We start from the raw sequence: 224648 nt of genomic DNA on the forward strand, positions 1-224648 counted from the left end.
CTTCGGCTGAAATTGCGCTGGCGACTTCCGGCCGCAGCTTTGTGTGGATTTGTTCTGTCCTGGGTGACCTTGGACGACCGAGTTTTTCCATAGTTAAGCCTCTGTATTTGCTTCATTTTATGGCTCTTATTGTACCATAAAAGCACGCAAAAACCTAAGCTTTTGGGCGGTGCAAGGGTGGATAAACTAGACACGTACTCTCGCAAAGCTGACCAAACCTTCACCGGGCTGAGTTAACACGGCTGGAGCGCGACGAACAGATTGCGCGGTGGGTGGAGTTGACTGAGGTTAAGGGGGTTTTTTCGCAAGTTGCGAAAAAACCCCTAGGCGGCAGACCTGAAAGCGGCGCAAGTTGCGCCAGTTTCTAAAGGTGGTCGCGGGAATGAAGGCGGCATCCGTGCGGCATCGCGGGAGCAAACCACGCCTTCTCCGGTTGGCGGGTAGGTGGGCGACAAATCAGCCCGAAATGTCTTAAGTTACTGTTTTTATTGAGAAATTTTATGTGGGGTGGCGGAGAGGAAGGGATTCGAACCCTCGAGACCCTTCCGGGCCTACTCCCTTAGCAGGGGAGCGCCTTCGACCACTCGGCCACCTCTCCGGTCCGTCCCGTTTAGTGGCCCGCTCTTTCCAGATCAAGGGCTTTTTCGGACCCTGTGGAGATTTTCAGGCCCGCGCCCGGCGGAACCGCCAGCGCATGGCGGCCCGCCGCGCCTCTTAGCGCCCCCATGTTGGCGCGGCCCGGCGGTGCCGGCCATGACCGGGGCGAAGGCGCGCCGGAACAGCCTCCCTCCCCTCCAGGGGCAACACGGTTGAGAGCGCGCGGTGTCCGTTCAGCCCTGCGCACCGGGCAAACAGGGATCTACCGGGAGATTGCGTAGTGATGTAAGCTTCGCCGATGGCCTGAGAGCCGCCCGGGGTCCGCCGCGCCCTGGCGGTTCTTGGCGGTTCTTGGCAATGAGGCTTGGTCGGCGCGGGAGGTCCACGGTCATGCGCATTCTGCTTGCTGCCTTGCTGTGCTGCTTGAGCGGGCTGCCAGCGCAGGCCCAGGCCTTGAAGGTCGTCACCGAAAACTTCGCCCCCTACAACTATGAGGAGGGCGGCATCCCCAAGGGCCTGTCAACCGAGGTGGTCCAGGCGGCGCTGGAAGCGGCCGGGATCGAGGCGCAGATTGAGTTTTATCCCTGGGCGCGCAGTTATCTGCTGGCGCAAACCCAGAAGAACACCCTCATCTATTCGATCGCCCGCATCCCCGAACGTGAGCACCTTTTCAAATGGGTTGGACATATCGCGCCCTACCGGACCTCGCTCTTCAAGCTGTCCGGGCGCGACGATGTTTCAGTGACCGCGCTTGAGGACGCGAAAGCCTACAGCGTCGGCGTCACGATCAACGATGTTTCCTATCAATACCTGATGGGACAGGGGTTTCCGAACGTCGTTGTCGCCGAGACGGACCTTTTGAACGTCCGCAAGCTCGCCCTTGCGCGATTGGATCTGGCCGCCTTTGATGAAGCGCAATTGCTGGAAAACATGCGACTGGAAGCCATGACCACGGACCTGTTCACCATGGTTCACCGGATCGAGGCCCTGAGCGGCCATCTTTACATGGCCCTTCAAAAGGACTCCGATCCCGACCTCTTGCACCGGATCCGCAAGGGGCTGGAGGCCATCAAGTCGAACGGCACCTATGCGCGCATTCTTGACCGGTATCAGATGGCGCCGTGACGCCGGGCCTGCGCAGTGTCAGCGCCGCGCGATCAAATCGGCTGAAAATCCCCGGGCCGCTTGTGCCTGCGCCTGCCAGCACGCGCCAACCTCTTGCCGGCGCTCCCGCACACCCCGTGCGGTCCAACGGCGGCAGTGGCAGCTGCAGCGGCGATGCGGCGGGGGGCGGTGATTACTGCATCGCCAGCCATTCCCGCGCCGCGCGCTGCGCCTCCGCCACCTCGGCGGCCGTCATCTCGACGGAAATTTCCTTGCGGTACTGCGCCGCGTCCCTGTTGCCTTTCAACGCGGCAATATTGAACCACTTGTGCGCGGTGACGAGATCGGTGACGCCGTTGCGCCCGCAGGCGCTGTCAAGTCCCATCTGAAACAGGACATCGGCACCGGCCGACTGCCCACCCAGAACCGCCACATCGGCGGAGTATACGTCAAAACGAGCCATGATGGTCTCCCTTGTTCCCTGCCGTTGCCGGCATCCCCGAAACGCGGCACGTTCCGGCTCCCCTGCCGGTTTCCCCTGCGTTTCCTGGGACTGATCTTGGGAGACGGCCATAAAAGGCCCGTTAAAAACTACAATTAACACAAATCAAACAAAGACTTTCCTATTCGTAAAATTTACTCCGCACTAACGATAGGGTTGCGATTCCGCCAAGCTATTCAGCGCATTTTGAATTGAAAACAACAAGTTAAGGTAAGGTTCTGTTCACCACGCGGACCATTTTGCCGATCGGCAGCCGCGTTTTTCCCGCCAGCCTTCACCGGTTCCGGTTCGCCTTGCACGGGCAAAAACCGGCGAAAGTCATCAAAAACAGCAAGGGTGACGTTGGGAGACGGCTTTTCACAGGCCTGCGGCCCCGCATACATTCCCTTTTCGTAAACGGCACCATCGCCGTTTCACGGGAGGAGGAACAACATGATCAAGACACATCTGGCCGCGCTCGCCGGCGCCGGCTTCCTGGCGCTGACCGGCACGGCCGTCCTTGCGCAGGATGCCAAGGGCGAATGGGTGCGCCCGAACGGCGCCTCGAAAATTCAGATCACCTCGTGCGGAAACGCCCTCTGCGGCAAGCTTGTGTGGCTGAAGGACCCGCGCAACGACACAAAAAACCCGGATTCCAGCAAACGCGGCCAGCCGCTCCTTGGGACCCAGATCGTCCAGTCCATGAATCCAACCGGCAAGGCAGGCCAGTGGAAGGGCAAAGTCTACAATGCAGAGGACGGCAAGACCTACACGGGTCTCATGCAAATGATCTCGGCAAACGAGCTCAAGCTGGAAGGCTGCGTCATGGGCGGTCTCATTCGCAAGGGCGAAACCTGGACGCGGACGCGCTAGGTCAGCTATGGACGTTTCCGGCAAAAAACCCGATGCCCTTGGCTGAACATCAGGTTCATCAGCGGTTCAGGTCACCCGCCTAAAGTGAGGTCACTGGCGCTCCCCGCCACCGATGTGACCTTGATACGGTGACCCATGACACGCAATACGCCAAATCGCCGCCCTGCCCCCGCCTTCCGGCCGGGGTGGGGTGTTCTCTGTGGCCTTGGCCTTTCAGTTGCCCTTGCGATGCCTGCGCGCGCAGATCCGGTTGAGGGCGATTGGCTGACCCCGGCCGGTGCAACCGTCCGGATCCAGAATTGCGGCGCATCGCCCTGCGGCAAGCTTGTCGACTTCCCCCCGCTCCCCGGCAACACGGTGGAGACGCAGCGAGACGAGCGGCACCGCGATGCCAGCAAACGATCGCGCAAGTTGAAAGATCTCACCGTGGTGTGGAACATGCGCCGGGATCAAACCCGCTGGCGGGCCCGCGTCTACGACCCGCGCCGCGGTTTCAGCGCCAACGCAACGATGACGCCGGTAGGTCAAAACCAGATGAAGGTGCGCGGCTGCGTGCGCGTTGTCTTTAATGTGTGCGAAGAAGAGACCTGGCGGCGCAAGAAGTGAAACGCCGCCGCTGGGCACACGCGATTACGTTGATTTTTGGTTGCACAGCACGGACTAGGCATCCTTATCGCTCGCCATTGCAAACTTTTCATCTTCCTTCCGGCCGAGCGCAAGGCCCTTTTGGACGCCGGGGCGTGCATCAAGACGGGCCTTCCAGGCCTTCACGTTTGGGAACTCGTCGAGGTCGATGCCCTGCCGTTCCCAGCGCTGCGCCCAGCCAATGATCGCCATATCCGCAATCGTGTATTCGCCGGCCGCCACATAGTCCCGTCCCTCCAGCCGCCGGTTTAAAACGCCGTAGAGCCGGTGCGTCTCGTTGAAGTAGCGGTTCATGGCGTATTCGATCTTTTCCGGGGCATAGAGGCGGAAGTGGTGATTTTGTCCCAGCATCGGGCCAAACCCGCCCATTTGCCACATCAGCCACTCTTCAGTTTCCACCCGGGCGCGCTCATCCCTCGGATAGAAACGGCCGAATTTCCGACCGAGATATTGCAGGATCGCGCCGGACTCGAACACGGTAATCGGCTCGCCGCCCGGCCCCTCCGGATCGATGATCGCGGGCATGCGATTGTTGGGCGAGATTTTCAAGAACTCCGGATCGAACTGATCGCCTTTGCCGATATCGATGAAAGTCACCTCATAGGGGATGCCGAGTTCTTCCAGCATGACGGAGATCTTCCAGCCATTGGGCGTCGGCCAGAAATAAAGGGCGATGGGCTTTTCCTGGACAACAGACATGGGGGGCTCCTGCGAGTGATATGATTGGCTTGACGCTAATTATCTTTCGCAAGACTTGCAATTCACCGGAGAAAGGCCGTCCAGTTCCAGAAAGTCCATCTCGGCACCACTCCGCACACCTTTGAAGGCCACTCACATCAGCATCTTCTTGTAGCCCAGATGGCTTTGGTCATACCCGAGACGCTGATAGAAGACATGGGAGCCTTGGCGTTCCTTGTTGGACGTCAGCTGGACAAGACAGGCATTGGCCGCCCGGGCCAATTCTTCGGCATGCTCCATCATCAGCCGGCCGACGCCCTTGCCCTGCTGATCACCGCGCACATGCACGCTCTCCAGTTCAACCCTTGGGCGGCCCCGAAACGCCAGTCCTTTCAGAAAATGGATCTGATAGGTGCCGACCACGGCGCCGGTCTCGTCGAGAGCCACATAGATATCCATTTCCGGCGCCGCCAGCATGGCGTCAAAGGCTGGTTTATAATCCCGCCAGTTGGCAAACTCTTTGTCCGTCCGCACCGCCGTCGCGCCGGCATTGATGATCGCCACGAGGGCCTCGAGATGGTGAGACGCGGCCTTGGTGATCGTGATGTGGGAAGACATAGCGCGCCTTAGCCTATGGAACGGAACAAACGGGTTTCAAAGGATGGGCCGCCTGACCGAAAAAAGGCGTCCGATTTTCACCGAACGCCCCAATCCTGACCAGCGTGTAAGCGTCACTCCAACCCGATCTTTTGCTTCAACAGATCGTTGACGGCCTGCGGGTTCGCCTTGCCCTGGGACTGCTTCATCACCTGGCCGACGAACCAGCCGAGAAGGCCGGGCTTGGTCTTGGCCTGCTCCACCTTTTCCGGGTTGGCAGCGATGATGTCATCGACAATCGCTTCAATCGCCCCCAGATCCGTGACCTGTTTCATGCCGCGATCTTCGACGATCTGCGCCGGGTCCCCGCCCTCGGTCCAGACGATCTCGAAAAGGTCCTTGGCGATCTTGCCGGAGATGGTGTCGGACTTGATGAGGTCGATGATGCCGCCGAGCTGGGCGGCGGAGACCGGGCTGGTCTCCAGCGTCAGGCCTTCCTTGTTGAGGCGGCCGAACAGCTCGTTGATGACCCAGTTGGCGGCCAGCTTGGCATCGCGGCCCTTGGCAACATTCTCGAAGAAGTCGGCCGACTCACGTTCGGCGACCAGAACGTCCGCGTCATAGTCCGTCAGCCCATAGTCGGTGATAAAACGGGCCTTCTTGTCGTCGGGCAGTTCGGGCAGATGCGCGGCCAGTTCGTCGACATAGCCTTGGGTGAATTCCAGCGGCAGCAGGTCCGGGTCCGGGAAATAGCGGTAGTCGTGCGCTTCTTCCTTGGACCGCATGGACCGCGTTTCGCCTTTCACGGCGTCGAACAAACGGGTTTCCTGATCGATGGAGCCACCATCTTCGAGGATCGCCACCTGGCGGCGCGCTTCATACTCGATGGCCTGACCGACAAAGCGGATGGAGTTCACGTTCTTGATCTCGCAGCGCGTGCCGAAGCCCTCTCCCGGACGGCGCACGGACACGTTCACGTCCGCGCGCATTGAGCCCTGATCCATGTTGCCGTCACACGTGCCGAGATAGCGCAGGATCGTGCGCAGCTTGGTGAGATACGCCTTGGCCTCGTCAGCGGAGCGCAGATCCGGCTTGGACACGATTTCCATCAGCGCAACGCCCGAGCGGTTGAGATCCACGAACGACATCGTCGGGTGCTGATCGTGCAGCGATTTGCCCGCGTCCTGTTCCAGATGCAGGCGCTCGACCCCGACTTCAACTTTCTCCTCCGGCATTTCCAAAAGGATCTTGCCTTCGCCGACAATCGGCTGCTTGAACTGGGAGATCTGATAGCCCTGCGGCAGATCCGGGTAAAAGTAGTTCTTGCGGTCGAACACGCTCTTCAGATTGATCTGTGCCTTCAGGCCGAGGCCGGTGCGGATCGCCTGGCGCACGCACTCCTCGTTGATCACCGGCAGCATGCCGGGCATGGCCGCGTCAACCAGCGACACATTCGCATTCGGATCCTTTCCGAACTGGGTCGATGCGCCGGAAAACAGTTTGGCCTCGGACGTCACCTGGGCATGGACCTCCATCCCAATCACGATTTCCCAGTCGCCGGTCGCGCCCTTGATGAATTTCTTGGGATCGGGTGTGCGGGCCTCGACAATCGTCATTTTCGTCTTCTGTCCTGTGTGCTTGCAAACCGCACCGGCGGAAAACCGCTTGGAGGAAGGGGCCGGGGCGGCATAATTCACTGGGTGTGATGCCTAGTCGGGAATGCCCGCGCCCGCAAGAGTTTCGTTACACCACCTCGCTTTTTGCCCACACGGGCAAGATGCTGAGTTGATGAACGTCTTAACACGCTATAGAGGAATCCAAGGAGAATACATCAAACTGGTTGAACACCTGCACATGGGCGAAGCAGAAAAAGAGAAAATCAAACTGACGGCCAGCTGGCTCAACATCATGGCCGCAGGGATTATGGTGACAGGTGTAATTGTGCCGGGCCTCAATGCATTTTATGCCCTGGACGGCGCGGCCACCCCGGCAACGTGGCGGGTCCTCACCGGCAGCCTGATTTTGATTTTTGCAAGTTTCGGCTTACATTATGGCGCAAGACTGGTGATGGAGCGTTTGTCATTATGACCGTGAATGACCTGATCATTTTGCTGTGGCCCCTCTTCGCCGTGGCCCTGGCCGGCGGAGCTGCCTGGTTCTTTGTCAAATACACCTAATCTGCGTCACGGGGGTTTTCCGGGGGATGCTGGGCCTTTCCGGTGCGCAGAATGAACCCGATCAGCACAGCGACGGCCTGATAGAGCTCGGTCGGAATTTCTTCGTCGATTTCGATCTGGGACAGCGCCTCGGCCATCATGGGATTGTGTTCGATCGGCACCCCCGCCTCTCGCGCCACCTCCTCGATCCGCTGCGCAACCGAACCGGCCCCCTTTGCCGTCACCCTGGGTGCGCCCACGCTGTCATATTGGAGGGCGACCGCTCTTTTGGGCGGCTTCTTCGGAGCCCGGGTCATGAGCGGCGATCCACCTGAGGACCATAGTCGGCGCGGGTCTTTTGCGGCAGACCACGCAACAACCGGAGTTCCTGCAAATCAAGGCCAGCATCGGCGAAGGCCGCTTCCAGCGTCTCCCGCTGTCCGGCCAGGCTTGCATAGGTCTCCGCCCGGTCCAGCCAGAGGCTGACAAATGTGCTCCCCCCGCGCAGACTGACGGCCGCCTCAACCGCTCCGGTCGCGGCCAGATCGAGGCCAAACCGGAGCCGCCACGCGCCCTCCCCCTCGCCCTTACTGCTGTTTGGGTCGCGATCACGGCCCACCTGCATTTGCAACACACCGTTTTCCTGTCCAAGCGTGATCGGCAGTTCCAAGACGACATCCATGGGCTTTGACGCCCCAGAGGTCACACTCTCGTCCGCCATCATGCCCCGGCTTGCCATCTGGGTAAGGCGCAGGCGCGCCAACGCGCTGTCCGTGTCCTTCAATAGCCGCGAGAGCATTTCCGGCTCATCCAGATCGGCCGCCGCCGCCGTGTTCAGCGCGGGCCGTTGCCCTTTTGGGAACCCCGCCGTGCTCGGCAAGGGCGGCTGGGTCAGGGGCTTGTGGGCAGACGGTTCCACGCCCATCTCGCGCAACAGGCCCTTCAACTGGATCAGCAGGGACTTGAGATCCCCGAGCCCCTGAGGGAGCGGCTGTCCCGCTTGCGCCCCTCCGCCGGGCGGCAGGGATTGCGCGCCCCCTTTCGCGAGGTTTTGTGTCAGCCGTTTCACCTGCGTTTCGCGAAAAACACCCGACTGCTGCACGGCCTTTTGAATGGTTTCGCCGGTCACGTCACCATCGGAGGAAACCTGAAGCCCGAGAAGCTGCTGAACAATTCTTTGCACCGGCTCGGGCACCTTCGACATGCCCAGCGCCGAGCGGTTGTTGAGTGCCGTCAGTTGCGAAAAGACGCCCGCATAGCTGATCTGCTGATCGGCCAGTCTTGGCCTGACCGTTTCGGCTGCCGCCAATTGGGACGCGGACAGGGGTGGCGGCGGAGATTTCAGCACCCCGCTCTGAGGCGTGGCTGCGCTCTGGACCGGTGATGTAGCGGACACTGGCTGAAGCCGGACACTGGCTGCCGCCCCGGGTGCGACAGCCGGTCTTGCGGTTGCAGGAGGCATGGCCGTGGCGCCGGCTGATGGCGGCGAAGCACCGGCTCCGGCGGCAGGGGCCAGCCCGGACGGCCCGGACGTGATCCCGGAACTGGTCGCGGAGGTTGTCGCGACCGGGGGCGAAGATGGGGAGACGTTCGCTGGCATGGGCGCGGCTGCACCCCCGCCACCTTGGGCCGGAAGCACCGGAGAAGCCGCGATTTGGGGCGTGGGGATCCCGGAAGCTGGAGAGGGCGCAGGTCCGCGCGGGATCGTGGCCGCAGGCGGAGAGGACGCGGACGCATTGGCGGGACCGGTCTGGACTGATCCGGCCTGTGTTTGCCCGGACGGGTTGGCCGGTGATGAAGGGAGCACGGGGGCAGATGGTCCCGGCCGGCCGGCAACCGGTTGCGGAAGCGGCCCGGCCGTTGCGGATCCGGTCCCTCCCTGTGGGCGAGGACCTAGCTCCGCCTGCCCTCCGGAAATACCGGCTTGCACGCCCCCCTGGGCTTGGGACACTCCCGCTTGGATGGCGGAGGCCGATACGACAGCGGCCGACGGCAAAGGCCCAGCCCCGGCTGCTACGCCCGGCCCCGGCGCCCGCAGGCTTGCGCCGGGAACACCAGCATCACCTTGGGTTGAGGCGGGCGCGCCAGAACCGGAAACGGACGCCGGAATGGAGGGCACTCCGGGTGCGGACGGGAGGCTTTGCGGGGCAGCTCCACCGCCCGGGGCCGGACCGGTTGCCACCACAGCCGGTGCAGCCGGCGGCGCTGATCCGGCTTGCCCCGCTGATCCGGGCTGAGATGGTGCCTGTCCTCTTGCGCCGACTGCCGGAAGCGGCTGTTCGCCGCCGCCGGCCAATGTTTGAACCGCGGCCCCGGAACCTCCGGCCGGACTTGCAACCGGGCCGGCTACCGGACTTCCAACCGGGCCTGTCACCGGACCCGGTGGCGAAACACGGGTTTGCAAGGGACTTTGCGCATCCGGCTGCGAAATCAACTGCGCGACCTGGACACTTTGCGCGGCCGGAAGGCGTGGCAGGGGAACCTGGCTGTTTCCCGCGGCCGCCGTTCCCGCTGTTTGCACGCCACCGGCCGGTACGGCGGGACCAAACGGGGGCGTCTGACCGGTTTGGGAAGGCACAGCGCCGGCGGGGTGTGGAGCAGCCGGTTGCGCGTCTGATCGGACGGGAACAAGCTGGATTTGCGGGCGGGCGGCCTCCCCGGTGACCTTGACGACAATGCGCGTACCCGGCTCCAGCGGCGCGCTTGCGCGCACCTCAACGTCACCAGCCGGGGTCGAAAGCCGGAGAACATTGTTTCCCGACACCTGTTCGACGCGCGCGGGCATTTCCATCCCCGGCTTGAGCGGAAATGGAGCCGTGGTGTCCGCCGATTGCGGCGAGGTCTGCACCGCGGGGATCGATGTGACCATGAGCCTGCCTCCAGGGCCTGTCCAAAACCGGTCCGGCCGGTCGATCTCCAGCCTACCGGTCAACCGGTTAAGACGCCATCCACAAGCGACGGGTTTGAAGAAACGCCGATTGATGAGGATCAAGGCGCGAAAGAGCTTGCGGGCGCAAGGTCCGGCATGAACAGGGGATCATATTGGCCTTGCCGATGGATCCACCCCAGGCGGGGCGCTTGCCTCGCGCGTGAGGATCGCCCTCAGCGACACGGAGACATGGCCAATGCGCTGGATGGACAGAATGAATGAACGCGCCGAACTGATGGGCCGGATGCTGAAAACCATCGGTGCGACCGATCACATTCCGAGCTATCTGAGCACCGGGATGGAACTGCGGGCCGCCTCGCAGCGCTGCCTGCAATGTTCTTGTTCCGACGAGTGCAAGGACTGGCTTTCCACGCATGACGAGGGTGCCGACAAGCCAATGCCAAGCTGCCCGAACGCCGACCTGTTCCAAAGCTGGCTGGACGACATTCAGGTGCAAAAGAGCGGCTAGAACAATTCCCTATGAGGTTGAAGCGGCACGCTCCGATCTGACCGGGAAAGGACTTCTTTCTATTTCGGACTGTTAGATCATATTTTCCGGGTTGGTTCGATCGCGGCCCGGTCCGATCATCTCAGGAAATGCTCCATGCCTGAGGAGCAGCGCGGCGGATTGCGCGCACCAGCCAGACCGGATCGAACCTGCATTGCAGCGCGCGTTTTGGGCGTTTCGAAAGCGCCTCATTCACTAAGCCATGCGGCGGCGCATCAGCATCACAATCGCGCAAACAACCGCGCCGCTGGCAAAGCGGAACGGGAACATGGCAAGCGCACCCGCATCCTGATCGATTGGCTGCGGCAAGCCGGTAAAGCTCCAGGCGGTTTCGGCCATGAGCGAGAGAGCCGCGGCGGCAAACCCGGCGATCCAGATTTTGGCGGCCTGGTCCGCCTTCCAGCCGAGAGCGAGGCCGATCAGGATCGCGAGCGGATTCAACAGGCCGGAAAGGGTGAGCAGATCCACCCATGTGTCAGACAATCCAAACATGGGCTGTGCTTAGCAACGAACGCGGCTGAGTGCGAGCCCCATTTTTGGATCTGCGGCAATTCCGCTCCGGTCCTGCTCGGACTTTTGCGATTTTCGCCAAAAGCGCGCTACATAAGCCCTATGGAAAAAACACAGACGATTGGCGGTTTGGAGGCAAGCGGCGGGCGGCTTGGTCTGCTGTGCCGGGCGTGCAGCCGCTTCCGCTACATGAATTCGCGGCGCTACAAGCCGGACGAAATCGTGCGCGAGATCGCCAAGACACTGACCTGTGCCCGATGCAGTTCGGAGACCGTCGAGACCTTCGCGGTTCAGCGGGATGAAAAGACCGGATTCTGGCCAGCGGAACATGGCTAAAAAGCCACGGGCCCGGTAGGTATTCGACCTTCCCCTCCGCGCGCATTGCGAACGGGCCAATCCGGTCTTATCTTAAAGGCTGACTGTTTTCGGAGTTTTTATGCACGGGCCGCAAGAGTCCCAATAAAGCCCGGTGAAGTGACACCGGGCTCCGCTTCAAACCGATGACCGCATGCGCAAGGCTGCGGTCAATCGCCTGTTTGCGCGCATAAGAACAGTATTTCCCATGGACATTTCCAAAGCTGAACAGCGGGTGTTGCACCTGCTGGCTCAAGGCGGCCGTATCCGCGTCGAAAAGGACGACCGCGGCCAAATCGAACGGATCGAAACCATAACCCGCGACGGATGGTACTGGTCGGGATGCGACCTGCCGCTCTTCAAGAAGCTGAAGCGCCGCCGGTTCATTTCGTCCAGGAACAGCGGACCCTACCTCATCACCCCACTCGGGTTAAGGCGCGTCCGCTCCCAGCTGGACAACCGGTAAACCAACGGGACAGGCCCCGGATTTCGTCCGGGGCCGCATGCTGAGTGCAAAGTCCCCCCAGCCGCCATTGCGGGCTGCGACCCCGAAACCTCCGCTTCTTCAGCAAAAAAACAGACCACACCCAAAGACCCATCAGATCGTCATCCCGGAAAAGGGGACGCTGCGGAATGCCCTTACAGCGCTTTCCCCAACAGTCCGCGAACATGATCGCCAATCGCGAGAGCCGCGGTAAGGCCCGGGGATTCAATGCCGTAGAGCGCAACCAGGCCGGCACGGCCGTGATCCTCAGGGCCATCGATCCGGAAATCGGCGGCGACAGCGCCTTCCGGTACGATCTTGGGGCGCAGGCCCGCATAGTCGGGAACCAGGGCACCGTCCTTGAGGCCCGGCCAATAGGCGCGGATGGCCGCGTAGAATTTTTCGCCGCGCGCCGGATCCACCGTCAGATCTGCCGTTTTGACCCACTCAACGTCCGGGCCGAATTTCGCCTGGTTTTGAAGATCGAGCGTCAGGTGAATGCCGAGCCCGCCCGGCTCCGGCACCGGATAGATGAGGCGGGAGAACGGCGCCTTGCCCTCCAGCTTGAAGTAGCTGCCTTTCGCCAGATAGGCGGTTGGCGGGTTCGTTCCCCCAATTTGGCCGGCAAGACCCGGCGCCCCATGGCCGGCACTGATGACCAGTTCCCGGCAGGTCACCGAGGCCGCGCCCTGATCGCCCTGCCCGGCCAGATGCACCCGGTAGCCCCCCTCCGGACAGGCGGCAAGGCCGGCGACATCTGTGTTCAGCACCACCTGACCCCCATGGGTTGTGAGATCCCCCTCCAGAGCGAGCATGAACCCGTGGCTGTCGACAATGCCCGTGGAGGGTGACCACAGCGCGCCGGCCACATCCAGTTCCGGCTCCATGGCAAGAGTTTGCGAACGGTCCAGAAATTCCAGATCCGTGACGCCGTTACCGGCCGCCTGATCCTGAATGCCCTTGAGTTTGCCGAGCTGATCCGGGGCACTCGCGACAATCAGCTTGCCGGTGTTCGCGAAGCTCACGCCGCGCTCCTGGCAATAGGCGTAAAGCGCCTGCTTTCCGGCAACGCACAAACGCGCCTTCAAGCTTCCGGCCGGATAATAAATCCCCGCGTGGATCACTTCGCTGTTCCGGCTCGAAGTCTCAGACCCGATCAGGTCATGGCGCTCAAGAACCATGACCTCCCGGCCGGACATCGCCAGCGCCCGGCCGATGGCAAGACCGGCGACACCGGCGCCAATCACGATGGTTTCAATGTCATGCATTTTGCCGCTTGCCCTGTCTTTCGGCCGTCATTCCGGACGCAGCGCCAGACCCGATCCCGGCTCGGGGGCCGGGATGGCGAAAGAACGGGCCGAGGTGCCCACAAGGCGCCGGATCAAGTCCGGGGCTGTGCAACTCGACCCTTTTGGCCTCACCCCCACCACTGCTCCGGTTCAAACCGCCCGGCGGCGTCCTCGATCACCTGGCCGACCTTGAACAGGGTCGCTTCGTCGAAAGGCTTGCCGATCAGCTGAAGGCCGAGCGGAAGGCCTTCGGAATTCAGTCCGGCAGGCACGGAAATACCCGGCAATCCAGCCATGTTCACCGTCACCGTGAAGATGTCATTCAGATACATCTGGACCGGATCGGTAATCTCGCCCGGCGCGAAAGCCGCGTTCGGGGTGGCCGGTGTCAGGATCGCATCGACCCCGTTCGCCCAGGCCAGATCGAAGTCGCGCTTGATCAGCGTGCGCACCTTCTGGGCCTTCAGGTAGTAGGCATCATAATAGCCGGCGGAAAGCACATAGGTGCCGATCAGGATCCGGCGTTTCACTTCCTCTCCGAACCCGGCCGCGCGGGTGTTTTCATACATGTCGACAATATCTTTGCCGGGAACCCGCAGGCCGTACCGGACCCCGTCATAGCGGGCGAGGTTGGACGAGGCCTCGGCCGGGGCCACGATATAGTAGGCCGGAAGGGCGTATTTCGTATGCGGCAGGGAGATTTCGACAATCTCGGCTCCAGCCGTCCGCAACCAGTCGATGCCCTGCTGCCAGAGCGCATTGATCTCGTCGGGCATCCCGTCGACCTGATACTCCCTCGGAATACCGATCTTCAAACCTTTCACCGACTGACCGATGGCCGCCTCGTAATCGGGAACCGCGATATCGACCGAGGTGGTGTCCCTGGCGTCGACGGAGGCCATGGATTTCAGCAGGATCGCGCTGTCGCGCACGGTGTGGGCAATCGGGCCGGCCTGATCGAGCGAGGACGCAAAGGCGACAATGCCCCAGCGCGAGCAGCGGCCGTAGGTGGGTTTGATGCCCACGGTTCCGGTAAAGGCCGCCGGCTGGCGGATGGACCCGCCGGTGTCCGTCGCCGTCGCGCCCATGCAAAGCCGACCAGCCACAGCGGCGGCGGACCCGCCGGACGATCCGCCCGGGACCAGATCGGTATTCGAACCCTTCTTGCGCCAGGGGTTGATGACGTTGCCGTAGTAGGAGGTTTCGTTCGACGAGCCCATGGCGAACTCGTCCATGTTCAGCTTGCCGAGCATCACCGCTCCATCCGCCCACAGGTTCGACGTGACGGTGGATTCATAAGGCGGCTGGAAGCCGTCCAGGATGTGGGAACAGGCCTGCGTGTGAATGCCCTTGGTGGCGAACAGGTCCTTGATGCCGAGCGGGATCCCTTCCAGCGCCCCGCCCTCGCCTTTCGCGAGCTTCTCGTCCGAGGCCTTGGCCATGTCGCGGGCCTTGTCGTCCGTCACCACAACATAGGCGTTCAGCGCGGCGTTGGCCCGTTCGATGTTGGCCAGAAAGGCCTCGGTCAGTTCCAGGGAGGTGAAGGTCTTGCTTTTCAGCCCTTCGCGGGCCTCGGCAATGGTGAGTTTCGTGAGATCGGTCATGAAGTCTCTCTCATGCAGCCGTGAGCTGCTTTGAATAAAAAACGGATTCGGGATGAGGGGGATAATCGAGGACAGGTCCGCAGGGCTCGAAACCGAACTGCTCGTAGAGCTTGCGGGCGGCCGCGTAGTTGTGGCCGGTTTCCAGGACGATCCGCTGGGCGCCTTCCTGCTCCGCAAGCTCGATAATTCTGGAAAGGACCGCCTTCGCCAGACCAAGGCCCTGAAACGCCGGGCAGGTGTACATGCGCTTGACTTCCGCAACACCGCCACCGTGCCGGTAGAGCGCACCACAGGCGGCAACGGCCCCGTCCACCCGCGCCACGAACACGGTCGTCCGGTCATTGGCCATATCTTCCGGGGCAAGGTGGTGGCACGCGTCGGCAGGCGTCAGACTGAGCAAAAGCTCGCTGAGTTCACCGATCATCGCGCGCATGTCCCCGCTGAGCGGGGTTTCAATGCCAATCTCTATGTGTTGTGGCCCGGTCATCAGGCGTGTCCCTGAAAATTTACTCGACGACCTTTGGCACCATGAAAAAATGGTCTTCGGACGCTGGTGCATTCGCGGTGACATCGTCCGCCTTGTCCCCATCGGTCACGCCATCCTGGCGTTTCTTCATGGTTTGCTCGACGACGGATGTCAGCGGCTCGATGCCGTCGATATCCACCTCGTCGAGCTGCTCGACAAAACCCAGGATCTCGTTGAGCTCGCCGGTCATTTTCGCCGCCTGATCATCATTGATCTTGATCCGGGCAAGGCGCGCCACGCGCTTCACCGTATCGGTATCGACAGACATGAAGTCCCTCTTTCATTAGTTTGAGTTGCCTCTTGATCGGCAACACGTCGGCCTTTTTCAAGGCAAAACATGTTCGCGCATTCGCCTGCGTGCGGTATACGGTCCTGATGAGGACCGTAAATCGAAAACCCGGACGCACTCAGGATCCCGCGCTCACGGACCGGCTGCTCACACTTGCCTTGAACAGGATCGCGCACGCGGGCCTTGAGAGGCTGAACCTTGACCGGCTCGCCAGGGAGGCGGGGACCAGCAAGCAGGCGATCTACCGGCGCTACGCGTCCAAATCCGACCTGGGCAGAGCGGCTGTCGAGGCGGCGTTGAATGCGCTGGCAATCCCTGCACCGGACCGGTCCAACGCGGCGCGCGACGTGTTCCGGCTCCTGACCGCCTATCGGCAGACGGTGTTTCTGGCCCCTATTGGCCGGGCCGCCCTTCACCTGTCGCTCGATCCAGCCGGCGGGGCTGCGAAACACAGGATCGACCAGGATCTGGCGTTTCGCCTGCGCCAGATCCTCATCGCGACCCCTTTCGAGCGGCACATGGACACCCGGATCCGCCTTTTCACGTCCAGCCTCTGGCAGGAAACCGTTGACCGGATGACAAAGCCAGCCCAGCCCGGCGCGGATCTCGAGGATGATCTCGACGCAGATCTCGAGGACGTGATCCATCTCGTGCTGGGACTTGGACCCAAACTGGCGTGAAACGGCCAGTCTACAGGCGATCACGATTTCATCGCGGGCTGCTATCGGGCCCGTGAAAAGGCTTGATTGGCGTTTTCTCCGGCGCCAGCGCACCTGTTTGAGCGAAGCGGCGGTCCCTCGCCGCCTCGAGGATCAAGGGAGTTTGTCCATGCAACTGAAATCCGCACTCGGCGCCTTGGCGCTGTCCGCCACATTCTTCACCGCGCCAGCCTTCGCCGATGAGATCACCACCTTCGTGAAAGATGGCGCGGCGATCGGTGGCACCGACCCGGTGGCCTATTTTACCGAAGGCAAGCCGGTCGCCGGCTCCGACGCCCACACCTTTGTCTATGACGACGTGACCTGGAAGTTCTCATCGGCGGAAAACCGGGACGCATTCGCAGCCGATCCGGCGAAATACGCGCCCCAGTATGGCGGCTTTTGCGCCTTCGGCCTGAGCAAGGGCTTCAAGGTGCCGGTGGTGCCAGAGGCCTGGCAGATCGTGGACGGGAAACTCTATCTCAACAACAGCACGGCGGTTCAGGAACGGTTTGAGGCCAACACGGCGGAGCTCATCGACCACGCCAACCTCAACTGGGATATCGTGAAGGAAAAGGCGCCGGAAGAACTCACGGAAGCCATCATCCGCTAGCCCGACCGTTCATCGCTCCCAAGAGCTCCGCCAGGCACTGCGCTGGCGGATCTTTTGCGTGATACGGGCCTTGGCGGTGTCATCCATGTGCCGGACGGAAGGGAACTCCCGGTTCGAGGATCCGGACCTTGGATGACCCCGCCTCCATCGCCGCAACGAAGGCGTCCGGCGTTTGGTCCAGGATCGGAAAGGTTCCGAAGTGACACGGCACGACCGTGTCGAAATCAAAGAACCGCTTGCAGGCCAGCGCCGCGGCCTTGGCCCCCATCGTGAAGCGGTCACCAATCGGAACAATGCCCACTTTTGGCTGGTAAATCTCGTTGATCAGCGCCATATCTCCGAAAATATCCGTGTCGCCCATATGGTAGACCACCGGCTCGTTCGGCGCGTCGATGATCAGCCCATTCGGATTACCGAGATAGACGGCAAGACCGCCTTCCGTCTGGCTGGACGACGAATGCTGCGCCTGCGTCAGGCCAACCTTGAACGGGCCGACATCCACAAAACCGCCGGAACTCATCGGGTTGATGTTCTCCACACCCTTCCCGGCGGCCCACATGCAAATCTCGAAATTCGCCGTCAATTGCGCGCCGGTCTTCTTCGCGATGTCCAAGCTGTCGCCGATGTGATCGTCATGGCCGTGGGTCAGGAGAATGTGGGTCACGCCCTCGGCGACTTGCTCGACGGTCAAGCCATCGGGAAAGACCGGGTTTCCGGTCAAAAACGGATCGATGAGAATGGAAGCGTTTGCGATTTCCATCTTGAAGGCAGAATGGCCGTACCAGGTGAGTTTCATGAAGACGCTCCAATGACCAGAAAAAATCAAAACGAACTATACAAGTCACAGGCCGCAGCTCAACGCGAAAACGGATCCCCCAACGCCCGCCGTCCGTGCGTTTGCCTGTGGCGCCTCGGACCGCGAGCTGGTAAGGCCAGCTCATGACCAAAGATGCCGCTCTGTCCCTTGATGAATTCCTCTCCGCCTTGCCGAAAAGCAGCCGTTTGATCGGGCTGGATCTCGGCACCAAGACAATCGGGCTCGCGCTGTCCGATCTTGGACGCGGCATCGCCACGCCTCTGGACACCATCCGGCGGAAGAAGTTCACCCAGGACGCCGAACAGCTGATCGGGATCTGCAAGACGCATCACGTGGGCGGCCTTGTGATGGGCCTGCCGCTCAATATGGATGGCACGGAAGGACCGCGCGCCCAGGCGACGCGCTCCTTTGTGCGAAATTTGAGCCAGAAAACGGAAATCCCCGTTACCTACTGGGACGAGCGGTTGTCGACCGCGGCCGTGACGCGCACCCTCATCGAGGCTGATTCCAGCCGCGCCAAACGCGCTAGCGTGGTGGACAAAATGGCCGCCGCCTATATCTTGCAAGGGTTCCTCGACCGGCTCGGCCATATGAGCCCGGCTGACCATACCCATTTTGACGACCCTGCCTAAACCGGCGCGCCCGGACCTGAGATGCTGACAACATTCAACGCACTCCTGCCGGTGATCCTGGTGATCGCCTCCGGCCACGTGATCGCACGCACCGGCCTTATCGGTCCCGACCAGTGGCGCGGGATCGAGCGGCTGGCCTACTACCTTCTGTTTCCCGCCGTTCTGTTCCAGATCATCGCCAAGCTCGACTTTGCCACATTGCCTACGGCAGCCCTGTCCGCGACACTGGTTTGCGCGATTCTCACGCTGTCCGTGCTGGTATTGGCCTTCCGTCCGGTGCTGCAACGGGTGTGGGGAATACCCGGTTACCGCTTCACCTCGATCTTTCAGGGCACGGTCCGCTGGAACGCTTTCGTCGCCTTGGCCATCGCGGACAGTCTGCTGGGTGAACAAGGCGTTGCGATCATCGCCGTCGGCATGGCGGTGATGATCCCGCTGCTCAACGTGCTGAGCATTCTGGTCCTGTCACGGTATGCCCATGCCGAACCGCCCACCCTGGCAAAAACGCTGAAGGATCTGGGAACAAACCCATTCATCCTCTCCATTGCCGCCGGGCTGGCGGTGAACGCAGCCGGACTTCCGATCCCCGGTCCCTTGGACGACACGCTCACAATCATCGGCAGCGCGGCGCTGCCGGTCGGCATCATGTGCGTGGGTGCGGGTCTGGATCTGGCGTCCTTACGGCGGCCTGGGCCAGCGCTGACCAGCGGAACCTTTATCAGACTGCTGGTGATGCCGCTCGTCGGAGCCTTCTACGCCTCGGTCTTCGGCATAACGGGACCGGCGCTGACCGCCGTGATCATCTCCCTTGCCGTTCCGGCCGCCAGCAACTCCTACCTCATGGCCAAGCTCATGGGGGGAGATGCCAAGCTGATGGCGGAAATCCTGACCCTCCAAACCCTGGTCGCAGTCGGCACCATTCCGCTCATGGTCTATTTCCTGGGCGGCGGCTAGCGCATCGGGCGTTTTGTTTGAAACGCCCGCTGATTCAGGCCGGCCCGTGCCCGGACCGGTGGACATCGGGCACAAGACAAATCCCAACTTGTGCCGCCGCCCGACTCCACCTATAGCCATGGCTTTGATGAGAGAGACCGCTTCTTCCCCCCTGCCTTCGTTCCCTCACCGGCATTTGCTGGGTATTGAGGGATTGCAACCCCATGAAATCCTCGGCCTTCTCGACCGGGCGGACGAAGCGGTGGAGATAAGCCGCCAGGTCAACAAGAAGAAATCCGTCCTGAGCGGACGCACCCAGATCAATCTTTTTTTCGAAGCCTCCACCCGAACGCAATCGTCCTTTGAGATCGCCGGCAAGCGCCTGGGCGCCGATGTGATGAACATGTCCGTGTCGACGTCCTCGGTGAAAAAGGGCGAAACGCTGATCGATACAGCCGCCACGCTCAATGCCATGCATCCGGACCTGCTTGTGGTCCGCCATCACGCGGCCGGCGCGGTGCATCTTCTGGCGCGCAAGGTCTCCTGTTCGGTGGTCAATGCAGGCGACGGCCCCCATGAACACCCCACCCAAGCCTTGCTCGACGCGCTCACGATCCGCCGGCACAAGGGCAAGATCGCCCGCTTGACGGTGGCGATCTGCGGGGACATCGCCCATTCACGGGTCGCCCGCTCCAACATCATTTTGCTGAATGCGCTTGGCGCCCGGGTGCGCGTGGTCGCGCCCTCCACGCTGTTGCCCAGCGGCATTCATCAGATGGGCGTCGAAGTGTTTCACGACATGCGCGAGGGCCTGAAAGGCGCGGATATCGTGATGATGCTCCGCATCCAGCGCGAGCGCATGAACGGGGCCTTCATTCCGTCCGTTCGTGAATACTACCGCTACTACGGGCTCGACGCGGAAAAGCTGTCCTATGCCAACGACGATGCGCTCGTCATGCATCCCGGTCCTATGAACCGGGGCGTGGAGATCGACCCGGCGGTTGCCGATGGCCCGCAAAGCCTCATCCGCGAGCAGGTGGAAATGGGTGTCGCCGTGCGGATGGCCGTATTGGAAGCCCTCGCCGAACACCTGCCCAACAAGTAAAAGGATCCGGCCGTGGCTGTTGATGCTCCCAAACCCCTGGTTTTGTCCAACGCAAGGGTGATCGATCCCGCACGCGGGCTGGATGCGCCGGGCTCGGTGATCATCGCCGACGGCACCATCCTGGCCGCCGGTCCGGAAGCCGCCAACCAGGGGTTTCCCTATGGTGCGGATGTGGTGGATTGCGCCGGAGCCATCGCGGCGCCGGGTTTGGTCGACATGTGCGTCTCCGTCGGCGAACCGGGCGCCGAGCACCGCGAAACGCTCGCCAGCGCCAGCGAGGCGGCGGCGGCCGGCGGGGTCACCACCATTTGCACCATGCCCGAAACCGATCCGGTCATCGACGATCCGGCCCTGGTCGACTTCATCCTGCGCCGCGCCCGCGATACGGCCAGCGTCAACGTCCATCCGCTGGCCGCGCTGACCAAGGGGCTGAAAGGCGAGGAAATGACAGAAATCGGCCTGCTGCAGGAAGCGGGCGCGGTCGCCTTCACCAACGGACACAGTTCGGTGCGCAATGCGCAGATCATGCGCCGCATGCTCACCTATGCGCGGGATTTCGATGCGCTGGTGATCCACCACACGGAAGACCCGGATCTGGCGGGCGGGGTGATGAACGCCGGCCTCAATGCGACGTGGAAAGGCCTGTCCGGCGTCCCGCGCGAAGCGGAGATCATCATGATCGAACGGGACCTGCGCCTGGTCGGCATGTCCAGGGGCAAGTACCACGCGAACCTGATTTCCACGCTGGACAGCGCGGACGCGATCCGGATCGGCAAGACACGGGGACTGGACATCACGGCCGGGGTCTCGATCAATCACCTGACCCAGAACGAAAACGACATCGGTCCCTACCGGACCTTCTTCAAGATGTCGCCGCCCTTGCGCAGCGAGGACGACCGGCAGGCCATGATCGCCGCCGTGGCCGATGGAACCATCGATATCATTGTCTCAAACCATGACCCGCAGGACGTGGAAACCAAACGCCACCCCTGGGCGGAAGCCGAGGACGGCGCGATCGGGCTGGAGACCCTGCTTGCGGCCGCGCTCCGGCTCTATCACTCCGAGCAGGTGGATCTGTTGACGCTGCTTGCCGCCATGACCTACCGGCCTGCCGACCGTCTCGGCATCGATGCGGGGCGCCTCGCTGCCGGCGCTCCGGCCGATGTTGTCGTGTTCGATCCGGACCGGCCCTGGGTTCTGGAGAAGTCGGCCATCAAGTCCCGGTCCAAAAATTCGCCTTTCGAGGATGCCCGCTTTTCCGGCCGCGTACTCCGCACCGTGGTCGCGGGCAGGACGGTCTATCTGCACGGGTGACCTGTGCGATCAGAGGGACCGCGCGCAGGGGCCGAAAATGCGCTCACCTCGTCTGATCTGTGGGCTGCTCCCCAAGTCCTGACGCGATCCGGAAGAAGCTCAAGCCCGGGATCATCGCACCCAGCGGTCTTCGGCCGGGGGACACCGCCGCTTCAGTTCGGGCCCATTCCGGTAGCCGCGCCGGCACCGGTACCGGCGGACACATGAGACAAGGCCGCATTGAACGCGTCCCGTGCCGCGCGGCCTTCGGCACTGTTTTGAAAACAGACATGCAAATTCTGGGTGACAAGAAGCCTCGGATGGAACTCCAAATCACCGGAAACCGCCGCGATGGCGGGGTCTCGTTCAGCCAGATAGGCAAACACATTCGTGTCGATCACACCGGCCTGAACCCGCCGGCCCGCGACCATCTTGATGGTTTGAACATCGTTTTCGGACAGTTCCACATAGATCTCGCCGGCGGAAATCATGTCATCGAGCCGGGCTTCATTTTGATAGCCGCGAACGACGCTGATCACATAGGCTCGAAGATCGGCATGGGAGCGGAACGTGATCGGATCGTCCTTCCGCTGCAGCAGCCCGACCGGACTTGTGCCGAACGGATCGGAGTAGATGCATCTCTTACCCCCGGCTTCCGCATCCTCGCCAACCGCGTAGTATTCCGGGTAAAGGCCGGTCCACTCGGGTGAACTGGCCGCCAGCAGAAGCGCGCGGTTCCACGGAAAGACCTGGGTATGGATCTCAAGACCCGCACGTTGAAAAACGGATGTCACCATCTCCGTACTAGGGCCCGAGCCATCCGCAATGACGTAGGGCGGCCATTCAAGCGTGGTCAGTCGCACTTGACGCGCAATAGCATTCCCCTGATCAAACGAGGACAGGATAATCGCCAACAATAACACTGCTATTTGTTTGACCATTCGTTCACGCGGCCGATGGTAACACTCGGAACGACGATGGCGATCCTAGCATAATGTTTTATGACGACTGGCCATAAACTTTAGTGCCGTGTTTCAAAAAGCCGCAAGCCAGACTTGACGAGCCTTGATCCGGCCAATCCACACGCTTGTTGCTCCGTCCGCCCGATCGGACCACCGGACCTGGAAATCGGCCTTTATGCCGTCGCCGGGACATGGCATGACGGGTCCGTGAAGATGGAGCTGCGGCGTACCGCAAGCGGCTGGAGACTGAAAACGAAATGCCTGATCCGATCAGTTGGGAATTCGCCTGGCCCTATTATCTGGCCGCCCTCGCCTTCGGCTATTTGCTCGGATCGATCCCCTTTGGGCTGATTCTCACCCGGGCGGCAGGTCATGGAGACATCCGCAAGATCGGTTCAGGCAATATCGGCACGACCAATGTTCTGCGAACCGGCAGCAAGAAACTGGCGGCGGCAACCCTTTTGGGCGATGCCCTGAAAGGCACGGCGGCCGTTCTGGTAGCGGGCCATTTCTACGGCGCGGAAATGGCGCTGATTGCTGGTCTAGGCGCGTTCCTGGGACACCTGTTTCCCGTCTGGCTCAAGTTCAGGGGCGGCAAGGGCGTTGCCACCTATATCGGCATCCTGCTCGGGCTCTATTGGCCGATGGCATTGATCTTCTGCGCGATCTGGATCGGGATGGCCCTGGCCTTCCGCTACTCGTCGCTGTCGGCGCTGACCGCCAGCCTGGTCACCCCGGCCGCGCTTTATTTCGGCTTTGGCCACATCCAGACGGGGGAGATGTTTGTGTTGCTCAGCCTCTTGCTCTGGATCAAGCATCACGAGAATATCAGGCGGTTGGTTCGAGGTCAGGAGAGCAAGATCGGACAAAAATCAAAGGCGCCACCCGCCCCTGAGAGCGGGAGCACTTGACCGGCGCGCATCAGAATAAAAACCTCTGCCTCTCCGAGGCCCAGCGCCTCGCCTGGCTCCGGCTAATACGCTCGGAAAATGTCGGGCCGCATACTTTTCGCGATCTTCTGAACCACTTCGGTTCAGCCGAAACGGCCCTGGCCGCCCTCCCCGACCTGTCGCGAAAGGGCGGCAAACGCGGATTGCGCGTCTGTTCGCAAAGCGATGCCGAAGCCGAGCTTGAGGCTCACATGAAGCTCGGCGCGGCTGTGGTGGCATTGGGGGAGGCGGGCTATCCGCCTCATCTGCGCCATCTGGACGGTCCCCCGCCCCTGTTGTCGGTCCTCGGCGGTCAAGCGCTCACAACGCCGAAAATGATCGCGATGGTCGGTGGACGAAATGCATCCCTGTCCGGCCGGAAACTGGCCACCACCTTCGCACGGGAGCTGGGCGAGAACGGCTTTGTCATTTCTTCGGGGCTGGCCCGCGGCATTGACGCGGCCGCCCATGAAGCCGCCCTGCCCACCGGCACCGTTGCCGTCTTCGCCGGCGGGATCGATGTTCTCTATCCGCCCGAACACGACCGGCTGCTGGCGGCGATCCTGCAAAGCGGTGGCAATGCCATCAGCGAGATGCCGATTGGATGGAAACCGCGCGGGCGGGATTTTCCGCGCCGTAACCGCCTCATTTCGGGGATCGCGCTTGGCGTCGTGGTGATCGAGGCAGCCCGCAAGTCCGGATCTTTGCACACCGCCCGCTTCGCGCTCGAACAAAACCGAGAGATTTTCGCCGTTCCCGGCTCGCCGCTCGATCCGCGCTCGGAAGGCGCCAATCATCTCATCCGGCAAGGCGCGATGCTTGTCACCGGGACGCGGGACATTCTGGAAGCGATGGCAGGGCGGATCGAGCCGGAGCTGCCGTTCTCGGCCGATATGGAGGACACCGGCGACGACCTGTTCGGCGGGGTGCCGGAACCCGATGACAAACTGCGGCAAACGATCGTCTGCGCGCTTGGGTCCACACCGGTGGAGATCGATGAATTGATCCGGTTTGCCCGGGCTCCGGTCCGCCAGGTTCACATTATTTTGCTGGAACTGGAAATCGCGGGGCGTCTGGAGCGCCACCGTGGAAACATGGTCTCCCTATTGTTTTGAGGGGAGAAAAGCGCCTTTCCGCGCCTTGAAGGGGCACCCGGACAAGGGACCGCTTGACCCTGCGGCGGCAAAGGTCCATTTGACAGGCGGCCTTCGATACCGGATCGTCTGCCGTCTTAACCGCACCATTCACCCCGCAGGCTCACTCGCCGCGGCCATTATTTTTGGGTCATAATGAACGTCGTCATAGTCGAGTCGCCCGCCAAAGCGAAGACGATCAACAAGTATCTCGGGGCCGATTATCAGGTGCTCGCCTCCTATGGGCATGTGCGTGATCTTCCGCCCAAGGACGGGTCGGTCAAGCCGGACGAAGACTTCGCCATGACCTGGGAGGTGGATGCCAAATCCCAAAAACGGCTGTCGGACATCGCCAAGGCTGTGAAGGATGCGGACCGCCTGATTCTGGCGACCGACCCTGATCGCGAGGGCGAAGCGATATCCTGGCATGTTCTGGAAGTGCTGCAGAAGAAGCGGGTCCTGAAGGACACGCAGGTCGAACGCGTGGTGTTCAACGCCATCACCAAACAGGCCATTCTCGAGGCGATGAAGCATCCGCGCCAGATCGACACGCCCCTGGTCGATGCCTATCTCGCTCGCCGCGCGCTGGACTATCTGGTCGGCTTTACACTGTCCCCGGTCCTGTGGCGCAAGCTGCCGGGCGCGCGCTCGGCAGGGCGGGTGCAATCCGTGGCGCTTCGGCTGATCTGCGACCGGGAACTGGAAATCGAGGTCTTCAAGCCCCAGGAATACTGGTCAATCCTGGCGAACCTGAAAACACCGGCAGGCGATGCCTTCCAGGCCGGACTGACGGTTTTTGACGGCAAGAAGATCGGCCGCCACGACATCACGAATGGCGAAGACGCGGGCCGCATTAAAACGATGCTGCTGGCGAGCACCTACACGGTCGACAGCGTCACCTCCAAGCCCGCCAAACGCAATCCCGCGGCGCCCTTCACCACATCGACACTGCAACAGGAAGCCTCGCGCAAACTCGGATTTTCCGCCTCCCGGACGATGCAGGTCGCGCAAAAGCTCTATGAAGGGGCGGCGATAGGCGGAGAAACCACAGGTTTGATCACCTACATGCGGACCGACGGCGTTCAGATCGCCCAAGAGGCGATTGAGTCGGCGCGAAAGGTGATCGGTCAGGATTTTGGCGACAAGTACGTCCCGGAGAAACCGCGCTTTTATTCCTCGAAGGCAAAGAACGCCCAGGAAGCACACGAGGCGGTGCGCCCCACCGATCTGGCGAGGCGCCCGAAGGACGTCGCCAGGTTTCTCGATCCCGATCAGGCCAGGCTCTATGAGTTGATCTGGAAACGGACCATGGCGAGCCAGATGGAATCGGCCGTTTTGGAACGCACCACCATCGAGATCGTGGCGAAGGGCCAAGGCCAGACCGCCCAATTGCGCGCATCCGGTTCCGTGGTGCGCTTCGATGGCTTCCTCGCCCTTTACCAGGAAAGCCGGGACGACGAGGACGACGAGAATTCCAGACGCCTGCCCGCCGTCGACGGCGGCGCCGCGCTGACGCTCGGATCGGTGGACGGCACGTCGGAGACAATCGAAGCCAACCAGCATTTCACCACGCCGCCGCCGCGCTACACCGAAGCCAGCCTTGTGAAGAAGATGGAAGAACTCGGTATCGGCCGTCCTTCCACCTATGCCTCGACGCTGCAGACCCTGCGCGACCGGGATTATGTGGAACTGGAAAAGAAGCAGCTCGTTCCCCAGGACAAGGGCCGCATTGTCACCGCCTTTCTGGAAAGCTTCTTCAACCGCTATGTGGAGTTCGATTTCACGGCGAGCCTGGAAGAACAGCTCGACAAGATTTCCGCCGGTGAACTGTCCTGGCTCGATGTCCTGCGCGCGTTCTGGCAGGACTTTTCCGCAACTGTGGACGAGACCAAAGACCTGCGCGTCGCCCAGGTGATCGACACTTTGAACGAGTTGCTCGGACCGCACATCTTTCCCGCCAAGGAAGATGGGACCAATCCGCGCGCCTGCCCGTCCTGCGCCAATGGTCAGTTGTCCCTGAAAGTCAGCCGGTTTGGAGCCTTCATCGGCTGCTCGAATTACCCTGAATGCAATTACACCCGCCAGCTTGCCAAGAGCGGCGATGGTGATGGCGCTGCCGACGATGGGCCGAAGGTTCTGGGACAGGACCCGGAAACCGGCCTGGATGTCTCGCTCAGGACCGGCCGGTTCGGGCCCTATGTGCAGCTTGGCGAGGAAGCCAAGCCCAAGCGATCGTCCCTGCCGAAAGGCTGGTCGGCCGCCGACATGGATCTGGACAAGGCTCTGCAGTTGCTTTCTCTGCCGCGCGAAGTGGGGCCGCACCCGGAAGACGGAAAGATGATTTCGGCCGGCATCGGCCGCTACGGACCGTTCGTTCTGCATGACGGGACCTATGCCAATCTCTCCTCCCCAGACGAGGTGTTCTCCGTTGGGATCAACCGGGCTGTCGATGCTCTAGCGGAGAAACGCGCCAAGGGTGGACGCGGCGCCACCGCAACGCCGTTGAAGGAGCTTGGGGAGCATCCGGAAGGCAGCGGGCCAGTCAACGTCTATGACGGCCGCTACGGCCCCTATATCAAACACGGCAAGATCAACGCCACTTTGCCCAAGGATACCGATCCGCAGGCGGTGACGCTGGAGCAGGCCGTGCTGTTGATTGCCGAAAAGGCAGCCAAGTCGGGCACCAAGAAACCGGCTGCGAAGAAGACAGCCGCCAAGAAACCGGCCGCCAAAAAGACCGCGGCGAAGAAGGCCGACGGGGCAGCGAAAAAGACCACCACCAGAAAGACGGCAGCAAAGAAGACGACGGCGACCAAAACGACGTCCAAGACGACCGTCGGGAGTGCCGCGTCCGATGAGGTGCCCTGGGACGATGCATCTTGAGTGTGAACAGGACCACGCGGCGCAAGCACTCCAACCGGGCGCACGCCAAGATCCCCGGCGAGTTGCCGTCCAAAGAGGACATTCTCGCCTTTGTTGCCGATAACCCCGGCAAGGCGGGCAAACGCGAAATCGCCCGCCATTTCGGTATCGTCGGTGGAGCGCGCATCCATCTGAAAAAGATGCTGAAGGATCTGGCCGAGGAAGGCCTGGTCGAGAAACGCTCCAAACGGATGATCCGGCCCGGCGACCTGCCCCCGGTCTTTGTCGTCAATCTCATTGCCCGCGATGAAGACGGGGAGCTTTTGGGCGAACCGGTGGACTGGCACGATGAGGAGAACGGTGCGCCGCCGCGCATCCTGATCCTGACCGGCAAGACCAAGGCGACCCAGCCCGGCATGGGCGACCGGGCCCTGATCCGCCTGACCGAGACGTCCGAGACCGGACCCGAGGCCAAATACGCGGCCAGGGTGATCAAGATCCTTGAAAAGAAACAGGGCGCACTCCTCGGCATTTTGAGAAAGCGGGACGGGAACCGTCCGCCCTATCTTGAGCCGATTGACCGCAAACAGCGCGAACTCGACGTTGATCCCCAGGACATGAAAGAGGCCGAGGACGGCGACCTGGTGAGCGTTCAAGTCACCCGTTCAGGCCGCTACGGCCATCCGCGCGCGCAGATCGTGGAACGCTTCGGCTCGATCATGAGCGAAAAGGCGGTTTCGGAAATCGCCTTGCACCAGCACGGCATCCCGCATGTCTTTCCCGCCGCCGTGGAGGCTGAGGCGGAAAGCGCAAAACGGATTGAAAGTCTGGGCAAGCGGGAGGACTGGCGGGACATTCCGCTTCTCACCATCGATCCCCCGGACGCCAAAGACCATGACGATGCGGTCTATGCCGAGCCGGATGACGATCCGCAAAACGAAGGCGGGTTCATTGCCTACGTGGCGATTGCGGACGTGGCCCATTATGTCCAGCCGGGCTCGGCGCTCGACCGCGAGGCGCTTTTGCGCGGCAATTCGGTGTATTTCCCCGACCGGGTCATTCCGATGCTGCCGGAGCGGATTTCGAACGACCTGTGCTCGCTGCGCGAAAAGGAAGACCGCCCGGCCCTCGCCGTGCGGATGGTCTTTGCGGCCAATGGCCGCAAACTCTCCCACACCTTTCACAGGGTGATGATGCGCTCGGGCGCCAAGCTGTCCTACATTCAGGCGCAAAAGGCCATCGAAGGCATCACCGACGATAAGACCGAGACCCTGGTTGAGGGCGTGTTGAAGCCGCTTTGGGCCGCGTATGAGTGCCTGAAAAAAGGCCGGGATGCGCGCGAGCCTCTGGAACTCGATCTGCCCGAACGCAAGATCAAGCTGAAGGCGGACGGCACTGTCGACCACGTCTATGTGCCGGAGCGCCTCGACGCGCACAAGCTGATCGAGGAATTCATGATCCAGGCGAACGTGTGCGCGGCCGAAACCCTGGAACAGAAAAAGACCGCCCTGCTCTACCGCATCCACGATGCCTCGACCCCGGAAAAGCTCCAGTCGCTCAAAGACTTTCTGTCCACGCTGAACATCAAGCTGCCGTCCACCGGCGGGCTGAGGCCCTCTGTCTTCAACGCCATCTTGAAGAAGGTGGCGGATACGCCGGAAGCCAATCTGGTGAATGAGGTCGTGCTCCGCAGCCAGGCCCAGGCGGAGTACAATCCGCACAATATCGGTCATTTCGGCCTCAACCTGCGCCGCTACGCGCATTTCACCTCGCCGATCCGGCGCTATGCCGACCTCATCGTCCACCGGGGTCTGATCAAGGCCCTGGGGCTGGGCAAGGACGGTCTGCCCGATGGCGTCGAAGCCAAGCTCGAAGCGATCGGGGCCGACATCTCGATGGCCGAACGCCGCGCGATGCTGGCCGAGCGGGACACCATCGACCGCCTGATCGCCCTTTGGATGGCGGATCAGGTGGGCGCAAGCTTCAAGGGCCGGATCGCCGGTGTCGTGAAGTCGGGCATGTTCATCCGGCTCGACGACAGCGGCGCGGACGGGTTTATTCCGGCCAGCACCATCGGGCTCGATTACTACCGCTATGACGAAGGGTCGCATGCCCTCGTGGGTGACAAGACGGGTGAAACCTACCAACTTGGCGATCGGGTTGATGTTCGGCTCGTCGAAGCGGCGCCCTTTGCTGGCGCCTTGCGGTTCGAACTGGTCAGCCCCGGCCGCAAGACGGGAAAGACCCCAAGTCGGCCCAGCGGGCGCAAGGGGCCGGAACGCAAGCCCACCCGGCGCGCCAAACGCGAAGGCAACACCAGCCGCGGGAAGCGACCACGATGAACGTCCAGTACAAGACCGTATTGCCCGACGCGCAACCGGACAGCAGCGCCGGGGACACCAAGCCTGCGCGGCCTGTCCGTCGCAGCATTTTCCGCGGCATGGCGGGCAAGTGTCCCGCCTGCGGCCAAGGCAAGCTGTTTGACGGATTTCTGGCCACACGCCATGCCTGTGAGGCATGCGGCGAAGCGTTCCATCACCACCGGGCCGATGACGCTCCGCCCTATTTCACGATCACGATCGTCGGCCACATCATCATTCCGGCCCTGCTTGCGGTCGAAGTCTTGTGGCGTCCAGCCTTGTGGATCCACATGACGATCTGGATCCCGCTCACCATCCTATTGGCCTTTGCCTTCATGCGGCCGGTGAAGGGCGCGCTGGTGGCGCTCCAGTGGGCCCTTTACATGCATGGCTTCGATCCCGATGCTGGGGAGGACCTGCCAGAACCGGATCCTGCCGCGAGTATCAAATGACAACTGGATTGGCCGGGCAGTTTGCCCGCGACGAAAAAGCCGGAAACTATCCTTACATTCGTCCCAAGGACGCCGGCACGCTGCTGATTCTCGACCAGGCGGCAGGCGCCCCTGTGCGCGTGCTGATGGGCCGGCGGCACATGAAGCACGCGTTCATGCCCGGTAAATTCGTTTTTCCCGGTGGCCGGGTCGACGCCAGCGATTCCCGGATCAAGGGCGTGCGGCCCTACCATCCGGTCGTTGAACACAAACTGGCAAAAGACCTCAAGTCGCCGAAATCGGCGGCGCGCATTCGTGCGTTTGCCCTTGCTGCCATTCGCGAAACCTACGAGGAAGCCGGTGTCTTCCTGGGACAGCGCGGCGGCCAAACCCCGTTGACCCTTGGCAGCGGGTTCGAAGCCTTTGCCGAACGGCACATCCTGCCCGACCTGGAGCCGCTGCGCTTTGTCGGCAGGGCAATCACCCCGCCCAAACGGCCGCGCCGGTTCGATGCCCGGTTTTTCGCCGTGTTCGCGGACGCAATCGCCGACCAGTTGCCGGACGGACGGGGGCCCTCGGGCGAATTGGAAGACTGCGCGTGGCTCACGCTGGAGGAAGCGCGCGGCAAAGACATCCCCCTGATCACCAAAACCATATTGAAGGACCTGGAAGACCGGCTCGCCGCGGATCCATCCCTCTCGCCAGACACCCCTGTGCCTTTCTACTATTTTCGCAAGGACGACTTCCGCCGGGACCTTCTGTAACCGGCCATGCGGCGGCGGCCCGGTGCTGCCGGACCTCGAACGCAAAAAATGCGGAGCACACAGCCGCTGCTGCATGGCGGCTTCAGGCAAGACTTGACTTTAGCGGCGTCTTGAGTACTTTGCGCGCTGATTTCATAGACAGGGGCAGATTGATCGCCAGCCATCCTGGCCACAAGAACCGTTTGCCCGACCCAAGAAAAACACAGGAAGCAAGGCCATGGCCAAGGCGACAACCATCAAGATCAAACTTCTCTCGACCGCCGACACCGGCTTCTTTTACGTGACCAAGAAAAACTCCCGCACGATGACCGACAAGATGGTCAAGCGGAAGTATGACCCGGTTGCCAAAAAGCACGTCGAGTTCAAGGAAGCGAAAATCAAGTAAGCCCTGGGGCAGACCCGGCTGAACGGATCGAAAAAGCCCGCGGCGCCTATGCACCGCGGGCTTTTTGCCGACCAAGCGCCGTGATCCGTTGGAGTGTTTCCGGTCAGGCCGGAGCGCATCGCTACAGCCTGACCGGGAATTGCGCATAGCGCATCTTAGGGCGTTTTGTTCGAAACGCCCGCTGACCTAGGCGGCGGCGACGCCGGCAAGGAAACGTTCAACCTCGGTCTTGAGCTGTACCGTCTTCTGGCCGACCTCGCTGGAAGCTTCCAGGACCCGTTCGGAGGACTGCGAGGTGCTTTCAACGGCGCCCAAGAGCCTGCCCATATTGTCGGAGACAGCCTGTGTCCCGTCCGAAGCACGCTGGACGTTTTGCGAAATCTCCGTGGTTGCGGCGCCCTGTTGCTCAACGGCCGCGGCAATCACCGACGTGTACTGGTTCACTTCTTCCATGGTGCCGGTGATTTCCGCAATCGCTTCGGCCGATTCGCGCGTGGCCTCCTGGATCGCGGAAATCTGAGACCCGATCTCTTCCGTCGCCTTGGATGTCTGGGTTGCCAGTTCCTTCACCTCCGCGGCAACGACCGCAAAGCCCTTGCCGGCTTCCCCGGCGCGTGCCGCTTCAATGGTGGCGTTCAGGGCAAGAAGGTTGGTCTGTTCCGCAATGGCCTGAATAAGCGTCACCACCTCGCCGATCTTGGCGGCCGATTGCGCCAGTCCCTCAACCTTTTCGTTGGTTGTCCGGGTGCCTTCCGTTGCCCGGCCAACGATGTCGGTCGTGCGCGCAACTTGTGACGAGATTTCGCCGATCGAGGCGGCCAATTCCTCCGCCGCGCTGGCAACGGTCTGCACATTCGCCGAGGTGGCTTGCGAAGATTGCGAGGTGTCGGTTGCGTGCCCGGCGCTTTCTTGCGCAAGCTTGCGAAGGTCTTCGGCCGTGCCGTCCAGATTGGCTGCGGTTTGTTCCACAGACCCCAGAAGATCCAGAGCATTCGCCCGGAAATCAGCGATCAGCGCCTGAACGGACTCCTGACGCTGCTGCCGCGCTTCCTGATCCTGCGCCTGACCCTCAGCCAGTTCCCTCCGCTCGATCGAGCGCGCCTTCAACGTGTCGACCGACTGCGCCAGCTCACCGATCTGGTCGTGCCGGTCGATGAAGGGAATCTCGATCTCCAGATTGTCCTCGGCAATGTTCCGCGTCGCTTGGGCAAGCTCGGTGACCGGTTTGAGGAGACGGCTGATCAGGAACCACGACAAGGCCACAAAGACCACGGTGACCGGAATGGTCCACATCACGAAGGACGAAACCAGTTCCCAGACATTGGCCAGCACTGTCTTTTGCTCCACACCAGCATACAAAATGCCTATCGTATCGCCGGATGGCGTGAAAATGGGCTCGTAGATCGTGTAGTATTCCTTACCTAGGATAGTGGCTTGTCCGATGAACGTGTTCCCCGCCATGATCACCGGATAAACGGCCCCGTTGACGCCAAGCGGCGTTCCGACGGCCCGGTTCCCATCAGGTTTGATGATATTTGTTGTCCTGCGCCAGAAATCCCGTGTTTCCTCATCCCAGGCGAACACGGTCGCGGTTTCACCGGTTATGCGCGTGATGCTCTCGATCAGGTCGTGGTTTGTAAACTCCGGCAGTGCCTCAAGCTCGATCCTGCGGACGTTTCCATCAGAGTTCCAGCTTATCTTCGCGCCGTCGATCCGCTCTGCAAAAAGCGTTGCGGCTGCGCGCAAGCTTTCGTTTTGCTTGTCTGTTGCAGATTGTGCAGCCTGACCACTCGCCACATGGTAGACAATAAAACCAACAACAAGCATTGCAAGAAGCAAAAAACCGGAATTGGCGATAACCATCGCCGTAGAGATATTAACCCTCGATAGAAATCGCATCTTGTCCCCTCCACTCTCAACGGTCTGGAAGGGTAAATGATCACTATTTAAGCAACCATGAACAGTTTCGATACAAAAAAATACCTGTCACTTCTACGAAGCCCATGACGAGAAACAGGTTAGCGAAAGCGCGGCGGTGAGGTTGACGCGAAAGGGTGACCGGTGGAAGGCGGGGTATCGAGGAGGCCACTCTTCGTCCCGCCTCCCCACCGGTCTGCCCCACGGACCCAGGAGATGCGGCGGACCTGAGCACTCCGTAGGGAACACTATGTTGTGTCAACAGGTTCCGGAAAGATCGGCACCGGAATATTACCTGTTATCTGCCCGTCACATTACCTATGCGCGGCCGCAATTCAATACATGCGCGAAAATATGCACATGGAAACGGCAATTTTAGTAAATTGTTAGGATTAATCCGGACCGGCCCGCAAATCAGCCCGTTTCGCTGCCGATATAGGAGCGGACCGTATCAAGAAAGCGGGCCACCGAGATCGGCTTGGAGATATACGCCTCGCAGCCCCCTTGCCGGATACGTTCCTCATCGCCCTTCATCGCAAACGCGGTCACGGCGATGATCGGAATGGGGGCAAGGTCTTCGTCTTCCTTGATCCACTTGGTCACTTCAAGACCGGAAACCTCCGGCAACTGGATGTCCATCAGGATCAGGTCCGGCTTGTGCAAGCGGGCCAGTTCCAGCGCTTCCATGCCGGTACGGGTCTGCAGGGTGTTGTAACCGTGCGCTTCAAGCAGATCATGAAACAGCTTCATGTTCAGCTCGTTGTCTTCTACAATCAACACGGTCTTTGCCATAAGACGGCCCTTTTCCCGGCATCTGCCGGGTCCCTATCTCTGCTCCGAACGCCGCGCCACCCCGGCGCGGGCGCTCGCCCCACTTCTCATCCCATTGTATCTAGCGCGGAATTGTTTCGGAAAGGCAAAAATCTTGATGCGCAACGGACACAGCCCCTCGATGCCGCTTGAGACCGCGCAGGAAATTGCAACCCAGGCGCTTCTGCAACTGACGAAGGAGCCGGAATTGGTCGGCCGGTTCCTGGCGGTCAGCGGCATCGGTCCGGAAACGATTCGTCTGGCGGCCGCCGAACCGGGCTTTCTGGCCGGTGTCCTGGAATTCTACATGGGCGATGAGGCGCTGCTTCTGACCTTTTGCGAGAACAGCGGGGTCCGCCCGACCATGATCGCCGCCGCCCGGTATGTGCTGGCAGGAGAGCTTGGCGGCGATGAGTGAACCCGGCCGCGCCTCCCGATCCGTGCTCGATCAGATCGAGCGGCTTCCCCTGTCTTCGCGGCAATTGATCATCTGCGATGTCGATGAAGTGGTGCTGCACCTCATCCGGCATCTGGAGGCTTACTTGCATGGTGAGGGACTGGTTTTTCTGCGGCCGGAATACCGGCTGACCGGCAACATCGCCCGGATCGATGACCCGACTCCCCTGTCCGCGGACCATGTGAAGCGGCATATCCAGGCCTTTTTCGATGGGCACACGCACCGTCAGGAGCTTGTCGAGGGAGCCGAAATGGCCCTGACAGGCCTGGCCGAGCATTGGGATGTGATCTTCCTGACGAATTTGCCGGGGCCGCACAACAAGCAGATTCGGGAAAGCCTGCTCGCCTCGCGCGGCCTGCCGTTTCCCGTTGTCACCAATACCGGACCCAAGGGTGGGGCCGTCGCAGCCCTTGCCGCGCGCAGACAGGGTCCCGTGGTCTTCATCGATGACAGCCCAGCCAACCACCAATCGGTCCGGGCGAGCCTGCCCTCCGCCGTGCAGATCCAGTTCGTGGCCGATCAGCGATTCCGGGAGATGGTGGAGCCCGAGCCCTTCATCGCGCTCTTGACCGGCGATTGGGACGAGACAACCGCATTCATCGAGCGTATTTTGTAAGATCGCGCGACCGATCCGAAGGCGGCAAGGCTCAGACCGGCACCTCATGACAGGTTCACAAACACGACCGGCGGCGTCCCTGGCCCTGTGCCGGGACTGTGGGCACCGGCCGGCCGCCGGCAAGGCCCGATGTCCCGCATGCGGCAGTCCGCGGCTTGTGTCTCATCCGGAACTCGATCAACTCACCATCGCGCATCTTGATTGCGATGCCTTTTTCGCCGCGATCGAGAAACGCGACAATCCCGAGCTGGCCGACCGGCCCGTGATCGTCGGCGGCGGACAGCGCGGCGTCGTCTCCACGTGTTGCTACATCGCCCGGATTTATGGTGTCCGGTCCGCCATGCCCATGTTCAAGGCTCTCGAGGCCTGCCCGGATGCCGTGGTGATCAAGCCCGACATGGAAAAATATGTCCGTGCCGGCAAGCAGATCCGCGAACGGATGCAGGCCCTCACGCCGCTGGTCGAACCGCTGTCGATCGATGAGGCCTTTCTGGATCTCACCGGAACCGAACGGCTGCACCATGCAAGCGCGGCGGAAGTGCTGGCAAGGCTGGTGCGGGACATCGAGTCGGAGGTCGGCATTACCGCATCGGTTGGTCTTGCCCCGAACAAGTTCCTCGCCAAGGTCGCCTCCGACCTGGAGAAGCCGCGGGGATTTTCCGTCATCGGCGCGGGGGAAGCGAAAGAATTCCTCGCCCGGCAACCGGTCGGGCTGATCTGGGGCGTTGGAAAGGTGTTCCAGCGCAAGCTGGCCGCCGATGGCATCAAGTCGATCGGCCAGTTGCAACTGATGGATCCGTCGGACCTTGCGCGGCGCTACGGGGCCATGGGCCTCAGGCTGGCCCAGCTCGCAAGCGGGGACGACGACCGGCATGTCAGTCCGGAACGCGGCGCAAAGAGCATCAGTTCGGAAACGACCTTTTCGTCCGATATCGCCGACCTGCAAACCTTACGGCCGATCCTGAGGGAATTGTCGGAAAAGGTATCGGCCCGGCTAAAAAAGGCCGAGCTGTCGGGCCGCGGCATCACGCTGAAGCTCAAGACGGCGGACTTCAAGACAATCACCCGCTCCCGCCACCTGGCGGACCCGACCCAGCTGGCGGACAGGATCTTCCGCACCGGCGGAGAATTGCTTGCGCCCGAATGCGACGGGCGGCGCTTTCGCCTGATCGGGATCGGTGTGGGAGATCTGGAACCGGCGGCGCATGCCGATCCCCTGGATCTCGTCGATCAGCAGGCTGGCCGCCGGCAAAAGGCCGAACGGGCGATGGACACCTTGAAAGACAAATTCGGCGCTTCAGCCGTCGAACTCGGCCTGACTCATGTCGCAAAGCGCGCCAAGCCGAGAAGCCACTGACACCGTCAGGGGATCATTTCTCACCGCAGCCGCCGACGTCGTAAAACTCAAGCTCCTGAAGTTCGCCCGAAAGCTTGAAATCGCCGTAATCGAGGGTCAGGTCGTGGCTGACGCCGTTTTCGTGCAGCAGAAACGACAATTGATAGGCGGGGGTCTGTTCTCCGGAAGTCCCATCTGCCGGTTCGAAATAGGCAATGGTGACCGGCCAGTAGTCCGCGCCGGCAAGCGCCGCCAGGGCCATGCGCTCGCCTTCGGCCACAACACCGGAGCGCGGTGCGCCGATGAAGGCTGTGGTCGGATAAACTTTGTCCCCGGTTTCCGATCCGTCGAACACATCGGCCGCGACAAAGCGCTCGCCTTTCAAGGCCGCCGATATGATGAAGCGCAAATGCTCGGTCGGGAACAGCGCGTTTCCGGAGATTTCAAGCGCGCGGCTCTCAGGCTTGGCCAGTTCCACCGTTTTGGTTTGTGCCGCCTGCCGCGCCGCGCCCCTCGTTTCCTCGATGAGTTTGTTGTTGACGTAGGTCTCGCTCAGGAACTCGAAACTGCGGGCCTTGCCATCTTCATAGGACGTGGTTCTCAGGTCGGTAACTTGGGATGCCCCGGACGGATCCTGAAATTGCGTGACGAACCGGAACTTCACACTGTAGCCGTCACACGCATTGCCTGAAAAATCATAGACCATCCGTCCGACGACACCGGTGACGCCCGCCTGCGCGCTGGCAGCCTCCAGCTTCATGTCATAAACGGCCCGGTGAGGGGCCAGGCTGGCGGGCGCGGCGCTGGCCAGAACAGGTGCAAAGGCACACATGCCGATCAACGGCAGGACGGCGGCGAAATGTTTCATCTATCGGCCCGTGATCCTCAAAACGCGTATTTGACATCAATTCTACTCCCAAACAAGGGTAGGATCCAAGCGCACTGGAAACCCGGGCAGGCGTTTGCCCAGAAGCCTTTTTTGCACGTGATCCACCGCCGTCCCCGCCTGGCACGACCGGCGGCTTCAGGTTTGGGGCCGGTTTGCCGACCTGCTCCGGTTTTTTGCTTGCGGGCGGTTTTGGATTGTTTCAAGACGGAGGCACTTGCCCGCATATTTGGAGTCGTTTTCGCCATGAGCCAAACCATCGCAGCCCGTCTTGCAGCCCTCGGTGTTGATCTGCCAAAGGCGGCCGCTCCCGCCGCCAACTACGTTCCTTTCGTTCAGACCGGCAATCAGCTGTTCGTATCCGGCCAGCTGCCGATGGGACCGGACGGTCTCGCCTACAAGGGCAAACTGGGCGCGGATGTGAGCGTCGAACAGGGACAGGCGGCTGCAAAACTATGCGCCATTCACCTTCTTGCGCAGGCCCAGGCGGCGCTCGGGGATCTCGAAAAGGTTGCCCGGCTGGTTAAGATCGTGGGATTTGTGAACTCTACTGCCGAATTCGAAAACCAGCCCCAAGTGATCAACGGTGCGTCCGACTTCCTTGTGGAGGCCATGGGCGACAAGGGCCGCCATGCCCGCTCCGCGGTCAGCGCCGCGTCCCTGCCATTTGGCGCTGCCGTTGAAATCGAAGCCGTTTTCGAAGTCCTCTGACCCGCCCCCCTTTTCCCTTTGAACCGATCAACAAACGGACGCCCCGTGCTGGACACTCTCTTTCAACAGCCCATCGCCCATCGTGGCTATCACGATGCCGACCGGGGCTGCATCGAAAACACCCCCTCAGCCATCAAGGCCGCCATGGAGCATGACTTCGCCATTGAGGTCGATGTGCAGGAGACCGCCGATGGCGAAGCGCTCGTTTTCCATGACTACACGCTGGACCGCCTGGCAGAAGGCACGGGAAAGGTTTTGGATTTGCCGTCAACAGCCTTGACCGGGTTGTCCATGCGAACCGGCGGCGACCGTCTCTGGCTCCTTCAGGACCTGTTCGATCTCGTGCAAGGAAAAGTCCCGCTGGTCATCGAGATCAAGTCCTGGATGAAGCCCGGGGCGCAAAATCCCTTCGTCCGCAATGTGGTGGATCAGGTCGCCGCTTATCAGGGGCCGGCCGCAATCAAGTCCTTCGACCCGGACATGCTGGGTGTCGCGCGTGCGCATAATCCATCAGTCTTGCGCGGGATCGTCGCTGACAGCATGCCGGCGCGCGGCGACAGCGCGCGCTTGTCGCAAGTCCACCGGTTCGCGCTCAGGCACATGCTGCATTTTCCCAGAACCCGTCCGCATTTCGTGTCCTACAGCGTGCGGGATCTGCCGGCCGTGGGGCCTTCCGTGCTCCGGCGTGTCTTCAAACGCCCCATCATGGCCTGGACAGTGCGGACAACGGAAGACAGGCAACGCGCCGCCCAGCATGCCGATCAGATCGTTTTCGAGGGGTTCGATCCCGACAACCGCACACAATGACGGCCCTTGCTAACCCTCTGCCAGACGCTACCTTCGCACCTGAGCAACAACGCCTGGACCCATGCCATGAGTGCAATGAGCGATCTGGACACAACCACCGCCCGGTTGCGCATCCTCTCCGGACTGCATGAGATTGCAGCGGCGGACTGGGACTCGGTGGCCAATCCGGGATGGTGCATGGCTGACGGTGGCCGTCTATCGCGCTCCACCATCGCGGACAAGATGGTCAAAGAACTTGAATCACTTCTCGAACCAGCTGATTCAACCTATGAAGGCATTGACTTCAACCCGTTCATTTCTCATGCATTTTTAAGCTCTCTCGAAGAAACCGGTTGCGCTACCGGCCGCACCGGCTGGGCGCCGCGCCACCTCGTTTTGGAGAGCGAGAACGGGGCAATCTGGGGCGCAGTGCCCGCTTATCTGAAAAGCCACTCCCAAGGCGAATATGTTTTCGACTATGGCTGGGCGGATGCCTTTTACCGGGCCGGTGGCCAGTACTACCCGAAACTGCAAGTCTCCGTGCCGTTTACCCCCGCAACGGGCCGGCGTTTTCTGGTAAGCCCCGCAATTGACCATGATGCGGGCCTGCAGGCACTGGCATCCGGGCTGGTGCAGGTCTGCAAGCGCAGTGGAGCTTCCTCGGTTCATGCAACCTTCCTGACTCATGGCGAATGGGACGCGCTTGGGAAGCTCGGATATCTGCAACGCACCGACCAGCAGTTTCATTTCGAAAACAAGGGATATGACAGCTTCGATGCCTTTCTGGGCGATCTAGCCTCCCGCAAACGCAAAGCCATCAAGAAGGAACGGCGCGAGGCCTTGAGCGCGGGCATCGAGATCGAGTGGATCACAGGCGGCGACTTGTCCGAGGCGCATTGGGACGCGTTCCACGCGTTTTACGAGGACACTGGCGCCCGCAAATGGGGCCGCCCCTACCTGAACCGGGCGTTTTTTTCCCGTGTCAGCGAGAAGATGGCCGACAGGATACTGCTGGTCATGGCGAAACGGGAGGGCAAATACATTGCCGGCGCTCTGAATTTCATCGGATCGCAAACCCTGTTCGGCCGTCATTGGGGTTGCACCGAACATCACCCCTATCTGCATTTCGAGGTCTGTTACTATCAAGCGATCGATTTCGCCATCCAGAACCGATTGACACGGGTGGAAGCCGGCGCACAGGGCGCCCACAAACTGGCACGCGGCTATCTTCCGGTCACAACGCGATCCGCCCACTGGATCGCCCATGAAGGCTTGCATGATGCGGTCGCCGACTTCCTGGAGCGCGAACGCATGGCTGTTGAGCACGAGAACCGCGTCTTGAGCGAACACGCCCCCTTCCGTAGGGACAAATGACAATACCGGCATCTGAGCAGCTTGGCCCAACACGTTGAGCGCAGGACCTTTTTGCGATCAGTTGACTCAGTTTCTCAAGTCCGGCCATTGGCTTTGATCTTGCCCGCACTTGGCTTTTCTCGCTAGTCTGCCGCCATCAATCAGCACCCGCCAAGGATCCCCCGCTCATGTCCGTACCCGCATATGACGACCAGAATGTCTTCGCGAAAATCCTCAGGGGAGACCTCCCCAGCCACAAGGTTTTTGAAGACGCCAAGACTGTGGTGATCATGGACATCATGCCGCGCGGCGACGGGCATGTCCTCGTCATCCCAAAGGCTCCCTCGCGCAATATTTTTGACATCGCGACCGACGATCTCCACGCGGTGATGAGCACCGCGCAGCGCATGGCCCGTGCGGTCAAAGCCGCATTCGATGCAGACGGAACAACCATACAGCAGTTCTCCGAGCCGGCAGGCGGGCAGGTCGTGTTCCACACGCATGTCCACGTTATTCCGCGTTTCGAAGGGGTCGCCCTGAAACCGCATACCGGCCAGATGGCCGACCCGGATGTTCTCATGGCCAATGCCGCAAAAATCCGGGCCGTGCTCGAATAACAGATCATGGCAAGGTGATCAGGCCAGGGCGGCAGCACCACACTTTTCGCCGGCACGGGGCCGATCGCCGACAATCCTTCTGGCCGCAAAAACGCCGATCGCGAATACCGCCACACCGCCAAAAAGATCGACCAGATGATGCCCGCCATGGAGAAGCGTGGCCGGCATCATCAGCGTGTTCACAACGATGAGCGGGTAGAAAACGAACCGCAGATGGACCGCATACCAGGTTGCCATGAAAGCCATCACGGCGTGCATGGAGGGAAAGGCGAAACATCAGGAATGGTGGGTTGTGGCCGTGCCCCGCGCTAAAGGGCCATCCATCCGGCGACCAGCACGGAGACGCCCGTCAGGACGCCAATGATCACGCTTTGACGGAGACTGAGGAAAGCGGCAAACCCACACGCCATCGCCAGCAGCCGGAGCCAGAGCGGTGTGTCGGCAAGCGCCCCTTGCGGGAAGAAGACAAGCTTGGATATGACCCCGGCGACCAGCGCGGTGGCGACGCAGCGCACCCAGATGAGGAGTTCGCCGTCCTCTCTGAGCCGGCCGCCCGCAAACACACCGATCCAGCGCCATACATCGGTCGCGATCCATCCCGCGATCAGAATGATCGCGAACGGTCCCCACCAGGTTTGCATCAGAGCCTCGGTCACGAGCGGCTCCTTCGCCAGATCCGCGTGGCCAAATACGCCAGGGTTCCGCCGGCCAGTCCGGTCCACAGCAGATCGAGACCCGGCAGCAGGACAAAGAAAACCGGTCCCAGGACAAGTCCGGCGATCATGGCGGCCTTGTCCGCCAAGAGGCGCGCCGCCCCCCAAAGCGAGCAGAGAAAGTAAACTGGGGTCAGAAGGAACAAGGCTCCCGCCACCATCGGCGGCATCCGGTCGACAAGCACATAGGCAATTCCGGTCATGCAGAATACGAAACCGGAAACCGCCGCGCCAAAACCGACGAAAAAGGGCAGCCTCCCCTCTTTCGGCAAGTCGGGAAGGTTGCGCATGGCATAAACCCACGCGGTCACCGCGACGAAGTGCGATGCGACCAGCAATTGCCAGGTCCGGGTTTTTCCCGGCACCTTGATCAAGGGCATCAACGCCATCGTCATCGGCATCAGGCGCACGGAAGCCAGGGCAACCGCGAAGGCGGCAGGCAGAATTCCCATGCCGGACGTCATGGCGCCGGTGAGAACGACAATCGAGGGCAGCGCCCAGACGAACCCGGTCATCGCCAGCGTTTCCGCAAGGCTCAATCCGCTTTCGCGCGCCAAACCCGCATATCCGACAAAGGCCGCAGTCAGGATGAGCGCCGGAATGGAAATGGCCGCGCGGGCACCGCGGAAAAACCAGACACGCCCGCACCCGGACGCGTCTGCCGGGGGCGACGGCGGCTGAGGCTCTTGCGGAACGGTCATGGGCGGCACTCGGGTGACTTTGCCAACTTGATAAGGCAGCCTTATCTTCTTCCGAATTTCCTGTCCAGCCGCCTGCGCTCCATCCCGCGGCTGCTCGGTTTCAGACCGGCCCTGGCCGGGGTGGCCACCGCGTATTGCTACGTATTTCCAGACACCGACACGCCTTCTTAAACATCGGCTGTCATTTACCGTTGGACAACGCAAGATAGTTTCAAACCTTTGGGCGCTACACGTTCAAGGGCAGCGACACTTGTAGTTTACCGTGGAGGAAGAATGGTTTTCGAAGCATTTTCGATCGGAGCCGCGTTTGTGTTCGGGCTCGCGGTGCGCCAAATCGGTTTACCGCCGCTGGTCGGCTTCCTTGCCGCGGGGTTCTGCATCAATCTCGTCGGGCCCAAGTTCGGCATGCCCTCCACCACGGGACCGATCCTGGAATATATCGCTGATCTTGGCGTCATGATTCTGCTGTTCACAATCGGCCTGAAACTGAAATTGCGCCAGATCGCGGAACCCCAGGTGGTCGGCGGAGCGCTCATCCACTTCGCCTTTTCCGTTGCCCTGTTTACACCGATCATCCGCCTGTTGTTCACCTCGGATTGGATGACCGCGGTTCTTGTCGGCATTGCCCTTGCTTTCTCATCAACGGTTCTGTCAGCCAAGATGCTGGAAGCGAAACGGGAACTGGGCAGCTTCCATGGCCGCACGGCCATCGGGATCTTGATCGTACAAGACATCATCGCCCTTGTGGTGCTCGCGGTGTTTGCCGGAAAAATGCCCGGTCCCTGGGCGCTGCTGATCTTTGCAACGCCTCTCTTGCGCCCGGTGTTGTTCAAGATCCTCGATCTTGCCGGGCATGATGAAGTTCTTGTCCTGACCGGCATGATGTTGAGCCTTGTGATTGGCGGCGTCGGTTTCGAACTGATCGGTCTGAAGGGAGAAATCGGTGCGCTGGTGATGGGGCTCTTGTTGTCCGGACACCCGAAATCCGGGGAGCTGTCGAAGTCGCTCTGGTCCTTGAAGGAAGTCTTCCTTGTCGGCTTTTTCCTTTCGATCGGGATGTCCGGCCTGCCAGACTGGGATGCGCTGGCTTTCGCGGCTGTGATCGGGCTGCTCTTGCCACTGAAGGGTCTGTTGTTCTTTTTCGTCCTGCTTGCCTTCAAGCTACGGGCCCGGACCTCGTTCATCACCGCACTCTCATTGACCGCCTATAGCGAGTTCGGTCTGATCGTGGCGGCGGGGATTCCCGCCGCCGAATCCTTCCTCGTCCCACTGGCCATCGCCGTCTCGGTTTCCTTCCTGATTGCAGCGCCGCTCAACAGGTTCGCGCATCCGCTGTTTGAGCGCTTCGAGCCGCAACTCCAGCGCTTCGAGCGGGTGACCCGGCACCCGGATGAACAGCCGAAGGATCTGGGCGACGCCGACGTGCTGGTGTTCGGCATGGGCCGCACCGGAACCGCCGCGTATGAAGCCCTGTTGGCGGAAGGGCGCCGGCCAGTCGGCCTCGATGCGGACATCTACAAGGCAAAAGCCCATGCCGAGAATGGTCTTCACGTCATCTTTGCCGATGCCGAAGACAGCAACTTCTGGAACGGTGTGGATCTCAGCGGTATTTCATCGGCGATCCTGGCGATGGACGATCTGGAAGCCAAACTGGTCGCCGCCCGCATGCTCCGCGCACGCGGCTTCACCGGCACGGTCGTTAGCCACGCGCTGCACGCAGATCATGTTGAAAAGATCACAAAGGCGGGCGCGGACCAGACGTATCTCACGATGCAGGAAGCTGGGAAAAGCCTCGCGACGAGAGCGTTGATCGCGGACCTGAAATCAAGTGACAATTAGCAGCGCGCGGCACTGGGACAAACCGAATCTACCTCACAGGTCCTTCCAAGCGCATGCGCGAATCAACACGCCACTTTGACGCACAACAAAACGGGCGCATCGTCTGCGCCCGTTCAATGATCCGGCCGATTTCATCCGCAAGGACCGGACGCCGCCCGGTGCCTAATCGGCCAGCGGAACCTTCGGGACCAGGCTCTTCTTCGCGGTGCCGCCCTTGCCATCCGAGGGTTTGATGGCCGACTTGGCCGCAGCGGGTTTCGCCGCCACGGGCTTGCGTCTGCGCTTCGGTTTTGCCTTGACCTTGTCCTTCGGTTTTGCCGGCGGTGTCTTGCGTTCTTCCACGCTTTCCAGAAGCAACCCGGCCTCGTCCTCAGAGACAGACACCTTGACGGTCCCGCCTTTCTGGAGCTTCCCAAACAGAACCTCGTCGGCCAAAGGCCGCTTGATGTGCTCCTGGATGACCCGGCCGAGCGGCCGGGCACCCATTTGACTGTCATAACCCTTGTTGGCAAGCCATTTGGTCGCGCCCTCGGTGAGTTCGAACGTCACCCCGCGATCGGCCAGTTGTGCCTCGAGTTGCATGACAAACTTTTCGACGACCTGATACACGACCTCGATCGGCAGATTGCCAAAGGGGATGACCGCATCGAGACGGTTCCGGAATTCCGGCGTGAACAGCTTGTTGATGGCCTCCTGATCCTCGCCTTCCCGCTTGACCCGATTGAAGCCCACCGGTTCCTTGGCCATGTCTGAAGCGCCGGCATTTGTGGTCATGATCAGGATCACATTGCGGAAGTCCACCTGCTTGCCGTTGTGATCGGTCAGCTTGCCATGATCCATCACCTGCAGGAGGATGTTGTAGAGATCCTGGTGCGCTTTCTCGATCTCATCGAGCAACAGGACACAATGGGGATGCTGATCCACACCGTCGGTCAACAGGCCGCCCTGATCGAACCCGACATATCCGGGAGGCGCGCCGATCAGCCGGGACACGGTGTGCCGCTCCATGTATTCCGACATGTCGAAACGAATGAGTTCGACGCCAAGCGACGATGCTAACTGGCGGGCCACCTCGGTCTTGCCCACACCGGTCGGACCGGAAAACAGGTAGCTGCCGATTGGCTTGTCAGGCTCACGCAAACCTGCCCGGGCAAGCTTGATGGCGGACGACAGGGTCTCGATGGCCGCATCCTGTCCATACACGACACGCTTGAGTTCAACGCCCAGATTTGAGAGCACCTCCGCATCGTCCTTCGACACGGACTTCGGTGGAATCCGCGCCATCGTCGCGATGGTGATCTCGATCTCCTTGACGCCGATCGTCTTGCGGCGGCGGTTTTCAGGCACGAGCATTTGCGAGGCGCCGGTTTCGTCCAAAACGTCGATCGCCTTGTCCGGCAATTTGCGGTCGGAAATGTATTTCGCCGACAATTCCACCGCTGTCTTGATGGCATCGTTGGTGTATCTGACCTTGTGGAAGTCCTCGAAATACGGCTTCAGGCCCTTCAGGATGTCGATCGCATCGGGAATGGTCGGTTCGTTGACATCGATTTTTTGAAACCGCCGCACAAGCGCCCGGTCCTTTTCAAAGAATTGGCGGTATTCCTTGTAGGTTGTCGATCCGATGCACCGGATGGCGCCTGACGCCAGAGCCGGCTTCAGCAAATTGGATGCATCCATGGCCCCGCCCGAAGTGGCGCCGGCCCCGATCACCGTGTGGATCTCGTCGATGAACATCACCGCGCCGGGATAATCCTCGATTTCCTTCACCACCTGCTTCAGGCGTTCCTCGAAATCGCCCCGATAACGGGTCCCGGCCAGAAGCGCGCCCATGTCGAGCGAGAAAATGGTCGCGTCCTTCAGGACTTCCGGCACATCGCCATTGACGATGCGGTGCGCAAGGCCTTCCGCGATGGCTGTTTTCCCAACGCCGGGATCGCCGACAAAGAGGGGATTGTTTTTCGATCTGCGGCACAGAATCTGAATCGTGCGCTGAATTTCGCTGTCACGGCCGATGAGCGGATCGATCTTCCCCTTTTCCGCCTTCAGGTTCAAATTGACGCAATAGGCTTCAAGCGCATCGGTTTTCTGGTTGGCAGCCTTCTTGTCCCCGCCCGGCGCCGCGCTGGCGATCGCCTCATCCTCATCGGCGCCCTCCACGGGCCGCGTTTCGGACATGCCCGGGCGCTTGGCGATCCCGTGAGAAATGTAGTTGACCGCGTCATAGCGGGTCATGTCCTGATCCTGGAGGAAATAGGCCGCATGGCTCTCGCGCTCAGCGAAAATCGCCACCAGGACATTCGCGCCGGTCACTTCCTCGCGGCCAGACGACTGAACATGAATGACCGCGCGCTGGATGACGCGCTGGAACCCGGCCGTGGGCTTGGAATCCTCATCGCCCTCGGTCACAAGACTTTCGAGTTCGTTTTCGATGTAGTCCAGCAGATTCCGCCGGATCACGTCGAGATCGACGTTGCAAGCGCGCATGACCGCCGCCGCGTCCTGATCATCCAGCAGGGCCAGAAGCAGGTGCTCAAGCGTTGCGTATTCCTGCTGACGCTCGTTGGCGTAAGCGAGGGCCTGATGAAGCGCTTTTTCCAGGCTACGGGAAAATGATGGCACGTGCGATATCCCTCACTTTTTCTCCATGACACACTGCAATGGATGTTGATGCTTGCGCGCAAAATCCATGACCTGTGTCACCTTCGTTTCCGCGACTTCGTAGGAATAGATCCCACATTCGCCGACCCCGTGATGGTGAACGTGCAACATGATGCGGGTCGCTTCCTCCCGGTTCTTCTGGAAGAAACTTTCCACTACATGGATTACGAATTCCATCGGCGTATAATCGTCATTCAACAGCAGCACCCTGTACAAATTCGGGCGCTTGGTGATCGTCTTGGTCCGGGTGACGACAGCCGTTCCTCCGTCAGGACCGCCATCGCCGAAATCAGCCCCGCCTGCCATGTCCGTGCTATTGCCTTTCCTCGACAAGTTTGACCTTTCACCAGTCCGGCCAGCCGGCTCCACGCACCGCAGTTTGGCTGACCTTTTCGAAACGGTAACACGCATTTTCGACTGTGCCATCCGTTGATCCGTCTAGAACTGTGCCGTGATGACCCTGTCCACGCAATACGTGAAATGTCAAAAGGCGGGAGATGTGTTCCACTTCTCCCTGCAGTTCTCTCCCATCCCATGTAGGTCGCCTGAATTCGTTTAAAAGATCAGGAGTGTCCGCAGACCATATGCCGCAATCGCGATGGGGACGGTTTGGCAGTCGGCGGATCAATTCTGTGCAAATCCCTTTCCCTGTCGCCTTTCCCTGTCTCTATCGCACAAGCCGGAAATCGGAACCCCAAATGAAAAATGCCCGGCCGTGACAGCCGGGCATTTCTGAAACTGATGCATTTTCCCGTTGCCGGGATGGCGGCTTACTTGCTCATCTTGCCCATCAAGCCTTCGTAGGGCTTGTAGACGTCCTTGGACAGATCCGTCACCATTTCGCCGATCTTGGTCATCTGGCTGACAAACCCCTCATAGGAGGTCTTCATGTAATCAGCCTGGGCTTCGAAGGCTTTGTCCAGCGTCTTCGACGCGACCAGCTTTTCAACAGCGGCGGAGCCGTCCTCGAAAGACTTCTTCTGGTAATCGGCAACTTCTGCAGCAATAGCCTGCATGCCCTTAGTGACCGATCCAAAGGATTCCATGGCCATATCCATGTTGTCCTTGCCCAATTTTTGCATGTCCTCGATGTTGTTCAGCATGTCCGTGCCCTTGTTGGTCAACTGCGTGTACACAGTCTGTGCGGGTCTTCCCCAGCGCAGCCCTTCCCCAGCAATATCGTGCACTGCACAAATTTTGTCAATCGCTTTTTTGCACTGCAAAACAATCTGTGCGAGCTTTGGCGAAAAATACCCGCCTCAACACAACTCCGCCTGACAAAGCAAATCTGAATAGAAACTCGCGCATGCCCTGCCGGCGCCGGAAGAACAGGAGGAACAAACAAGTTGAAAGCCCCGGTTCGGCAGCTTCGGCCACGGAGGCGGAAAAACTGTTTTCCCCACTTGTTAACACTAATAAACCACTAAGGTTTTTTTCGAAATTCGGAAGCGGCATTTACACATTTGTAACCCCAATTCCATCAAATTGGGCGCGTAACAACATTGCGGGACGGCTGTGGTTTTTTGGCCCCGGTTCTGGTCGACCTCCCGCTTTCTGGTTCCGCGTACCCCAATCTGGGATGGCTCATCGTGTTTGCTAAGCGTTTCGGTCGCGTAATTCGTACTCTTGCAAGAGCCAGCGCGTTGGCTGTGGTTGCAGGCGCCATCGTCTTCCAAGCCTCCCCCGCCGCTGCGAATCCGAAATATGCCGGGATCGTGGTGGATGCGAAAACAGGCAAGACCCTTTATGCGGACAATGCCGACACCTACCGGTTTCCCGCATCGCTCACGAAAGTGATGACGCTTTACATCGTCTTCGAGGAACTGGAAGCTGGCCGGATCACATTGGATTCAAAGTTCACAGTCTCCAAGAAGGCAGCTGCCGAACCGCCGTCCAAGATCGGACTGCGCCCTGGACAGACCATCAAGGTCAAGGATGCCATCCTTGCGCTTGTCACCAAATCGGCCAACGACGTGGCGACGGCCGTCGCCGAGAACATCGAAGGCAGCGAAGCGGCTTTCGCCCGCCGGATGACCCAAACGGCGCGCCAGCTGGGAATGAACAAGACCACGTTCCAGAATGCACACGGTCTGCCGAACTCCCGCCAGCGGACGACCGCGCGCGACATGAGCCACCTGGGCCGGGCCATTCAGGAACGGTTCCCGACCTACTTCGATTACTTCAACACCCGTTCCTTCAGCTACAAGGGCCGGCGCTACGGCAACCACAACAAGTTGCTCGGGCGTGTGCGGGGGGTCGACGGCATCAAGACAGGTTTCATCCGGGCGTCCGGCTTCAATCTTCTGACGTCAGTCAATCACGGCGGACGCAGTGTCGTCGCGGTTGTGATGGGGGGGCGGACCGGAGCTTCGCGCAATGCGCACATGACCGACCTGATCGGCCGCTATTTCCACAAGGCCAGCAAGGGTCCGCGCACGGCACCTCTGATCGCTTCCGCCAGCACGCCCAAGCGGTTCGATGCGGCACAACTCGCCGCTGTTCCCAAACCGGTAGTCAAACCTGCCGGAGAAGCGCCGATCGCGCTGGCCGCCGCAGCCATTCCCCCGGTGCCCCCTGCGGAAAGCGAGATCGCTTCCACGGGCTCGATCCCCGTCCCACCAAAGAATATGGGCTCCCGCATGGAGATGGCGTTTGCCGCAGTCAGCACCCTGCCCGCGCCGCAAATCAGCCCGCACCGGGCGCCCGACAGGCCGCAACCGGTCGGTTCGGCCGTGACGGTCGACGACCGGGATGCGGACAATGTCGTGACCGTGGCCACCAGCGACACCCGGGAACACGAGCCGACCTGGCAGATCCAGATCGCGGCCACGGAAACCGAAAGCGGGGCCATTTCGATGCTCAAGCGCGCCGCCGAGGCGACCGGGTCCAAGCTGCGCCGCCGCGTTCCCTATACCGAACCCGTCGACACCGATGGTCAGACGCTCTACCGCGCCCGATTTGTTGGCTTCGAGACCAAAACCGCGGCCTGGGATGCCTGCAGAACTCTCAAACGGAAGAATTTCGCCTGCTTCGCCGTCTATCAGTAATGCGTAATGGATGTTGTCAATGTCGTCTGAGAAGCCTGTCTTTAGCCTCGTTGAGTTTCGCCGCCAGGAACGTGGTGCCGCCATGGTCGGGGTGAAGACGCTTCATCAACCGCCGGTGCGCCGCTCGGATTTCCGGGTCCCCGGCGCCGGGAGAAAGCCCCAGGATCTGGTAGGCCTCCTCATCTGTCATGGGGCCCGCGCTCGGCGCGCTTCCCTCCCCTTGTGTTCCATCCGCCTCGAAGTCTTCACGCCAGCCGGAAAACCGGCGGTCGAGGTAAGCTTCGACTAGGGCGCGGCTCTGGGCATCCGCGGCGGTTTCACGCCAGAACAGGCGCATCTCGGTTTCCGTGAGCTGTCCGAGATCGCGGCCCTGAAACTGGCCCGCCAAAATATGCCCGGTCATGTCGCCGGTGTCATGATCGAGTTCCATTTCCAGCATGGCAGAGCGGACGCGCGACCGCTGACCCCCGCTGGGTTGGGACGATCCGCCGGAAAACAGACCACGGCGTCCCAAACCGCCCAGCCCGAGCAACGACAAGCCGAAAACGCCCACAGGCACGGCGAACATGAAGCGGCCGGTCAAGGCGAAAAACACCGCAGCCGCCACAAGCAGGCTCCCGGCAACAAGTTTGATTCGGCGCGCAAGTTCGGCCGGATTTGCCTGAACGAAGGCATTGCCCGCAAACACGAGAAGGATCAGGATCAAGAGCCCGACGACAAAAAAGGCCATGCTGTCCCTGTCACTTTAGTTGTTCAAGAAGCAGGCGAGCGCCCTTGCCGCCAGATTTTTCCAGCGCTGTCAGCGCCTTTTTGCCGCCGCTCGCAAAGGCCGCAACCGCCTTGAGCAGATCGCCCAACTCGCGCGCCGACCCGGAATCGAACCGGCAGAAGGCCCCGTTGGTGAGACGGGCGATTTCCCGGAACGCCCGTTCGGCATCCGGATCCCGGCCCTCCTGAAAGGCGAAAACCGGAACACCGAGCAGACCGAGTTCTCCTGCCCTGTGACACAGATCGTCGATATGCTCTTCCATGCAATCCCCGACATAGACCAGCGCATGGACCTTGCCCTTTCCGGCCTCATTGATCCCGCAAGTCAGGACCTTGCCGATCTGCGTCCGTCCGCCGCGGCAGTCGATCGTGGCCATCACCCTGGCCAGATCACCCGTGCTGGAAAACCACTTCGATGAACGGCATTCTCCAAAACCCCGGAAATAGACGAGCTTGATGTCGAGCCCGCCGACACGTCCGGCCTCCTCGAACATTTCCGACTGCAGATGACAGGCCCGATCCCAGGTGGGCTGACGACTCATGGTCGCGTCCAGAGCGAAGATCAGGCGCCCGCGTGTACCCGGCTCAGCCGACGAGGGCATGGCTGCAACCTTTGACAGAAACTCGGAAATCTCAGTGTCACTCGAGGTATCCATCTGAACCGTCGGCGTTGAGCGCGTCCGGTCTGCGGGAGGCTTGTTGGCCATTGCCCAGGTCCTGTCTCCGATAGGAATGTCACTGCCTATTCAGATGTGGGCCAAAGCCGCGCACTTGGCAAGGTTCCGTGGCCACACGCCGCGCACGATCAGATCAGGCAGAGCTCGGCCAACTCGCGCCGCATGCCGTCCGGCATGTCCACCGCATCCGGCCCGCTCTTGACATCCTGGGGTGCATCCTCGTGCTTGAGGTAGCGCCAGCCTTGAAACGGCCGCTTGGGACGATGCTGGGTCAAGTGAAGTCTGGGCTCCAAAACCAGATCGCAGCGTTTCACTCCGGCCTGATCCGTGAACGGACGAACATCCACCAGACGCTGGCGCGCCTGTATTTTTCCCTTGATGACCCAGTAGAGCGATCCGCCTTCCAACAGTTCATCCCGGCGGCTGGGAACCATCCGGGTCGTATGGATCATGTCGGCGGGCTGCCCGGCCTGCCGCTGTTGTTCAGCCCGGAAATCCAGCCAAGCCTGGAGGCTTTCCACGCTGTCCGCGCCCACACACAACTTTACCAAATGAAGTGCCATGTGCTTCCCCTAGCAACGTGGCGCTGTCAGGGGAAGCCCAAGGTTTTCCAAAACGCGATTTACACAGGTTCGCGCGTGTGCCCGCAGCCGGCCGCAAGATATCCATTCAGAGGGTTCCGGAGATGTCCCGCAGGTTCGACGGTTGCGCCGCCTTGATCTTCCGGACAGAGCCAGCCACTGGAGCCGGCAAACAAAAAAAGCGCGGCAGAACCGCGCTTATCCTGTGTGGTGACCGGTAATCGTGTCAGTTCACAACCGCAACCGCCTGCTTTGCGGTCTCAAAGTCGTTGAACAGTACGACCAAACCCAAAGCGGCGCCGACGGCCACAATGGTCCAAATGGTCACGCTCCAGCAGGATTTTTGAACCTGTTCGTCCATGAAAAAGCGAATCCTATGTCTGTTTGGGGGCAATCGGACGGGGTCCGAATTGTGGCCCAACTGCGGCGAGGGGGTAAAGGAAGCTTTAAGTTTTCGCAAGTGCAAAAAAACGCGGTCTGTCACGCGGATTTTGCAAACCTCCATTTTATCAGAAATTTCATATATTTAAAGGAATCTCTCGAAAGGTGGACAGACCGCGCGAAGACTGAAACACTACGGCGGTCCCGGGATCCGTTTTCATTGAAGTGACCTATGCTCGCCGTTCTGACGCCTCACGACTATATGGCCGTCGCCTGGTTCCTCGTGGCCTGGCTGGGTTTCAACATTCTGGTCGAGGGCACACCCTTGCGGCGGCGCACGCTGTCCCACGCGATGGAACAATACCGCCGCAACTGGCTGATCACGATGACCACGCGCGATGTCCGGATCATGGACACCTCAATCATCTCCGGTCTGCAGCAGGGCACGGCTTTCTTCGCCTCCACGGCCTTGATCGCCATCGGCGGCAGTTTTGCCCTTTTGGAATCCACGGACACGATCTTCCGCGTGGCCGGCGACCTCGACATCCCTGTTGAGCACAGCCGGGCCATTTGGGAAATCAAGGTTCTGGGACTGATGCTGATTCTCGCCTACGCCTTTTTTAAGTTCGGCTGGGCATACCGGTTGTTCAACTACGCCAGCATCGTCATGGGCGCGGTGCCCGAACGCAGCGCCGGCGGCGCCGACAAGAGCCGGGAGACCGCACTGAAGGCCGCCGAACTCATCGTCATCGCGGGCCGCCACTTCAACAGAGGGCAGCGGGCCTTTTTCTTTGCCGTCGGATTTCTGGGGTGGTTCGCAGGCCCTGAAGTGTTCGCGGCAACGACCCTTGCCGTCCTGCTTGTGTTGTTGCGCCGTCAGTTCTTGTCAAAAGCGCGCGCGGCGGTCGTCTCGGGGCAAAACTGGATTCCGCCGGAGGCAGGCAAAATGGGCGCGTACACCGAGACCGGTTCGTCGAACCCCTTCACCTCGTAGGTGCCATAAAGGCCGCCCCGGCATCCCATGATTTCGGCCACCGCCTCGGACACCAGGATGTTGAGGTTGAGATCCTTCGCCAGTTCCGCGATCCGGGCCGACAAATTGACCACCGGGCCTACAACGGTGAAATCGAGGCGCGATTCTCCACCCACATTGCCGAAGAAGACGTTTCCGGCATGGAGCGCAATCCCGACACTCATGTCCGGCGTGTAGCTGCAGGTGTTGGCGACGTTGATTTCGGCGATCCGATTGTTGGTGTCGCGCGCGGCGGTCAACGCCCGGCGGGCGGCGTCGGCCGCCTCCGCTTCCGTTTCATAGGGGAAGATGGCCATGACCTCGTCGCCGATAAACTTCAGCACCTCGCCCCCATGCGCCTCGACGGCTTCCGTCATGGCGCCGAAATACTTGTTCAAGAACAAGATCAGCTTGTCCGCGGGCAGCGTGTTCGAGAGCTTTGTGAAGCCGCGCAAATCGGCAAAGCTGACCACGGCGGAGATCCACTCGCCTTCGCCGCGCTTGATGGTGCCGTTCAGAACCCGGCCGCCGGCCCGCTCGCCGACATATGTATCAAGCAGGGTTTGCGCCGTGCGCTGCAGCGTCTTCAATTCGCATACCGTGGCCAGCGGCCGGAGGATCGATTCAAAAACCGCTATCTGACTGGCCGAAAAGCCGTCTGCCGCCTTTGTGGCGAATGTCACGGCCTTGACCGATCCGTCCGAAAAAGGCAGCGGCAGCGCCGCATAATCGGTGAAGCCTTGTTGCCGCAGATCGTCGATCACGCCAAACTCCGGCTCCTCAGGCACCGGCGGGATGCGGCAGCGCACGGTACGCCGCTCAGTATGCACGACCTTGAAGGGGCTGTTCTCGTAGCTCTCGTCGACATACTCGCTTTCCAGATACCTGCGCAGTTCGCGCAGGCCGTCCGAGGTCCACACGGCCGCCTCTGCCCGGACATTGGGATGGAGCAACATGATGGCCGTGGTGGCCCGGTCCACGGGAATGCCGCCCGCGCGCAGCCTGTGCGCGAGGTCCTCAATCAGGCTCAAGCTGTCGTCATAGGCCAGCGCATCCCCGTAGAGCCACTGGACGATGGCCGCCGAGACAAGAGGGGCTTCCAATGCCATGAAGTCTTCCTTTTCCGGAGTTGATCCCAAGATAGGGGTAAACTGCCCGGTGTAAAAGGGGCATCCCGCGTGAAAGCCTGCCGCGCTTCAAATCCGCTTCAAGTGTCGGGTCCGGGAAACAGAGCCGAGGACCGGCCCGTAACCCAGTACGCAATCAAGCCGACCCATTCCCGGACCGCGATATCGAACCGCCGCAGGCCCTGCGACACCCCGGCAAACCATCGGGTCGCATCTTCCGGACCCCGGGTTCTGAAATCCACCGGATAGGGCGCCACGCCCTGCCAGCCGGCCGCCCTGAACACCCCCATCGCCCGCGGCATGTGATAGGCCGATGTCACCAGCAGCCAGACCTGATCCGGCCGCGGCTGCAGAAGCTCCTTCGTCCGCACCGCGTTCTCCCAGGTGTTGCGGGAGCTGTCCTCCATAACGAGACGGTCCGTTGCGATCCCGAAGGACTCAAGCAGCGGCAGCGCCCCCTCCGCTTCGCTTGTGCCGGAGGCGAGCAAAAGCCCCTCGCCGCCGGAATGCACGATGCGGGCGTCTGGATACTGCCGGGCAAGCCGGGCGGCGACGGCGATACGTTCACCGGACGTTGTCAAGGCGGTCTGTCCCCTGGTGCTTGTCACGATGGTATCGACCGCCCCGCCCAGGATGATGATCCCGTCAACCTGCTCCGGCACGGGCACGCCTTGAAAACGTTCCTCTAGCGGAAGGATCGTCAGGTTCGGCAAGGGGCTGAGCCCAAAAGCGAAAAAACCGGCCGCAGCGGCGGCCACAAGGCCGCGGCCCAGTTTCCGCAAGCGCGAAAACAACAACGCGTAGCCCAGCACCAGAAGCAGGAACAATGCGGTGGACGGTTGAATGACGAAAAAGACGATCTTTGAAAGCCAAAAAAACATCCGTGTGCCCTCGGTGACGGACCCATGGCTTCGCCTTCATGGCGGCTGTTGGCCGGATCGGTGTCCATGCCGCGCACTCCAGCTTCGCCTGACCGGAGCTGGAACAGGGCGTGAAAGAAGCACGGGAAGAAGGGCCGGCAAACACGACACCGGCGGATTGACCGCCGGTATCCGTCAGCCGGACCTGCCGAGGGTCAGCCCATTTCCGAGACGTTGGACACGACCTTGCCAACCAGGCCGTAGGCGATGCCTTCTTCCGGGCTCATCCAGTAGTCGCGGTCGGTGTCTTTTTCGATCCGTTCGATCGGCTGGCCGGTCGCGGTGGCGAAAATCTTGTTCAACCGGTCGCGCATCTTGATGATTTCGCGGGCCTGGATCTCGATATCCGTGGCCATGCCGCCCGCGCCCCCGGACGGTTGGTGCAGCAGGAAGCGCGTGTTCGGCGTGCAGTACCGGTTTTCCTTGGCGGCCGCGACATAGATCAGCGCACCGGCGCTGGCGACCCAGCCCATGCCCAGAATCCGGACTTCGGGAGCGATGAACTTGATCGTGTCGTGGATCATGTCGCCGGATTCCACATGGCCGCCGGGCGAAGATACGATCACGGTGATGGGATCGTTGGATACCTGCGCCAGCGCCATCAGCCGCGCGCAGACATCGCGGGCCAGTTCCTGATTGATCGGGCCGGTGATCAGAACCGTGCGGGCCTCGAACAGATGCTTGTCGACCTGGATGGATGACGGCGTCTTGGTCTTTTCATCTTCCTCGTCATCGAGACGGGCGGGCACCTTTGTCGGATAGTCAGTCATGCGCTGGAAGAACTCCATTGACGTTTGTATAGCCGGTGGCCCCGGCGAGCGGGAACGCGTGCTCCCTGTGTAGGCGATGCGGGCGCTGCCCGCAAATGCTGAATTCCGGTAGCCGGAAAACGGTTACCACGGAGCCAACATAAGCCGGTTTGCGGTCTCTTCAATCCGTTGCATGCGACCGGTCCGCATCGCCGGACCGGGGCCGGCCTGCAAGGAAATGCCAGGCCAGCATCAAGATGAACGGCAAGGACGGCCAAAAGAACCAGATCGTGGACAAACCGGAGGTGACAAGGTTCAAAAAGAAAAAGAAACCGATCATGAACAGGCTTGTCCGGACCCGCTTGGGCTGGCGCTGCAGCCACGCCCGCATCTGGGTGTAGCCATTGACGAGACGCTGCCCCTGAGCGTCATCGGACGCGGCGCCGCCCTGCGGGTTGACGCCCGGGTGATCGCTTTGCGAAGCTGATCGGCTGGGGCCATAGTCGGGCGCGTTCCTGCCGCCGAGCCGCACACCATAGGTTTCCACCGGCTCCGAGACATTTTTGACTTTCCTGGGGCCGAGCGGATCGAAGCCCAGCGCGAGGCGGTGGCGCACCTGCTCATAGACAGCCTGGGAAAGCATGATCCCGCCAACCGGTGCAAGTTCCTGCAAACGCGCGGCGACATTGACGCCATCGCCGTAGATGTCGTCGCCTTCCACCATGAGATCGCCGAGATTGATCCCGATCCGGAACTCCATCCGCTCCGCCTCCGGCAGGTCGGCGTTCCGGCTCGCCAGATCGGTCTGGATGTCGACCGCGCATTGCACGGCCTCGATCACCGAGGAAAACTCGATGATGACCGCATCGCCCCAAGTGTTGACGATGCGACCGCAATGACGCGCGGTCAGCCCGGACATGACCTTCCGATAGGCCCGCAGGCGGTCCAGTGTCCCGTCCTCGTCGCGCTCCATCAACGCCGAGTAGTGCGCCACGTCGGCGCACATCACCGCCGCCAGGCGGCGTTTGGCCCGTTGCATCCGTGCCCCCTTTCCGGTTGTCCATTCAATGGGGACCTTCCGGCCCGATTGCAACCGGCGAGGGGCGTCTCCATGCAGATACACAGAAAGATAAGTGTTACCGCTTAGGCAATATCAACCGAACCCAGCGAAAGCTGCAGGAGGACCTCCATCGCCCGGTCCGCATCCTCTGCCGGAACAAAGACATGGTCATGAAAATAGGCCGCGACGACATTCGCCGGAATGCCGGCATCGGCAAGAGCGCGGGACACCGCGGCGGTCAGTCCCACAGCCTCGAGCGACGAATGAACCGTCAAGGTGATCCGGCGGAAGGTTCGCGACACATCGAGACCAAGGTCCGGGGACCGGTCGGCCGCCAGCTTCAGGGCCACGTCCAGGGGCAGGATCGCCGTCACCCCTTCCGCTTCCAGGAACAGGCCGAGCGGACCATGAACCGCCACATCGGTCAGGGCGTTCTCCGGAAAGGTGCCGAACACATAGTCTTTAGGGTCCAGCACCGGACGCATGCCGGAGACCAATTTTGCCAGATCCGTTTCACCGCGCATTGAACGCCTCCGCACCAGGTGCCAACGCTGTTATTCGGGCAGCACCCGGTGCGGCCCTGCACACCGGGCAAAGCTTGCAGCGCCCTTAGCGTGCCCGTCAGGCCGTCTTGTTGAACAGCTCCCGGCCGATCAGCATCCGGCGGATTTCCGAGGTACCGGCACCGATTTCATAGAGCTTGGCGTCGCGCAGAAGCCGTCCGGTCGGATACTCGTTGATATAGCCGTTTCCACCCAGCAGCTGGATCGCATCGAGCGCCAGTTTGGTAGCGTTTTCAGCTGCGTAGAGGATTGCGCCAGCGGCGTCTTCGCGGGTCGTCTCGCCCCGGTCGCAGGCCTGGGCAACGGCATAGACATAAGACTTGGTGGCATTCATCGTGACATACATATCCGCGATCTTGCCCTGCACGAGCTGGAAGGTGCCGATCGGCTGTCCGAACTGTTCGCGCTCGTGAACATAGGGGATCACCACATCCATCGCCGCCTGCATGATACCGACGGCACCGGCCGCCAGAACCGCACGCTCATAATCGAGGCCGGACATCAACACGTTCACGCCCTTGCCGACCCCGCCCAGCACATTTTCTTCCGGCACCTCGCAATCCTGGAACACCAGCTCGCCGGTTTCCGACCCGCGCATGCCCAGCTTGTCGAGTTTCTGCGCGACGGAGAAACCGGGAAAACCCTTTTCGACCAGAAACGCGGTAATGCCTCTCGCTCCGGCCTCCGGATCGGTCTTGGCATAGATGATCAAAGTGTCGGCGGACGGCCCGTTTGTGATCCACATTTTCGAGCCGTTGAGCACATAGCGGTCACCCTTTTTCTCCGCCTTGAGCTTCATCGACACGACGTCGGATCCCGCACCCGGCTCCGACATGGCCAAAGCGCCCAGATGCTCTCCGGTGATCAGTTTCTCCAGATAACGCTTCTTCTGGTCCTCGTTGCCCCAGCGGCGGAGCTGGTTGACGCACAGGTTGGAATGCGCGCCGTAGCTCAGGCCGATCGAGGCCGACGCCCGGCTCACCTCCTCCATGGCGATGCAATGCTCCAGATAGCCCAGACCCGAGCCACCCCACTCCTCTTCCACCGTGATGCCGTGGAGCCCCAGTTCGCCCATTTCAGGCCACAGCTCGCGCGGGAACCAGTCGTCCCGGTCGATCTTGTGCGCCAGCGGCGCGATGCGGTCCTGGGAATAGGCGCGCACGCTGTCGCGCAGCATGTCGGCGGTTTCGCCCAGGTTGAAGTTGAAGCTTGGAAAGTCGTTGCGGATCATTTTTGTTCCTCCTCGAACGCGGGCTTCAAACCCGCTGGTATCTGATCATGTCTGTAAGCACGCCCACCCGGTCATAGAGTTTGCGGGCCCGGGCGTTGTGGGTCTCGGTCAACCAATAGACCTTGCCGCTGGCTTCAGGCTCATCATCGGCCGCCCGGTAGACGGCTTCGATCAACTGGTGCGCAGCGCCGCTGCCGCGCGCATCCGGGGCGACATAGAGGTCTTCCAGGTAGCAGTTGAGCGCCGTGTCGAAGGTCACCGGCTGGAACACGTAATGGGCAAACCCGATCAACTCATCGCCGCGCACGGCGACCAGACCTTCATGGCCTCCCTGCCCCACCAGGCGCCGGAAAAGGTCTCCGGTCGTCTCCCCGGAAAGGTCTGCCTTGTAAAAGACCAGATAATCCTGCCAAAGACGGTTCCAACCGGCTCTGTCAGCAGGCTCTATCCGGCGGATGATAAAATCGGGCATGTCTCGTACTTAACCTTCAAATCATTTGAGCTTCATACGAACGTGGGTTCGGCGTGACCTGTTCCCGGGTCAATCCGTCACCCCGTCAACGCCCATCAGCGTGAACAGGCCGGTTGCGACATGCACCTCGTCCCCTCCCCCGCCAACCCCGAAGACGTCAGCCTTTGCGATGGTCAGCGTGCGGCCAGGCTTCACGACCCGGCCACGGGCAACGAGCGTGTCCTGACGTGCGGGATTGAGCAGGTTGAGCTTGAACTCGGTGGTCAAGATGCCGTTGCCCGGCGCAAACAGGGACAGTCCGGCGTACCCCGCCGCGGAATCCGCGATCGACGCCGTAACACCGCCATGGAAGAACCCGTGCTGCTGGGTCACCTCAGGCACCAGGGAAAGTGAGATATCGGCAGCCCCCGGCGCAATATGCGTGAGATGCGCACCAAGATGCTTCATGAAGGCTTGAGCGGCAAAACTCCGGCGCAACCGGTTTTCCCAATCCGGATCTTTGGGTGTGAAGCCGCTCATTGGTCAGCCCCCCCGGCATCCGGCACATACCCGATTTCTGCCATCCGGGCCCTGGCCCCCGCCTCCACCTGATCGAGTTCGGCAAGACTGACTTCGATATCGTTCCGTTTTTCCAGAAGCTCGGCCCGCCGGGCGGTTATCTTCTCCATCAGCAACTTGAGCTGGCCCGCCTCGCCTGGCGCCTTGCCGTACATCTCGATGATTTCCCGGATCTCGGCCAGCGAGAACCCCAGACGCTTTCCCCTGAGGATCAGCTTGATCCGGGTGCGGTCCGCCGGATTGTAAAGCCGCTGGCGTCCCCGCCGCTGCGGCGTCACGAGCCCCTGCGCTTCATAAAAGCGCAGCGTCCGGGTGGTGATGTCGAACTCCTGCGTGAGCTGGGTGATGGTGTAAAGCCGCTGCATGCCGTCTCCGTCGTCGGCTGGAGCTTTTCATTTATTTTACGTTTAAGTCAATAGGAAGGATTTTAAATTTTATAATCAGTAAGATAAATCGTTTTTACTTCACCAGATCCGCAAGACGCCTGTCCTTTTGCAGCACATTCAGATCCACCTCGCCCCGAATCCCTTTGACCGCGCCCCGCGCATGATACTGCCAGTACAGCCAATCGGCACCATAAGCGGGCGAATGCCAAAGCGAGCGAACCCAGATCGGGCGGTTCAAACCCTGTCCCGCCAGATAGGCCCGGTAAAAGTCGTCCGGCGCATACAGGACCACCTGGCGTCCGGTAGTCTGTTCCACGGCCGCAACAAAAGCCGAGATTTCCGCCAGCACCTCCGCTCTTTCCGGCCGCCGGGGGCAATTGCCCTCAAACTCCAGATCCAGCACCGGCGGCAACATCGCATCCTCCCGCGGCAACACCGCAAGGAAATTGCGCGCCTGGTCCACTCCGCGCTTGCACAGGCTGAAGAAGTGATAGGCCCCGCGGGCAAGTCCCTCGGCGCCGGCATTTTGCCAATTCGCCGCGAAGGCCCGGTCCTGAAAATCCCCGCCCTCGCTCGCCTTCATATAGACGAAGCCCACATCGTCCGCCGCGACGGCCTTCCAGTCAATCTCGCCCTGATGGTGGGAGATGTCGATGCCGCGCGTGGGAAAATCGTCCCGGTCCGGTTCCCAAGTCATGAAGAAATAGGCCGCCCCAACAATCACAATGACAGACCCGACAGCACAATAAAAAACCAGCCGCAAAAGGCTCTGCAAAAGCCCCATCCGCGTTTCGTCCCTTGCCAATCACCCGCAACCCCACGTTACCCCGAAAATCTTGCGCTTAGGTGAAGTTGGGCCAAAGCGGAGGCGCGGCCAGTTCCAGCACGTTTCCGTCCGGATCACGGAAGTATAGGCTGGTTCCGCCCGCCGGCCAGGCCACCTCGGAGATGATCTCGACCTGCCGGTCCTGAAGGTACCGCCGCCAGGCGCCGATCTGATCGGCCGCGATCCGGAAGGCGAAATGGCCGTGACCTTCGGTATCGTGCCCGGGAACGGTCCCGCCCGGTGTCTCGACATCCTCGCCCGTATGGCCCCGGTGAAACACCAGCAACGCCTGGGCCGGCCCCGCGTCATAGGCAAACAGGCGCGTGCCCTTGACCATGCGCTTGAGCCCCAGAATATCCTGGTAGAAGGCATGGGCGGCGTCCATATCGTCGACATAAACCGCCGTTTCCAGGAGTCCGTCCAACGGTGGGCGCATCGTTTTTCCCCCAAAAAGAGCCAGAAAAAAGAACCGGAGCGAAAGACCCAAGTGTCTTCGGCTCACGCTGTTCCGTCTACCCCCCTTATGCCGGCGGAACCGGTGGCCGAACACGCCGAGTGTCAGACCGGTCAGCCGCCTCCAAGCACGGCCGACCGGGTCATGCCGATGCGGAGGCCTCGATCAGACGACCGTCAACGTCACGTCGATGTTTCCGCGCGTGGCGTTTGAATAGGGGCAGACCTCATGGGCCTTTGCGGCAAGGTTTTCGGCCGCCGCCTTGTCCATGCCGGGAAGCGAGACCTCAAGCGCCACCTCAAGACCGAAGCCGCCCTCCGACCGGGGACCGATGCCGACGGTGGCCGTGACCGACGCATCGGCCGGAACGGATATTTTCTCCGCGCCGCCAACGAACTTCATCGCACCGATGAAGCAAGCCGCATAGCCGGCGGCAAACAGCTCCTCCGGGTTGTTTCCGGCTCCGCCGGCACCGCCCAGTTCCTTTGGTGTCGCTAGGGAAACCTTGAAAGAACCGCTGAGGGTTTCGGCGGCGCCGTCCCGGCCACCGGTCGCCTTCGCGCTTGTGGAATAAAGGACATCAACAGTCATGGGTGTTTCCTTTGGTAAACAATATCGTTCACGATATAATCGCACGATATGTAATAGGTGTGCGGATTGCGCAGGTCAAGCTCTTGGCAGACGGTCGCGCGCGATTTAATGAGGTCCAATGCAAAAAGATCCGACGCAAATGTTCCTGCTCTCCGGATTGGTGCCGGAACCGCAGGACTCCGAGACCGCGAAGAAACCCGGGACGGGCCGCGACACGACCAAGAAGTCCGCACAGCCCCGGGCGCGGGCCGCGGATCACGGCGGCCCCGGAACCGGGAAATCGGCGGCAGCCAAAGGACGCAAGGCGGACAAAGCTTCGTCCGCCAGGGCGGAGGCGCGAGTGGCGGATACAGCGAGCCTCGAGGATCTGTCCCTCGACCGCTTCCTCTGCTTTGCGCTCTACTCGGCCACGCATGCGATGCAAAAGATCTATAAGCCCCTTTTGGCCGACATCGGGTTGACCTACCCCCAATACCTCACGCTGACCGTATTGTGGGAAAAGGACAAGGTTCCCGTCGGCACGCTGACCGAACGCCTTCAGCTAGAAACCAGCACCCTGACACCGCTGCTGAAACGGCTGGAAGCAATGGGAATGGTGGAGCGCAAGCGCAGCGAGAAGGACGAACGTCAGGTCCGCGTTTCGCTCACGAGAAAAGGCCGGGCCTTGAAGGCGAAGACGGCGCATTTCGCAAGCTGTGTTCTGGCGGAAACCGGATTGAGCAAAACCGAAGCGGCGGACCTGCAGATGCGGGTTTCGGCGTTGCGCGACACGTTGCGCAGCGGGGGCGATGAGGCGTAGCAACTGACCGCCATGAGCGGGCTGGCTGCCTCACAACCTTGAAATGGCGAGGCTCTTGCTATCGGTCCATCGCGCGCTTGTTGATTGTCACCATCACATTGCTCGCGGTCCTGGTGTAGGGCGGCCAGAACATCGTTTCCGTGAAGAAATCCGGGTTCTCTTCGATCAGGGGGTTGGCTTCGACCAAGGTGGACGCGGCCACCATTCCGAGCCCGTTCACCACCCGCGTCTGAACGTCCTTGCCGATAAAATAATTCGCGAAAATTTCAGCCGCTTCGAGCTTCTTTCCAGTGAGGTTTCGCGAAAAATTGATCGTATCCAGCCAAACGGTGTTGCCTTCTTCAAACTGGACCAGAGACCAGTTCCCGCCGGCCGCGTTGTGCGCTGACGCGCCTGGACCATAGGAAGCGACCAGAAGCAGTTCCTCCTTGAATTCCGGACCGGTTTCCCAGAAAAACCCGACTTGGTCGTATAGCGCGGAAACCTTGGCCTGGAGTTCACCGTCCGCCAGCGACAGCGCCGCCAGCACGTCACGATTCCCGGAAACGTCGTTGACGTGGAAGGGCGGTTTGTCCATGGCGAGCAGAGCCAGCGCGATATTGGGTTCGAACTGCCCCTTGCTGAGCGAGAGCTTGCCCCTCCACTCCGGATCCCAAAGATCCTTTACGGAATCGGGCGTTTCGCTGAGCTTGTCCATGTTGGCCCAAATCCCGTAGGCGCCCCCTCCCCATGGAATATAAAGGACGTCCTGTCCCCGCATCCCCATCGGGATCCGGGTCAAACTCTGGTTGAGATGTTTATAATTGAGAAGGCGCGGTGATGCGGTGTCTATGGGCTGCAGCAGGTTCGCCGACAGGGCACTTTCCATGTTGATGTAGTTCAATGTCAGAAACGCGATATCCGCCGCGTGCGACCGCAGGACATCGAACATCTGATCCGGACCGGCTGCCCATGGCTCGATAACCTCAACCGCATAATCATAGCCCTGCTCTTTCAACAGAGCATTGACGGCGCTGATCTCGTCCGGCTGGACATAGCCTTCCCAGGTAAACACTCTGAGTGGCTCGGCCGCCTGCGCCAGCGTTGTTGTCAGAAGCACGATTGTCGCCATCAGATACTGTTTCATGGCAGCCTCGCCGGTCTCCATTTCCGCAGCGGAAATGTAATGCGCCGGACGCTAAGTCTTTATGAAGCGTCCAGGACAAATCGGTGCGATGCAGGCAAGCATTTGACCGCAAGCCGTCTTTTGAGGACGTCACCCGCCGGATGTCCCCAAATGGGAGTATCGCGCCTGAGCCACTCCTGATACTTGTGCTTGCCGGATTTTGAGGGGTGTCATGAAAGGCATGGTTTTCAACGAGTTTTTCGAGCTCGTCGACACGGCATTCGGGCCGAACACCACCGAAGACATCATTGCCGATGCAAACCTTCCGCACGCGGGAGCTTACACCACTGTCGGCCGTTATGACGCATCGGAAATGGTGCGTCTGGTCAAGGCCTTGAGCGCGCGGACCCAAACACCGGTCCCGGACCTGCTGCAGACTTTCGGGCGGCACTTGCTGGACAGTTTCAAGTCGGGTCACGCACAGTATTTTCATTCCTGCCGGTCCGTTTTCGACTTCGTTTCCTCCATCGAGGCCCAGATTCATATTGATGTCCTGAAACTGTATCCGGATGCCGAACTTCCAAGCCTGAGAGCGGAGGCGGCCGGAACGGACAAGATGACCCTCCTCTATCGATCGAGCCGGCGGATGGCGGATCTTGCCGAAGGGCTGCTTTGGGGCGCAATCGACCACTATGGGGACCCCGTTGAACTCGAACGGACCGACCTGCCGGATGAAGGGAGCGACCAGTGCACCCGCTTCACGCTGACGAGGAGGTAGCGCCCCCGCCGCTCACCTACGCGGCGCTGGAACGGCGCCTGGCACGCGAAAGGAGCGCCCGGAAAGCCGCCGAGGATCTTCTGGAAAAGAAAAGCCAAGAGCTTTACCAGGCAAACCAGGAGCTTCGGTCGATCACCGAGGTCATCGAGCGCGAACGCACGATGCTTCAGGCGGTCTTCGACGCGCGTCCATCGGGCCTGATCGTGACGACGGCCAACCTTGAGATCATTCGCATGAACCCCACGGCGCGCGCCCTGTCCGGGCAGGATGCCCGTGTCGGAACGCGGCTTTACCTCACGAACATCATAGCGGCCTCGCCCGAGATCTGGACGCAGATTTGCAATTGCGAATGCAACGGCCAGGAAACAGCCGAAAGACCCATCGAGGCGCGGGTCCGCCATCTTGACGGCGAAGAGATCCCGGTACGCTTGTCCTGCGCCAACATCGGCCACGACGATCTGCGGCTGTGGATCCTGCTGGACCTGCGCGGGGAAATAGAATCGGACGCCCAGCGCAAGCTGCTGGAACAAAATCTCGCGCAAGCCCAGAAACTCGAAGCCCTTGGAACCCTTGCCAGCGGCGTCGCCCACGAGATCAACACGCCGATCCAATATATCGGCGACAACACCCGCTTTTTGAAAGACGTGCTTCACGGCCTCAGCGAGATGCTTGCCACCTATGACAGGGCTTTGACCACAAGCGAAAGCGCGGCCGGCCTGCAGGCGCTGCGCGATGAGATCGCCGTCAAGAAGCAGGATCTGGATCTCGAATTCCTATTGGAAGAAGCGCCACTTGCCTTCGATCATGCCCTGCATGGCCTGGATCAGGTGGCCTCCATCGTGCGGGCCATCCGGGAATTCTCACACCCCGGTGAAAGCGAATTTGCGCCTGTCGACCTCAATTCCATCATCGAGACGACCTTGTCGGTCTCCCGCAACGCCTGGAAACAGCACGCCCGGATCGAGCAAAACCTGGCGGCGGACTTGCCGACCATTCCGGGAATACCGGGCGATCTGCACCAAATGATGCTCAACCTCGTGTCTAACGCGACCGATGCAATCGCCGAACGGAACCCAGCCGGCGGCGGCGTGATCGGGATCACGACCCGGCTGATCGGCGGCGAAGTGGAAATCGCGATCTCCGACAATGGTTGCGGGATCGATCCGGAGCACCATAGCCGTGTTTTCGATCCGTTCTTCACCACCAAACCGCCGGGCAAGGGAACGGGCCAGGGATTGGCGATCGTCTACCGGATCGTCCAAAGCACCCACAATGGCCGGCTGACCTTGGAAAGCAAACCAGGCGCCGGCACCACCTTCCGGCTGCGATTTCCGGTATCCGAGACCGCCTGAACGGCCGGAGGCGTCCCCGACGCAGCCGTTTGACAGGGACCGTCTGCCTTCGAGGCGCCAGGTTTAAGGCTGGGGATACGTAGCCCGGTCGCCAGCCGCGAGAGAGCGGCGGCCGGTCTCACACCAAAGTGCGGCCCAGGAAATCAATCAGCAGTTCATGATGCATGTTCTCGCCCGCGCTGCCCGGCACATGCCCCTCGCCTTCGTAGTAGTGCGCCTCGACCGGGCGCCCGTTCTCCACGCGCCTTGCCTCCAGACGCCGGGTCATGCCGGGCGACCAGGTCCGGTCCCCGTCTCCAACCCCGAGGAACAACGGCCCCGGATAGGCCGCCACCTCAATCGGCGTTGTCGGCAGCAAATCATCCGACCGCCCCCGCCAGGTCCAGGCCCGACGGGACGGGTCCCAGGCCTGCCAGCCCGGATCGCCCGGATCCCGATAGGTTCGGGCATCGAAGGCGCCGCAGACGACATCCGGGGCGGCCAGACAGGCCACCGCGTCCGGCGGACCGTCCAACTCCTCCTTCGCCATCAGCGAGGCGACCAGCAGCGCATGCTCCGCACCGCGGGACACGCCGTAGATCGCAACCTTGCCGTTGCAATGCTCAAACGAACGCAGAGCCGACAGGGCCTCGACGGTCCGCTCGAGCTCCACATTCTCGATTGATCCTGCATTCCAGGCATTCCCGCCGACCGAATAACTGTGCGGATAGGCAAGAAAGCCGGATGCCGCCAGGATGGCCGCGCTCCGGTGGCTCCAACCCGACAGTCCGCCTTCCGAGCCATGCAGCACCAAAACAGCAGGATGCGGTCCGTCACCGGCGGGGCCATAGGTTGTCCCGAACTCCGGCAGCAAACGGCGGTGAATTTTCAAGGAATATGGCGCCATCATCGGACCTTCATAAACGGCAAGGCGCACAGGCCCGGTCATCTCCGCCCTGACGATGCGCCTCCGGCAGATTGCAGCAAGCCATGTTTTGCCCGGGTTGAAAACTCCTGTGGCCGGCGCGCCGCCGGACAACATCAAATCGGAAGGCCGAACCATAAGGCCGCGATGCCGAGAAACGCGAAGAAGCCCACGACATCGGTAACCGTGGTAACGAACACGCTAGAAGCGATGGCCGGATCGATATTCAGCTTCTCGAGGGCGATCGGGATGAGAAGACCGGACAAACCGGCGAACACCATATTGATGATGATGGCCCCGGCAATGACATAGCCGAGACCGGGACTGCCGAACCAGAGCCAGGCGGTGATGCCGATCAGGATGGCCAGCGCAATGCCATTAAGGAAACTGACCAGCACCTCACGGTTCAGGACACGCATCATGTTGCGTGCGCCCAGTTCCTGCGTGGCAAGCCCGCGCACCGCGACGGTCATCGTTTGTGTTCCCGCATTTCCGCCCATGGAGGCCACGATCGGCATCAAAACAGCCAGCGCGACCATCGCTTCGATCGTATCCTCGAACAGGGCAATGACCACGGACGCCAGAACAGCGGTGGCCAGATTGACGACCAGCCAGGTGAGCCGTCCCCGCGCGATGGTGAGGACGCTGTCGGATATCTCTTCATCGCCCACACCGGCCAGGGCGCGCAGGTCTTCCTCGGCCTCCTCCTGAATGACATCGACGATATCGTCGACGGTCAGGACCCCGACCAGCCGCCCGTTTTCGTCAACGACCGCCGATGAGATCAGGTTGTACCGCTCGAATTTCCGCGCCACTTCCTCCTGGTCATCGGTCGCCTCCACCGAATCCAGCCGGTCCGCCATGATTGACGTGACCTTCTCATGGCGCTTGGCGCGAAGGATTTTGTCGAGATGGACCGACCCAAGGAGACGGAAGGCCGGATCCACCACGAAGATCTCGTAGAAACTGTCTGGCAGGTCGCGGGCCTCGCGCATGTAGTCGATAGTCTGGCCGACGGTCCAAAACGGCGCGACGGCGATGAACTCGGTCTGCATGCGCCGTCCGGCGCTTTCCTCGGGATAGTCGAGGGCCTTTTTCAGTTGCGCACGGTCGGCATAGGACAACCCGCCGAGGATCTCGTCCCGGTCCTGTGCGTCGAGATCCTCAAGGATGTAGACCGCATCGTCGGAATCCAGATCGCCGAGCGCTTCGGCGATCACCTCGTTCGGAAGATCCTCCAGCAACTTGACGCGGATCGCCTCATCCGTTTCCGTCAGCGCGGTGTAGTCGAACTCCGAACCGAGGAGCCGCACGAAAGCCGCCCGCTCGCCAGCGTTCAGTGCTTCCAGAAGATCGCCGGTATCCGCTTCATGCAGGTTGCTGGCGAGTAACAAGACAGCCGACCGGTCCTCCGCCTCGATGGCCGCCTCGACAGCCGCGATAAAAGCCTTTGTCAGATAGCCGTCGTCATCCCGGACGGGCGGGAGTTCGATCACGGGATCGGCAATTGCCTCCGCCTGCATGACGTCAACCTCCTGAAAAAGCGCACATATTGCACTTATATAGCCCAGCCAACGGAAACCGCCAGGACGCATGGCGGATCTCCAAGCCCGCGTCCCGCGCCGCGTCAGACACTAGACGGATATGGACCACACGGCCACTGCCTGGACCGTCACTCCACAAAATCGCAATTGGGTCATCGTCCGGAAAGGATGTACGGCAAGACTGGCACTTGCCCACACGGGGCAGGACGGGGCGTCAGGCATCGGGACATATGGCTGTCCCAATACGAACACCGGGCGCCAAGGCGCGCCGGGTCCGATGTCGGCCGCAGCATGAACCGGCTGCGGCACGCTCACGTGCCTACCAATGCTCCGTGCCGGGGGCGCCTTTCGCCGTTCCGCGCAAGTTTGGGGTCAACCACCCGCCATAGAACGATCCAGCCTGCGGGTTCACTTCGGCATCGCCGACTAGGCACCGGTCCATTTTGGAAGCATAAAACGCCAGATAGCCCGTGATCGGACGGAAGGCCCCTGCCGGTTGCTCATAGCACCAGGCCGCCGACGGGGCGGTCTTGCCGCCAACAACCACGTCGAAGTACGAGGCGGCCCCCTTCCACTCGCACCATGTACGCTGGCGCATCGGCCGAAGGGTGCAATCAACATCCGCCGGCGGAATGTAATATGTTGGCGGATGATGGGTCTCAATTACCCTGAATGCGCGGAGAGTATCCACGATCAACCTGCCCTCGAAGACAACCTGGATGCGCTGCGGCACGGCTTCAAGGGCGGGCGGGCGCGGATAGGACTGAACATCCTCGATGGGTAGATCCGGCATTGAACATCCTCGTTTTGCCCCGCGCAAGAGAGATCAGTCGGCAAGAGGGATCTGCACCTCATTGCGGCGGAACGGGGGAAGCGTGAATGGCGCGTTGAAGTAGGCAAACACCGGCTGCCCGGTTGCGGTCAGCCCCTGCTGGTCAATGTACTCCTCCAGCCGGCTCTGATGCCGGCGAAAGTTCCGGTCTGTCCAGCGCCCCGAGAACTGGATGGCAGCCACTTTCTTTCCCTCCACGGTTATCAGCTGGACCCGGGGGTCGGTGGGCCGGGGTGCCGTCGCGGCGGAGTAGGTCCGCGGCAGATAGAAGGCCACACGCCACACATCGCCCTGACCGGGGGTCTGGATCACCGGGGCGGTCATGCTGATCTTTTCAGACGATGCTTCCTGACGCACCGGCGCGGTCATGGCGATGTCTCCACCGGCCGTGTTCGCGCCCGAGATGTAGGCGAACAGGATGCCGAACGCTTCGCGTGTGGCCGCGCTCCGGCTGCCGCGCACGGACACCTCCACCGCGGCCATATCGTCGTAGCGGCGGATTTCGATATCCTCCTGCGCGGAGAGCACCGTGTAGCTTGGCTGGTCGAGGCCAAACGCACCTTGCGAAAACACAAGCTGGGAAAACACAGCCATTGCGGCGGTCACGCCTCCAAACGACAACCGGCCGAACAGCAGCCATTTCGGACGGGATTTCAGGAACGGTCTCATGCCGTCGAATATGGTGCGGCGCCGGCCGCCGACCAGTGGGAACCGCCGTGCGCCGGATGGTCCCGCTTTTTTTGCAGGTTGCATGTTTTCCCGGCAGGTTCCATGCCCGCACATGCGCCAAGCCAACTGGATGCGCGGGCCAGTCCGCGAAGAACCGGATCAAATACGCCCCGCCGCGATTGTCCTTTTGCGCGACACCCCGCGCAAGAGCCTGTCATGGATAGGTGAGCAGCGAAAACCAAGCACGGCATCAGCGATAACTCGTCAGTAATGACAGTAACCAAGCAAACATTTTTCCGCAGGAAATAGACAGTGCACTTCCCGGCGCTTAACGCTACGAATACCAAATGACCTTAACGTAGAATGATTGACCGGATGTTTGGCCAATGCTGTTTGATAGTCGCTGTGCGGGGTGAGAGCCGGATATGAAAACACCCGGACACGGTGGTGGCAAGAACGCGCCTCCTTTCGCATGTTCTCCGGAAATCGATGTTTCCCAGCTTGCAGAACTGTTCGAGACCTGGCCCCACGCGGTCTACGCGCTGGATCGCTCGGGACAGTATGTCTTTCAAAATGCCGCCGACCTGGCAGCCTTTGGCAACCTGGAAGACAAGGTCGCCGGCGATGTCAGCGCGGATGCTGCAACCCAAGAGCAATGGACTGAAATGCACAACCGTGCTCTGCATGGGGAAACCATTACCTATTCCGTGACCCGGCCCACTTCCGAAGGGCCCGGGCGGGATGCTGAAGTCACTCTGGCGCCATGGCGGCAGGGAGAAAAGATCATCGGGATCTTTGGCATGACCATCGACCGCTCCCACGAACGAAAATTCGATCGTGAGCGTCAAGCCGCTGCGGAAACGGTTCGCCAGACTCATGCCCGGCTTCAAAGGCTGGCGGACAATGTTCCAGGCGGCATCTTCGAATTTCAGATCGATCCCGAGGGAAACATGTGTTTTTCCTATGCGAGTTCGGGACTCGGGCCCCTTCTGGGAACGACGACGCAGGCGCTTCTGGAAGATCCGGAGTCCGGATTTGTCAACGATCATCCGGATGACGCGCATCTTGTTCAAGAAGCGATCGCTTACTCTTTCAGAACCCTTGAACCGGTTAAAATGGCCCATCGGATCATTCATCCGGAGCTTGGCCTGCGATGGCACCGGGTTCACGCCACTCCGGAACGAAAACCGGACGGCCGCGTCGTGTGGTACGGCTGCATTTTCGACATAACGGAAGAAATGCTCCGGGCAGAGGAACTGGAGGCCGCCCGCAAGCGCATGGAAACCTTGTCACTGATCGACCCGCTGACGGGCATCGCCAACCGGCGGGCTTGTGACCGGGTGATTTCGGATCTGTGCGCCGACCCTGCCAAACGATCCAAGACCTGCACGATCATCCGCATCGATCTCGACCACTTCAAAGCGGTCAACGACACTTTGGGCCATGCGGCAGGCGATGCGGTCCTGTGCCGTGTGGGCGAGTGCCTTCGGGAGGCTATCGGACCGGACGACTTCACGGCCCGGCTGGGCGGCGATGAATTCGTGATCATCCTGGGGCCCGGCAAGACCACCCGGGATGCCGAAGCCATCGTGCAAAAACTGCGCGGCCTGATGGCCGTTCCCCTCATGCATCACGGGCGCTATTGCCGCTTCGATGCCAGTTTCGGGATTGCCTCCTCCGACATTCTCCCCGACGATCCGATGAACCTTCTCGGTTCCGCCGATGCGGCCCTTTTGCAGGCGAAAGCCCAGGGCCGGGGCCGTCTGGCGGTGTTCACCACCGATTTGCACAACGCCATGGTGTACCGCAAACAGCGCGAGGCCGAGATCGGAACCGCGCTTGAGCGCGATGAGTTCATCCCATTCTTCCAGCCTCAAATCGACGCCGTGAGCGGCTCTGTCGCAGGTTTTGAGGTACTCGCACGCTGGAAACATCCTTCCGGCGACCACGTCTTGCCCATCGAGTTTATCCCGGCGGCCGAACAGATCCAGGTCGTTCAGGACATCGACCGCATCATGTTCGAAAAGGCCCTGAGGGTGGTCAACCGATTGCAGGCCGAAGGCATCGTCATTCCGAAGCTTTCGTTCAACGTTTCGACAAGTTGGGCCAATGATCCGGAAATCATCCGTGTCGTTAAGAAGATGCGCACCGGGGGCACACAGGTGGCTTTCGAACTTCTGGAATCGATTGTCCTGGAAGAGGAAACCGCCACGTTTGCCCGCCATATTGATCTGTTGAAGCAATCCGGCGTGAGCATTGAAGTCGACGATTTCGGCTCCGGACGGGCTTCGATCATCGGGGTCTTGAAGGTTGCGCCGGACACGCTGAAGATCGATCGTCGGCTTGTCACCCCCATGTTCGACAGCCCAACGTCCTGCAATCTTGTCCGCGCCATCATCGACATTGGAAGGACGCTGGGGATCGATATCACGGCCGAGGGCGTTGAGACGATGCACCATGCGATCGCCTTGCGCGACATGGGTTGCAAGACCCTCCAGGGGATCGCGTTTTCAACTCCGATCCCGGCGGATGACTTGGCCTCATACCTGACAACGTTCCGCCCTGTATTCTCCGGGGTAAAACCCGCCCGGTCCGGACCCTGACCGCCACTCAGCGGAAATGGACCACGGCCACCGTCTCAATCCGGTCCGCCGCTCGCCAAAACAAAAAGGCGCCCCGAAGAGCGCCTTTGTTTTCAATCACTTGGCAGTGTGATTGATGGTGCGGTCGAGAAGACTCGAACTTCCACGGGTTTTACCCCACAGCGACCTCAACGCTGCGCGTCTACCAATTCCGCCACGACCGCGAATTTTAGCAGGCACCAATCGGCGCCGCCAGCGCTTGGTGCGCCGAGGGCCACCGTGTAGCAAAACGGATTCTGGGGCGCAAGCTGTATTTTCAAAAAGTTGGAGCGCCTTGCACAAGGCCGGCAACCGGGCCATTTCGGCTCCGCGCCACTCCCCGGTTTTCGAGCGTTTCGCGGTCGGACCTGGCACCCGATTTGCGATCTGCGCGGGAGAAAACCTGTCTCAGAGCGGACCTTCGGTCCGCATAGGCCGCATCTCGGGACTTCTGTTCAGGACTTCGGTAACTGAAACACCGACCCGCTCCCCCAAAAGCACGACCTGTCCGCGCGCAACCAGCGTGTTGTTCGCATAGATCCGCACGTCATCGTCCTCCCGCACGTCCAGATCGATCACCGCGCCGCGCCCCATGCGCAAAAGCTGGTGAACCGGCATATCCGATGTTCCAAGGACAACCGATATGTCTACCTTGATGTCATCAAAGGTGGCCATCGCTCCAAATGATCCTTATGTGTGTCCGCAGCTCATCGAATGTCTGCGCAAACGTTCCCAGACGGTACCACGACAGCGCGCCGAAATCGTTAACAAAACATTAAGAAGTCATGTCCATCCAAGACCGGCAGAGCCTCGACCACATGTTTTTTCCCAATCCCGGCAGCGGTCCGGTGGAATGGGTGATCAGCGATGCCCCGGTGGACTACCGGGAAGCGGTGGAGACGATGGACCGCCATGTTGCCGGGATTTCCGCCGGACATGCGGGCGAGCGGGTTTGGCTGGTCGAGCACCCCCCCCTTTACACGGCAGGAACAAGTGCACGCGAGAGCGATCTCATCGCGCCGGAGCGGTTTCCCGTCTACCAAACGGGCCGCGGGGGACAATACACCTACCACGGACCGGGCCAGCGTGTGGCCTATGTCATGCTGGACCTGAAGCGACGGCGGCAGGATGTGCGGGCGTTCGTTTCGGCTCTGGAAGCCTGGATCATCAACACCCTGTGGACCTACCATATTCGGGGCGAACGCCGGGAGGACCGGGTTGGCGTGTGGGTGCGCAGGCCAGACCGCAGCGCCACGGGGGAGGACAAGATCGCCGCAATTGGAATCCGCCTGCGCAAATGGGTGACTTTCCACGGCATCAGTTTCAATGTCGAACCGGACCTCGAGCATTTTTCCGGCATTGTTCCTTGTGGCATACAGGAGCACGGTGTGACCAGCCTTGTGGATCTTGGTATTCCCGTGACCATGGCAGAAAATGACATCGTCCTGCGCAGCGAATTCGAGAAGGTCTTCGGCCCTACCATGCGGAGCGAACTGTAAGAATTGCCCCTGACAATACTTGTAAGAACTGCGCAAACTATTTCTGACAGGTCAGTCAGGTTTTTGCCATTTGAGCACTTCTGACGGATCGACTTGCCCGCTTGTTCAGCACTCTTTCACCAATTTGCCGCAGCGTCCGGGGGAGATCGCCGCATCCTTGGAGCAAGAACTGCGATGAGCCTGTCCCCGTCCCAAGCTCGAAAGAGCGTTTTCGCCAAAATCCTGCTGGCCGCCGCCGCTGTCATCCTGATCATTTTCTCCGGCTTTGCCGTCTTCAACGATACTTTGCAGCGGCAAGCCAAGACAGAAGAAGTTCAGGAGTACCTGACCGGGGTTGGCCGGGCGGTTGCCCAGTCCATGGAAAACTGGTTTGACGGCCGTATCATGCTGGTGGCGGCGACCGCCGAACGCCTGGCGAGTGAAGAAACACCCACCGCCGCGTTCTTCGATATCCCGGTTCTCACCCGCGAATTCAGCGCGAGCTATCTGGGAACGGCGGACGGATCTTTTCACATCTGGCCGGTCGTTAACCTGCCGGACGGCTATGATCCCCGGCAGCGCCCCTGGTACAAGGATGCCGTGGCCGCCGGCTCACCGACCCTCACCAATCCCTACCAGGACGCGACGAGCGGAGACTATGTGGTAACCGCGGCTGCGCCGGTACGGCAAGGTGGCGACCTGATCGGTGTTGCCGGTGCCGATTTCACAATCACCTCGATGGTCGAGACGTTGAAGACGGTCGACCTCCAGGGCATCGGATACGCCTTTGTTGTCGACGAAAACGGCAAGATCCTGCTTCATCCGGACGAAGCCATGGTCTCAAAGACCCTCGCCGAGCTGTTTCCGGGCGAGACCGTGACGATCTCCAGCGAAGCACAATATGTCGAGGGCTTGGAAGGCGCACGCATCGTGAAGTTTGCGTCCATCGAAGGCCTGCCGGTGTCCTGGCAAATCGGCATGTCGATTGATCGCAACGCCGCGTTCTCATCGCTCGGCGACTTCCGGATGTCCGCGGCTGTGGCCACCATCATCGCAGTGGGGTTGATGTTTGCGACGCTCGGGTATCTGTTCCGAACGCTCTTGGCGCGCCCTCTCGCCGACGTCACGAACTCGATGACCTGCATTTCCGAAGGGAACCTGGAAACGGACGTGCCGGGCCTTCAGCGGGAAGACGAGATCGGGGCAATCGCCAAAGCCGTCGAAGTCTTCCGAACCAACGCGGAATCCCAGCGCGTGCTCGAAGCCAAGCAGCAGGCCGAGCAGGAGGCCAAGACACGGCGCGCGGAGATCGTGGACAGCCTGCTGGCGGAATTCAACACCGAGATTTCGTCGGTTCTGGAAACGGTCAGCGACGCGACCGACAAGCTGGAGGCCACGGCGCGGGAACTGGCCGAAACCTCTGAAAAGGGATCGACCGATTCGGCCAATGCCGCTCAGATCACCGATGAAACAGCGTCCAATGTGCGTTCTGTCGCCGCCGCCTCCGAGGAACTGACATCCTCGATCGCGGAAATCGCCCGCCGGGTCGAAGAATCGGCGCGGATATCCAACCAGGCCGCCGCGGAAGCAATGCAAACGGACCAAACCGTGCAGAGCCTTGTGGCCACCACCGACCGGATCAGCGAAATCGTCGGTCTTATCAATGACATTGCCGCGCAGACCAATCTGCTCGCCCTCAATGCGACCATTGAAGCTGCGCGGGCTGGTGAGGCCGGCAAGGGCTTCGCGGTCGTCGCTTCGGAAGTCAAATCACTCGCCACCCAGACGGCAAAGGCCACCGAAGACATTGCCCAGCAGATCCAGGAGATGCAAGCGGTGTCCAATCATGCCGCGGAAGCGATCAAGAGCATCGGCAAGGTGATCGGGGAAATGTCGGAGATCTCGGGAGAAATCTCGGCCTCGGTCGACCAGCAAAGCCAGGCCACCAACGAGATTTCGAGGAACGTCAACGAAGTGTCGGACGGGGCAACGGTGATCTCGGAAACCATGACGAAGGTCTCGATGGGGGCTCAATCGACCGGCCGAAACGCGACCGACGTTCTGAGCACCGCAGAAGCGCTTTCCAGCGAATCCGATAATCTGCGCGCCAAGGTGGAACGGTTCTTCAACGGGATCCGCGCCGCTTGACACCCCTTGCCCACCTGCGGGCTCTGCACGGAAAGCGGCGGTTCACAAACCACCGCCACCATCAGCACTGAAGATGGGCAACGCTTTGAACGAAGGCCTCCAGAAACGCCTTTCCCCCCGGCGCCCATCCGAGCGCGTTCAGCTTTCCGGGCTCCATGACACCAACGGGACCGGCTCCCCTTGACGGCAAAGGAAGGGGAATTGCGGCAGCATACGCGTAAATCTTGAGGAGATCCTGCCGGTCCAGCAGCAGGTCCGACAGATTGAACACATCAAAGGCCGGACCGGTGGCGGGTCGCTTTTCCAACACCAGATCGACCGCATCGGCCAAATCGCCGCCATAGACCTCGGTGCTGACCCTAGGTTCTATCGTCTCCCCGCGTGCAAACCGCTCGAACAGCTGCGACCACTTATGCCGGTCCAGACCGGGCGGCAGGCCATAGACGCCCGTCGCCCTCAAGACCGTGCCCCGGAAGCGGTCGTCACACAGGCTCTCGAGCATGGTCTCACCGGCGCGCTTTACCTCGCCGTAGAGCGTATCGGGTACCGCCGGAGCGTGTTCGGTCAACACCGCCCATTTGGCCGTGTCGCGGTAAACCGCCCGGCTCGACAGAAAGACGGTATGGGGGATGCCTGACGCCTTGGCGGCTTCGAACAGGGTCCGCGTGCCGCCGACATTCAACCGGACGAACGCCTCCGGATCAGCGCCTTCGCCGCCACGGTACTTGCCCGGCACATGGGAGAGGGCACAGTGGACGAGCGCATCCGCATGCGGCAGATCCACCCGGTCACGGGCCAGGTCCCAATCGATCGCCGCATCATGGGGGATGTTCGGTGCCTGCCGGCCCAGAACCGTGAGCGTGTTGCCCCGTTCCTTCAAGGCGGCGCCGATAAAGCGCCCCACCTGACCCGAAGCGCCTGTCAGAAGAACATGCATCAGATCTTCTGATTAGAAGGCTCGAGCGGGTTGGGCAAGTCGGCGATGCGTTCGGGAATGCCGTTTCCGGTGTAAAAGCTGCGCCAGAGTTCAATCAGGGGCGCCAGCTTCTCCGCCTTTGGATGGTCGGCCTGCCACGGCTTCTCGTACTGGTAGTGAAGGACGTGAATATCGCCCCAGCACCAAAGTTCGGGCATGTTGAACCAGACATATTGCAGCATGTTGTAGAACACCGGCAGACCGTGCCAATCCGGAAAATACGTCTCCAGAAATGTCTGGTCGGTCCGCCGCCAGAAGACATCGGGCTGGTCGAGCCTTTGGATCATGTCCGCGAAGGTCTCTGGATCCGGAATGGCGGTGAAAACACCACTGTTCAGCCGGTGGAAATCGCCGAGGCTTTCATAGACATTCGGGGCGGCGCAAAACGAGGGATAGCCGAACAGTTTGTCGCAAGTCTTGAGGACAATTGCATCGGCATCGATGAACACCACGCTGTCATAGTCCGCAAGCTGCCACAGCCGCAGCTTGACGAAATTGTCGAGCGGCGTGTGGAAGACCGGCTTCCCTCCTTTGGTAAAGGGGGCGGCCCCATGCAGGCGGCCACGCTCGTGGCGCGCGTTGAAGGCTTCGCAGGTCGGCAACCTTTCACAGCGCGCAATTCTTGGCTCAAACGGCAAGAGCGGCGCCAGATCAGGCTCATCGAGGCCAGGCGTGACCATAACCACCAGATCGGCTTGCGTCTGCGTCCAGCGCAAGGACCGCAAAAGCGCCACCGCCCCGGTCACATAGTCAGGATTGGTCACCAGTGTGACATAGGCATGGGCCGACCTTGCGGGCCGGTCGAACTGGGGCGCGGCGTCCATGCGGGTCAGGACACGGAACGAAGACGCGGATGCTCCGGATCGCGCTCGACATCGGCCGCGATCTCTTTGGTCCAGGCGGACACGGCCGGGACGCGGCTGCGATCCACGCGGTAAGCGAATTTTTTCGCCACATCCACCACTTCCGACAAGAGCCCCTCTTCGAGAGTGGTCGGGTTAAGGCCGAGTTCCAGAAACTGCTTGTTCTCAACCACCAGGTCGTTTTCAGCGGCCTCTTTGCGCGGGTTCGGCAGATAGGCGACACGCACGCCGGTCATCTTGGAAATCATCTCGGCCAGATCCCGCACCCGGTGGGTTTCGGTCATCTGATTGAAGACCTTCACCTTGTCCCCCCGGCTCGGCGGGTTTTGCAGAGCCAATTCCACGCAGCGCACGGAGTCCTGAATGTGAATGAAGGCCCGCGTTTGCCCGCCCGTGCCATGAACGGTGAGCGGGTAGTCAATCGCCGCCTGGATCAGGAACCTGTTCAGCACCGTGCCATAATCGCCGTCATAGTCGAAGCGGTTGATCAACTGGGCATGGCGGCGGGTCTGGTCGGTGTGCGTTCCCCAGACGATGCCCTGGTGAAGATCGGTGATCCGCAAGGCATCGTTCTTGGCGTAGAACTGGAACAGAAGCTGATCCAGACACTTGGTCATGTGGTAGATCGATCCAGGGTTCGCTGGATAAAGGATCTCCTGGCGGACCGTGTCGCCGCTCATGGTCTCGATCCCGACCGGCAAATAACCCTCCGGGATCGCCGCCCCGACCGTGGAATAGCCATAGACGCCCATCGTGCCCAGATGCACCAGATGGGCATCGAGATCGAGCTCAACCATCGCATTCAACAGATGATGCGTCGCGCTGACATTGTTGTTAACCGTGTAGTTCTTGTGCTGGTCCGACTTCATCGAATAGGGCGCGGCGCGCTGTTCGGCGAAATGAATGATCGCGTCCGGGCGCTCCCCATCCAGCCAGGCCTTGAAGACCTCGTAATCCTTAGCGATATCGATCAGATGGAACCGGATCGTGTTGCCGGTTTCTTCCTTCCAGATCCGCGTGCGCTCCTGAATGGAATCCATCGGCGTGAGCGACTGAACGCCAAGCTCGGCATCGATCCAGCGGCGGCTCAGATTGTCGACAATATGGACTTCGTGTCCCTTGTCCGAGAGGTGCAAGGAGGTTGGCCAGCCAACAAACCCGTCTCCGCCCAAAACTGCAATCTTCATCGCCATCTCCCTGACTTCCTTGAGTCGCCACCTGCCAGACCCTAGTCAGATTGATACAGTCGAACAATGTAAATTTCATGGAAATTATGTGACAATCTGGATTTCAAACCCTGAATTGATACATAACTACCGCATGGTTTTTACAACTCAGGCACTCTGATGTAGGCATACGAAAACACAGAATGGACCCCGCATGCCTCCAATTCCAAACCTCACGACAGACAGATTGCTCCTGCGGCCGATGACGTTCGCAGATTGGCCGGCCTATCGGCAGATGTTGCAAGGCGAACGTTCGTCCGGGATGGGCGGCCCCCACGAGATCGGCTATGCTTGGGGTATGTTTTGCCACGACCACGCACAGTGGTCGCTGTTCGGTCATGGCGCCTTGATGATCGAAGATCTGCAGTCAGGCCAGTGTGTTGGCCAGGTCGGCATCAATGCAGGCCCGCTGTTCCCCGAACCTGAGTTTGGCTGGATGGTTTATGACGGATTTGAAGGCCAGGGATATGCATTTGAGGCCGCGGCCGCGCTTTTGAGCTGGGCCAAAACCCAAACTCAAATCCAAAGCCTTGTCAGCTACATTGACGATGACAATAGCAGGTCGCGGAAACTTGCAGAACGACTGGGGGCTAGCCTCGACAAATATGCCGTGGCCATGGATCCGGAAGATCTCGTGTACCGGCACTTTTGACCGGCATGTGCGGTGTCCTGGGGTGTTAGACGGTCGGCCGGATTTCAAAGCCTTCCGTTTCCATGTCGCCTTCTCCCAAAATGGCAACGCCTTCCACTCGAGCGTGGATCGGCCCGTCTTCCGCGGCCTGGAGCATGGTCGAAATGGCGGCCTGCGGCCCGCAAAAGAGTGCCTCCACTGCCCCGTCCGAGCGGTTGCGCACCCAGCCGGTAAGCCCGAGCGACACCGCCTCATCTGCACACCAGGCCCGGTAGCTGACCCCTTGGACACGGCCGGAAATCAGAACATGCACGGAGCGAATATCGGGATCGGACATGATATGCGCGCATTCAAGACGGGTGAACGGAAAGGCCCCACGATGCGCGTTTCCCGGCTCCGTTTCAAGCCAAGACGGCCACAAGCTTAGCCAGCCTTAATCCAAGACAGCAGATCAGCGGGTTTTTCGGCGATATAGTCCGGCCCCTGATCTTCCAACTCCTGCCGGCTGCCGTAGCCCCACAGCACGCCAATGGCGGCCACGCCGTTCGCCTGGGCACCGATCAGATCGTGTTTCCGATCGCCGATCATGACACACTCGGACGGAACGACCCCTTCCTCGGCCAGAATGTGGGCCAGCAGCTCGGCCTTTGCGGACCGCGTTCCATCCAGTTCGGACCCGTACACCTTTCCGAATTTCTGCTCCAATCCGAAATGCTCGACGATCCGTCCGGCATAGGCGTGCGGCTTCGAAGTGGCCACATGCAGCTTCAATCCGCCCACGCAGAGCGCATCGACCACATCCATAATCCCGTCGACCAGCTCGTTTTCGAAAAGGCCGGTGACGGTGTAGCGGTCCCGGTAGTGCGCCACGGCCCGGTCCAGTTCCACCCGGTCGGAAGTGTTCAACAGCACCTCAAAGGACTCCCAAAGCGGCGGGCCGATACACCACCTGAGCGCGTCCGGCTGCGGAACGCCGGCCCCATCTTCTCCAGCGCATATTGGATGGAGCGTGTGATGCCCTCGAACGGATCGGTCAGCGTTCCATCAAGGTCGAACAGCACAGTGGTCTTAGACATTGGGAAATGGGGCTCCGGTTCAGCGGTTCAGGCCCGCAAGCCCTACCAGATACCGCAGACCATGCAAGCGCAGGCGCGGCGATCGGCGGATCGCCGTCCGTTCCGACCGCGGACCGCCCACCGTGGCGGCTCGCCGCAACGTCTGTTACTTGCCATCATGCTGTCTTCATCCCGGAAACGCCGGAGCGGCGTCCGGGATGACCTTTCAACATCGCGCGGCGCCCGGCTCAGGAGAATTCCATGATCACCGCGTCGACGGCCAGGCTATCGCCCGCGGCGGCCTTGATCGCGGTCACCGTGCAGTCGCGTTCGGCGCGCAGCACGTTTTCCATCTTCATGGCCTCCACGATGGCGAGCTGCTCGCCGGCCTTCACCTCTTGCCCCTCTTCCACCGCGATGGAGACGACAAGTCCCGGCATCGGGCATAGGAGCATCTTTGACGTGTCTGGCGGCAGTTTTTCCGGCATCAGCGCGTCCAGTTCCGCAATGCGCGGCGACATCACCTTGGTAACGACGGAATAGCCCTGCCAGTCCAGGCGGTAGCCGCCCTTGACCGGCCGCACCTGCACAGTCATCGGTTTGCCGCCGATGGCCCCGGTCCACATCAAGTCACCCGGCGCCCAGTCGGATTCCACCGAAACAATCGGGCCGTCATTGACGCTGACATCCAATTCAATCGGCGAGCCGGGATACCCCGCCGCCAGCCGGACATTCACGTAATCCTTGTCGACCTTCACGACCCAGTCTTCGCGCACCGCCCCCGAATGGGGCCGCAAACGGCCGGTCAGGTGGTCCAGGCGCTCCCGTTGCAGCGCGCCCATGGACAGCGCCACGGCCGCCAGGAGCGCCTTGGCTTCGGCATCCGGGTCAGTCGGCGCAAAGCCGTCCGGGTACTCATCGGTGATAAAGCTGGTCGCAAGCTCTCCCGAGCGCCAGCGCGGATGGTTCATCAGCGCCGTCAGGAACGGGACATTGTGCTGGATGCCGTCGACATAGAACGCGTCCAGGGCCTCACTCATTGCATCAATGGCTTCTTCGCGGGTTGGCGCATGGGTGATCAGTTTCGCGATCATCGGGTCGTAGAACATGGAGATTTCGGATCCCTCGACGACACCCGTGTCGTTGCGGATCGTCAGCCCCTCGGCCGTCCCTTCTTCCGGCGGACGGTAGCGCACCAGCCGGCCGATGGACGGCAGGAAATTGCGATACGGGTCTTCGGCGTAGATGCGGCTTTCAACCGACCAGCCGTTCAGCTTCACATCGTCCTGGGTCATCTGCAGCTTTTCGCCGTAGGCAACGCGGATCATCTGCTCGACCAGGTCGACGCCGGTGACCAGTTCGGTTACCGGGTGCTCCACCTGCAGGCGTGTATTCATCTCCAGAAAAAAGAAGCTTTTGTCCTGGCCGGCGACGAACTCGACCGTTCCGGCGCTGTCATAGTCTACCGCCTTGGCAAGAGCGACAGCCTGTTCGCCCATCGCGCGGCGGGTATCCTCATCAAGAAGCGGGGACGGAGCCTCTTCGATAACCTTTTGGTTGCGCCTTTGGATGGAACACTCGCGCTCACCGAGATAGATCGCATTGCCGTGCTTGTCGCCAAGGACCTGAATTTCGATATGCCGGGGATTTTCGATGAATTTTTCAATGAATACGCGGTCGTCACCGAAAGAGGAGGCCGCCTCTGACTTGGATCGCGTATAACCATCTATGACCTCCTCCGCATTCCAGGCAATTCGCATGCCCTTGCCGCCGCCGCCGGCGGACGCCTTGATCATGACCGGATAACCGATGTCGTCGGCGATCTTCACGGCCTCATCCATACTTTCAATCACCCCCAGATAACCGGGAACGGTGCTCACATTCGCTTTGCTGGCGAATTTCTTGGATTCGATCTTGTCGCCCATCGCTTCGATGGCATGCGGGTTGGGGCCGATCCAGACGATGCCCTCTTTCGCCAGCGCTTGGGGAAAGCTGGCCCGTTCCGACAAGAAACCGTAGCCCGGATGCACCGCTTCGGCACCCGTCTCCTTGCAGGCCGCGATGATCTTGTCGGCCACCAGATAAGACTCGGCGGCAGCAGCCGGTCCGATATGCACCGCTTCGTCGGCCAATTCCACATGCAACGCGTCGCGGTCGGCGTCCGAATAGACCGCCACCGTCTTGATCCCCATGCGCTTGGCCGTCTTGATGACCCGGCACGCGATTTCCCCCCGGTTGGCAATGAGGATTTTTGAAAACATTTGCGCTCCGCCCCGAAACTACTCTGGTTGTGTTGTTCGATTTGTAGGCGGTGGTTTTGGGCAGCGCAATATATCCAAAGGATGATCCTGCCCTTCCTGCCCGGCCAGCGCCTGACCGACAAGCCGGCTTACCTGCCGCCTTTGTGGCAGGCGATGCGGGGAACCGCCTTTTCTTTGCCAACGCAAACCTCTAAACCCGGCGGGCATGGCTCCCGGACACCCTTGGTCAAGACAAGAAACGACTGATATTATGGACGCTATCCACTTGGAAGACCTCGCCTTTTACGCCTACCACGGGGTTTATGACGAAGAGGCGCGGCTTGGGCAAAGGTTCCATGTGGACCTGACCTGCTGGCTTGATCTCAAAGCAGCGTCCACAAGCGACGCCTATGGGGATACGGTGTGTTACGGATCGCTTGCCAAAGCGGTGGAGCAAACGGTGACGACGACACGCTTCAACCTGATCGAGCGCTTGGCCGGTGCGGTCGCAGAAACTTTGTTCGGCGCTGACGAACGCATTCAGAAGGTCCGGGTGCGGATCCATAAACCCGGCGCTCCGCTGCCGATCCCGGCGGGCCGGGTCAGCGTGGAGATCCTGCGGAACCGCCCCGGCATCACCTGAGCGTGATCCGTTTTGCCAAACCGGTGCCGCATTCGCATGCGTAAGGTATGCCGGTGTACGAGTTGAGGACCCGCAATGACCAATCCTCTCGCTTTCCTTCTCGCGGCAGCCCTGACCGCAGCACTTGCGGTCCCTGCCTTGGCGCAGGCACGCCCGGACCTGCGTACAATGACCTGCGCCCAGGCGCAGGCTCTTGTCAAACAACGCGGGCAAGTGGTCATGACCACCGGACCTCACACCTATTTCCGGTTTGTCTCCCGCATCAACTACTGCGACAGCTGGGAACAGCTTTTCGTCAAATATGGCAGCACACGCGACAACCCGAAATGTCCTGTCGCCTATGAATGTAAGGAACCCCTGTTCAACACTTTCAACAGGTTCGACTGATTGCGGGACGGACCGGGGCGGTCAGCGCCCTGGTCCGTGCTCCGTTTAAACAGCCGCTGCTCAAAGCGGAATGTTGTCGTGCTTTTTCCATGGGATCTCGACCTTCTTGCTGCGCAACAGGGCAAGGGCCCTGGCCACACGGCGGCGGGTCGAGTGAGGACGGATCACGTCGTCGATATAGCCTCTTTCGGCAGCGACGAAGGGGTTCGCAAACCGGTCCTCGTAGTCCTTGGTGCGCCGCGCGATCTTGTCGGGTTCGCCAAGTTCTGACCGGTACAGGATCTCCACGGCCCCTTTCGCTCCCATCACCGCGATCTCGGCGGTCGGCCAGGCATAGTTGATGTCGCCGCGAATGTGTTTCGAGCTCATCACGTCATACGCGCCGCCGTAAGCCTTGCGGGTGATCACCGTGACCTTCGGCACGGTTGCCTCGGTGAAGGCAAACAGCAGCTTTGCACCATGCTTGATCAGACCGCCATACTCTTGCGCGGTGCCCGGCAGGAAGCCCGGAACGTCAACGAAAGTCACGATCGGAATGCCGAAACAGTCGCAAAAGCGCACGAACCGGGCGGCCTTGCGGCTGGCATCGGAATCAAGAACACCGGCGAGAACCATCGGCTGGTTGGCAACCACGCCCACGGTTCGCCCTTCGATCCGTCCAAAACCGGTAATGATGTTCTTGGCAAAGTTTTCCTGAATCTCGAAGAAGTCGCCTTCATCCAGCGTCTTCAGAACGAGTTCCTTCATGTCGTAGGGCTTGTTCGGATTGTCCGGAATGAGCGTGTCGAGGCTCATGTCGATCCGTTCCATATCGTCGTTGCATTCGATCTCGGGCACATCCGCCAGATTGTGCGCCGGGAGGAAGTCGATCAGCCGGCGCATCTGTTGCAGGGCTTCCACGTCATTATCGAAGGCGCCGTCGGCGATGGAGGACTTCGTGGTGTGGATGGAGGCGCCGCCCAGTTGCTCGGCGGTGACCGTCTCGTTGGTGACAGTCTTGACCACGTCCGGGCCGGTCACGAACATGTAGGAGGTGTCTCGCACCATGAAGATGAAATCGGTCATGGCCGGGGAATACACGTCGCCGCCCGCGCAAGGTCCCATGATCAGGGAAATCTGCGGGATCACACCGGATGCGAGCACATTGCGCGAAAACACCTCGCCATAGCCGCCCAGCGCCGCAACGCCTTCCTGGATCCGGGCCCCGCCCGCGTCGAACAGCCCGATCACGGGCGCCCTGTTGCGCAGCGCCATATCCTGCAGCTTGACCATTTTCTCGGCATGGGCCTCGGACAGGGATCCGCCAAAGACAGTGAAGTCCTTCGAAAACACGTAAACCGTCCGGCCGTTGACCGTACCCCATCCGGTCACCACGCCGTCGCCGGGAATATGCTGTTCGTCCATGCCGAAGTCCGTACAGCGATGCTGCTTGAACATGTCGAATTCTTCGAAACTTCCCTCGTCCAGAAGAACCTCGATCCGCTCACGGGCCGTCAGTTTGCCCCGGTTGTGCTGGGCTTCGATCCGCCGGGCTCCACCCCCCATTTGCGCCGTCTCCCGGCGGCGCTCCAACTCGGCAAGGATTTCTTTCATTCGTTGTCTCCACACATGCGACTTCGTTGGGTCGTAGCATGCGGTTTTTGGCAAGCAAAGTCAGCACAAGGACGAACCCGCCCAGTAGCCGGGACTGGCGGCGGCGTCCGTGGTGAGGCGGCCGGAAAACCCACGGCAATCATTTGCCCATGTTCGCGGCAGTGCCGCCTATTTAATCAGCTTGGGTTGCCAACGGGGCTCTGACATGTTTGCATCAAACAAGCGTCAAACCAAAGCGGAGCGGCCATGGAGGAAAGTGACAGATCCCATTTCAATGAAATGCTGGACAACCAGGGCAACCCCCGCGAACCCTACTGTCGGCTGAACGCATGGCTTTCAGAAAAACCTTCAAATTTCTTGTCCCGGAAAAGCAAAGAGGCCGAAACGATATTCCGCCGGCTGGGGATTACTTTTGCAGTCTATGGCTCTGACGAAGCCACCGAACGCCTGATCCCGTTCGACCCGATCCCGCGCATCCTGTCCGCCCGGGAGTGGAAGACGATTTCGGCCGGGATCGATCAACGGGTGCGGGCGTTGAACGCGTTCTTGCGCGACATCTACCATCGCCAGGAAATCATCAAGGCGGGGCGGATCCCTGCGGATCTGGTAATCCAGAATGAAGCCTTTCTGCCGGAAATGATCGGCTTCACGCCGCCGCGCAAGGTGTATGCCCATATCATCGGCACCGATCTGGTCCGGGTGTCCGAAGACGAATTCTACGTTCTGGAAGACAACACCCGCACCCCGTCTGGCGTGTCCTACATGATGGAAAACCGCGAGACCATGATGCGGATGTTCCCGGACCTTTTTCAAAGCTACCGCGTCGCGCCCGTCGAGCACTACCCGGACGCTTTGCGGCAGACGCTGGAAAGCGTCGCACCAGACCCAGCCAAGTCGGCGCAAACCGTGGTGATTCTGACGCCGGGCATTTACAACTCGGCGTATTTTGAGCATGCCTTTCTGGCCGATTCGATGGGTGTGGAACTTGTCGAAGGCCGCGATCTCTTCGTCGATGAGGGCAAGGTCTTCATGCGCACGACGCGTGAGCCGCAACAGGTCGATGTCATCTATCGGCGGATCGATGACGCGTTTTTAGACCCCCTCACCTTCCAGCCTGATTCCATGCTGGGCGTTCCCGGTCTCTTCGATGCATACCGGGCCGGCAATGTCACCATCTGCAACGCGCCGGGCACAGGCATTGCCGACGACAAGGCGATCTACGCCTATGTTCCGGACATCATCGAGTTCTACACCGGACAAAAGCCGATCTTGAAGAACGTGCCCACATGGAACTGCTCGAAAGACGACGATCTGGCCTACGTGCTGGATAATCTGGCGGATATCGTGGTGAAGGAGGTGCACGGGTCCGGCGGGTACGGAATGCTCATCGGGCCGACGGCCTCGAAACGGGAGATCGCGGAATTCCGCAAGGTGCTGCAAGCCAATCCCGGCAATTACATCGCCCAGCCGACGCTGGCCTTGAGCGCCTGTCCCACGCATGTCGCCTCGGGTGTTGCCCCTCGGCATGTGGACTTGCGCCCCTTCGTTTTGATCGGCGACCGCGTGCGCATCACGCCGGGCGGCCTGACCCGCGTTGCCCTGAAAAAGGGCTCGCTTGTGGTGAACTCCTCGCAAGGCGGGGGCACCAAGGATACCTGGGTACTGGAGGACTGACGTCGCATGCTGGGCCGGACCGCTGCCTCCCTTTTCTGGATGTCGCGCTATCACGAGCGGGCACAAAACATCACGAAACTGCTCGAAGTGGCCTATCGCAGCGCGATGGTCAGCCAGCAGGGTGAGAACTCCATTGATGATTGGCGCTTCACCTTGATGAGTTCGGGCTGCGACTGGGCGTATCAGGCCAAGCATGACGAGATCACACCGCGCAGTGTGATCTCTTTCATGGTGTTCGACAAGAACAACCCGTCCAGTATCCGCACATGCCTGGAAATGGCGCGCAACAACGCGCGGTCCGTCCGCACCGGTATCACGGCAGAGCTTTGGGAGGCCATCAACACCACCTGGATCGAGTTTGCCGAAGTGACGCCACAGTCGATCACCCAGGACCGTTTGCCCGACTTCCTGTCCTGGATCAGCCAGCGCTCCCATCTTTTTCGAGGCGCGCTGCTGAACACCGTCTTGCGCGACGACGGCTATTTTTTCAGCCAGCTCGGCAATTTCGTCGAGCGGGCCGACAACACAGCGCGGGTTCTCAATACCCAATACTGGGTCCTGCTGCCAGACAATGACGTGGTCGGAGACGGCTCCATGCAGAACCAGAGATGGAGCGGGCTTTTGCGCGCGCTCTCCGGACTGCGGAGCTACCGGTTCGCCTACCCCAACGCGGAATTGACCGCTTTCAACGTGGCGGAATTCCTGATCTTGAGAAAGGAGATGCCGCGCTCCCTCGCCCATTGCTACCAGTGGATCGATGACGTGTCGGATGACCTCGGCCAGTTTTATGGATCCCGGCAGCCGAGCCTAGATCTCGCCTCCGGGCTGTGGCGGGATCTCAAGGAAGCGGAGATGCGAGACGTCTATCAGCAGGGGCTGGACGACTTCCTGAACGATTTCATCGTCCGCAACAACGCGTTCGCCCATCAGCTTTCCAAAGATTACAACTTCGCCTGATTTTTCCGCCCACCGTAAGGAAGGACCCATGCGGCTTACCGTTCGACACACGACTTCGTACCGCTACGACGCGCCTCCTGCCAATGCGATGCAGCAACTGCGCCTGACGCCGCCGAAAGCACCGGGTCAAAAGGTGGTTTATTGGGAACTCGACGCGCCGGGGATACAACGGGCCACGACCTACCGCGATGCGTTTGGCAATCTCGTGCACATGGTTTCAAGCGACGAGCGTCTCGAAGAGGTGCACATCACGGCCCGCGGGATCGTCGAGACCAGCGAAACGCATGGTGTGCTCGGTTTTGAAAAAGGCGCGGCGCCCACTCGGATTTTCACCCGGGTCACACCGTTGACGAAGGCGAACCAGGCCATCCGCCGCATGACGAACGCGCTGAACCTGGACGATCCGATTCCCGGTCTCCACGACCTGATGCACCTGATCCGCGAGAAGGTGGCCTATCGCGTCGGGGTGACGGAAACCCACGCAACGGCAGTTTCCGCGCTGGCCACCGGCGAAGGTGTCTGCCAGGACCATGCCCATATTTTCATCGCCGCCGTGCGCGCGGCCGGACTGCCGGCCCGGTATGTGTCCGGCTATCTGCTTCTGGAGGATCAACAGGAATCGGAGGCCCATCACGCCTGGGCGGAGGTCTTCGTCCAGGATCTTGGCTGGATCGGTTTCGACATATCCAATGGCATATGCCCCACCGACCACTACATCCGCTTGACCACCGGCCTCGACTCGCGTTCCGCTGCCCCGATACGCGGCATTCGCTTTGGCGGAAACGACGAAAATCTGAAAGTGGAAGTCGACGTCAGCCAGGGCGCCTTGCAGCAACAGCAGTAGAGCGTCAGTCAGCACGCGGACGACTGTCGCCAGCGTGCCGCATTCCCGTCCGGCGCGACCGGTGGAAAACAGAGGGAAAGCCATGACCTATTGTGTCGGGTTGAAACTGGATCGCGGGCTCGTGTTTGCCGCCGATACCCGCACCAATGCGGGGGTGGACAACATCGCCACTTTCAAGAAGCTTCATCTTTGGGAGGATCCGGGCGAGCGCGTGATCGTGCTGCTGTCGGCGGGCAATCTGGCCGTGACCCAGGCCGTCGTTTCGCTGTTGACCGAGCACATCAACAGTGCCAGCGAAGACCACCAGACCCTGATGACCGTGAACACCATGTTCCAGGCCGCCCGTCTGGTGGGCAGTGCCGTACGGGAGGTCAAGACGATCGACGGCGAGGCCCTGGCCGCTTCGGCTGACAGCTTCATGGTCACCTTCATTCTGGGCGGCCAGATCAAGGGGGAGCCGCCGCGGCTGTTCCAGATCTATGCGGCGGGTAACTTCATCGAAGTATCCGACGACACCCCGTTCCTGCAAATCGGCGAGCACAAATACGGGAAGCCGATCCTTGACCGCGTCACACGCACGGACATGCGCTTGAGCGAAGCGGCCAAGCTCGTTCTCTTGTCCTTCGATTCCACGCTTCGCTCGAACTTGTCCGTCGGGATGCCCATCGATCTGCTGCTTTACCGCACGGACAGCTTTTCGGCGGACCGGCAATGGCGCGTGGAACAAGACGATCCCTATTTCCAGAAACTCTCCGCCGCCTGGTCGGAAAAGCTGCGGGCCGCATTCGCGGATATTCAAGAACCCGACCTTTAGAGCGTCTCCTGACCGGATCGGAGCGTGCCGCGTCATCCTCACCAAGATTTGCTCTGAAAGCCGGATTGCGGGTCCGCGCGCCGTGGCGTTCAACCCTTTGTCATATCAGCTTCTTACAAAGGCCGGTCACACCAGGAGGCCAATGACCATGTCCAAATCCACGCCCCATAACCTGACCTGGCACCGGGAACCGGCCAGCGAGCCTTTGGACGCGAACGAGGACACGCTCGCCCTGGTGCGGTCCATGGTCAAGGATGGTCAACGGACCGCACTGGTGGACACGCTGAAAAAATGGGACCCGGTCGACGTCATGCAAATGCTGACACGGCTGCGCCTCAAACATGCGCGAAAACTGTTTCAGTGGCTTCCCGCCGACCCGTCCATCAAAGTGATCGCGGAATTGCGCCCGGAGTTCCGGGCCATTTTGCTCCAGGAAGCGACGCTCGAGCAATTCCGCGATATTCTCGCGGAGCTCGATCCGGAAGACGCCAGCGAAATCCTCAATGAATTTCCCGAGGATGTGGCGGAAGAACTCGCCCAGCGCCTGCCCGATGTCGAAACTCTGGCAAGCCGGCAGATCTATGCCGACGACAGCGCCGGGCGTATCATGGCCCGCAAGTTTGTTGCCTTGCCGGAAACATGCACCGTTGAACACGCCATCGCGCAGATCCGCGATGAAGCCAAGCGGATCCGCAAGATCTTCACGGTCTATGTGCTGGACGCCTCAAACCATCTGGTCGGCACGGTGGAAGTGGGCAAGCTGCTGCTCGCTCCCACCCAGAAACATCTTGCCGACATCATGAACCGCGACTTCATCGCGGTCTCGGCCGACACCGATCAAGAGGAAGTGCTGCGGCTGGCCCGCAAGAAGGACATGCGGACCGTGCCCGTTCTCGACCGGGACGGGCACCTCGTGGGACGCGTCACGCCAAAGCAGCTGACCCGCATCGCGTCGGAAGAAGCGGCCGAGGACATGCTGCTGATGAGTGGGGTCTCGTCCGAAGCCAAGGCGGACGACACCGTTTTCCGCATTGTAAGAGGCCGGCTGCCTTGGCTCCTCACCGGATTGATCGGCTCCAGCATTGCCGCGACCGTGGTCGGCTCCTTCGAGGATCAACTGGCAGCGGCAGCGATCCTGGCGGCCTTCATCCCCGTGACCATGTCGATGGCGGGCAATGCCGGCCTGCAAGCGTCCGCGGTTGCCGTTCAAGGCCTGGCGACAGGCGCGATCTGGACCGGGGACCTGTTCTATCGGCTTTTCAAGGAATTGCTTGCGGCCCTGTGCAACGGTGCCATCGCCGGGGTTATTCTCGCCTGCCTGGTGATGGCGGTGTCGCTCGTGTTTCCCATCGAGGCGCCCCACCGGCTGGCTTTGGCGACATCACTGTCGTTGCTCACCGTCACCACGCTCGCCGCCATGGTGGGGGCCACGATGCCCATCGTGCTCGACAAGATCGGCATCGACCCGGCCATGGCAATCGGCGTGTTCATCACCTCGTCCAACGATATTCTGGGCGTTCTGATCTTCTTCCTGATGGCAACGGCGTTCTATCTGGGATAACGGGCCAGCAAGCTATACCGCTTTCAATGTCAGGACGGCGGCGTCGAACTCGGTGCGCTTGTAGGCGCGCAAACGGGCAGCCTCAGCGTCTTCGCCCCAAAGTTCGATGTTCCAATCCTCTTCCACATGCGCGGCGGCCCACACCGCGTCCGGGGCGAGATGGTCCTGCCAGATGGCGAAAGCAAGAACAGCCGACCCGGTAAGGGTTGTGATCGTATGGAACGCAGCGAGTTGCAATGGCGTCAACCTGTCGAGGCTCCCCCTGAACGCGGACACCAGTTCCTCCGGCTGATCGCGATGCATGATCCCTTCGATCAGCACGAAACGCCCGCCCAGCTCGGTGCCCGCCCAATCGAGAACGGGATCCCAAAGGGTCCGCTGCCGCTCGCACAGGCGGTCCGGCTCATCGGCCCGGTAGCACAAGGCGTCATTTCCGGCGAAACGTGCGATCTCGTCCGCAACGTCGGCAAATCTTTCTTCGACCGCGTCCTGGGCCGTATTGGCGAGGCGGGTCAGCGGCATCCGCGCCGGGTTGATCTCTTTTTCCTGGGAATTCCATTCGCCCGCGACCGCTTCGGCGATGGGGCGCACCGGAATGATCAACACCGACTTGGACGGCGTCTTGACCGGTCGGCCATCCAGATGAATGGCAAAACCGGTCTCCATTTCAACTGCTTGCGCCAGTTTGTAGAATCGCTTGGGCAATTCCCGGCGCGAAAGCTCCCGCGCCCGCTGCTCCGGGTCCTTGCGCGCTGCCTCCTGCAAATCTTCAAGAAAATCACGCATCACGCTGGTTCCTGGTCAAAATTGAGAAGGGTGGCAAGAGCAGCATCCAACTCGTCAAAATGGTCAATCACTGTCCGGGCTCCCGCCCGGGTCAGCGCCGGTCCTGCATGGTATCCCCAGGATACGCCCAGACCATGGACACCGGCGCTGCGGGCCATTTCCATGTCAAAACTCGTATCGCCGACCATGACCGTGCGGGTGGCATCCACACCGGTCTCGCCCAGTGCCTGCAAAATCATGTCGGGATGCGGCTTGGACGGCGAAGTGTCCGCGGTCTGGATGGTCACGAACCGGTTGTGAAGATCGTGCACCTCGACCATGTGGTCCACCCCGCGCCGGGCTTTACCCGTTGCGATCCCCAGCAGGATATCGTCGCGCAGTGCAAGCCGGTTGAGGGCGTCCCGCGTTCCCGGATAAAGCGGGTCGAGGTCTTCGCCTGTTTTCCGGCGGGCAACTTTTGCCGCGCGGTAAGCCTTGGCCATCTCGCGGGCCAGATGAGCCCGGTCCGGCCCGACAAGCTCTTCGAACGCCCGCTCAAGGGAAAGTCCGACAATGGAGAGCGCCGTCTTCCGGTCCGGCATCGCCAAACCCACCGCTTCAAAGCCGATCTCCAGACCGTGCATGATCGTGTGTTGGCTGTCGACAAGCGTGCCGTCGCAATCGAAAATAACGAGATACATTGCCGGCTCGAGTTGTTGGCGGGAGGATGATGGCCCCGCATGTGCCGGGTTTTGAGGCCGGGGTCAAGCCATGCTATTGCGAGGCCTTCAGGCTCGACGCATTGCCGGTCTGCCGCTATTCACAGGAAGTCCAGCCCGAACCGCGAGTTTCCATGACCAAAATCATTTTCATCCTGCTCTTCTGCCTTGCTGCCATTCAGGTCATCAAGCCGCTTGGTTGGCCGGGGCTCAAAAAGCGGTCGGATGCGTGGAAGCTGGTGGCAGGAGCCGTCGGGGTCACCTTCGTGGCCGTGATCCTGTCGGCGCTATTTCAAGGCGTCTAACGCTTGATCAGGGCCTCATCCGGCTCATCCGCGTCCGGATTGTAATCGGATGTGTCGAACCCGAGAAGGTTCCAGGTTTGCTGCATGTGCGGCGGCAAAGGCGCGGAGACATCGATCAGCCCGTTGCCCGAAGGGTGCGGGATCACGATCCGCCGCGCCAGAAGATGGAGCCGGTTCTGAATCCCGCCGGGCAATTCCCAGTTCTCGATATTGAAATACTTGTCGTCGCCAATGATCGGATGCCCGATATGGGCGGCATGGGCGCGCAACTGGTGGGTCCGCCCGGTGACCGGTTTCAGCGTCACCCAGGACAGTTTCTGCCCTGAATTCTCGAAAACCGAATACAGGGAGACCGCGTGCTGGGCGTCGTCCGCCCCGCCTTGGCGCACCACCTGCATGCGTTCTTCCGCCTCGTCCCGGGCCAGAAAGGTCGAGATCCGCCCCTGACGCGGCTTCGGCACGCCGGCCAGCATCGCCCAGTAGATCTTGCGCGTGTTGCGGTGCTTGAATGCCTTGGTGAGTTCCTGCGCCGCCTTGCGTGTCTTGGCCACCAGAATGATGCCCGAAGTTTCGCGGTCGAGCCGGTGCACCAGTTTCGGCTTTTCGCCCTTTTGATTGGTGTAGGCCTCCAGCATGCCGTCCAGATGCCGCTTTAGCCCGGAGCCACCCTGTACGGCCAGCCCGACCGGCTTGTTGAGGACCATGACCTGGTTGTCCTCGAACAAGAGCATGTCCTCGATCGCCGCCTTGTCGTCGGCCGTGAGTTTGGATGACTTCGGCTTGGCATTCTTCTTGTCATCGGCGGGCAACTCCACGCCAAGCGGCGGAATTCGGATCACTTGGCCCTTGGCGATGCGGGTATTGCTGTCCGCCCGCTTGCCATCGACCCGCACTTGGCCCGTCCGCAACAGCTTTTGCAGCCGCCCGAAACCAAGGCCCGGATAATGGGTCTTGAACCAACGGTCGAGGCGCATGCCCGCCTCGTCGGCGGTCACGGTTTTCTGTTCAATCGCGGACATGGATGTCTCTCAAAATGATGGGTCCGGCCACTTTGCTCACGCCGGACGGACAGCACGCGCAAACGTGCCTGATGCCCCGCGTATACGGGGATTTTCCCAAATTTGAAAGAGGTGGGCTCAAGCGGACAGGGAACGCATCAGGGCAAGCCCGGCGAACACTGCTGTGATCGACAGCAACACCGAGACCGCGATATAGATCATCGCCAGCGTGATCTCGCCCCGCTCCCAAAGCACGGCGGTGTCCAGCGAAAACGCGGAAAAGGTCGTAAATCCACCCAGAACGCCCGTTGCCAAAAAACTGCGGAGCGTGGATGCGTGGGACGCATCGTGGCGGACCAGCCATCCGATCAGGATCCCCATCAACAAGGAGCCGATGACATTCACCGCTAGAGTGCCGACAGGAAACCCGGGCCCGAACACCCGCAACGTTGCAGCGGACACGAGATAGCGCGCACCGGCGCCCAGGCCGCCGCCCAGCATCACCAGAAGAAGATGCGGAAGGGTCACGGCCTACTCGCCCGCAGCCGCGGGCTTCGCCTCCTTGCGCCCCATCTGTTCGAACTCCTTGACCTGTGAATCGTATTTCGGATCGATGGTGCCGCAGACGCGATCCCAGAACGAAAAGAAGTTCGCGAAATTGTACTTGAAGCGCGAATGATGCTGATCGTGGAAGGTCACACAGACCATGGGCGAGGGCATGCGCGAGAAGGGCGAGGCATAGAACTCGAAGCCGGAATGCCCGATCGTGCCGTTGAAATGATCCCACAGCCGGTGGGCGATCAGCACCACCACCGGGATCGGCAGGACAATGACCGCGAACAGGTAATAGCTCTGCATCACGAACGCATCGATCAGATCATCCGAATAGGTGCTCCAGACGGTGGGCGCGACCGATCTGTGGTGCTCGGCGTGGAAGCGGTAAAGGTACTTCGTGTGCATCAGGCGATGCATCCAGTAGAACCAGGTGTCGAAGGCGATGATTGACACCACGAACATGAGGATCGCCGACCACCAGGTCAGCTCAAGCGGGTTGACCGGCGTCCAGCCCTTGAGCGAAAGGAAAATGCCACCTGCCAGACAGCCGGCCGTCACGGTCAGGGAATACACGCTCTGTCGGATTTCCTTCCACATGCGTTTTTCGCCGCGCCGGTGCTGCTGGATGCGCCGCTCGGGGTGCCGGTTCTGGATGGCAACGAGCACCCAGCCGGTCGCGAAATACAAGAACACATTGGCCGCATAAACGGCCGCATAAAGTGGCAGGAATTCCAGCAAGACGGTGAGCGTCTGGTCGAGCATTTGGTTTCGCTCTTTCTTTCTGATCGGTTATCCGGACGTCTTCGCCGGCTTCATGTCTTCCGTATCCGGGATCTGACCCGACCCCTCCATGGTTTGAACCAGATGGTCGTATTTCGGGTGAACTGTTCCGCAAACCCGGTCCCAGAACGAAAAGAAATTGCCGTAGTTATAGTCGAATTGTGAATGATGCAGATCATGGAACGTCGTGCAGATCATCGGCGATGGCCAGCGCGAGGATTTCGACGCGAAATACTCAAAACCCGAATGCCCGACCATGCCGGAAATCTGGTCGAACAGGCGCAGGGCGAAAACCGAGAGTGCAGGTGCGGGCAAAACGAACCAGACAACCAGATAGAAACCGTGCTCGATCAGCGTGTCAATCGTGGTGGAACTGTCATTGCTCCATACGGTCGGCGCAATCGAGCGGTGGTGGGGCACATGCCACTTGTAAAAAGCCGGCAGATGCAAAAGCCTATGTCCCCAGTAGAACCAGGCGTCAAAAAGCACCAGGCACACCACGAACATCAGCGGGAAGGACCACCAGGAAAGCGGCAATGGCTCGAACAGGGTCCAGCCCTGGGTCTGCGCAAAATAGCCGGCGGACAACAACACCGATGAGGTCGCCAGCGCGCTGATCGAGGCCTTGATCTCCGTCTTGACCCGCTTCATGCCATCGCGGTGTTTCTGGATCCGCCGGTCCGGGTGCCGGGCATTGATCGCCGTCATCACCAGGCCGGTCGCAAAATAGACCGCCAGCATGATGCCATAGATCGCCGCGAAGACCGTCAGGTAGTCGAGCAGCAGTTGCATCAGGCCTGATCCCCCTGCCCTTTCAGCCGGGTTTCAGTGTAAAGAGCCTCGAACCCCTCCACCTTGCCGTCATAGGTCGGATGGATGGTTCCGCACAGCCGGTCCCAGAACGAAAAGTAATTGGCGTAATTGAAGACAAAATACTGATGGTGCTGGTCGTGATAGAGCGTGCACAGCAGCGGCCAGGGCTTGCGCGCCGAAGCGCTGGCAAAATGCTCATAGCCGCAGTGGCCAATCGCCGCCGACACCTGGTCGAAGACACGATGGCCAAGGAAGACAAGCGGCGGGATCGGCAGGACAAAGAGCACCAGCGCATAGTAGCTGTGCGCGAACAGTGTATCGACGGATGAACCGGCGTCATTCGACCAGACCGTTGGCGTGATCGTCATGTGGTGCGGCTTGTGGAACCGGTAGAACATCTTGGTGTGCAGGATCCGGTGCCCCCAGTAGAACCAGGTGTCGTGAAGGATCAGCGACACGACGAAGAACAGCGGCACGGACCACCAGTTCAGATCCACAGGCGCGAACAGGGTCCAGCCTTTGGCCTGCGCGAAAAGGCCGATCGCCAGACACAGGCTGGTGATGGACAATTGCCGCATGGAGGACTTGATGTCATCGATTGCCCGGTGGCTCGGCGCACGCTTTTGAATGCGGCGTTCCGGGTGGCGCCGGTTGAGCAGCACCATAACCGACCCGGTCGAGAACAAAATGACCAGACTGGCCGCATAAAGGAGGGCGAACAGGCTGATAAAACCGATCAGGCCGCTTGTTGGGTCGAGAAACGGGAACACGGATCTTCCTGAAACTTGAGTAGGTCAATGTTGGTTTCTGCATTGCACCACGCAGACCCCGTTCAAACCACACTTTCCCCGATGTGAAAAGGACCGGGCGCCTCTTCTTCCACTGTCGCCCCTTCATCCCAAGCCGACATTCGCGCCCGGATGGCTTCGATTTCCGCGCCCATAGCCGGCAAATGAGCGCTGTCCTCATTCAGGATCGCCTCGAAAAGACCGCGCTTGATCTCCCAAATCTCCTTTTCCGGCAAGACGATATCCGGCGAGGCCGACAAGAGGATGGAAACAAGGCGTTCGGCGGCGTTCAACCGCCCCCACAGGTAATCGTGCTCACGCCAGCTGCGGTTAAAGAACGCACCAAACGAATTGAGCGCCTTGCCCTTCAATCCCAGCCCGTTGGGAGAAAGATCCCGGCAATCCTCTGGACTGATGCGATCAACCAGCGTTTCCACCACTTCCGAAAAGTCGTTGCGCTGCAAGACCGGGAATATCACCAGATCATAGAACGCATAGCCCACATAGGCCTCGATCAACCCGCGATACCAGGCTCCCTCCAAACCCTCCGCTGCCTCCTGGGCGAAAAACGCGTCGACCTGCTCGTCATGGGCCTCCATCGCCATATGATCGCCGACCTTGTCCAGAAAGGCCGAGAGAGTGGGCGAAGACGCGTCCGGCGTCCCTTGGTCGCAGGTGCCGCAGGAGACCAGCGCCGCGGCCAGGCCGGCAACTTCGCCATTATAGAAGGCTTTGCTCCAGCGGATTGTGAGACTGTCGATCTGAGCATAGATCCGGCTCTTGAGCCGGTCGAGGTCTTCCGCCTTCGGCCGGTCCGGATCCGGCGCATTGTAGTAGGTGTTCAATTTGCGAACGGCAAAGCGGAGCCGCCGGATGCGGTAGTCAATGTCGAACCGGCGCAACACGCCGATCACGGCAGCATCCGGCCGGAGCGGCGCCTCCAATACGCCGTTTGTGTGCGCCTCGAATTGCTGGTGGATGCGCGGTGCCAGATCCGTTTCGCTCAGGTCCATCCCCTGGCCGCGAGCGAGGCGCAGTGCCAGGTCGGAGAGTTGTTCGGCCACCGCATGAAGCTTCAATGCCTGGTAGTTGAGAAACGCAAAACCGGCCTTGGCATGCGCCGCCTCGTTCGCCTTTTTCCGGCATCGGGTCACAGCACCCGGCTTCATGCGCATCCGCAGCGGCATGATCCTGCGCACTGCCTTCTCAACGACCGGATCGGCCGCCGTGATGGTGCGGGCAAGCCAGCGGCTCCGCCGGTTTCGCGCTTCGATATCCCGCAATTCATCGCCGATTGGTTCGTTGCGCGGAATATGCGCCATCGAGGCGAAAATCACCTTGAAGAACCCCGGCAGTTCCTCTGTCGATACACCCGAGCGGGATTGGGACGGCGGAACCGGATCAACGTAAACGAGGCGCCTCGCCACCTCCCGGGACGCGGGACGATGCTGGATCGCCTCGACAACCGGCGCGAAGGGCTTGTTCATCACGACGCTGCCATCGACAAAGCAATGCCGTTCACGATGGGTGCCGGTCAGGTCGAGCCGGTCCCGAACAAAGGCCTCGCGATTTGGCCACTCTTCCCCGCGATCTTGCAGAACCCGATCCATCTCCGCGATTGTCGCAGGGTAGAACGCTCCGGGAAAAGATGCGGTCGCGCGCGCGGCGAAAACGAGATCCGCGACCCGGTCGGACCCGAATTCGCTGTCCAGCCCCCCGGCCGCGCGGTGACTTGCCTGAAACTTCAGGATCTTGCGGTGATCCCATTCTTCGATGAAGGCCGGATTGTCGATGCGGATGCGCCGGCGGCGGCCGGTGTAATCCGTGATCGTCACGAAAAGATCCAGGGATTGCCCCTGCGGAATCAGAGTGCCTGCGGGCGGACCGTGGTCTTCCATGCCGGTACACGCATCCAGCATCCAGCCGATGAACGCCTCGCCCGAGAACGGCGGCGTGAACCAGCGCGACTGCATGAAATGGCGCAGCTTCTCGCGTGTTTCGGGTTCGTCAACTTCGCGCTTCAACTGGGCTGCCACCACACGGTCCAGCATCGGTGACATGCCGGATTTGAGATAGCGGGCAAAGCCGTTCTGCTTGCGGGCCAGACGGGTCACATCGGCGTTCTCCAGCCAGAAGTCGCGATGCCCGTCGATCGGAAGATCGTGCGCGATCGCACGCGCCAGCATGATTCCGTTGACGCCGCCGGCCGAGGCCCCGGCGATCGCATCGGTCACGACCTTCACTTCCACCGACCGGCCAACGGCCTCCAAGAGCCGTCCATAGGCGACCTCGGCCTCAGAACGGGCCAACGGCGCTTGCGGCGCATCAATCGCCGCATTGGGCCGCGCGGATCGCTTCGCGGAAGCCCGCACAAGGTTCAGAACTTCGCGGCTGACCCCGTGCATATAGATGGCAAGGGACACCCCTCCGTAAAAAATCAGCGCCAATCGAAGTTCAATTTCCTTCATTCAAAAAGCGCCTTTTCACCCCGGCTTTAAAACGCCGATTTCCGACACGCTCAAGTGCGGCCAGGAGACTGTGCACCGACAAACATGTCAGCATTAAAGCAGTTACCCCGGGTTTAATTCCTTCTGTCCGGATCCTTCCCCCGAAGCCCCCCTTGGCAGCAGGCCATGGCGGCAAGCACGTCGTTTTTCGCTTTTCATTCCGGCAGCTGACCGCGATACTCCATGTCCACTCAGCCGTATCTTGAAAGCCGTTTCTCACCGGACGTGAGCAATAACCGGTGGTTGGAATTTGTTGAAATGACGGACAGCACCTCTTTTCGGTCCCCGAATGGCCTCCCCGCCGAAGCGGACGTACCCTTAAAGACCGACGATCCGCGGGAAGGGCTTGCGGAGAACAACGAGCATCTCAAGGCCGAACTGGAAGATCTCAGGCTCCTCTACAATGCGCTGATGGAACATGGGGAAGCCATCGAGGATCAGCTTGCGGAAAAAAATCGCCTGCTATCGGAAACCCAGTCGCGGCTCGATGACGCCATCAACGCAACATCCGAAGGGTTTTGCCTGTTTGACGCGGACGACCGGCTGGTGACGGCCAACGCACGTTTCCGCAACCTTTTTGCCTGCCCGCCCGGCGCGCCATTCGATGTCGGAACGCCGTTCGAGGACATTCTGCGCCATGCCATCGCTGCCGGTCAGCTGATGATTGACGGCAACGACGAGGATGTCTGGATCGAGGAGCGGCTGGCGCGGCGGACGGCCTCATCCGGCCCGTTCACGGAACGGTTCGCCGACGCCCGCTGGTGCCTGGTCAACGAACGGCGCACCCAAGATCATGGAATCGTCGCCGTCTATTCCGACATCACGGAACTCAAGACGCGGGAGAAGGAACTGGCCGACAAGACGGCCCAGATGGAGCAGCTGTCGAAACAGCTTGCCAAGTATCTCTCGCCGCAAGTCTACGATTCGATCTTCCAGGGCCGTCAGGAAGTGAAGATCGCCTCGTCCCGAAAGAAGCTGACGGTGTTTTTTTCCGACATCGCGGACTTTACCGAAACCGCGGATCGCCTGGCCTCGGAAGACCTGACCCACCTGCTCAACCAATACTTGACTGAAATGTCCCGTATTGCCCTGAATTTCGGTGCGACGATCGACAAGTTCGTCGGCGACGCAATCCTGATCTTCTTCGGAGACCCGGATACCCAGGGCGTGCGGCAGGATGCCGTCAACTGCGTGCGGATGGCCATCGCCATGCAGGAGCGCATGCGGGAACTGGAAGGCATCTGGCTTCAATCGGGCATCACGCGGCCCTTGAAATGCCGGATGGGCATTCATACGGATTTTTGTACGGTCGGAAACTTCGGAAGCGAGGATCGGCTCGACTACACGATCATCGGCCGCGGGGTGAACACCGCCGCCCGGCTCGAAAGTGCCGCGACGCCAGGCGACATCCTCATCTCGTATGAAACCTTCCTTCAGGTTCAAGACGAAATCGCCTGCGAGAAGGCAGGGGAAATACAGGTCAAAGGGCTCGCCTATCCGCTTTCAACCTATACCGTCCTTGGAGACAGGGCCACCATCGGGGCCCCCGCGGTCATGGATCTCGAAGGCATTTCCCGGCAACTGGATGCCTTGTGTTCCCTGGCACCGGGAGAGCTTCCGGCCGCCGAACGCGAACGCCTCATGCAATCCCTGAAAACCGCGTTGGCAACACTGGACACGGGCGGCGGCGAGAGCACCTCCTGAAACGAATAGATCACTTTGCGATCAATCTTGTCAGGAGATACTCCGGTGGCTCAGCCGTCCCGGCCGCCACGCTCCCGACGCAACCTTTCCCAATACTCGAGCCGCTTGCGGATCTCCCGCTCGAAGCCCCGATCCGGGGGATCGTAGAAGGTTTGGCGGCCCAAGGCCTCGGGGAAGTAATCCTGCCCGGAAAACGCCTCCGGGGCGTCATGATCATAGGCATACCCGGCGCCATATCCTTCAGCCTTCATCAGCTTTGTCGGAGCGTTCAGGATATGTTTGGGCGGCAGCACGGAACCGCTGCTCTTGGCGCTCCGCAGGGCCGCCTTGTAGGCGACATAGACACCGTTGGATTTTGGGGCGGTGGCCAGATAGACGACACATTGCGCGAGCGCGAGCTCCCCTTCGGGCGAACCCAGCATCTGATAGGCGTCCCGGGCCGCATTCGCCTGAACCAAGGCATTCGGGTCGGCCAACCCGATATCCTCCACCGCCATCCGGATCAGCCGCCGGGCGAGATACATGGGGTCTTCGCCGCCATCGAGCATTCGGGCAAACCAGTATAGCGCAGCATCAGGGTCCGACCCGCGAACGGACTTATGGAGCGCGGATATCAGGTTGTAGTGTCCGTCGGCGCTCTTGTCGTAGATCGGAGCGCGGCGCTGGACGATCTCCTGCAGGCGCGTGGCATCAAACACCTCGCCCTTCCCTGCCGCGCGCCAGACGTCTTCCGCGAGCGTGAGGGCGGAACGTCCATCGCCATCCGCCATGCGGACAAGAACGGCGCGCGCGTCGGCATCCAGCGGCAGAGGCCGGCCTTCCAGCTCTTCCGCCCGCGCCAGCAGCCGGCCAAGCGCGTCGATCGTCAGCGAATGAAAGGTCATGACATGCGCGCGCGACAACAACGCCGCATTGAGCTCGAACGATGGATTTTCCGTCGTAGCGCCCACCAACGTGATGGTGCCGTCTTCCATCACGGGCAGAAAGCTGTCTTGTTGGGCCTTGTTGAAGCGGTGGATCTCGTCGACGAAAAGCAAGGTCGCCTTGCCCGACACACGCCGGGCCCGGGCCGCCTCAAAGACCTTTTTGAGATCCGAGACACCGGTGAAGATCGCCGAGACCTGTTCGAACGCCAAATCCGTTTCATTGGCGAGAAGGCGCGCGATCGTTGTCTTCCCGGTCCCCGGCGGCCCCCAGAACACCAAAGACCCCAGCGAACGGGTGCGCAGCATCCGGGTCAAGGTGCCGTCCTCGCCCAGAAGATGATCCTGTCCGACAACCTGCTCCAGACTGGTCGGCCGCATCCTGTCGGCCAATGGCCGGTTGATGTTGCTGCCAAGCCCCGATGCGGTGAACAGGTCGCTCATGCCAAACGCCTAGCCCCGCAGCACGATGCGCCGGACCTGTCCATCGCGAACCACCTCCAACTGCCACAGGCGCGGTTGCTGGCGGGTGATCCGCTCAAGGGTTTGGGTTGTGTCGATGGGACGGTCATTGACCGACCGCACAATATCGCGTTTGCGCAAGCCGACGCGCGCGGCGGTCCCGCGTGGATCGATGTCAGCAATGACCACACCGTCATAGGTGGCGTCCAGGCGCAATTCCTCGGCCACGGCAGGCGACAGGTTCATTACGGTCGCGCCCTCGAAAGGCGAGTATTCATCCAACAGACGGGTATCGCGCGGGGTGGTTTCCGGCGCCCGTTGCAGCGGCACGGACACCGTCACTTCCCGGCCGCTGCGCAGAACCTGAAAGGAGGCGGTTTCACCGAGGCGGCGGGTTGCAAACCGGTAGCCGAAGGAGTCGGGATCGGACACCTCCTTGCCGTCCACGCCGACAATCAGGTCACTGATGCGCAGATCCGCCCGGTCCGCCGGCGACCCGCCGAACACGTTGGTGACAAGCACACCGCGCGGCCGGTCCAAACCCAGCGCTTCGGCGATTTCGGCCGTCACCGACTGAACCGTCGCGCCGAGCCAGGGCCGGCGCACCATGCCCCCGTCCTCGGCCGCATCCGCCACGAACCGGGCCATTTGCGCGGGAATGGCGAAGCCGATCCCGTTCGAACCGCCGGACCTTGAGAATATGGCCGTGTTGATGCCGACCAGCCGTCCAGCCATGTCGACCAAGGCCCCGCCGGAATTGCCCGGATTGATCGCCGCGTCGGTCTGGATGAAGAACTGGTAGTCCGTCACCCCGACCTGCGTGCGCGCCAAGGCCGAGACAATCCCTTGCGTAACGGTCTGCCCGACCCCGAACGGATTGCCGATGGCCAGAACGATGTCACCAACCTCCAGGCTGTCCCCTTCCGCGAATGCAACGTGTTCGAACGGACCGTCGCCGTCGATCCTGAGCACCGCAAGGTCGGTCCGCTCGTCCAGAAGCACGATTTCGGCATCGAACTCCCGGCGGTCGTTCAAGGCGACGCGGACCGCATCCGCATCCTTGATAACGTGATGGTTCGTGATCACGATCCCATCGGCCGAAATGATGACTCCCGACCCCAGCGATGACTGCACGCGCTCCCTGGGTGGACCGAAGCCCGGCCCCTGGTCGCCAAAGAAACGTTGAAAGAACGGATCGTTGAAAAACGGGGAAACGCGCTGGCGCTGCACCACCGTCCGGCTGGCATAGACATTGACCACAGCCGGCGCCACGCGTTTGACGATCGGCGCAAAGGACAACTTGATCTCGGCGGCATCGATGGGAACCTGCCGCTCTTGCGCCACAAGCGCCGCCGGGATCGCGATCATGGCCAGAAAAGCAAAAAGCCCAAGGGCGCGCGTTATCCCGCCGGGTACGCGCCACGTCGTGAACGCCATAAACATCTCCTGACTTCAGCCGAATCTTTCCGTGATCTTCTAGAGGTGAGATAAGAAGTTTTGAGGGCAAACACAAATGGCCCGGCAGATTGCCTGCCGGGCCATTTTTTGGATTGTCCCCTCCGCGGTTCAGGCGGAACGGACCTGCCGCAGGAACTGGTTCACTTCCGTATCAAGGCGCTGCGCCTGGGCGGAGAGCTTCTGAACCTCCTCCACGAACCCGTTCGCCGCGGCCGTCGAGTTCTCCGAGATTTGCGAGACATCCTGAATATCGGAGGAAACCTGGGACGTTCCGCCCGCCGCACGCTGGGTGTTCTCGGCAATGCCCTGGGTCGCGAAGCTCTGCTCTGTCACCGCCGCGGCGACCTCCGTGACCGACGCCGCGATCTGGGCAATCGTTTCCTGGATCTCTCCGATCGCGCTGACCGCATCGTCAGTCGCGGCGCGAATGCCGTCAATCTGCTGCTGGATCTCCCCGGTGGCTTTTCCGGTTTGCGACGCCAATTCCTTGACCTCGGAAGCCACGACCGCGAAGCCTTTACCGGCATCCCCGGCCCGGGCAGCCTCAATCGTCGCATTCAGGGCCAGAAGGTTGGTCTGGTCGGCGATATCGCTGATCAGCGTCACGACTTCCCCAATCCGGTTGGCCCCTTCCGCGAGCGAGCGCACGGTGCTGTTGGTGGATTGGGCCCGTTCGTTGGCCTGCTCGGCGACGGCTGACGAGCGCTCGATCAAGGAGGAGATCTGCTGGATCGAGCTCGATAGCTGGTCGGAGGCCGAGGCGATCGACTGAACTTCCGACATCGCTTCGCGCGACAACTGGGCCGCCCGGTTCGATGTCTCCCCGGAAGTGAAGGCCATTTTCTGCATGTCTTCGGCAGACCGGCTCAGCTCAGACACGGACCGGGTGACCGTTTCAACGACCTGCCCCACCGACGCCTCGAAATCGCTTGCCAGATCCTGCAGCATCTTCTGCCGCTGCTCCGATTGGTCGCGGGCGGCACGTGCATCTTCGGCAGCGCGCCGTTCCTGATCAGCGGCCGCGTTTTCCCGGATCTGCACCACAGCGCGCCCGATGTCACCGATCTCGTCGCCCCGTCTGGCGGCGGCGATCTCCACACCGGTGTTGCCGCTGGCAATGTTCTGCAGCGCCGTCACGAGCAAGCCCACCGGCTTGATGATGGACCTGGAAAAGAAGACGGCAACGACGGCTGCGATCAGAACCGTGAGGAGGGTCATGAGGATCATCGAGTCCCGCATTGCGGTGACACCGCTCAACGCTTCTTCAACCGACCTTTCCGCGACCAGTGCCCAGGTCTGTCCCCCGAAGCTCACAGGCTCGGCAAACGCCAGCCGTGGTGCGCCGTCCTTGCCGATCAGTTCGCCACCAGCCACCTGACCGCCAATCGCCGCACGGATCATGTCTCCGTCAACGGTTTCCCGCAGGGCTGTCGGCTCCCCGGCCAAGGGCATGTTGGTGATCAGCGTTCCACTGCCGTCGACCATGTAAACTTGCCCGGTCTCGCCAAGCCCGGCCCGCTGCATGGTCAGTTCGTCCAGGTAGCTGGACCCGATCCGCACCACCAGAACACCGCCAAGTTCATCACCGGCGAAAGACTGGACATATGCAGGCTGCGCCACGAAGAGCGAGGGCTCGCCATCGGCCGGGCCATAAGCGGCAAAGGACGAGAAGAACTGCTGTCCCTTTTCGCCCGCAAGCGCCTGTTCATAGAGCGAGGCAAGCGGCGTCCCGCTGAGGACATTCCCGCCGACACTCTCGAAAAAATCACCGGATTTGGTCACCGAATAGATAACCATTCCGTCCTTGTTGATCGCGTAGATGTCGCCATAGCCGGCATTCTTCCACGCCGAATAGAAGCTGCCATGCAATTCACTATGGCGCCAGGCATACATCGTCCGGCTATCGGACCCCGTCTGCTCGGCACGTGCAGCAGCGTCCGTCCCTTCCGGCTGAAAGACCGCAAGCAATTCGGCACGGTCATTTGCGGCCGTCTGCATGGTTCCGTTCAACTCGGTGAAGGCGAGCGCAGCTCCTGCGCCGGTTGCCAGATTCGACAGGTCGCTTGTCAGGGAAGACAGCTTCTGCGTCACCAGATCCCGGCGCGACTGGGCCAGCAGCTCGAGCTGCTGCTTTTCCGCATCCACCAAGCCGGAACGCGCATTGACATAGCCGCCAATGCCCACCGCGACGCATGTCAGGAAGGTCATCCCGATCATCAATGCCGGCAGGATGACCGACAAACGCGCAATCTTGTTCTTTTTCGTTCTGGACGTACCAGTGTCCGCCGCCGGCATGAGTAGCTCCTTCCACACAACCCCAAGTAACCACCTGAAAGTGCCGAAGCCGGGTTAAAATAGCTATAATTGCCGAGGCAGGCTTTTCTGTTTTTTCTAGTAAATCAGACCCTTAGAAAGACAGGGGGGCATATGGACCGTCCTGTTGAACGCAGAAACGGCGGACACGTGGCCCGCCGTTCCAGACTTGCAAACTGGCAGATCGCCAAAGTTACGCAGCGGCTTCCGCCGCTTCCTGGGCTTCCACGCGGACCCGGTCGCCAGCGCCGCGCGCTTCCGGATCGCGGTCGACGAGTTCGATCACAGCCATCGGCGCATTGTCGCCATAGCGGAACCCGGCCTTCAAAACACGGCTATAGCCGCCATTGCGTTCCTTGTAGCGCTCTCCGAGCGTGTCAAAGAGCTTCTTCACCATGGCCACATCGCGGATTTGCGAAATGGCCTGGCGGCGTGCGTGAAGATCCCCGCGCTTGCCCAAGGTGATGAGCTTGTCGATGATCGGCTTCATTTCTTTCGCTTTCGGCAGAGTCGTGACGATCTGCTCGTGCTTGATCAGTGCCGCAGCCATGTTGGCGAACATTGCCTTGCGGTGGCTGGCGGTCCGATTGAGCTTGCGGCCGGCTTTCCCGTGGCGCATGGCCCTCTCCTTTGTCTATCGGGCGGTCTTCCGTTGTTCCGAAAGTGACCCGGTTGCTCCGTGAAGGACGCGAACGCCCTTAATACTGATGGTCTTCGTAGCGCTTGGCGAGATCGTCGATGTTCTCAGGCGGCCAGTTGGCGACTTCCATGCCCAGATGCAGTCCCATCTGAGCCAGAACTTCCTTGATCTCGTTCAGCGACTTGCGCCCGAAATTCGGCGTGCGCAGCATTTCCGCTTCGGTCTTCTGAATGAGGTCGCCAATATACACGATATTGTCGTTCTTCAGGCAGTTGGCCGAACGGACCGACAATTCCAGTTCGTCGACCTTTTTCAAAAGGGCCGGGTTGAACGCCAGTTCCGGGACAGTGTCCTCGGCGACCTCGCGCTGCGGCTCTTCGAAGTTGACGAAGATGGACAGTTGGTCCTGAAGGATGCGCGCGGCAAAAGCGACCGCGTCATCCGGTTTGACCGAACCGTCGGTCTCGACGGTCAGGGTCAGCTTGTCGTAGTCGAGAACCTGGCCTTCACGGGTGTTTTCCACCTTGTAGGACACTTTCTTGACCGGAGAATACAGGCTGTCGACCGGGATCAGGCCAATCGGCGCGTCTTCCGGACGGTTCCGGTCGGAGGGGACATACCCTTTACCGGTGTTCACCGTGAACTCCATGCGGATTTCCGCGCCTTCGTCCAGCGTGCACAGCACCAGGTCCGGATTGAGCACTTCGACATCCCCAACCGTTTGGATATCACCAGCCGTCACGACGCCAGGGCCCTGCTTGCGAACAACCATGCGCTTCGGACCTTCGCCCTCCATGCGGATGGCGATTTCCTTGATGTTCAGCACGATGTCTGTCACGTCCTCACGCACGCCCGGAATGGACGAGAATTCGTGCAGAACACCATCGATCTGAACCGATGTCACGGCCGCCCCTTGCAGGGACGACAGAAGAATCCGGCGCAGGGCGTTCCCAAGCGTCAGACCGTAACCGCGCTCCAGAGGCTCAGCCACGACGGTTGCCAGAAACCTGGGGTCATCTCCCGGCTTTACTTCCAACTTGGTCGGCTTGATCAGTTCTTGCCAGTTTTTTTGAATCGTCACGTTTTGGCCCCTTCGGCTATCCCGCCCGGCTGTTCAGCCGCACCATTCTTTGCCATTGGAGAAACAGATACCTAAAGCCGGACGGCCTTAGACGCGGCGGCGCTTGCGCGGACGGCACCCGTTGTGCGGGATCGGCGTCACATCGCGGATCGACGTAATCAGAAAACCGGCTGCCTGCAGCGCCCGGAGCGCGGATTCGCGTCCAGAACCGGGACCACGCACTTCGACTTCCAAAGTCCGCATGCCATGCTCGGCAGCCTTTTTCGCGGCGTCTTCCGCAGCCACCTGAGCCGCATACGGGGTCGACTTACGCGAGCCTTTGAAGCCGAGGGCACCGGCGGACGACCAGGAAATCGTATTTCCTTGAGCGTCGGTGATCGTGATCATCGTGTTGTTGAACGTCGAGTTCACATGCGCGACGCCCGACGAGATGTTCTTGCGCTCGCGGCGGCGGACGCGCGTTGTGTCTTTTGCCATTTTCGTATCCTTAGTTCGATCTCTTCACTGCCGTAATCCCGGCAGCTCCACCACCGATCCCGGTGAGTTTACTTCTTCTTCCCTGCGATCGGCTTCGCCGGACCCTTCCGGGTGCGGGCATTCGTGTGCGTACGCTGGCCACGGACAGGCAGGCCGCGGCGGTGGCGCAGGCCGCGGTAGCAGCCAAGATCCATGAGGCGCTTGATGTTCATCGCCGTTTCGCGGCGCAAATCACCTTCGACCAGGTAATCACGGTCAATCGTTTCGCGGATCGACAGAACTTCGGCATCCGACAACTCGTTCACCCGCCGGGCTTCATCGATGTTGTTCGCCGCGATGATTTCCTTGGCAAATTTCGGGCCAATGCCATGAATGTACTGAAGCGCGATCACGACGCGCTTGTTTGTCGGAATGTTTACGCCAGCAATACGTGCCACGTTCATCTCCATTTGAATGCAGCTCTTGAGCTGCGGTTTTGTTATCCCCGCGTCCGGTGGAGGCCGGCCCTTGCAGGAGGTTCAATATGCCTGCCGGAGCAAAGCACAGACGGGGCCACCTCATGAGACCATGAGCACGGCACCCAATTCTCGACGGAATGAGCGCGTGCCATAGCGCTTCAAGTCACCCGCGTCAAGAAAAAAGCGCGCAGGCCGCGCGCTCTTTACACTTCCGAAACCTTTACCCGCTCAAGCAGCGGTGGCTTCCTTGAGGATCGTGTCGATACTGGCCGCGACCTCATCAATCGAAGCCATCCCGTCCACCGTTCGCAACATGCCCTTTTTCTTGTAGTAATCCGAAACGGGGGCGGTTTGCGCATGGTAAACTTCAAGCCGCTTGCGAAGGGTTTCGGCGTTGTCGTCGGCGCGCGCGCCGCCGGTTTCCTTCGCACGGTTCTCGATGCGGCCGACGAGCACCTCATCATCCACTTCCAGTTCGACCACCGCGTCCAGCTGCATGTTTTTATGCTCGAGCAGATCTTCCAGTGCGTCCGCCTGCGCGATTGTCCGCGGAAAGCCGTCAAGGATGAAGCCGTTGACGCAGTCCGCTTCCTCGATTCGGTCGGAAATGATCTGGACGATGATATCGTCCGACACCAGATCTCCGCGATCCATGACTTCCTTGGCCTGCAGTCCGACCGCCGTTTCGGCCTTTACGGCCGCCCTGAGCATGTCGCCCGTGGACAGCTGGGCAATTTTATGTGTCTCCACGAGACGGGCGGCCTGGGTGCCTTTGCCCGCTCCCGGCGGTCCGAGCAGAATGAGCCTCATCGACGTTTCCCCCTGAGTTTGGCTTTCTTGACCAGCCCTTCATACTGGTGCGCCAGCAGATGACCCTGGATCTGGGACACAGTATCCATCGTCACGCTGACAACAATCAAGAGCGAGGTCCCACCGAAATAGAACGGAACGCCCGTCGCCGAAATCAGGAATTCGGGTAATAGACAAACGAGGGTGATGTAGATAGCGCCGACGACCGTGATCCGGGTCAGGACGTAGTCGATATATTGCGCCGTGCGCTCTCCCGGACGGATACCCGGGATAAAGCCGCCATGTTTCTTCAGATTGTCCGCCGTATCGCTCGGATTGAAGACGATCGCCGTATAGAAAAAGCAGAAGAAGACGATCATGGCCGCGTAGAAGATCATGAACAGCGGCTGACCATGTCCCAGCAAGGCCGTGATCGTCGTCAGCCATTCATTACCCCCGCCCTGGTTGAACCCCGAGATCGTCGCCGGGACCAGAAGCAGCGAGGACGCGAAGATCGGCGGAATGACGCCAGCCGTGTTCAGCTTCAAGGGCAGGAAGGACGTATTGCCCTCGAACATACGGTTGCCCATCTGCCGCTTCGGGTACTGGATCAGCAGCCGGCGCTGCGCCCGCTCCATGAACACGATGAACCCGATCACGACGATCGCGAGAATGATCACACCCAGAATGATCCCGGTGGCAAGAGCGCCCTGACGGCCCAATTCAAGGGTCGAGACGATCGCCCCGGGAAGGCCCGCGACAATACCCGCAAAGATGATCAGCGAAATCCCGTTTCCGATCCCCCGCGACGTGATCTGTTCACCGAGCCACATCAGGAACATCGTGCCGCCAACCAGCGTGATTACGGTCGAAGCGCGGAAGAACCAGCCCGGATCCGTGACGACATTGGTCGCCCCCTCCAGGCCAACCGCGATGCCGTACGCCTGGAAAGTCGCCAGGATCACCGTGCCGTAGCGGGTGTACTGGTTGATCACCTTTCGGCCTTGTTCACCCTCTTTCTTCAGCTGCTCGAGCGTCGGAACGACGGTCGTCATGAGCTGCATGATGATCGAGGCTGAGATATAAGGCATGATGCCGAGGGCGAAAATCGCCATGCGCTCCACGGCGCCACCGGCAAACATGTTGAACATGCCGATAATGCCGGACTGGGCCTGGTTGAAGGCCTGTGCGAACGCTTCAGGGTTAATGCCGGGCAGCGGAATGTAAGTGCCCAGTCGATAAACCAAAAGCGCCCCCAGTGTAAACCAGATGCGCTTTTTGAGTTCTTCAGCCTTGGCGAAAGCTGAGAAATTAAGATTTGACGCCAGTTGCTCGGCGGCCGATGCCATGCCCTACTCCGGTCAGTTTATTACCGACAAATGGGAAAAGCCCAGGCTGTTAAGCCTGAGCTCCCAGAACGACAACCTTGCCGCCCGCTTTCTCGACCGCATCCACTGCGGCCTTGGAGGCCCCGGCGATCTCAAAGGTGACGGCGCCTTTCAGCTCACCGTCGGACAGCAAGCGCACGCCATCGCGAACCCGCTTGACGATTCCAGCCGCCTTCAGAGTTTCAACGGTGACCGGCGCAGATGCGTCGAGTTTACCCGCATCAATTGCCTGCTGGACCCGGCCCAGGGAGACCACATTGTAGTCCTTGGCAAAGATGTTGGTGAAACCGCGCTTCGGCAGGCGCCGATGCAACGGCATCTGTCCACCTTCGAAACCCTTGATGGCCACACCGGAGCGGGACTTTTGACCCTTCACACCACGGCCGCCGGTCTTGCCCTTGCCGGAACCGATGCCGCGGCCAACGCGAGTGCGGTCCTTGACGGCACCCTCGTTGTCACGAAGTTCATTGAGCTTCATGTTTTCTTCTCCTCATCCCGCTCTTACGCGTTGTCTTCGACGACGCGAACGAGATGCTGGACCTTCCTGATCATGCCGCGCACTTCCGGTGTGTCCTTCAGTGTGGAACGGCGGTGCATCTTGTTCAGGCCGAGACCGATGAGCGTGGCGCGCTGATCTTGCGGACGGCGCACCGGGCTCCCGATCTGTTCGACCGTTACGGTCTTTTCGGTGTTCGCCATGGAACTAACCCTTATTCAGCTGGGGGCTGGAGCCGCCGGGATCAAGCCTCAGCGGCAGCCGGAGCCGCCTCGTCATTGTTGTCCCGGCGGCGCGATTGCAGCACGGAGACCTTGAGGCCGCGGCGTGCCGCGACCGAGCGCGGGCTGTCTTCCTTAGTCAGCGCATCGAATGTGGCACGCACCATGTTGTAGGGGTTTGAGGACCCCAGCGACTTGGCAACCACATCCTGCACACCCAGGGTCTCGAACACGGCGCGCATCGGGCCACCGGCAATGATACCGGTACCGGCCGGTGCGGCCCGCATGATCACCTTGCCGGCGCCATGACGGCCTTCGACGTCGTGGTGCAGTGTCCGGCCTTCGCGCAGCGGCACGCGGATCATGGTGCGCTTGGCAGCTTCCGTTGCCTTGCGGATTGCTTCAGGCACTTCCCGTGCCTTGCCGTGACCGAAACCGACACGGCCCTTCTGGTCGCCAACCACCACGAGCGCGGCGAAGCCGAAGCGGCGGCCACCCTTGACCACCTTCGCGACGCGGTTGATGTGGACCAGCTTATCGACAAACTCGCTGTCACGCTCTTCGCGCTCGCGATTATCCTGTCTCGCCATTTTATACGTCTTTCGTTCTCAAGAGCGCCAAGGGGCGCTGGTCAGAATTCAAGTCCACCTTCGCGGGCCGCATCAGCAAGCGCCTTGACGCGCCCGTGATAGACATATCCGCCCCGGTCGAACACGACTTCCTTGACGCCTGCGGCTTTCGCCCGCTCGGCAACCAGCTTGCCGACGGCAGCGGCTGCTGCGGTGTCGGCGCCCGTTTTCAAGGTGCCCTTCAGATCCTTCTCGATCGTCGAGGCTGCGACGATAGTGTGGCCGTTCGCGTCGTCGATGATCTGAGCATAGATCTGCTTGGACGAGCGGAAGACCGAAAGACGCGGACGACCGTTCGCGACCTTCTTGATGGAACGGCGCACGCGATCGCGGCGGCGTTCGAAAGCATTGTTGCTATTCGCCATGATCTTGGGTCCGTTACTTCTTCTTGCCTTCCTTACGGACGATAAATTCGTCCGCATAGCGAACGCCTTTGCCCTTGTAGGGCTCCGGCGGGCGGAATTCCCGAATCTCGGCCGCCACCTGTCCAACACGCTGCTTGTCGGTGCCGGTTACAGTGATTTCGGTCGGCTTCGGGCACTTGATTTCGATCCCCTCGGGGATCGGATAAACCACGTCGTGCGAGAATCCCAGCGCAAGCTGAAGGTTTTCACCCTGGACCTGGGCGCGATAACCGACGCCGGTGATGGCGAGGTCTTTCTTAAAGCCCTCGGTGACACCCGCAATCAGGTTCGCAACCATGGTGCGGCTCATGCCCCACATGGAGCGGGCCGGCTTGGAGTTGTTACGCGGATCAATCTTGATGCCGCCATCCGTCATTTCGGCCAGAACCAGATCATTCAGAACGAAGGCCTTTTCACCCTTCGGTCCCTTGATCGTGACTGTCTGACCGTCGATCGATGCCGTTACCCCGCTTGGCACGGGGACTGGCTTTTTGCCAATACGAGACATTTGACCAACCTTGTCGTTGTTTCAGCGGGTCTGCCGCGTCAGAAGACGCGGCAAAGAACCTCGCCACCTACGTTTTCTTCCCGCGCCTGATGATCGCTCATGACGCCGCGCGACGTCGAGATGATCGACACGCCCAGGCCATTGGACACATGCGGGATGTTTTTCACCGAAGCGTACACCCGGCGGCCCGGCTTGGAGACCCGCTCAATCGTGCGGATGACCGGCTCGCCATCGAAGTACTTCAATTCGATTTCCAACTCGGACTTTCCGCCCTCGAAGTCAACCGTGGTGTAACCGCGGATGTATCCCTCTTTCGCGAGCACATCAAGTACATGCGCGCGCAATTTGGAATTTGGTGAGCTAACCTTCGTCTTTTTCCGCAACTGAGCGTTCCGGATCCGGGTCAGCATATCCCCCAACGGATCAGATATTGCCATGGGAGTGTCTCCTTACCAGCTCGACTTGACCAGGCCCGGGATCTTGCCCAGCGAGCCAAGTTCACGAAGCGCAATCCGCGACATCTTCAGCTTACGGTAAAAACCGCGCGGGCGGCCCGACACTTCACACCGGTTGCGAATCCGGTTGGGTGCGGAATTCCGCGGCAGTTTCGCCAGCTGCAGGCGTGCGTTGAACCGCTCTTCAAGGCTCAGACTCTCGTCCTTGGCCATCGCCTTGAGGGCAGCGCGCTTCACAGCGTATTTCTTCACGAGCTTCTTGCGACGCTCATTCTTTTCGACCGCGCTCTTCTTCGCCATCGTCGTTCCCTTCCTTGCCCGTTATTTCGTGAACGGGAAGTTGAACGCGCGGAGCAATTCGCGCGCTTCGTCGTCGTTTGCCGCCGTGGTGCACACGATCACGTCCATGCCCCAGATCTGGTCGACCTTGTCGTACTCGATCTCCGGAAACACGATGTGTTCCTTGATGCCCATGGCGTAGTTGCCACGACCGTCGAAGCTCTTCGGGTTCAAGCCCCGGAAGTCCCGCACGCGCGGAAGCGCGATGGTAATCAGACGGTCCAGAAATTCGTACATCCGCTGGCCGCGCAAGGTCACCTTCGTGCCAAGCGGCATGCCTTCGCGCACCTTGAAGGTCGCTATGGATTTCTTGGCCTTGGTGATGACCGGCTTTTGACCGGAGATCAGAGCCAGATCATCCGCAGCAGTACGCGCCTTCTTGGAGTCGCCAACGGCTTCCCCGACGCCAATGTTCAGGACAATTTTCTCCAGCGCGGGAACCTGCATCGGGTTCTTGTACTGGAACTTCTCCTGAAGCTGCTTCTTGATGACGGTCTCATACTGCGTTTTCAGGCGCGGAACGTTTTGGGTCTCAGCCATCGATCAGGTCTCCCGAACGCTTGGCCACACGGACCTTGGTGCCATCGTCATTGGTCTTGAAGCCGACACGGGTCGGCTTGCCGTCCTTCGGATCGGCAACCGCCAGGTTCGACAAATGGATCGGCGCTTCCTTGGCGATGATCCCGGCCTCTTGCGTCTGCGTCTGGCGCTGGTGACGGCGCACCATGTTCACACCGCGCACAAGGGCCTTGTTGTCCGACGGCTGGACCGAAATCACTTCGCCGGTTTTGCCCTTGTCACGGCCGGTCAGCACGACCACCGTGTCGCCTTTTTTAATTTTCGCAGCCATCAGAGCACCTCCGGCGCGAGCGAGATAATTTTCATGTGGTTCTTCGCACGAAGCTCGCGCGGCACTGGCCCGAAGATACGGGTGCCGACCGGCTCCTTGTTGTTGTTCACCAAAACGGCCGCATTGCGGTCGAACCGGATCACGCTGCCATCGGGACGGCGGATATCCTTTGCCGTGCGCACGACGACAGCCTTCATCACGTCGCCCTTTTTAACGCGGCCCCGCGGAATAGCCTCTTTGACGGAGACAACGATAATGTCGCCGACCTGGGCATATTTGCGCTTCGAGCCGCCGAGCACTTTGATGCACATGACACGACGGGCGCCGGAATTGTCGGCGACGTCGAGGTTAGTTTGCATCTGAATCATGACTGGCTGCCTTGTTCTTCTATCGGCGCTCCCCCAAAGGGCGCCTGATGCTCAAACTGTGAGGATCGTGATCAGTGAGCGACCACGGTCCAACGCTTGTTCTTGGAAATCGGCGCGCACTCTTCGATCTGCACGATGTCGCCGACCTTGTAGTTGTTCGCCTCGTCATGCGCCCGGTACTTTTTTGTCCGGCGCACGGTCTTCTTCAGCAGTGGGTGGGTGAAACGGCGTTCCACCAGCACTGTCACCGTTTTGTCATTCGCGTCGCTGACAACGGTGCCCTGCAAAATACGCTTCGGCATGTCGTCGTCTCCTTACGCGTTTGCCGTCACGCGCTTTTCGCGCATGATCGTCTGGATCCGAGCGATATCACGGCGGATCTGCCGGACGCGCCCAGTGTTCTCAAGCTGACCCGTGGCCCTTTGGAAGCGCAGGTTGAACTGCTCCTTCTTGAGGCCTTCGAGCTCGGTGCGGAGCTCGTCCAGGGTCTTTGCCCTCACATCACTCGCCTTCATGGCTCTTTACTCCTTGACTGCCTTACTCGGCGATCCGCTGAACGAACCGGCACTTGATCGGCAGCTTGGCGGCGGCAAGACGCATCGCTTCGCGCGCGACATCTTCCGACACACCATCGATTTCAAACATGATCCGGCCAGGCTTGACGCGGCATGCCCAGTAATCCGGAGACCCCTTACCCTTACCCATGCGGACTTCGGCCGGCTTTGAAGAGACCGGGACGTCCGGGAAGATGCGGATCCACACGCGACCCGCACGCTTCATATGGCGGGTCATGGCACGGCGGGCCGCTTCGATCTGACGCGCGGTCACGCGCTCAGGCTCAATCGCCTTCAGACCGTAAGCGCCGAAGTTGAGGTCAGTCCCCCCCTTCGACAGACCGTGGATGCGGCCCTTGTGCTGCTTGCGGAACTTTGTGCGCTTCGGTTGCAGCATCGTTCTTCTCTCGTCTTTCGTGTTTAACGAGCGGCAGGCAGCTTAACTTAAGCTGCGCGCTCGCGGCCCCGATCCCGGCGTCCGCCGCGATCACCCTGGTTGCTATCCGAGCCCGCCGTTGCACGCTTTTCAGACGCCATCGGGTCATGCTCGAGAATTTCACCCTTGAAGATCCAGACCTTCACACCGCACACACCATAGGCGGTGTGCGCGGAAGCCACACCGTAGTCGATGTCGGCACGCAGGGTGTGAAGCGGCACGCGGCCTTCCCGGTACCACTCGATCCGGGCGATTTCCGCCCCGCCGAGACGGCCACCGCAGGTGATCTTGATGCCCTGTGCGCCCAGGCGCATCGCCGACTGGACCGAACGCTTCATGGCCCGGCGGAACGCGACGCGGCGCTCCAGCTGCTGGGCGATGGATGCGGCAACCAATGTGGCATCGATTTCCGGCTTGCGCACTTCAACGATGTTCAGGTGCACTTCGGACTTGGTGATCTCGTTGATCTTCTTGCGAAGACGCTCGATATCCGCACCCTTCTTGCCGATCACCACACCCGGACGGCCGGAATGAATGGTGACGCGGCACTTCTTGTGCGGGCGCTCGATCACGATCTTTGAGACCGCGGCCTGCTTGAGTTCCTTCAAAAGAAACTCACGGATCCGGAAATCTTCGTGAAGCAGATCGCCGTATTCGCCCTTGTTGGCGAACCAGCGGGAATCCCAGGTCCGGTTGATCCCGAGGCGCATGCCGATCGGGTTAACTTTGTGTCCCATCAGGCACTCTCCTCGACTTCGCGCACGACGATTGTCAGGTTCGAGAATGGCTTCTCGATCCGGCCAACCCGGCCACGCGCCCGGGCCTGAAACCGCTTGATGACGAAAGCCTTGCCCACATGGGCCTCGGCGACCACCAGGTTGTCGATATCCAGGTCGTGGTTGTTTTCGGCATTCGCGATCGCAGACATCAAGGTCTTCTTGACGTCATTTGCGATGCGCTTACGGGAAAAGGTGAGATCTGCGATCGCAGAACCAACCTTCTTGCCGCGGATCGAAGCCGCAACGAGGTTCAGCTTGCGCGGAGACACGCGCAGCATCCGGGTCATTGCCCGAGCCTCATTGTCAGCGAGCGTCCGCTCACGCTTCGGCTTGCCCATCGTTACTTCCTCTTCGCCTTCTTGTCGGCGCCGTGTCCGTAATAGGTCCGGGTCGGCGAGAACTCGCCGAACTTGTGACCGATCATTTCTTCAGACACCAGCACCGGGACGTGCTTTTGACCGTTGTAGACACCGAAGGTAAGCCCGACGAACTGCGGCAGGATCGTAGAGCGGCGGCTCCAGGTCTTGATGACCTCGTTGCGGCCGGACTCCCGTACCTTGTCCGCTTTTTTCAGCAGGTACCCGTCAACAAACGGACCTTTCCAGACAGAACGTGACACGATCCTTGCCCTTTACTTCTTCCGCGCGTGACGGCTACGGACGATGAACTTGTCCGTTTGCTTGTTACGCCGCGTGCGCTTGCCTTTGGTCGGCTTACCCCACGGGGTCACCGGATGACGGCCGCCCGATGTCCGACCTTCACCACCGCCGTGCGGGTGGTCGATCGGGTTCATGGCGACACCGCGTGTGTGCGGTACCCGGCCCAGCCAGCGCTTGCGCCCCGCCTTGCCGAGATTGATGTTCGAGTGGTCCGGGTTGGACACGGCACCGACAGTGGCCATGCAGGAACCCAGAACCTTGCGCTGCTCGCCGGACATCAGACGCAGGACCGTGTAGCCCTGGTCGCGGCCGACCACCTGGACGAAAGCCCCGGCGGACCGTGCGATCTGCGCACCCTTGCCCGGCTTCATCTCGATGTTGTGCACGATCGTGCCCACCGGGATGGCCGAAAGCGGCATTGCATTACCCGGCTTGACGTCAACCGCTGCACCCGCAACGACCTTGTCGCCCGCTGCCAGCCGCTGCGGCGCCAGAATGTAGCTCAGCTCGCCGTCTTCGTAACGGATCAGAGCGATGAACGCGGTCCGGTTCGGATCGTATTCGAGGCGCTCGACCGTGGCCGGCATGTCCCACTTGCGGCGCTTGAAGTCCACAAGACGATAGGACCGCTTGTGACCGCCGCCACGGTTCGGAGCCGTCAAGCGGCCCATGTTGTTACGTCCACCAGACTTGGTCAGGCCCTCGGTCAATGTCTTGACCGGCTTGCCTTTCCAAAGACCGGACCGGTCAACCTGAATCAGCTGACGGCGGCCGGGGGACGTGGGATTGAATGTCTTAAGTGCCATTTTTCCTTAGTCCCCGTCTTAAAGCCCGGTGGTCACGTCGATGGCCTGCCCTTCGGCGAGCGTCACGACGGCCTTCTTGTAGTCGGACTGACGGCCAAGGCGCCCACGGAAGCGCTTCACCTTGCCCTTGCGGACCAGGGTGTTCACGCCCGTCACCTTCACGCCGAACAGTGCCTCAACCGCAGCCTTGATCTGCGGCTTGGTTGCATCGTTGGCAACCTTGAATACGACCTTGTTCTCCTCGGAAGCCATGGTGGCCTTTTCCGTGATCACAGGGCCGACGATCTTGTCGTAATGAGGAAGTTTGCTCATTTGAAGCGCTCCTCAAGTGCCGACACGGCCGCCTTGGTCAACACAAGCGTGTTGGCCCGCATGATGTCGTAAACGTTGATGCCCTGCACCGGCAGCAGATCCACATTTGGGATGTTGCGCGATGCCAGCTGGAAGTTGCGGTCGAGTTCCGCGCCATCGATGATCAGCGCGTTGGTGAGACCACCCTTCAAAAGCCGATCCTTGACCGCCTTGGTCTTGGCTTCCGCAGCCTTGACGTCTTCGACAACGATCAGGCTGGCCGTCTTCGCCTTGGCGGACAGAACATGCTTGAGACCCAGAGCGCGCACCTTCTTGGGAAGGTCGTGCCCGTGATCCCGGACAACCGGACCAAAAGCCCGGCCGCCGCCGCGGAACTGCGGAGCCTTCTTGTTGCCGTGACGGGCGCCGCCGGAGCCTTTCTGGCGGACGATCTTCTTCGTCGAGCCGGTCACTTCCGACCGGCCCAGCGTCTTGTGTGTGCCCGCCTGGCGCTTGGCAAGCTGCCAGCGCACCACGCGGTGGATCAGATCGGCGCGCGGCTCGAGACCGAAAATCTCGTCCGACACCGTGATCGAACCGGCCGCCCCACCATCGAGGGTCTTGACCTCAAGTTCCATCACTCACTCTCCTTCCCGGCTGCGGCAGCACCAGCTTCCGCGCCTTCAGGCGCACGGAACGCTCCAGGCATCGGCGCGCCTTCCGGCAGCGCCTTCTTGACCGCGTCGCGGACCAGGATCCAACCGCCCTTGGCGCCCGGAACAGAGCCCTCGACCATGATCAGGCCACGTTCGACATCCGTGCGCACAACCTTCAGGTTCTGCGTGGTCACGCGGACATCGCCCATGTGACCGGCCATCTTCTTGCCCTTGAACACGCGGCCCGGATCCTGACACTGGCCAGTCGACCCGTGGGACCGGTGGGAAATCGAGTTACCGTGGGATGCCCGGCCACCACCGAAGTTGTGACGCTTCATCACACCGGCAAAACCCTTACCGATCGAAGTCCCGGTCACATCGACAAACTGACCTTCGACATAGTGGTCAGCTGTCAATTCAGCGCCAACGTCGATGAGGTTGTCGGCCGAGACCCGGAATTCGGCAAGCGTGCGCTTGGGCTCCACCTTGGCAACCGCGAAATGACCGCGCATCGCCTTCGGCGTGTTCTTTACCTTTGCCAGACCGGCGCCGACCTGCAGCGCGGTATAGCCATTCTTTTCTTCAGTCCGGTGAGCCAGCACCTGGCACTTTTCCAGTTTCAAGACTGTAACTGGAACATGCTCACCCGCATCGGTGTAGATGCGGGTCATGCCCACCTTCTGAGCGATCACTCCAGAACGCATAGACGTGTCCCCTTCGATCCGCCTCAGAGCTTGATCTCGACGTCGACACCAGCGGCCAAATCGAGCTTCATCAAAGCGTCGACCGTCTGGGGCGTCGGATCAACGATGTCGAGAAGACGCTTGTGCGTCCGCATCTCGAACTGATCGCGGCTTTTCTTATCGATATGCGGTCCGCGAAGCACGGTGTACTTCTCGATCCGCGTCGGCAGTGGTACGGGTCCCCGCACCTGCGCACCGGTCCGCTTGGCCGTATTGACGATCTCCTTGGTGGAGGCGTCCAGAATACGGTGATCAAATGCCTTCAGGCGGATCCGGATATTCTGACCGTTCATTTCAGAGTTCCCGAGGTAAATGGCGGGCCCGCATCACGGGGATCAGTCCCCGGCCGCAGGCCCTGCCAGCGATTTATTCTACGATGGAAGCGACGACGCCTGCGCCGACGGTACGGCCGCCTTCGCGGATCGCGAAGCGCAGGCCTTCTTCCATGGCGATCGGCACGATCAGCTCGACGTCAACCGACACGTTGTCGCCCGGCATCACCATTTCCGTGCCTTCCGGCAGCGACACCACACCCGTCACGTCCGTCGTGCGGAAGTAGAACTGCGGGCGGTAGTTGGTGAAGAACGGCGTGTGACGGCCACCTTCTTCCTTCGTCAGGATGTACGCCTCGGCCTTGAACTTCGTGTGCGGGGTCACAGAACCCGGCTTGCACAGAACCTGGCCGCGCTCCACTTCCTCGCGCGCAACGCCGCGGATCAGGGCGCCGATGTTGTCGCCGGCCTCGCCGCTGTCCAGAAGCTTGCGGAACATCTCAACGCCGGTCACCGTCGTCTTCTTGGTGTCCTTGATGCCGACGATCTCGACTTCCTCGCCCACCTTCACGATCCCGCGCTCAACACGGCCGGTCACAACCGTGCCGCGGCCCGAGATCGAGAACACGTCTTCGATCGGCATCAGGAACGGCATATCCTTCGGACGCTCAGGCGTCGGAATGTAGTCGTCCACAGCCGCCATCAGCTCACGGATCGCGTCGCGGCCGATGGCCACATCGCGGTTCTCGACAGCCGCCAGAGCCGAGCCCTTGACGATCGGAATGTCGTCGCCCGGGAATTCGTAGGACGACAGCAGTTCGCGGATTTCCATCTCGACGAGCTCGAGCAGCTCCTCGTCGTCGACCTGGTCCACCTTGTTCATGAACACGACCAGAGCCGGAACGCCGACCTGGCGGGCCAGCAGAATGTGCTCGCGGGTCTGCGGCATCGGGCCATCGGCCGCCGAACACACCAGGATCGCGCCGTCCATCTGAGCCGCGCCGGTGATCATGTTCTTCACATAATCGGCGTGACCCGGGCAGTCCACGTGGGCGTAGTGACGGTTTTCCGTCTCATACTCGACATGCGCCGTGGAGATGGTGATGCCGCGCGCCTTTTCTTCAGGGGCTGCATCAATCTGGTCATAGGCTTTCGCCGTCGCACCGCCAACTTCCGCCAGCGTCATCGTGATTGCGGCAGTCAGCGTGGTCTTGCCATGGTCAACGTGACCGATCGTACCAATGTTGACGTGCGGCTTATTGCGCTCAAACTTTTCTTTTGCCATCGGATTTCTCCGTTTCTCTAATTCTTATGTGACTGGTGCGATCCGGTTCAGGCGTATTTCGCCTGAACCTCTTCGGCGACGGCCTGCGGTACTTGCGCGTAATGGTCGAAAACCATCGAGTATTGCGCACGGCCCTGAGACATGGACCGCAGGTTGTTAACGTATCCAAACATGTTGGCGAGCGGCACCATGGCGGTGACCACGGTGACAACACCCCGGTTCTCGGTGCCGGCAATCTGACCGCGGCGGGAGTTCAGATCCCCGATCACATCACCCATGTAATCTTCCGGTGTCACCACCTCGACCTTCATGATCGGCTCGAGGAGGCGCGGTGCGGCCTTCGCAATACCCTCGCGGAAACCGGCACGGCCCGCGATCTCGAAGGCCATGACCGAAGAGTCCACGTCGTGGTAAGCACCATCGGTCAAGGTTGCCTTGATGTCGAGCATCGGGAAGCCGGCCAGCGGGCCAGACGACATGACGCTCTCGATCCCTTTATGAACGCCCGGGATATATTCCTTCGGAACAGACCCGCCAACGATCGTGCTTTGGAACACGAGTCCTTCGTTCGGCTCGGCCGGCTCGATCGTGAGCTTGATGCGGGCGAACTGGCCCGAACCACCGGACTGCTTCTTGTGGGTGTAATCCACTTCGGCGGTCTTGGTGATGGTCTCACGGTAAGCCACCTGCGGCGCACCGACATTGGCCTCGACCTTGAACTCGCGCTTCATGCGGTCGACGATGATGTCGAGGTGCAATTCGCCCATGCCCGCGATGATGGTCTGACCGGACTCTTCGTCGGTCTTCACGCGGAAGGACGGATCCTCGGCAGCCAGACGGTTCAGGGCAAGACCCATCTTTTCCTGGTCGCCCTTGGTCTTCGGCTCGACAGCGATCTCGATAACCGGCTCGGGGAATTCCATCCGCTCCAGGATCACCGGCTTCAGCGGATCGCACAGGGTATCCCCCGTGGTGGTTTCCTTGAGGCCCGCGATCGCAACGATGTCGCCGGCAAAGGCTACATCGATGTCTTCACGCGAATTGGAGTGCATCTGCATCATCCGGCCGACGCGCTCGCGCTTGTCCTTGACCGTGTTGAGCAGCGACACGCCCTTCGTCAGAACGCCCGAGTAAATCCGGCAGAATGTCAGCGACCCGACGAACGGGTCGTTTGCGATCTTGAATGCCAGAAGCCCCAGGGGCTCCTCGTCGCCAGACTTCCGCTCGATTTCGGTTTCCGTCTTCGGATCGATGCCCTTGATCGCGGGAACGTCCACCGGGCTCGGCAGATAGTCAACGACACCATCCAGAAGCGGCTGAACGCCCTTGTTCTTGAAGGCGGAACCGCAGAAGATCGGCACGAAGGTCCCGGAAATGGTCCCGGTGCGGATGAGCTGCTTCAGCTTTTCGACGGACGGCTCTTCCCCTTCGAGATAAGCCTCCATCGCGGCCTCGTCGACCTCGACAGCGGTCTCGATCAGAGCGTCGCGAGCTTCCTGCGCCTTGTCGGCGAGGTCGGCCGGGATATCGATCTCGTCCCAAGCGGCGCCAAGGTTCTCGGACTGCCAAATGAGCGCCTTCATCTTCAGAAGATCGACGACACCCGCAAAGTCGTTCTCAGCGCCGACCGGCAACTGCAGGACAAGGGGAGTGGCGCCCAGGCGGTCCTTGATCATCGTAACGCAACGATCGAAATCGGCGCCCAGCTTGTCCATCTTGTTGACGAAGATCATCCGCGGGACGTTGTACTTGTCAGCCTGGCGCCAGACGGTTTCGGTCTGCGGCTCGACGCCCGCATTGGCATCCAGAAGAGCAACCGCGCCGTCCAAAACACGCAGGGAACGCTCCACTTCGATGGTGAAGTCCACGTGACCCGGGGTGTCGATGATGTTCAGGCGCTTTTCTTTCCAGAAAGCGGTGGTCGCAGCGGACGTGATCGTGATGCCGCGCTCCTGCTCCTGCTCCATCCAGTCCATGGTGGCAGCGCCATCATGCACTTCGCCGATCTTGTGGCTCTTACCGGTGTAGAAGAGGATCCGCTCGGTGGTGGTCGTCTTCCCGGCATCGATGTGAGCCATGATGCCAAAGTTACGGTAGTCTTCGATTTTATGCGTGCGGGACATGACGTCAGCCCTTCGAAGTCACAAATTACCAGCGATAGTGCGAGAACGCGCGGTTGGCGTCGGCCATCCGATGCGTGTCTTCGCGCTTTTTGACGGCGGTACCGCGGTTGTTGGCGGCGTCGAGCATTTCACCCGACAGGCGGTCAACCATGGTTGTTTCGTTGCGCTTGCGCGCCGCGGTAATCAGCCAGCGGATAGCAAGAGCCTGACGGCGGTCGGAGCGAACTTCGACCGGAACCTGGTAGGTTGCCCCGCCGACCCGGCGAGAGCGCACCTCGACCTGAGGCATGACGTTCTCGAGAGCCGCATGGAACACCTCGATCGGGTTCTCGCGTGTCTTGTTTTCGATAACATCGAAGGCACCGTACACGATGCGTTCGGCAACCGACTTCTTGCCGTCGTACATGATTGCGTTCATGAACTTGGTGACAACAAGGTCCCCGAACTTCGGATCCGGGTTAATTTCGCGTTTTTCTGCGCGGTGACGACGGGACATCTATCGTACCTCTTACTTCGGACGCTTCGCGCCGTATTTGGAACGGCGCTGCTTCCGGTCTTTAACGCCCTGGGTGTCCAGCACGCCACGGATGATGTGGTAGCGCACACCCGGCAAGTCCTTCACGCGGCCGCCGCGGATCATGACAACCGAGTGTTCTTGAAGGTTGTGACCTTCACCCGGGATATAGCCAATCACTTCAAAGCCGTTGGTCAGGCGGATCTTGGCCACCTTCCGAAGAGCCGAGTTCGGCTTCTTTGGCGTCGTCGTGTAAACGCGCGTGCAAACGCCACGCTTCTGCGGGCAGGCCTCCATGGCCGGCACTTTATTCCGCTTCGGCGGGTCTTTCCGCGGCTTGCGGATCAACTGGTTGATGGTCGGCATCTTTTGCCCTTTACCTCGTCCATCCAAAATTCGTTTCGCAACTGCAGTCCCCGCGGATTCTGACATGCAGAATCGCGCCCGCGCGCTCTTTTGGAGCGGCCGGCGCTGCGAAAACCAGAGGACCGCAGGAAACCCACGGTCATGCAATCGACGTTTATTCGCCTCAATGAACCCGGCAGCGTTTAAAAGGAATGATCTAGCGCTTCGTCGCGCCGGACGCTCAAGCTTTTACCGCCTGCCTTCGGGATGGGCGGAAACTACATAGGACCCCGGGGAACGTCAAGCGATTTGTCGAAAAAAGCGAGAATCCGCGGTTCCGGGCCCCACGGCGCAGGATTCGAACGGGGCGCATGGTCTGGACGTCCCGTTCGTGTCGCCTGGCGGCAGCTATTTGTTCTATTCTTTCGCGCCAGATTTACGCGCTTTCAGGGATTTATGAATGAAAGGTGAATCGGATGATTCAAGATGGAGCATTCCGCCGAGGATCGCGGCCCGGACACTCATCACGCTGATTCCATCCCCCCTAGAACCCGGCTTGCAACCATTGTGGGGCCAGGTCTCGTGACCGGTCCAGACAGACATCCGCGGGCCTTGGACCGGCTTATCCTGTGAATGTCACCACCGCGACGTTTCCCGCCAGTGCATCCTGGTAGGCACCTTCGTAAACCGGTTCTTCCGGCTCTCCGGAAATGACGCCGATCTGGTCCAGCTCCGCTTCGGCGTAGCCCTGCGCAGCAAGCGCCTCAAGGGTCCGCCGCACGGCGTCGTCGTCATCCGGGGCCGTCAGGAGCGCATGGATGGTAATGGCGTCTTGCGGCAAGGCAGTCTCCTCCTGCCACACGCGCCCGATGACAATATAGACCACCGGATCCAATTCACCGTCATTGTCGTTCATGGTTCGTCCTTCCGACTTTTCGAGCGTTCACAACAGAAAGGCCGCCAGAAGGCGGCCTTTCGACGTTTTTTTGTTGCCGGCGGACCGCCTATTCGGCGGCGCCGGTCAGGTCTTCCAGCAACCCTTCCGCCGCGCTTTCGGACGACTGTTGCCGTTGCGCTTCCTGGATGAGGTCGTCGCGGCGCGAGGCGATCTTGCGGATCCGCTTCATCACGCTGCCGGTACCTGCCGGGATCAGGCGGCCCACGATCACGTTCTCCTTGAGGCCAACCAGCGGATCGACCTTGCCGTTGACGGCTGCGTCCGTGAGGACGCGGGTCGTCTCCTGGAAGGAGGCCGCGGAGAAGAACGAGCGCGTCTGCAAGGACGCTTTCGTGATCCCCAGAAGAACGGGATTGCCCTTGGCCGGCTCCCGAGCATCGTCGATCGCCTTGCGGTTGGCTTCATCGAAGTCCAGCTTGTCGATCTGCTCGCCAGCGAAGAACTCGGTGTCGCCCGGCTCGGTGATCTCGATCTTCTGCAGCATCTGGCGAACGATCACCTCGATGTGCTTGTCGTTGATCGTCACGCCCTGAAGACGGTAGACCTCCTGGATCTCGTTGACGAGGTAGGCCGCGAGGGCCTCGACACCCTTGACTGCGAGAATGTCGTGCGGCGCCGGATTGCCGTCGAGGATATACTCGCCCTTTTCGATGGCATCGCCTTCCTGAAGGTGGAAGTGCTTGCCCTTCGGGATCAGGTACTCGACCGGTTCCATGGCCTCGTCGGCCGGTTCGATGATGACGCGGCGCTTGTTCTTGTAGTCGCGCCCGAAGCGGATCGTCCCCGAGATTTCGGCGATGATCGCGTGATCCTTCGGACGGCGGGCTTCGAACAGTTCCGCCACCCGCGGCAGACCACCGGTGATGTCCTTGGTCTTGGCGCTTTCCAGCGGGATACGTGCCAGCACGTCGCCTGCCTTCACAACCGCACCCGGCTGAACCGACAGGATCGAGTCAACCGACAGCATCAGCCGGGCGTCCAGACCGCGCTGGGTCTTGGAAACCTCGCCCTTCTCGTTCTTGATCACGATGGCCGGCTTCAGATCCGCCCCGCGCTGGGACGACCGCCAATCGATGACAACGCGTTTGGTGATGCCGGTTGCCTCGTCGGCCGTTTCCTGCACCGACGCCCCGTCGATAAGGTCTTCGAAGTCGACCACACCATCCACATCGGCCAGAAGCGGACGGGTGTAGGGATCCCATTCGGCGATCCGCTGGCCGCGCTTGACCGCATCGCCGTCATCGACATGCAGCTTCGACCCGTAGGTGATCCGGTGAACCGCCCGTTCGTTGCCGTCACTGTCTGTAACGACAATGGACATGTTCCGGACCATGGCGATGAGATTGCCGTCGGAGTCGCGCTGCACGTTCCGGTTCCGGATCTTCACCGTACCGTCGACATTGGACTCGATGAACGAGCTGTCAACAACCTGGGCCGTGCCGCCGATGTGGAACGTGCGCATGGTCAGCTGTGTTCCCGGCTCCCCGATGGACTGGGCCGCGATGACACCCACGGCTTCGCCAAGGTTGACCGGCGTCCCGCGGGCCAGATCACGGCCGTAACAGGTCGCACACACGCCCGTCTCGGTTTCGCAGGTCAGAACCGAGCGGATCTTGATCTGCTGAACCTTGGCGGCCTCGATCGCGTCGACGTCCTTCTCATCGATCAGCTTGCCCTTCGGCACGAGGAGTTCGCCCGTCTGATGATTGTGGACGTCTTCGGCCGTGGTCCGGCCCAGCACGCGCATGCCCAAGGTGGCGATGATGTTGCCGGCATCGACAATTGGGGCAACCGTAATGCCGCGTTCGGATCCGCAGTCCTGTTCCAGAATGATGGAGTCCTGCGCGACGTCCACCAGGCGGCGGGTCAGATAGCCCGAGTTCGCCGTCTTCAACGCCGTGTCCGCCAGCCCCTTCCGGGCGCCGTGGGTGGAGTTGAAGTATTCCAGAACCGACAGGCCTTCCTTGAAGTTCGAGATGATCGGGTTCTCGATGATCTCACCGGACGGCTTGGCCATCAGGCCGCGCATACCGGCCAGCTGCTTCATCTGCTGGGGTGACCCACGAGCCCCGGAGTGGGACATCATGTAGACCGAGTTCATCTGCTTCTGGCGGCCGGTTTCCTCGTCGAACTCGACAGCCTGAATGCGCTTCATCATCTCGTCGGCAACGCGGTCGGTACATTTCGCCCACGCATCGACAACCTTGTTGTACTTCTCGCCCTGGGTGATCAGGCCGTCATTGTACTGCTGCTCGTACTCGGTCACCAGTGCCGAGGTCTCGGCCACCAGCTTCTGCTTGGCGTCCGGGATCTGCATGTCGCCCATGCCGAAGGAAATGCCGGCGTTACAGGCATTGCGGAAGCCGAGCTGCATGATCCGGTCGCAGAAGATGACCGTCTCCTTCTGACCGCAGGCCCGGTAGACCGTGTCGATCATCTTGGAGATTTCCTTCTTCGTCATCAGCTTGTTGCAGACGTCGAAGGGAACTTCATGGTTCTTAGGCAGCAATTCGCCGATCAGCATGCGGCCGGGGGTCGTCTCAAAGATCTGCGAGGTCGGATTTCCGTCCGCATCGACGGACCGGAAACGGCCCTTGATCTTGGTGTGGAGCGTGATGACCTTGTTGGCCAGGGCATGGTGAATTTCACCAATGTCGCCGAAGGCCATGCCCTCTCCCGGCTCCCCTTCCGCCATGATCGAGAGATAATAAAGACCAAGGACAATATCCTGCGAAGGCACGATGATCGGGCCGCCGTTCGCCGGGTGCAGGATGTTGTTGGTCGACATCATCAACGTTCGCGCTTCCAGCTGGGCTTCCAGCGAGAGCGGCACGTGAACGGCCATCTGATCGCCGTCGAAGTCGGCGTTGAACGCCGAACAGACGAGCGGGTGCAGCTGGATCGCCTTGCCTTCGATCAGAGTCGGCTCGAATGCCTGAATACCGAGGCGGTGGAGTGTCGGCGCACGGTTCAGCAGAACCGGGTGCTCGCGGATCACTTCGTCCAGAATGTCCCAGACCTCGGGGCGTTCCTTTTCCACCAGCTTCTTGGCCTGCTTGACCGTCGAAGAGAAACCCTTGGCGTCAAGGCGCGAATAGATGAACGGCTTGAACAGTTCGAGCGCCATCTTCTTCGGCAGGCCGCACTGGTGCAGTTTCAATTCCGGACCAACGGTGATCACCGACCGGCCGGAATAATCGACGCGCTTGCCAAGCAGGTTTTGACGGAAGCGGCCCTGCTTGCCCTTGAGCATGTCCGACAGCGACTTCAACGGACGCTTGTTGGCGCCTGTGATCACCCGGCCGCGGCGACCGTTGTCGAACAGGGCGTCCACGGACTCCTGAAGCATCCGCTTCTCGTTCCGGATAATGATATCCGGCGCGCGCAGCTCGATGAGACGCTTCAAACGGTTGTTCCGGTTGATGACCCGGCGGTAGAGGTCGTTCAGATCGGAGGTGGCGAACCGGCCACCATCGAGCGGAACCAGCGGCCGCAGGTCCGGCGGGATGACCGGAACGACGGTCATGATCATCCACTCCGGACGGTTGCCGGATTCGATGAATGCCTCGATCACCTTCAGGCGCTTGGCAAGCTTCTTCGGCTTCAGTTCGGTGGTTGCCTCGGCAATTTCCTGCCGAAGCTTCTCGGATTCGCGCTCCAGATCCATCGACATCAGGATCTCGCGGATCGCTTCCGCGCCGATCATGGCGGTGAAGGCGTCCTCACCATACTCGTCCTGAGCGGCAATGAAGTCTTCTTCCGACAGAAGCTGGTTTTGCTTGAGCGGGGTCAGGCCCGGCTCTAGAACGACGAAGTTCTCGAAATACAGAACCCGCTCCAGATCCTTCAGCGTCATGTCGAGCAAAAGCCCGATCCGCGACGGCAAGGACTTCAGGAACCAGATATGCGCGACGGGCGCAGCCAGTTCAATGTGGCCCATGCGCTCGCGGCGGACCCGCGACAAGGTGACTTCGACGCCACACTTTTCACAGATGACGCCCTTGTACTTCATGCGCTTGTATTTGCCGCAAAGACATTCGTAGTCCTTGATCGGTCCGAAGATCCGCGCGCAGAACAGGCCGTCACGCTCAGGCTTGAACGTCCGGTAGTTGATGGTTTCCGGCTTTTTGATTTCGCCGAACGACCAGGACATGATCTTTTCCGGACTAGCCAGCGAAATCCGGATCTCGTCGAAGGTCTGGGCGGGAGCCTGTTGATTGAACAGGTTCATGACCTCATGATTCATGGTCCATCTCCTTCCATGCACGGGTCGGGAGCGCGCGGCTTGGCGCCCTCCCCTTGCCCGGCATTGCAAGATTAAAATCGGTCTTTTTCATGCTCACCCGGTTCACTCCGCCGCATCCGCGGCGGGTTCATCCGTCAGAGCGGGCTGATCTGTGCGTTTGAGTTCCACATTCAGACCCAGGGACCGCATTTCCTTCACAAGCACGTTGAAGCTTTCCGGGATGCCTGCCTCGAACGTGTCGTCGCCGCGAACAATGGCCTCGTAGACCTTTGTCCGGCCGGCCACGTCGTCCGACTTCACCGTCAGCATCTCCTGCAGCGTGTAGGCCGCACCGTAGGCTTCGAGTGCCCAGACCTCCATTTCCCCGAAACGCTGGCCACCAAACTGCGCCTTGCCACCCAGCGGCTGCTGGGTCACGAGTGAGTAAGGGCCAATCGAACGGGCATGGATCTTGTCGTCGACAAGGTGGTGGAGCTTCAGCATATAGATGTAGCCCACCGTGACCTTGCGATCGAAAGCCTCACCGGTCCGTCCGTCATAGAGGACCGACTGGCCGCTCGAATCATATCCAGCAATTTTGAGCGCCTCGACGACGTCCGGTTCACGCGCGCCGTCGAAGACCGGCGTTGCGATCGGCACGCCTTTCTTCAGCTGCTCGGCAAGGCGCACGACGCTTTCATCGTCGAATTCCTTGACGTTGTCGCCTTTCAGGTTGTCGCCATAGATCTCGACGACCTTGCCCCGGAGCTGCTCGATCTCACCGGTTTTCCTGTACTGTTCGTACATCTCCCCGATGCGCTCTCCCATGCCGCGGCAGGCGAAACCCAGGTGGGTTTCAAGGATCTGACCGACATTCATGCGCGAGGGCACGCCGAGCGGGTTCAACACGATATCGACATGGGTCCCGTCTTCCAGGAACGGCATGTCCTCACACGGGTTGATCTTGGACACCACACCCTTGTTGCCGTGACGGCCGGCCATCTTGTCGCCCGGCTGGAGCTTGCGCTTCACTGCGACGAAGACCTTGACCATCTTCATGACGCCCGGCGGCAGTTCGTCGCCGCGTTGCAACTTTTCCACCTTGTCGATGAAACGCTGCTCGAGACGCTTGCGGCTGTCATCATACTGACCGCGCAAAGCCTCGATCTCGGACATGAACTTTTCGTCCTCGGTGGCAAACTGCCACCACTGGGACCGCGGGAATTCATTGAGAACATTGCCAGTCAGGACGGTGCCCTTCTTGAAGCCCTTCGGTCCGGCAACGGCGGTCTTGTCCATCAGCATCTCGGCCAGACGGCCATAGACGTTTCGGTCAAGGATCGCCTGCTCGTCGTCCCGGTCCTTGGCAAGACGTTCGATTTCCTCGCGCTCGATGGCCATCGCGCGCTCGTCTTTCTCCACGCCATGCCGGTTGAACACGCGCACTTCGACCACCGTTCCGGACACACCGGGTGGCAGCCGCAACGAAGTGTCGCGAACATCGGAGGCCTTTTCGCCGAAGATGGCCCGCAGGAGCTTTTCTTCCGGCGTCATCGGGCTTTCGCCCTTCGGCGTGATCTTGCCAACGAGGATGTCGCCCGGCTGAAGTTCGGCACCGATATAAACAATCCCGGCTTCATCGAGGTTTTTCAGCGCTTCTTCCGACACGTTCGGAATGTCGCGGGTGATCTCTTCCGGTCCCAGCTTCGTGTCGCGGGCCATCACTTCGAATTCCTCGAGGTGAATCGAAGTGAAGACATCGTCCGACACGATCCGCTCGGACAAAAGAATGGAGTCCTCGAAGTTGTAGCCGTTCCAGGGCATGAACGCGACCAGCACATTCCGTCCGAGGGCCAGGTCGCCCAGGTCCGTGGACGGACCGTCGGCGATGATGTCCCCCTTGTGAACAACGTCGCCAACCCGGACCAGAGGACGCTGGTTGATACAGGTGTTCTGGTTCGAGCGCTGGAATTTCATCAGGCGGTAGATGTCGACGCCGGACTTGCCCGGATCGAGTTCCTCCGTCGCGCGAATGACGATACGGGTCGCATCTACCTGATCGACCACGCCGGCCCGGCGTGCGCCGATGGCCGCCCCGGAATCGCGGGCCACGATCGGCTCCATGCCCGTGCCGACAAACGGGGCTTCCGCGCGAACCAGCGGAACGGCCTGACGCTGCATGTTCGAGCCCATGAGGGCACGGTTGGCGTCATCGTTCTCCAGGAACGGAATGAGGGCCGCGGCCACCGAAACGAGCTGCTTGGGCGACACGTCCATCAGGTCCACCTTGTCGGACGGGACCATCATGTTTTCGCCAGCGTGACGGCAGGTGATCAGTTCTTCGGTGAACCGGCCGCTCTCGTCATAGACAGCGTTGGACTGGGCCACGTAGTGCTTGGCCTCTTCCATGGCCGACAGATAGACGATGTCGCTGCTCACAACGCCGCCCTTCACCTTACGGTAAGGGCTTTCGATGAAGCCGTATTTGTTCACGCGGGCGAAGGTCGCCAGCGAGTTGATCAGACCGATGTTCGGCCCTTCCGGCGTCTCAATCGGGCAGATCCGGCCATAGTGGGTCGGGTGCACGTCGCGAACTTCGAAACCGGCGCGCTCGCGGGTCAGACCGCCCGGTCCAAGAGCCGAAAGACGGCGCTTGTGCGTCACTTCCGAAAGCGGGTTGGTTTGGTCCATGAACTGCGACAGCTGGGATGACCCAAAGAACTCCCGGACGGCCGCAGCGGCCGGCTTGGCGTTGATCAGGTCTTGCGGCATGACCGTGTCGATCTCGACGGAGCTCATCCGCTCCTTGATCGCACGCTCCATCCGCAGCAGACCGACGCGATATTGATTTTCCATCAATTCGCCAACGGACCGCACCCGGCGGTTGCCGAGGTTGTCGATATCGTCGATCTCGCCCTTGCCGTCGCGCAGTTCCAGTAGAACCCGGATGACCTCGAGAATGTCCTCCTTGCGCAGCGTGCGCACGGTGTCTTCCGCATCGACGTCAAGGCGCATGTTCATCTTCACCCGGCCGACGGCGGACAGGTCGTACCGCTCTTCATCGAAGAAGAGCGACTGGAACATTGCCTCGGCAGTGTCGATGGTGGGCGGTTCGCCAGGACGCATCACCCGATAGATGTCGAACAGCGCATCCTCGCGGGACTCGTTCTTGTCAGCGGCCAGCGTGTTCCGGATATAGGGACCGGTGTTCACATGGTCGATGTCCAGAACCGGGAGATCGTGGTAGCCGCGATCGACCAGTTCCTCCAGGATCTTGCCGGTAATTTCGTCACCGGCCTCGGCGTAGATCTCGCCGGACTGGGCGTCGACGATATCCTCCGCCAGATATTGGCCATGCAGGTCCTCATCCAGAACCTTGAGCGCGGTAACGCCCTTGTCGCTAAGTTGCTTGATTGTCCGCGCGGTGATTTTCCGGCCGCGTTCGATGACCACCTCGCCGCTGTCGGCGTCGATCAGGTCATAGGACGTCTTTGTGCCCTTCAAACGCTCGCCGTCGAACGGCATGCGCCAGGAGCCATCCTTCTGCCGGGTGTATTCGATGCGGTTGTAGAACGTGTTGAGGATTTCCTCCGCATCGAGGCCGAGCGCCATCAGCAGCGATGTCGCCGGGATTTTCCGCCGGCGATCGATCCGCGCATGAACGATGTCTTTGGCATCGAACTCGATATCGAGCCAGGATCCACGGTACGGGATCACACGGGCCGCGAACAGCAGCTTGCCCGAGGAATGGGTCTTGCCCTTGTCGTGATCGAAAAACACGCCCGGCGAGCGGTGCATCTGCGACACGATCACGCGCTCGGTTCCGTTGACGATGAAGGTCCCGTTGTCGGTCATGAACGGGATGTCGCCCATATAGACATCCTGTTCCTTGATGTCCTTGACCGATTTAGCGCCGGTGTCTTCGTCGACGTCGAACACGATCAGCCGCAGCGTCACTTTCAGCGGAGCGGCGAAGGTCATGCCGCGCTGACGGCACTCGTCGACGTCGTATTTGGGAGCTTCAAATTCGTAGGAGACAAACTCCAGTAGGGAGGTTCCCGCAAAATCGGAAATCGGGAACACGGACTGGAACACGGCCTCCAGACCATCATTTTTACGGCCGCCACCCGGCATCTCGTCGACCTGAAGAAACTGGTCGTAGGACGCCTTTTGAACCTCGATGAGATTTGGCATGGCCGCGACATCGCGAATCGATCCAAAATACTTGCGGACCTTTTTACGACCGTTGAACGTTTGGGTCATTGTCGCTCCTCGTATCGGCCGGGTAACGGCTTCCCGAAACGTCTTTTGTCCATTCGGACGCGGCCGCGTCCAGGCGCTTCGGAAAACCGTCCCCTTATTGGGACGTTTGCCCCGGAAACGGGAAGTCCCGCCGGGGCCAGAAAAGCGGCCCCGGAGAACCGGGACCGCCAAGAGGGCCGAAGCCCTTGATTACTTCAGCTCGACGGAAGCGCCAGCTTCTTCGAGCTTCTTCTTCAGCTCTTCGGCTTCGTCTTTGCCAACGCCTTCCTTGACCGGCTTCGGAGCGCCTTCGACGAGCTCCTTGGCTTCCTTCAGGCCAAGACCGGTGATTGCGCGGACTTCCTTGATGACGTTGATTTTCTTGTCGCCGGCAGATGCCAGGATCACGTCGAATTCGGTCTGCTCTTCAGCGGCAGCGGCTTCGCCACCAGCAACGGCAACACCAGCAACCGCAACAGGAGCGGCAGCGGAAACGCCCCACTTCTCTTCCAGAAGCTTGGACAGTTCAGCGGCTTCCATGACGGTCAACGCGGACAGTTCTTCAACGAGCTTTTCGAGATCAGCCATTTTTCAGTACCTTTAGTTCGAACCAGAAAGTTGGTTTGTTTAGACAGTGTTGGGGTCGCCTTATGCGGCCTTGTCCTTCTCGGCATACGCGTTGAAGACGCGGGCGAGCTGCCCGGCCGGCGCGTTGACAACCTGTGCGATGCGGGATGCAGGGGTCTGGATCATGCCGACCAGCTTTGCACGCAGCTCATCGAGCGACGGCATGGTGGCCAGAGACTTGATGCCTTCCGCATTCAGGTTGGTGGATCCGAGAGCACCACCCAGGACAACGAGCTTTTCGTTGTCCTTGGCGAAATCGATGACCGCCTTTGGGGCTGCGACCGGATCGTCCGAATAGGCGATCAGGGTCGGGCCCTGGAAGAGGTCAGAGATGTGCTCCATCTCCGTGCCTTGAAGGGCAAGTTTCACAAGGCGGTTCTTTGCCACTTTCACAGTGCCGCCGGCTACACGCATCTGCGACCGGAAGGCCGTCATCTGCGCAACCGAAAGACCTGCATAGTGCGCAACGACCACAACGCCGGTGTTACCCAGCTCGGCGTTGAGAGAGGTCACGAACTCGTGCTTTTCCGCTCTTTCCACTTGCCTTCTCCAGTTGGTGGCGTTGCCGCCACCGGTTTGCCTTTGCCGCCTAGCATCCGGTCCCGAACCCGGGAACGCACGCGAGCGACGCTCAGGGTCCTGTCCCCTCGCACACGCTTTGCGCGGCAAGGCCTGGTTCGAACAGGCTCTGTCCCATTCGGGACGAATTCTGCTCTCACCCATCTATGCAGGCCGTTCATTGCTTAAGCCGGTCTCCCGGCACCTGCAGTCTCGGACAGGGCAACCCGGCAGCGAACCGCCGGGTCTATTCAGCTGCTTTCGCAGCCGAAATTCGTTTCTTCAACCCCGTAAAAGGGATTGATCACTCGGCCACGGAGGCCAGATCGATCTTCATGCCCGGGCCCATCGTGGAGGACACGGCGATGCGCTTCAGATAGGATCCCTTCGCGCCGGACGGCTTGGCCTTCTGGACCGCGTCGAGAAGCGCCCGGATGTTCTCCAACAGGGCGTCCTTGCTGAAGGAGACCTTGCCGACACCCGCGTGAACGATGCCTGCCTTTTCGACCCGGAACTGAACCGCGCCGCCCTTGGCGTCGTTCACGGCGGACTTCACGTCCGGGGTCACGGTGCCGACCTTCGGGTTCGGCATCAGGCCGCGCGGGCCTAGCACCTTGCCCAGACGGCCGACCAGCGGCATCATGTCCGGGGTTGCGATGCAGCGATCGAAATCGATCGTGCCGCCCTGGATCTGCTCGACCAGGTCTTCCGCGCCAACGATGTCGGCGCCGGCTGCCTTGGCTTCCTCAGCCTTGTCACCGCGCGCGAAAACCGCGACCTTGACGCTCTTGCCCGTGCCGTTCGGCAGGACGCACACGCCGCGGACCATCTGGTCGGCGTGACGCGGGTCGACGCCCAGGTTGATGGCCACTTCGACGGTTTCGTCGAACTTGACCTTGGACCGCTCCTGAATGAGGGTCAGCGCCTCGGACAGCGCGTAGGTCTTGTTCCGGTCGATGCCCTCGCGGGCCACCTTGATACGCTTGCCAATCTTCGCCATGATCTTACTCCGTCACCTCGAGACCCATGGACCGGGCGGAGCCTTCGACCATCAACATTGCAGCGTCGATATCGTTGGCATTCAGGTCCTTCATCTTCGCTTCCGCGATTTCACGAACCTGATCCCTGGACACCTTGCCAACGGTCCCCTTGCCCGGAGCCGTCGCACCCTTTTGGATCTTCGCGGCCTTCTTCAGGAAGAAGCTGACCGGAGCGGTCTTCACTTCAAACGTGAAGGACTTGTCAGAGTAATACGTGATCACGGTCGGGCACGGTGCGCCCTTCTCGATATCCTGCGTTTGCGCATTGAACGCCTTGCAGAATTCCATGATGTTCAAGCCGCGCTGACCCAGCGCCGGACCGATCGGGGGGGACGGGGTCGCCGACCCGGCCGGCACCTGAAGCTTCAGGTAACCAACAATTTTCTTCGCCATTTGTTTCTCCAGTTATCCGAGCAGGACAGATTGCCCCGCGCGCGGAGGCGGTGGGACGGCTGGCTCCGCCTGGCGAGACGGAGATCACCTACCACCTGTTACCCCGCCGCTTCCGGCGGGAGTGAACGGGCCGCCGAAGCAACCCAGATGATCAGAGCTTGTCGACCTGACCAAATTCCAGTTCGACGGGCGTTGCCCGTCCGAAAATCGACACGGCGACCTTCAAGCGTGCCCGCTCGTCGTCCACTTCCTCGACCAACCCCGAGAACGAGGCAAACGGCCCGTCCGACACCCGTACCTGCTCGCCAACCTCGAAGCTCACGGTCGGCTTTGGGCGCTCCACACCCTCTTGAACCTGATTGAGAATGCGAAGCGCTTCGCGCTCGGGTATCGGCATCGGCTTGTTGTCCGCACCAAGGAAACCCGTGACCTTCGGCGTCTCCTTGATCAGATGGAACGCCTCATTCGTCATATCCATTTTCACAAGCACGTAGCCGGGGAAGAACTTCCGCTCGGCGTCGACCTTCCGACCGCGGCGAACTTCCGTCACCTTCTCCATGGGAACGAGAATTTCCTCGAAAAGATCACTCAGGCCTTTCTGCTCGGCCTTTTCGCGAATGGAATCGGCAACCTTCTTCTCGAAATTCGAATAGGCATGCACAATGTACCAGCGCTTGGCCATGACCTTCAGTCCCGTTTGTTTTTCTTTTCAGAAGCGCAGTTTAAAAGCGCAGCTCCGTTGCCACACCCGGTCAATTCAGGCCGAGCAGCAAACCGATCCCCCACCCCATCAGCTGATCAGCCAACAGGAAAAAGATCGACGCGATAAACACCATGATGAACACCATCAAGGTGGTAACGCCGGTTTCACGGCGTGTCGGCCAGGTCACTTTGGCCGTTTCGGCCCGCACTTCCTGGATGAACTTTAAGGGATTGGTCTTGGGCATTCCGAATCCGGTCTGTTAAATGCGAGTGGGCGCGCGAAATCGTCCGCGCGCCTCACCCGAGGAACTTGTCTAACGCCTCAGGAGCGATTTATCAAGAGCAAAATGGCAGGGGCAGCAGGGTTCGAACCCGCGACCTGCGGTTTTGGAGACCGCCGCTCTACCAACTGAGCTATACCCCTTCAGGGGTCCGCTGAAACGGACCTTGCTCCTGATAATCCCGGACCCGGCATTTGGCAAGTCCAGGAAACCTCCACCGGGCGCAGGCCCGGTGGAGAAGACATATTATTCTACGATGGAAGCGACGACGCCTGCGCCGACGGTACGGCCACCTTCGCGGATCGCGAAGCGCAGGCCTTCTTCCATGGCGATCGGCACGATCAGCTCGACGTCAACCGACACGTTGTCGCCCGGCATCACCATTTCCGTGCCTTCCGGCAGCGACACCACACCCGTCACGTCCGTCGTGCGGAAGTAGAACTGCGGGCGGTAGTTGGTGAAGAACGGCGTGTGACGGCCACCTTCTTCCTTCGTCAGGATGTACGCCTCGGCCTTGAACTTCGTGTGCGGGGTCACAGAACCCGGCTTGCACAGAACCTGGCCGCGCTCCACTTCCTCGCGCGCAACGCCGCGGATCAGGGCGCCGATGTTGTCGCCGGCCTCGCCGCTGTCCAGAAGCTTGCGGAACATCTCAACGCCGGTCACCGTCGTCTTCTTGGTGTCCTTGATGCCGACGATCTCGACTTCCTCGCCCACCTTCACGATCCCGCGCTCAACACGGCCGGTCACAACCGTGCCGCGGCCCGAGATCGAGAACACGTCTTCGATCGGCATCAGGAACGGCATATCCTTCGGACGCTCAGGCGTCGGAATGTAGTCGTCCACAGCCGCCATCAGCTCACGGATCGCGTCGCGGCCGATGGCCACATCGCGGTTCTCGACAGCCGCCAGAGCCGAGCCCTTGACGATCGGAATGTCGTCGCCCGGGAATTCGTAGGACGACAGCAGTTCGCGGATTTCCATCTCGACGAGCTCGAGCAGCTCCTCGTCGTCGACCTGGTCCACCTTGTTCATGAACACGACCAGAGCCGGAACGCCGACCTGGCGGGCCAGCAGAATGTGCTCGCGGGTCTGCGGCATCGGGCCATCGGCCGCCGAACACACCAGGATCGCGCCGTCCATCTGAGCCGCGCCGGTGATCATGTTCTTCACATAATCGGCGTGACCCGGGCAGTCCACGTGGGCGTAGTGACGGTTTTCCGTCTCATACTCGACATGCGCCGTGGAGATGGTGATGCCGCGCGCCTTTTCTTCAGGGGCTGCATCAATCTGGTCATAGGCTTTCGCCGTCGCACCGCCAACTTCCGCCAGCGTCATCGTGATTGCGGCAGTCAGCGTGGTCTTGCCATGGTCAACGTGACCGATCGTACCAATGTTGACGTGCGGCTTATTGCGCTCAAACTTTTCCTTCGCCATCGGCGTCGCTCTCTGTCCAATACTCAGGTCGGTCGATATAGGGCTCGAGTCGGGCCTTTTCCGACGCCTTGGACAGATCCGCGAGCGACGAAAGGAGTCCCGTAGAACTTTTCAGGATTTCCGGGCGAAAGAGCCTTCCGGTCCGGACATTCCGATCAGCCCCCGTTCTGGAGCGGGTGAAGGGAATCGAACCCTCGTCGTCAGCTTGGAAGGCTGCTGCTCTACCATTGAGCTACACCCGCGTAACGAGGAAACGAGACGGTGGTGGAGGAGGTTGGATTCGAACCAACGTAGGCATAGCCAACGGATTTACAGTCCGTCCCCTTTAGCCACTCGGGCACTCCTCCGATCCGTCTAGCTTCACGCCGAAGCGATCTGGATGGCTTGATCAGAAAAACCCGCCCGGAGGGGCGAGTAACCCTGTGGCGCGTGTTATGCAGATGCGGACCTATGGTGTCAACGCCGATTTTCAAAGAAATCGACAAAACCACCACCGCAGCCGAAACTCGCGTTTCGCGCTTCCAAAGCCGCCTGCCAGCGTTACAATGGACAGTGTGCCTTTCTGCCGCCGCGCTGTCACGGGTTTCCTCCATTTCAGACCAGAGCCCCGGCTGGCGGGGATCCCAACAACGGCCCGGTGGCGAGAAAGCGCCCGCGCCATTTGCCCTCTTGCGGACATGCCCCTCATGCAGGTGCTTCCCCTTTTCGCCGATTGGGGATAGAGCAGCGCCATGACAGACAAGAAGACACCCTCTCCTGCACGGCCAAGACAAGGCCAGTCCGGTTACAAGGGGCGTAAGGGGCCAACTAAGCCTGCCACGCGCCGGCCGGGCCTGCCGCCCGAAGGCCCCATCTTTCTCTACGGCCTTCACACAGTTGAGGCTGCCTTCGCGAACAAGGACCGCAAGCGGCGGAAACTGTTTGCTACGGAAAATGCGCTGCGCCGCCTGGAGGAGCGCGGTGTCAGGATCGATGTGCCGGTGGAAACGCTCATGCCCCGCGCGCTTGACAAAATGGTGACCAGGGACGCCGTCCATCAGGGCATGATCCTGGAAGCCGATCCCCTGCCCGCCTACGGGCCGGAGCATTTGAGGGGCGCTAGGCTGGTGCTGGCACTGGACCAGGTCACCGATCCGCACAATGTCGGCGCGATCCTCAGATCAGCCGTGGCGCTTGACGCCGATGCCGTTGTCACGACCGAGCGTCACGCCCCCGAGGAAGGTCCGGTCCTGGCGAAGTCCGCTTCCGGCGCCCTCGACATGATCAAGCACGTGCGGGTCAAGAACATGGCCCGATTCGTGACCGAGATGCGCGAGAACGGCTTCGGCGCCATTGCCCTCGACAGTGACGGCCCGGCCGATATCGAGGACACGGCATTTGCCGATAAAACCGTTCTTGTGCTTGGCTCTGAGGGAAAGGGCGTGCGCCAGGGGGTCCGCGAGGCCTGTTCGGCGCTCGCCCGGCTCGACATGCCAGGCGCCATCCGGTCGTTGAACGTCTCGAATGCCGCTGTTCTGGCGCTGTATGTCGCCCGCAGAAAAATGGGACTTTAAGGGACAACCGCGTCAAACGAGCGCCAATTCAGCCCTTTGATCATGGCACGCGTCCGAATGTCAGCAGGTTGCCGTGTGGATCATGAATGTAGAACTCCTTCATGTTCCACGGACGCAACTCGAACGCACTGAGGCCGCCCACCCCCTTGCGGGAAAATTCTTCAAAAAGGTCCTCGATCCCGCCGCCGCGCATGTAACAGCTGGCATTTTCGCAAAACTCTTTCCGATCCGTGTGCCAGAAATGGATTTCCAGCGTCGCACGCCGCACGATCAGCCGGGTCGGGCTTGCGTAAACAACCCCGAAGCCAAGGCTCTCCGTATAAAAGAGGCGGGTGTGATCCAGGTCGAGCGAGGGCAGGACCGGGAGGCATTCGATGTCCAGGGTCATGGGGCCCGGTCCTGCATTTCGCAACTTACAGAACGGCCTCGAACCCCTCGAAGGCGGGTGGGCCGTCATAAAGCGGCTTGTTGTCTCCCGCGTTCTTGTGCGCGGTCCGGAAATGCTCCGACTTGGTCCAGGCGATGAACGCAGCCTGATCCTCCCAGATCGTGTGGGAGGCATACAGGATCGTGCCATCGTCACTCCTCGGGCCTTTCAGCAAATGAAAGCTCTTGAAGCCGGGAACCTTTTCCAATTGGGAATCGCGATTCCTCCAGACCGTTTCAAACGCTTCTTCCTTGCCGTTCTTGACGCGAAACCGGTTCATGGCGAGATACATGGGCATGCCTTCCTTGCTTTGTGTCAGGTACCACGCATAGCGCTAATTTATGAGTTTGAAAATCATATTTTCCCGGACCATCGAGCTGGCGCCGGAAGGTTTTGGGCGGAACCGCTCCAGCGGCCCCGCCCAACATGGCCGGTCTTCCGATCGCGAAACTTACTCGGCAGCCTCGCTGGTCCTGACCCCGAAATGGCGGGCAAGATCACCGGCGAGATCGGTTTTCTCCCAGCCGAAGCCGCCCTCGGCATCCGGTTCGCGGCCAAAATGGCCGTACGCGGCCGTCCGCGCATAAATCGGCTTGAGCAGATCGAGCCGGTCCCGGATCCCGCGCGGGGTCAGGCGGACCATTTCGCGCAGCACCGTCCCCAACTGAGCTTCATCCACGCGCCCGGTCCCCTGGGTATCGACGTAAACGGCAACCGGTTCAGGCATGCCGATGGCATAGGCCAATTGGATCAGGCAGCGGTCGGCCAAGCCGGCGGCCACCACATTCTTCGCGAGATAGCGCGCGGCATAGGCGGCCGAGCGGTCGACCTTGGTGGGGTCCTTGCCAGAAAACGCCCCACCACCATGGGGCGCGGCCCCGCCATATGTGTCGACGATGATCTTGCGGCCGGTGAGACCGGCGTCCCCATCCGGCCCCCCGATCACGAATCTCCCGGTCGGATTGATGAAGATCCGGCTTTCCGGCGCCCGCCATCCTTCGGGAAAGGCGTTTTGAATGAATGGCAGCACCATGTCGCGGACCGTCTGTTGATCAACGTCCTCCCGGTGCTGGGTCGAGACGACGACCGCATCCACTCCGACTGGCTTTCCGTCTTCATATTTAAGCGTGACCTGGCTTTTGGAATCCGGGCCCAGCCTCGGCTCCTTGCCGGACTTGCGCGCCTGCGCCATCAGCCGAAGGATCTTGTGGGATATCAGGATGGGCGCCGGCATCAGCTCCTCGGTTTCGTTGCAGGCATAACCGAACATGATGCCCTGATCGCCTGCCCCTTCCTCGCCCTTGTCGCCCTCGTCCACGCCCATGGCGATGTCGGCGGATTGCTGATGGAGTCGGTTGACGATTTTCAGGGTGTTCCAGTGAAACCCGTCCTGCTCGTAGCCGATGTCCTTCACCGCCGCGCGCACCAGATCATCCACATTGCGGGTAATGTGCTCCGGTCCGCGCACTTCGCCGGCGATCGACACGTGATTGGTCGTCGTCAAGGTCTCACAGGCCACCCGGGCATTGGGATCCTCGCTTAGGAACGCATCGAGAATCGTATCCGAAATCCGGTCGCACACCTTGTCCGGGTGGCCTTCGGACACCGATTCACTGGTAAAGAGCCATGACTTTTGCGCCATCTAGAAAATCCTCCGGTTGAAAATGAGAGGGGTGGGCCGGCACTTCATGCAAGTCTGGTCCGGGCCCGAATGTGGTTTGAAAGGATGGAAGGCCGGGGGCAGCGGCCTGGACGGCCGCCGCGCTGTCTTGATCATGCCGGCTTGCGGAACAGCTGGATCCCCCATGCCAGATGTCCCTGATCCGCGGATCTCACCCAGTTCTGCAAACCCGCCGACATCTTGTCGAGATACTCGGCCGAGGCGCCCTCGTTGCGGAGCCTGTCATAGTTGGCGAGCAACTCCTGCCTCACGCGGAAATAGTGGTTGCGCAGTTGTTCGGTCATCTGGCGCTGTTCAACGATCTCGAAGCCGAGCGCTGTGGCCGCTTCCCGGTAGAACCGGAACGAACCGAGACTGTTCAGCTGCAATCGATCATAAACCGGTTTCAAGGCCGCCGGATCAGCCGTGTCGGCCTGCATCGGATCCGTGAAAATGAACAAGCCGCCCGGTTTCAGCACGCGCATCACTTCGCTGAGCACCTGATGCCGTTGATCGGAGTGAAGGATGGCATCCTGGCTCCAGACGAGATCGAAGCTTTCCGCCTTTTCCGGAATGTCCTCGAACGCCGCATGCACGACACGGATCTTGTCGGTGAGCCCCTGCAGGACATTCCGGTGCCGGTTGGTGTCGTTTTGCACCTCGGAAATGTTGAGGCAAACAGCCGAACACCCGGTCTGCTTGACAAGCTTGCGCATCGCGCCGCCATATCCCGCGCCAATGTCGAGAACCTTGGTCTCCGGCCCAAGGCCAGGCAGCATCCTCACCATTTCATCGATGGTCAGATCGGACGCCTCGCGGATGTCGCTGGTGGTGTCGTAAAGGCCGATATGCAGATCCTGTCCGCCCCACACCAGGGAATAAAACGTGTCCGCATCGTCGCTGTCATAGTAGCTTTCCGCGACTTCCCGGATATCGGTTTCGCCCTCGTTCAGCGACGCCCCGCCCCAACGCACCAGATGGAGGCTCGATTTTTCGGCAATATGAATGAAGAAATCCGGGTCTTCCTCCGCATAGGTCTCCTGAAAGTCGCCATAGGTGCGCGCACGCTCGAACCCCGCTTCCCTCAACAAGCGGCGCATATAGTTCTTGCGGATCGGGAACATGTTTAGCGTGTAGTCCGATCCATCCGGAAAGGTGTATTGGAAGCGCGCAAGGCCTTCATCGAGATGGGCGGGCGCGGCGGACACCTTGTCGCCCGCATAATAGTACTTGTGTTTGTTGGTGAAGCCCTTGTCGAGCATGGCATCGTAGTTGCGCTGGTCGATGATCAAGATGCCGTCATGTTTCAGGGCGGCATAGAATTCAGCGAGCGCGCGCCGCCGATCCTTCTCGTCGTGAAGGTGCGTGAAGGAGTTTCCAAGGCAGATGATCGCGTCATATTTGCCCTGAATATCCCGGTTGAGCCAGCGCCAGTCCGCTTGCACCGTTTTCAGGATCATGCCGCGCTTCTGGCCGTTTTCGAAGGCCTTGGCGAGCATCGACGCGGACCCGTCGGCGGACGTCACATTGAACCCGTTGCGGGTCAGGCGGACGGAGTGAAACCCGGTTCCAGTCGCAACATCAAGCACGGTTTCCTTGCCGCGAGCCCGCAAGACATCGATGAAAAACTGTCCCTCGCTGTCCGCCCGGGCGTCCCAATCGATCAACTCGTCCCATTTCTCCACGAAGGACATGATGTACTCACCGCGATAAAGGTCGGTCTCCCGGTCGGCGATGGGATCGGTGCCATAGGCCTGCTCATCCAGTTCAAGCTCGTCTTTTGGCGACAATGGGCTTGCGCGCATTGGAACATGCTCCTTCTCTGGTCGGACGCGCCATCCGGAATCCGGACGAGCGCAAGAGACCGCCGTTCAGGTGTGAACGGCGCAAATCGCGATTTTCACGTTCAAGATCCGGCAAACACACTGTGGTGCGGAAGGGACGCAGCTCTGGAAGGCCGCAAAGCCGGATCGGTTGGCACGCAACACGAACGCCTCGGCATTCGCGCAGGGAAAGGGACCCGCCAGCGGCGGGCCGCATGCCAAAATCAAGTCGTCTGACACCGGGAGCCTAGCGAATTGCACGGCCTTTTCAACCGCCCGTGGCGCAATGATTTCAAAACAAACTGGAAGATCAAGATCAACCATTTGAAAAATGGAAACATTTTTTTAATCTGAAATTTTTTTGACAGCCTGATTACCCAGCACTTCAACCATTATTAGAAAAACAATTACGTGGCAAAAAACTACCTGCCCGGCGAAGCAGTATTGAAACGCAGTATTTCAGCCAAACCATAAATCAATTTCATCACTATCAAGACCATCGAGATATCAGTTTCCGGCAGTCAAATACTGCATGACGTCTTGGCATTACGCGCATTCGCCCGATGCCCCTCCCCCACGGGTCGGCATCCGATCGAAAAAGGCCGTTTCAAGCGGACGGCAAAGTCAAGAAGGACTTTGATTTCTGTTGGTTAGCCATTTCTCCACATCAAAGGCGCAAAATCTCCGCGCCCCTATGGACATCACCGCTCAATCTGGTAGAAGCCTCCCCCAGCGCCGGTATAGCTCAGCTGGTAGAGCACGTGATTTGTAATCTCGGGGTCGCGGGTTCGAATCCTGCTGCCGGCACCACCTCCCCCTTTTTCTGACGCATTGTCTCGACCGCGATTGGCATAGCATCGGCTTATTGCGCCGTGTGCCTTTCAGGCCGCGCGCCCCGGATTTGCGGGTCCGCCCAAACACCGCGCTGATCGTTTCGGGCCGTCTTCTCAAGAGAATCCAGATCGGGGTATCTGACCGGATCCGCCACAAAGGCATGGCCAGCGGAAACCAGGGCCTCGGCCAACCTTTGGACGCCCTGTACACAATCAACCTTCATCGCATCGTTGTCCGACACATCGTTTTCGGCCATATCGTTTTCGGCGGGCAGCACGGTCCGGCATCGGAGCAACCGGCCGGCAATCAGGGTTCTGAGCGTCATCCGCGCCCGCAAGCCGCATGCCATGCGCTGCCCCTGCTCCTCCAAACAGACCTGTGCTGGCGGCACGGGGTCCAGTCCTGACAGCCGGTAACGGGTGTCCCCAAAGGCAAAAGACACGCTGTCCGTGACCCGGACCGAACGCGGCAAGAAAAGAGATTGCGGAAAGGGGTGATCCGATGCCCGGTCCGGCAAGCGCGGCAGGGTTTGGGCCTTCGGGTCGACCCGGACCGGCTCCCGCGTCCACAGCAGCCTCTCCTGCGGCTCGGCTGGTCCAGCGCTTGCGGCAGTGTCACCCGCCGGCGCGGGCCCGGCGATTGCAAAACTCCACAAGCACAGCGCATAGAAAAGTGTCCGGGGTCTTTTCAAGTGTCCCCGCGGCTGTTTCCTGGCCGCTCTCTGCCGTTCTGTGCCGGATGCATGCGCCACGCTGTTTACCCGATCGCGACACCGGAAAAATCCGCTAGCGGGATGTCTCACACAAACCCATAGAGCACGAAGCCAACAGCAACAAGCTGCAGCATATTAAGCGCGACGGAAACCGCATGCAGCCGGTCAAACCGGGTTTTCGCGGACGCGTCTCCGGCAAGTTGGGCATCGCGCGCCGAATTGATTTGCGGCATCAAGCCTTGCCGGGCGTAGAGCGCGACAAGCGCAACAGCCAGGAGGATCAACGCGCCAACTGTATCCAGCGCACCGAGCGCGGCCGCGCCAATCGCCGCCGCCCCGCCCACAAAGACGTAGTACCATTTGAACGCTGTCCGCAAAAAAGCGGCGGCTGTCGCCGGATCGAGGTTCTTGAAGACAAGAGGGGCGAAGCCGAACGAATAAAGCGTCATTCCGCCAAACAGAATGGAAACGATAAGCAAAGAAATATAGCTCAGCATGGCGACCTCCGGGCAGCCTACGGTTAGGATACGGCAACGGATTGGCGCCTGGCCGGATTGCCGCACCGGCGGGGACTGCCAAGACCTGGACTTTTGACCTTGGGCCCGGTCCTGGCGGTCCGGTAAACAGGGAGCAGTGATGCGCGATGTCTGGTTCAAGATAAGGGGCGGTCTGGCGGTCGCGTCTGCCTGCGTCACGTTCGGCTACGCAGCCGCCGAGCCGACCGCGCCGATCGAAGACAGGCTCCAGATCATCGATTCGCTGGATCACCCATGGCCCTCGATCGGCCGGGTCAATGTCGCCGGCTACAACCGCACCAGCATGTGTACGGGCACGCTGATCGATGACAGGATCGTACTTACCGCTGCCCATTGCCTGTTCAACGCCCAGACGGGCCAGCCCCATGCCCTGGATGACCTGAGGTTCGTCGCCGGAGTTCGGCGGGACGCGAATTCCGGCCTTGCCCATGCCGCCTGCACATGGGTGCACCCGGAGTATACATTCACGGCCCGCCCGCAATTGCGCGATACCCGGACCGATGTGGCGTTGATTGTCCTGAAGGACGCGCTGGAACTGCCGCCCGTTCCGGTGATCCGCGCCGAAACGCTCGCCGAGGTGCGGCGGTCGACGCCGGTTCAATCCGCCGGCTACCGCCGCAGCCGCCGCTTTCTGCCAACGCTCGATACGGATTGCCGGATTTTGGGCACTGTGGAGGGATCCTGGGTCACCTCCTGCAACACGGAACAAGGTGCATCTGGCGGCCCGCTGATGATTGCCCAGGACGGCGGCTGGTCGGTTGCCGGAGTGATGTCGGCCAAGATTGATGCGGCCCGTTCGGTCGTCGTGCCGTTCAAACAATGGCGCGATCTGATCAACCGCAATTCTTGCGGCGGCGAAACGGGGCAACGGGCAAAAGCCGCTTTCGATCCGGCCCGGGTGCCTTTGCGTCCCAGCCTCGATCAGATCGGCACGAAATAAGGTCGGCGTACTGTTCGGGCGCACTTCGTCCTTGGCGGGGCATGGTCAAGTCGTGCTAGGTACAGGCGGTGGTCCCATCTGGACCCTGGAGCCGACCTGTCAGGAAATCCGTGCGCCGATGACCTCTCCGACCACATCCGACCAACCACGCCCCACCGGCGCCCTTGCCTTTGTGACCAGCGGCACGCCGGACGCCCAGGAGGCCTGCCGTCTCCTTGTTGACCGGTATGGCGCCGTTGCGCCGGAGGATGCCGATGTCATCATCGCGCTCGGTGGCGACGGCCTCATGCTGCAAACCCTGCATCGCTTCATGGGGTCCGGAAAACCGATCTATGGCATGAACCGAGGGTCGGTCGGCTTTCTGATGAATGAGTTCCGCGAAACCGATCTGCAAGAACGCCTTCAAGCCGCCGATGTCACGCCGATCCATCCCCTGACCATGGACGTCGAAAACGAGGCGGGCGACATCTATACCGCCCGGGCGATCAATGAAGTCTCGCTGCTGCGCCAATCCTCGCAAGCGGCGCGCCTGCGCGTTTCGGTCGATAAGCGGGTCCGGCTGGATGAACTGATTTGCGACGGGATCATCGTCGCGACACCGGCGGGCAGCACGGCCTATAACCTGTCCGCTCACGGACCGATCCTGCCGATCTATTCGCCTCTTCTGGCCCTGACGCCGATCAGCGCGTTCCGGCCGCGCCGTTGGCGTGGCGCTTTGCTGCCGAATCACGCAACAGTGGACATTGAGGTTCTTGATCCGCAGAAGCGGCCGGTGAGTGCCTCGGCCGACCACACGGAGTTCCGGCATGTGGTCAAGGTATGCGTGCGGGAAGACAGCCATGTCGAGGGCCTGATCATGTTCGATCCCGACCACGGGTGGGACGAACGGATCCTGACCGAGATGTTCCACTACTGATCCACCGCCGGATCCGGCATTGGCAACCCGATGTTAAAGCAAAACAGCGAACATGCCCTTGGGACAGGGTGTGATTGCAGATGGCTGGGCGGATCAGGGCCAATTCTGCAAGATGAAGGGGATTGGAAAGATGGGTGCCAAAGAGGCCAGCGATGAGGACTATGAAATCATCACGCCGCCGACGGATCTGCGCTCGAAAGTCCGGCAGTTGACGAAGCGCGAGGCAGCTAAATTCGATCCGGTGAAAGCCGCTGAAGCGGCCATTGAACGCCTGTCCCAGAATTTTGGCACCTGGATGCTCAATGAAACGCGCGACCTCTGCGCGGCTTGGGAGATCATCGAGGATCAGGGGCCACGCGCCGAAACCGTCGACACCCTTTACCAAGCGGCGCACAACATCAAGGGTCAGGCCCTGACACTCGGCTATCCGCTGGTGGGGGACGTGGCCGCCCGTTTTTGCTGGCTGATAGAGGCTTTGCCGTCGGCCGCCGATTTGCCAATGGCCTTGTCCGCAAAATATGTCGAGGCCATCCGCGCGATGGTCAGCGAAGGGGCCAAGGACGATCAGAACAAGACAGGCGCGGAACTCCTCGAAACGCTGTCGGAGGTTACCGAGGCATACGTGAAAGCTCTACCGGCCAAGCCAAGTGACTGAGACTGAACAGCGTCAGGCGGCCGCGCGGCCCTGGTCCCCCGGGGCGGCAAGCGCGGGACGGCACAATTCGACAACATAGGCGCGCGCTTCCAGCCGGGCCGCTTCCGCTGCGAATTGGCGCACGAACGCCAGGACATCGAGATCCGCGCCCAACGATTCGTCTTGCAGCTCGTGCAGCAGTTCCTCGGTCAAACGGCGCGTTGTCGAGCAAGGCAGATCGTCTCGGAAATCGCAGTTTTCCCTCTGGATCAGATTGATCACCATCAAGAATGCCGAGTGGGCCCGCATCGGCAGGCCAGCCTTGCGCAGCACCGCCTGCAGAACCGAAGGGCGGATCGTCGAAAGGGTTTCCCGCAAGCGTTGTTCGGGAACTTTGCCGAGCAGGCTCAATGCGGAAGCAAAGAAGCGCAATCGGCCGCAGCAGACGGCGCGCAGCAGCAGGCGCGTGTTCAACTTGGCCCGGTCCCGAAGATGCTGGACAAAGGCACGCATTTCATTGTCCCCCGCAACGGCGGCGAGCCGCAGAATGACCCGATCGCTGGCATCATCGCATCGGCTTGATGGTGTGGTGCCACCGGGCAGTTCCCCCTCTTCCAGGACGTTATGGTAATCGACCGCCAGGCCCTGGAGAAGATCATGGCGCAGGATCAGCGGCGTATCGGCTCGTTTGAGCAAACGCTCGCGAATGGCCGCGCAAGACGCAAACCTTTCCCCGAGCCGGTTCAGGCCGGAAACCAGGATGCGGGACGTCGGGTTGTCCAGCAAGATGGTGCAAGCCGCCGCACTGCCAATCTCGCACAATGCCGCGCACACGGCAGCGGAGGGAAACGGGCGGCGTGCGATCGCGGATTGGACGCGGTCGGACCCGTTGGCGGCAAGATCCACCAGTTCCATGTCGCCCAAAACGGGAGAACGGGCCAAGACCGGTTCGGCAACTTCGTCGAGATCGCCGGCAAGGCTTCTGATCACGTGAACGGGCGCGGCCTCAGAACGGGCCAGGTTCTCCGCCAAAGCCTGACGCACATTGATGCAAGGATCGTCGAGAAGCAGCGTGAGAGCGATGGCCGCGCCTTCCCGTTCTCCATCCGGCATATCCGAATAGAGCCAGGCCCGGGCCAAAGCTCCGGCAGCCTCGGCCCGCGGCCCGTCCGGCGCCGTGCTTACCCAATTCAGAAAATCGCGAATGATCATGGCAACGCACAACTCTTTCTGGTCATTGCCCGGAGCCGGCATGGCGGTTCCGGGGTTCAGAAAGCGTGCCACCAAACACTTAACGTTCGGTTCACTATAGTTTTGCCAAGTCTAAAGTCCGGCGTCACACCGGTGGCAGCAGATCCCGCTTCTCTTCATCGTCCTCGAAGCGCAGGAACCGGGTCAAATCCAAGGGCCGGCCATCCTGAAGCCAGGCAAGTTCCTGGATCGCCAGTTCGGAACTCGTTCCGCCAAGGCGCGCATAAGGGTTCTCTTCCACGGCAGCAAAGGCGGACACGAAACGGGACTGGACGGCCGCGGTCTTGGAGGCCGGATCGTTCCGGAACAAGGCTTCGAACGGATTGGCCGTTTCGGTCGCCCGGAAGGCCGAGATCACGCGGTCCGTCGCGGGATCCAGATGGCGCAGTTCCGGCTTGGCCTCCGCCACCTTTTGTTGGCCGGCGGCAGGCGGCTGTGCGTCGGCCACGACCGGCTCATCCGGACGCGCAACAGGAACGCCGATCTGCTGTTGCGGCTTGGCGTTCGGCAGCGCGGCAATCTCGGTCAGGCCCTGTACCCGCGTTTTCTTGCCATCGGAAGCTTCGGCGATCATCGTCACCGCATCGTGCTTGGACACGATGACCTGATAGACCTCCTCCATGGACCGCGGTGCGCCATTGCGGTGGTAGAAGATCGGCTTGTTCGCCCGCGCCTGGGCGGAAAACAGTGCGTCCGCCCGCAGATCCGGACGGGTTTGAGCCGCATCAATCAGACGGCTCGCACCGGTCGCGCCCAGGAAGTGGGCCATGTAGAGTTCCCCGTCAGTGGGCTCACGGCCAAGTTTACGGCTCAGATGCTGGGCGTTTTTTTCGGTCAGCGCGCCCGCCATGAGAGAGGAGACTTCAGGGTCCTTCCGCAAATCGAGGATTTCCTGGCGCATCTGCGGATCACTTACGAAATACTTGCCGCTCTTTGTCCGGCCGATCTGATCGGAGTATTTTTCAAGGCCGTGGCGCGGACCAGCCTCTTTCATGGTTTCCAGCCAAGTCGATTCGATGAACTGAAACAGGCCGGTGGCGCTGGACGTGCGCGCCTTCGCTGTCGGGTTCATGGACGACTCGCGCTGAGCGGTCTTGACCAGGTAGTCGAATGATGTGCCCGTGGAACTACTTGCGGACTGAAATGCCTGCTCGATCCGAGACGCGACCGAGGTGGTGTCAGCAACACGCATGATACCTGCTCCTCGACGAATTCATGTTCTGTTGGTTAATTTCAGGTCACAATGGTTAACAAAACCTTAACGACGCTAACCGCCGCATCCTAAAGACCGGGATGTACACACGGGAGATCGGGCATCACGGTCCGATTATGTCTCATTATGGGACGGTGACCCATATCGTCATCAGGGATGGACGTTCCCCGTCACCAGCAATGCGGAGGCGTCCAGGTCGTCTGCGTCCATCATCTCGGCAATGGACAGAATCGCCGCGACCAGTCTTTCGCGTTCATGCACCGACCGGGCCGCGAATTTCAATTTGAATTCTTCCTGCAACAGATCTGGAACCGTATCCAGCGTCTGTCGGCCGTGATCAGTCAGCCGCGTATAGACCACGCGCCTGTCCTGATCCGAGCGGTGCCGGGTAACGAGGCCCTTTCTTTCCAGATTGTCGAGGATCGTGACAACCGTCGCCGAACTCAGATCGGCATGTTTCGACAAGGTGGTCGTCGTCACTTCCCCAAGGTCCTGAACCCCTTGCAGCACAACGATCTGGGGGATCGTCAAACCTGTTGCGCGTGCCACTTCCTTGGAACGGATATCGATCGCCCGGACGATGCGCCGGATCGCCTTGAACACCTGCCGGGATTGCGCATCCGACATCGTAATAACCCTGATAATTTGAACTCTAAAGATTAGACCTCTATATAGAGCCGGTCTGAAAATCAATGAAGAGGTGATGACCGGAATGTGTGGGATTTGCGGAGAAGTGGTCTTTGGCACTCAGGATGCGGATACCGGCCGCGTGGACAGAATGGCCAGGGCCATGGCGGCGCGCGGCCCCGACGCGATGGGCGTCACCCAAAAGGGACGGATTGCCTTAGGACACCGGCGTTTGAGGATCATCGACCTGTCCGAGCAGGGCGCGCAGCCAATGCATGACCCGGCCTTGGGTCTGACACTGGTCTTCAACGGCTGCATCTACAATTACAAGGAGCTGCGTGAAGAGCTCATCGGCAAAGGCTACAGCTTCTTTTCCACCAGTGACACGGAAGTGATCCTGAAAGCCTTCAAGGAGTGGGGTCCGGAGTGCGTTTCCCGGTTCCACGGCATGTTCGCCTTTGCCATTCATGAGACCGATAGCGGACGCCTGCACCTGGCCCGAGACCGGTTCGGCATCAAACCGTTGTATTACACCGAGGGCAATGGCCGGATGGCGTTCGCCTCCTCGCTGCCAGCGCTTCTGGCCGGGGGCGGCATCGACACATCCATCGATCGTGTCGCGCTTCATCACTACATGAGCTGGCACGCGGTCGTTCCGGCTCCGCGGACCATCTTGAACGGTGTGCGCAAGCTGCCTGCGGCCACTTTCCGCACCATCGAAGCGGATGGACGCAAGACCGACGCGACCTACTGGGCTCCGACCTTCGAGCGCACGTCAGAGGAGATCGACCGGTCGCCGGAAGACTGGCGCGACATGGTGCTGGAAAGCCTGCGCAAGGCCGTCCGGCGCCGCATGGTCGCCGATGTCCCCGTGGGCGTCCTTCTGTCCGGCGGTGTCGATTCGAGCCTCATCGTTGGGCTTCTCGCCGAAGAGGGACAACAGGACCTGGCCACCTTCTCCATCGGATTTGAGGAAGCGCACGGCGAAAAGGGCGACGAATTCCAGTATTCGGACCTCATTGCCAGCCATTACGGGACCAATCACCACCAGATCTTCATTCCGCATGCGCAACTCCAGGAGAACCTGCCCGGGGCGATTGCCGCCATGTCGGAACCCATGGTCTCCTACGACAATATCGGCTTCTATCTTCTGTCGCGGGAAGTCTCCAAGCACATCAAGGTCGTGCAGTCGGGACAGGGCGCCGACGAGGTCTTCGCGGGCTACCACTGGTATCCGAAACTGGCCGGCTCCAACACACCGGCGGCAGACTATGCGGCCGCCTTCTTCGACCGGACGCAGGAGCAGATGCGCGAGGCGGTCTCGCCGGATTACCAATGCGAGCGGGACGAAAGCCTTGCGCTGGTCGAGGCCCATTTCGCGCAAACCGGAGCGCAGGATCCGGTGGACAAGGCGCTGCGGCTCGACACCAACATCATGCTGGTGGACGATCCGGTGAAGCGCGTCGACAATCACTCGATGGCCTGGGGGCTGGAGGCGCGGGTGCCGTTCCTCGACCACGAACTGGTCGAGCTGGCGGGCAGGATCCCCGCCCGGCACAAACTGGCGCAGGGCGGCAAGGGCGTTCTGAAAGAAGCGGCCCGCAAGGTCATTCCCCCTGAGGTCATCGACCGTCCGAAGGGATATTTCCCGGTCCCGGCCCTCAAATACATCCAGGGCGACTACCTCACCATGGTGCGGGAAACCCTCACCAACGAGGCGGCCCGGTCGCGGGGCTTGTTCAATCAGGGCTATCTCGACAAACTCTTCGCCGACCCGACGCAATACATTACGAAACTGCGCGGATCCGAACTCTGGCAGGTGGCGCTTCTGGAAATGTGGCTTCAGGCGCAGGAGGTCTGAAACATGGTGGACAATACGCCGTCCCGTCCGAAATCGGCCTTTGACCATAGGCTGAAGCGGATGCGCACACATGGAATGAAGCCAGACTACCGGGGCAGTGCCACCGATTATCCGACCAACCAGATCGTGGATTGCGGATGGGGACGCCTAATCTTCGCCAATACGTTTCCGGACATGAGCGATCTGGTCGAGACAATCCGTCACGAGCGCCCTGACCGCCGCGACATTGCCTTCTACGTGCGCGATCCCCACGTGCTGGTGGGCAGCGCGCCGCAAGAGCTTTTTCTCGACCCGTCCCACACCTACAGACTCAATTTGTCGACCTACCGCCCGGCGCGCAACCGGCGCAAAGGCTTTACGATCCGCCGGCTCTCGTCGAACAGCGACGCAAATGAGATCAACGCCCTTTATTCGAGCAGGGGCATGGTGCCCGTGCCCCCCGAGTTTCTCTGGTCCCAGATTGATCCGCGGGTCATCACGGTACTGGTCGCCGAAGAAGACGAAAGCGGCGCCTTGGTCGGCACGGCGATGGGGATCAACCATGCCCGCGCGACCGATGGTGCCGACGAGGGATCGTCGCTCTGGTGTCTGGCCGTCTCGCCGCAGGCGCGGTTCGCCGGCATCGGCGAAGCTCTCGTCCGCCGCCTCGCCGAAATCTTCCAGGGACGCGGTCTCCCGCATATGGACCTGTCTGTGATGCACGACAATGAACAGGCCATTGCCCTTTATGAAAAGCTCGGCTTCGAACGTGTCCCGTTCTTCACGGTGAAAAAGAAGAACCCCATCAACGAAGCCCTGTTCAGCGGTCCGGCGGTTGACGAGACGCTCAATCCCTATGCCGCGATCATTGTGAACGAGGCCCGGCGCCGGGGGATCCAGACCGAGATCATCGACGCGGATGGCGGCTTCTTCCGGCTGTCTTACGGCGGGCGATCGGTGCGCTGCCGGGAATCCTTGAGCGAATTTACCTCAGCGGTCGCCATGTCGATCTGCGACGACAAGGCCACCACGCGGCGGATTGTCGAACGGGCCGGTGTCCAGACGCCCGCCCAGATCACAGCGGACGACCCGGATGAGATCGAGGCGTTTTTGGCCAAGCACGGCTCGGTCGTCGTCAAACCGGCCAGGGGCGAACAGGGCAAGGGCATTTCCATTGGCCTGACGACACCGGATGAAGTCGAGGCAGCGGTCGCCCAGGCACGCACCCATTCCAATGAAGTCCTGATCGAGCAATGCGTCGACGGAGAGGATCTGCGCCTCATTGTGATCGACTACAAGGTCGTGGCCACCGCCGTGCGCAGGCCGGCCCAAATCATTGGAAACGGAACCAGCACGATCGATGAGCTGATCAAGGCCCAGTCGCGCCGGCGGGCTGCGGCGACCGGGGGTGAATCCAAAATCGAGTTGAATGACGAAACCCATCGCTGCCTCGATGCGGCCGGATACGGCCTCGACGACGTCCTCCCCCAGGGTGAAAGGCTCGCCGTTCGCCGAACGGCCAATCTTCACACCGGAGGCACCATCCACGATGTCACCGCCGAAACACACCACGTTCTCATAGACGCCGCCATCCGGGCAGCCAAAGCCATTGAGATCCCCGTCACCGGGATCGATCTGATGGTCAAAAGTCCAAGGGAACCCGAATACTATTTTATTGAGGCAAACGAGCGGCCAGGACTGGCCAACCACGAACCGCAACCAACCGCGGAACGGTTTGTCGACTTCCTGTTTCCGCTCTCCCTGCCGCAAGTGGTTCGCGATACACTCAACAGGGAGAGTCTTTGACCGTGCTCACCATAGACATCGAGTATCTCCAAAGCATCTTGGAGACACTCCTGAACATTCCAAGCCCAACCGGATACACCGACAAGATCGCCCGCCATGTGAGCGAAGAGCTGGATCGGCTCGGGGTGTTTTACGAAGTCACCCGCAGGGGCGCCATCCGCGCGCGCATCCGTGGCAAGAGCGAAAAACCGGCGCGGGCTTTCGTTGCCCATGTCGACACGCTCGGCGCACAGGTGAAGGCCCTGAAAGACAATGGACGCTTGGAACTTGTGCCGGTCGGGCACTGGTCATCGCGTTTCGCGGAAGGATCGCGCACAACGGTGTTCTCCGAGGCCGGCGCCTACCGTGGCACGATATTGCCGATCAAGGCCTCCGGGCACACGTTCAACGAAGCCGTCGACAAGCTGCCGGTGTCGTGGGAAACCGTCGAGCTGAGGATCGATGCCTATGCCAAGAGCAAGGACGATCTGATGCGCCTCGGGGTGGATGTGGGCGATCTTGTGGCCATCGACCCGCAGCCGGAGTTCCTGCCAAACGGTTTCATCGTCTCCCGGCATCTGGACAACAAGGCCGGTGTGGCCGTGGTGCTCGCCGCGCTCAAGGCCCTTGTGGAATCGGGAAGGACGCCAACGGTCGACATTTTCGGCCTGTTCACGATCGCCGAGGAAACCGGTCACGGCGCAAGTTCCATCCTGACGCCCGAAATCGCCTCGCTGGTCGCCATCGACAACGGCACATCGGCGCCGGGTCAGAACTCGGACGAATTCGGCGTCACTATCGCCATGGGCGACCAGACAGGCCCGTTCGACTATCACCTGACCCACAAGATGGTTCAGCTGTGCCGGGAGCATGACATCAAGTTCCAAAAGGATGTGTTCCGCTACTACCGGTCCGACGCCGCCTCGGCGATCGAGGCCGGCGCGGATGTGCGCACGGCCCTGATCACGTTCGGCGTGGACGCGAGCCACGGCTATGAGCGCATTCACATGCATGCCCTGCGCTCCCTGGCGGAACTGTCTACGGCCTATGCGCTCAGCAGCGTCGAAATAGACCGGGATGCCCGCGAGTTCAGCACGCTCAGCGGCTTCACCACACAGCCGACGGAAAACGCCGATCAGCAATTGGCGCCCGATACCGACGAGCCGCATCCCGAACCCGAAACCGAGCCCGCCGAATAGCAAGGCCGAAAGCAGACGGAGAGCCCGACGGTCTCAGACCTTCGGGCGCTCCATCTCGAACACGGTATCGACAACCGCGTAATCCTTGTATCCCAATCGGGCCAAAGGCCGGATGCGGGTAACATCGACACGTCCATCCACAATCACGGCATCGTCGATGTAGACGGCGACCACCTGACCGAACACCACATAGTTCTCGGTCGGTTGGCCATTGAGATCCGTCATGCGCTCGGTCTTGATGTGCCGGCACTCCAGAGCCGTCGAGACGCCGGCGACCCGGGGGGCCTTGATCAGCCGGGAAGGCGCCATTTCAAGGCCGGACAGCTCGAACTCGGATTGACCGGCGGGAATGGCGGCGGACGAGATGTTCATCTTGTCTCTCAGCTCCCAGCTCGCCATGTTGCAGACGAAATCGCCGGTGGCATCGATGTTGGCAACGGAATCCTTGTAGGTCGTCGAGGAAAACATCACGATTGGCGGCGTGTCGCCCACGGCATTGAAAAAGCTGTAAGGCGCAAGGTTTGCGCGGCCTTGCGCGTCAAGCGATGAGATCCACCCGATCGGACGCGGGGCGACAATGGCCTTGAACGGGTTGAAGGCAAGACCATGGTCGTTCTTCGACGTCTCGTAGAACATCGCCTTCAGGCCTCCCGCCAGTGACTGACAATGTCAGACAGGACCGGACGCGCGCGTTCCGCAGGGGCGCGGGTCGGGCTGCCGATGTGAATGAAGCCGGCAAACCGCTCCCCCTCGCCGCACCCGAGGAACCGGCTGGCCGCCTCGTCAAAGCAGTACCATTCACTCAACCACTGGGCCGCGAACCCGGACGCCAGCGCGGCGTTGATCAAGTTCATGCACACGGCCCCGGCCGACAGCTCCTGCTCCCACACGGGGATTTTGGGATGCACCGCGGCGCGGCTGACCACACCGACCACCAACGGCGCACGGGTGAAGCGCGATAACTCCTGCTCGCGGCGCTCCGGCTCCAGGGCGCCCTGGCTGGCCTCGGCCAACTCCGCCAGCCTTTCGCCAATCCGTGTCCGCGCGGCCTCGTCCCGGTAGATGATGAACCGCCATGGGGACAGTTTGCCGTGATCCGGCACCCGCGCCGCTATTGTGAGCAAAGCTTCAAGCTCGGCCTCTCCAGGTCCGGGGCCCCCGATAGTCAAGGCCGCATGCGAGCGCCGCATCGACAGGAAGTCGAGCACCTCCGGGCGTTTGGGAAGAATATCTGTCATGGGAATGGTGTCCGGTTCGAAGGGGAGATTGCTAGACCCTGAGTTAATTCATTGACCGAACTTGTCAACTTTAATGAAATCGTCTTGAATTTGCCCGAATTGCAGGCACAAGAGCGGCATGGCTTCGTTCCGGAAACACGTTGGAAACGCGGATGATTTGCACCGCTACAAACAAGTTGGGCGCACAGTGACGGCGACGCGAAACAGACTTGCTCGCGCGCTTTGTCTCGTTCTGACGCTGTGCCTTCCGGCGGTTCTGTGCCTTCCCCTGGCGCCAGGCGGTGTGATGGCCGCTGAGGCGGCCGAGCCCATTCCCCAGCCGCCACGGGCCAAACCGGACCCGAACGCACCGGTTTCAGCCGCCGAAACCCCGATCGAAAACCTTCTGGACCGCCCGCCGGAACCATTGTTTTCCGATATTCCGCTGCCGTTTGCCCCCGCGAGCCGTCTGGGAACCGCCCTGACGGGTGACCAGCAACAAGGCACGCTGTATCTGATGGCAAAACTGACCCGGGACAGCGATCCCCTCGACCGTGGCCTCACCTGGCGGATCTACAGCGAAACGACCAACGCCGAGGGCGAACTCGAACTGATCGCGAAATCGGAAGGCGGCGACGCGGAGTTTCGTCTGGATCCAGGCGCCTACCTCATACACACCGCCTTCGGGCATGCGACCGCCGTCAACCGCATGGTGATGGGACGGGAGGTCAAGGCCAAGATGGTGATCCTGAACGCCGGAGGCATCAAGCTCGATGCGGCGCTGGATGAGGCCACACCGCTCGACGGGCCGGTCACCTTCGACATCTACGGCATGGAATACGACGAACGCGGCGAAAGAGATCTGATCGTTAAGGACGCATCCCCGGGCAGCATCATCCGCCTCAGCTCCGACACATACCATATCGTCAGCCGGTATGGCGACGCCAACTCCGTGGTGCGCGCGGACATTCAGGTTCTTCCCGGCAAACTGACAGAGGCGCGCGTCTATCACAAGGCGGCGGAGATCACCCTGAAACTCGTCAACGAGGATGGCGGAGAAGCCATCGCCAACACCACCTGGTCCGTTCTGAGCCCCGGCGGCGATGTGGTGGTCGAAGCGGTCGGCGCCTTCCCAAGTTTTGTGCTCGCCGCTGGCGAATATGAAGTGTTGGCCCGAAACAACGATCAGACCTTCCAGAGAAAATTCGTGGTGGAAGCCGGACTTGACCGGGAGGTCGAGGTGCTGGCGAAGGCTCCCGAAGACGTGCTGCGTGAAAGAACAAACCTTCCGAACTGAACCGCGACACCGCTCTCAGGGAAGGTTCTCGGGGAAGGTTCTCGGGGCAAAACCCGCCCGGGGCGGGCGGCCTTGCCAAACACACCTAAATGGTCACGGCCGCAGCAACAGCCGTTTCTGTTTGTCCGCCGGACGCATTTCCATGACCTTTTCCTGAAGGAAATCCATGATTTCCTTCTGATCCTTGAACCCGGACAGGGTCTCGTAAGGGATCGGTGCGCCAGCCCGGGCCGTGATCGCCTGACCCAAGGTCCGGCGGAATTCCCGCACATAGAGAGACAGACGGAGGGTCAGGGAAAACCGGCTGACCAGATGGAACAACCACGAGTTCTGCCCTTCGAAATGGATCGGCAGGACCGTTGCCTTGGACGACCGGATCATCTTCGCCGTAAAGGTTTTCCAGGGCAGCTCTTCCGCGCGTCCGAACGGCTTTTGCGCCGTCGCCACACCGCCGCCGGGAAACACGATAATCGTTGTCCCCGCGGCCAGGAGACTCAGGGCCTCCTTACGGGTCGCCATGTTGGTCTTGAGCGCGTCCTTGGTTTCCTCGAAATCCACGGGCAGCGAGAAGGGGCGTATTTCCGGCACCTTCAGCAACTCGTTATTGATCATGATCTTGAACGGACGCCCGAGCTGCTCGGCCAGGGACAGAATGGCGAGGCCATCGCCAATGCCGTAGGGGTGATTGGCGATCAGCACAAGCGGCCCGGTCGGCAGATCCTTCGGGGGCCACTCGCCGCTGTCGACCGAGACCTTGATGTTGATCAGGCCCAGCAGGTCGCTCCACATATACGGAGATGTGCCGATGATGGTATCCCGCCAGACCTCGTAGAGCTTCAGCAGCTTCTTTCTGCCTGACGCGTGTTCGATGCTGCGGATGAGCCAACGTTTGAGAACCGGATGTTCTGGATTGGCATAACTGAATTCAGCTTGGTCCAAGGCAAAACGACTCATCTTCGGTTGGAACAAGGGTGCGATCCGAACCCTTACCAACTTCCATATTTCAGTTTGATGACGCTGACTATCACCCAAGGGAAACCCGCGTGCAATTGCCACATTTCCCCTGGGTGCCGTTTTCCATCAATCCTTCGTTATCCGCCGGTCGGGCGGCGTTGCCTCGTCCACAAAGGCGGCGATCGCTTGCTCAAGCCCTATGGACACCTGGTCCTTGGACCCGAGCCGTCGGATGTTGACGGTTTTTTCCTCCGCCTCGCGCATGCCGCACACCACGATGGCCGGAACCTTCGCTAGCGAGTGCTCGCGGACCTTGTAGTTGATTTTCTCGTTGCGGAAGTCGGTCTCGACCTTAAGGCCTGCTGCCTTGAGCTTCTCGGCAACCTCGCGGCCGTAGTCATCCGCTTCGGAGGTGATGGTCGCCACCACCACCTGAAGAGGGGCGAGCCACAGCGGGAAGTGCCCGGCGTAGTTCTCGATCAAAATGCCGAGGAACCGCTCCATCGAGCCGCAGATTGCCCGGTGGATCATCACCGGCGTTTTCTTCTCGCCATTGTTGTCGACGTAAAACGCCCCGAACCGCTCCGGGAGGTTGAAGTCGACCTGTGTCGTGCCGCACTGCCATTCCCGGCCGATGGCGTCTTTCAAGGTGTATTCGAACTTCGGCCCGTAGAAGGCCCCCTCCCCGGGGAGAATGTCGGTCTTTACCCGGCCGCCGGACTGCTCTTCGATTTGCTTGAGAACCTCGCCCATGACCTTCTCGGCGTGGTCCCAAAGCGCATCCGAGCCAACGCGTTTTTCAGGACGGGTCGACAGCTTTACAACGATTTCCTCAAAGCCGAAATGCTCGTACACCGACAGGATGAGATCGTTGATTTTCAGGCACTCATCGGCCATCTGCTGTTCGGTGCAGAACACATGGGCATCGTCCTGCGTGAACCCGCGCACGCGCATCAAGCCGTGCATGGCGCCGGACGGCTCGTAGCGGTGAACGATCCCGAATTCGGCCATGCGCAACGGCAGATCCCGGTAGCTTTTCAGCCCGTGCTTGAAAATCTGAACATGGCCCGGACAATTCATCGGTTTCAGAGCAAAGACATGACTGTCTTCATCTTCCGGATCCGCGCCATGAACGGCGAACATGTTTTCCTTGTACCAGCCCCAGTGGCCGGAGATTTCCCACAGCGAGGTGGACAGCACCTGAGGCGCGTTGACCTCCTGGTAGTCGCCTTCAAGACGGCGGCGCATGTAGGACACCAGCGACTGGAACAGCGTCCAGCCCTTGGAATGCCAGAAGACAACGCCCGGCCCCTCCTCCTGGAAATGGAACAGGTCCATTTCCCGGCCAAGCTTGCGGTGATCGCGCTTTTCCGCTTCCTCCAGCATGTGGAGGTAGTTGTTCAGCTGCTTGTCATTGGCCCAGGCCGTGCCGTAGATCCGGGTCAGCATCGGCTTGGTGGAATCGCCGCGCCAATAGGCCCCGGCCACCTTCATCAGCTTGAACGCCGAACCGATGCGGCCCGTGGAATCCATGTGCGGCCCCCGGCACAGGTCGAACCAATCGCCCTGGCGGTAGATCCGGAGTTCCTGATCTTCGGGGATCGCATCCACCAGCTCGACCTTGTAGCCTTCGCCCATATCGGCAAAGACGTCGCGCGCCTTTTCTCGCGTCCACAATTCCTTGGTGAACGGCGCATTGCGCTGGATGACCTCGTGCATCTTCTTCTCGATCACGGGCAGATCGTCCGGCGTGAACGGCCAGTCCTCGCGGGTATCAGGATGAACCCGTTTGAAATCGTAATAGAAGCCGTTTTCGATCACCGGACCGATGGTCACCTGGGTCCCTGGCCAAAGCTCCTGGACGGCTTGCGCCATCACATGGGCCGCGTCATGGCGGATCAGGTCGAGCGCGCGCGGGTCTTCACGGGTGAGGATCTCGATGGAAGCATTCGCGGTGATCGGGTCGGACAAGTCCGCCAACTCGCCATTGATGGCAACGGCCACAGCCTTCTTGGACAGGGACTTGGAAATGCTGGCGGCCACATCGGCGCCGCTCACACCTGGTTCGAATTCACGAACGGAATTGTCGGGAAAGGTCAGTTCAATCATGGCTCTCTCCGGCTCACTCCTGCACACACAGCAGGTAAGCGATGTCTTGGTCTTGGAATGCGTCAGGCAATACGGGATTTGACCCGCAGGGGCAAGGGTACGTTCCCTTGCGGGGCACCCGGGATGGCGGGCCTGGTCTGGCAGGCACGGTCTGGCGGGAAGTTCGCCAGACCCGTTGGCGCGGGGGTTACCTGCTCTCCAGCCTGCGGACAAACCAGCGGATCAGTTGGTCCCATACCGCATCTTTTTCCGCCAAGTCCTCATCGCCATGATCGAGATTGGGATTGTCGTTGATCTCGATGACGACCACCCGATCGCCAAACACCTTCAGATCCACGCCGTAAAAGCCGTCCCCGATCAGCCGGGCGGCGCGCACCGCAATGTCGATCACGGCGGGGGGCGCCTCGGACAACGAAACGGTGGTAAAGCCGCCCTCCAGAGATTTCTTCCCCACTTCGTGGCGGACAATCTGCCAGTGCTGCCGCGCCATCTTGTATTGAACGGCAAACAAGGGCTCGCCATCCAGCACACCGATCCGCCAGTCAAACTCTGTCGGGCAGTATTCCTGGGCCAGAACAATGGCACTGTCCTGAAACAAATCGGCAAGTCTGGCCTTGATCGCATCGGTCCCGGCCTCCTTGAAAACCCCGCGGCTGAACGACCCGTCGGGAATTTTCAGGACGACAGGGGATCCAAGCAGCTCCTCCAGCCCATGCGCTTCGCGGGTGTTGGACAGAACACGGGTTTTCGGCATGGGAATGCCGTGCCCTTCCAGCAGCTCGGTCAGGTAAACCTTGTTGGTACAGCGGATCATGGACACCGGATCGTCGATCACGGGCATCCCCTCTTGCGCGGCCCGGCGAGCAAACCGGTATGTATGATTGTCGATATTGGTGGTCTCCCGGATGAACAGGGCGTCATATTGAGCCAGCTTGTCCAGATCACCCTTGCCGATCGGAACGACTTCAACGCTGTGCCGCGCGGCCACCTTTGCCAAGTATTTGAGCGAGGCCAGCTTCGACGGCGGCATCTCCTCCTTCGGGTCGGACAGGACCGCAAGCGAGTATTTCATGACCGCCCGTTGCTTGGGAGCACGCCAGGGCCGGGTCGTATAGGCGACGAGAGAGCTGAGAAAGCGGGCACGCTCGGCAGGAGACAAATCGTTGACTGGCAGCGCCCGGATCCGCTTGATCATTGTCCACTCGCCCGGCTCGACCGTCACCTCCAACACGGGGGTGCGGAACCAGTCAAACAGGAGACGGCCAAAGGTATCCAGGCCAGCTTCATTCATCTGCCCGAGATAAACCAGCAAACGCGGCTCCATGCCTTCCCTCGCCGGGATCTTGCGCAGGCACTGGTTGAGCCTGTCCTCCAGTTCGGGCAGCGCGTGCCGGTAAAGATCCTTTCGGGACAGTTCGATCATGGTCTCGACACTTGGCAGGACCCTGTGTTGGCGAGCCTCCGCCAGAAGCGACGCGTAGTATCCCGCGCCCTGGTAGCCGTAGGACCTCGACAGATTGAGAATTGTCGGTTTGGCCCCGGCAAAGAGTTTCGGGTGGGTCAGGTAGTCCCGTACGGTCATCACCTTGTGCGGGGTGTCCGCGTTCGAAACGTCCTTTTGATTGTCCACAAGTACGACCCATAAGGCCATGAGGTCAGCTCTCCTTACGCACGATCACCTGGACGCGGACGCCGTTTCGTCCCCAGCGCGCCATGCGATCAAACACGGTAAACGGAATGGGCAAGTTGGCCGCGTCGGCGGGACTTTCGTGCCGCTCGCGTTCCAGCCATGGATCGTGGATGATGAGATGGCGGCTATCTGCGTCATGGACAAGAACCCAGTGGGGCTCCCGTTTGCCGAACATCAACGTCCCCGAAATAAGGACCAAGGCCAAGGCACCAGAGCGGATTTCATCGCCCAATGTCCGAGCGTCCAGCGGGTCGCTGGACTGTCGGACACCCAGCCGCGGTGCTTCGCTGCGATACCCCTCCTGAACCAGGGCGAGAATGCGCCGCTTGTCCGGATCACGCACCGTGCTGATGAAGAGCGGAGCATCAGGTTGCAAACGCACTTCCGCGGCGAGCCCTCTGCGGGCCAGGGCATTGGCAAGGCCAAACGGTCCACATCCTCCATGGCCGGCCGCAAGGAAGATCGTCGTCGCTTCGCGCCACAAGGTCAGTTCGGCAAGCATTGTCATCTCGCCGCCTGTTTCAAAATGCTTCAAAGCCATCAGGGCGCAGGCAGGCCCGCACGTGAAATCAGTGGTTTGCGAATAGTATGGCGCCCGTCCCGACCCCAAACTTGAGCCATGCAACAGCTTCTGCATCCGGATCGCCGTCATCCCGTCGGCATAATAATCCGCAACCTGCCCGCATTCCCGGTAGCCATGGCGGCGGTAAAGACCGAGAGCCGCGTCATTGTCGGACCGGACCTCAAGGCGAAGCACGATCCGCTCGCATTGGAATGCAGCCTCCTCGGAGGCCGCCAAAAGAAGCCCGCCGATCCCTTGCCCAGCGCAAGCAGGATCGACGGCCAGCGAATATAGACGGGCGAGCGCGGTTCCGCGGCGCAGAAGAAGCAGGGCGTAGCCGGACAAACCGTCATCCTTCTCAGCCACGAGAAGATGGGCTGTCGGGCTTTCCAGAAAGCGGCGGAAACTGCGCCGGGATATCCGGTCGGCGGCAAATGCGGCCGCCTCGATCCTCAGAAGTTCCGCAAGATCACTTTCGATCGCCGTCCGCAAAACCGCTCCGGCGCGATTGTCGGAAGCCATGGTCATGGCGAATTTGAATGTCCAAAAAGGGACCCGGATCCCATGTCGCAGAGACGTGCCGGGTTGGGTGGGGAACAACCGTCAAACGCTGCGCGAGGCGCCGGGCGTGCCTCCACTCGCTGTACTACGATCCTGCGGGATTGTCTTGGATAAAAACCGGTGCCCCCGACGCGCGAACACCCTGCGCCGTGCCGCTGAATTACGCGGCGCTTGACGCAGGCTCAGGACACCATGGCACGGTCCTTGGCAGCCTGGACGATCGACTTGTCCCGCGCCGATTTGGCCACGGCCTCTTTGCCTCCGCGTGTTTTGACGATCATGTCGAGCGCCTCTTCGCCCGCCTGATCCATTGGCGCGATCGCCAAATCCGAATAGCCGCGCCGGCCGGGCGATTTTTTCACTTTCCGGTAAATGCGGTAGAACCGGGCCACTGTTGTCAGATAGGCCCAATGCTTCGCCACGAGTTCCCAAACGTAACGGGGGTAGAAGACCAGGGCCGGTTCCACCGGCATCGACCGCCTGCGGTCCTTGCGGAACTTGAGCCGGAAGTAACCGCCCTCCAGAGGATGGACGCCCTCGTGCAGGACCATCAGACGGAACCACAACATCAAGAACAGCTTGTTTCCGGGCCGACCCTTGGGATGGGCGGCCGCCCGGCGCAGCACGGTTTCGATATGGTCTTCCGAGTAGTAGCTTTCCCACGCTTCACGATAGGCCTCTTCCCACTCATCGTCGGACATTTTCGGATGGTGCGAAACACGGTGGTTGAGATCATACTTGTTGAGATCCGGGTCCATCCAGATGCCCTTGTCGAGCAGCACCTTGTGATCTTCCGATCCCGGCAGGGGCGTGAGGAAGAAGAACTCCAGAAGATCCAATGGCAGTTCTTTTTTGATGATCTCGACATCCCGGAGCACCGACGCCTTCGTGTCGCCGGGAAATCCGATGATGTAACCGGCATAGGTCGTTGCGCCGTGATCCCGCCATTGCTGAAGCATTTCACGGTATTCGGTGATCTTGTTCTGGCGCTTCTTGGCCGCCAACAAATTGTCCGGATTGATGTTCTCAAGCCCAATAAACACCCGGTTCACCCCCGCCCGGGTGGCTTTCTCGATGAAGTTCTTGATCCGATGGCACAAGGTGTCCACCTGGATGATGAACTTGATGTCGAACTTTTCCGTCTCGCGCAGCTCGATCAGGCGGTCGAACAACGGCTCCCATTCGCGGTTGCGGGCGAAATTGTCATCGGTGATGAAAAAGCGGTTGATCCCTTGGGAATAGTTGTCCCGGATGATGCGCTCCAGGTCGTCCGGCGAGCGGAACCGGCTTTTCCGCCCCTGGACGTTGATGATCGTGCAAAAGGAACACTGAAAGGGGCAGCCGCGTCCCAAATCGAAACTGGTGTGGGATCCGGCCGTGAACTGGATGTGTTTGGAGGGAAGAATCGGCGTCGGTTCCCCTTCCAGCGACGGCAGGTCCTTCATGAAGTTGTAAAGCGGCTTGAGGTCGCCATTCCAGGCGTCACGAAACACCTGATCCAGCCGGCCGTCTTCCGCTTCGCCTGCAAAGTACGAGACGCCGCGGGACTGAAGGTCCACCATTTCCGCCGGCATCTCATCCAACATGGACATGCAGCCGGAGACATGGAACCCGCCGATCGCGACGGGAACACCGGCTTCGGCGAACTGGACGGCCAGATCCGCAGCCCTTGGGAACTGGTTGGATTGAACCCCGACGAGCGCGACCATGGCCCGGCCGCCACGGCGCCTGAGCGTCCGGATGATCCGCTGCGGCCGCACGCGTTTGTTCGTTTCATCGAAGGTCGTCAAATGAATGCGCACATCGGGGCCGAGGGCGTCCCGGTCTCGCGCGGCTTCCGCAAGACCATTCAAACAAGCCAGCGTATTCGAGGGAATGGCCGACCGGAGCCATTGGATCGGATAACCATCGTCATCATAATGCGTTGGTTTGATCATGATGAAATGAAAGTCTTCAGAAACCGCCATGTCACCCTCCACCTCGAGGAATAGGCTGGCCACAAACTTGACCCAAGGTCAAATTCTTTACGCGGTTTTCATCATATTCTCATGAAAGCCTCTGATCCGGTGGAATATGGTTGCCCGTCCACCGGCCATAGCGCCACGGCAGATACCAGCGCGTATCGGCAGGCAAATCGTCGGGAACGGGATCGAAACCGTCCGCGCCCCAGGGATTGCATCGCAGGATCCGCGAGAGCCCTAGCCAGCCGCCTGCCCACAATCCGTACCGGCGCAGAGCCTCGGCGGTGTAATCCGAACAGGTCGGCGCGTAGCGGCATTGCCGGCCCATCACCAGGGACAGGGAATGGCGGTACAGCCAAATCAAGCCCAACCCGGCGCGGGCGGGCACCGAAACCGGACGGACAGGTCCGGAGCCACCTGCCGCGTTATTGGACGACCGGCACATCGCCAAGAATCTCTGGGCCAAGGATCTCTGGGCGGACGACCGCGGTCATGCGGCCGCCCCGCTGCCGGTTTTGCTGGCCGTGGCTGCTTCGATTTGATCCAGCGCATCCACCACCGCATCAAACGTAAGCAAAGTGGACGCGTGGCGGGCCTTGTAGTCGCGCACCGGCTCCAGAAACTTCAGGTCTGCGAACCGGCCTGTGGGCGCCGGACCGCCTTCCTTGAGCATGCTGCGCATGGTCTGCCTGACCTCGCGCAATTCGGCGGGTGTTGCGCCGATGATGTTCATGGCCATGATGGATGACGCGGCTTGCCCGAGGGCACAGGCTTTCACGTCATGCGCAAAATCGGAAATGGTGCCATCCTCGAGGACCAGATCCACGGTCACAGTCGACCCGCACAGCTTCGAGTGGGCCTTGGCACTGGCCTGCGGATGCTCCAGCCGCCCAATTCTTGGGATGTTGCCCGCGAATTCGAGGATCTTGGCGTTGTACATATCGTCCAGCATGATCGCCCCGTCTTGATCGATCCGTGTTCATTGGCGCATTGCCGTCATGACGTCACTATATATATAGCTTGTGGCTGGCGGGAAATCCGCAAGTGGGAGTGGGGCCGCTACCGATTGACCCGGTGCCGTCCGCGCAGGCGCGTTGCATCTGCAAACTCTGAAACTGTGCGTTTGCGAATTGATCCGGTATGTTAGACGAACGCAGAACGCAGCGTCGATGCCTGATCCGGCAGTTTGGGAATGCCGTATGACGAGTGATACTAGGAAGTTAGCGAGGATCGAAATGGACGCTGTCCTCAAGCCGGTCGGAAAAACCTTTGACCGCAAATCTCCCGATCAACTGACCCGACCGAGCCGCGAGGAAGCCGAGGCGGCGGTGCGAACCCTGCTGGCCTGGACCGGCGACGACCCGGACCGGGAAGGCCTTCTCGATACGCCCAAGCGGGTCGTAAAAGCATTCGGTCAGCTTTACGGGGGCTATTTCGAAGACCCGATGGAGCACCTGGAGCGGACATTCGAGGATGTTGGCGGCTACCAGGACATTGTCATGGTGCGCGGCATACCGTTCCACTCCCATTGCGAACATCACATGCTGCCGTTTGTCGGCCAGGCGCATATTGCGTACTATCCGGCAGAAGGTGTTGTGGGCCTGTCGAAATTGGCCCGGGTGGTCGATATCTACGCCAAGCGTCTTCAGACGCAGGAAAACTTGACGGCACAGGTGACATCGGCCATTGACGACGCACTCGCACCGCGCGGCCTGGCCGTGATGATGGAAGCCGAGCACCAGTGCATGACCATGCGCGGCGTGCAGAAGCCGGGCGTATCCACCATCACAACCCAGTTCACGGGCGTCTTCGTCGACGATCCCGCCGAACAGGCGAAGTTCATGTCCCTGGTGCGGGGCATGGGCCGGTAAGTTCCTTCCGGCCCTTGCGATTGACACTTTCTTGCAAGGGCCATTTGCCATGACCGACCTGAGTTTCGCCAAGCGCGGTTCCAAAACGGCGATCGAAACCGGGCGGGAGTTCAGCCCAAAATTCGATGGTGACGGACTTATTGTCGCGGTTGTGACCGATTACGAGACCAACGAGGTTCTCATGGTCGGTTACATGAACGCTGAAGCGCTGAAGCGCACAATCGAAACCGGCGAAGCGTGGTACTGGAGCCGCTCCCGCAAAAGCTTCTGGAAAAAAGGCGAGACATCCGGCCAGGTTCAGAAAGTACGGGAAATTCTCACGGACTGCGATCAGGATGCGCTCGTCGTGAAGGTTCGTGTCGAAGGCAACGGGGCAACCTGCCACGTGGGCTACCGGTCGTGTTTTTATCGTGCTGTCGACCTGTCCAGTGAAACGTCCGTCGCCCTCAACGCGACGAACGTCCCAAAGGTGTACGAACCCGAAGACGTTTACGGAAAGTCCTGAGAGATCCAGGCCGTCAGGTCATGGTGATGTAACTGCGCATCTGCTCGGCTTCCAGTTCCACCTGAGCGATCTTGTGTTTCACCACGTCACCGATGGAAATCAGACCGGTGACCTTGTTGTCGGCAACTACCGGGACGTGGCGGAACCGCCCGCTGGTCATCAAAGCCATGACGGTGCCGATGCTGTCGGCCTCTGTGCAGGTCACGACTTTCTTGGTCATGACGCTGGATACCGGTTGCATAAGGGCACTCGCGCCCGACATGCCAATGGCCTTCACGATATCCCGTTCGGAGATGATCCCTTCGATATGGCCGGCGTCATCGGTGACGACGATCGCCCCGATCTTGTGTTCCGCCAGGGTTTTGCACACCTCACTGAGCAGTGTGCCGCTCCGTTCGGACACGACGTCCCGGCCTTTCGTACTCAGAATTGCAGCAACGGTCATCGGCTTGATCCTCCCATGATGTGAGCCGGGTCCTGCTCCCTCAGGACCTTGCGGCATCATGGCAAAATTTCAAGGAAGCGCAAACATCTGGTTTGCCTGACCTTTCCTGCGCGGTTTACGGCATCTGGAAACCAACGCGTTTCCAGAGGCGCTCAAAACAAGACGTCGGGCCGCTGTTCAAAGTTTTGTTTTGGCGCGATACCGCCGATGGCGATGCCGGAGCCCATATGGTTTTATGTCCAAAGGCGGCTTTTGAATGAAGATGCGAGAGACTGTTTCGTGGTTGCGGACAGGACCTGATCGCCGGTTCTGCCCTCCGGGTTATCCACGACAATAGCGGACGAAGCCTCGAAACCATCGAAACCGTGCTTATTTTCGGGGTGAAAGATGACACCGCGCGCGCCCGAACACACAAGACGGCGAACCTGCCGCGTCTGGTGAACGGCTCTTCACCCCATGTCCGCGGCTACCGCTTTCTTCCCACAAAGTTCAAGGTTGTCGGAGCGAGTGTATAGGCCAGTTGCGCTTTGGCACGTCGTTTGAAGATTTTTTCCATCAGAGACCTTTTCGGCTTCTTGCGAACAGCGAAGTCATTTGGATTGCTCTGCATGACCGCCACATCCCCAACGGCATTCGAGGAAATCGTAGATTTTTCGAGGTCAAAATGGAAATCCGGATAAAGGTACTCGATGGCCTTGGGCGTGAACCGCCAATAATCTGAAGGATATCCGTGAAACCTCCAGGAAAAGGGAACGGAAAGCGCGAGTATTCCATCTTTCTCGACTATCGATGACACGTTCTTCGAAAACGAAAAAATATCGTCAACATGTTCCATCACGCTCATGCATATCACGGTATTGAATTTTTGATTCCCAAGCTGACCGAGGACAATTTCAAAGTCCTTCGTAAAATCGACGACCCGGTCGACGTTTTTTCCCTCGCTCATATCCACACCGACAAACTCCATCTCGGGAAAGAGGTCGCGAAAATTGTTCGATGTGGAGTTGTCATAGTGCCTGGAGCCAATTTCGAGGATCGGACCCTTCATCGCGTGCAAATGCGCTTTCAGCCATTCAAACTGGTTTAAATCCCCCATCTGCGCGCCCTTCAATGCTCAGTTCCAAAATGAATTTCGAGCAACTGTAATCCGAACCGGGGAATGTCGTCACCGCTAAGATTGAAAGGGGAGCAAAGATCCGTCTTCAGCGTCACGAAATGGCCGGCAACGCGGATCACGCGATGCGCTCAACGGTCCGCTGCGGCGGTCGCCTTCGCCTTTCTGGATTTGGCATGGTGGGACGGCGCTTGCCAGTTAGACCAAGAAACCCTGCACCCTGAGGTCTGCCGGCTGTGTCCGGTCTTTGGCCGTTGCAACGGCCTCTGGCTGCGCTATCGAACAAGACCCTGCGTGGGCCCAGCCCCTGATGGCCGCAAAGCTGGCCGTCCTCGTTTCCGCCTACACGACACCTGTTTGCGGCAGGACAATCCCTGGACCGGCTCTCGCATCCACGTCTTATCCCCGCCGCCGGGACACCGGATCAAGCACCGGGAACAGAAGAAGTCCGGCGATGAAGCCACCGATATGCGCTTGCCAGGCAATGCTTGTTCCCTCGCCGGCCATCGGCGCGCTCGCCAGGCCCATGAACAGATTGAGGCCGAACCAGACGGCCGTAAACGTGATGACCTGCGGGTTGGAGAAGGACTGGCGCAACGAGACGGCCGGCATGAAATAGGCCCCCGCGTCGGAGCGGCGGAAGGAGCCCAGAGGTCCGCCATATTCGAAGATGAAGCGGATCGCGGCCGCCATCTGCCCGGACACGGCTGCGGATGCCCCGATCACAGGGACACTTTCACCAAAATGGGTCATGAGATGGGTGAGCGCGCCCGCTATCGCGCACAGAGCCGACAGAAGGAGGAACCGGCCTGCGCCGAACCGGCGGGCGACCGCCGTTCCAAAGATCGCCATCCAAAGCACGTTGAAGACGACATGCATGGTCCCGCCATGCAGGAAACTGTAGGTAACGAACGACCAGATATCCGCGGCAAGGCCGCCCGGCGCCATGCCGCTGGCAAACACACCGGTTGTGTAGCGGACCGGCCAAAAGCCGAAGTAAAGCAGGAGATCAAGATCGATCCCCGCCGGCAGGACGAAAGAGCGAACGCCATGAATACCGATCAAGATGGCTCCAAGCCAAATGATCACCCGTGGCAGATTGAACATCGGTTCTCCGGCGGGAGGCCGGGGGCCGTGGTCTGGCTCGCGGGATTTGAATGTATAGACGTTCATCAGCTTTCCTCACCATTCCTGGTGTGATGTAAGATCCGGGCTCCCAAGAGCAACACAAAAAGCCGCCATAACCTGTTCCGTTTCGAAACACGGTGAATGGACATGTTCCGCCACCGCGGTCCTTTTGGCGCAATGATAAACCCCTAGCGTGACCGGCGCCCAAAACAAAACGCCGCCTGGTCCAAGACCAAGCGGCGCCCTGCATGCCTCCCGAATATGTGTCGCGTCCCCACGCTCCCCCTGCGGGCCCTTCAGCGGCGCTGACCTTTACCGGTCCGTCTTCCCGCGGATTTCAGCCTCTTGAGCAGGTGATTACATAATCTTTCGTCAATATGCAGACATTCACAGGCCCCGCCAAGCGTTACGTTTAATTAACCTTAATACTTCCTTACGATCCGAATTCAGTCGACTTTCCCGAGACTTGGCACGGCCTGTGCTTTTCATGGGGCAACCGGCGCGACCCGATCGGGATGTGCCAATTCAGAACACTCAAGTCAGCGCGCCACTCCGCCGCGATGACGAACGGGGGCTCACAATGAAAAATGGTGTCTCGCAAGCCTTGTACCGCTATTGGGACGAATTGCGCGGTCTGCGGCCTGCGCCGAACCGCAGCGAAATCGATCCCGGACAAATCCGCGGTCTGCTCGGAGATACGTTCATCCTTGAGACCATGTCTCCAAACGATGTTCGCTATCGTCTGGCCGGCACGCGGTTGTGTTCGGTGCACTGCCGCGAACTGAAAGGACGCAACTTTCTGCGCGGCTGGAGTGAACGCGACCGCGAGGCACTGGAAAGTCTAGTATCGGCCATTCGCGAGGATGCGGCTGCAGCCATTGTTGGCATCGCCGCTCAAACGGAACATCGCCAACAGGTCCAGCTCGAGATGTGCCTGCTCCCGTTGAACGTGCCAGGCTCGGGGCGTGTCCGCATTCTCGGGTGTTCCGCACCGATGGAGCGCCCGTACTGGCTGGGCATTCATCCGATTACCCACCAGACGATCACCAGTCTGAGACTGATCTGGCCCGATGAGCGGCCCTACTTTGTCAGCAAGACACAAACCAACAGCAATCCCATCTTGCCGAAATACAAGACCAAGGAAATGCCGGTGTCTGCGGGAGTGTTGCCAAATGGAGCGGAACGCCGTGTTGGTCATCTGACCGTTTACTCCGGCGGCAAGACCTGAGCATCCGTAGCGCTCATGGAGTGACTTTTGAAACGAAGGATATTGTCTGAGCCGGATCCGCACCTTACGGTTCATTAACCGCAAATCATCTAAACTGTCCTCGACAGAGATGCGGATGATAGATCCTAGCTTGCAACTGCAAGTGAATGCGACGCAAGGCAGACAACATGGTAGGCTCCGGCGCCGATTTGGCACCCGCGACAGCAGGCAACAAAGCCCTTCATGCCACGGACCGCCGGCGCCACCAACGCGTTAAGGTCAACATTCTGGGCCGATTCATGCTGGAAGACCGGCAGGAGTACCCCTGCCAAGTCGTCAACATGTCGCCGGGTGGCATGTCGGTCATAGCGCCCGTATCGGGAAAGGTCGGCGAACGTGTTGTTGCCTATCTGGACCATCTGAGCCGGGTTGAAGGCAGGATTGCGCGCGTGTTCGAGGGCGGATTTGCCGTCGAACTCCGCAACACGGCCCGCAAACGCGACAAGATCGCCAACGTCCTCACCTGGCTGGCAAACAAAGACGAACTGAATCTTCCGGAAGACCGGCGGCATGACCGCTTCGTGCCGAAAAATCCGATCACACGGATCGTTCTACCCGATGGCAGCACCCATATGTGCCGCTTGATAGACGTATCCCTGTCCGGCGCCGCGGTCGCAACGGACCTGAGGCCCGAACTCGGCGAACCGATCGAGATCGGAACCATGCGGGCCCGCATCGTGCGTCATATTGAAGGCGGCGTCGCGGTGGAGTTTGCAGCCGTTCAAAACCGGGATCTCCTCGAACGCCACATCACGATCGATCCGGAAGAGGGTTGATTTCCAAGCCCGGAACTTGAATGAGTGATGGTTGCCCCGGTCATCCGGCCGGCCAGTCTGTAACTGGCCCGGCAGAAAGCCGGATCCAATCCGCCCACTGCCAACGCCCGGGCGGACAAATCGGCTCGCATCTCCCGCAATAGGTCTGCCTTGTCGGTGAGATAGAACGGCGCCGCAGCGCCCGTTCCCTCAATCCAGTTCCCGGTCCACAGTCTTTCGGTAAACCCGCCTTCTGCCGGTCCGGTAAAGACCGGTTCAGCCGCTTTTTCGCGCCCGAGGCCGGGTGGCCAACCGCTCTCCTGCGAACAAATTCGCCCTCGTATCCAAAAAAATCGCTTCGATTTTTCTCGGCACACCAACCCGATTTCGGGCTTGAAGACACACCTTTGCCGCCATGCGAATCTGGACCTGAAACGATAAGACTCTGTCGCGAAACAGGTATTCTGGATCGATAAAATTTTAGTCAAATTCGATTCAAATTCATTTCAATATTTATTATGATTTATTCTAAATTGTCGTAAAGTTATATTTGAATTTTACTTTGATCCTTAGAGTAGAATAAAATCGAATACGTCATAGTGATGCCAGCCTTGGGGAGGGCATGACTATGAGATTTCAAGTTTTTGGAACAGCATTCGCAGTATTCGCATTGACTGTCGTGGGGACAGTCTCGCCGAGTTCTGCATCACCAACCCGGTTCATGGAAATGGACCGCGCCACCACCGCACCGGTTGGACATCGTCAGTTTTGTCAGAGCAATGAGTGGGCATGCCGCGGCAGCACCAGCCAACCGGCAATCGTCAAATTGACAGAAGCCCGCTGGCAGGAACTGATCGCCATCAATGCGGAAGTCAACAACCGGATCCGCCCGGTGACGGATATAGAGCTTTTCGGCCGCGAAGAGTACTGGACCTATCCGGTCGATGGCGCGGGCGATTGCGAAGAGTATGTGCTGGAAAAGCAACGCGTTCTGATCGCGGCCGGATGGCCGAAGAGCGCGCTGCTCATCACCGTCGCGAAAGACATCAAGAACGCCGGCCATGCGGTTTTGACCGTGCGGACCGATCAGGGGGACATGATCCTCGACAATCAGGTCACCGCGGTGCTGCCCTGGTATGCAACGCCCTATCGCTACATCAAACGCCAGTCGCCGCACGCGCCGGCGAAATGGACCGGGATATCCGACACACGCGTCACCACGGTGAGCAGCGTCGGCAATTAAGTCCACAAGGTTGGAAGGATTTGCCTGGAAGGTCAGGCAAAGCGGGAAGATCCGGTCGCGTCCCCACCCTCCCCATCCCTACCACGACCGGATCCAGGGAGTCGGCCCGCCCCCGCAGGCCGGCTCCCGTCCTTTTCGGCTGGCGGATCCAATTGTGAAATGATTGTCTTGCGGAGCAAAGGGACGCCGGTCAGACCGGCTTCAGCGCTTGGGAATACCGCTTCCAGTTCGCCACATATCCAGCGGCCGATTGGGTGATCCCGGCCGCAGCTGCTTCGTCAATCGTGCGAACGACCTTTCCCGGAACGCCGACGACCAGCGAATTGTCGGGAACAACCTTTCCTTCCGCGATCAACGCGTTGGCCCCGACGATACAGTTCGATCCGATCCGCGCACCGTTCAAAACGGTGGCCCCCATGCCGATCAATGTGTTGTCCCCGATGGTACAGCCATGGAGGATGGCCCGGTGGCCGACCGTGCAATCCTGACCGACGGTCAGCGGAAAGCCCGGATCCGCATGGCAGACCGCCCCGTCCTGGATATTTGACCGGGCGCCAATGGTGATCGGTTCCCTATCGCCGCGCAAAACCGCGCCGAACCATACGCTGACCTCTTCCAATATGAGAACCCGGCCAATCACGCTGGCCGTGGGGGCAATCCAGTAATGTCCGGAGGCTGGAAGGACGGGACCAACCCCGTCCAATTCATAAACCGCCATGGGCCGTTCCATTCATCCCGCCCGGCATCCGGTGCGATCCACCCTTACAACCAGATGCGCCCAATCAGATATGACCGGTCAGCCCGAGGGCGAAATACATGAGGACGATCCCGGAACACAAGCTCCACATGCCCGCGATGGTGGAGGAGGCCACGAGCCAGCCGAGCGGCCGATTTTCGATCCTGCGCCCGCGAATCGCATTCCGCATGATGATGAAAGGGCCGGCGAACATACAAACAACGATGGAAACGACCGTTCCAACAACGCTTTCCACGGGAAAAGTGAAGCGGGGGGGATGATTGGTCAGAAGCTGATAGAAACTCCCCAACAAGCCAGCTGCCACGAAGCCGGCACACGCGATATAGCCCGCAATCAACAGATCCAGCATCTGACCGTTAACCTCTTATTAATCTTTGTTAATGGAAGGTAACTTAATTCTTCCTAACGGTCACTAGCAATGATTGTGCCGGTTTTGCGATTGTTGTGAATTGCGCGGAAATGTTCGGATCCTGCCGGAGCGAGCGTCCGCTTGCTTCCCACACCGGGACAGATGTCTCGCGGTGGGACACCGGCCGAAACACAAATGGGTCTTTGCGGAGCACTGTGCCTCTATGATGTCAGGTCCAATCCCAAAGGCGACTGGAATACGGGCGGGCCATTTCGGGCTCCTGACCGCGGCCCTGTGCGTGCTTGCGATTGCCTATGTGGCACAGTTGGCCGGCGCATTGCAGGGCAACGGCCCCACGGCGGAACCGGCTGGGCCCAGCGCGCCGGATTTGACCCTTTACAGGCTCGGTCCACACATTCTCCAGATCCCATCTGGCGCCAGCGTCTCATCCACGAACCCGCCGCAAGGCCCCCACGGGAGAAGTGACGGGCCTTTGATGTTCACATTGTCCTGGCCTGCACTTGCACCCGCCGGACCGACCCCAACATCCGTTGGAACGGCATCCCATCCATCACAGCCGGTGATCGGACTTGAGCTATCGGCCGTAACGGACCCGCGAGCGATGAAGGAATGGGCCAAGGCAAAGGCGATCGCGTCAATGCACGGAGACGAGCCGGGTCCTGGCGGGTTGCGGGCCGTGAGCGTTCCGGGCGGCGACACCGACCGGCGGACAGCGATCTTTTTCGAAGCGGGGAACGCCCCGGGCTATGTCGCGACCTGTGATAGGTCGCGTTTCGAGGACCGGATTACCTGCGTGCGGCGGCTCGCACTTCGCGACGGCCTCGCCCTGACCTACCGTTTCGATGGCACCTTGTTGCCGAATTGGGGCCGGCTCGACCGCCGTTTGCAGGAATTTGTCCTCAATCTGAAGGCAAAATGATGAGTTCCGCGTCCGGGAGAAAGCCGTTTCCGGCTCACCGCCCGTGGCTGATCCCCTGGACCGAAAAGATTTGAGACATGAAAAGTAGCGCTGCTGCTACTCGTCTTCGAGATCGATTTCGAGGATGGCCATCTGGAAGTTCCAGCTCAGATCCTCGTCCTCATCATCGCGGAAGACCACGCCGATAAATTCCTCACCAATATAGACCTCCGCGCTGTCGTCTTTGCGCGGGCGGGCGCGAAGCTGCAAGCTCGGGAGCTCGAACTTCTTCTTCATATAGGCTTCGATTTTACGGATTTCGTCAGGCTTCACGCGAAAACTCCAATTTGATCAAGGTAAACAGTGGCTGCGGACCCTACAGTATTCAGCCCGCATGCCAAGCACCACGATCACCTTTCCCCGTCTTCCTCGGGCGTGGGCGCCGCCAGAAGCTGGTTCATGCTGCGCGCCGGTTCCGGGCATCCGGCCTGGCCGACCACCTTGGCCGGCACTCCGGCCACCGTGGTGTTTGGCGGAACGTTCGACAGAACCACAGACCCCGCGGCAATCCGGGAGCAATGGCCGATCTCCAGGTTGCCCAGCACCTTGGCCCCCGCCCCGATCAAGACACCGTGCCGGATCTTCGGATGCCGGTCACCGTCCTCCTTGCCGGTTCCGCCCAGGGTCACACCTTGCAGGATCGACACATCGTCTTCGATCACCGCGGTGCCGCCGATCACAAGGCCGGTGGCATGATCCATGAAAATTCCCCGGCCGAATGGCACGGCCGGATGGATATCCACCTGGAACACCTGGGAGGAAAGGCTTTGGAGATACAGGGAAAAGTCATGCCGCCCCTGGCGCCAGAGCCAGTTTGCGAGCCTGTGGGTTTGAAGCGCGTGAAAGCCCTTGAAGAACAAGACCGGCTCCAGGTAGCGGAAGCAGGCTGGGTCCCGGTCGAACACCGCCACGATATCGACCCGGAAGATTTCCCCCAGTTCGGGCTCGGACTCCAGCGCTTCCATATAGGTTTGCCGGATGAGCGAAGCGGAGACGTCATGATGGCCCAACCGGTCGCCAATGCGATGCACCACCGCCTCTTCAAGCCTGTCGTGATTGAGGATGGTCTCATAAACGAACGAAGACAGGGCGGGCTCGCCCGCAACCATCTCGCGCGCTTCCGCGCGCAGCTGGCGCCAAACCGGGTCATGCTGGGCCACATCGGCGGCATTTTTCTGAGGCATCGATTTCGACATGGAGTGTCTCCTTTGCATGCCTGTCGGACCTGACCTTCAGAATAGGCCTTCTCTCGGCAAAACCAATATCATTCTTGCAGGGGACACCAACCTCTGTTTTTCAATGTAATCAACCCGTCACCCCACTCCGACCGAGAGGTTTTGCCAAAATGTCCGTCGAACCGTCCCAAAATTCGACGTCTTCAGGAGCCGTTCGCACAGAAATCGACGATTCTGTCGGCTGGCTGATCATCGACAATCCCCTGAAGCGCAACGCCCTCACCCTGGCCATGTGGGAAGCGGTGCCGGACGCGGTCGCCCGCCTGGAAGCAACCGCCGCGGTTCGCGTGATCATCCTGCGCGGAGCAGGCGCCAAAAGCTTCGTGGCCGGCGCCGACATATCCGAGTTCGAACAAACCCGGGCAACCTCGGACAAGGCCAAAGTCTACGAAGACATCAACGTCGCCGCCTTCCGGGCACTCAAAAACTGCGAGAAACCGACAATCGCCATGATCAGGGGCCATTGCCTGGGCGGCGGACTGGGACTTGCGCTTGCCTGCGACCTGCGTGTTGCAGACCCGACAGCCGTGTTCGGGATACCGGCGGCCCGCCTTGGCATTGCATACCCGGTCGAAGCGATCGCGGACATCCTCCAGGCCGTTCCGCCGGCCGCCGCCAAGCGGCTCCTTTTCACCGCCGAGCGCGTCGGGAGTGCCGAAGCGCTGAGGATCGGGCTGATTGATGAGGTGAGTGCCGAAGGCGCCTTGGCAGAGCGCATCGAAAACCTGGCCGAAACCATGGGCGGCAACGCGCCGCTTACCCTGCGCGCGGCAAAACGGGCGGTTTCCGCCTTTCTGTCCGGCGGTGGTGCCGCGGAGATGGACGCGGCCCGTGTTGCGGCGGAGCGCTGTTTCGATAGCGAGGATTTCAAGGAAGGGCGCGATGCGTTCCTTCAGAAAAGGTCCCCGACCTTCCGCGGCATCTGAAGCGGCCCGGCACGATCCAACGCCACTTCGACGCCCACCGGTGCCCGTTCCAAGCTTTGCCGGTCACGATGCGGTCACGCACCTGCGAAAAGCGATGTCAGAAAACGCTCGATAGCGTCGGCGAATACGTCGTTCTTGTCGCCAGCCACCATATGGCCGGCGTCCTCGATATCGACGAAGCCAGCGTGCGGAACGAGGGCGAGGAACTCATCCGCATATTGCCGCGACACCAGTTCGGACTTCTGGCCCCGGACCAGAAGGACAGGCAGTTCCAGCCGGCCGGCCGCCTTGAGCAACCTGTCTTGAACGTCGTTCGCTTTTTTCGAATGCGCCTCGGGCTTGGTTTTGATAAAGGCCGGGTCCCAGTGCCAGCGGTAACGGCCATCCGGCTGTGGCCGCAGATTTTTGGACAGGCCCGAGAGATCCTTCGGACGCTTGCGGTCCGGGATATAGCGGGCAATCGCCTCCGCCGCTTCTTCAACCGAGGCAAAGCCCTCCTCGACGCGCTCGGCCATGAATCCCAAGATTTTGCTGACCCCCTGCTGGTCCATCCGCGGCGTCACATCCACCAGGACAAGCGCCGACAGAAGACCGGGTGCGATGTCACCTTCGGCCAACAAGCCGGCAAGGCCGCCCAGCGAGGCGCCGACGAGAACGGGTTTGGCCCCTTCCCGCTGTTCGATCTGCCGGGCAACGGCGATCAGATCGGCGGCGAAATCCGCGAAACCATAATGCCCGGAGGGGACCCAGTCGCTTTTGCCGTGGCCGCGCTGGTCGAGGCTGTAGACAACATGCCCCAGCCCGGCGATCCGTCCGGCTGCCGCATCCCAGGAGTAGCGGGTCTGCCCGCCCCCATGAAGCATCAGGACCGGGTGTCCCACGCTCCCATAGCGATCCGCTTCCAGCCTGTTGCCTTCCGCCCCAATGAACGTAACCGGTTCCGGATCAGCCTCGATTGTCCTCATGCCGCGGCCTCCCCAAGGAATGCGAGAACCCCTGCCTTGAACACCTTGTCTCCGACCGCGACCATGTGATCGCGTCCGGGAATGTCGAGCACCTGAGCGTTCGGCATCAGATCGGCCAGCTTCTGCGGAGATCCCGCAATATCGTCCTTCGTCCCCACAGCGACGAGGACCGGCACGTCAATCCGCGCGACATCATCCTCCGAGATCTTCTGACGGGACGAGCGCATGCAGGCGGCCAGCGCAAGACGGTCCGATCCGGTTTGATCGGCGAAAGCCCGGAAGGCCCGTCCCGTGCGGTCCCCGATATCCTGAAGCCGTTCGGCCTCCAAAGCGCCCGCGATCGGCTCCGGATCGCCGACCCCGGTCACCATGCCATAGCCGAGACCTCCAAAGATCGCGCCCTTGATCCGCTGCGGATGATTGAGCGCCAGAAATGCAGATATCCGCGCACCCATGGAATAGCCCATGACCCACACGGCCTCGATCGCCAGGTGATCCAGAAGACGCCGCGCGTCTTCGGCCATGATGGGCGCGCCATACGCCGCCGGATCGTAGAACTTGCTGCTCTGCCCGTGACCGCGATTGTCGATCGCAATCACCCGGCGGCCGTTTTTGACAAGGGTGTCCACCCAGCCCGGATAGACCCAGTTGACCTGCTTGTTCGATGCAAATCCATGGATCAGAAGGATCGGATCCCCCTCTCCCTCGTCGAGATAGGCGATGTCCACGCCATCCTTATGAAATTGCGGCATAAATCGTTTTACCTTAACGTAAAAGGAATTTCCAGACCGGATAAGCTTAGAGGGTTTTGCAGCACGTGGTAAAGGGTCTGATCGGCTTTCACGGTCGACCGTGCGGCCCGCGACCGGCCCGTCACGCGCACCAGGTGCGAAACACCGTCGCCTCCCCCTACCCTTTTGCGCAGCAAGTGAGTATTGTCCGGGCAAAAATGACGGCACAACAAAGGACATGAGCCATGGCGGATCACGTTACCCCGCATTTTCAAAACACCAGCGGCCACGAATCCATCGCCATCGGGGCGCGCGAATTCATGTGTATCGGCGCAAAGCCGCCCTTCGACCACCCCCATGTCTTCCTCGACATGGGCGATGAGACCGAGATCGTCTGCCCCTACTGCTCGACCCTCTACAAGTTCGACGACACGCTGGAGGCGGACAAATCGTCTCCTGATGACTGCACCTGGACACCTCAAGCAGCCTGAGGACCGCGTCCGCCGATGACCCAGACCGCCTTGCCCGGCGCACCAATCATCATAGCGGGCGCCGGAATTGGCGGCTTGAGCGCGGCTCTTGCGTTGAATCAGGCCGGTTTTCCCGTTCACCTTGTCGAAAAGGCGCCGGACATCCAGGAGGTCGGCGCAGGCTTGCAGCTGTCGCCCAACGCCTGTGCCGTGCTGGATTTGCTTGGCGTTCTCGACAGCGTTCGCCAAGCGGCTTTCCAGCCCGAGCGGATCCGCATCCGCAGCGGGACCACGGGCAAGGACCTTGCAGCGGTGCCGCTCGGCCGCGATGCCCGTGACCGGTACGGTTATCCCTATCTGGTTGTCCACCGGGCAGATCTGCAAAACGCTTTGCTGTCGCAGGCAGAAAAGAACCCCGGAATCGACATCCGGCTGGGGGCAAGTCTGACCCGGCCGGAACAGACCCCCTCGGGCTCTATCCTTTGCCATGTGGAAAGCCTCCATGGCGATGACATGCTCGAGGGCCGGGCTCTGATTGCGGCGGACGGAGTTTGGTCTCGATTGCGGCCTTATGTTCGCAAGAAGTCTGGAGCACGCTTCACGGGCCAGACGGCCTACCGGGCGACCCTGCCGGCGGACGGGCTGCCGCCACACATGCTGCGGGACACAGGGTTGTGGATGGGCCCCAATGCCCATGTCGTCCACTACCCCATCAAGGCGGGCCGGGAGCTCAACGTCATTGTCCTGATCAAGGAGGACTGGCAGGAGGAGAGCTGGTCCGGCCGTGCCGACCGGACCACCGTCATGCAGGCGCTGTCCGGGTGGTACGGAGAGCTTCGCGACCTCGTCGAACGCCCGGATCACTGGTTGAAATGGGCCCTGTGCGGCGTGCCCGCATCCGGCGGGTGGACCAACGGCCCGATCGCCCTGCTTGGGGATGCGGCGCACGCCATGCTGCCCTTCGCCGCCCAGGGCGCGGCCATGGCCATCGAGGATGCGGCGGTGCTCGCGCAATGCCTGGCCGACGGAACCGCCAATGTCTCCAGGGCGCTCAAGGCCTATGAGGCGGCCCGCAAGGAGCGCGTCCGGAAGGTTCAGGACCTCGCCGCGCGCAATGCCTCGATTTACCACATGTCTGGTCCGCTGGCTCTGGCCCGGAACACGGCGATGCGGATGATGGGCCCCCACCGCATGGCCGCCCAAATGGCGTGGGTTTATGGCTGGAAACCGCCAAAGGCCGCGGCAAGACCGCCTTTGACCTGAGGGCACATCGCCCTTGAGAAGCGCAGCCAGCTGGGATAAAGGCAGGCCAGATCTGTCGTCAGGAGAGCCAAGCATGACCATCGCGGACAACGACACGCCCGTTACCGCGGGATTCCTCGTTATCGGCGACGAAATCCTGTCCGGCCGGACCAAGGACAAGAACATCGGTTTTCTCGCGGACTATCTCACGGCGCTCGGCATCGACCTCAAGGAGGTCCGGATCGTTCCCGATGAAAAGGGCGAGATTGTCGACGCGGTGAACGCGCTGCGCCGCTCCCACACTTATGTCTTCACATCGGGCGGGATCGGTCCGACCCACGACGACATCACGGCCGACAGCATCGCAGCCGCCTTTGGCGTGCCGATCGATGTTGATCCGCGGGCAAGAGCGATCCTGGAAGGCCACTATCCTCCCGGCGAATTAACCCCGGCACGCCTGCGCATGGCGCGCATTCCCGAAGGCGCCGACCTGATCGAAAACCCGGTCTCGAAAGCGCCCGGGTTCCGGATCGGCAATGTTCACGTGATGGCCGGTGTCCCGATGATCATGCAGGCCATGATGGATGCGATTGCGCCGACGCTGAAAACCGGCCGCAAGCTGATATCACGCAGCGTCGATGCCGACCTTCCCGAAAGCCGCCTCGCCGAGCGGATCGGCGAAATACAAGAAACCTATCCCGACACGCTGATCGGCTCCTATCCGCGCGCGACGGATGGCCGTTTCACCACCCAGATCGTGATCCGCTCGCGAGACGAAACGCTCCTGGCAGAAGCCACGGCAGCCGTCGAAGCAGCGGTGGCAGATGCACTCGGCCGGCAGGCCTGAAAAGGAAACCCCATGGAAAATCCTGCACAAGACAAAGCGTTCCCCGTTTCCTGGGACATGTTACATCGCGATGCGCGGGCGCTGGCATGGCGCCTCTCGAGCCTGGGCGAATGGAAGGCGATTGTCTGCATCACGCGCGGCGGGCTTGTCCCGGCCGGGATCGTGGCACGCGAACTCGGCATCCGGACCATCGAAACGGTCTGCGTGGCGTCCTATCACGACTATGACAATCAGGGTGAACTGCGGGTCATCAAACCCGTCGACCCGAAGGTGATCGATCTGGAACAAGGCGAAGGCAGCGGCGTCCTGGTCATCGACGACCTGGTTGACACTGGCAAAACGGCAAAGGTTGTCCGCCAAATGTTGCCCAAGGCGCATTTCGCCACCGTTTACGCCAAGCCGGTGGGCGTGCCGATGGTCGATACGTTCGTCACGGAGGTTTCGCAGGACACGTGGATCTATTTCCCATGGGACATGGGCTGGCAGTTCCAGCCGCCGCTGTCCCGCGACACGGCCGGCTGATTCGCGGTCAGGTTCCCTTGAAGCCCCGGTTTTTCCGGGGCTTTTTGTTTGCGCACTTGCCAGCTGGCCGGTGGCCCCGGATATCCGGCGCGATTGCCGTTGCAGATCGGTCACAGCTGCGGGCATGCGCCACGCGCAGACCCGATCCTCACGCCGAGGTGATCCGTCCGCCGCTTTTCGGGCGCAATTCTGGTGGTATCAGGCGCCAGAACCGGGCCCCTGCACATCACCCGGGCCAATGCCCGCGCACGATACACGACAAAGGAACGACAATGATTTCCCGCCGCATGTTTATGGTCTCCGGCACCGCTGCGCTTCTTGCCGGTTGTGCAAGCAGCGGGAGGATGCAATCCGCAGACCCGGTCACATCCCAGGCTCCAAGAAGCCGGTTCGACCCGCGATACGTTCAAATGTACAGCGCCATGCCGGCCGAAAAATTTCCGATCCCGGCGGTGGATCTGACCAAGATCGATCCCGTGTACTACCGCCAGCTCGTGAACTACAGTTCTCCGGAGCCCGTTGGGACCATCATCGTCGATACGCCCAACCGTTTCCTCTACCTGACCATGGAAAACGGCAAGGCCATGCGCTACGGCGTCGGCATCGGCCGGGCCGGATTCGAGTGGGGTGGCAGTGCCCGCATCGCCTACAAGCGCCAATGGCCCCGCTGGACACCGCCTGCGGACATGATCGCCCGCGAGCCGGAACTCGAGAAATACCGCAATGGCATGGACCCCGGATTGGGAAACCCGCTGGGCGCACGCGCGCTCTATATCTTCGAGGGTGGCAAGGACACGCTCTACCGGGTCCACGGGACGTCCGAGGACTGGTCGATCGGCCGCGCCGTTTCCTCCGGATGCGTCCGCCTTCTTCAACAAGACATCATCGACCTGTACAATTGGGTCCCGGACAATTCGCGCATCATCGTGCTCCAAGCCTGACGGCCCGAGGCCACGGCCGGTCGATCGCGCTCGGCCCCATGGTTAACCGACTGTTACCGGCTGGCGTTTATCGTTGGCGGCACGAAGGGCTCGCTCAAGCCTGTGCTGCGAGAACGGGACGACCACCTCAACAGGGGACACACATCGATGCTGTCGCGCCGCGTCTTTCTGATGACTTCGGCCGGGGCCATTCTGGCCGGATGCAACACCACACGGACATTGCCCCCGGCACCGGGCACCGCCCGATCCTCCGCTGCCGACAGCATGCCCGCCGCCACCGCATTTGCGCAGACCGACTACACCCGGATCTACGGCCCGCGTCCGGACGAGCCCTTTCCACTGCCCGCTGTCGATATCAGCCAAGTTGACCCGATCTACTACCGCCAACGGGTGAATTACGCCACCTCCGAAGGCCCGGGCACGATCATTGTCGATACGCCCAACCGGTTTCTCTATTACGTGGAACCGGACGGCAAGGCCATGCGCTATGGCGTCGGCATCGGCCGGGCCGGCTTCGACTGGGGCGGCACCGCCCGCATCGGGGCCAAACGGGAATGGCCGAAATGGTTCCCGCCAAAGGAAATGCGCGAACGCCAGCCGGAACTGGAAAAATACGCCAATGGCATGGAACCGGGCCTGAACAACCCGCTGGGAGCCCGTGCGCTTTACATATATGAAGGCCAGAAGGACACGCTTTACCGCGTCCACGGAACACCGGAAGCCTGGTCCATCGGCAAAGCGGTTTCGTCCGGCTGCGTCCGCATGCTGCAGCAGGATATCATCGACTTGTATGGACGGGTCGCCCTCAACTCGAAGATCGTTGTCAAACAGGCCTGACGCACGAAAGCCTCAGATTTCAAGCCGCACGGCCCGGTTCACGGCGATCCCGGTTGTCGTGACCTCGCAGCCGATGGCATAGGCCTCGACCCCTGCCGCAATCGCCGCTTCATAGGCCTTGGCATAGGCCGGGTCGATATCGGCCGCCAGCTTGAGCCGGTCGCAATCCGGCCGCTGGACCAGGAACACCATGGCGGCCCGATGCCCCTCGCGCACCATGGCTGCCAGTTCGCCAAGATGCTTCGCCCCGCGGGCCGTCACGGAGTCTGGAAATTCCGCCAATCCGGGAACCCGCATCAAGTGAACATTCTTGACCTCCACATAGGTCCGCGCGTGGCTGCCACCTTCGAGCAGGATGTCGATGCGCGAGTTCTGGCCGTATTTCACTTCCCTCTTGAGCATATCGAACCCGTTCAGGTCCGGGATCCGCCCATCCAGAAGCCCTTCTTCGACCAGCTTGTTCGGGTACCCTGTGTTGATGCCCACAAGAGCGCCATCCGCCTCGACGATCTCCAGCGAATACCTGAGCTTGCGTTTCGGATTGTCCGAGCGCGAAACCCAGACCTTGGAACCGGGGGCCTTGAGCCCGAGCATGGAGCCGGGATTGGCACAATGGGCCGTGACCTCGCTGCCATCCGAATCCAGAACGATGTCGGCCAGGAACCGCTTGTGGCGCTTGACCAGCCGGCCACTCTCAAGCGGGACGGGGAATTGCATGAAACACACCTTGGTTTCGGATCATTTGGACCAGAAATCCGGGTCCATCAGCACAAGAACGGTGAACAGTTCCAGGCGCCCGATCAGCATGGCAAAGGACAGGAGCCATTTGGCCCCGTCCGGCAGCGGCGCGAAATTGCCCGAAGGTCCGATGATCGGACCAAGTCCGGGTCCCACATTGCCCACGGCGGTGGCCGCCGCGGACAGGGCTGTCACCAGGTCCAGATCGAAAAAAGACAGGGCAACGGTGATGACGCCGACTGTGCCCATGTAGACCACCAGAAACGCCAAAACCGAAAAGGACAATTCCGGTGTGAGCCGCGTTCCGCCATATTCTTCCGACATCACCCGGTTCGGCCGGACCATGCGGCGCAAATGCGCGCGCACCGTTCCGAAAAAGACCAGAAACCGGAACATCTTGATCCCGCCCGTGGTCGACCCCGTACACCCGCCGACAAACATGAGCAGCAAGCCAATGCCGATGACCGGCGGTCCCCATTCGGTGAAATCGCCCAGCGCGTAGCCCGTGCCCGTCACGATCGACACCACGTTGAACGTGGCCTTCAGCAAAGCTTCGTCGAAGGGAAAGCCCATCTTCACGCCCAGATACACGGTGAGCGACAGGGACACCAGGGCCAGAAATCCGAGCAAGGCGCGGACCTGAGGATCCCGCCACAAGAGCAGCGGCTGGCCGCGCAGGGCCTGAATGATCATGACAAAGGGCAAGGCGCCAATGATCATGAAGACCACGGCCACCCACCCGGAGGCGGGATTGGTGAAATAGCTGAACGACAGGTCCTTGGTGGAATATCCGCCGGTGGCGATCGTGGTCAGCGCATGGTTGAAGGCATCGAACAGATTCATTCCGGTCGCCAGATAGGCGATGATGCACAAAATGGTCAGAAAGACATAGGCCATCCCGATCAAGCGGATCAACTCGACGGACCGGCTCACGATCTTTTCCGAGCGATCGGAGTTTTCGCTTTGAAACAGCTGCATTCCGCCGATCCGCAGGAAAGGCAGAAGCACGATCGCCATAACGATGATGCCGACACCGCCCATCCATTGCAGCATGGACCGCCAGACAAGAAGACCCGGCGGCAGGTCATCCAGACCAGACAGAACGGTGGAACCGGTTGTCGTAAATCCCGAGACCGCCTCGAACACGGCGTCCGCATAGCCGATGCCCAGCCACAGGAACGGCAGCGCTCCGAAGGCGGGCAGCGTTGCCCAGGCCAGCGTGGTCAAGATGAAGGTCTGGCGGGTGTCCAGGCCCTTTTCGAGCGAACCGCCAACGGCAATTGACAGGAGCATGCCGACCAGTCCGGTCAAAAGGGCCGAAAAGACAAAGGCCTGCCAGTCCGGGTTTTTCTGGGCGACATCCACGATGGCCGGGATCAGCATCGCCGTGGCGAGCCCCACATAGAGAAAACCGAGAACGTTGAGAACGGGGCGGAAAGAAATCAAGCCAGGAGCGTCCACGCGCGCATGCGGCCGGAGCCGGAACTGCAGGGATAAAAAATTTCAATGCGGAGGTTAATTAGCCTGTTTCGGCGGCTTTTCCAATCGCAAGGCTACGGATACAGGCCCTCGCCCACATAAGAGGCACACCTGCTCATAATTTGCCCCATGAGCAATTTTGCTTGATTGTTGTGCAAACGCTCGTCAGTCTAAGCCCCAAGAGTGCCATCGACTTACGAGGATACCATGCGACGTCTATTGTGTTTTGCCCTTGCAACAACCCTGTGCGCCTCGGCTGCCATCGCGCAAACCGATGTGAAATTCACGCTGGACTGGAAGTTCGAAGCGCCATCCGCGCCCTTCTTCATTGCCCAGGACCGGGGATATTTCGAGGAAGAGGGACTGAACGTCACGATCGACAGCGGCGCTGGATCACGCGAATCCATCCCGCGCGTCGCAACGGGGGCCTACGATATGGGCTTCGGGGACATCAACGCCCTCATCAAGCTGATGGACGAGCAGCCAGACCTCAAGGTCAAGGCCGTCATGATGGCCTATGAGCGCCCGCCGTTCGCCGTTATCGGCCGCAAGAGCCAAGGGGTGACCGAAGATCCGAAGTCGCTTGAAGGCAAGACACTGGGAGCGCCGCCACCCGATGCGGCTTTCGGGCAATGGCCGGCCTTTGTGGAGGTCGCCGGGCTCGACACGTCCGGGATCACCATCGAGAATGTGGGCTTTCCGGTGCGCGAACCGATGCTGGCCCAAGGCCAGGTCGACGCCATCTTCGGCTTCTCCTTCTCTTCCGTGATCAACCTGAAAGCCCAGGGTGTGGATGAGGATGACATTGCCCTCATCATGATGGGCGAGCACGGGCTCGACCTCTATGGCAACGTGGTCATGGTGAATACGGATTTCGCGGCTGAAAACCCGGAGGCCGTCAAAGGCTTCGTCCGTGCGCTTATCCGCGGCTACCTGGACACGATCCAGGACCCGGCTGCCTCTGTTCCCTACGTTCTCAAGCGCAACGGCGTTCTGGACGAAGCGGTGGAAATCGACCGGATCAACATGGCCGTGGAAGGCTCGATGGCAACCCCGGCGGTGCGGGAAAACGGGTTTGGAGGCGTCGACATGGCCAAACTCGCCAAGTCCATCGAATATCTGAAGACATCCATGGGCGTCAGCGATACGCCCCCGGCGCCGGAGCGCGTCTTTGACAGTTCCTATCTGCCGCCGGCCGAAGAGCGCATGCTGCCCTGACGCAGGTCTCATGCCCCCCTCCCGCCGGCGTGATCCGGCGGGAAGAACGGCTCGCTTGCCATCTGGCAATTTTTCCCCTTGCATGGAATGAGAACAGCAAAATGCGCGGCAACAAGGAGCGCCCGTGACCGGTTTTGTCGACTTGAGAGACGTGCAACTGGCGTATAGCGGCCACGGCACGGAAACATTGGCGCTTGACGGGCTGACCATGGCGGTGAACCGCGGGGAATTCGCGGCGGTTGTTGGTCCATCCGGCTGCGGCAAATCCACCTTGATGAAGCTCGCCACCGGATTGATCAGGCCTCAGGCAGGAACCGTCGAGGTTGCCGCGCGCGAGGTGGACGGACCTGTATCAATTGCAGGAATGGCCTTTCAAAACCCGTCCATGTTGCCCTGGCGCACGACCTTGCAGAACGTGATGCTGCCGCTCGAAATCGTTCAGCCTCACCGCAAACGCCTTGGCCGGGAACGCGCTGCCTATACCCAGCTCGCCGAGGAGCTCCTCAGCGTGGTGGGCCTGGCCGGCTTCGGGGCCAAGTATCCCTGGCAGTTGTCCGGCGGCATGCAGCAAAGGGCCAATCTTTGCCGCGCCTTGATCCACGATCCGGAACTTCTCATGCTCGATGAGCCATTCGGTGCACTGGACGCCTTCACCCGGGAGGAATTGTGGCAAGTCATGCGAGACCTGCATGCCGAAAAAGGTTTCACGACGATACTCGTCACCCACGACCTGCGCGAGGCCGTGTTTCTGGCGGACCGCGTGTTCGTGATGAGCGCCCGCCCAGGCCGGATCATCGTGGAGCATGAGATCTCCTTCCCTCGGCCCCGGCCGATCGATCTGACCTACGAAGCCGGGTTCAACGACATTGTCCACGAGCTGCGCGGTCATATCGCAGAAGCGAGGGCCGCGGCATGAGTGAGCGTTGGATCAAGGCGGCGCCCTGGCTTTGGACCCTCGGACTGTTCCTGATTTGGGAGGGATCCGTCCGGGCCTTCGACATCGAGGTGTTCATCCTGCCCGCCCCGACCGATATCTGGGCCGCGATCGTGAAATACTGGACGCCGATCTGGACCAATTCCCTGCAGACCTTGATGACCACCACGATCGGCTTCGTGATGGCGGTCGTTGGAGGCCTGGCCCTCGGCCTGGCGATTGGCTGGAGCCGCGCGATCTATGCCGGGCTCTATCCGCTGATGATCGGGTTCAATTCAATCCCCAAGGTCGCTGTGGTCCCGATTCTGGTCATCTGGTTCGGCATCGGCACGGTTCCCGCCGTTCTGACGGCCTTCCTCATCGCCTTTTTTCCGATCGTGGTGAATGTGGCGACGGGTCTGGCGACCATCGAACCCGAAATGGAGGACGTGCTGCGGGCGCTCGGTGCGAAGAAGATGGACATCATGCTCAAGGTCGGCATTCCCCGGTCGATGCCTTATTTCTTCGGATCGCTGAAGATCGCGATCACGCTGGCCTTCGTCGGCTCCGTGATTTCGGAAACCGTTGCCGCCAATTCCGGCATCGGGCACATGATGCTGGCCGCGCAATCCCAGTTCAACGTTCCGCTCGTTTGGGCGGGACTGGTGGCCCTCGCCGTTCTCGGCATTGTGATGTACGCTGCGATGGCTTGGCTGGAAATGCGCATGACCGGCTGGGCCCATCGGTCGGGCCAGAGGTGACAAACACCCTAGACGAACCGAAACCGGAAGGCGGGCGCGGCCGCCCTCCGGTCTGGGCCACCGAGAACGCCCGCCGGGAAAGCGAATCGTGAAGCCTCGGGCAACCATCATGGCGGATTGCCCTTCAGTTTCATCCAAACCTTTGACAATATTAGTTGAGGACAGGCATAGTTTCTTTTCCAGCAACAGGAAATCCGGCGAATGGTACACCCAATCGGGATTGCCCGGTCCTTCATCGTCAAGATACTGCTGGTTCTCCTTGCCTCCGTGACCTTGAGCATTCTTCTGATTGCGGCGATTTCCTACTTCAACATATACGAGATCACAGAGGACAATGCCTCCATCCGGGTTGACCGGGCGGCCCGCGCCGCCACGAGCCTTTTGACCCGGACCTATCCCAATACATTCGCCGTCGAGCGCGACCCAGGCGGCCAGCCGCTCCGGATCGATATAATGAGCGAAGACCCGGGGGCCGTCCTTACCTACACGGATGACTTTGACGGGCTACTTCGGGAAATCGGGTTGACGAATGAAGGGGCCGCCAACCTGTTCCGCTGGAACGGCGAAACGCAAGCCTTTGACCGGATTGTCACAACCTTTCGCACACCCGATGGCCAAATCCCGCCGCCCATGTCCATCGGTAAGGACCACCCCGCTTACGCGAACTTGTCAAACAGCACGGCCTATGTCGGCGAGGTTCCGGTCATGGGCAGGATGCGGTTGGCCTATTTGACCCCGATCCTAACGCGGGACCGCGAAGTTGCGGGGGCATTGGCTGTCGATGTCGGATGGGCGGACGACCTGATCGTGGCGCGCGGTCAAATCCAGAAAGAGGTATTTGGCGCTTCGCTGTTCATACTCGTGCTGGTCGCTGTGTGCAGTGGCATCATCATGCATTCGGCCACCCGCCCGCTGCGGGAAATGGCAGGCTTTGCCGAAGCCCTCGCGGACGGAAAACGCCTGGGACCTGTCCCCTATCTTGGCCGCGGGGATGAAGTGGGCGATCTGGCCCGCGGTCTTGCCAGAGTGGCGGATCTTCAAGCGAAACTGGAGCACATCGCCTATACGGACCCGATATCGGGGATCGGGAACCGGGCCCGTTTCCAGGCCGATCTCGAAAAGGCGGCTGCGAATGCAGACACTTCGCCTTTCATGCTGGTCCGCATCGATTTCGAAGGGTTCTCAAAGATCAATGACGCGTTCGGCCCGGCCGCCGGCGATTCGGTCCTGAGGAAGACAGGCCACAGGTTGAAACAGTGCATTCCCGACGGCGCGAATGCCTATCGCGTTTTCGGGGACGACTTCGCCGTGATCTTTCCCCTTCCGTCAGCAATCGGCGAGGTGGAGGCCCGGGGACTTGTCCAGCCGATGCTGGATACGATCGCGGCACCCCACATTCTTCCGGAAGGCGAAGTGCATGTCCTGCCCAATCTTGGGATTGCCCGCGTCCCCCTGGACGCCCTGGATGGAGACGGCGCCATTCGCAAGGCCGCCCTGGCGCTTCGCAACGCGCGCAAGACCATCAAGTCGTCGATCGTCTTTTTCTCCAAGGAACTGAGTATCGAGGCCAACAGGCAACTGTCCCTGGAAAGCGCCTTGCGGGGCAGCCTCGCACAAGGAAAACTGGAGGTGTTTTACCAGCCCCAGGTTTGCCTCAGGCGGATGAAACTGAAGGGGTTTGAAGCCCTCGCACGATGGCCGGATCCCAACGAAGGCTACATTTCCCCAGCGGATTTCATCCCGATCGCTGAGAAGACAGGCCTGATCATCGATCTGGGAACGTGGGTTCTTGATGAAAGCTGCCGCCAGGCGAAGCAGTGGGCGCAGGAAGGACTGCCTTTTGACTATGTGTCGGTCAATGTCTCTCCGGTGCAGATCTGGCAACCGAATTTCGAACGGATCGTGGAGGCCAGCCTCCAGCGTTATCACCTTCCCCCCTCCTATCTTTGCCTCGAAATCACCGAAAACGTGTTCATCGGTCATGACGAAGCCAGGATGATGGAGGTTCTCCGGAAACTCCGCGACTTGGGGGTTCTGCTGTCGCTGGACGACTTTGGGACGGGCTACTCGTCCTTGAGCTATCTGAACCGCCTACCGTTTTCCCAGTTGAAGATCGACCGCGCGTTCGTTACCGGGGCTCACCTCGACCCGGGCAAGGAGAAACTGTTGCGCGGTATGGTGAATTTGGGACAGACGCTGGGATTGAAGGTGATAACGGAGGGCACCGAGGTGATCGGAGAGATCTCGCTGGCCCGGCAGATCAATTGCGACGGCGTGCAGGGCTTTTATTACAGCAGACCCGTGCCCGCATGCGACATCCCCGACGTCATTGCCCGCATCAATGCCCTGCCGGCCCTCGTGCCCGCCCGCGGCAATGAGACTGTCCGGTCCGTCTGAGCAAGCGGCGCGGGATCGGATTCGCAGCCCGCAATGCCTATAAGTGATTTGGTGCGGACGACGGGACTCGAACCCGTATGACCGAAGTCGAGGGATTTTAAGTCCCTTGCGTCTACCAGTTTCGCCACGTCCGCGAGAGGGCGGGATGCGGGAGGAACACGTCCACCCAGTCCGGCAGAGCGCCCCGGCCCTGTCCATGCCCGGCCACGGCGTATCATCTAACCGGGTCGCTTTTGATCCGCAAGAACCCCGGCATCCCCGGAAGACGTTTTGGCCGCCTTTTGCCTGCCTCCACTGGAAATTCTCCCGCGACCTCTTTAACTGAATGACGAGACAGGATCGCGTGGGCGCGTTAGTGTTTAGCCACGAGGTGGTCCCGCCCTGCCTTCACAATAACCGCGACAAAAAGAAAAACAGACATGGTGACATACATCGACGCTGCCGAAGCCCCGTTGCGCAACACCGGCCAGGTTCGCCTGTACAGCCGGGACGACTATGCCGGCATGATGAAAGCCGGACAACTGACCGCAACCTGCCTGGACCAATTGGCGGATCTGGTGAAGCCGGGTTTGACCACCGCGGAAATCGATGACTTCGTGTTCGGCTTCGCCATGGCACATGGTGCGGTTCCGGCCACCTTGAATTATCGCGGCTACACAAAGTCGAGTTGCACCTCGATCAATCACGTGGTCTGCCACGGCATTCCAAATGACAAGCCCATGCGCGAGGGGGACATCGTCAATATCGACGTGACGCTGATCGTCGACGGATGGCACGGCGATTCCAGCCGGATGTATCCCGTCGGCAGCATCAAGCGGGCGGCCGAGCGGCTGATTGAAGTGACCTACGAGGCCCTGATGCGCGGGGTGGAAGCCGCCAAGCCCGGCAACACCACCGGCGACATCGGCGCTGCGATCCAGACCTTCGTGGAAGCTGAACGATGCTCGGTAGTCCGGGATTTCTGCGGTCATGGCCTGGGTTTGTTGTTCCATGACACGCCGAATATCCTGCACTACGGGCGCCCTGGCGAAGGCGTGGAACTCAAGCCCGGGATGATCTTCACCATCGAGCCGATGGTCAATCTTGGGCGGCCGCATGTGAAAGTCCTCAGCGATGGCTGGACCGCCGTGACACGGGACCGCTCGCTATCGGCCCAATTCGAACACTCCATCGGCATTACACCCGAGGGATGCGAGATTTTCACAACCTCACCGGGAGGTCTGCACATGCCCGGCTTTTCCACAACCTGACGGATTCCATGACAGAACCGACCGAGGGATTTGGCGAGAAAACCATAAAAAACCCGGGTTGGTCCGGCCACAGAGACCGCTTGCGGACACGATATAGGCAGGGCGGGGGAAGCGCGCTTCAAGACTACGAATTCCTGGAACTCGTGCTGTTTTCCGCCTTGCCCCGGCGCGACACGAAGCAGGTGGCCAAAGACCTTCTGAACCGGTTCGGCAGCTTCACGGCGGTGATCAACGCGCCGCGCGCGCGCCTTCTGGAGGTGAGAGGGATCGGCGAGGTTGCCGTCGACCAGCTTCACATCCTGCGGGACGCGGTTGTGCGGGCCACGCGGGAGGAGATCGTGGACCGCCGCCTTCTCGACAGCTGGTCGAAGGTCATCTCCTATGTCCAGTCGGCGATGGGGCACAGTGAGATCGAGCAGTTCAGGATTCTCTTTCTCGACAAGAAGAACGGACTGATCGCCGATGAAGTGCAACAGCAGGGCACGGTGGATCACACACCTGTCTATCCGCGGGAAGTGATGCGGCGGGCACTCGAGTTGCAGGCCACGGCCTTGGTGCTCATCCACAACCATCCGTCCGGAGATCCGACGCCGTCCCGCGCCGACATTCACATGACGAGGCAGATCATCGATATAGCCAAGCCGCTCGGCATCGAAGTGCACGATCACATCATCGTCGCGCGCGGGGCCCATGTCAGTTTTCGCGGCATGCAACTGATATGATCGCCGGGAGGGCTCCGGCGCGCGGTCGCATGACCGGGCAGATCAGCGGGATTGGGATCTGCACCGATCGAGTGCCTAAGGCCGGATTCATTCCGGGCGGAAGAGCTTTTTGATGCGGTTTTTCAAGAAGTCCGGCGCTCCACGGCGCCGTTAATCCTCTTCTAACCATCAATTTGGGGTTTTCCTTAACGGCTACCTTCTAGGATTGCACACACTTGCATATTGGAGGTCGGTTTGGATGACAGAAGCAGCAGGAGGTTCGGGTGGCCGCTTGGCCAATGCGATCATTCTGCCGATGTTCGCCATCGTCGCGATCGCCCTTGCGAGCGTGTTCGGCCTGATGGTGTGGTCGTCGAACCTGTCGGATCAAGCGGCCGAGCGCAGCGAGCGCCAGCTTCTGAATGGAGCCATCGATCTCAAGCTTGATCAAATGGCCAAGCAACAGGTCGGTTCCGTTGTTCTGGATCAGGCCTATTTCAAGGCTTCCGGCCCGATCATCGACCGCGAATGGGTCACGAGCAACATTGCGCGTCGGCTTTACAATACGCATGGCTTCACCGAAACCATCCTGATCAACAGGGCGTTTGAACCGTCCTTTACCTACTCTGCCACCAAGCCGCACGGCTGGGTCAGCGAGGCGCTTCTGGACGCTGTCGAACCGGCTGTGGCCAAGGTTAGAGCCCGCTATATCACGGGATTTAAGCGGACCCCGTCCGGGCTTTTCAGTTTCCGGCCCGATTTTCGGATCAACGAGCGCTCCTTGTCGGAAACCGGCCTCGTCGTGGTCGACGGTGTCCCTCATTTCATGAGCGCCTCGGCCATCGTTCCAGAACTCCAGTCGATCGCGGCGACCCGCCAACCGCCAACGGTTCTGATCAACTTGCGCCCGATCAACGCCACGGTGCTGGAAGGCGTGTCCACCGTTTCCAGCCTCCGCGATCTTCTGGTGTCGAAGACGCCAAACGACGCGGATGGGATCGCATCGACCGCATTGCACAATCCGCGCGGCAAGGTGGTGGGCTTCATCGACTGGCAAGTCAGCAGCCCGGGCACCACGATGATGACCCGGATCACGCCGGTCTTCGCCATCCTCGCGCTTGCGATTGTGGGCCTGACACTCGGTGTGATGACCTATATACGCCAAACGACAAGGCAACTGGCCCGCAGCGAGGCGCAGGCCGTTCACACCGCCCGGCACGACAGCTTGTCCGGCTTGCCCAACCGTGACCGCTTCAAGGTTCTGCTCGACAAGGCGCTTTCGAATACCGCCCATCGCGAAAAGGGGATCGCGGTCATCTACATAGACCTGGACCGCTTCAAGGACATCAACGACACGTTGGGCCATGGTGCCGGCGATACCGTCATTCGGGCCATCGCCTCGCGCATCAATTCGGTGCTCCCGGAAGACGGCGTTGTCGCACGCATCAGCGGCGATGAATTCGCCATGTTCATCCGCGACGCACGGGGCCGCGAATGGATCGAACATATTCTGACCCGCATCCAGGACCAGCTCACGATCCCCATTCGCATCGGCAGGAACGAACTGCATGTCAGCCTGTCGATCGGCGTCGCCATGTGCCCCCAGGACGGTACCCGGTCTGCGGATCTACTGCGCAAGGCGGATATTGCCCTTTACGACGCAAAGGCGGCTGGCCGCGGGCGATGGTCGTTCTTCGATCCGCTCATGGAACACCATATCCATTCGCAAGACCGGATCGCGCGGGACCTGCGCAAAGCCATCGACGACGACACGCTCGAACTTGCCTATCAGCCGCAATGCGGGCGGGACGGAAACCGCATTCTCAGTGTCGAAGCGCTTGCCCGGTGGACAGCCGAGGATGGCACCCCCATTCCGCCAAGCCGTTTCATTCCAATCGCGGAAGACACGGGGCTGATCAATGATCTGGGCCTCTGGGTCCTGCGCCGCGCCTGTGCCGATGCCGAGCGCTGGCCGGATATGCTGGTCTCCGTGAATGTCTCGCCGACCCAGTTCAAGCACCCCAGATTTGTCGAAAAAGTCGTCGGCACGCTGGCCGATTTCAATCTGCCGCCGGCACGGCTGGAGATCGAGGTCACCGAATCCGTCTTTGCCGGGCGCGACAAGGAGGTGCTGCATGCGCTGAAGCGCCTCAAGGACCTCGGGGTGAAAGTCGCGCTGGACGATTTCGGCTCCGGATATTCGAGCCTGAGCTACCTTCGCCGCTTTCCCTTCGACACACTCAAGATCGACCGGGACTTCCTCCACAATGTCGAGGACAATCAGGAGGCCCGTGACATCCTCCAAATCATGGTCCAGTTGGGAAAGGTTCTTGGCATGACGATTGTGGCGGAAGGTGTGGAATCGGCTGCGCAATACGCCTTCCTGCAGGACATTGGCTGCCACCGGATGCAGGGTTATTACATCTCTCGCCCGCTCAGCGCCGACAACCTTGTCGCCTTTCTGCAGGACTTTGAAAAACGAGCGGGCATGGATCGCGGTGTTGCGGCCCCGATGCCGCTCATCGCAGCCAAGGGCTGACCCGGCGGTCGCCTTTGCAGCGATCACACACCAAACAGGCGTGCATCCAGTTCGCGCTTCAAATCTGCGTAGGCTTGGAACGGATAAAGTGATCCGGGCGGTTCTGTGGCCGGCCGTTCCTTTTCCGCAAGATAGGCAAGGCCGGCCAGACCATACCGGGCCCGCACCATGTCCAGCAGCCAATGGCGATGCTGGTTCGCACGATGGACTGGCAACCGGTTGCCGGCACCGAGAAAGCGCCTGTGCGCCTCGACCTGCCCCAGAAATGGCTCAAGATTTTCCCGGTCGCGGGCGGACACCTCGCAGACCGGAACCTTCCAGTCGGCGTTGCGGCGCCTGGAAAGCGAAAGCGCACCTTCCACATCAGAGGCCGCCTGACGGGCGATCCGGCCCATATCCGCCTTGGTGACGGCAACGATATCGGGCAGTTCCATGACGCCGGCCTTCATGAACTGAAGACTGTCTCCCGATCCCGGCTGAATGCACAGCACAACCGTATCCGCCGCCTGCGCCAGATCGCTTTCCGATTGGCCGATGCCGACCGATTCCACAATCACCCGGTCGCTGACGGCCCGGAGCAAGGCGATCGCCGCGATGGCATGGTCGGACAGCCCTCCGAGCCGGTCCCGGGCCGCCATCGACCGGACGAAAACCTTCTGGTCGAGAGGATCCGTTTGCAGCCGGGTCCGGTCTCCCAGCAAAGCCCCCCCGGTAAAGCGGGAGGACGGATCGATGGCCAGGACGCTGACCTGTTCGCCATTCGCCCGGAAACTCTGGATCAAACAGTTTGTGAGGGTCGACTTGCCCACGCCGGGCGGTCCGGTCAGCCCCAGAACATGCCCGCCTGGCGCAAGAGCGGCCTTGTCGAGGAACGCGGCAATGGCGGGCTCCCCCTCCTCGGTCTCCAGACGCGTCAGCATACGCGACAGGGCGCGTTTCCCGCCGCGCCGAAGGCCGTCAAGATCCGGTAGATCGAGGGTCACGATCCCGCCTCCGGGGTCCCGCCATGGCGCCTAAAGGCAACCATTGCGCAGACCTCAACTCTTGGTGCGCAGCAATGTCGCTTGGGCCGCTGCCAATCTGGCGATCGGCACCCGGAACGGCGAACAGGACACATAGTCCAGGCCGATGCTCTCGCAAAAATGGATGGAGGATGGATCGCCCCCATGTTCTCCGCAAATGCCCAGCTTGATGCCGGGGCGGGTTTGCCGGCCGCGTTCCGAACCGATCCGGACCAATTCGCCGACCCCGTCCTGATCCAGAGACACGAACGGATCCTGTTCGATGAGCCCCTTGGCCTGGTAGGTCCCCAGGAAAGAGGCCGCATCATCGCGGGAAATTCCGAAAGTGGTCTGGGTCAGATCGTTCGTTCCGAAGGAGAAGAATTCGGCGGATTTGGCAATCTCGCCGGCCTGCAGGGCCGCGCGCGGCAACTCCACCATCGTGCCGACCTGATAATTGATCTCGACACCCGTTTCCCCCTTGACGGCATCGGCCATGGCCACGATCCGGTCCTTGACCAGATCCAGCTCGCCCTTCAAGCCGACAAGAGGCACCATGATTTCCAGGTGGACGGGCGAGCCGGTTTTCTTGCCCGCTTCCACCGCGGCCTCGAAGATCGCCCGAGCCTGCATTTCGGCGATTTCGGGATAGGATACCAGCAGCCGGCAGCCGCGATGGCCTAGCATCGGATTGAATTCCTCAAGATCCAGAGCCCTCTGGCGGAGCTTTTCGGCATCAACACCGATGGCTGCCGCAACCTCCCCCAACTCCTCGTCCGTCTTCGGCAGGAACTCGTGAAGCGGCGGGTCGAGAAGCCGGATCGTCACCGGCAAGCCTTTCATGATCTCGAACAGGTCCTTGAAGTCGTTGCGCTGCATGGGAAGCAGCTTCGCCAAGGCCGCGCGGCGCCCTGTCTCCTCGTCCGACAGGATCATTTCGCGGACCGCGATGATCCGGTCGCTGTCGAAGAACATATGCTCCGTCCGGCACAGGCCGATGCCTTCCGCGCCGAACTCGCGGGCCACGCGGGTATCGGCCGGGGTTTCCGCGTTCGTCCGCACCTTCATCCGGCGCTTGGCGTCGGCCCAGCCCATCAGAATGCCGAAATCGCCGGATAAAGTCGGCTGGAGCATGGCGACCTCCCCGGCCAGGATCTGGCCAGTGGCACCGTCAATCGTGATGATGTCACCCTTGTTGAGGAGCCGGCCAGCGGCGTTCACCGTGCCTTTTCGATAATCGATCCGCAGCGAGCCCGCGCCCGCGACACAGGGCTTGCCCATGCCCCGCGCGACGACCGCCGCATGGCTGGTCATGCCCCCGCGGCTTGTCAGAATGCCCTCGGCGGCGTGCATCCCGTGGATGTCCTCGGGACTGGTCTCGACCCGGACAAGAATCACCCGCTTTCCAGCGGCTCGGGCCTGTTCGGCCTCTTCCGAAGTGAACACGATCGCGCCCGAAGCCGCACCGGGCGAGGCCGGCAGGCCGGTCGCCACGATATCGCGTTTTGCCGCCGGATCGATGGTCGGGTGAAGCAGCTGATCGAGCGCGCCGGGCTCGACGCGCATGATGGCCTCCTCCTCGCTCAACAGGCCTTCGGCCACCATATCCACGGCGATCTTCAACGCCGCCTTCGCTGTCCGTTTGCCGGAGCGCGTCTGCAGCATCCAGAGTTTGCCCTGCTCGATGGTAAATTCGAGATCCTGCATGTCCCGGTAGTGCGTTTCCAGCTTGTCGCAAATGTCCCGGAATTCGGCGAAAGCTTCCGGCATGAGGGCTTCCAGGGACGGCTTGTCGGACCCGGCCTCCTTCTTGGCCTTTTCGGTGATGTCCTGAGGGGTTCGAATGCCCGCAACGACATCCTCGCCTTGCGCATTGACCAGAAATTCGCCGTAAAGAGCCCGCTCCCCGGTCGACGGATTTCGGGTGAAAGCGACACCGGTTGCCGATGTTTCCCCCATGTTGCCGAACACCATGGCCTGAACATTCACCGCCGTTCCCCAGTCGCCTGGAATGTCATGAAGCCGGCGGTAGGTTTTCGCCCTTGGGGTTTCCCATGACCCGAAAACGGCACCGATCGCCCCCCAAAGCTGCTCATCCGGATCCTGCGGGAACGGCCGGCCGAGATCGCGTTCCACAAGGGACTTGAATTTCTCGATGATGCCGACCCAGTCTTCGGCGGTGATTTCGGTGTCGAGTGAAAGCTCGTTCCGTTCCTTGTGATCCTCCAGAACCTCTTCGAACTCGCTGTGATCGACGCCAAGGACGACATCGGCATACATCTGGATAAACCGCCGGTAACTGTCATAGGCGAACCGCATGTCGTGGGCGGCGGCGCCGATCGCCTTCACGGTCTCATCGTTCAAACCAAGGTTCAGCACCGTGTCCATCATGCCGGGCATTGAGACCCGGGCACCGGAGCGCACCGAAACCAGCAAGGGCTTGTCCTTGTCGCCAAAGCCCCGGCCGGTCGCCACGCCAACCGTGTCAAGAGCCGCCTTCACTTGAGCCGCCAGTTCGTCCGGGTAGGATTGGCCATTCGCGTAGTAGTAGGTGCAGACTTCGGTGGTGATGGTGAACCCTGGCGGGACCGGAAGACCAAGGCTGCTCATCTCGGCCAGGTTCGCGCCCTTGCCGCCCAAAAGGCTCTTCATATCCGCGGCGCCTTCCGCAGACCCATTCCCAAAAGTGAAGACCCACTTGGTCATCTACTCCATCCTCCGTCGTGCACTGTAATTTCCGGTACCGCGCCATTTTGCACCGCACATACCTGCTATGGCTGCCCCTGCCCTGCAAGGACTTTTTTCGCCAGCTTTGGACCGGGCCGGGGACGGAAGCCGGGACAGGCACGGGGCTCGATCAGATTTAATTGATTTAGGCGGAATGCTGGAAAACGTTGGGATCCCTTGCCGAGCGGCCATATTGCCGCCATGGTGCCATAGCCAGACTGTGTGGACGGAACGTCCAGAGCTCGATAGACAAAAGGCCTATGAAAAACACGCTTCGCGCCACTCTTAAAACCCATTTGTTCCGCCATTCGGCGCGCCTGACGGCCGCGGCCGGGATCGCGGCCTGTGTGGCTGTCTTTCCAGCGGCGGCGGAAACAGTGGCCGATGGTGGCGGCTTGCCGGAACGCCATTACGGCACCCCACCGGATCTTCCCATCACCTTGTCAGGCAGCTATCTGGCCGGACGGCTGGCCGACGGCGCCAAGGATTTTGCCTCGGCGGCGGCTTTCTTTCAGGAGGCGTTGAACGAGGATCCGGACAACGACATCTTGCTGGAGCGGACATTCCTTCTCAAGCTGGCCAACGGCGAACTAACGGAAGCGACCTACTATGCCAACGAAATGGCGGGCGCCGGCATCAGCAATTTCCTCAGCCGCCTCGTGCTCGCCGGCGATTTCATGCTCTTGGGCAACTATCCGGACGCCATAACGCAGCTCGACAGGTCGGGCGCTGGCCCGCTCGCGCAGTTGTCCACCGGGATCGCGAAAGCCTGGGCCCTTTACGGCCGCGGGCAATTCAGCGCCGCGATCGACACCATAGACGCATTGAGCGGACCGGACTGGTTCGATGTCTTCAAGGCCAAGCACAAGGCCCAGATCGCGTATGCTGCCGGTGAAACCGCAGAAGCGCTGACCTTCATTGAAGAAGCCTATGCGGCTGACCAGGGCGCGATACGCGTAGTCGATTCCTACGCCCGGATCCTTGCCGGAAACGGTCAACGCGATGAAGCCCTGGCTGTCCTGGACGATTATGACCGCCTGCTGAACGGTCATCCATTGCTAACCCGCACGCGGCAGATCATCGAAGGCGGCAACCCGATCCCGCCGCTTGTGTCCGATCCCTCGGCGGGTATGGCTGAAATCATGTATGGACTCGGGTCCGCCATCGGGCGGGATGGCGCCGAGGAACTGGCGGCGGCTTATTTGCAGTTGGCTCTTCATCTCGACCCGACAGCCGAGTTTGCGGCCGTATCGCTCGCGGGCATCTACGAGCGGATGGAACAGTACGAGCGCGCCATCAGCGCCCTGAAGCTGGTTTCCCAGGACGCCTCGATGCACCGCGATGCGGAAATCCAGATCGCCATCAACTACAACCAGCTCGACCGACTTGAGGACGCACGCGCCCACCTTGCCGCACTGATCGAAGAGGAGCCGGAGGAGCTTGAGGCCATTATCACCCTCGGCAACGTGCTACGCTCCCACCAGAAATTTGCCGAAGCAGAGGAAATCTACTCAAAAGGTATCGAGAGCCTCGGAACGCTGAAGAACGAAAACTGGCTGTTGTTCTATTTTCGCGGGATCTGCCGGGAACGGCTTGGGAAGTGGGATGACGCGGAAAACGATTTCCGGACATCGCTCGAACTCAATCCTGACCAGCCGCTTGTGCTCAACTATCTCGGCTATTCACTGGTCGACCAGGGCCTCAAATTGGACGAGGCCCTTGAGATGATCCGCAAGGCCGTCGATCTGCGCCCGAATGACGGCTACATTGTCGACAGTCTCGGGTGGGCCTATTACCGGCTCGGCCGGTATGAGGAAGCGGTGGTTGAACTGGAGCGGGCTGTGGAACTGCGCCCGGCCGACCCGGTCATCAACGACCATCTTGGCGATGCCTATTGGAAGGTCGGGCGGAAACTGGAAGCCCGTTTCCAGTGGAACCACGCGCGCGATCTGGATCCCGAAGAAGACGAATTGCCAAAAATCCTCGACAAGATCGCGAACGGCTTGCCCGCCAACCCGGTGACCGACGCAGCGCAAGCTGAAAACGGCCAGAACGGCGGGTAACCCCCCTCGATGCCGGAGGAATTGACCGCTTCAGGCGCCGCGGGACTGGCCTGCGCGAAAATCAACCTGACCCTGCATGTCACCGGCCGGCAGGAGGACGGATACCACCGGCTTCAGTCGCTGGTGGTCTTTGCCAGCATCGCGGACCGCATCACGGCGCATCCAGCGTCGGCGCAATCGCTGACGATCGGCGGACCCATGGCCCCAGACCTGATCCCGGTGCGAAGCGACAATCTGGTACTGAGAGCGGCGGATGCCTTTCTGCGCGCGGCGGGATTGGATGTTTCCTACCGCTTCCACCTGGAAAAGACCCTGCCGGTGGCGTCGGGGATCGGCGGCGGCTCGGCGGACGCGGCCGCGGTCCTGCGGGTGCTGAGCCAGCTTCACCCAGGTCTTGTGTCTTCCGAAGCGCTTGAAGAACTCGCGCTTGGGCTTGGTGCCGATGTCCCGGTTTGTCTCGCCTCACGCTCGGCGGTGATGTCGGGCATCGGGGAGATCGTGTCCCCCGCGCCAGCTCTGCCGCCGCTCGGGCTTGTTCTTGTCAATCCGGGTGTATCCGTTCCAACCCCAGCCGTCTTCAAGGCCCTGACGCGCCGGAGCAATCCGCCAATGCCGGATCTGCCCGACCGGATCCAAACACTTGCCCAACTTGCCGGTCTGCTTGAAAGGACCCGCAACGATCTTGAAGCCCCAGCGGTCGCCGTTTGCCAGCAGATCAGCGAAGTGTTGTCGGCGCTTGCGGCCGATCGGGATATCGCCTTTGCCCGGATGTCAGGATCCGGGGCGACCTGTTTCGGCCTGTGCGCCCGGGAAGACGCCGCAGATATTGCCGTGCGCCTGCGCGCGGCGCACCCGGCTTGGTGGGTGGCCGGCGGGGAAATCGTTTAGACAGCGGCGGGCGTTGCCAACAAACGCCGGTTTCTCTTGAGCAATGCGCGCTCTAGCCGGGAGCAGCCGCCCCAATCCGACTGGGAGAAAAGGCTCGCCAACTCAGAGTGTTGGAGGATCTCAGTTCACCCGCGAGATACAAAAGGCCACCGCATCGGCCAGGGCGTCCCGGTGGGGCCCCTCCGGCAACGCATCAAGGGCGGACAAGGCGTTTTCGCCGTAGATCCGGGCGCGCTGAACGGTGTCGGTGATCGCATCGTACTTTGCCATCAGGCGGATTGCCTCGTCCAGATCGCCGTCCTGCAGAGAATCTCCCTCAAGGCACCGCTTCCAGAAGCCGCGCTCGGCATCGGTCCCCCGGCCAACGGCGAACACGACGGGCAACGTTATCTTTCCCTCCCGGAAATCGTCGCCAATCTGCTTGCCAAGATCGGCGCTGGATCCACCGTAGTCCAACGCGTCGTCCACAAGCTGGAACGCGAGCCCAAGCTGCATACCATAGGACCGCGCGGCAGCCTTCATGGCATCGCTCTGTTCCGCGATGACCGGACCGACCTCCGCAGCCGCGGCAAAGAGAGCCGCGGTCTTTGCCTCGATCACCTTCAAGTACTGATCTTCCGTGGTTGTGATGTTCTTGGCGGCACCGAGTTGCATCACCTCGCCTTCGGCGATGACAGCCGAGGCTTCCGACAGAATGCGCAGCGACTCCAAAGATCCGACATCGACCATCATCTTGAAGGCCTGGCCGAGCAAATAGTCGCCAACAAGAACGCTCGCCTGGTTTCCCCACAGCTTGCGAGCGGCAAGTTTGCCGCGGCGCATATCGCTCTCATCCACGACATCGTCATGCAGGAGGGTCGCGGTATGCATGAATTCGACCGACGCCGCGAGCATGACATGGCCCGCACCCCGGTAACCGAACATGTCCGCGCAGGCGAGGGTCAGCATGGGGCGAAGCCGCTTGCCGCCGGACGAGATCAGGTGCCGGGCGATTTCCGGGATCAACTCGACATTCGACCCGGCCTTTGACAGGATCAGCTCGTTCACCTTGTCCATGCCGTCGGAAACCAGCTCGACCAGTTTCTCGATGCTCGGCGCGGGTGTGGTGTCTTTTGACACGGATGCGATGACCGCCACTTACGGCACTCCCTCTTTACAGTTGAGCGGACAATATGGTGCCGGGCCGCGCGGGGCAAGGGAGCAATTGTTTGACAAACAGCCCAAAAACTTTCACCAGCAAATGCAATCGGACAACAACGCAGACCTTTCCGACACCAAGCCGAGGCACCATGGAAGAACTGGTACGGACCAACGATCCCGTCCTAATTTCCTTTCTCGAATCGCTCCTGGACGAGGCGGGGATCGTTCATTTCATTGCTGACGGCAACATGAGCATTCTGGAGGGGTCCATTTCGATGATCCCGCGCCGGGTTCTGGTGGATTCCGACCAGATCCACAAGGCGCGCCTGATCCTGACCGAGGCTGGCCTGGCCCATGAACTGCGGCCGGAAAAACGGACGTCATGAACCGCCCATCCGGATCCGCCGCAAGCGAGGAGACCACCCGGGACGCGTTTCTGGGAGGACGGGTTCATGTCTTCCAGCCGGCCCATGGCCGTCATCGTGCCGGCCTTGATGCGGTCTATCTGGCGGCCGCCCTGCCGGACACCGTGACCGGCCATGTCGTCGATCTGGGCGCAGGCGTTGGAACGGCGGGAATGTGCGCGGCAGCCCGGCTGCCGGCGATCACCGTGACGCTGGTCGATGTCGACCCGGTTGTAGTGGCCCTTGCCGAAAAGGGTTTGGCGGATCCCGAGAACGCTTCTTTCGCCGGGCGGGTCGGGCTGATTGCCGGTGACATCACCGCCAAGGGCAGCGCGCGGCATCAAGCCGGCCTGCTCCCCGGACTGGCCGACCATGTCATCATGAACCCGCCCTATTATGAAGCCGATCGCTTCCGGGCATCGCCAAAGACGGACCGGGCCGGTGCGCACATGCTCGATGAACGCGGTCTGGAGCCCTGGGCGCGCACGGCCACCGATCTTGTGCGCGAAGGTGGCAGCTTGACCACGATTTTCCGCGCGGACGGACTGCAGCATGTGCTCGATGTCCTGTCGGGCCGGTTTGGAGCGATCGACATCGTCCCCTTGCGTCCGCGCCCAGACGCCCCGGCCACCCGAATCATCATTCGGGCCATACGCGCCAGCAAGGCTCCCTTGCGGCTCCTTCCCGGCTTTGTGCTTCACACGGGCCAAGGGTCGGATTTCACCGAACAGGCCCGATCCGTGATGCGTGACGGCATGGGGCTCGGGCTGGCGGCGTGCAGGTAAGGCTTCCGGAAGGGGCAGGAAGCGCTTGGATGATCAACTGTCGCCCGTAGGCAGTACGCCAGCCCTTCCTGAGGTGGCACATTCAAACATCCGGCGTTTAGAAAACGCCCAGAAGATGCTCAAACACGCTGGAGTCGACTGCTTTCGGGCGATAGCCGTTTCCGGCTTATCGCCCGGTGATCTAATGAATGCGGATCTCGCAATCCGCATAGCGGAAATCGGCCGGGCCTATCAGGTTTTGATGGGCAAGGCGAACCGCATGGATACGGCCCTCGATCTCCGTTTCCCAAAACCGGAGAAACTTCTTCAGTTCCGGAAAATGCGGCGCAAGATCCTCAGTCTGCCACAGAAAACTTTGCAGAAGCTTGGGGTAGTCCGGCATCCGGTACAAGATTTCGGCGGTCAGCAGCCCATAGCCAAGGATCTGTTTTTGAAAATCGCGGCTTGCTTCCATGATCTCCTCGCTTTCCTTTCGACGGATCGGAAATTGTTGACGAGATCAGGTTAACGAAATCTGAAATCCAATAAAATAACACTTATTTCCAATAACTTAGCAGCCACCCCGTCGAGCTGCTGCCAAACACGGTGCTCTGGCGGGCAAGCCGCTTATTCGCTCTGAATGCTGGTGAGGTATCCCAGAAAGGACGCAATGTCGTCCGGCTCGAATGCGATCTCCGGCATCCCCTCGTGCCCCGTGACGATGCCTTCGGCGAGGCTCTCTTCGAGCGTGTAGAGCGGATAAAGCCTGGACAGGTCCCGGAAAGCCGGCGCGCCATCCACCGCACTCAAATCGTCCCGCCCCACCGCGTGGCAGGCCGCGCAATGGATCTCGGCGATTTCCAGACCGGTCGCGACACTGGCGGGATCGTCCGGATAGCCTCCCGATTGGGCCAGCGCAGTCTGAACCGAAAGGACCGGTCCGAGCACCGCAAGACCCATGAACTGCAGAAGTCTCTTTGATGTCCGCATGATTCGCCTCCCTCATCACACTTCGAGCCATACCGCGCATGATGACGCAGGACCATAGGGAGGATTACGATGGCCGCGATTGAGGCGAATTTCCCTCGCCCCCTTTCCAGCCCCCTCTGAAAGACGCAAGTATAGGCGCATATGCGACGAGAGGCGGCCAAAAGAGCCGATAAGGAGGACACATGACCGCAAAGCCCCTGCCCGGCACAATCGACGAGACCGCAGCGCTTCTGGAAAGCGCCGGCTATGTCGCCGACCGGTCTCTCGCCACGGTCCTGCACCTTTCACTGCGGATGAGACGTCCGCTTTTTCTCGAGGGTGAAGCAGGGGTCGGCAAGACCGAAGTCGCGAAAGTGCTCTCGGACACGCTCGGGCGGGACCTGATCCGGCTGCAATGCTACGAGGGGCTCGATGTCAACTCGGCAGTCTACGAATGGAACTATTCGGCCCAGATGATCGAAATCCGCGTTGCCGAGGCCGCCGGCGACACGGACCACAAGACGCTGGCGAGTTCGATTTTCGACGAGCGCTTCCTGATCAAGCGGCCCGTGCTCAAAGCGCTCGAACCCTCCTTGAAAGGCCCGCCCGTTCTCCTGATCGACGAGTTGGATCGCGCGGACGAGGCCTTCGAAGCCTTCCTTCTGGAGGTTCTGGCCGACAGCCAGGTGACCATCCCCGAACTCGGGACGATCACGGCCGCCGAGCCGCCCATCGTCATCATCACCACGAACCGCACACGCGAGATCCACGACGCGCTGAAGCGCCGCTGCCTCTATCATTGGGTGGATTACCCGGATGCGGCCCGCGAACTCGAAATCGTGCGCCGCAAGGTGCCAGGCGCCGCGCACCGGCTGGCGCAAGAGGTGGTGGCCTTCGTCCAGCACCTGCGCGCCGAAGAAGACCTGTTCAAACAGCCGGGCGTGGCGGAAACGCTGGACTGGGCGACGGCGCTCTCCGAGTTGAACGAAATCGCGCTCGATCCCGACATCGCCTCGGATACGCTTGGTGTTCTCTTGAAATATCAGGACGATATCGAACGGGTCCGCGGGTCGAAGGTCCGCCAGATGGTGGAGGATATCCGCAAGGACACCGCCCGCGCGGACCACCAACCGGCGTCGATCGGTTGACCGAATGAAGACCTCAATCCTGTCCTCCTCCGACAGCCGGATCGTTGACAACATAGTCTATTTCGCCCGCACGCTGCGCAAGGCCGGCCTGCCAGCCGGTCCGGCGACCGTGGTGGATGCCGTGCGCGCCGTCGAAGTGTCCGGCATACGAAGCCGCGACGATCTCTACTGGACGCTGCACGCGGTTTTCGTGCGCAAACGCGAGCATCGGGTTCTGTTCGACGAGGCGTTCCGGATCTATTGGCAAAGCCGCGGATTGATCGAGAAGATGCTCGCGATCCTCTCGCCGGTGGCCCCGCCGCGCGGACAGCCAGAAAAGCCCAAGGCAGGCCAGACCCGGGTCTCCCAAGCCTTCCAGGCCGCAAAGGAGCGGGTGAGCGAGGAAACCAGGCCGCAGGTCGAGGTGGATGCAACCTTCACCGTTTCTGGCAAGGAAGTCATCCAGTCCAAGGACTTCGCCCAAATGACCGCCGAAGAGGTGTCGGCCGCCAAGCAGGCCCTGCGCGCGATGAGGCTGCCCAAGGACACGATCCGCCGGCGGCGTCTCATAGCCGCCCATCGGGGCCGCATCGATCCGCGGCGGACCTTGCGCGCCTCCATGCGGTCCGGTGGGGGCATGATCGACCTGAAGTTCCGCACGCCACAGGAAAAGCGCCCGCCAATCGTGGCGCTGTGCGATATTTCAGGTTCCATGAGCCAGTATTCCCGGCTGCTTCTGCATTTCATGCACGGGGTGATGGCGGAACGGCGCGACGTCCATACGTTTTTGTTCGGTACCCGGCTGACCAACGTGACGCGCCATCTGCGCATGAAGGATCCGGACGAGGCATTGGAGGCCTGCTCAGAGTCCGTCGCGGATTGGTCCGGCGGCACGCGGATCGCTACCGCGTTGCATGCATTCAATCGGCTTTGGTCGCGCCGCGTCTTGTCCGGCAATCCGACCGTTCTGTTGATCACGGATGGATTGGAGCGGGATACCGATGAGGATCTCGCGCGGGAAATGGATCGACTGCACCGGTCCTGCCGGCGGCTCATCTGGCTGAACCCGTTGTTGCGCTTCGACGGTTTTGAAGCCAAGGCAAAGGGCATCCGGGCGATGCTTCCGCATGTCGACGAATTCCGCGCAGCCCACTCGCTCGACGCGATTGAGGACTTGGTCGCCGCTCTCGCAGACAAACCGTCCCGTCCGGCGGTCGCTGCACCGCGATCCTGGCTCGCGGAGGACAGAGCAATTCGCGGTCAGGCTAAGGCGGCAGCTCCGATCTGAGGCGAAACCTGTCCCTGCCCGTTTGGGGCCGGGCGGGGACAGGTTGTCCGGGACGCGATGCCGAAGGAGGGCGATCGCGGTGTCGATGAGCGTTTTCAAATCAGCACATTCATCGACAGCTTGACACAAGCTATCTCGGCAGACCCGACACGCAAGCCAGTATGCCCGCCCTGCGGCAGAAGGCCCCAGCGGTCAGGGCAACGCGACCACCGGCGTACGGACGCCAACGCGCTGAAACAGATCCGCGATGTCCCGATTGTTCATGCGGATACAGCCATAAGAGACCGCCGCGCCGATGGATCCGGGCCGGTTCGTGCCATGGATCGCATAATTGCCGTTGGACAGTGTCATCGCCGCCACGCCCATCGGGTTATTGGATGCGCCGCCCGGAATGACGGAAGGCAAATGGGGGAAATCGCGCCGGACCTCCGGTGAAGGTGACCATGCCGGTTTCACATGTTTGGCCGTGATGCGGGCGTGGCCCGTCCAGGCCTTGGCAGGCTTGCCCACCGCGACCTTGTAGCGGATGGCCTGCCCGCCCCGCAAAACCAGGTAAAGGCGCCGCTCGCTGTTGCGGATGACGATGGTACCGGGCTGAAAGCGGTGATCTTGAAACGACACGAGTTCGCGGGCCGCTGCCGGATCCGGCGTCATGCCAATGAAGGCGCCTATCGCCACCGCCAAAAGGAAACGGACCATCCTCTGCGCTCGACTGTTTTCCCGTCGCTGGGAGCATCTGGAAAGCGATCAGCGTCGGGCGAAAGCCGGTTTTGGCCGAGCGCCCGCTGATTCAACTCCGGAAAAAATGAGCGAAAAGAAGGGGGTTCGCGAGAGGGCGTGGAGAACCACATGGTTTTAAGGTTACCGGCCGCCCTCAGAACCGTCGTCAGAACGGGGCGTAGCTCCCGTCCCGCCAGACAAACAAATCAAAATCCGGCAAGGTGACATCCCCGTTTTCATCAAAGGCCAACGGCCCCATCACCGAGGCAAGAGACGCCTCCGCCAGCACCCGGCCGACGGGCTCCAGATCGGTCGTACCGGCGCGGCCGACCGCCTCCGCCCAAGCCTGGACAGCCGAATAGGTTTTCACCACATATGGCCCAGGCAGGGGCCCGGTGTCCGGCAACCGGTTCAGGAGCGCTTGAGCTTCCGGCAAGCGCCGCGGATCCGGAGGCAGGGTGAAGAGCGTGCCTTCGCCCTCCTCTGCGGCCAGCAGCCAGAATTCATCGGTCGCCAAAGCGTCTGTCCCCATGAGCCGGACATCCAAGCCCCGCCCGGCAATCCCCCGCACGATCTTGGCCGCCTCCGGGTGATAGCCCGCGAAGAACAGGACGTCGGCGGCCTGCAGTTGAAGCGTTGAAACGAGGCCCTCGTAATCGTCCGCGCCGACATCGATGCCCTGAAATAGAACTTCCCGGATGTCACGGCTGTTCAGCTCCGCTTTGACCGCATCCGCCAGTCCCTTGCCATAGGCGGACCGGTCATGAACGATTGCGATCCGCTGCCCCCCGAAGAGATCCGCCAGGAAGCCGGCCGCCACGGGGCCTTGGGCATCGTCGCGCGGCGCAAGGCGGAAAACGCCGGGCCCGGGACGCCCGTCCGTATATCGCGGCTGCGTTGTGGCCGGAGAAATCTGGACAATACCGGCCTTGGCGTAGACCTCGCTCGCCGCGATGGACGGTCCGAAACAGAAATGTCCGGCCATAAACCGGATGTCCCGGCCAACCATCTGATTTGCAACGGCCACGGCCGTTTCGGTCTCGCATTCGTCGTCGGCGGCCTCAAGGCGCAGAGCCTGCCCGAGCACGCCCCCTTGCGCGTTGATGTCCTCGACTGCGAGCTGCGCCCCGGCGACCATCTGCTCGCCAAAGACACCAAACTCGCCCCCGAGAGGACCGGACACCCCGATCGCGATTTCGGCCCGCGCGGTCGACCCGGACGCCCATGTCAGAACCAAAGCGAAAATGATCGAAGAAAACCGGTTTTTCATCCCATGCGCCCGTTCTTGTTCCCCGCCGACCTTAAAAACTCCGCGGGACCGAGGAAAGCGGTTTTCGATTGCCCGCGGTGCACCATATCCGGCGGGTGGCTATCACGCCGGTAAAAAAATGTGCTAGACGGCAGCGCAACGACGTTCGATCCGAGAACCAATGGAAAGGAATGTGCTCTTGGCTTCGCCAACCGCCGATCCAGACAGACAGCCCCCAAGCTTTACGGAAGCGGTCCAGCGGGATTTGACCGCTCAGTCCTTCCGGGAAGCCATGAGCCGCGTTGCGACGGCCGTTCATGTGGTCACCACAGACGGTCCAGGCGGGCGAATGGGCGCGACGGTTTCGGCGTTTTGCTCGGTTTCGGACGAGCCGCCCAGCGTTCTGATCTGCTTGAACAGATCCACACGCCTTCATGCCGCGATCCTGAAAAACCGGGTGTTTTGCGTGAACACCTTGAGCGAGGGCCATGAAGATGTTTCCGACGCCTTCGCCGGCCGGGGACAACTGGCGATGGAGGACCGTTTCGCGCGCACGAGCTGGGCCCCGTTGGCAACCGGATGCCCGGCCCTGGAAGACGCGAGCTTGAGCGTCGACTGCGGTGTTTTCAGCCTGTCCGAGGTCGGCACGCATTCGGTCATCATCGGCACCGTCAGCGATATCCGCATGCGCGAGTCCGGACGGTCGCTGATTTACATTCAACGCGGGTACCGCAGTCTGCCGAAATAAGTTTCGACCTCATCAGGGGGATCGGATACGCTCATCGGAAGGCCCATTACCGGCCGACCTTCTGATGGAGTGCATGCGACATGGCCGGACCGCGCAACCTGATCACCGATGTGCCCGGCTTGAAAGTGGGCAATGCGCAGGATCAGGGGCTGAAGTCCGGGGCGACCGTGATCCTTCCGGACGAGCCTGCCGTTGCCTCCGTCGCGATCCATGGCGGCGCGCCGGGCACACGCGAAATCGCTCTTCTCGAACCCGAGCAAACCGTTGAAAAGGTCGACGCCATCGTTCTGGCCGGAGGGTCCGCCTTCGGGCTGGATGCCGGCGCCGGCGTTCAGGGGCGCCTTGCCGAACTTGGCCGGGGATTTGCTGTCGGGCCGGTCCGCGTGCCGATCGTTCCGACCGCGATCCTGTTCGACTTGCTCAATGGCGGCGACAAGGGATGGGGCACCGCCGCTCCTTATCGCGATCTTGGCCGCGCCGCGCTGGACGCCGCTGGAAGCGATTTCGCGCTCGGGTCCCATGGCGCGGGCGCGGGCGCGACCACCGCCAATTTGAAGGGTGGTCTGGGTTCTGCCTCCGTCATGCTCGCCAATGGCATCACCGTTGGCGCGCTGGTCGCAGTCAATGCGCTCGGCCGGGCCACGGTGGGCGACACACGGCATTTCTGGGCAGCGCCCTTTGAACGCGACCGCGAGTTTGGCGGTTTTGGTCTGCCTGCCCCAATGCCAGCCGATGCGGTCGACGTGAAGACCAAGCTGGACGGATTGAAAGCGGGCGCCAACACAACGATCGCCGCGATTGCGACCGATGCTGTCCTGACCAAGTCCGAAGCCAAGAGACTTGCCGTCATGGCCCATGACGGGCTGGCGCGCGCGCTCTGGCCCGCCCACACTCCACTCGACGGCGATCTCGTCTTTGCCCTGTCGACCGGGCAGCGCAAGCTGGACCGGGCGCTGGAGGATATGGTGCAACTGGGCGCGGCGGCCGCGTCCTGCCTGGCGCGCGCGATCGCCCGCGGCGTTTATCACGCCAGTTCAGCGGAAGGCGATCCCGTCCCCACCTGGCAAGCCCGCTTTTCCAACGAGGGATAGCCCGGTAGAGGACCAGGCCGGAAGCAACACGCGTACGCGCGCCCCGGATAATCTGAGATCGTGAAACCTCAGTGACGCGCCGCCAGCGATGCCCCGGACCCGATTTCCGGCCGCGAACCTGCGCCGATCCGGAACCGCTGGTGCATACCGCAAAGCCCCGGCGCGGCTGACGAACGTGACCGGTCTGCCCAGCCTTTTCCGCCGGGCAGCACGGGCGCAAGCTATTCGGCGGCTTGAAGGAAAGGATTTTCACCCTTGCCATCATCGTCCCCGCCGAGCGCCGGTTTCTGAAGCTGCTCGAGAAGCTGTGCGCGTTTGTCGGCTGCCTTCTTGAAATTGGCTTCCTTGACCGGCCCGAAGCCGCGCACGAGATCGGGCACACGGGCCAGTTCGACCAGGAGACCGTAGTTTGCCTTGCCAAGTTCGCTGACGATGCGCTCCAGATCGGCTTTGTACTGCGCGACCAGCGACCGCTCGGCCTTACGCTCCTCGGTCCTGCCGAACGGATCGAGCCAGGTGCCGCGCAGGGTCTTGAACCGGGTCAGCAACTTGAAGGCCGAAAAGATCCAAGGTCCGAAGGCGATCTTCTTCGGACGGCCGGTTTTCGGATCAAGCGCGCGCGCCAGAAGCGGCGGCGCCAGATGGACCTTGACCTTCTTCGGATCCTCGAACCGGGCGGCAACCTTCTGCTTGAAGGCGGGATCGGAATAGAGGCGCGCGACCTCATATTCGTCCTTGTAGGCCATGACCTTGTACAGCATGTCGGCCGCGGTGCCGGTCAGGCGCATGGTGCCCGGCCCGTGGCGCTCATCCGCCTGCATGACGGCCGAGATCGTGCGCCGGAACGTGTCCGCATAGGCCTCGTTTTGATAAGCGGCCAGTTCATCGGCCAGGAACGCGATCTTCTCCTCCAGCGTCCGTTCGGGCGCCTTTTCCTCGATGGGCAGGTTGTCAAGGATCGCGGACGGGTTCGCCACAAGGATCCGTCCGGCCCGGAAGGCCCGCACGTTCGCGTCCACGGCCGCGCCATTCAGCTTGAGCGCCGTTTCGATGGCCTGCGCCGAGACGGGCAATCCGCCGCTTTGATAAACCATCCCGACCAGCAGCATGTTGGCGTAGATCGCATCGCCCAGAAGTTTTTCGGCGATGCCGGCGGCGTCCATCGGGATATAGGTGGCCGATGCCTCGTTGAGCGCTTTGTCCATCCGTTTTTGATCGAAAGACAAGGTCTGTTTCAGCACGAACTCCGCCGTCGGCGCCACTCTCGTGTTCGCGACGGTCAAGGTAGCGTCCCGATTGGCCAGGGCAAGCTGCTCGGCATTCGTCGCCACCACCATGTCGCTGGCCAGAAGCACGTCGAGGCCGGCGGTTGGAACCCGAGGTCCCTCGATGGTCTTGTCGGCGGCCGCGAAGCGCACATGAGATGTCACGGGCCCGCCCTTTTGCGCAAGGCCGGTCATGTCCAGTGTGGAGGCATGTATGCCGTCCACATGGGCGGCCATCGCGAGCACCGCGCTGATGGTTGTAACTCCCATGCCACCGATCCCGGCGACCATCATGTTGCGGGTCCGGTCAAGCGAGGCAAGCTCGGGTTCGCTCAAGTCCGCATGCAGCGCATCGATGTCGACCTCGGCCTTTCTCGGCTTCTTGAGGGCCGCGCCTTCAATCTCGACAAAGGACGGGCAGAACCCCTTCACACAGGAAAAGTCCTTGTTGCAGCTCGACTGGTTGATCTGGCGCTTCTCGCCGAAAGGCGTGGCGAGCGGCTCGACCGACAGGCAGTTCGACTGGACAGAGCAATCTCCGCAGCCTTCGCAGACCCGGTCGTTGATGAAAAGCCGCTTGTCCGGGTCGGGAAACTGGCCCTTCTTGCGCCGGCGGCGCTTCTCGGCCGCGCAGGTTTGGTCGTATACGATGACCGACACACCGGGATAGGTCTGGAATTCCTTCTGAACCTCCATGAGATAATCGCGGTGGTAGACCTTGGCGTTGGCGGCGATGTTGCTCCAGTTGCCCCACAGTTCGGGCGTCTCGCTGATCACCGCGATCTTTTCAACACCTTCGGCTTCCAACTGGCGGGTGATCTGCGGCACTGACAGCGTCCCGTCGACCTGCTGCCCACCGGTCATGGCGACCGCGTCATTGTACAGGATCTTGTAGGTGATCGGCATTTTCGCAGCCACGGACTGGCGGATGGCGAGGATGCCCGAATGGAAATAGGTTCCATCACCGAGATTGGCGAACATGTGCTTGTCGTTCGAAAACGGTCTTTGGCCGACCCAAAGCACGCCCTCGCCGCCCATGGCAATCTGGCCTTCGGTGCTCCGCCCTGCCACTTCCGTCATGGCATGACACCCGATCCCGGGCATGGACCTTGCCCCTTCGGGCACAACGGTGGATGTGGAGTGCGGGCAGCCGGAACAGAAATAAGGGACCCGTGCCGCGCGCTCTGCATGGCCTTGCGCCCACATGACCTGGTTGGTCATGCGTTCGGACACCTGGCGCATCCGGTCGGTCACGGCGTCTTCCGGCAACCAGTCGGTCAGCGCCTTCATGATTTCGGCGACCGACAGTTCCAGAACATCGGAAAGGAAAGGCTCGCCGCCCGGCCGGCGCTTGCCCCAGACCTGGGGCCGGCTCGCCTCCGGCCAGTGGTAGGAGATTTCCTTGATTTGCGGCTCCAGGAAGCCGCGCTTATGCTCGACGACCAGAAGGCGCTCGGCACCGCGGGCAAACTCCGCGAGCCCTTCCGGCTCCAAGGGCCAGGGCATCGCCACCTTGTAAACGGCAAGTCCGAGGGCGCGCGCCAAGTCGTCGTCGATCCCCATGAGATCCATGGCCTGCCGCAGGTCCCGGTAGGCCTTGCCTGTCGCGACAAGCCCGAGCTTGACCCGCCGCTTCACGCCGAAGGCATTCCGGTCCAGCGCATTGGCGCGGACATAGGCCTGGGCCGCGGGAAGACGGATGTCGCGCAGCAGCCGTTCGGTCTCCAGCCGGTTGCCGAGGAGCAGATCACGGTTGATCTTCTGGTCCTTGCGCGGATCGCCAAACGGCGGCCGGGTCAAGCGCAAGCGATCATCCGAGACATTGATGGTCGCGGACGCGTCCATTGTGTCCGCGACACAGATCAAGGCGGTCCACAGGCCCGAAAACCGTGACATTTCAAGCCCGTGAAGGCCAAAATCAAGAACGTCCTGGATATCGGAGGGGTTGAGGACCGGGGTTTCTGCATGGGCGAAAAAGAATTCGCTCTGCGCGGGCAGGATCGACGATTTGGCAAGATGATCGTCACCGGCCAGAGCCAGAACGCCGCCATTGCGGTCCGTGCCGGAGGCGTTCGCCTGCTTGAGTACGTCCCCGGCCCGGTCGACGCCCGGCGCCTTTCCGTACCAAATACCGAACACGCCATCGTAATCCGTGGCCCGCCCCGGTCCCCGCAGTTTCTGGGTGCCCCAAACGGCCGTTGCCCCGAGTTCCTCATTCACCCCCGGCTGGAACACCACATTGTGGGCTTCCAGGTGACGCCGGGCACGCATCAGTTCGCTGTCGTAGCCCCCCAGCGGAGATCCCCGGTACCCGGAGACGAAACCGCCGGTCTTCAGCCCGGCGGCCCTGTCGAACCGCGCACGGTCCAGGGTCAGCCGGACCAGCGCCTGAATGCCTGTCAGATAAACCCGGCCGGACGTTGCGACATACTTGTCGTCAAGCGTGACCGTCGGCACATGGATGTTCATCCGCTCTCCCTCCTCACCGGATCTGTTGCGCGGCACCTCGTCCTGCCCGCGCCTGTTTACGACAATATCGTTCTTTTGCTCGGCGAATTCTGTGCTATCGTGACCCCATAATCCTCAATATGCGCGCAATTTTTCCTTTTAAGAGCAATGGCCGAAAAATATCTCCTAGACCCGTCGGATATCCGAGTCCTCCGTGTTTTGCAGCGTGACGCAAGCTTGTCCATCGCCGACATCGCCCGGGAAGCCGGAATGAGCCAAACGCCCTGCTGGCGCCGGATCAAAAAGCTTAAAGAGCTTGGCATCATCAAGCAAATCACGGCCATCATAGACCGGGAAACGGTCGGCTTGCACTTCATAGCCTATTCGTTCGTGAAACTCGCCGTGCCCAGCCGCGAAAACATGGAAACCTTCGACCGGCTGGTGCACAGCTGGCCGGAAGTGGTCACCTGCGAGCGGATCACCGGAGCGGTGGACTATCTGATCAAGGTCGTGACCGACGACATCAAGACCTACGACAATTTCCTGCGGCTGAAGCTTCTGGACAACACGCTCGTGTCCGACGTGCAATCCCGGATCGTGGTCAACACCGTCAAGGACACCGTTGCCCTGCCCTTACGGGAAAACTGATCGGCATCTTTGCGTTAGGCCGGCCAAGCAAGGAACGGTGCTCAGGTGCGGTGTGCCTTGAGGTCAATCGTGCCTCAACTCAAACGAGGAAGCGCGCCGGGGAGAGCGCGGCGGCCTCCGCGCACGGTTCTTGCCCGGCGATCGTTTCGGCCAGCATCCGGCCTGTCAGCGGCCCCAGCGTAAAGCCCGAATGGCCGTGGCCGAAATTGTACCACAGACCGGGGGTTGAGGGCGACGCGCCCAGAACCGGAAGCGAATCGGGCAAGCAGGGACGTCCCCCGGCCCAGACCTGTCCGATGTCCTTTTTGCCCAGGCGGAAGATTTCCCGCGCTTTCACAGTCGCCCGCCGCACCTGTGTTTCGTTGGGCGGGGCATCCATCGGAGACAAATCAACTCCCGTCGTCAACCGGATGCCCTTGTCCATCGGGGTCAGCACAAACCCGTTTTCGATATCGACCACAGGCCGGGACAAGGAACCGCCAGATGATGGGCGGAAATGGACATGATAGCCGCGTTTGACGGCGAGCGGAAAGCGGTCCCCGAACAGGGCCGTGAGATCGTCCGACCACGGCCCGAGCGCGACCACCACCGCATCCGCGAAGATCTCGCCGCGCAGCGTCTTTAGCGACCAAGACGCCCGGTGGCGCCGCAGCCGCTTGGCGTCGCCCCGAAAGAACTGTCCGCCCTCTTGAATGAAGGTCCGCCAGACCGCTTCCACCACGGCGGCCGGATTGGAGACGGACATGGTCTCGGGCCAAAACACGCCCGACAAGCCCCGTCCGGACAGGCCCGGCTCCACAAGCGGCAGTTCTTCGGACGAGAGCTCGTGATAGTCGACCCCGAAGATGCGCGCATAGTGGCGCTCGTCCTCGCCCTCCGAATACCCTTTCGAACTGCGGTACAGGTGCAGCCACCCGCTCGACCGGTAGAACCGCTGCGAACTGCAAGCCTGGGACAGGGTACGATGCTCCTCCAAGACCAGCTTGCGCAAGGAGGCCATGGTCCAGGCATAGTGATGGACCTTGTCGGCTTCGCTGTTGCGCCGGAACGCCTTCAGCCAGGCCCGCAGGTTCCAGAGGGTGGCGGGGGAATAGCTGACGGCGGTGGATTGATGAAGCGCGACTTGCAAAAGGGACGAGAGCCGGTCGGGAAAAAGCGGCGGGACGAAGCCGTTCCGCTCAACGATCCCCGCATTTCCAAAAGAGGCGCCCTCACCGGGATGACCCCGGTCTACCAGGCAGACCGAAAACCCGCGCCGCCGCAGATGAAATGCGGTGGAAACCCCGACAATTCCGGCACCCAAAACAATTATGTCTGCTTTGGTCACTGCAGCCTCTTGGAAAACAATACATTTTTCTCTTAACCTATTTTCGGGGCGAACAACATTGCGTCCCCGGCCTCACCCACAGCGGCGTAGCCCGCTCCCCGCAGGAAGACAGCTGATGTTTGCCGGACCTTTGCGACTCCTGGGCTGGATCGGACAACGGGGAACCGCTGCCGTGGCCGTCAGCGTGCTGATTGGCGTGTTCCTGCCGTTCTTGTCGGCGCTGGTGCGCCCGTTCCTGAGCGAGGCGGTTTTCGTGCTGCTGGTTCTGGCGTTCCTGAGGGTCGATTCGGCCGCCTTGATCACACGTTTCAAGAAACCCGTGCTGTTGATCGCAGCCAGTATGTGGATGCTGCTGGTTGTGCCAGCATTCGCCTTGATGGTGTTCAAATTCCTGCAGCTCGATTCCCTCGGGCCCGAAGTGATGCTGGCGCTGTTCATCGCCACCGCCGCGCCGTCCGTGATGTCCGCGCCCGCCTTCGTCTATCTCATGGGGCTTGATGGCGCCCTGAGCCTGAGCATTCTCGTCGTCTCGATGGTCCTGACACCGTTGACCGCCCCGCTGATCGGAACCCTCATGCTGGATGGGGCCTTGCCGCTCGACAGCATCACACTCGGCGTTCAACTCTTCTCGTTGCTCGCGGGATCCTATCTGGTGGCCTTGCTGCTGCGCAAAGTCTCGGGCAAGGCGCGGATCGAGCGATACCGGACCGAGATCGACGGTCTCAATGTGGTGATTCTCTTCCTTTTCGCGCTCGCGGCAATGGACGGCGTGGCCGACAGCTTTCTGGCGCGCCCATTGTTCACCGCCGGGCTCGCGGCACTCACCTTCGCACTTGCCCTTACGCAGATCGGCGTGTCTCTTGCGCTTTTTTCTGCGGCAGGCCGGCCCGACGCCTTCGTCATCGGTCATGCGACAGGCGCCCGGAACATGGGCCTCATGGTGGCCGCGCTCGGCGGCACGCTGCCAGAACTGACATGGCTCTGGTTCGCGCTCGGCCAGTTGCCGATCTACATGCTGCCGCTGCTGCTCAAACCTTTCGCGCTCCGGTTTTCCCATGGCGCAAATCGCCTGCGCACCTGACAGCAACGCTGGCATGCGCTAGTCTGTTATGAGGTATGGAGGGCTGGTCATGCGCGGGTTTGGGTCGCTTTCGCTTATTCTCTTTGCTGGTGCCATCCTTCTGGCGGCGTCTCCCGCGCAGGCGGGCGATCAGGCGCGGCTGGATGTGCTCGGCTTTTCGGAAGACGGGCGGTTCTTCGCCTTCGAGCAATCGGGCATCCAGGACGGTTCCGGCTGGCCCTATTCGGACATCTTCGTGCTGGACGTTCTGGCCGACAGCTGGGTCAGGCCATCGCCCTTCCGCCATCGGGACGAGAGCGACGACAGCCAAGGCTATGATCCAGATGCCTTGCTCGCTCAAACCCGCGCGGACAACCGTCTGGCCGCGCAGCCGCTGTTGGACAGCACCGGGATTGCCGGACGCGGGTACACCGTGGGCAGCAATCCGGTGACGGAACTCTCGGCCGATCCGTACCGCATGACGGTCAATCCAAAACCCGTCGTTCCGCCCATTGATCCTCCGATGCAGATCGAACTGACGGAGTTCGACTTGCCGGAGGCAACGTGCCAGACCTACGGCGTTCAAACCAAAGGATTCCGGCTCACCACAGTCTTTGGCGGAGAAGCCCGCGTCCGGCACCTTGACGAAACGCTCCCGAGCAGCCGGGGCTGCGCGATCGGATACCGGATTGAGCGCGTCATTGCCCATTTCCCCGAAGGGAGTCCGCCGGTCGTGGCGATCATCGTGCATGTCTCAAGACATGGCTTCGAAGGCCCGGACGGCCGTTACATGGCGATCACCGGACGCCTTTAGACCGCTAAACCGATTTGAGCTGCCGCCCCGGCTTGTTCTTCCGGTACCGGCATGATAGCGCGCTGGTAAACCGCCTGTGCATGCTGTGGAGCCGCCCATGACTAAAGACATTCTCATCGCCCCGTCCATTCTCGCCTCCGATTTTTCAAAACTGGGACAGGAAGTGCGCGATGTTGTGGAGGCTGGCGCCGACTGGATCCATCTGGACGTCATGGACGGGCATTTTGTACCGAACATCACCTTCGGGCCGGACGTCATCGCGAAGCTGCGCCCGCACACGGACAAGATCTTCGACACGCATTTGATGATCGCCCCGTGCGATCCCTATCTGGAGGCCTTCGCCAAGGCCGGGTCCGACATCATCACCGTGCATGCCGAGGCTGGGCCGCATCTGGACCGGTCCCTTCAGGCCATCCGGAACCTGGGCAAAAAGGCGGGTGTTTCCCTGAACCCCTCCACCCCCGAAAGCGTGCTAGAATATGTCCTGGACCGGCTCGACCTGATCCTCTTCATGACCGTCAACCCGGGCTTTGGAGGCCAGAAATTCATCAACGCGGTGGTCGACAAGGTCGAAAAAGTGAAAGCCATGGTGGGCGACCGTCCGATTGATATCGAGATCGACGGCGGTGTGACCCCTGAGACGGCACCGCTCGTCACCAAGGCCGGTGCGAATGTGCTCGTGGCCGGATCCGCCGTGTTCAAGGGCGACGGCATCGACAGTTACCGCGCGAACATCGAAGCCATTCGAGCGGCGGCTGCCGCCGCTTGATCCTTTGAAAACAAATACCCCCGGGCCGTAACACAGGTCCGGGGTTTTCGTCGGCCGCTTTCTATTCAAGGCAGATAGGTCAAACTCTCCAGAACTGCCTTGTTGTCCCAAAATTGAAACTTCGCAACGACGCTCTTGTCGTACATCTGCTCGTCTTCCTTGTCTAAATACTGGCAGGCAAAGAACAGATGGTCCTTGTTTTCAGTCCCCGCAGCCTCGTCATAGGCATATCCGTGCCAGATCTCGGTGTCGCAGGTACCAAGCCCAGCAAGAGCTGCCGCCACGCCCGACGCTCCCGAAGCGGTGGTCAGGAAACGACCGAAATCGACGTCTTCCGCAGAAGCTGGCGCTACGGCAAAGAATGTCAGGCCAAGAGCAAACCCGATTGAACGAAAGTTCATGCAAAAACTCCAATATATTGAATTGCAAAATCAAATAGGCACAATCAGTCTGGAATATAAAGACACTTAAAGCGTTCTGGTTCCGCATCCGGTTTTTTTGTCGGCCAAATATTCGGCATCCTCGAACCGGCCCGGCAAATGACGGCCGGGT

General features: G+C 60.8%; 229 protein-coding genes, 7 tRNA genes and 1 pseudogene. 87 read left to right on the top strand and 150 right to left on the bottom strand.

Features of this window, described 5'->3' with window-relative positions:
- Positions 1-508: 508 nt before the first annotated feature.
- A tRNA-Ser gene (locus F0184_RS13525) sits at positions 509-598 on the bottom strand.
- A 389-nt stretch (positions 599-987) separates the two neighbouring features.
- On the opposite strand from F0184_RS13525, the gene F0184_RS13530 reads away from it, so the two are divergent.
- Positions 988-1722 carry a substrate-binding periplasmic protein gene (locus F0184_RS13530; protein WP_172972110.1) on the top strand — a complete coding sequence of 245 codons (735 nt, stop codon included), beginning with the start codon at positions 988-990 and terminating at the stop codon, positions 1720-1722.
- 172 nt (positions 1723-1894) lie between these two features.
- On the opposite strand, the gene F0184_RS13535 is transcribed toward F0184_RS13530, so the two are convergent.
- The gene (locus F0184_RS13535; RefSeq protein WP_172972111.1) at positions 1895-2164 is read right to left on the bottom strand and encodes a hypothetical protein; all 270 of its coding nucleotides are present in this window, start codon (positions 2162-2164) and stop codon (positions 1895-1897) included.
- A 215-nt stretch (positions 2165-2379) separates the two neighbouring features.
- Positions 2380-2586 carry a hypothetical protein gene (locus F0184_RS13540; RefSeq protein ID WP_150496743.1) on the bottom strand — a complete coding sequence of 69 codons (207 nt, stop codon included), beginning with the start codon at positions 2584-2586 and terminating at the stop codon, positions 2380-2382.
- Positions 2587-2635: 49 nt separating this feature from the next.
- On the opposite strand from F0184_RS13540, the gene F0184_RS13545 reads away from it, so the two are divergent.
- Entirely contained in the window at positions 2636-3055 is a 420-nt protein-coding gene (locus F0184_RS13545; RefSeq protein ID WP_150496744.1) for a DUF2147 domain-containing protein, read from the top strand.
- A gap of 135 nt (positions 3056-3190) precedes the next feature.
- Positions 3191-3661, top strand: coding sequence for a DUF2147 domain-containing protein (locus F0184_RS13550; protein ID WP_150496745.1), 471 nt, complete (start codon positions 3191-3193; stop codon positions 3659-3661).
- Between the two features lie 54 nt (positions 3662-3715).
- On the opposite strand, the gene F0184_RS13555 is transcribed toward F0184_RS13550, so the two are convergent.
- The 3 genes from F0184_RS13555 to gatB form a co-directional block, all read right to left on the bottom strand.
- Positions 3716-4399, bottom strand: a complete 684-nt coding sequence (locus F0184_RS13555) for a glutathione S-transferase N-terminal domain-containing protein (protein ID WP_150496746.1) — start codon at positions 4397-4399, stop codon at positions 3716-3718.
- 132 nt (positions 4400-4531) lie between these two features.
- Positions 4532-4996, bottom strand: coding sequence for a GNAT family N-acetyltransferase (locus F0184_RS13560; RefSeq protein ID WP_150496747.1), 465 nt, complete (start codon positions 4994-4996; stop codon positions 4532-4534).
- A gap of 113 nt (positions 4997-5109) precedes the next feature.
- Positions 5110-6591, bottom strand: a complete 1482-nt coding sequence (gene gatB, locus F0184_RS13565) for an Asp-tRNA(Asn)/Glu-tRNA(Gln) amidotransferase subunit GatB (RefSeq protein WP_150496748.1) — start codon at positions 6589-6591, stop codon at positions 5110-5112.
- 172 nt (positions 6592-6763) lie between these two features.
- Between gatB and F0184_RS13570 the strand changes: the two genes are divergently transcribed.
- Entirely contained in the window at positions 6764-7063 is a 300-nt protein-coding gene (locus tag F0184_RS13570) for a hypothetical protein (protein WP_150496749.1), read from the top strand.
- Between the two features lie 85 nt (positions 7064-7148).
- On the opposite strand, the gene F0184_RS13575 is transcribed toward F0184_RS13570, so the two are convergent.
- Entirely contained in the window at positions 7149-7448 is a 300-nt protein-coding gene (locus tag F0184_RS13575) for an EscU/YscU/HrcU family type III secretion system export apparatus switch protein (protein WP_150496750.1), read from the bottom strand.
- Positions 7445-8593: a flagellar hook-length control protein FliK gene (gene fliK, locus F0184_RS20570; protein ID WP_172972112.1), complete on the bottom strand. Its 1149-nt coding sequence runs from the start codon at positions 8591-8593 to the stop codon at positions 7445-7447. The genes F0184_RS13575 and fliK overlap by 4 nt, the downstream gene beginning before the upstream one ends.
- A gap of 1663 nt (positions 8594-10256) precedes the next feature.
- Here fliK and F0184_RS13585 point away from each other — a divergent pair.
- Entirely contained in the window at positions 10257-10529 is a 273-nt protein-coding gene (locus F0184_RS13585; protein WP_150496752.1) for a DUF6455 family protein, read from the top strand.
- Positions 10530-10763: 234 nt separating this feature from the next.
- Here F0184_RS13585 and F0184_RS13590 read toward each other — a convergent pair whose 3' ends face one another.
- Complete coding sequence (locus tag F0184_RS13590; protein WP_150496753.1) at positions 10764-11060, bottom strand: phosphatidylglycerophosphatase; 297 nt, start codon at positions 11058-11060, stop codon at positions 10764-10766.
- A gap of 120 nt (positions 11061-11180) precedes the next feature.
- On the opposite strand from F0184_RS13590, the gene F0184_RS13595 reads away from it, so the two are divergent.
- Together F0184_RS13595 and F0184_RS13600 are read left to right on the top strand one after the other, a co-directional pair.
- The gene (locus F0184_RS13595) at positions 11181-11414 is read left to right on the top strand and encodes a hypothetical protein (protein WP_150496754.1); all 234 of its coding nucleotides are present in this window, start codon (positions 11181-11183) and stop codon (positions 11412-11414) included.
- Positions 11415-11640: 226 nt separating this feature from the next.
- Entirely contained in the window at positions 11641-11898 is a 258-nt protein-coding gene (locus F0184_RS13600) for a YjhX family toxin (RefSeq protein WP_150496755.1), read from the top strand.
- 173 nt (positions 11899-12071) lie between these two features.
- Here the strand turns inward: F0184_RS13600 and F0184_RS13605 are convergent, their stop codons facing one another.
- The 4 genes from F0184_RS13605 to gatC all read right to left on the bottom strand — a co-directional run bounded on the left by F0184_RS13605 (position 12072) and on the right by gatC (position 15603).
- Positions 12072-13184, bottom strand: a complete 1113-nt coding sequence (locus F0184_RS13605; RefSeq protein ID WP_150496756.1) for an NAD(P)/FAD-dependent oxidoreductase — start codon at positions 13182-13184, stop codon at positions 12072-12074.
- Between the two features lie 149 nt (positions 13185-13333).
- On the bottom strand, positions 13334-14809 hold the full coding sequence (gatA, locus tag F0184_RS13610) for an Asp-tRNA(Asn)/Glu-tRNA(Gln) amidotransferase subunit GatA (RefSeq protein WP_150496757.1): 1476 nt from the start codon (positions 14807-14809) through the stop codon (positions 13334-13336).
- A gap of 10 nt (positions 14810-14819) precedes the next feature.
- The gene (locus F0184_RS13615) at positions 14820-15296 is read right to left on the bottom strand and encodes a GNAT family N-acetyltransferase (RefSeq protein ID WP_150496758.1); all 477 of its coding nucleotides are present in this window, start codon (positions 15294-15296) and stop codon (positions 14820-14822) included.
- Positions 15297-15315: 19 nt separating this feature from the next.
- The gene (gene gatC / locus F0184_RS13620; protein ID WP_150496759.1) at positions 15316-15603 is read right to left on the bottom strand and encodes an Asp-tRNA(Asn)/Glu-tRNA(Gln) amidotransferase subunit GatC; all 288 of its coding nucleotides are present in this window, start codon (positions 15601-15603) and stop codon (positions 15316-15318) included.
- Between the two features lie 107 nt (positions 15604-15710).
- On the opposite strand from gatC, the gene F0184_RS13625 reads away from it, so the two are divergent.
- Both F0184_RS13625 and F0184_RS13630 read left to right on the top strand, forming a co-directional pair.
- The gene (locus tag F0184_RS13625; RefSeq protein ID WP_150496760.1) at positions 15711-16304 is read left to right on the top strand and encodes a TetR/AcrR family transcriptional regulator; all 594 of its coding nucleotides are present in this window, start codon (positions 15711-15713) and stop codon (positions 16302-16304) included.
- A gap of 148 nt (positions 16305-16452) precedes the next feature.
- Entirely contained in the window at positions 16453-16935 is a 483-nt protein-coding gene (locus F0184_RS13630; protein ID WP_150496761.1) for a YHS domain-containing (seleno)protein, read from the top strand.
- Positions 16936-17014: 79 nt separating this feature from the next.
- On the opposite strand, the gene F0184_RS13635 is transcribed toward F0184_RS13630, so the two are convergent.
- The gene (locus tag F0184_RS13635) at positions 17015-17731 is read right to left on the bottom strand and encodes a metal-dependent hydrolase (protein WP_150496762.1); all 717 of its coding nucleotides are present in this window, start codon (positions 17729-17731) and stop codon (positions 17015-17017) included.
- Between the two features lie 143 nt (positions 17732-17874).
- On the opposite strand from F0184_RS13635, the gene ruvX reads away from it, so the two are divergent.
- From ruvX to F0184_RS13655, 4 genes are all read left to right on the top strand, one after another.
- The gene (gene ruvX / locus F0184_RS13640; protein WP_150496763.1) at positions 17875-18384 is read left to right on the top strand and encodes a Holliday junction resolvase RuvX; all 510 of its coding nucleotides are present in this window, start codon (positions 17875-17877) and stop codon (positions 18382-18384) included.
- Positions 18385-18405: 21 nt separating this feature from the next.
- Entirely contained in the window at positions 18406-19338 is a 933-nt protein-coding gene (locus F0184_RS13645) for an AEC family transporter (protein ID WP_150496764.1), read from the top strand.
- 127 nt (positions 19339-19465) lie between these two features.
- Positions 19466-20422, top strand: a complete 957-nt coding sequence (locus tag F0184_RS13650; RefSeq protein WP_150496765.1) for an aspartate carbamoyltransferase catalytic subunit — start codon at positions 19466-19468, stop codon at positions 20420-20422.
- A gap of 12 nt (positions 20423-20434) precedes the next feature.
- Positions 20435-21736 (top strand): dihydroorotase, encoded by a 1302-nt coding sequence (locus tag F0184_RS13655; RefSeq protein ID WP_150496766.1) that lies wholly within the window; start codon positions 20435-20437, stop codon positions 21734-21736.
- Between the two features lie 152 nt (positions 21737-21888).
- On the opposite strand, the gene F0184_RS13660 is transcribed toward F0184_RS13655, so the two are convergent.
- Positions 21889-22578 (bottom strand): substrate-binding periplasmic protein, encoded by a 690-nt coding sequence (locus tag F0184_RS13660; RefSeq protein WP_172972113.1) that lies wholly within the window; start codon positions 22576-22578, stop codon positions 21889-21891.
- A 356-nt stretch (positions 22579-22934) separates the two neighbouring features.
- Between F0184_RS13660 and plsY the strand changes: the two genes are divergently transcribed.
- The 7 genes from plsY (at position 22935) to rpmG (ending at position 31541) form a co-directional block, all read left to right on the top strand.
- On the top strand, positions 22935-23588 hold the full coding sequence (gene plsY, locus F0184_RS13665; RefSeq protein ID WP_150496768.1) for a glycerol-3-phosphate 1-O-acyltransferase PlsY: 654 nt from the start codon (positions 22935-22937) through the stop codon (positions 23586-23588).
- Positions 23585-24721 (top strand): DNA-processing protein DprA, encoded by a 1137-nt coding sequence (gene dprA / locus F0184_RS13670; protein WP_150496769.1) that lies wholly within the window; start codon positions 23585-23587, stop codon positions 24719-24721. Before plsY ends, dprA begins: the two co-directional genes overlap by 4 nt.
- Positions 24722-24895: 174 nt before the next feature.
- On the top strand, positions 24896-27622 hold the full coding sequence (gene topA, locus F0184_RS13675; protein WP_150496770.1) for a type I DNA topoisomerase: 2727 nt from the start codon (positions 24896-24898) through the stop codon (positions 27620-27622).
- A 2-nt stretch (positions 27623-27624) separates the two neighbouring features.
- The gene (gene rnr / locus F0184_RS13680; RefSeq protein WP_244299205.1) at positions 27625-29943 is read left to right on the top strand and encodes a ribonuclease R; all 2319 of its coding nucleotides are present in this window, start codon (positions 27625-27627) and stop codon (positions 29941-29943) included.
- Complete coding sequence (locus F0184_RS13685) at positions 29940-30413, top strand: DUF983 domain-containing protein (protein ID WP_150496771.1); 474 nt, start codon at positions 29940-29942, stop codon at positions 30411-30413. The genes rnr and F0184_RS13685 overlap by 4 nt, the downstream gene beginning before the upstream one ends.
- The gene (locus F0184_RS13690; protein WP_150496772.1) at positions 30410-31156 is read left to right on the top strand and encodes an NUDIX hydrolase; all 747 of its coding nucleotides are present in this window, start codon (positions 30410-30412) and stop codon (positions 31154-31156) included. Before F0184_RS13685 ends, F0184_RS13690 begins: the two co-directional genes overlap by 4 nt.
- Positions 31157-31373: 217 nt before the next feature.
- Complete coding sequence (rpmG, locus tag F0184_RS13695) at positions 31374-31541, top strand: 50S ribosomal protein L33 (protein WP_150496773.1); 168 nt, start codon at positions 31374-31376, stop codon at positions 31539-31541.
- A 186-nt stretch (positions 31542-31727) separates the two neighbouring features.
- On the opposite strand, the gene F0184_RS13700 is transcribed toward rpmG, so the two are convergent.
- Together F0184_RS13700 and F0184_RS13705 are read right to left on the bottom strand one after the other, a co-directional pair.
- Positions 31728-33440, bottom strand: a complete 1713-nt coding sequence (locus F0184_RS13700) for a methyl-accepting chemotaxis protein (protein ID WP_150496774.1) — start codon at positions 33438-33440, stop codon at positions 31728-31730.
- A gap of 432 nt (positions 33441-33872) precedes the next feature.
- Entirely contained in the window at positions 33873-34250 is a 378-nt protein-coding gene (locus F0184_RS13705; protein ID WP_150496775.1) for a response regulator, read from the bottom strand.
- Between the two features lie 136 nt (positions 34251-34386).
- Between F0184_RS13705 and F0184_RS13710 the strand changes: the two genes are divergently transcribed.
- From F0184_RS13710 to F0184_RS13720, 3 genes are read left to right on the top strand one after another with little or no spacing between them, the layout of a single operon-like run.
- Positions 34387-34686 (top strand): DUF3572 domain-containing protein, encoded by a 300-nt coding sequence (locus F0184_RS13710; protein WP_244299194.1) that lies wholly within the window; start codon positions 34387-34389, stop codon positions 34684-34686.
- On the top strand, positions 34679-35341 hold the full coding sequence (locus F0184_RS13715) for a hypothetical protein (protein WP_150496776.1): 663 nt from the start codon (positions 34679-34681) through the stop codon (positions 35339-35341). Before F0184_RS13710 ends, F0184_RS13715 begins: the two co-directional genes overlap by 8 nt.
- Positions 35342-35387: 46 nt before the next feature.
- Positions 35388-36698, top strand: coding sequence for a DNA polymerase IV (locus F0184_RS13720; RefSeq protein WP_150496777.1), 1311 nt, complete (start codon positions 35388-35390; stop codon positions 36696-36698).
- Between the two features lie 13 nt (positions 36699-36711).
- On the opposite strand, the gene F0184_RS13725 is transcribed toward F0184_RS13720, so the two are convergent.
- The gene (locus tag F0184_RS13725; RefSeq protein WP_150496778.1) at positions 36712-37545 is read right to left on the bottom strand and encodes a cell envelope integrity EipB family protein; all 834 of its coding nucleotides are present in this window, start codon (positions 37543-37545) and stop codon (positions 36712-36714) included.
- A gap of 264 nt (positions 37546-37809) precedes the next feature.
- Between F0184_RS13725 and F0184_RS13730 the strand changes: the two genes are divergently transcribed.
- The 4 genes from F0184_RS13730 to F0184_RS13745 all read left to right on the top strand — a co-directional run bounded on the left by F0184_RS13730 (position 37810) and on the right by F0184_RS13745 (position 41030).
- A complete protein-coding gene (locus F0184_RS13730; RefSeq protein ID WP_150496779.1) occupies positions 37810-38274 on the top strand; it encodes a RidA family protein in 465 nt (154 codons plus the stop codon).
- 45 nt (positions 38275-38319) lie between these two features.
- On the top strand, positions 38320-39081 hold the full coding sequence (locus F0184_RS13735; protein ID WP_150496780.1) for a glycerophosphodiester phosphodiesterase family protein: 762 nt from the start codon (positions 38320-38322) through the stop codon (positions 39079-39081).
- A gap of 66 nt (positions 39082-39147) precedes the next feature.
- On the top strand, positions 39148-40434 hold the full coding sequence (locus F0184_RS13740; RefSeq protein WP_206668348.1) for a GNAT family N-acetyltransferase: 1287 nt from the start codon (positions 39148-39150) through the stop codon (positions 40432-40434).
- Positions 40435-40601: 167 nt separating this feature from the next.
- Positions 40602-41030, top strand: coding sequence for an HIT family protein (locus tag F0184_RS13745; RefSeq protein ID WP_150496781.1), 429 nt, complete (start codon positions 40602-40604; stop codon positions 41028-41030).
- A gap of 18 nt (positions 41031-41048) precedes the next feature.
- Here the strand turns inward: F0184_RS13745 and F0184_RS13750 are convergent.
- From F0184_RS13750 to F0184_RS13760, 3 genes and pseudogenes are all read right to left on the bottom strand, one after another.
- Positions 41049-41291, bottom strand: a pseudogene (locus F0184_RS13750) (phosphatase PAP2 family protein); the annotation flags it as partial.
- Between the two features lie 47 nt (positions 41292-41338).
- Positions 41339-41671, bottom strand: coding sequence for an AzlD domain-containing protein (locus tag F0184_RS13755; RefSeq protein ID WP_150496957.1), 333 nt, complete (start codon positions 41669-41671; stop codon positions 41339-41341).
- 11 nt (positions 41672-41682) lie between these two features.
- Positions 41683-42444, bottom strand: a complete 762-nt coding sequence (locus F0184_RS13760) for an AzlC family ABC transporter permease (RefSeq protein ID WP_150496783.1) — start codon at positions 42442-42444, stop codon at positions 41683-41685.
- 273 nt (positions 42445-42717) lie between these two features.
- Between F0184_RS13760 and F0184_RS13765 the strand changes: the two genes are divergently transcribed.
- A complete protein-coding gene (locus F0184_RS13765) occupies positions 42718-44283 on the top strand; it encodes a cation:proton antiporter family protein (protein WP_150496784.1) in 1566 nt (521 codons plus the stop codon).
- 162 nt (positions 44284-44445) lie between these two features.
- On the opposite strand, the gene clpA is transcribed toward F0184_RS13765, so the two are convergent.
- From clpA to F0184_RS13780, 3 genes are all read right to left on the bottom strand, one after another.
- On the bottom strand, positions 44446-46905 hold the full coding sequence (clpA, locus tag F0184_RS13770) for an ATP-dependent Clp protease ATP-binding subunit ClpA (protein WP_150496785.1): 2460 nt from the start codon (positions 46903-46905) through the stop codon (positions 44446-44448).
- 12 nt (positions 46906-46917) lie between these two features.
- Positions 46918-47250: an ATP-dependent Clp protease adapter ClpS gene (gene clpS, locus F0184_RS13775; protein WP_150496786.1), complete on the bottom strand. Its 333-nt coding sequence runs from the start codon at positions 47248-47250 to the stop codon at positions 46918-46920.
- A gap of 464 nt (positions 47251-47714) precedes the next feature.
- Positions 47715-48047: a phasin family protein gene (locus F0184_RS13780; RefSeq protein WP_150496958.1), complete on the bottom strand. Its 333-nt coding sequence runs from the start codon at positions 48045-48047 to the stop codon at positions 47715-47717.
- A gap of 546 nt (positions 48048-48593) precedes the next feature.
- On the opposite strand from F0184_RS13780, the gene F0184_RS13785 reads away from it, so the two are divergent.
- Entirely contained in the window at positions 48594-49991 is a 1398-nt protein-coding gene (locus tag F0184_RS13785; protein ID WP_244299207.1) for a D-alanyl-D-alanine carboxypeptidase, read from the top strand.
- Between the two features lie 16 nt (positions 49992-50007).
- On the opposite strand, the gene F0184_RS13790 is transcribed toward F0184_RS13785, so the two are convergent.
- The 4 genes from F0184_RS13790 to F0184_RS21045 form a co-directional block, all read right to left on the bottom strand.
- On the bottom strand, positions 50008-50721 hold the full coding sequence (locus F0184_RS13790) for a DnaJ domain-containing protein (protein ID WP_150496787.1): 714 nt from the start codon (positions 50719-50721) through the stop codon (positions 50008-50010).
- Positions 50722-50731: 10 nt separating this feature from the next.
- Entirely contained in the window at positions 50732-51466 is a 735-nt protein-coding gene (locus F0184_RS13795; RefSeq protein ID WP_150496788.1) for a vWA domain-containing protein, read from the bottom strand.
- A gap of 98 nt (positions 51467-51564) precedes the next feature.
- Positions 51565-51999 carry a DUF1489 family protein gene (locus tag F0184_RS13800; RefSeq protein ID WP_150496789.1) on the bottom strand — a complete coding sequence of 145 codons (435 nt, stop codon included), beginning with the start codon at positions 51997-51999 and terminating at the stop codon, positions 51565-51567.
- 244 nt (positions 52000-52243) lie between these two features.
- On the bottom strand, positions 52244-52378 hold the full coding sequence (locus F0184_RS21045) for a hypothetical protein (RefSeq protein WP_280176951.1): 135 nt from the start codon (positions 52376-52378) through the stop codon (positions 52244-52246).
- A 252-nt stretch (positions 52379-52630) separates the two neighbouring features.
- On the opposite strand from F0184_RS21045, the gene F0184_RS13805 reads away from it, so the two are divergent.
- Complete coding sequence (locus tag F0184_RS13805; RefSeq protein WP_150496790.1) at positions 52631-53392, top strand: DUF599 domain-containing protein; 762 nt, start codon at positions 52631-52633, stop codon at positions 53390-53392.
- Here F0184_RS13805 and F0184_RS13810 read toward each other — a convergent pair.
- The 12 genes from F0184_RS13810 to F0184_RS13865 form a co-directional block, all read right to left on the bottom strand.
- The gene (locus F0184_RS13810; protein WP_150496791.1) at positions 53275-54519 is read right to left on the bottom strand and encodes an adenylate/guanylate cyclase domain-containing protein; all 1245 of its coding nucleotides are present in this window, start codon (positions 54517-54519) and stop codon (positions 53275-53277) included. The genes F0184_RS13805 and F0184_RS13810 overlap by 118 nt on opposite strands.
- Before the next feature lie 98 nt (positions 54520-54617).
- Positions 54618-55418, bottom strand: a complete 801-nt coding sequence (locus F0184_RS13815; RefSeq protein ID WP_150496792.1) for a YdcF family protein — start codon at positions 55416-55418, stop codon at positions 54618-54620.
- A gap of 194 nt (positions 55419-55612) precedes the next feature.
- On the bottom strand, positions 55613-56227 hold the full coding sequence (locus tag F0184_RS13820; protein ID WP_150496793.1) for an ATP-dependent Clp protease proteolytic subunit: 615 nt from the start codon (positions 56225-56227) through the stop codon (positions 55613-55615).
- A gap of 160 nt (positions 56228-56387) precedes the next feature.
- On the bottom strand, positions 56388-57245 hold the full coding sequence (locus F0184_RS13825; RefSeq protein ID WP_150496794.1) for an adenylate/guanylate cyclase domain-containing protein: 858 nt from the start codon (positions 57243-57245) through the stop codon (positions 56388-56390).
- 104 nt (positions 57246-57349) lie between these two features.
- Complete coding sequence (locus F0184_RS13830) at positions 57350-57790, bottom strand: ACT domain-containing protein (protein WP_150496795.1); 441 nt, start codon at positions 57788-57790, stop codon at positions 57350-57352.
- A gap of 97 nt (positions 57791-57887) precedes the next feature.
- Positions 57888-59060 carry an isovaleryl-CoA dehydrogenase gene (locus F0184_RS13835; protein WP_150496796.1) on the bottom strand — a complete coding sequence of 391 codons (1173 nt, stop codon included), beginning with the start codon at positions 59058-59060 and terminating at the stop codon, positions 57888-57890.
- A gap of 25 nt (positions 59061-59085) precedes the next feature.
- A complete protein-coding gene (locus tag F0184_RS13840) occupies positions 59086-59532 on the bottom strand; it encodes a GNAT family N-acetyltransferase (protein ID WP_150496797.1) in 447 nt (148 codons plus the stop codon).
- Between the two features lie 69 nt (positions 59533-59601).
- Entirely contained in the window at positions 59602-60051 is a 450-nt protein-coding gene (locus F0184_RS13845; RefSeq protein ID WP_150496798.1) for a PaaI family thioesterase, read from the bottom strand.
- Positions 60048-60455, bottom strand: a complete 408-nt coding sequence (locus tag F0184_RS13850; RefSeq protein WP_150496799.1) for a MerR family transcriptional regulator — start codon at positions 60453-60455, stop codon at positions 60048-60050. Before F0184_RS13850 ends, F0184_RS13845 begins: the two co-directional genes overlap by 4 nt.
- Positions 60456-60549: 94 nt before the next feature.
- On the bottom strand, positions 60550-61260 hold the full coding sequence (locus tag F0184_RS13855) for a glycoside hydrolase family 25 protein (protein ID WP_150496800.1): 711 nt from the start codon (positions 61258-61260) through the stop codon (positions 60550-60552).
- Positions 61261-61318: 58 nt separating this feature from the next.
- Complete coding sequence (locus F0184_RS13860) at positions 61319-61738, bottom strand: VOC family protein (protein WP_150496801.1); 420 nt, start codon at positions 61736-61738, stop codon at positions 61319-61321.
- A 183-nt stretch (positions 61739-61921) separates the two neighbouring features.
- Complete coding sequence (locus tag F0184_RS13865) at positions 61922-62347, bottom strand: organic hydroperoxide resistance protein (RefSeq protein WP_150496802.1); 426 nt, start codon at positions 62345-62347, stop codon at positions 61922-61924.
- Positions 62348-62465: 118 nt separating this feature from the next.
- Between F0184_RS13865 and F0184_RS20905 the strand changes: the two genes are divergently transcribed.
- On the top strand, positions 62466-63146 hold the full coding sequence (locus F0184_RS20905; protein ID WP_206668350.1) for a MarR family winged helix-turn-helix transcriptional regulator: 681 nt from the start codon (positions 62466-62468) through the stop codon (positions 63144-63146).
- A gap of 58 nt (positions 63147-63204) precedes the next feature.
- Here F0184_RS20905 and F0184_RS13875 read toward each other — a convergent pair whose 3' ends face one another.
- Positions 63205-64272, bottom strand: coding sequence for an ABC transporter substrate-binding protein (locus F0184_RS13875; protein ID WP_150496803.1), 1068 nt, complete (start codon positions 64270-64272; stop codon positions 63205-63207).
- Positions 64273-64483: 211 nt separating this feature from the next.
- Between F0184_RS13875 and F0184_RS13880 the strand changes: the two genes are divergently transcribed.
- Positions 64484-65029, top strand: coding sequence for a heme NO-binding domain-containing protein (locus F0184_RS13880; RefSeq protein ID WP_150496804.1), 546 nt, complete (start codon positions 64484-64486; stop codon positions 65027-65029).
- Positions 64999-66381 (top strand): two-component system sensor histidine kinase NtrB, encoded by a 1383-nt coding sequence (locus F0184_RS13885; RefSeq protein WP_150496805.1) that lies wholly within the window; start codon positions 64999-65001, stop codon positions 66379-66381. The genes F0184_RS13880 and F0184_RS13885 overlap by 31 nt, the downstream gene beginning before the upstream one ends.
- 118 nt (positions 66382-66499) lie before the next feature.
- On the opposite strand, the gene F0184_RS13890 is transcribed toward F0184_RS13885, so the two are convergent.
- From F0184_RS13890 to F0184_RS13905, 4 genes are all read right to left on the bottom strand, one after another.
- Positions 66500-67270, bottom strand: a complete 771-nt coding sequence (locus F0184_RS13890; RefSeq protein ID WP_206668351.1) for an alpha/beta hydrolase family protein — start codon at positions 67268-67270, stop codon at positions 66500-66502.
- A gap of 131 nt (positions 67271-67401) precedes the next feature.
- Complete coding sequence (mgtE, locus tag F0184_RS13895) at positions 67402-68808, bottom strand: magnesium transporter (RefSeq protein ID WP_150496806.1); 1407 nt, start codon at positions 68806-68808, stop codon at positions 67402-67404.
- 340 nt (positions 68809-69148) lie between these two features.
- A complete protein-coding gene (locus F0184_RS13900; protein ID WP_150496807.1) occupies positions 69149-69622 on the bottom strand; it encodes a DUF427 domain-containing protein in 474 nt (157 codons plus the stop codon).
- Positions 69623-69655: 33 nt separating this feature from the next.
- Entirely contained in the window at positions 69656-70414 is a 759-nt protein-coding gene (locus F0184_RS13905; RefSeq protein ID WP_208998486.1) for an SOUL family heme-binding protein, read from the bottom strand.
- Between the two features lie 341 nt (positions 70415-70755).
- Here F0184_RS13905 and F0184_RS13910 point away from each other — a divergent pair, with 341 nt between their 5' ends.
- On the top strand, positions 70756-72933 hold the full coding sequence (locus F0184_RS13910; RefSeq protein WP_150496808.1) for a putative bifunctional diguanylate cyclase/phosphodiesterase: 2178 nt from the start codon (positions 70756-70758) through the stop codon (positions 72931-72933).
- A gap of 116 nt (positions 72934-73049) precedes the next feature.
- Here F0184_RS13910 and F0184_RS13915 read toward each other — a convergent pair.
- Together F0184_RS13915 and F0184_RS13920 are read right to left on the bottom strand one after the other, a co-directional pair.
- Positions 73050-73136: transfer RNA gene (locus F0184_RS13915), tRNA-Leu, on the bottom strand.
- A 223-nt stretch (positions 73137-73359) separates the two neighbouring features.
- Complete coding sequence (locus F0184_RS13920; RefSeq protein WP_150496809.1) at positions 73360-73626, bottom strand: FliM/FliN family flagellar motor switch protein; 267 nt, start codon at positions 73624-73626, stop codon at positions 73360-73362.
- A 110-nt stretch (positions 73627-73736) separates the two neighbouring features.
- Here F0184_RS13920 and lipB point away from each other — a divergent pair, with 110 nt between their 5' ends.
- Together lipB and F0184_RS13930 are read left to right on the top strand one after the other, a co-directional pair.
- Positions 73737-74450 carry a lipoyl(octanoyl) transferase LipB gene (gene lipB / locus F0184_RS13925; protein WP_150496810.1) on the top strand — a complete coding sequence of 238 codons (714 nt, stop codon included), beginning with the start codon at positions 73737-73739 and terminating at the stop codon, positions 74448-74450.
- Between the two features lie 174 nt (positions 74451-74624).
- Positions 74625-76577 carry a methyl-accepting chemotaxis protein gene (locus F0184_RS13930; protein WP_150496811.1) on the top strand — a complete coding sequence of 651 codons (1953 nt, stop codon included), beginning with the start codon at positions 74625-74627 and terminating at the stop codon, positions 76575-76577.
- A 61-nt stretch (positions 76578-76638) separates the two neighbouring features.
- Here F0184_RS13930 and F0184_RS13935 read toward each other — a convergent pair whose 3' ends face one another.
- From F0184_RS13935 to F0184_RS13945, 3 genes are read right to left on the bottom strand one after another with little or no spacing between them, the layout of a single operon-like run.
- The gene (locus F0184_RS13935; protein ID WP_150496812.1) at positions 76639-77514 is read right to left on the bottom strand and encodes an NAD-dependent epimerase/dehydratase family protein; all 876 of its coding nucleotides are present in this window, start codon (positions 77512-77514) and stop codon (positions 76639-76641) included.
- Positions 77514-78377: a glycosyl transferase gene (locus tag F0184_RS13940; RefSeq protein ID WP_150496813.1), complete on the bottom strand. Its 864-nt coding sequence runs from the start codon at positions 78375-78377 to the stop codon at positions 77514-77516. Before F0184_RS13940 ends, F0184_RS13935 begins: the two co-directional genes overlap by 1 nt.
- Positions 78378-78382: 5 nt before the next feature.
- A complete protein-coding gene (locus tag F0184_RS13945) occupies positions 78383-79603 on the bottom strand; it encodes an NAD-dependent epimerase/dehydratase family protein (RefSeq protein ID WP_150496814.1) in 1221 nt (406 codons plus the stop codon).
- Positions 79604-79796: 193 nt separating this feature from the next.
- Between F0184_RS13945 and F0184_RS13950 the strand changes: the two genes are divergently transcribed.
- Positions 79797-80294, top strand: coding sequence for a GNAT family N-acetyltransferase (locus F0184_RS13950; protein ID WP_150496815.1), 498 nt, complete (start codon positions 79797-79799; stop codon positions 80292-80294).
- A gap of 25 nt (positions 80295-80319) precedes the next feature.
- Here F0184_RS13950 and F0184_RS13955 read toward each other — a convergent pair whose 3' ends face one another.
- The 4 genes from F0184_RS13955 to F0184_RS13965 all read right to left on the bottom strand — a co-directional run bounded on the left by F0184_RS13955 (position 80320) and on the right by F0184_RS13965 (position 83589).
- Positions 80320-80610 carry an acylphosphatase gene (locus F0184_RS13955; RefSeq protein WP_150496816.1) on the bottom strand — a complete coding sequence of 97 codons (291 nt, stop codon included), beginning with the start codon at positions 80608-80610 and terminating at the stop codon, positions 80320-80322.
- Between the two features lie 86 nt (positions 80611-80696).
- Positions 80697-81215 carry an HAD hydrolase-like protein gene (locus F0184_RS13960; RefSeq protein WP_308809964.1) on the bottom strand — a complete coding sequence of 173 codons (519 nt, stop codon included), beginning with the start codon at positions 81213-81215 and terminating at the stop codon, positions 80697-80699.
- Positions 81176-81349, bottom strand: a complete 174-nt coding sequence (locus F0184_RS21085) for a hypothetical protein (protein ID WP_308809963.1) — start codon at positions 81347-81349, stop codon at positions 81176-81178. The genes F0184_RS13960 and F0184_RS21085 overlap by 40 nt, the downstream gene beginning before the upstream one ends.
- Before the next feature lie 227 nt (positions 81350-81576).
- Entirely contained in the window at positions 81577-83589 is a 2013-nt protein-coding gene (locus F0184_RS13965; RefSeq protein WP_150496817.1) for an acetyl-CoA carboxylase biotin carboxylase subunit, read from the bottom strand.
- A 250-nt stretch (positions 83590-83839) separates the two neighbouring features.
- Here F0184_RS13965 and folB point away from each other — a divergent pair, with 250 nt between their 5' ends.
- Positions 83840-84211: a dihydroneopterin aldolase gene (gene folB / locus F0184_RS13970; RefSeq protein WP_150496818.1), complete on the top strand. Its 372-nt coding sequence runs from the start codon at positions 83840-83842 to the stop codon at positions 84209-84211.
- 75 nt (positions 84212-84286) lie between these two features.
- On the top strand, positions 84287-84598 hold the full coding sequence (locus F0184_RS13975; RefSeq protein WP_150496819.1) for a hypothetical protein: 312 nt from the start codon (positions 84287-84289) through the stop codon (positions 84596-84598).
- Positions 84599-84658: 60 nt separating this feature from the next.
- On the opposite strand, the gene F0184_RS13980 is transcribed toward F0184_RS13975, so the two are convergent.
- Complete coding sequence (locus F0184_RS13980; RefSeq protein WP_150496820.1) at positions 84659-86191, bottom strand: acyl-CoA carboxylase subunit beta; 1533 nt, start codon at positions 86189-86191, stop codon at positions 84659-84661.
- Between the two features lie 246 nt (positions 86192-86437).
- Here F0184_RS13980 and F0184_RS13985 point away from each other — a divergent pair, with 246 nt between their 5' ends.
- The 5 genes from F0184_RS13985 to mgtE (F0184_RS14005) all read left to right on the top strand — a co-directional run bounded on the left by F0184_RS13985 (position 86438) and on the right by mgtE (F0184_RS14005) (position 92041).
- Complete coding sequence (locus tag F0184_RS13985; RefSeq protein ID WP_244299197.1) at positions 86438-87865, top strand: circularly permuted type 2 ATP-grasp protein; 1428 nt, start codon at positions 86438-86440, stop codon at positions 87863-87865.
- A 6-nt stretch (positions 87866-87871) separates the two neighbouring features.
- A complete protein-coding gene (locus F0184_RS13990) occupies positions 87872-88822 on the top strand; it encodes an alpha-E domain-containing protein (protein WP_150496821.1) in 951 nt (316 codons plus the stop codon).
- A 28-nt stretch (positions 88823-88850) separates the two neighbouring features.
- On the top strand, positions 88851-89666 hold the full coding sequence (locus F0184_RS13995) for a transglutaminase family protein (RefSeq protein WP_150496822.1): 816 nt from the start codon (positions 88851-88853) through the stop codon (positions 89664-89666).
- 82 nt (positions 89667-89748) lie between these two features.
- On the top strand, positions 89749-90480 hold the full coding sequence (locus F0184_RS14000) for a proteasome-type protease (protein ID WP_150496823.1): 732 nt from the start codon (positions 89749-89751) through the stop codon (positions 90478-90480).
- A 148-nt stretch (positions 90481-90628) separates the two neighbouring features.
- Complete coding sequence (gene mgtE, locus F0184_RS14005; protein WP_208998487.1) at positions 90629-92041, top strand: magnesium transporter; 1413 nt, start codon at positions 90629-90631, stop codon at positions 92039-92041.
- A gap of 12 nt (positions 92042-92053) precedes the next feature.
- Here mgtE (F0184_RS14005) and F0184_RS14010 read toward each other — a convergent pair whose 3' ends face one another.
- Entirely contained in the window at positions 92054-92827 is a 774-nt protein-coding gene (locus tag F0184_RS14010; protein WP_150496825.1) for an ATP12 family chaperone protein, read from the bottom strand.
- Complete coding sequence (locus F0184_RS14015) at positions 92827-93507, bottom strand: HAD-IA family hydrolase (protein WP_150496826.1); 681 nt, start codon at positions 93505-93507, stop codon at positions 92827-92829. The genes F0184_RS14010 and F0184_RS14015 overlap by 1 nt, the downstream gene beginning before the upstream one ends.
- A 26-nt stretch (positions 93508-93533) precedes the next feature.
- Here F0184_RS14015 and F0184_RS14020 point away from each other — a divergent pair, with 26 nt between their 5' ends.
- Entirely contained in the window at positions 93534-93830 is a 297-nt protein-coding gene (locus tag F0184_RS14020; RefSeq protein ID WP_150496827.1) for a hypothetical protein, read from the top strand.
- On the opposite strand, the gene F0184_RS14025 is transcribed toward F0184_RS14020, so the two are convergent.
- From F0184_RS14025 to F0184_RS14050, 6 genes are all read right to left on the bottom strand, one after another.
- Complete coding sequence (locus tag F0184_RS14025) at positions 93827-94849, bottom strand: RluA family pseudouridine synthase (RefSeq protein WP_150496828.1); 1023 nt, start codon at positions 94847-94849, stop codon at positions 93827-93829. The genes F0184_RS14020 and F0184_RS14025 overlap by 4 nt on opposite strands.
- A 117-nt stretch (positions 94850-94966) precedes the next feature.
- The gene (crcB, locus tag F0184_RS14030; RefSeq protein WP_280176952.1) at positions 94967-95356 is read right to left on the bottom strand and encodes a fluoride efflux transporter CrcB; all 390 of its coding nucleotides are present in this window, start codon (positions 95354-95356) and stop codon (positions 94967-94969) included.
- Between the two features lie 3 nt (positions 95357-95359).
- Positions 95360-96145, bottom strand: coding sequence for a sterol desaturase family protein (locus F0184_RS14035; protein WP_150496829.1), 786 nt, complete (start codon positions 96143-96145; stop codon positions 95360-95362).
- 27 nt (positions 96146-96172) lie between these two features.
- A complete protein-coding gene (locus F0184_RS14040; protein WP_150496830.1) occupies positions 96173-96955 on the bottom strand; it encodes a sterol desaturase family protein in 783 nt (260 codons plus the stop codon).
- Positions 96955-97746 (bottom strand): sterol desaturase family protein, encoded by a 792-nt coding sequence (locus tag F0184_RS14045; protein WP_150496831.1) that lies wholly within the window; start codon positions 97744-97746, stop codon positions 96955-96957. Before F0184_RS14045 ends, F0184_RS14040 begins: the two co-directional genes overlap by 1 nt.
- A 62-nt stretch (positions 97747-97808) precedes the next feature.
- Positions 97809-100232 (bottom strand): patatin-like protein, encoded by a 2424-nt coding sequence (locus tag F0184_RS14050; RefSeq protein WP_150496832.1) that lies wholly within the window; start codon positions 100230-100232, stop codon positions 97809-97811.
- Positions 100233-100529: 297 nt separating this feature from the next.
- On the opposite strand from F0184_RS14050, the gene F0184_RS14055 reads away from it, so the two are divergent.
- Positions 100530-101975 carry an adenylate/guanylate cyclase domain-containing protein gene (locus tag F0184_RS14055; RefSeq protein WP_150496833.1) on the top strand — a complete coding sequence of 482 codons (1446 nt, stop codon included), beginning with the start codon at positions 100530-100532 and terminating at the stop codon, positions 101973-101975.
- 50 nt (positions 101976-102025) lie between these two features.
- On the opposite strand, the gene F0184_RS14060 is transcribed toward F0184_RS14055, so the two are convergent.
- The 47 genes from F0184_RS14060 to F0184_RS14290 all read right to left on the bottom strand — a co-directional run bounded on the left by F0184_RS14060 (position 102026) and on the right by F0184_RS14290 (position 140507).
- On the bottom strand, positions 102026-103342 hold the full coding sequence (locus F0184_RS14060) for a replication-associated recombination protein A (protein ID WP_150496834.1): 1317 nt from the start codon (positions 103340-103342) through the stop codon (positions 102026-102028).
- Between the two features lie 9 nt (positions 103343-103351).
- Positions 103352-104797, bottom strand: coding sequence for a DegQ family serine endoprotease (locus tag F0184_RS14065; RefSeq protein ID WP_150496835.1), 1446 nt, complete (start codon positions 104795-104797; stop codon positions 103352-103354).
- A gap of 129 nt (positions 104798-104926) precedes the next feature.
- Positions 104927-107113: a methyl-accepting chemotaxis protein gene (locus F0184_RS14070; RefSeq protein ID WP_150496836.1), complete on the bottom strand. Its 2187-nt coding sequence runs from the start codon at positions 107111-107113 to the stop codon at positions 104927-104929.
- A 211-nt stretch (positions 107114-107324) separates the two neighbouring features.
- Positions 107325-107750, bottom strand: a complete 426-nt coding sequence (rplQ, locus tag F0184_RS14075) for a 50S ribosomal protein L17 (RefSeq protein ID WP_150496837.1) — start codon at positions 107748-107750, stop codon at positions 107325-107327.
- Between the two features lie 79 nt (positions 107751-107829).
- The gene (locus tag F0184_RS14080; RefSeq protein WP_150496838.1) at positions 107830-108852 is read right to left on the bottom strand and encodes a DNA-directed RNA polymerase subunit alpha; all 1023 of its coding nucleotides are present in this window, start codon (positions 108850-108852) and stop codon (positions 107830-107832) included.
- Positions 108853-108939: 87 nt separating this feature from the next.
- Positions 108940-109329: a 30S ribosomal protein S11 gene (rpsK, locus tag F0184_RS14085; RefSeq protein WP_008191596.1), complete on the bottom strand. Its 390-nt coding sequence runs from the start codon at positions 109327-109329 to the stop codon at positions 108940-108942.
- Positions 109330-109397: 68 nt separating this feature from the next.
- Positions 109398-109766, bottom strand: coding sequence for a 30S ribosomal protein S13 (rpsM, locus tag F0184_RS14090; RefSeq protein ID WP_150496839.1), 369 nt, complete (start codon positions 109764-109766; stop codon positions 109398-109400).
- 249 nt (positions 109767-110015) lie between these two features.
- Positions 110016-110597: an adenylate kinase gene (locus tag F0184_RS14095; RefSeq protein ID WP_150496840.1), complete on the bottom strand. Its 582-nt coding sequence runs from the start codon at positions 110595-110597 to the stop codon at positions 110016-110018.
- Entirely contained in the window at positions 110594-111925 is a 1332-nt protein-coding gene (gene secY / locus F0184_RS14100; RefSeq protein ID WP_150496841.1) for a preprotein translocase subunit SecY, read from the bottom strand. Before secY ends, F0184_RS14095 begins: the two co-directional genes overlap by 4 nt.
- A gap of 49 nt (positions 111926-111974) precedes the next feature.
- Entirely contained in the window at positions 111975-112442 is a 468-nt protein-coding gene (rplO, locus tag F0184_RS14105; RefSeq protein ID WP_150496842.1) for a 50S ribosomal protein L15, read from the bottom strand.
- Between the two features lie 23 nt (positions 112443-112465).
- Entirely contained in the window at positions 112466-112663 is a 198-nt protein-coding gene (gene rpmD, locus F0184_RS14110; RefSeq protein ID WP_150496843.1) for a 50S ribosomal protein L30, read from the bottom strand.
- A 41-nt stretch (positions 112664-112704) separates the two neighbouring features.
- A complete protein-coding gene (gene rpsE / locus F0184_RS14115) occupies positions 112705-113271 on the bottom strand; it encodes a 30S ribosomal protein S5 (RefSeq protein ID WP_150496844.1) in 567 nt (188 codons plus the stop codon).
- Positions 113272-113312: 41 nt separating this feature from the next.
- Complete coding sequence (rplR, locus tag F0184_RS14120) at positions 113313-113675, bottom strand: 50S ribosomal protein L18 (RefSeq protein WP_150496845.1); 363 nt, start codon at positions 113673-113675, stop codon at positions 113313-113315.
- Between the two features lie 13 nt (positions 113676-113688).
- Entirely contained in the window at positions 113689-114222 is a 534-nt protein-coding gene (gene rplF, locus F0184_RS14125; protein WP_150496846.1) for a 50S ribosomal protein L6, read from the bottom strand.
- 38 nt (positions 114223-114260) lie between these two features.
- On the bottom strand, positions 114261-114659 hold the full coding sequence (gene rpsH, locus F0184_RS14130) for a 30S ribosomal protein S8 (protein ID WP_150496847.1): 399 nt from the start codon (positions 114657-114659) through the stop codon (positions 114261-114263).
- A 12-nt stretch (positions 114660-114671) separates the two neighbouring features.
- The gene (gene rpsN / locus F0184_RS14135) at positions 114672-114977 is read right to left on the bottom strand and encodes a 30S ribosomal protein S14 (protein ID WP_150496848.1); all 306 of its coding nucleotides are present in this window, start codon (positions 114975-114977) and stop codon (positions 114672-114674) included.
- 21 nt (positions 114978-114998) lie between these two features.
- The gene (gene rplE / locus F0184_RS14140) at positions 114999-115556 is read right to left on the bottom strand and encodes a 50S ribosomal protein L5 (RefSeq protein ID WP_150496849.1); all 558 of its coding nucleotides are present in this window, start codon (positions 115554-115556) and stop codon (positions 114999-115001) included.
- Positions 115549-115866: a 50S ribosomal protein L24 gene (gene rplX, locus F0184_RS14145; RefSeq protein ID WP_150496850.1), complete on the bottom strand. Its 318-nt coding sequence runs from the start codon at positions 115864-115866 to the stop codon at positions 115549-115551. Before rplX ends, rplE begins: the two co-directional genes overlap by 8 nt.
- Positions 115866-116234: a 50S ribosomal protein L14 gene (gene rplN, locus F0184_RS14150; protein ID WP_008191626.1), complete on the bottom strand. Its 369-nt coding sequence runs from the start codon at positions 116232-116234 to the stop codon at positions 115866-115868. Before rplN ends, rplX begins: the two co-directional genes overlap by 1 nt.
- Before the next feature lie 71 nt (positions 116235-116305).
- Entirely contained in the window at positions 116306-116536 is a 231-nt protein-coding gene (gene rpsQ, locus F0184_RS14155; RefSeq protein WP_150496851.1) for a 30S ribosomal protein S17, read from the bottom strand.
- 12 nt (positions 116537-116548) lie between these two features.
- Positions 116549-116749, bottom strand: coding sequence for a 50S ribosomal protein L29 (gene rpmC, locus F0184_RS14160; protein ID WP_150496852.1), 201 nt, complete (start codon positions 116747-116749; stop codon positions 116549-116551).
- Positions 116750-116771: 22 nt separating this feature from the next.
- Complete coding sequence (rplP, locus tag F0184_RS14165) at positions 116772-117185, bottom strand: 50S ribosomal protein L16 (RefSeq protein WP_150496853.1); 414 nt, start codon at positions 117183-117185, stop codon at positions 116772-116774.
- 47 nt (positions 117186-117232) lie between these two features.
- Entirely contained in the window at positions 117233-117961 is a 729-nt protein-coding gene (rpsC, locus tag F0184_RS14170) for a 30S ribosomal protein S3 (protein ID WP_150496854.1), read from the bottom strand.
- Complete coding sequence (gene rplV / locus F0184_RS14175; protein WP_150496855.1) at positions 117961-118341, bottom strand: 50S ribosomal protein L22; 381 nt, start codon at positions 118339-118341, stop codon at positions 117961-117963. The genes rpsC and rplV overlap by 1 nt, the downstream gene beginning before the upstream one ends.
- Before the next feature lie 2 nt (positions 118342-118343).
- Entirely contained in the window at positions 118344-118622 is a 279-nt protein-coding gene (gene rpsS / locus F0184_RS14180) for a 30S ribosomal protein S19 (RefSeq protein ID WP_150496856.1), read from the bottom strand.
- A gap of 12 nt (positions 118623-118634) precedes the next feature.
- Positions 118635-119468, bottom strand: coding sequence for a 50S ribosomal protein L2 (gene rplB, locus F0184_RS14185; protein WP_150496857.1), 834 nt, complete (start codon positions 119466-119468; stop codon positions 118635-118637).
- Positions 119469-119486: 18 nt separating this feature from the next.
- Positions 119487-119780, bottom strand: coding sequence for a 50S ribosomal protein L23 (locus tag F0184_RS14190; protein ID WP_150496858.1), 294 nt, complete (start codon positions 119778-119780; stop codon positions 119487-119489).
- A complete protein-coding gene (gene rplD / locus F0184_RS14195; protein ID WP_150496859.1) occupies positions 119777-120397 on the bottom strand; it encodes a 50S ribosomal protein L4 in 621 nt (206 codons plus the stop codon). Before rplD ends, F0184_RS14190 begins: the two co-directional genes overlap by 4 nt.
- Positions 120397-121119 (bottom strand): 50S ribosomal protein L3, encoded by a 723-nt coding sequence (gene rplC, locus F0184_RS14200; protein ID WP_150496860.1) that lies wholly within the window; start codon positions 121117-121119, stop codon positions 120397-120399. Before rplC ends, rplD begins: the two co-directional genes overlap by 1 nt.
- Positions 121120-121142: 23 nt before the next feature.
- A complete protein-coding gene (rpsJ, locus tag F0184_RS14205) occupies positions 121143-121451 on the bottom strand; it encodes a 30S ribosomal protein S10 (RefSeq protein WP_006936455.1) in 309 nt (102 codons plus the stop codon).
- Positions 121452-121524: 73 nt separating this feature from the next.
- Positions 121525-122715, bottom strand: a complete 1191-nt coding sequence (gene tuf / locus F0184_RS14210) for an elongation factor Tu (protein WP_150496861.1) — start codon at positions 122713-122715, stop codon at positions 121525-121527.
- 47 nt (positions 122716-122762) lie between these two features.
- The gene (gene fusA, locus F0184_RS14215; RefSeq protein WP_150496862.1) at positions 122763-124838 is read right to left on the bottom strand and encodes an elongation factor G; all 2076 of its coding nucleotides are present in this window, start codon (positions 124836-124838) and stop codon (positions 122763-122765) included.
- 25 nt (positions 124839-124863) lie between these two features.
- Complete coding sequence (gene rpsG / locus F0184_RS14220; protein WP_150496863.1) at positions 124864-125334, bottom strand: 30S ribosomal protein S7; 471 nt, start codon at positions 125332-125334, stop codon at positions 124864-124866.
- Positions 125335-125346: 12 nt separating this feature from the next.
- Positions 125347-125718, bottom strand: coding sequence for a 30S ribosomal protein S12 (gene rpsL / locus F0184_RS14225; protein ID WP_006936459.1), 372 nt, complete (start codon positions 125716-125718; stop codon positions 125347-125349).
- 601 nt (positions 125719-126319) lie between these two features.
- On the bottom strand, positions 126320-126613 hold the full coding sequence (locus tag F0184_RS14230) for a regulator (protein WP_150496864.1): 294 nt from the start codon (positions 126611-126613) through the stop codon (positions 126320-126322).
- A gap of 88 nt (positions 126614-126701) precedes the next feature.
- On the bottom strand, positions 126702-130901 hold the full coding sequence (rpoC, locus tag F0184_RS14235) for a DNA-directed RNA polymerase subunit beta' (protein WP_150496865.1): 4200 nt from the start codon (positions 130899-130901) through the stop codon (positions 126702-126704).
- 102 nt (positions 130902-131003) lie between these two features.
- Entirely contained in the window at positions 131004-135143 is a 4140-nt protein-coding gene (gene rpoB, locus F0184_RS14240) for a DNA-directed RNA polymerase subunit beta (RefSeq protein WP_150496866.1), read from the bottom strand.
- A gap of 189 nt (positions 135144-135332) precedes the next feature.
- Positions 135333-135710 carry a 50S ribosomal protein L7/L12 gene (rplL, locus tag F0184_RS14245; protein ID WP_150496867.1) on the bottom strand — a complete coding sequence of 126 codons (378 nt, stop codon included), beginning with the start codon at positions 135708-135710 and terminating at the stop codon, positions 135333-135335.
- Between the two features lie 60 nt (positions 135711-135770).
- Positions 135771-136289: a 50S ribosomal protein L10 gene (gene rplJ / locus F0184_RS14250; RefSeq protein WP_150496868.1), complete on the bottom strand. Its 519-nt coding sequence runs from the start codon at positions 136287-136289 to the stop codon at positions 135771-135773.
- A gap of 322 nt (positions 136290-136611) precedes the next feature.
- On the bottom strand, positions 136612-137307 hold the full coding sequence (gene rplA / locus F0184_RS14255; RefSeq protein ID WP_150496869.1) for a 50S ribosomal protein L1: 696 nt from the start codon (positions 137305-137307) through the stop codon (positions 136612-136614).
- 4 nt (positions 137308-137311) lie between these two features.
- On the bottom strand, positions 137312-137740 hold the full coding sequence (gene rplK, locus F0184_RS14260) for a 50S ribosomal protein L11 (protein ID WP_150496870.1): 429 nt from the start codon (positions 137738-137740) through the stop codon (positions 137312-137314).
- 151 nt (positions 137741-137891) lie between these two features.
- Positions 137892-138422 carry a transcription termination/antitermination protein NusG gene (gene nusG / locus F0184_RS14265; protein ID WP_150496871.1) on the bottom strand — a complete coding sequence of 177 codons (531 nt, stop codon included), beginning with the start codon at positions 138420-138422 and terminating at the stop codon, positions 137892-137894.
- A gap of 70 nt (positions 138423-138492) precedes the next feature.
- The gene (gene secE, locus F0184_RS14270; RefSeq protein ID WP_150496872.1) at positions 138493-138687 is read right to left on the bottom strand and encodes a preprotein translocase subunit SecE; all 195 of its coding nucleotides are present in this window, start codon (positions 138685-138687) and stop codon (positions 138493-138495) included.
- A gap of 103 nt (positions 138688-138790) precedes the next feature.
- A tRNA-Trp gene (locus F0184_RS14275) sits at positions 138791-138866 on the bottom strand.
- A 103-nt stretch (positions 138867-138969) separates the two neighbouring features.
- On the bottom strand, positions 138970-140160 hold the full coding sequence (tuf, locus tag F0184_RS14280) for an elongation factor Tu (RefSeq protein WP_150496861.1): 1191 nt from the start codon (positions 140158-140160) through the stop codon (positions 138970-138972).
- A 168-nt stretch (positions 140161-140328) separates the two neighbouring features.
- Positions 140329-140402: transfer RNA gene (locus F0184_RS14285), tRNA-Gly, on the bottom strand.
- Positions 140403-140422: 20 nt separating this feature from the next.
- Positions 140423-140507, bottom strand: a tRNA-Tyr gene (locus tag F0184_RS14290).
- Between the two features lie 384 nt (positions 140508-140891).
- Between F0184_RS14290 and F0184_RS14295 the strand changes: the two genes are divergently transcribed.
- The gene (locus tag F0184_RS14295; protein ID WP_150496873.1) at positions 140892-141713 is read left to right on the top strand and encodes a TrmH family RNA methyltransferase; all 822 of its coding nucleotides are present in this window, start codon (positions 140892-140894) and stop codon (positions 141711-141713) included.
- A 40-nt stretch (positions 141714-141753) separates the two neighbouring features.
- Here the strand turns inward: F0184_RS14295 and F0184_RS14300 are convergent, their stop codons facing one another.
- From F0184_RS14300 to F0184_RS14315, 4 genes are all read right to left on the bottom strand, one after another.
- Complete coding sequence (locus F0184_RS14300; protein ID WP_150496874.1) at positions 141754-142101, bottom strand: VOC family protein; 348 nt, start codon at positions 142099-142101, stop codon at positions 141754-141756.
- 25 nt (positions 142102-142126) lie between these two features.
- Entirely contained in the window at positions 142127-142432 is a 306-nt protein-coding gene (gene hmuQ, locus F0184_RS14305; RefSeq protein ID WP_150496965.1) for a heme-degrading protein HmuQ, read from the bottom strand.
- A 159-nt stretch (positions 142433-142591) separates the two neighbouring features.
- On the bottom strand, positions 142592-143782 hold the full coding sequence (gene metK, locus F0184_RS14310) for a methionine adenosyltransferase (RefSeq protein WP_150496875.1): 1191 nt from the start codon (positions 143780-143782) through the stop codon (positions 142592-142594).
- A gap of 131 nt (positions 143783-143913) precedes the next feature.
- Positions 143914-145605 (bottom strand): glycine/sarcosine N-methyltransferase, encoded by a 1692-nt coding sequence (locus tag F0184_RS14315; RefSeq protein ID WP_150496876.1) that lies wholly within the window; start codon positions 145603-145605, stop codon positions 143914-143916.
- A gap of 752 nt (positions 145606-146357) precedes the next feature.
- On the opposite strand from F0184_RS14315, the gene F0184_RS14320 reads away from it, so the two are divergent.
- Positions 146358-146433: transfer RNA gene (locus F0184_RS14320), tRNA-Thr, on the top strand.
- 52 nt (positions 146434-146485) lie between these two features.
- Here the strand turns inward: F0184_RS14320 and F0184_RS14325 are convergent.
- Together F0184_RS14325 and F0184_RS14330 are read right to left on the bottom strand one after the other, a co-directional pair.
- On the bottom strand, positions 146486-147112 hold the full coding sequence (locus tag F0184_RS14325; protein WP_150496877.1) for a thermonuclease family protein: 627 nt from the start codon (positions 147110-147112) through the stop codon (positions 146486-146488).
- A 143-nt stretch (positions 147113-147255) separates the two neighbouring features.
- Positions 147256-147666, bottom strand: coding sequence for a DUF4149 domain-containing protein (locus F0184_RS14330; RefSeq protein WP_150496878.1), 411 nt, complete (start codon positions 147664-147666; stop codon positions 147256-147258).
- Positions 147667-147805: 139 nt separating this feature from the next.
- Between F0184_RS14330 and F0184_RS14335 the strand changes: the two genes are divergently transcribed.
- The 3 genes from F0184_RS14335 (at position 147806) to F0184_RS14345 (ending at position 150216) form a co-directional block, all read left to right on the top strand.
- Positions 147806-148645, top strand: coding sequence for a trypsin-like serine peptidase (locus F0184_RS14335; protein ID WP_150496879.1), 840 nt, complete (start codon positions 147806-147808; stop codon positions 148643-148645).
- Between the two features lie 118 nt (positions 148646-148763).
- The gene (locus F0184_RS14340; protein WP_150496880.1) at positions 148764-149561 is read left to right on the top strand and encodes an NAD kinase; all 798 of its coding nucleotides are present in this window, start codon (positions 148764-148766) and stop codon (positions 149559-149561) included.
- Positions 149562-149613: 52 nt separating this feature from the next.
- On the top strand, positions 149614-150216 hold the full coding sequence (locus F0184_RS14345; protein ID WP_208998488.1) for an Hpt domain-containing protein: 603 nt from the start codon (positions 149614-149616) through the stop codon (positions 150214-150216).
- Positions 150217-150228: 12 nt separating this feature from the next.
- Here the strand turns inward: F0184_RS14345 and F0184_RS14350 are convergent, their stop codons facing one another.
- The 3 genes from F0184_RS14350 to F0184_RS14360 all read right to left on the bottom strand — a co-directional run bounded on the left by F0184_RS14350 (position 150229) and on the right by F0184_RS14360 (position 153286).
- Positions 150229-151479 (bottom strand): DUF2336 domain-containing protein, encoded by a 1251-nt coding sequence (locus tag F0184_RS14350; protein ID WP_150496881.1) that lies wholly within the window; start codon positions 151477-151479, stop codon positions 150229-150231.
- A 52-nt stretch (positions 151480-151531) separates the two neighbouring features.
- Complete coding sequence (locus tag F0184_RS14355; RefSeq protein WP_150496882.1) at positions 151532-152638, bottom strand: transglycosylase SLT domain-containing protein; 1107 nt, start codon at positions 152636-152638, stop codon at positions 151532-151534.
- A 171-nt stretch (positions 152639-152809) separates the two neighbouring features.
- Complete coding sequence (locus F0184_RS14360) at positions 152810-153286, bottom strand: MarR family winged helix-turn-helix transcriptional regulator (protein ID WP_150496883.1); 477 nt, start codon at positions 153284-153286, stop codon at positions 152810-152812.
- Positions 153287-153371: 85 nt separating this feature from the next.
- On the opposite strand from F0184_RS14360, the gene F0184_RS14365 reads away from it, so the two are divergent.
- The 3 genes from F0184_RS14365 to F0184_RS14375 are packed head-to-tail and all read left to right on the top strand — an operon-like array spanning position 153372 to position 158110.
- Complete coding sequence (locus tag F0184_RS14365) at positions 153372-155147, top strand: N-acetylglutaminylglutamine amidotransferase (RefSeq protein ID WP_150496967.1); 1776 nt, start codon at positions 153372-153374, stop codon at positions 155145-155147.
- 3 nt (positions 155148-155150) lie between these two features.
- A complete protein-coding gene (gene ngg, locus F0184_RS14370; protein ID WP_150496884.1) occupies positions 155151-156932 on the top strand; it encodes an N-acetylglutaminylglutamine synthetase in 1782 nt (593 codons plus the stop codon).
- Positions 156929-158110: an osmoprotectant NAGGN system M42 family peptidase gene (locus F0184_RS14375; protein ID WP_150496885.1), complete on the top strand. Its 1182-nt coding sequence runs from the start codon at positions 156929-156931 to the stop codon at positions 158108-158110. The genes ngg and F0184_RS14375 overlap by 4 nt, the downstream gene beginning before the upstream one ends.
- 33 nt (positions 158111-158143) lie before the next feature.
- Here F0184_RS14375 and F0184_RS14380 read toward each other — a convergent pair whose 3' ends face one another.
- Complete coding sequence (locus F0184_RS14380; RefSeq protein WP_150496886.1) at positions 158144-158746, bottom strand: flavin reductase family protein; 603 nt, start codon at positions 158744-158746, stop codon at positions 158144-158146.
- Positions 158747-158751: 5 nt separating this feature from the next.
- Positions 158752-159348: a nitroreductase family protein gene (locus F0184_RS14385; RefSeq protein WP_150496887.1), complete on the bottom strand. Its 597-nt coding sequence runs from the start codon at positions 159346-159348 to the stop codon at positions 158752-158754.
- Between the two features lie 286 nt (positions 159349-159634).
- Between F0184_RS14385 and F0184_RS14390 the strand changes: the two genes are divergently transcribed.
- Entirely contained in the window at positions 159635-160624 is a 990-nt protein-coding gene (locus F0184_RS14390) for a hypothetical protein (RefSeq protein WP_244299200.1), read from the top strand.
- A gap of 93 nt (positions 160625-160717) precedes the next feature.
- On the opposite strand, the gene F0184_RS14395 is transcribed toward F0184_RS14390, so the two are convergent.
- The 7 genes from F0184_RS14395 to F0184_RS14425 all read right to left on the bottom strand — a co-directional run bounded on the left by F0184_RS14395 (position 160718) and on the right by F0184_RS14425 (position 169413).
- On the bottom strand, positions 160718-161563 hold the full coding sequence (locus F0184_RS14395; RefSeq protein ID WP_150496888.1) for a lysophospholipid acyltransferase family protein: 846 nt from the start codon (positions 161561-161563) through the stop codon (positions 160718-160720).
- Positions 161564-161704: 141 nt separating this feature from the next.
- The gene (gene thrS, locus F0184_RS14400; protein WP_150496889.1) at positions 161705-163687 is read right to left on the bottom strand and encodes a threonine--tRNA ligase; all 1983 of its coding nucleotides are present in this window, start codon (positions 163685-163687) and stop codon (positions 161705-161707) included.
- A 187-nt stretch (positions 163688-163874) separates the two neighbouring features.
- A complete protein-coding gene (locus F0184_RS14405; RefSeq protein ID WP_150496890.1) occupies positions 163875-165338 on the bottom strand; it encodes a RimK family protein in 1464 nt (487 codons plus the stop codon).
- 4 nt (positions 165339-165342) lie between these two features.
- Positions 165343-166467, bottom strand: a complete 1125-nt coding sequence (locus F0184_RS14410) for a GNAT family N-acetyltransferase/peptidase C39 family protein (protein WP_150496891.1) — start codon at positions 166465-166467, stop codon at positions 165343-165345.
- Between the two features lie 215 nt (positions 166468-166682).
- Positions 166683-168467 (bottom strand): B12-binding domain-containing radical SAM protein, encoded by a 1785-nt coding sequence (locus F0184_RS14415; protein WP_208998489.1) that lies wholly within the window; start codon positions 168465-168467, stop codon positions 166683-166685.
- A gap of 79 nt (positions 168468-168546) precedes the next feature.
- Positions 168547-168906 (bottom strand): membrane protein insertion efficiency factor YidD, encoded by a 360-nt coding sequence (gene yidD / locus F0184_RS14420; RefSeq protein WP_150496970.1) that lies wholly within the window; start codon positions 168904-168906, stop codon positions 168547-168549.
- 45 nt (positions 168907-168951) lie between these two features.
- Positions 168952-169413: an iron-sulfur cluster assembly scaffold protein gene (locus tag F0184_RS14425; RefSeq protein ID WP_150496892.1), complete on the bottom strand. Its 462-nt coding sequence runs from the start codon at positions 169411-169413 to the stop codon at positions 168952-168954.
- A 283-nt stretch (positions 169414-169696) separates the two neighbouring features.
- Here F0184_RS14425 and folE point away from each other — a divergent pair, with 283 nt between their 5' ends.
- Together folE and hisI are read left to right on the top strand one after the other, a co-directional pair.
- Positions 169697-170332, top strand: a complete 636-nt coding sequence (gene folE, locus F0184_RS14430; protein ID WP_150496971.1) for a GTP cyclohydrolase I FolE — start codon at positions 169697-169699, stop codon at positions 170330-170332.
- Between the two features lie 49 nt (positions 170333-170381).
- On the top strand, positions 170382-170837 hold the full coding sequence (gene hisI, locus F0184_RS14435) for a phosphoribosyl-AMP cyclohydrolase (protein WP_150496893.1): 456 nt from the start codon (positions 170382-170384) through the stop codon (positions 170835-170837).
- A gap of 13 nt (positions 170838-170850) precedes the next feature.
- On the opposite strand, the gene F0184_RS14440 is transcribed toward hisI, so the two are convergent.
- The 3 genes from F0184_RS14440 to F0184_RS14450 form a co-directional block, all read right to left on the bottom strand.
- Entirely contained in the window at positions 170851-171282 is a 432-nt protein-coding gene (locus F0184_RS14440) for a CBS domain-containing protein (protein ID WP_150496894.1), read from the bottom strand.
- A 466-nt stretch (positions 171283-171748) separates the two neighbouring features.
- Positions 171749-172393: a methyltransferase domain-containing protein gene (locus tag F0184_RS14445; protein WP_150496895.1), complete on the bottom strand. Its 645-nt coding sequence runs from the start codon at positions 172391-172393 to the stop codon at positions 171749-171751.
- A gap of 402 nt (positions 172394-172795) precedes the next feature.
- Positions 172796-173569: a rhomboid family intramembrane serine protease gene (locus F0184_RS14450; RefSeq protein WP_150496896.1), complete on the bottom strand. Its 774-nt coding sequence runs from the start codon at positions 173567-173569 to the stop codon at positions 172796-172798.
- A 535-nt stretch (positions 173570-174104) separates the two neighbouring features.
- Here F0184_RS14450 and F0184_RS14455 point away from each other — a divergent pair.
- The 3 genes from F0184_RS14455 to F0184_RS14465 all read left to right on the top strand — a co-directional run bounded on the left by F0184_RS14455 (position 174105) and on the right by F0184_RS14465 (position 176789).
- Positions 174105-174752 carry a PAS domain-containing protein gene (locus F0184_RS14455; RefSeq protein ID WP_150496897.1) on the top strand — a complete coding sequence of 216 codons (648 nt, stop codon included), beginning with the start codon at positions 174105-174107 and terminating at the stop codon, positions 174750-174752.
- Positions 174753-174919: 167 nt separating this feature from the next.
- Complete coding sequence (locus F0184_RS14460) at positions 174920-175567, top strand: PilZ domain-containing protein (RefSeq protein ID WP_150496898.1); 648 nt, start codon at positions 174920-174922, stop codon at positions 175565-175567.
- A 706-nt stretch (positions 175568-176273) separates the two neighbouring features.
- A complete protein-coding gene (locus tag F0184_RS14465; protein WP_208998490.1) occupies positions 176274-176789 on the top strand; it encodes a transglutaminase-like cysteine peptidase in 516 nt (171 codons plus the stop codon).
- A gap of 190 nt (positions 176790-176979) precedes the next feature.
- Here the strand turns inward: F0184_RS14465 and F0184_RS14470 are convergent, their stop codons facing one another.
- Both F0184_RS14470 and F0184_RS14475 read right to left on the bottom strand, forming a co-directional pair.
- A complete protein-coding gene (locus F0184_RS14470; protein WP_150496900.1) occupies positions 176980-177507 on the bottom strand; it encodes a gamma carbonic anhydrase family protein in 528 nt (175 codons plus the stop codon).
- Positions 177508-177571: 64 nt separating this feature from the next.
- Positions 177572-177895: a DUF6949 family protein gene (locus F0184_RS14475; RefSeq protein WP_150496901.1), complete on the bottom strand. Its 324-nt coding sequence runs from the start codon at positions 177893-177895 to the stop codon at positions 177572-177574.
- 223 nt (positions 177896-178118) lie between these two features.
- On the opposite strand from F0184_RS14475, the gene F0184_RS14480 reads away from it, so the two are divergent.
- Complete coding sequence (locus F0184_RS14480) at positions 178119-178835, top strand: hypothetical protein (RefSeq protein WP_150496902.1); 717 nt, start codon at positions 178119-178121, stop codon at positions 178833-178835.
- Between the two features lie 96 nt (positions 178836-178931).
- On the opposite strand, the gene F0184_RS14485 is transcribed toward F0184_RS14480, so the two are convergent.
- Both F0184_RS14485 and cysE read right to left on the bottom strand, forming a co-directional pair.
- Positions 178932-179147: a DUF3126 family protein gene (locus F0184_RS14485; protein WP_150496903.1), complete on the bottom strand. Its 216-nt coding sequence runs from the start codon at positions 179145-179147 to the stop codon at positions 178932-178934.
- A gap of 77 nt (positions 179148-179224) precedes the next feature.
- Complete coding sequence (gene cysE, locus F0184_RS14490; RefSeq protein ID WP_150496904.1) at positions 179225-180070, bottom strand: serine O-acetyltransferase; 846 nt, start codon at positions 180068-180070, stop codon at positions 179225-179227.
- A 149-nt stretch (positions 180071-180219) separates the two neighbouring features.
- Here cysE and F0184_RS14495 point away from each other — a divergent pair, with 149 nt between their 5' ends.
- On the top strand, positions 180220-181035 hold the full coding sequence (locus tag F0184_RS14495) for an enoyl-CoA hydratase (protein ID WP_150496905.1): 816 nt from the start codon (positions 180220-180222) through the stop codon (positions 181033-181035).
- A 74-nt stretch (positions 181036-181109) separates the two neighbouring features.
- Here F0184_RS14495 and F0184_RS14500 read toward each other — a convergent pair whose 3' ends face one another.
- Positions 181110-182000, bottom strand: coding sequence for an alpha/beta fold hydrolase (locus tag F0184_RS14500; protein WP_150496906.1), 891 nt, complete (start codon positions 181998-182000; stop codon positions 181110-181112).
- Positions 181997-182752 (bottom strand): alpha/beta fold hydrolase, encoded by a 756-nt coding sequence (locus F0184_RS14505; protein WP_150496907.1) that lies wholly within the window; start codon positions 182750-182752, stop codon positions 181997-181999. Before F0184_RS14505 ends, F0184_RS14500 begins: the two co-directional genes overlap by 4 nt.
- A gap of 224 nt (positions 182753-182976) precedes the next feature.
- Between F0184_RS14505 and F0184_RS14510 the strand changes: the two genes are divergently transcribed.
- From F0184_RS14510 to F0184_RS14535, 6 genes are all read left to right on the top strand, one after another.
- Positions 182977-183222, top strand: coding sequence for a zinc-finger domain-containing protein (locus F0184_RS14510; RefSeq protein ID WP_150496908.1), 246 nt, complete (start codon positions 182977-182979; stop codon positions 183220-183222).
- A 15-nt stretch (positions 183223-183237) separates the two neighbouring features.
- Complete coding sequence (locus F0184_RS14515; RefSeq protein ID WP_150496909.1) at positions 183238-184464, top strand: FAD-dependent monooxygenase; 1227 nt, start codon at positions 183238-183240, stop codon at positions 184462-184464.
- A 73-nt stretch (positions 184465-184537) separates the two neighbouring features.
- Complete coding sequence (locus F0184_RS14520) at positions 184538-185290, top strand: competence/damage-inducible protein A (protein ID WP_150496910.1); 753 nt, start codon at positions 184538-184540, stop codon at positions 185288-185290.
- A gap of 12 nt (positions 185291-185302) precedes the next feature.
- Positions 185303-185812, top strand: coding sequence for a xanthine phosphoribosyltransferase (gpt, locus tag F0184_RS14525; RefSeq protein ID WP_150496911.1), 510 nt, complete (start codon positions 185303-185305; stop codon positions 185810-185812).
- A gap of 272 nt (positions 185813-186084) precedes the next feature.
- Positions 186085-186753: a L,D-transpeptidase gene (locus tag F0184_RS14530; RefSeq protein WP_172972115.1), complete on the top strand. Its 669-nt coding sequence runs from the start codon at positions 186085-186087 to the stop codon at positions 186751-186753.
- Between the two features lie 147 nt (positions 186754-186900).
- Positions 186901-187590, top strand: coding sequence for a L,D-transpeptidase (locus F0184_RS14535; protein WP_172972116.1), 690 nt, complete (start codon positions 186901-186903; stop codon positions 187588-187590).
- 12 nt (positions 187591-187602) lie between these two features.
- Here the strand turns inward: F0184_RS14535 and sfsA are convergent, their stop codons facing one another.
- Both sfsA and F0184_RS14545 read right to left on the bottom strand, forming a co-directional pair.
- On the bottom strand, positions 187603-188307 hold the full coding sequence (gene sfsA / locus F0184_RS14540) for a DNA/RNA nuclease SfsA (RefSeq protein WP_150496912.1): 705 nt from the start codon (positions 188305-188307) through the stop codon (positions 187603-187605).
- A 21-nt stretch (positions 188308-188328) separates the two neighbouring features.
- A complete protein-coding gene (locus F0184_RS14545; RefSeq protein ID WP_244299201.1) occupies positions 188329-189774 on the bottom strand; it encodes a TrkH family potassium uptake protein in 1446 nt (481 codons plus the stop codon).
- A 240-nt stretch (positions 189775-190014) separates the two neighbouring features.
- Between F0184_RS14545 and F0184_RS14550 the strand changes: the two genes are divergently transcribed.
- The 4 genes from F0184_RS14550 (at position 190015) to F0184_RS14565 (ending at position 195096) form a co-directional block, all read left to right on the top strand.
- Positions 190015-191025, top strand: a complete 1011-nt coding sequence (locus tag F0184_RS14550) for an ABC transporter substrate-binding protein (RefSeq protein ID WP_150496913.1) — start codon at positions 190015-190017, stop codon at positions 191023-191025.
- A 124-nt stretch (positions 191026-191149) separates the two neighbouring features.
- Positions 191150-191941 (top strand): ABC transporter ATP-binding protein, encoded by a 792-nt coding sequence (locus tag F0184_RS14555; protein WP_150496914.1) that lies wholly within the window; start codon positions 191150-191152, stop codon positions 191939-191941.
- Positions 191938-192699, top strand: coding sequence for an ABC transporter permease (locus tag F0184_RS14560; protein WP_150496915.1), 762 nt, complete (start codon positions 191938-191940; stop codon positions 192697-192699). The genes F0184_RS14555 and F0184_RS14560 overlap by 4 nt, the downstream gene beginning before the upstream one ends.
- Before the next feature lie 201 nt (positions 192700-192900).
- Positions 192901-195096 (top strand): bifunctional diguanylate cyclase/phosphodiesterase, encoded by a 2196-nt coding sequence (locus tag F0184_RS14565; RefSeq protein ID WP_150496916.1) that lies wholly within the window; start codon positions 192901-192903, stop codon positions 195094-195096.
- Between the two features lie 49 nt (positions 195097-195145).
- Here F0184_RS14565 and F0184_RS14570 read toward each other — a convergent pair.
- Positions 195146-195230, bottom strand: a tRNA-Leu gene (locus F0184_RS14570).
- Positions 195231-195515: 285 nt separating this feature from the next.
- Here F0184_RS14570 and map point away from each other — a divergent pair.
- The 3 genes from map to F0184_RS14585 all read left to right on the top strand — a co-directional run bounded on the left by map (position 195516) and on the right by F0184_RS14585 (position 199586).
- On the top strand, positions 195516-196346 hold the full coding sequence (gene map, locus F0184_RS14575; RefSeq protein ID WP_150496917.1) for a type I methionyl aminopeptidase: 831 nt from the start codon (positions 195516-195518) through the stop codon (positions 196344-196346).
- Positions 196347-196354: 8 nt separating this feature from the next.
- Positions 196355-197068 (top strand): RadC family protein, encoded by a 714-nt coding sequence (radC, locus tag F0184_RS14580; protein WP_150496918.1) that lies wholly within the window; start codon positions 196355-196357, stop codon positions 197066-197068.
- A 238-nt stretch (positions 197069-197306) separates the two neighbouring features.
- Positions 197307-199586 carry a putative bifunctional diguanylate cyclase/phosphodiesterase gene (locus tag F0184_RS14585; RefSeq protein ID WP_150496919.1) on the top strand — a complete coding sequence of 760 codons (2280 nt, stop codon included), beginning with the start codon at positions 197307-197309 and terminating at the stop codon, positions 199584-199586.
- Between the two features lie 23 nt (positions 199587-199609).
- Here F0184_RS14585 and F0184_RS14590 read toward each other — a convergent pair whose 3' ends face one another.
- Both F0184_RS14590 and ppdK read right to left on the bottom strand, forming a co-directional pair.
- Positions 199610-200506: an ArgK/MeaB family GTPase gene (locus F0184_RS14590; RefSeq protein ID WP_150496975.1), complete on the bottom strand. Its 897-nt coding sequence runs from the start codon at positions 200504-200506 to the stop codon at positions 199610-199612.
- A gap of 117 nt (positions 200507-200623) precedes the next feature.
- Entirely contained in the window at positions 200624-203293 is a 2670-nt protein-coding gene (gene ppdK, locus F0184_RS14595) for a pyruvate, phosphate dikinase (protein ID WP_150496920.1), read from the bottom strand.
- Positions 203294-203574: 281 nt separating this feature from the next.
- On the opposite strand from ppdK, the gene F0184_RS14600 reads away from it, so the two are divergent.
- Both F0184_RS14600 and F0184_RS14605 read left to right on the top strand, forming a co-directional pair.
- Complete coding sequence (locus F0184_RS14600; RefSeq protein WP_150496921.1) at positions 203575-205377, top strand: tetratricopeptide repeat protein; 1803 nt, start codon at positions 203575-203577, stop codon at positions 205375-205377.
- 9 nt (positions 205378-205386) lie between these two features.
- Positions 205387-206265, top strand: coding sequence for a 4-(cytidine 5'-diphospho)-2-C-methyl-D-erythritol kinase (locus tag F0184_RS14605; RefSeq protein WP_150496922.1), 879 nt, complete (start codon positions 205387-205389; stop codon positions 206263-206265).
- A 120-nt stretch (positions 206266-206385) separates the two neighbouring features.
- On the opposite strand, the gene F0184_RS14610 is transcribed toward F0184_RS14605, so the two are convergent.
- Complete coding sequence (locus tag F0184_RS14610; RefSeq protein WP_371871151.1) at positions 206386-207402, bottom strand: polyprenyl synthetase family protein; 1017 nt, start codon at positions 207400-207402, stop codon at positions 206386-206388.
- Between the two features lie 152 nt (positions 207403-207554).
- Between F0184_RS14610 and F0184_RS14615 the strand changes: the two genes are divergently transcribed.
- Positions 207555-207791: a putative signal transducing protein gene (locus F0184_RS14615; RefSeq protein ID WP_150496923.1), complete on the top strand. Its 237-nt coding sequence runs from the start codon at positions 207555-207557 to the stop codon at positions 207789-207791.
- Entirely contained in the window at positions 207788-208594 is an 807-nt protein-coding gene (locus F0184_RS14620; RefSeq protein ID WP_150496924.1) for a tRNA1(Val) (adenine(37)-N6)-methyltransferase, read from the top strand. The genes F0184_RS14615 and F0184_RS14620 overlap by 4 nt, the downstream gene beginning before the upstream one ends.
- Positions 208595-208775: 181 nt before the next feature.
- Here the strand turns inward: F0184_RS14620 and F0184_RS14625 are convergent, their stop codons facing one another.
- Both F0184_RS14625 and F0184_RS14630 read right to left on the bottom strand, forming a co-directional pair.
- Positions 208776-209048 carry an usg protein gene (locus F0184_RS14625; protein ID WP_150496925.1) on the bottom strand — a complete coding sequence of 91 codons (273 nt, stop codon included), beginning with the start codon at positions 209046-209048 and terminating at the stop codon, positions 208776-208778.
- Positions 209049-209200: 152 nt separating this feature from the next.
- Positions 209201-209563: a c-type cytochrome gene (locus F0184_RS14630; protein ID WP_172972117.1), complete on the bottom strand. Its 363-nt coding sequence runs from the start codon at positions 209561-209563 to the stop codon at positions 209201-209203.
- Positions 209564-209745: 182 nt separating this feature from the next.
- Between F0184_RS14630 and F0184_RS14635 the strand changes: the two genes are divergently transcribed.
- Positions 209746-210690 (top strand): AAA family ATPase, encoded by a 945-nt coding sequence (locus F0184_RS14635; RefSeq protein ID WP_150496926.1) that lies wholly within the window; start codon positions 209746-209748, stop codon positions 210688-210690.
- Positions 210691-210694: 4 nt separating this feature from the next.
- Positions 210695-211957: a vWA domain-containing protein gene (locus F0184_RS14640; RefSeq protein WP_150496927.1), complete on the top strand. Its 1263-nt coding sequence runs from the start codon at positions 210695-210697 to the stop codon at positions 211955-211957.
- 192 nt (positions 211958-212149) lie between these two features.
- Here F0184_RS14640 and F0184_RS14645 read toward each other — a convergent pair whose 3' ends face one another.
- Together F0184_RS14645 and F0184_RS14650 are read right to left on the bottom strand one after the other, a co-directional pair.
- Positions 212150-212656: a L,D-transpeptidase gene (locus tag F0184_RS14645; RefSeq protein ID WP_150496928.1), complete on the bottom strand. Its 507-nt coding sequence runs from the start codon at positions 212654-212656 to the stop codon at positions 212150-212152.
- A gap of 187 nt (positions 212657-212843) precedes the next feature.
- Positions 212844-213947, bottom strand: a complete 1104-nt coding sequence (locus F0184_RS14650) for a branched-chain amino acid ABC transporter substrate-binding protein (protein WP_150496929.1) — start codon at positions 213945-213947, stop codon at positions 212844-212846.
- Between the two features lie 178 nt (positions 213948-214125).
- On the opposite strand from F0184_RS14650, the gene F0184_RS14655 reads away from it, so the two are divergent.
- Complete coding sequence (locus tag F0184_RS14655) at positions 214126-214674, top strand: flavin reductase (RefSeq protein WP_208998492.1); 549 nt, start codon at positions 214126-214128, stop codon at positions 214672-214674.
- An 80-nt stretch (positions 214675-214754) separates the two neighbouring features.
- Entirely contained in the window at positions 214755-215765 is a 1011-nt protein-coding gene (locus F0184_RS14660) for a P1 family peptidase (protein WP_150496930.1), read from the top strand.
- A 221-nt stretch (positions 215766-215986) separates the two neighbouring features.
- Here F0184_RS14660 and F0184_RS14665 read toward each other — a convergent pair whose 3' ends face one another.
- Positions 215987-219499 (bottom strand): indolepyruvate ferredoxin oxidoreductase family protein, encoded by a 3513-nt coding sequence (locus F0184_RS14665; RefSeq protein ID WP_150496931.1) that lies wholly within the window; start codon positions 219497-219499, stop codon positions 215987-215989.
- 147 nt (positions 219500-219646) lie between these two features.
- Between F0184_RS14665 and F0184_RS14670 the strand changes: the two genes are divergently transcribed.
- Positions 219647-220126, top strand: a complete 480-nt coding sequence (locus tag F0184_RS14670; RefSeq protein ID WP_150496932.1) for an Lrp/AsnC family transcriptional regulator — start codon at positions 219647-219649, stop codon at positions 220124-220126.
- Positions 220127-220205: 79 nt separating this feature from the next.
- Here F0184_RS14670 and F0184_RS14675 read toward each other — a convergent pair whose 3' ends face one another.
- The gene (locus tag F0184_RS14675) at positions 220206-221453 is read right to left on the bottom strand and encodes an NAD(P)/FAD-dependent oxidoreductase (RefSeq protein ID WP_150496933.1); all 1248 of its coding nucleotides are present in this window, start codon (positions 221451-221453) and stop codon (positions 220206-220208) included.
- 115 nt (positions 221454-221568) lie between these two features.
- Here F0184_RS14675 and F0184_RS14680 point away from each other — a divergent pair, with 115 nt between their 5' ends.
- The 3 genes from F0184_RS14680 (at position 221569) to rpe (ending at position 224096) form a co-directional block, all read left to right on the top strand.
- Positions 221569-222534, top strand: a complete 966-nt coding sequence (locus F0184_RS14680; RefSeq protein WP_150496934.1) for a sodium:proton symporter — start codon at positions 221569-221571, stop codon at positions 222532-222534.
- A gap of 49 nt (positions 222535-222583) precedes the next feature.
- The gene (locus F0184_RS14685) at positions 222584-223327 is read left to right on the top strand and encodes a DUF2259 domain-containing protein (RefSeq protein WP_150496935.1); all 744 of its coding nucleotides are present in this window, start codon (positions 222584-222586) and stop codon (positions 223325-223327) included.
- A 97-nt stretch (positions 223328-223424) separates the two neighbouring features.
- Entirely contained in the window at positions 223425-224096 is a 672-nt protein-coding gene (gene rpe / locus F0184_RS14690) for a ribulose-phosphate 3-epimerase (protein ID WP_150496936.1), read from the top strand.
- A gap of 65 nt (positions 224097-224161) precedes the next feature.
- On the opposite strand, the gene F0184_RS14695 is transcribed toward rpe, so the two are convergent.
- Positions 224162-224497: a hypothetical protein gene (locus tag F0184_RS14695; protein WP_150496937.1), complete on the bottom strand. Its 336-nt coding sequence runs from the start codon at positions 224495-224497 to the stop codon at positions 224162-224164.
- Positions 224498-224648: the final 151 nt, after the last annotated feature.

Source organism: Roseibium aquae (assembly GCF_008711285.1).
Taxonomy (GTDB): Bacteria; Pseudomonadota; Alphaproteobacteria; order Rhizobiales; family Stappiaceae; genus Roseibium; species Roseibium aquae.

Bases quoted from the DNA above. Each gene is read 5' to 3' on its own strand.
- F0184_RS13530 (WP_172972110.1), top strand. From the start codon at position 988: ATGCGCATTCTGCTTGCTGCCTTGCTGTGCTGCTTGAGCGGGCTGCCA.
- F0184_RS13535 (WP_172972111.1), bottom strand. From the start codon at position 2,164: ATGGCTCGTTTTGACGTATACTCCGCCGATGTGGCGGTTCTGGGTGGG.
- F0184_RS13540 (WP_150496743.1), bottom strand. From the start codon at position 2,586: ATGTATGCGGGGCCGCAGGCCTGTGAAAAGCCGTCTCCCAACGTCACC.
- F0184_RS13545 (WP_150496744.1), top strand. From the start codon at position 2,636: ATGATCAAGACACATCTGGCCGCGCTCGCCGGCGCCGGCTTCCTGGCG.
- F0184_RS13550 (WP_150496745.1), top strand. From the start codon at position 3,191: ATGACACGCAATACGCCAAATCGCCGCCCTGCCCCCGCCTTCCGGCCG.
- F0184_RS13555 (WP_150496746.1), bottom strand. From the start codon at position 4,399: ATGTCTGTTGTCCAGGAAAAGCCCATCGCCCTTTATTTCTGGCCGACG.
- F0184_RS13560 (WP_150496747.1), bottom strand. From the start codon at position 4,996: ATGTCTTCCCACATCACGATCACCAAGGCCGCGTCTCACCATCTCGAG.
- gatB (WP_150496748.1), bottom strand. From the start codon at position 6,591: ATGACGATTGTCGAGGCCCGCACACCCGATCCCAAGAAATTCATCAAG.
- F0184_RS13570 (WP_150496749.1), top strand. From the start codon at position 6,764: ATGAACGTCTTAACACGCTATAGAGGAATCCAAGGAGAATACATCAAA.
- F0184_RS13575 (WP_150496750.1), bottom strand. From the start codon at position 7,448: ATGACCCGGGCTCCGAAGAAGCCGCCCAAAAGAGCGGTCGCCCTCCAA.
- fliK (WP_172972112.1), bottom strand. From the start codon at position 8,593: ATGCCTCCTGCAACCGCAAGACCGGCTGTCGCACCCGGGGCGGCAGCC.
- F0184_RS13585 (WP_150496752.1), top strand. From the start codon at position 10,257: ATGCGCTGGATGGACAGAATGAATGAACGCGCCGAACTGATGGGCCGG.
- F0184_RS13590 (WP_150496753.1), bottom strand. From the start codon at position 11,060: ATGTTTGGATTGTCTGACACATGGGTGGATCTGCTCACCCTTTCCGGC.
- F0184_RS13595 (WP_150496754.1), top strand. From the start codon at position 11,181: ATGGAAAAAACACAGACGATTGGCGGTTTGGAGGCAAGCGGCGGGCGG.
- F0184_RS13600 (WP_150496755.1), top strand. From the start codon at position 11,641: ATGGACATTTCCAAAGCTGAACAGCGGGTGTTGCACCTGCTGGCTCAA.
- F0184_RS13605 (WP_150496756.1), bottom strand. From the start codon at position 13,184: ATGCATGACATTGAAACCATCGTGATTGGCGCCGGTGTCGCCGGTCTT.
- gatA (WP_150496757.1), bottom strand. From the start codon at position 14,809: ATGACCGATCTCACGAAACTCACCATTGCCGAGGCCCGCGAAGGGCTG.
- F0184_RS13615 (WP_150496758.1), bottom strand. From the start codon at position 15,296: ATGACCGGGCCACAACACATAGAGATTGGCATTGAAACCCCGCTCAGC.
- gatC (WP_150496759.1), bottom strand. From the start codon at position 15,603: ATGTCTGTCGATACCGATACGGTGAAGCGCGTGGCGCGCCTTGCCCGG.
- F0184_RS13625 (WP_150496760.1), top strand. From the start codon at position 15,711: ATGAGGACCGTAAATCGAAAACCCGGACGCACTCAGGATCCCGCGCTC.
- F0184_RS13630 (WP_150496761.1), top strand. From the start codon at position 16,453: ATGCAACTGAAATCCGCACTCGGCGCCTTGGCGCTGTCCGCCACATTC.
- F0184_RS13635 (WP_150496762.1), bottom strand. From the start codon at position 17,731: ATGAAACTCACCTGGTACGGCCATTCTGCCTTCAAGATGGAAATCGCA.
- ruvX (WP_150496763.1), top strand. From the start codon at position 17,875: ATGACCAAAGATGCCGCTCTGTCCCTTGATGAATTCCTCTCCGCCTTG.
- F0184_RS13645 (WP_150496764.1), top strand. From the start codon at position 18,406: ATGCTGACAACATTCAACGCACTCCTGCCGGTGATCCTGGTGATCGCC.
- F0184_RS13650 (WP_150496765.1), top strand. From the start codon at position 19,466: ATGAGAGAGACCGCTTCTTCCCCCCTGCCTTCGTTCCCTCACCGGCAT.
- plsY (WP_150496768.1), top strand. From the start codon at position 22,935: ATGCCTGATCCGATCAGTTGGGAATTCGCCTGGCCCTATTATCTGGCC.
- topA (WP_150496770.1), top strand. From the start codon at position 24,896: ATGAACGTCGTCATAGTCGAGTCGCCCGCCAAAGCGAAGACGATCAAC.
- F0184_RS13685 (WP_150496771.1), top strand. From the start codon at position 29,940: ATGAACGTCCAGTACAAGACCGTATTGCCCGACGCGCAACCGGACAGC.
- F0184_RS13690 (WP_150496772.1), top strand. From the start codon at position 30,410: ATGACAACTGGATTGGCCGGGCAGTTTGCCCGCGACGAAAAAGCCGGA.
- rpmG (WP_150496773.1), top strand. From the start codon at position 31,374: ATGGCCAAGGCGACAACCATCAAGATCAAACTTCTCTCGACCGCCGAC.
- F0184_RS13700 (WP_150496774.1), bottom strand. From the start codon at position 33,440: ATGCGATTTCTATCGAGGGTTAATATCTCTACGGCGATGGTTATCGCC.
- F0184_RS13705 (WP_150496775.1), bottom strand. From the start codon at position 34,250: ATGGCAAAGACCGTGTTGATTGTAGAAGACAACGAGCTGAACATGAAG.
- F0184_RS13710 (WP_244299194.1), top strand. From the start codon at position 34,387: ATGCGCAACGGACACAGCCCCTCGATGCCGCTTGAGACCGCGCAGGAA.
- F0184_RS13715 (WP_150496776.1), top strand. From the start codon at position 34,679: ATGAGTGAACCCGGCCGCGCCTCCCGATCCGTGCTCGATCAGATCGAG.
- F0184_RS13720 (WP_150496777.1), top strand. From the start codon at position 35,388: ATGACAGGTTCACAAACACGACCGGCGGCGTCCCTGGCCCTGTGCCGG.
- F0184_RS13725 (WP_150496778.1), bottom strand. From the start codon at position 37,545: ATGAAACATTTCGCCGCCGTCCTGCCGTTGATCGGCATGTGTGCCTTT.
- F0184_RS13730 (WP_150496779.1), top strand. From the start codon at position 37,810: ATGAGCCAAACCATCGCAGCCCGTCTTGCAGCCCTCGGTGTTGATCTG.
- F0184_RS13740 (WP_206668348.1), top strand. From the start codon at position 39,148: ATGAGTGCAATGAGCGATCTGGACACAACCACCGCCCGGTTGCGCATC.
- F0184_RS13745 (WP_150496781.1), top strand. From the start codon at position 40,602: ATGTCCGTACCCGCATATGACGACCAGAATGTCTTCGCGAAAATCCTC.
- F0184_RS13755 (WP_150496957.1), bottom strand. From the start codon at position 41,671: ATGCAAACCTGGTGGGGACCGTTCGCGATCATTCTGATCGCGGGATGG.
- F0184_RS13760 (WP_150496783.1), bottom strand. From the start codon at position 42,444: ATGACCGTTCCGCAAGAGCCTCAGCCGCCGTCGCCCCCGGCAGACGCG.
- F0184_RS13765 (WP_150496784.1), top strand. From the start codon at position 42,718: ATGGTTTTCGAAGCATTTTCGATCGGAGCCGCGTTTGTGTTCGGGCTC.
- clpS (WP_150496786.1), bottom strand. From the start codon at position 47,250: ATGGCAGGCGGGGCTGATTTCGGCGATGGCGGTCCTGACGGAGGAACG.
- F0184_RS13780 (WP_150496958.1), bottom strand. From the start codon at position 48,047: ATGCTGAACAACATCGAGGACATGCAAAAATTGGGCAAGGACAACATG.
- F0184_RS13790 (WP_150496787.1), bottom strand. From the start codon at position 50,721: ATGGCCTTTTTTGTCGTCGGGCTCTTGATCCTGATCCTTCTCGTGTTT.
- F0184_RS13795 (WP_150496788.1), bottom strand. From the start codon at position 51,466: ATGGCCAACAAGCCTCCCGCAGACCGGACGCGCTCAACGCCGACGGTT.
- F0184_RS13800 (WP_150496789.1), bottom strand. From the start codon at position 51,999: ATGGCACTTCATTTGGTAAAGTTGTGTGTGGGCGCGGACAGCGTGGAA.
- F0184_RS21045 (WP_280176951.1), bottom strand. From the start codon at position 52,378: ATGGACGAACAGGTTCAAAAATCCTGCTGGAGCGTGACCATTTGGACC.
- F0184_RS13805 (WP_150496790.1), top strand. From the start codon at position 52,631: ATGCTCGCCGTTCTGACGCCTCACGACTATATGGCCGTCGCCTGGTTC.
- F0184_RS13810 (WP_150496791.1), bottom strand. From the start codon at position 54,519: ATGGCATTGGAAGCCCCTCTTGTCTCGGCGGCCATCGTCCAGTGGCTC.
- F0184_RS13815 (WP_150496792.1), bottom strand. From the start codon at position 55,418: ATGTTTTTTTGGCTTTCAAAGATCGTCTTTTTCGTCATTCAACCGTCC.
- F0184_RS13820 (WP_150496793.1), bottom strand. From the start codon at position 56,227: ATGACTGACTATCCGACAAAGGTGCCCGCCCGTCTCGATGACGAGGAA.
- F0184_RS13825 (WP_150496794.1), bottom strand. From the start codon at position 57,245: ATGCAACGGGCCAAACGCCGCCTGGCGGCGGTGATGTGCGCCGACGTG.
- F0184_RS13830 (WP_150496795.1), bottom strand. From the start codon at position 57,790: ATGCGCGGTGAAACGGATCTGGCAAAATTGGTCTCCGGCATGCGTCCG.
- F0184_RS13835 (WP_150496796.1), bottom strand. From the start codon at position 59,060: ATGATCCGCAACGACTTTCCAAGCTTCAACTTCAACCTGGGCGAAACC.
- F0184_RS13840 (WP_150496797.1), bottom strand. From the start codon at position 59,532: ATGCCCGATTTTATCATCCGCCGGATAGAGCCTGCTGACAGAGCCGGT.
- F0184_RS13845 (WP_150496798.1), bottom strand. From the start codon at position 60,051: ATGAGCGGCTTCACACCCAAAGATCCGGATTGGGAAAACCGGTTGCGC.
- F0184_RS13850 (WP_150496799.1), bottom strand. From the start codon at position 60,455: ATGCAGCGGCTTTACACCATCACCCAGCTCACGCAGGAGTTCGACATC.
- F0184_RS13855 (WP_150496800.1), bottom strand. From the start codon at position 61,260: ATGGGGCTTTTGCAGAGCCTTTTGCGGCTGGTTTTTTATTGTGCTGTC.
- F0184_RS13860 (WP_150496801.1), bottom strand. From the start codon at position 61,738: ATGCGCCCACCGTTGGACGGACTCCTGGAAACGGCGGTTTATGTCGAC.
- F0184_RS13865 (WP_150496802.1), bottom strand. From the start codon at position 62,347: ATGACTGTTGATGTCCTTTATTCCACAAGCGCGAAGGCGACCGGTGGC.
- F0184_RS20905 (WP_206668350.1), top strand. From the start codon at position 62,466: ATGCAAAAAGATCCGACGCAAATGTTCCTGCTCTCCGGATTGGTGCCG.
- F0184_RS13875 (WP_150496803.1), bottom strand. From the start codon at position 64,272: ATGAAACAGTATCTGATGGCGACAATCGTGCTTCTGACAACAACGCTG.
- F0184_RS13880 (WP_150496804.1), top strand. From the start codon at position 64,484: ATGAAAGGCATGGTTTTCAACGAGTTTTTCGAGCTCGTCGACACGGCA.
- F0184_RS13890 (WP_206668351.1), bottom strand. From the start codon at position 67,270: ATGATGGCGCCATATTCCTTGAAAATTCACCGCCGTTTGCTGCCGGAG.
- mgtE (WP_150496806.1), bottom strand. From the start codon at position 68,808: ATGCAGGCGGAGGCAATTGCCGATCCCGTGATCGAACTCCCGCCCGTC.
- F0184_RS13900 (WP_150496807.1), bottom strand. From the start codon at position 69,622: ATGCCGGATCTACCCATCGAGGATGTTCAGTCCTATCCGCGCCCGCCC.
- F0184_RS13905 (WP_208998486.1), bottom strand. From the start codon at position 70,414: ATGCAACCTGCAAAAAAAGCGGGACCATCCGGCGCACGGCGGTTCCCA.
- F0184_RS13910 (WP_150496808.1), top strand. From the start codon at position 70,756: ATGAAAACACCCGGACACGGTGGTGGCAAGAACGCGCCTCCTTTCGCA.
- F0184_RS13920 (WP_150496809.1), bottom strand. From the start codon at position 73,626: ATGGCCACCTTTGATGACATCAAGGTAGACATATCGGTTGTCCTTGGA.
- lipB (WP_150496810.1), top strand. From the start codon at position 73,737: ATGTCCATCCAAGACCGGCAGAGCCTCGACCACATGTTTTTTCCCAAT.
- F0184_RS13930 (WP_150496811.1), top strand. From the start codon at position 74,625: ATGAGCCTGTCCCCGTCCCAAGCTCGAAAGAGCGTTTTCGCCAAAATC.
- F0184_RS13935 (WP_150496812.1), bottom strand. From the start codon at position 77,514: ATGCATGTTCTTCTGACAGGCGCTTCGGGTCAGGTGGGGCGCTTTATC.
- F0184_RS13940 (WP_150496813.1), bottom strand. From the start codon at position 78,377: ATGGACGCCGCGCCCCAGTTCGACCGGCCCGCAAGGTCGGCCCATGCC.
- F0184_RS13945 (WP_150496814.1), bottom strand. From the start codon at position 79,603: ATGAAGATTGCAGTTTTGGGCGGAGACGGGTTTGTTGGCTGGCCAACC.
- F0184_RS13950 (WP_150496815.1), top strand. From the start codon at position 79,797: ATGCCTCCAATTCCAAACCTCACGACAGACAGATTGCTCCTGCGGCCG.
- F0184_RS13955 (WP_150496816.1), bottom strand. From the start codon at position 80,610: ATGTCCGATCCCGATATTCGCTCCGTGCATGTTCTGATTTCCGGCCGT.
- F0184_RS21085 (WP_308809963.1), bottom strand. From the start codon at position 81,349: ATGTCTAAGACCACTGTGCTGTTCGACCTTGATGGAACGCTGACCGAT.
- F0184_RS13965 (WP_150496817.1), bottom strand. From the start codon at position 83,589: ATGTTTTCAAAAATCCTCATTGCCAACCGGGGGGAAATCGCGTGCCGG.
- folB (WP_150496818.1), top strand. From the start codon at position 83,840: ATGGACGCTATCCACTTGGAAGACCTCGCCTTTTACGCCTACCACGGG.
- F0184_RS13975 (WP_150496819.1), top strand. From the start codon at position 84,287: ATGACCAATCCTCTCGCTTTCCTTCTCGCGGCAGCCCTGACCGCAGCA.
- F0184_RS13980 (WP_150496820.1), bottom strand. From the start codon at position 86,191: ATGAAAGAAATCCTTGCCGAGTTGGAGCGCCGCCGGGAGACGGCGCAA.
- F0184_RS13985 (WP_244299197.1), top strand. From the start codon at position 86,438: ATGGAGGAAAGTGACAGATCCCATTTCAATGAAATGCTGGACAACCAG.
- F0184_RS13990 (WP_150496821.1), top strand. From the start codon at position 87,872: ATGCTGGGCCGGACCGCTGCCTCCCTTTTCTGGATGTCGCGCTATCAC.
- F0184_RS13995 (WP_150496822.1), top strand. From the start codon at position 88,851: ATGCGGCTTACCGTTCGACACACGACTTCGTACCGCTACGACGCGCCT.
- F0184_RS14000 (WP_150496823.1), top strand. From the start codon at position 89,749: ATGACCTATTGTGTCGGGTTGAAACTGGATCGCGGGCTCGTGTTTGCC.
- mgtE (WP_208998487.1), top strand. From the start codon at position 90,629: ATGTCCAAATCCACGCCCCATAACCTGACCTGGCACCGGGAACCGGCC.
- F0184_RS14010 (WP_150496825.1), bottom strand. From the start codon at position 92,827: ATGCGTGATTTTCTTGAAGATTTGCAGGAGGCAGCGCGCAAGGACCCG.
- F0184_RS14015 (WP_150496826.1), bottom strand. From the start codon at position 93,507: ATGTATCTCGTTATTTTCGATTGCGACGGCACGCTTGTCGACAGCCAA.
- F0184_RS14020 (WP_150496827.1), top strand. From the start codon at position 93,534: ATGATGGCCCCGCATGTGCCGGGTTTTGAGGCCGGGGTCAAGCCATGC.
- F0184_RS14025 (WP_150496828.1), bottom strand. From the start codon at position 94,849: ATGTCCGCGATTGAACAGAAAACCGTGACCGCCGACGAGGCGGGCATG.
- F0184_RS14035 (WP_150496829.1), bottom strand. From the start codon at position 96,145: ATGCTCGACCAGACGCTCACCGTCTTGCTGGAATTCCTGCCACTTTAT.
- F0184_RS14040 (WP_150496830.1), bottom strand. From the start codon at position 96,955: ATGCAACTGCTGCTCGACTACCTGACGGTCTTCGCGGCGATCTATGGC.
- F0184_RS14050 (WP_150496832.1), bottom strand. From the start codon at position 100,232: ATGAAGGAAATTGAACTTCGATTGGCGCTGATTTTTTACGGAGGGGTG.
- F0184_RS14055 (WP_150496833.1), top strand. From the start codon at position 100,530: ATGACGGACAGCACCTCTTTTCGGTCCCCGAATGGCCTCCCCGCCGAA.
- F0184_RS14060 (WP_150496834.1), bottom strand. From the start codon at position 103,342: ATGAGCGACCTGTTCACCGCATCGGGGCTTGGCAGCAACATCAACCGG.
- F0184_RS14065 (WP_150496835.1), bottom strand. From the start codon at position 104,797: ATGGCGTTCACGACGTGGCGCGTACCCGGCGGGATAACGCGCGCCCTT.
- F0184_RS14070 (WP_150496836.1), bottom strand. From the start codon at position 107,113: ATGCCGGCGGCGGACACTGGTACGTCCAGAACGAAAAAGAACAAGATT.
- rplQ (WP_150496837.1), bottom strand. From the start codon at position 107,750: ATGCGCCACGGGAAAGCCGGCCGCAAGCTCAATCGGACCGCCAGCCAC.
- rpsK (WP_008191596.1), bottom strand. From the start codon at position 109,329: ATGGCAAAAGACACAACGCGCGTCCGCCGCCGCGAGCGCAAGAACATC.
- F0184_RS14095 (WP_150496840.1), bottom strand. From the start codon at position 110,597: ATGAGGCTCATTCTGCTCGGACCGCCGGGAGCGGGCAAAGGCACCCAG.
- secY (WP_150496841.1), bottom strand. From the start codon at position 111,925: ATGGCATCGGCCGCCGAGCAACTGGCGTCAAATCTTAATTTCTCAGCT.
- rplO (WP_150496842.1), bottom strand. From the start codon at position 112,442: ATGAAGCTCAATGAACTTCGTGACAACGAGGGTGCCGTCAAGGACCGC.
- rpmD (WP_150496843.1), bottom strand. From the start codon at position 112,663: ATGGCGAACACCGAAAAGACCGTAACGGTCGAACAGATCGGGAGCCCG.
- rpsE (WP_150496844.1), bottom strand. From the start codon at position 113,271: ATGGCGAGACAGGATAATCGCGAGCGCGAAGAGCGTGACAGCGAGTTT.
- rplR (WP_150496845.1), bottom strand. From the start codon at position 113,675: ATGGCGAATAGCAACAATGCTTTCGAACGCCGCCGCGATCGCGTGCGC.
- rplF (WP_150496846.1), bottom strand. From the start codon at position 114,222: ATGTCTCGTATTGGCAAAAAGCCAGTCCCCGTGCCAAGCGGGGTAACG.
- rpsH (WP_150496847.1), bottom strand. From the start codon at position 114,659: ATGGCAATATCTGATCCGTTGGGGGATATGCTGACCCGGATCCGGAAC.
- rpsN (WP_150496848.1), bottom strand. From the start codon at position 114,977: ATGGCGAAGAAGAGCGCGGTCGAAAAGAATGAGCGTCGCAAGAAGCTC.
- rplE (WP_150496849.1), bottom strand. From the start codon at position 115,556: ATGGCTGAGACCCAAAACGTTCCGCGCCTGAAAACGCAGTATGAGACC.
- rplX (WP_150496850.1), bottom strand. From the start codon at position 115,866: ATGGCTGCGAAAATTAAAAAAGGCGACACGGTGGTCGTGCTGACCGGC.
- rplN (WP_008191626.1), bottom strand. From the start codon at position 116,234: ATGATTCAGATGCAAACTAACCTCGACGTCGCCGACAATTCCGGCGCC.
- rpsQ (WP_150496851.1), bottom strand. From the start codon at position 116,536: ATGCCGAAGCGTATTTTGCAGGGCACCGTTGTCAGCGACGCGAATGAC.
- rpmC (WP_150496852.1), bottom strand. From the start codon at position 116,749: ATGAAGGCGAGTGATGTGAGGGCAAAGACCCTGGACGAGCTCCGCACC.
- rplP (WP_150496853.1), bottom strand. From the start codon at position 117,185: ATGCTGCAACCGAAGCGCACAAAGTTCCGCAAGCAGCACAAGGGCCGC.
- rpsC (WP_150496854.1), bottom strand. From the start codon at position 117,961: ATGGGACACAAAGTTAACCCGATCGGCATGCGCCTCGGGATCAACCGG.
- rplV (WP_150496855.1), bottom strand. From the start codon at position 118,341: ATGGGCAAGCCGAAGCGTGAGCGGACGCTCGCTGACAATGAGGCTCGG.
- rplB (WP_150496857.1), bottom strand. From the start codon at position 119,468: ATGGCACTTAAGACATTCAATCCCACGTCCCCCGGCCGCCGTCAGCTG.
- F0184_RS14190 (WP_150496858.1), bottom strand. From the start codon at position 119,780: ATGAGCAAACTTCCTCATTACGACAAGATCGTCGGCCCTGTGATCACG.
- rplD (WP_150496859.1), bottom strand. From the start codon at position 120,397: ATGGAACTTGAGGTCAAGACCCTCGATGGTGGGGCGGCCGGTTCGATC.
- rplC (WP_150496860.1), bottom strand. From the start codon at position 121,119: ATGCGTTCTGGAGTGATCGCTCAGAAGGTGGGCATGACCCGCATCTAC.
- rpsJ (WP_006936455.1), bottom strand. From the start codon at position 121,451: ATGAACGGTCAGAATATCCGGATCCGCCTGAAGGCATTTGATCACCGT.
- tuf (WP_150496861.1), bottom strand. From the start codon at position 122,715: ATGGCAAAAGAAAAGTTTGAGCGCAATAAGCCGCACGTCAACATTGGT.
- fusA (WP_150496862.1), bottom strand. From the start codon at position 124,838: ATGTCCCGCACGCATAAAATCGAAGACTACCGTAACTTTGGCATCATG.
- rpsG (WP_150496863.1), bottom strand. From the start codon at position 125,334: ATGTCCCGTCGTCACCGCGCAGAAAAACGCGAAATTAACCCGGATCCG.
- rpsL (WP_006936459.1), bottom strand. From the start codon at position 125,718: ATGCCGACCATCAACCAGTTGATCCGCAAGCCGCGGAAAGACCCGCCG.
- F0184_RS14230 (WP_150496864.1), bottom strand. From the start codon at position 126,613: ATGAACGACAATGACGGTGAATTGGATCCGGTGGTCTATATTGTCATC.
- rpoC (WP_150496865.1), bottom strand. From the start codon at position 130,901: ATGAATCATGAGGTCATGAACCTGTTCAATCAACAGGCTCCCGCCCAG.
- rpoB (WP_150496866.1), bottom strand. From the start codon at position 135,143: ATGACCCAAACGTTCAACGGTCGTAAAAAGGTCCGCAAGTATTTTGGA.
- rplL (WP_150496867.1), bottom strand. From the start codon at position 135,710: ATGGCTGATCTCGAAAAGCTCGTTGAAGAACTGTCCGCGTTGACCGTC.
- rplA (WP_150496869.1), bottom strand. From the start codon at position 137,307: ATGGCGAAGATTGGCAAGCGTATCAAGGTGGCCCGCGAGGGCATCGAC.
- rplK (WP_150496870.1), bottom strand. From the start codon at position 137,740: ATGGCGAAGAAAATTGTTGGTTACCTGAAGCTTCAGGTGCCGGCCGGG.
- nusG (WP_150496871.1), bottom strand. From the start codon at position 138,422: ATGGCCAAGCGCTGGTACATTGTGCATGCCTATTCGAATTTCGAGAAG.
- secE (WP_150496872.1), bottom strand. From the start codon at position 138,687: ATGCCCAAGACCAATCCCTTAAAGTTCATCCAGGAAGTGCGGGCCGAA.
- tuf (WP_150496861.1), bottom strand. From the start codon at position 140,160: ATGGCGAAGGAAAAGTTTGAGCGCAATAAGCCGCACGTCAACATTGGT.
- F0184_RS14295 (WP_150496873.1), top strand. From the start codon at position 140,892: ATGACAGACAAGAAGACACCCTCTCCTGCACGGCCAAGACAAGGCCAG.
- F0184_RS14300 (WP_150496874.1), bottom strand. From the start codon at position 142,101: ATGACCCTGGACATCGAATGCCTCCCGGTCCTGCCCTCGCTCGACCTG.
- hmuQ (WP_150496965.1), bottom strand. From the start codon at position 142,432: ATGTATCTCGCCATGAACCGGTTTCGCGTCAAGAACGGCAAGGAAGAA.
- metK (WP_150496875.1), bottom strand. From the start codon at position 143,782: ATGGCGCAAAAGTCATGGCTCTTTACCAGTGAATCGGTGTCCGAAGGC.
- F0184_RS14315 (WP_150496876.1), bottom strand. From the start codon at position 145,605: ATGCGCGCAAGCCCATTGTCGCCAAAAGACGAGCTTGAACTGGATGAG.
- F0184_RS14330 (WP_150496878.1), bottom strand. From the start codon at position 147,666: ATGCTGAGCTATATTTCTTTGCTTATCGTTTCCATTCTGTTTGGCGGA.
- F0184_RS14335 (WP_150496879.1), top strand. From the start codon at position 147,806: ATGCGCGATGTCTGGTTCAAGATAAGGGGCGGTCTGGCGGTCGCGTCT.
- F0184_RS14340 (WP_150496880.1), top strand. From the start codon at position 148,764: ATGACCTCTCCGACCACATCCGACCAACCACGCCCCACCGGCGCCCTT.
- F0184_RS14345 (WP_208998488.1), top strand. From the start codon at position 149,614: ATGCCCTTGGGACAGGGTGTGATTGCAGATGGCTGGGCGGATCAGGGC.
- F0184_RS14355 (WP_150496882.1), bottom strand. From the start codon at position 152,638: ATGCGTGTTGCTGACACCACCTCGGTCGCGTCTCGGATCGAGCAGGCA.
- F0184_RS14360 (WP_150496883.1), bottom strand. From the start codon at position 153,286: ATGTCGGATGCGCAATCCCGGCAGGTGTTCAAGGCGATCCGGCGCATC.
- F0184_RS14365 (WP_150496967.1), top strand. From the start codon at position 153,372: ATGTGTGGGATTTGCGGAGAAGTGGTCTTTGGCACTCAGGATGCGGAT.
- ngg (WP_150496884.1), top strand. From the start codon at position 155,151: ATGGTGGACAATACGCCGTCCCGTCCGAAATCGGCCTTTGACCATAGG.
- F0184_RS14380 (WP_150496886.1), bottom strand. From the start codon at position 158,746: ATGTTCTACGAGACGTCGAAGAACGACCATGGTCTTGCCTTCAACCCG.
- F0184_RS14385 (WP_150496887.1), bottom strand. From the start codon at position 159,348: ATGACAGATATTCTTCCCAAACGCCCGGAGGTGCTCGACTTCCTGTCG.
- F0184_RS14390 (WP_244299200.1), top strand. From the start codon at position 159,635: ATGGCCGCTGAGGCGGCCGAGCCCATTCCCCAGCCGCCACGGGCCAAA.
- thrS (WP_150496889.1), bottom strand. From the start codon at position 163,687: ATGATTGAACTGACCTTTCCCGACAATTCCGTTCGTGAATTCGAACCA.
- F0184_RS14405 (WP_150496890.1), bottom strand. From the start codon at position 165,338: ATGGCCTTATGGGTCGTACTTGTGGACAATCAAAAGGACGTTTCGAAC.
- F0184_RS14410 (WP_150496891.1), bottom strand. From the start codon at position 166,467: ATGACCATGGCTTCCGACAATCGCGCCGGAGCGGTTTTGCGGACGGCG.
- F0184_RS14415 (WP_208998489.1), bottom strand. From the start codon at position 168,467: ATGGCGGTTTCTGAAGACTTTCATTTCATCATGATCAAACCAACGCAT.
- yidD (WP_150496970.1), bottom strand. From the start codon at position 168,906: ATGTGCCGGTCGTCCAATAACGCGGCAGGTGGCTCCGGACCTGTCCGT.
- F0184_RS14425 (WP_150496892.1), bottom strand. From the start codon at position 169,413: ATGCTGGACGATATGTACAACGCCAAGATCCTCGAATTCGCGGGCAAC.
- folE (WP_150496971.1), top strand. From the start codon at position 169,697: ATGGACGCTGTCCTCAAGCCGGTCGGAAAAACCTTTGACCGCAAATCT.
- hisI (WP_150496893.1), top strand. From the start codon at position 170,382: ATGACCGACCTGAGTTTCGCCAAGCGCGGTTCCAAAACGGCGATCGAA.
- F0184_RS14440 (WP_150496894.1), bottom strand. From the start codon at position 171,282: ATGACCGTTGCTGCAATTCTGAGTACGAAAGGCCGGGACGTCGTGTCC.
- F0184_RS14450 (WP_150496896.1), bottom strand. From the start codon at position 173,569: ATGAACGTCTATACATTCAAATCCCGCGAGCCAGACCACGGCCCCCGG.
- F0184_RS14455 (WP_150496897.1), top strand. From the start codon at position 174,105: ATGAAAAATGGTGTCTCGCAAGCCTTGTACCGCTATTGGGACGAATTG.
- F0184_RS14460 (WP_150496898.1), top strand. From the start codon at position 174,920: ATGGTAGGCTCCGGCGCCGATTTGGCACCCGCGACAGCAGGCAACAAA.
- F0184_RS14465 (WP_208998490.1), top strand. From the start codon at position 176,274: ATGGACCGCGCCACCACCGCACCGGTTGGACATCGTCAGTTTTGTCAG.
- F0184_RS14470 (WP_150496900.1), bottom strand. From the start codon at position 177,507: ATGGCGGTTTATGAATTGGACGGGGTTGGTCCCGTCCTTCCAGCCTCC.
- F0184_RS14475 (WP_150496901.1), bottom strand. From the start codon at position 177,895: ATGCTGGATCTGTTGATTGCGGGCTATATCGCGTGTGCCGGCTTCGTG.
- F0184_RS14480 (WP_150496902.1), top strand. From the start codon at position 178,119: ATGATGTCAGGTCCAATCCCAAAGGCGACTGGAATACGGGCGGGCCAT.
- cysE (WP_150496904.1), bottom strand. From the start codon at position 180,070: ATGTCGAAATCGATGCCTCAGAAAAATGCCGCCGATGTGGCCCAGCAT.
- F0184_RS14495 (WP_150496905.1), top strand. From the start codon at position 180,220: ATGTCCGTCGAACCGTCCCAAAATTCGACGTCTTCAGGAGCCGTTCGC.
- F0184_RS14500 (WP_150496906.1), bottom strand. From the start codon at position 182,000: ATGAGGACAATCGAGGCTGATCCGGAACCGGTTACGTTCATTGGGGCG.
- F0184_RS14505 (WP_150496907.1), bottom strand. From the start codon at position 182,752: ATGCCGCAATTTCATAAGGATGGCGTGGACATCGCCTATCTCGACGAG.
- F0184_RS14510 (WP_150496908.1), top strand. From the start codon at position 182,977: ATGGCGGATCACGTTACCCCGCATTTTCAAAACACCAGCGGCCACGAA.
- F0184_RS14515 (WP_150496909.1), top strand. From the start codon at position 183,238: ATGACCCAGACCGCCTTGCCCGGCGCACCAATCATCATAGCGGGCGCC.
- F0184_RS14520 (WP_150496910.1), top strand. From the start codon at position 184,538: ATGACCATCGCGGACAACGACACGCCCGTTACCGCGGGATTCCTCGTT.
- gpt (WP_150496911.1), top strand. From the start codon at position 185,303: ATGGAAAATCCTGCACAAGACAAAGCGTTCCCCGTTTCCTGGGACATG.
- F0184_RS14530 (WP_172972115.1), top strand. From the start codon at position 186,085: ATGATTTCCCGCCGCATGTTTATGGTCTCCGGCACCGCTGCGCTTCTT.
- F0184_RS14535 (WP_172972116.1), top strand. From the start codon at position 186,901: ATGCTGTCGCGCCGCGTCTTTCTGATGACTTCGGCCGGGGCCATTCTG.
- sfsA (WP_150496912.1), bottom strand. From the start codon at position 188,307: ATGCAATTCCCCGTCCCGCTTGAGAGTGGCCGGCTGGTCAAGCGCCAC.
- F0184_RS14550 (WP_150496913.1), top strand. From the start codon at position 190,015: ATGCGACGTCTATTGTGTTTTGCCCTTGCAACAACCCTGTGCGCCTCG.
- F0184_RS14560 (WP_150496915.1), top strand. From the start codon at position 191,938: ATGAGTGAGCGTTGGATCAAGGCGGCGCCCTGGCTTTGGACCCTCGGA.
- F0184_RS14565 (WP_150496916.1), top strand. From the start codon at position 192,901: ATGGTACACCCAATCGGGATTGCCCGGTCCTTCATCGTCAAGATACTG.
- map (WP_150496917.1), top strand. From the start codon at position 195,516: ATGGTGACATACATCGACGCTGCCGAAGCCCCGTTGCGCAACACCGGC.
- radC (WP_150496918.1), top strand. From the start codon at position 196,355: ATGACAGAACCGACCGAGGGATTTGGCGAGAAAACCATAAAAAACCCG.
- F0184_RS14585 (WP_150496919.1), top strand. From the start codon at position 197,307: ATGACAGAAGCAGCAGGAGGTTCGGGTGGCCGCTTGGCCAATGCGATC.
- F0184_RS14590 (WP_150496975.1), bottom strand. From the start codon at position 200,506: ATGCTGACGCGTCTGGAGACCGAGGAGGGGGAGCCCGCCATTGCCGCG.
- ppdK (WP_150496920.1), bottom strand. From the start codon at position 203,293: ATGACCAAGTGGGTCTTCACTTTTGGGAATGGGTCTGCGGAAGGCGCC.
- F0184_RS14600 (WP_150496921.1), top strand. From the start codon at position 203,575: ATGAAAAACACGCTTCGCGCCACTCTTAAAACCCATTTGTTCCGCCAT.
- F0184_RS14605 (WP_150496922.1), top strand. From the start codon at position 205,387: ATGCCGGAGGAATTGACCGCTTCAGGCGCCGCGGGACTGGCCTGCGCG.
- F0184_RS14615 (WP_150496923.1), top strand. From the start codon at position 207,555: ATGGAAGAACTGGTACGGACCAACGATCCCGTCCTAATTTCCTTTCTC.
- F0184_RS14620 (WP_150496924.1), top strand. From the start codon at position 207,788: ATGAACCGCCCATCCGGATCCGCCGCAAGCGAGGAGACCACCCGGGAC.
- F0184_RS14625 (WP_150496925.1), bottom strand. From the start codon at position 209,048: ATGGAAGCAAGCCGCGATTTTCAAAAACAGATCCTTGGCTATGGGCTG.
- F0184_RS14630 (WP_172972117.1), bottom strand. From the start codon at position 209,563: ATGCGGACATCAAAGAGACTTCTGCAGTTCATGGGTCTTGCGGTGCTC.
- F0184_RS14635 (WP_150496926.1), top strand. From the start codon at position 209,746: ATGACCGCAAAGCCCCTGCCCGGCACAATCGACGAGACCGCAGCGCTT.
- F0184_RS14640 (WP_150496927.1), top strand. From the start codon at position 210,695: ATGAAGACCTCAATCCTGTCCTCCTCCGACAGCCGGATCGTTGACAAC.
- F0184_RS14645 (WP_150496928.1), bottom strand. From the start codon at position 212,656: ATGGTCCGTTTCCTTTTGGCGGTGGCGATAGGCGCCTTCATTGGCATG.
- F0184_RS14650 (WP_150496929.1), bottom strand. From the start codon at position 213,947: ATGAAAAACCGGTTTTCTTCGATCATTTTCGCTTTGGTTCTGACATGG.
- F0184_RS14660 (WP_150496930.1), top strand. From the start codon at position 214,755: ATGGCCGGACCGCGCAACCTGATCACCGATGTGCCCGGCTTGAAAGTG.
- F0184_RS14665 (WP_150496931.1), bottom strand. From the start codon at position 219,499: ATGAACATCCATGTGCCGACGGTCACGCTTGACGACAAGTATGTCGCA.
- F0184_RS14670 (WP_150496932.1), top strand. From the start codon at position 219,647: ATGGCCGAAAAATATCTCCTAGACCCGTCGGATATCCGAGTCCTCCGT.
- F0184_RS14680 (WP_150496934.1), top strand. From the start codon at position 221,569: ATGTTTGCCGGACCTTTGCGACTCCTGGGCTGGATCGGACAACGGGGA.
- F0184_RS14685 (WP_150496935.1), top strand. From the start codon at position 222,584: ATGCGCGGGTTTGGGTCGCTTTCGCTTATTCTCTTTGCTGGTGCCATC.
- rpe (WP_150496936.1), top strand. From the start codon at position 223,425: ATGACTAAAGACATTCTCATCGCCCCGTCCATTCTCGCCTCCGATTTT.
- F0184_RS14695 (WP_150496937.1), bottom strand. From the start codon at position 224,497: ATGAACTTTCGTTCAATCGGGTTTGCTCTTGGCCTGACATTCTTTGCC.